The organism is Aquimarina sp. AU474, from assembly GCF_900312815.1.
In the GTDB taxonomy this organism is placed as follows: domain Bacteria; phylum Bacteroidota; class Bacteroidia; order Flavobacteriales; family Flavobacteriaceae; genus Aquimarina.
In genome coordinates this window covers 346,030-576,715 of sequence record NZ_OMPE01000008.1, presented here as the reverse complement: position 1 = coordinate 576,715, position 230,686 = coordinate 346,030, and the positions used below count along the sequence as shown (strand labels likewise).

Annotated in this window: 214 protein-coding genes and 3 tRNA genes (1 of these 217 cut by a window edge); 84 read left to right on the top strand and 133 right to left on the bottom strand. The window is 32.0% G+C overall.

Annotated features, from left to right (window positions below; all coding sequences use genetic code 11):
• Positions 1-34: 34 nt before the first annotated feature.
• Entirely contained in the window at positions 35-835 is an 801-nt protein-coding gene (locus DK508_RS12415) for an MBL fold metallo-hydrolase (protein WP_109301073.1), read from the bottom strand.
• 154 nt (positions 836-989) lie between these two features.
• Complete coding sequence (locus DK508_RS12410; RefSeq protein ID WP_109301072.1) at positions 990-1,745, bottom strand: sulfite exporter TauE/SafE family protein; 756 nt, start codon at positions 1,743-1,745, stop codon at positions 990-992.
• Between the two features lie 130 nt (positions 1,746-1,875).
• Here DK508_RS12410 and DK508_RS12405 point away from each other — a divergent pair, with 130 nt between their 5' ends.
• On the top strand, positions 1,876-3,618 hold the full coding sequence (locus tag DK508_RS12405) for a SulP family inorganic anion transporter (protein ID WP_370443846.1): 1,743 nt from the start codon (positions 1,876-1,878) through the stop codon (positions 3,616-3,618).
• A gap of 11 nt (positions 3,619-3,629) precedes the next feature.
• Here the strand turns inward: DK508_RS12405 and DK508_RS12400 are convergent, their stop codons facing one another.
• Positions 3,630-4,595 carry a carboxypeptidase-like regulatory domain-containing protein gene (locus tag DK508_RS12400; RefSeq protein WP_109301070.1) on the bottom strand — a complete coding sequence of 322 codons (966 nt, stop codon included), beginning with the start codon at positions 4,593-4,595 and terminating at the stop codon, positions 3,630-3,632.
• 432 nt (positions 4,596-5,027) lie between these two features.
• On the opposite strand from DK508_RS12400, the gene DK508_RS12395 reads away from it, so the two are divergent.
• The 3 genes from DK508_RS12395 to DK508_RS12385 all read left to right on the top strand — a co-directional run bounded on the left by DK508_RS12395 (position 5,028) and on the right by DK508_RS12385 (position 7,533).
• Positions 5,028-5,357: a helix-turn-helix transcriptional regulator gene (locus tag DK508_RS12395; RefSeq protein WP_109301069.1), complete on the top strand. Its 330-nt coding sequence runs from the start codon at positions 5,028-5,030 to the stop codon at positions 5,355-5,357.
• Positions 5,351-6,637, top strand: coding sequence for a type II toxin-antitoxin system HipA family toxin (locus DK508_RS12390; RefSeq protein WP_109301068.1), 1,287 nt, complete (start codon positions 5,351-5,353; stop codon positions 6,635-6,637). The genes DK508_RS12395 and DK508_RS12390 overlap by 7 nt, the downstream gene beginning before the upstream one ends.
• Before the next feature lie 65 nt (positions 6,638-6,702).
• Positions 6,703-7,533: a DMT family transporter gene (locus DK508_RS12385; protein WP_235016403.1), complete on the top strand. Its 831-nt coding sequence runs from the start codon at positions 6,703-6,705 to the stop codon at positions 7,531-7,533.
• A gap of 4 nt (positions 7,534-7,537) precedes the next feature.
• On the opposite strand, the gene DK508_RS12380 is transcribed toward DK508_RS12385, so the two are convergent.
• A complete protein-coding gene (locus tag DK508_RS12380; protein WP_109301066.1) occupies positions 7,538-7,789 on the bottom strand; it encodes a hypothetical protein in 252 nt (83 codons plus the stop codon).
• A 189-nt stretch (positions 7,790-7,978) separates the two neighbouring features.
• Positions 7,979-8,356, bottom strand: coding sequence for a DUF3307 domain-containing protein (locus DK508_RS12375; RefSeq protein WP_109301065.1), 378 nt, complete (start codon positions 8,354-8,356; stop codon positions 7,979-7,981).
• A gap of 95 nt (positions 8,357-8,451) precedes the next feature.
• Between DK508_RS12375 and DK508_RS12370 the strand changes: the two genes are divergently transcribed.
• Positions 8,452-10,422: an adenylate/guanylate cyclase domain-containing protein gene (locus DK508_RS12370; protein WP_109301064.1), complete on the top strand. Its 1,971-nt coding sequence runs from the start codon at positions 8,452-8,454 to the stop codon at positions 10,420-10,422.
• Positions 10,423-10,428: 6 nt separating this feature from the next.
• On the top strand, positions 10,429-11,853 hold the full coding sequence (gene sthA / locus DK508_RS12365) for a Si-specific NAD(P)(+) transhydrogenase (protein ID WP_109301063.1): 1,425 nt from the start codon (positions 10,429-10,431) through the stop codon (positions 11,851-11,853).
• On the opposite strand, the gene DK508_RS12360 is transcribed toward sthA, so the two are convergent.
• Complete coding sequence (locus tag DK508_RS12360; protein ID WP_109301062.1) at positions 11,854-12,987, bottom strand: sorbosone dehydrogenase family protein; 1,134 nt, start codon at positions 12,985-12,987, stop codon at positions 11,854-11,856.
• A 221-nt stretch (positions 12,988-13,208) separates the two neighbouring features.
• Between DK508_RS12360 and DK508_RS12355 the strand changes: the two genes are divergently transcribed.
• The 4 genes from DK508_RS12355 to DK508_RS12340 are packed head-to-tail and all read left to right on the top strand — an operon-like array spanning position 13,209 to position 15,565.
• Positions 13,209-14,336 carry a serine hydrolase gene (locus tag DK508_RS12355; RefSeq protein WP_235016401.1) on the top strand — a complete coding sequence of 376 codons (1,128 nt, stop codon included), beginning with the start codon at positions 13,209-13,211 and terminating at the stop codon, positions 14,334-14,336.
• 11 nt (positions 14,337-14,347) lie between these two features.
• Positions 14,348-14,677: a hypothetical protein gene (locus DK508_RS12350; RefSeq protein WP_109301061.1), complete on the top strand. Its 330-nt coding sequence runs from the start codon at positions 14,348-14,350 to the stop codon at positions 14,675-14,677.
• Positions 14,667-15,239, top strand: a complete 573-nt coding sequence (locus DK508_RS12345) for an RNA polymerase sigma factor (protein WP_109301060.1) — start codon at positions 14,667-14,669, stop codon at positions 15,237-15,239. The genes DK508_RS12350 and DK508_RS12345 overlap by 11 nt, the downstream gene beginning before the upstream one ends.
• The gene (locus DK508_RS12340) at positions 15,236-15,565 is read left to right on the top strand and encodes a hypothetical protein (protein ID WP_109301059.1); all 330 of its coding nucleotides are present in this window, start codon (positions 15,236-15,238) and stop codon (positions 15,563-15,565) included. The genes DK508_RS12345 and DK508_RS12340 overlap by 4 nt, the downstream gene beginning before the upstream one ends.
• 39 nt (positions 15,566-15,604) lie before the next feature.
• Here the strand turns inward: DK508_RS12340 and DK508_RS12335 are convergent, their stop codons facing one another.
• On the bottom strand, positions 15,605-17,149 hold the full coding sequence (locus tag DK508_RS12335) for a hypothetical protein (protein WP_109301058.1): 1,545 nt from the start codon (positions 17,147-17,149) through the stop codon (positions 15,605-15,607).
• A gap of 134 nt (positions 17,150-17,283) precedes the next feature.
• Complete coding sequence (locus tag DK508_RS12330) at positions 17,284-18,147, bottom strand: ABC transporter ATP-binding protein (protein ID WP_109301057.1); 864 nt, start codon at positions 18,145-18,147, stop codon at positions 17,284-17,286.
• A 388-nt stretch (positions 18,148-18,535) separates the two neighbouring features.
• Between DK508_RS12330 and DK508_RS12325 the strand changes: the two genes are divergently transcribed.
• The 5 genes from DK508_RS12325 (at position 18,536) to DK508_RS12305 (ending at position 22,558) form a co-directional block, all read left to right on the top strand.
• Positions 18,536-19,513, top strand: coding sequence for a sensor histidine kinase (locus tag DK508_RS12325; protein WP_109301056.1), 978 nt, complete (start codon positions 18,536-18,538; stop codon positions 19,511-19,513).
• A 1-nt stretch (position 19,514) separates the two neighbouring features.
• Positions 19,515-20,234, top strand: a complete 720-nt coding sequence (locus tag DK508_RS12320; protein WP_109301055.1) for a LytTR family DNA-binding domain-containing protein — start codon at positions 19,515-19,517, stop codon at positions 20,232-20,234.
• A gap of 63 nt (positions 20,235-20,297) precedes the next feature.
• Positions 20,298-21,179, top strand: a complete 882-nt coding sequence (locus tag DK508_RS12315) for a helix-turn-helix transcriptional regulator (RefSeq protein ID WP_109301054.1) — start codon at positions 20,298-20,300, stop codon at positions 21,177-21,179.
• A 97-nt stretch (positions 21,180-21,276) separates the two neighbouring features.
• Entirely contained in the window at positions 21,277-22,167 is an 891-nt protein-coding gene (locus DK508_RS12310; RefSeq protein ID WP_235016399.1) for a nuclear transport factor 2 family protein, read from the top strand.
• Positions 22,168-22,366: 199 nt separating this feature from the next.
• Positions 22,367-22,558, top strand: coding sequence for a cold-shock protein (locus tag DK508_RS12305; RefSeq protein WP_109301053.1), 192 nt, complete (start codon positions 22,367-22,369; stop codon positions 22,556-22,558).
• Positions 22,559-22,660: 102 nt separating this feature from the next.
• Here DK508_RS12305 and DK508_RS12300 read toward each other — a convergent pair whose 3' ends face one another.
• Entirely contained in the window at positions 22,661-23,539 is an 879-nt protein-coding gene (locus DK508_RS12300; protein ID WP_109301052.1) for an AraC family transcriptional regulator, read from the bottom strand.
• Positions 23,540-23,708: 169 nt separating this feature from the next.
• Between DK508_RS12300 and DK508_RS12295 the strand changes: the two genes are divergently transcribed.
• Together DK508_RS12295 and DK508_RS12290 are read left to right on the top strand one after the other, a co-directional pair.
• Positions 23,709-24,002: a putative quinol monooxygenase gene (locus DK508_RS12295; protein ID WP_109301051.1), complete on the top strand. Its 294-nt coding sequence runs from the start codon at positions 23,709-23,711 to the stop codon at positions 24,000-24,002.
• Positions 24,003-24,028: 26 nt separating this feature from the next.
• Entirely contained in the window at positions 24,029-25,036 is a 1,008-nt protein-coding gene (locus DK508_RS12290; protein WP_109301336.1) for a zinc-binding alcohol dehydrogenase family protein, read from the top strand.
• A gap of 24 nt (positions 25,037-25,060) precedes the next feature.
• Here DK508_RS12290 and DK508_RS12285 read toward each other — a convergent pair whose 3' ends face one another.
• On the bottom strand, positions 25,061-25,765 hold the full coding sequence (locus tag DK508_RS12285; protein ID WP_109301050.1) for a hypothetical protein: 705 nt from the start codon (positions 25,763-25,765) through the stop codon (positions 25,061-25,063).
• A gap of 167 nt (positions 25,766-25,932) precedes the next feature.
• On the bottom strand, positions 25,933-26,295 hold the full coding sequence (locus tag DK508_RS12280) for a helix-turn-helix domain-containing protein (RefSeq protein WP_109301049.1): 363 nt from the start codon (positions 26,293-26,295) through the stop codon (positions 25,933-25,935).
• A gap of 158 nt (positions 26,296-26,453) precedes the next feature.
• On the opposite strand from DK508_RS12280, the gene DK508_RS12275 reads away from it, so the two are divergent.
• The 8 genes from DK508_RS12275 (at position 26,454) to DK508_RS12240 (ending at position 33,351) form a co-directional block, all read left to right on the top strand.
• Positions 26,454-27,131, top strand: coding sequence for a DsbA family protein (locus tag DK508_RS12275; RefSeq protein WP_109301048.1), 678 nt, complete (start codon positions 26,454-26,456; stop codon positions 27,129-27,131).
• A gap of 47 nt (positions 27,132-27,178) precedes the next feature.
• Positions 27,179-27,775 (top strand): FMN-dependent NADH-azoreductase, encoded by a 597-nt coding sequence (locus DK508_RS12270; RefSeq protein ID WP_109301047.1) that lies wholly within the window; start codon positions 27,179-27,181, stop codon positions 27,773-27,775.
• A gap of 185 nt (positions 27,776-27,960) precedes the next feature.
• Complete coding sequence (locus DK508_RS12265; protein WP_109301046.1) at positions 27,961-28,383, top strand: ABA4-like family protein; 423 nt, start codon at positions 27,961-27,963, stop codon at positions 28,381-28,383.
• On the top strand, positions 28,380-29,180 hold the full coding sequence (locus DK508_RS12260; RefSeq protein WP_109301045.1) for a hypothetical protein: 801 nt from the start codon (positions 28,380-28,382) through the stop codon (positions 29,178-29,180). The genes DK508_RS12265 and DK508_RS12260 overlap by 4 nt, the downstream gene beginning before the upstream one ends.
• Positions 29,181-29,192: 12 nt before the next feature.
• Entirely contained in the window at positions 29,193-30,272 is a 1,080-nt protein-coding gene (locus tag DK508_RS12255; RefSeq protein WP_235016397.1) for a sensor histidine kinase, read from the top strand.
• On the top strand, positions 30,253-31,005 hold the full coding sequence (locus tag DK508_RS12250) for a LytTR family DNA-binding domain-containing protein (RefSeq protein ID WP_109301043.1): 753 nt from the start codon (positions 30,253-30,255) through the stop codon (positions 31,003-31,005). The genes DK508_RS12255 and DK508_RS12250 overlap by 20 nt, the downstream gene beginning before the upstream one ends.
• 126 nt (positions 31,006-31,131) lie before the next feature.
• Positions 31,132-32,115, top strand: coding sequence for a hypothetical protein (locus tag DK508_RS21580; RefSeq protein ID WP_200831870.1), 984 nt, complete (start codon positions 31,132-31,134; stop codon positions 32,113-32,115).
• A gap of 66 nt (positions 32,116-32,181) precedes the next feature.
• Positions 32,182-33,351, top strand: coding sequence for a cytochrome-c peroxidase (locus tag DK508_RS12240; RefSeq protein ID WP_109301042.1), 1,170 nt, complete (start codon positions 32,182-32,184; stop codon positions 33,349-33,351).
• An 853-nt stretch (positions 33,352-34,204) separates the two neighbouring features.
• Here the strand turns inward: DK508_RS12240 and DK508_RS12235 are convergent.
• From DK508_RS12235 to DK508_RS12220, 4 genes are all read right to left on the bottom strand, one after another.
• Positions 34,205-35,953: a UvrD-helicase domain-containing protein gene (locus DK508_RS12235; protein ID WP_109301335.1), complete on the bottom strand. Its 1,749-nt coding sequence runs from the start codon at positions 35,951-35,953 to the stop codon at positions 34,205-34,207.
• Entirely contained in the window at positions 35,943-37,985 is a 2,043-nt protein-coding gene (locus DK508_RS12230) for an ATP-dependent endonuclease (protein WP_109301041.1), read from the bottom strand. Before DK508_RS12230 ends, DK508_RS12235 begins: the two co-directional genes overlap by 11 nt.
• A gap of 215 nt (positions 37,986-38,200) precedes the next feature.
• A complete protein-coding gene (locus tag DK508_RS12225; RefSeq protein WP_109301040.1) occupies positions 38,201-38,848 on the bottom strand; it encodes a hypothetical protein in 648 nt (215 codons plus the stop codon).
• 423 nt (positions 38,849-39,271) lie between these two features.
• The gene (locus tag DK508_RS12220) at positions 39,272-41,920 is read right to left on the bottom strand and encodes a hypothetical protein (protein ID WP_109301039.1); all 2,649 of its coding nucleotides are present in this window, start codon (positions 41,918-41,920) and stop codon (positions 39,272-39,274) included.
• A gap of 236 nt (positions 41,921-42,156) precedes the next feature.
• On the opposite strand from DK508_RS12220, the gene DK508_RS12215 reads away from it, so the two are divergent.
• Complete coding sequence (locus DK508_RS12215) at positions 42,157-43,149, top strand: helix-turn-helix domain-containing protein (RefSeq protein WP_109301038.1); 993 nt, start codon at positions 42,157-42,159, stop codon at positions 43,147-43,149.
• Between the two features lie 493 nt (positions 43,150-43,642).
• Here DK508_RS12215 and DK508_RS12210 read toward each other — a convergent pair whose 3' ends face one another.
• Both DK508_RS12210 and DK508_RS12205 read right to left on the bottom strand, forming a co-directional pair.
• Positions 43,643-44,353: a LytTR family DNA-binding domain-containing protein gene (locus DK508_RS12210; protein WP_109301037.1), complete on the bottom strand. Its 711-nt coding sequence runs from the start codon at positions 44,351-44,353 to the stop codon at positions 43,643-43,645.
• A 4-nt stretch (positions 44,354-44,357) separates the two neighbouring features.
• Entirely contained in the window at positions 44,358-45,209 is an 852-nt protein-coding gene (locus DK508_RS12205) for a sensor histidine kinase (protein WP_235016395.1), read from the bottom strand.
• A gap of 427 nt (positions 45,210-45,636) precedes the next feature.
• Here DK508_RS12205 and DK508_RS12200 point away from each other — a divergent pair, with 427 nt between their 5' ends.
• On the top strand, positions 45,637-47,487 hold the full coding sequence (locus tag DK508_RS12200; RefSeq protein ID WP_160114682.1) for an amidohydrolase family protein: 1,851 nt from the start codon (positions 45,637-45,639) through the stop codon (positions 47,485-47,487).
• A gap of 154 nt (positions 47,488-47,641) precedes the next feature.
• Here the strand turns inward: DK508_RS12200 and DK508_RS12195 are convergent, their stop codons facing one another.
• Both DK508_RS12195 and DK508_RS12190 read right to left on the bottom strand, forming a co-directional pair.
• Positions 47,642-49,633 (bottom strand): alpha/beta hydrolase-fold protein, encoded by a 1,992-nt coding sequence (locus DK508_RS12195; protein ID WP_109301034.1) that lies wholly within the window; start codon positions 49,631-49,633, stop codon positions 47,642-47,644.
• Between the two features lie 138 nt (positions 49,634-49,771).
• Positions 49,772-50,944, bottom strand: a complete 1,173-nt coding sequence (locus DK508_RS12190) for an alpha/beta hydrolase-fold protein (protein WP_109301033.1) — start codon at positions 50,942-50,944, stop codon at positions 49,772-49,774.
• Positions 50,945-51,126: 182 nt separating this feature from the next.
• On the opposite strand from DK508_RS12190, the gene DK508_RS12185 reads away from it, so the two are divergent.
• Entirely contained in the window at positions 51,127-52,134 is a 1,008-nt protein-coding gene (locus tag DK508_RS12185) for a sensor histidine kinase (protein WP_109301032.1), read from the top strand.
• A 3-nt stretch (positions 52,135-52,137) separates the two neighbouring features.
• Positions 52,138-52,833 (top strand): LytTR family DNA-binding domain-containing protein, encoded by a 696-nt coding sequence (locus tag DK508_RS12180; RefSeq protein WP_109301031.1) that lies wholly within the window; start codon positions 52,138-52,140, stop codon positions 52,831-52,833.
• Positions 52,834-53,101: 268 nt separating this feature from the next.
• On the opposite strand, the gene DK508_RS12170 is transcribed toward DK508_RS12180, so the two are convergent.
• The 11 genes from DK508_RS12170 to DK508_RS12120 form a co-directional block, all read right to left on the bottom strand.
• Positions 53,102-53,782 (bottom strand): intradiol ring-cleavage dioxygenase, encoded by a 681-nt coding sequence (locus DK508_RS12170; RefSeq protein ID WP_109301029.1) that lies wholly within the window; start codon positions 53,780-53,782, stop codon positions 53,102-53,104.
• Positions 53,783-54,113: 331 nt separating this feature from the next.
• Positions 54,114-54,962: a hypothetical protein gene (locus tag DK508_RS12165; protein ID WP_109301028.1), complete on the bottom strand. Its 849-nt coding sequence runs from the start codon at positions 54,960-54,962 to the stop codon at positions 54,114-54,116.
• Between the two features lie 115 nt (positions 54,963-55,077).
• A complete protein-coding gene (locus DK508_RS12160; RefSeq protein ID WP_109301027.1) occupies positions 55,078-55,947 on the bottom strand; it encodes a hypothetical protein in 870 nt (289 codons plus the stop codon).
• Positions 55,948-55,951: 4 nt separating this feature from the next.
• A complete protein-coding gene (locus DK508_RS12155) occupies positions 55,952-58,372 on the bottom strand; it encodes a TonB-dependent receptor (RefSeq protein WP_160114681.1) in 2,421 nt (806 codons plus the stop codon).
• A gap of 80 nt (positions 58,373-58,452) precedes the next feature.
• Complete coding sequence (locus DK508_RS12150; RefSeq protein ID WP_109301025.1) at positions 58,453-58,848, bottom strand: AraC family transcriptional regulator; 396 nt, start codon at positions 58,846-58,848, stop codon at positions 58,453-58,455.
• A gap of 6 nt (positions 58,849-58,854) precedes the next feature.
• Entirely contained in the window at positions 58,855-59,550 is a 696-nt protein-coding gene (locus DK508_RS12145; RefSeq protein WP_160114680.1) for a hypothetical protein, read from the bottom strand.
• Between the two features lie 182 nt (positions 59,551-59,732).
• Positions 59,733-62,030: a S41 family peptidase gene (locus tag DK508_RS12140; RefSeq protein WP_109301023.1), complete on the bottom strand. Its 2,298-nt coding sequence runs from the start codon at positions 62,028-62,030 to the stop codon at positions 59,733-59,735.
• Between the two features lie 456 nt (positions 62,031-62,486).
• On the bottom strand, positions 62,487-65,081 hold the full coding sequence (locus DK508_RS12135) for a TonB-dependent receptor plug domain-containing protein (protein WP_160114679.1): 2,595 nt from the start codon (positions 65,079-65,081) through the stop codon (positions 62,487-62,489).
• A gap of 35 nt (positions 65,082-65,116) precedes the next feature.
• On the bottom strand, positions 65,117-66,037 hold the full coding sequence (locus tag DK508_RS12130) for a FecR family protein (RefSeq protein WP_109301021.1): 921 nt from the start codon (positions 66,035-66,037) through the stop codon (positions 65,117-65,119).
• A 3-nt stretch (positions 66,038-66,040) separates the two neighbouring features.
• A complete protein-coding gene (locus tag DK508_RS12125; protein WP_109301020.1) occupies positions 66,041-66,559 on the bottom strand; it encodes an RNA polymerase sigma factor in 519 nt (172 codons plus the stop codon).
• Between the two features lie 65 nt (positions 66,560-66,624).
• On the bottom strand, positions 66,625-67,215 hold the full coding sequence (locus tag DK508_RS12120) for a DUF3575 domain-containing protein (protein ID WP_109301019.1): 591 nt from the start codon (positions 67,213-67,215) through the stop codon (positions 66,625-66,627).
• Positions 67,216-67,364: 149 nt separating this feature from the next.
• Between DK508_RS12120 and DK508_RS12115 the strand changes: the two genes are divergently transcribed.
• Positions 67,365-67,877 (top strand): hypothetical protein, encoded by a 513-nt coding sequence (locus tag DK508_RS12115; RefSeq protein ID WP_160114678.1) that lies wholly within the window; start codon positions 67,365-67,367, stop codon positions 67,875-67,877.
• Positions 67,878-67,965: 88 nt separating this feature from the next.
• A complete protein-coding gene (locus tag DK508_RS12110) occupies positions 67,966-69,375 on the top strand; it encodes a S41 family peptidase (protein WP_109301017.1) in 1,410 nt (469 codons plus the stop codon).
• 57 nt (positions 69,376-69,432) lie between these two features.
• Here the strand turns inward: DK508_RS12110 and DK508_RS12105 are convergent, their stop codons facing one another.
• On the bottom strand, positions 69,433-71,085 hold the full coding sequence (locus DK508_RS12105; protein ID WP_109301016.1) for a serine hydrolase: 1,653 nt from the start codon (positions 71,083-71,085) through the stop codon (positions 69,433-69,435).
• 203 nt (positions 71,086-71,288) lie between these two features.
• Between DK508_RS12105 and DK508_RS12100 the strand changes: the two genes are divergently transcribed.
• Together DK508_RS12100 and DK508_RS12095 are read left to right on the top strand one after the other, a co-directional pair.
• Complete coding sequence (locus DK508_RS12100) at positions 71,289-72,425, top strand: AraC family transcriptional regulator (protein ID WP_109301015.1); 1,137 nt, start codon at positions 71,289-71,291, stop codon at positions 72,423-72,425.
• Between the two features lie 194 nt (positions 72,426-72,619).
• Complete coding sequence (locus tag DK508_RS12095) at positions 72,620-74,899, top strand: lytic polysaccharide monooxygenase (RefSeq protein ID WP_109301014.1); 2,280 nt, start codon at positions 72,620-72,622, stop codon at positions 74,897-74,899.
• Between the two features lie 314 nt (positions 74,900-75,213).
• Here DK508_RS12095 and DK508_RS12090 read toward each other — a convergent pair whose 3' ends face one another.
• From DK508_RS12090 to DK508_RS12055, 7 genes are all read right to left on the bottom strand, one after another.
• Positions 75,214-75,738 (bottom strand): CHAP domain-containing protein, encoded by a 525-nt coding sequence (locus tag DK508_RS12090; RefSeq protein WP_109301013.1) that lies wholly within the window; start codon positions 75,736-75,738, stop codon positions 75,214-75,216.
• Positions 75,657-76,040: a hypothetical protein gene (locus DK508_RS12085; RefSeq protein ID WP_109301012.1), complete on the bottom strand. Its 384-nt coding sequence runs from the start codon at positions 76,038-76,040 to the stop codon at positions 75,657-75,659. The genes DK508_RS12090 and DK508_RS12085 overlap by 82 nt, the downstream gene beginning before the upstream one ends.
• Positions 76,041-76,116: 76 nt before the next feature.
• On the bottom strand, positions 76,117-76,665 hold the full coding sequence (locus DK508_RS12080) for a hypothetical protein (protein WP_109301011.1): 549 nt from the start codon (positions 76,663-76,665) through the stop codon (positions 76,117-76,119).
• A 7-nt stretch (positions 76,666-76,672) separates the two neighbouring features.
• Positions 76,673-77,026 carry a hypothetical protein gene (locus DK508_RS12075; protein ID WP_109301010.1) on the bottom strand — a complete coding sequence of 118 codons (354 nt, stop codon included), beginning with the start codon at positions 77,024-77,026 and terminating at the stop codon, positions 76,673-76,675.
• Between the two features lie 343 nt (positions 77,027-77,369).
• A complete protein-coding gene (locus DK508_RS12070; RefSeq protein WP_109301009.1) occupies positions 77,370-79,022 on the bottom strand; it encodes a tetratricopeptide repeat protein in 1,653 nt (550 codons plus the stop codon).
• Positions 79,023-79,201: 179 nt separating this feature from the next.
• Positions 79,202-81,250, bottom strand: a complete 2,049-nt coding sequence (locus tag DK508_RS21355; RefSeq protein ID WP_200831869.1) for a serine hydrolase — start codon at positions 81,248-81,250, stop codon at positions 79,202-79,204.
• A 62-nt stretch (positions 81,251-81,312) separates the two neighbouring features.
• Complete coding sequence (locus DK508_RS12055) at positions 81,313-82,203, bottom strand: DUF5050 domain-containing protein (RefSeq protein WP_109301008.1); 891 nt, start codon at positions 82,201-82,203, stop codon at positions 81,313-81,315.
• 298 nt (positions 82,204-82,501) lie between these two features.
• On the opposite strand from DK508_RS12055, the gene DK508_RS12050 reads away from it, so the two are divergent.
• Both DK508_RS12050 and DK508_RS12045 read left to right on the top strand, forming a co-directional pair.
• The gene (locus DK508_RS12050) at positions 82,502-84,139 is read left to right on the top strand and encodes a histidine kinase (RefSeq protein WP_160114677.1); all 1,638 of its coding nucleotides are present in this window, start codon (positions 82,502-82,504) and stop codon (positions 84,137-84,139) included.
• A 4-nt stretch (positions 84,140-84,143) separates the two neighbouring features.
• The gene (locus tag DK508_RS12045; protein ID WP_109301006.1) at positions 84,144-84,842 is read left to right on the top strand and encodes a LytTR family DNA-binding domain-containing protein; all 699 of its coding nucleotides are present in this window, start codon (positions 84,144-84,146) and stop codon (positions 84,840-84,842) included.
• 172 nt (positions 84,843-85,014) lie between these two features.
• Here DK508_RS12045 and DK508_RS12040 read toward each other — a convergent pair whose 3' ends face one another.
• Both DK508_RS12040 and DK508_RS12035 read right to left on the bottom strand, forming a co-directional pair.
• Positions 85,015-88,290: a M1 family aminopeptidase gene (locus DK508_RS12040; RefSeq protein ID WP_109301005.1), complete on the bottom strand. Its 3,276-nt coding sequence runs from the start codon at positions 88,288-88,290 to the stop codon at positions 85,015-85,017.
• A gap of 5 nt (positions 88,291-88,295) precedes the next feature.
• On the bottom strand, positions 88,296-89,168 hold the full coding sequence (locus tag DK508_RS12035) for an ABC transporter ATP-binding protein (RefSeq protein WP_109301004.1): 873 nt from the start codon (positions 89,166-89,168) through the stop codon (positions 88,296-88,298).
• A 247-nt stretch (positions 89,169-89,415) separates the two neighbouring features.
• Here DK508_RS12035 and DK508_RS12030 point away from each other — a divergent pair, with 247 nt between their 5' ends.
• From DK508_RS12030 to DK508_RS12015, 4 genes are all read left to right on the top strand, one after another.
• The gene (locus DK508_RS12030) at positions 89,416-90,165 is read left to right on the top strand and encodes a sensor histidine kinase (protein ID WP_235016393.1); all 750 of its coding nucleotides are present in this window, start codon (positions 89,416-89,418) and stop codon (positions 90,163-90,165) included.
• Entirely contained in the window at positions 90,162-90,848 is a 687-nt protein-coding gene (locus tag DK508_RS12025; protein WP_109301002.1) for a LytTR family DNA-binding domain-containing protein, read from the top strand. Before DK508_RS12030 ends, DK508_RS12025 begins: the two co-directional genes overlap by 4 nt.
• 64 nt (positions 90,849-90,912) lie before the next feature.
• Entirely contained in the window at positions 90,913-91,695 is a 783-nt protein-coding gene (locus tag DK508_RS12020) for a hypothetical protein (RefSeq protein ID WP_109301001.1), read from the top strand.
• Positions 91,696-92,139: a GNAT family N-acetyltransferase gene (locus DK508_RS12015; protein ID WP_200831868.1), complete on the top strand. Its 444-nt coding sequence runs from the start codon at positions 91,696-91,698 to the stop codon at positions 92,137-92,139.
• Between the two features lie 155 nt (positions 92,140-92,294).
• Here the strand turns inward: DK508_RS12015 and DK508_RS12010 are convergent, their stop codons facing one another.
• Together DK508_RS12010 and DK508_RS12005 are read right to left on the bottom strand one after the other, a co-directional pair.
• A complete protein-coding gene (locus DK508_RS12010; protein ID WP_109301000.1) occupies positions 92,295-93,149 on the bottom strand; it encodes a LamG-like jellyroll fold domain-containing protein in 855 nt (284 codons plus the stop codon).
• A gap of 10 nt (positions 93,150-93,159) precedes the next feature.
• Entirely contained in the window at positions 93,160-93,876 is a 717-nt protein-coding gene (locus tag DK508_RS12005; protein ID WP_109301332.1) for an aspartate/glutamate racemase family protein, read from the bottom strand.
• 202 nt (positions 93,877-94,078) lie between these two features.
• Between DK508_RS12005 and DK508_RS12000 the strand changes: the two genes are divergently transcribed.
• On the top strand, positions 94,079-94,969 hold the full coding sequence (locus tag DK508_RS12000) for a LysR family transcriptional regulator (protein WP_109300999.1): 891 nt from the start codon (positions 94,079-94,081) through the stop codon (positions 94,967-94,969).
• Positions 94,970-95,028: 59 nt separating this feature from the next.
• Here DK508_RS12000 and DK508_RS21135 read toward each other — a convergent pair whose 3' ends face one another.
• The 6 genes from DK508_RS21135 to DK508_RS11970 form a co-directional block, all read right to left on the bottom strand.
• Positions 95,029-95,541, bottom strand: coding sequence for a LytTR family transcriptional regulator DNA-binding domain-containing protein (locus DK508_RS21135; RefSeq protein ID WP_160114676.1), 513 nt, complete (start codon positions 95,539-95,541; stop codon positions 95,029-95,031).
• Between the two features lie 452 nt (positions 95,542-95,993).
• Positions 95,994-97,262 (bottom strand): amidohydrolase family protein, encoded by a 1,269-nt coding sequence (locus DK508_RS11990; RefSeq protein ID WP_109300997.1) that lies wholly within the window; start codon positions 97,260-97,262, stop codon positions 95,994-95,996.
• 163 nt (positions 97,263-97,425) lie between these two features.
• Positions 97,426-97,728, bottom strand: coding sequence for a hypothetical protein (locus DK508_RS11985; RefSeq protein WP_109300996.1), 303 nt, complete (start codon positions 97,726-97,728; stop codon positions 97,426-97,428).
• Between the two features lie 217 nt (positions 97,729-97,945).
• The gene (locus tag DK508_RS11980) at positions 97,946-100,153 is read right to left on the bottom strand and encodes a T9SS type A sorting domain-containing protein (RefSeq protein ID WP_109300995.1); all 2,208 of its coding nucleotides are present in this window, start codon (positions 100,151-100,153) and stop codon (positions 97,946-97,948) included.
• A 270-nt stretch (positions 100,154-100,423) separates the two neighbouring features.
• Positions 100,424-101,098: a LytTR family DNA-binding domain-containing protein gene (locus DK508_RS11975; protein ID WP_109300994.1), complete on the bottom strand. Its 675-nt coding sequence runs from the start codon at positions 101,096-101,098 to the stop codon at positions 100,424-100,426.
• Positions 101,099-101,106: 8 nt separating this feature from the next.
• The gene (locus tag DK508_RS11970; protein ID WP_109300993.1) at positions 101,107-102,129 is read right to left on the bottom strand and encodes a sensor histidine kinase; all 1,023 of its coding nucleotides are present in this window, start codon (positions 102,127-102,129) and stop codon (positions 101,107-101,109) included.
• A 141-nt stretch (positions 102,130-102,270) separates the two neighbouring features.
• Here DK508_RS11970 and DK508_RS11965 point away from each other — a divergent pair, with 141 nt between their 5' ends.
• The 3 genes from DK508_RS11965 to DK508_RS11955 all read left to right on the top strand — a co-directional run bounded on the left by DK508_RS11965 (position 102,271) and on the right by DK508_RS11955 (position 104,658).
• Positions 102,271-103,155: a hypothetical protein gene (locus DK508_RS11965; protein ID WP_109300992.1), complete on the top strand. Its 885-nt coding sequence runs from the start codon at positions 102,271-102,273 to the stop codon at positions 103,153-103,155.
• 66 nt (positions 103,156-103,221) lie between these two features.
• Positions 103,222-103,935, top strand: a complete 714-nt coding sequence (locus DK508_RS11960; RefSeq protein ID WP_160114675.1) for a hypothetical protein — start codon at positions 103,222-103,224, stop codon at positions 103,933-103,935.
• A 6-nt stretch (positions 103,936-103,941) separates the two neighbouring features.
• A complete protein-coding gene (locus DK508_RS11955; protein ID WP_109300990.1) occupies positions 103,942-104,658 on the top strand; it encodes a M23 family metallopeptidase in 717 nt (238 codons plus the stop codon).
• On the opposite strand, the gene DK508_RS11950 is transcribed toward DK508_RS11955, so the two are convergent.
• Genes DK508_RS11950 through DK508_RS11935 form a run of 4 tightly spaced genes read right to left on the bottom strand, consistent with a single transcriptional unit; the run spans position 104,645 to position 109,295 of the window.
• Positions 104,645-106,423, bottom strand: a complete 1,779-nt coding sequence (locus tag DK508_RS11950; RefSeq protein WP_109300989.1) for a hypothetical protein — start codon at positions 106,421-106,423, stop codon at positions 104,645-104,647. The genes DK508_RS11955 and DK508_RS11950 overlap by 14 nt on opposite strands.
• Positions 106,413-107,717 carry a hypothetical protein gene (locus DK508_RS11945; protein WP_109300988.1) on the bottom strand — a complete coding sequence of 435 codons (1,305 nt, stop codon included), beginning with the start codon at positions 107,715-107,717 and terminating at the stop codon, positions 106,413-106,415. The genes DK508_RS11950 and DK508_RS11945 overlap by 11 nt, the downstream gene beginning before the upstream one ends.
• The gene (locus DK508_RS11940) at positions 107,714-108,610 is read right to left on the bottom strand and encodes a hypothetical protein (protein WP_160114674.1); all 897 of its coding nucleotides are present in this window, start codon (positions 108,608-108,610) and stop codon (positions 107,714-107,716) included. The genes DK508_RS11945 and DK508_RS11940 overlap by 4 nt, the downstream gene beginning before the upstream one ends.
• Positions 108,588-109,295 carry a hypothetical protein gene (locus tag DK508_RS11935; RefSeq protein WP_109300986.1) on the bottom strand — a complete coding sequence of 236 codons (708 nt, stop codon included), beginning with the start codon at positions 109,293-109,295 and terminating at the stop codon, positions 108,588-108,590. Before DK508_RS11935 ends, DK508_RS11940 begins: the two co-directional genes overlap by 23 nt.
• Before the next feature lie 287 nt (positions 109,296-109,582).
• On the opposite strand from DK508_RS11935, the gene DK508_RS11930 reads away from it, so the two are divergent.
• Both DK508_RS11930 and DK508_RS11925 read left to right on the top strand, forming a co-directional pair.
• Positions 109,583-110,461, top strand: a complete 879-nt coding sequence (locus tag DK508_RS11930; RefSeq protein WP_109300985.1) for a LytTR family DNA-binding domain-containing protein — start codon at positions 109,583-109,585, stop codon at positions 110,459-110,461.
• Positions 110,462-110,567: 106 nt separating this feature from the next.
• Positions 110,568-111,686, top strand: a complete 1,119-nt coding sequence (locus DK508_RS11925; RefSeq protein WP_160114673.1) for an acyltransferase — start codon at positions 110,568-110,570, stop codon at positions 111,684-111,686.
• 32 nt (positions 111,687-111,718) lie between these two features.
• Here DK508_RS11925 and DK508_RS11920 read toward each other — a convergent pair whose 3' ends face one another.
• From DK508_RS11920 to DK508_RS11910, 3 genes are read right to left on the bottom strand one after another with little or no spacing between them, the layout of a single operon-like run.
• Positions 111,719-112,567 carry a DUF6503 family protein gene (locus DK508_RS11920; RefSeq protein ID WP_160114672.1) on the bottom strand — a complete coding sequence of 283 codons (849 nt, stop codon included), beginning with the start codon at positions 112,565-112,567 and terminating at the stop codon, positions 111,719-111,721.
• A complete protein-coding gene (locus tag DK508_RS11915) occupies positions 112,542-114,893 on the bottom strand; it encodes an outer membrane beta-barrel family protein (RefSeq protein WP_109300982.1) in 2,352 nt (783 codons plus the stop codon). The genes DK508_RS11920 and DK508_RS11915 overlap by 26 nt, the downstream gene beginning before the upstream one ends.
• 2 nt (positions 114,894-114,895) lie before the next feature.
• The gene (locus tag DK508_RS11910; protein ID WP_109300981.1) at positions 114,896-115,507 is read right to left on the bottom strand and encodes a YceI family protein; all 612 of its coding nucleotides are present in this window, start codon (positions 115,505-115,507) and stop codon (positions 114,896-114,898) included.
• A 237-nt stretch (positions 115,508-115,744) separates the two neighbouring features.
• Here DK508_RS11910 and DK508_RS11905 point away from each other — a divergent pair, with 237 nt between their 5' ends.
• Both DK508_RS11905 and DK508_RS11900 read left to right on the top strand, forming a co-directional pair.
• Positions 115,745-116,806: a sensor histidine kinase gene (locus tag DK508_RS11905; RefSeq protein ID WP_109300980.1), complete on the top strand. Its 1,062-nt coding sequence runs from the start codon at positions 115,745-115,747 to the stop codon at positions 116,804-116,806.
• Positions 116,803-117,498, top strand: coding sequence for a LytTR family DNA-binding domain-containing protein (locus DK508_RS11900; RefSeq protein WP_109300979.1), 696 nt, complete (start codon positions 116,803-116,805; stop codon positions 117,496-117,498). Before DK508_RS11905 ends, DK508_RS11900 begins: the two co-directional genes overlap by 4 nt.
• A gap of 43 nt (positions 117,499-117,541) precedes the next feature.
• Here the strand turns inward: DK508_RS11900 and DK508_RS11895 are convergent, their stop codons facing one another.
• From DK508_RS11895 to DK508_RS11875, 5 genes are all read right to left on the bottom strand, one after another.
• Entirely contained in the window at positions 117,542-118,585 is a 1,044-nt protein-coding gene (locus tag DK508_RS11895) for an ArsO family NAD(P)H-dependent flavin-containing monooxygenase (protein WP_109300978.1), read from the bottom strand.
• A gap of 52 nt (positions 118,586-118,637) precedes the next feature.
• Complete coding sequence (locus tag DK508_RS11890) at positions 118,638-119,861, bottom strand: MalY/PatB family protein (protein ID WP_109300977.1); 1,224 nt, start codon at positions 119,859-119,861, stop codon at positions 118,638-118,640.
• Positions 119,862-119,884: 23 nt separating this feature from the next.
• Positions 119,885-120,676: an arsenite methyltransferase gene (gene arsM, locus DK508_RS11885; RefSeq protein WP_109300976.1), complete on the bottom strand. Its 792-nt coding sequence runs from the start codon at positions 120,674-120,676 to the stop codon at positions 119,885-119,887.
• Positions 120,677-120,753: 77 nt separating this feature from the next.
• Positions 120,754-121,299, bottom strand: coding sequence for an RNA polymerase sigma factor SigZ (sigZ, locus tag DK508_RS11880; RefSeq protein WP_109300975.1), 546 nt, complete (start codon positions 121,297-121,299; stop codon positions 120,754-120,756).
• 191 nt (positions 121,300-121,490) lie between these two features.
• Positions 121,491-123,524 (bottom strand): sensor histidine kinase, encoded by a 2,034-nt coding sequence (locus DK508_RS11875; RefSeq protein ID WP_109300974.1) that lies wholly within the window; start codon positions 123,522-123,524, stop codon positions 121,491-121,493.
• A 124-nt stretch (positions 123,525-123,648) separates the two neighbouring features.
• Here DK508_RS11875 and DK508_RS11870 point away from each other — a divergent pair, with 124 nt between their 5' ends.
• Positions 123,649-124,509 (top strand): hypothetical protein, encoded by an 861-nt coding sequence (locus DK508_RS11870; RefSeq protein WP_109300973.1) that lies wholly within the window; start codon positions 123,649-123,651, stop codon positions 124,507-124,509.
• A gap of 13 nt (positions 124,510-124,522) precedes the next feature.
• Positions 124,523-126,760: an FAD/NAD(P)-binding protein gene (locus tag DK508_RS11865; RefSeq protein WP_109300972.1), complete on the top strand. Its 2,238-nt coding sequence runs from the start codon at positions 124,523-124,525 to the stop codon at positions 126,758-126,760.
• A gap of 303 nt (positions 126,761-127,063) precedes the next feature.
• On the opposite strand, the gene DK508_RS21130 is transcribed toward DK508_RS11865, so the two are convergent.
• The 4 genes from DK508_RS21130 to DK508_RS11850 form a co-directional block, all read right to left on the bottom strand.
• Positions 127,064-127,240, bottom strand: coding sequence for a hypothetical protein (locus DK508_RS21130; RefSeq protein WP_160114671.1), 177 nt, complete (start codon positions 127,238-127,240; stop codon positions 127,064-127,066).
• Between the two features lie 63 nt (positions 127,241-127,303).
• Positions 127,304-127,376: transfer RNA gene (locus DK508_RS11860), tRNA-Glu, on the bottom strand.
• A 6-nt stretch (positions 127,377-127,382) separates the two neighbouring features.
• Positions 127,383-127,454 (bottom strand) — tRNA-Pro (locus DK508_RS11855).
• A 10-nt stretch (positions 127,455-127,464) separates the two neighbouring features.
• A tRNA-Asp gene (locus tag DK508_RS11850) sits at positions 127,465-127,537 on the bottom strand.
• Positions 127,538-128,477: 940 nt separating this feature from the next.
• On the opposite strand from DK508_RS11850, the gene DK508_RS11845 reads away from it, so the two are divergent.
• Both DK508_RS11845 and DK508_RS11840 read left to right on the top strand, forming a co-directional pair.
• On the top strand, positions 128,478-129,644 hold the full coding sequence (locus DK508_RS11845) for a serine hydrolase (RefSeq protein WP_109300971.1): 1,167 nt from the start codon (positions 128,478-128,480) through the stop codon (positions 129,642-129,644).
• A gap of 167 nt (positions 129,645-129,811) precedes the next feature.
• Positions 129,812-130,711 (top strand): DMT family transporter, encoded by a 900-nt coding sequence (locus DK508_RS11840; RefSeq protein ID WP_109300970.1) that lies wholly within the window; start codon positions 129,812-129,814, stop codon positions 130,709-130,711.
• Between the two features lie 156 nt (positions 130,712-130,867).
• On the opposite strand, the gene DK508_RS11835 is transcribed toward DK508_RS11840, so the two are convergent.
• From DK508_RS11835 to DK508_RS11815, 5 genes are all read right to left on the bottom strand, one after another.
• Positions 130,868-131,914 carry a hypothetical protein gene (locus DK508_RS11835; protein WP_109300969.1) on the bottom strand — a complete coding sequence of 349 codons (1,047 nt, stop codon included), beginning with the start codon at positions 131,912-131,914 and terminating at the stop codon, positions 130,868-130,870.
• A gap of 122 nt (positions 131,915-132,036) precedes the next feature.
• Positions 132,037-132,450 (bottom strand): nuclear transport factor 2 family protein, encoded by a 414-nt coding sequence (locus DK508_RS11830; RefSeq protein WP_109300968.1) that lies wholly within the window; start codon positions 132,448-132,450, stop codon positions 132,037-132,039.
• 123 nt (positions 132,451-132,573) lie between these two features.
• Positions 132,574-133,632, bottom strand: a complete 1,059-nt coding sequence (locus DK508_RS11825) for an AraC family transcriptional regulator (protein ID WP_109300967.1) — start codon at positions 133,630-133,632, stop codon at positions 132,574-132,576.
• Positions 133,633-133,652: 20 nt separating this feature from the next.
• On the bottom strand, positions 133,653-134,963 hold the full coding sequence (locus DK508_RS11820) for a DEAD/DEAH box helicase (protein ID WP_109300966.1): 1,311 nt from the start codon (positions 134,961-134,963) through the stop codon (positions 133,653-133,655).
• Between the two features lie 21 nt (positions 134,964-134,984).
• Positions 134,985-136,310 (bottom strand): DEAD/DEAH box helicase, encoded by a 1,326-nt coding sequence (locus tag DK508_RS11815; protein ID WP_109300965.1) that lies wholly within the window; start codon positions 136,308-136,310, stop codon positions 134,985-134,987.
• Positions 136,311-136,435: 125 nt separating this feature from the next.
• On the opposite strand from DK508_RS11815, the gene DK508_RS11810 reads away from it, so the two are divergent.
• A complete protein-coding gene (locus tag DK508_RS11810) occupies positions 136,436-137,005 on the top strand; it encodes a Crp/Fnr family transcriptional regulator (protein ID WP_109301331.1) in 570 nt (189 codons plus the stop codon).
• Between the two features lie 69 nt (positions 137,006-137,074).
• On the top strand, positions 137,075-137,815 hold the full coding sequence (locus tag DK508_RS11805; protein ID WP_109300964.1) for an acyl-CoA desaturase: 741 nt from the start codon (positions 137,075-137,077) through the stop codon (positions 137,813-137,815).
• 44 nt (positions 137,816-137,859) lie between these two features.
• Here the strand turns inward: DK508_RS11805 and dsrP are convergent, their stop codons facing one another.
• The 18 genes from dsrP to DK508_RS21125 all read right to left on the bottom strand — a co-directional run bounded on the left by dsrP (position 137,860) and on the right by DK508_RS21125 (position 157,853).
• Positions 137,860-139,086 carry a sulfate reduction electron transfer complex DsrMKJOP subunit DsrP gene (dsrP, locus tag DK508_RS11800; protein WP_109300963.1) on the bottom strand — a complete coding sequence of 409 codons (1,227 nt, stop codon included), beginning with the start codon at positions 139,084-139,086 and terminating at the stop codon, positions 137,860-137,862.
• A gap of 82 nt (positions 139,087-139,168) precedes the next feature.
• Entirely contained in the window at positions 139,169-140,287 is a 1,119-nt protein-coding gene (locus DK508_RS11795) for a 4Fe-4S dicluster domain-containing protein (protein ID WP_109300962.1), read from the bottom strand.
• A gap of 43 nt (positions 140,288-140,330) precedes the next feature.
• Positions 140,331-140,951, bottom strand: coding sequence for a cytochrome c3 family protein (locus DK508_RS11790; RefSeq protein ID WP_109300961.1), 621 nt, complete (start codon positions 140,949-140,951; stop codon positions 140,331-140,333).
• The gene (locus DK508_RS11785) at positions 140,948-141,646 is read right to left on the bottom strand and encodes a multiheme c-type cytochrome (protein WP_109300960.1); all 699 of its coding nucleotides are present in this window, start codon (positions 141,644-141,646) and stop codon (positions 140,948-140,950) included. Before DK508_RS11785 ends, DK508_RS11790 begins: the two co-directional genes overlap by 4 nt.
• A gap of 3 nt (positions 141,647-141,649) precedes the next feature.
• Positions 141,650-143,977, bottom strand: a complete 2,328-nt coding sequence (locus DK508_RS11780; RefSeq protein WP_109300959.1) for a molybdopterin-dependent oxidoreductase — start codon at positions 143,975-143,977, stop codon at positions 141,650-141,652.
• A 4-nt stretch (positions 143,978-143,981) separates the two neighbouring features.
• Positions 143,982-144,221: a hypothetical protein gene (locus tag DK508_RS11775; RefSeq protein WP_109300958.1), complete on the bottom strand. Its 240-nt coding sequence runs from the start codon at positions 144,219-144,221 to the stop codon at positions 143,982-143,984.
• A gap of 117 nt (positions 144,222-144,338) precedes the next feature.
• Positions 144,339-145,622 carry an alginate export family protein gene (locus DK508_RS11770; RefSeq protein WP_109300957.1) on the bottom strand — a complete coding sequence of 428 codons (1,284 nt, stop codon included), beginning with the start codon at positions 145,620-145,622 and terminating at the stop codon, positions 144,339-144,341.
• Between the two features lie 170 nt (positions 145,623-145,792).
• Positions 145,793-146,455 carry an ion channel gene (locus DK508_RS11765; protein WP_109300956.1) on the bottom strand — a complete coding sequence of 221 codons (663 nt, stop codon included), beginning with the start codon at positions 146,453-146,455 and terminating at the stop codon, positions 145,793-145,795.
• Positions 146,456-146,503: 48 nt separating this feature from the next.
• Entirely contained in the window at positions 146,504-147,202 is a 699-nt protein-coding gene (locus tag DK508_RS11760; protein WP_109300955.1) for a DUF3575 domain-containing protein, read from the bottom strand.
• Positions 147,203-147,219: 17 nt separating this feature from the next.
• Positions 147,220-150,330: an efflux RND transporter permease subunit gene (locus DK508_RS11755; protein WP_109300954.1), complete on the bottom strand. Its 3,111-nt coding sequence runs from the start codon at positions 150,328-150,330 to the stop codon at positions 147,220-147,222.
• Between the two features lie 20 nt (positions 150,331-150,350).
• A complete protein-coding gene (locus DK508_RS11750) occupies positions 150,351-151,436 on the bottom strand; it encodes an efflux RND transporter periplasmic adaptor subunit (protein WP_235016391.1) in 1,086 nt (361 codons plus the stop codon).
• Positions 151,437-151,454: 18 nt separating this feature from the next.
• On the bottom strand, positions 151,455-153,794 hold the full coding sequence (locus tag DK508_RS11745; protein WP_109300953.1) for a TolC family protein: 2,340 nt from the start codon (positions 153,792-153,794) through the stop codon (positions 151,455-151,457).
• A 99-nt stretch (positions 153,795-153,893) separates the two neighbouring features.
• Positions 153,894-154,310 carry a hypothetical protein gene (locus DK508_RS11740; protein WP_109300952.1) on the bottom strand — a complete coding sequence of 139 codons (417 nt, stop codon included), beginning with the start codon at positions 154,308-154,310 and terminating at the stop codon, positions 153,894-153,896.
• A gap of 112 nt (positions 154,311-154,422) precedes the next feature.
• Positions 154,423-155,184, bottom strand: a complete 762-nt coding sequence (locus tag DK508_RS11735; protein WP_109300951.1) for a LytTR family DNA-binding domain-containing protein — start codon at positions 155,182-155,184, stop codon at positions 154,423-154,425.
• Positions 155,185-155,190: 6 nt separating this feature from the next.
• The gene (locus DK508_RS11730; RefSeq protein WP_109300950.1) at positions 155,191-156,297 is read right to left on the bottom strand and encodes a sensor histidine kinase; all 1,107 of its coding nucleotides are present in this window, start codon (positions 156,295-156,297) and stop codon (positions 155,191-155,193) included.
• An 85-nt stretch (positions 156,298-156,382) separates the two neighbouring features.
• Complete coding sequence (locus tag DK508_RS11725; RefSeq protein ID WP_160114670.1) at positions 156,383-156,703, bottom strand: hypothetical protein; 321 nt, start codon at positions 156,701-156,703, stop codon at positions 156,383-156,385.
• 130 nt (positions 156,704-156,833) lie between these two features.
• Positions 156,834-157,487, bottom strand: coding sequence for a hypothetical protein (locus tag DK508_RS11720; RefSeq protein WP_109300948.1), 654 nt, complete (start codon positions 157,485-157,487; stop codon positions 156,834-156,836).
• A 189-nt stretch (positions 157,488-157,676) separates the two neighbouring features.
• Entirely contained in the window at positions 157,677-157,853 is a 177-nt protein-coding gene (locus DK508_RS21125) for a hypothetical protein (protein ID WP_160114669.1), read from the bottom strand.
• 222 nt (positions 157,854-158,075) lie between these two features.
• Between DK508_RS21125 and DK508_RS11715 the strand changes: the two genes are divergently transcribed.
• Positions 158,076-159,086: a S1C family serine protease gene (locus DK508_RS11715; protein WP_109300947.1), complete on the top strand. Its 1,011-nt coding sequence runs from the start codon at positions 158,076-158,078 to the stop codon at positions 159,084-159,086.
• Between the two features lie 116 nt (positions 159,087-159,202).
• Here DK508_RS11715 and DK508_RS11710 read toward each other — a convergent pair whose 3' ends face one another.
• From DK508_RS11710 to DK508_RS11700, 3 genes are all read right to left on the bottom strand, one after another.
• Positions 159,203-159,439 carry a hypothetical protein gene (locus DK508_RS11710; protein ID WP_109300946.1) on the bottom strand — a complete coding sequence of 79 codons (237 nt, stop codon included), beginning with the start codon at positions 159,437-159,439 and terminating at the stop codon, positions 159,203-159,205.
• 303 nt (positions 159,440-159,742) lie between these two features.
• Positions 159,743-160,477 carry a hypothetical protein gene (locus DK508_RS11705; protein ID WP_160114668.1) on the bottom strand — a complete coding sequence of 245 codons (735 nt, stop codon included), beginning with the start codon at positions 160,475-160,477 and terminating at the stop codon, positions 159,743-159,745.
• A gap of 29 nt (positions 160,478-160,506) precedes the next feature.
• Complete coding sequence (locus tag DK508_RS11700; RefSeq protein ID WP_235016389.1) at positions 160,507-161,160, bottom strand: DUF6515 family protein; 654 nt, start codon at positions 161,158-161,160, stop codon at positions 160,507-160,509.
• Positions 161,161-161,466: 306 nt separating this feature from the next.
• Between DK508_RS11700 and DK508_RS11695 the strand changes: the two genes are divergently transcribed.
• Complete coding sequence (locus DK508_RS11695) at positions 161,467-161,850, top strand: BlaI/MecI/CopY family transcriptional regulator (RefSeq protein WP_109300943.1); 384 nt, start codon at positions 161,467-161,469, stop codon at positions 161,848-161,850.
• A gap of 1 nt (position 161,851) precedes the next feature.
• On the top strand, positions 161,852-163,171 hold the full coding sequence (locus DK508_RS11690) for a M23/M56 family metallopeptidase (RefSeq protein ID WP_109300942.1): 1,320 nt from the start codon (positions 161,852-161,854) through the stop codon (positions 163,169-163,171).
• Positions 163,172-163,406: 235 nt separating this feature from the next.
• Here DK508_RS11690 and DK508_RS11685 read toward each other — a convergent pair whose 3' ends face one another.
• The 11 genes from DK508_RS11685 to DK508_RS11635 form a co-directional block, all read right to left on the bottom strand.
• The gene (locus DK508_RS11685) at positions 163,407-163,598 is read right to left on the bottom strand and encodes a cold-shock protein (RefSeq protein ID WP_109300941.1); all 192 of its coding nucleotides are present in this window, start codon (positions 163,596-163,598) and stop codon (positions 163,407-163,409) included.
• Between the two features lie 251 nt (positions 163,599-163,849).
• Positions 163,850-164,659 carry an SDR family NAD(P)-dependent oxidoreductase gene (locus DK508_RS11680; RefSeq protein ID WP_200831867.1) on the bottom strand — a complete coding sequence of 270 codons (810 nt, stop codon included), beginning with the start codon at positions 164,657-164,659 and terminating at the stop codon, positions 163,850-163,852.
• A 27-nt stretch (positions 164,660-164,686) separates the two neighbouring features.
• The gene (locus tag DK508_RS11675; protein WP_235016387.1) at positions 164,687-165,643 is read right to left on the bottom strand and encodes an LLM class oxidoreductase; all 957 of its coding nucleotides are present in this window, start codon (positions 165,641-165,643) and stop codon (positions 164,687-164,689) included.
• 45 nt (positions 165,644-165,688) lie between these two features.
• Complete coding sequence (locus tag DK508_RS11670; protein ID WP_109300939.1) at positions 165,689-165,988, bottom strand: DUF1330 domain-containing protein; 300 nt, start codon at positions 165,986-165,988, stop codon at positions 165,689-165,691.
• Between the two features lie 137 nt (positions 165,989-166,125).
• Positions 166,126-166,986 carry an AraC family transcriptional regulator gene (locus tag DK508_RS11665; protein ID WP_109300938.1) on the bottom strand — a complete coding sequence of 287 codons (861 nt, stop codon included), beginning with the start codon at positions 166,984-166,986 and terminating at the stop codon, positions 166,126-166,128.
• Between the two features lie 54 nt (positions 166,987-167,040).
• Positions 167,041-168,090, bottom strand: a complete 1,050-nt coding sequence (locus tag DK508_RS11660) for a helix-turn-helix domain-containing protein (RefSeq protein ID WP_160114667.1) — start codon at positions 168,088-168,090, stop codon at positions 167,041-167,043.
• Between the two features lie 93 nt (positions 168,091-168,183).
• Positions 168,184-169,746 carry an amidohydrolase family protein gene (locus DK508_RS11655; protein ID WP_109300936.1) on the bottom strand — a complete coding sequence of 521 codons (1,563 nt, stop codon included), beginning with the start codon at positions 169,744-169,746 and terminating at the stop codon, positions 168,184-168,186.
• 6 nt (positions 169,747-169,752) lie between these two features.
• A complete protein-coding gene (locus DK508_RS11650; protein WP_109300935.1) occupies positions 169,753-170,865 on the bottom strand; it encodes a type 1 glutamine amidotransferase domain-containing protein in 1,113 nt (370 codons plus the stop codon).
• Positions 170,866-170,971: 106 nt separating this feature from the next.
• Positions 170,972-171,838 (bottom strand): aldose 1-epimerase family protein, encoded by an 867-nt coding sequence (locus DK508_RS11645; RefSeq protein ID WP_109300934.1) that lies wholly within the window; start codon positions 171,836-171,838, stop codon positions 170,972-170,974.
• 85 nt (positions 171,839-171,923) lie between these two features.
• A complete protein-coding gene (locus DK508_RS11640) occupies positions 171,924-172,499 on the bottom strand; it encodes a DUF4251 domain-containing protein (RefSeq protein ID WP_109300933.1) in 576 nt (191 codons plus the stop codon).
• Positions 172,500-172,587: 88 nt separating this feature from the next.
• Positions 172,588-173,154 carry a hypothetical protein gene (locus DK508_RS11635; protein ID WP_109300932.1) on the bottom strand — a complete coding sequence of 189 codons (567 nt, stop codon included), beginning with the start codon at positions 173,152-173,154 and terminating at the stop codon, positions 172,588-172,590.
• Positions 173,155-173,270: 116 nt separating this feature from the next.
• Between DK508_RS11635 and DK508_RS11630 the strand changes: the two genes are divergently transcribed.
• Entirely contained in the window at positions 173,271-174,482 is a 1,212-nt protein-coding gene (locus DK508_RS11630; RefSeq protein ID WP_109300931.1) for a multidrug effflux MFS transporter, read from the top strand.
• 25 nt (positions 174,483-174,507) lie between these two features.
• On the opposite strand, the gene DK508_RS21120 is transcribed toward DK508_RS11630, so the two are convergent.
• The 3 genes from DK508_RS21120 to DK508_RS21350 form a co-directional block, all read right to left on the bottom strand.
• On the bottom strand, positions 174,508-174,663 hold the full coding sequence (locus tag DK508_RS21120) for a hypothetical protein (protein WP_160114666.1): 156 nt from the start codon (positions 174,661-174,663) through the stop codon (positions 174,508-174,510).
• Positions 174,664-174,790: 127 nt separating this feature from the next.
• Entirely contained in the window at positions 174,791-175,051 is a 261-nt protein-coding gene (locus tag DK508_RS11625; protein ID WP_109300930.1) for a carboxypeptidase regulatory-like domain-containing protein, read from the bottom strand.
• Positions 175,052-175,125: 74 nt separating this feature from the next.
• On the bottom strand, positions 175,126-176,217 hold the full coding sequence (locus DK508_RS21350) for a serine protease (RefSeq protein ID WP_200831866.1): 1,092 nt from the start codon (positions 176,215-176,217) through the stop codon (positions 175,126-175,128).
• Between the two features lie 251 nt (positions 176,218-176,468).
• On the opposite strand from DK508_RS21350, the gene DK508_RS11615 reads away from it, so the two are divergent.
• Entirely contained in the window at positions 176,469-177,056 is a 588-nt protein-coding gene (locus DK508_RS11615; protein ID WP_109300929.1) for a YceI family protein, read from the top strand.
• A gap of 56 nt (positions 177,057-177,112) precedes the next feature.
• Here the strand turns inward: DK508_RS11615 and DK508_RS11610 are convergent, their stop codons facing one another.
• From DK508_RS11610 to DK508_RS11505, 22 genes are all read right to left on the bottom strand, one after another.
• Positions 177,113-177,652 carry a 4'-phosphopantetheinyl transferase superfamily protein gene (locus DK508_RS11610; protein ID WP_109300928.1) on the bottom strand — a complete coding sequence of 180 codons (540 nt, stop codon included), beginning with the start codon at positions 177,650-177,652 and terminating at the stop codon, positions 177,113-177,115.
• On the bottom strand, positions 177,649-177,903 hold the full coding sequence (locus DK508_RS11605; RefSeq protein WP_109300927.1) for an acyl carrier protein: 255 nt from the start codon (positions 177,901-177,903) through the stop codon (positions 177,649-177,651). The genes DK508_RS11610 and DK508_RS11605 overlap by 4 nt, the downstream gene beginning before the upstream one ends.
• A 26-nt stretch (positions 177,904-177,929) precedes the next feature.
• Positions 177,930-179,204: a beta-ketoacyl synthase gene (locus DK508_RS11600; RefSeq protein ID WP_109300926.1), complete on the bottom strand. Its 1,275-nt coding sequence runs from the start codon at positions 179,202-179,204 to the stop codon at positions 177,930-177,932.
• The gene (locus tag DK508_RS11595; RefSeq protein WP_109300925.1) at positions 179,201-180,094 is read right to left on the bottom strand and encodes an alpha/beta hydrolase; all 894 of its coding nucleotides are present in this window, start codon (positions 180,092-180,094) and stop codon (positions 179,201-179,203) included. Before DK508_RS11595 ends, DK508_RS11600 begins: the two co-directional genes overlap by 4 nt.
• 7 nt (positions 180,095-180,101) lie before the next feature.
• Entirely contained in the window at positions 180,102-180,539 is a 438-nt protein-coding gene (locus tag DK508_RS11590; RefSeq protein WP_109300924.1) for a 3-hydroxyacyl-ACP dehydratase FabZ family protein, read from the bottom strand.
• Positions 180,540-180,553: 14 nt separating this feature from the next.
• Complete coding sequence (locus DK508_RS11585) at positions 180,554-181,033, bottom strand: hypothetical protein (RefSeq protein WP_109300923.1); 480 nt, start codon at positions 181,031-181,033, stop codon at positions 180,554-180,556.
• 30 nt (positions 181,034-181,063) lie between these two features.
• On the bottom strand, positions 181,064-182,182 hold the full coding sequence (locus DK508_RS11580; RefSeq protein ID WP_160114665.1) for an aspartyl protease family protein: 1,119 nt from the start codon (positions 182,180-182,182) through the stop codon (positions 181,064-181,066).
• Positions 182,183-182,192: 10 nt separating this feature from the next.
• Positions 182,193-182,987, bottom strand: a complete 795-nt coding sequence (locus tag DK508_RS11575) for an SDR family oxidoreductase (protein WP_370443843.1) — start codon at positions 182,985-182,987, stop codon at positions 182,193-182,195.
• Positions 182,988-183,015: 28 nt separating this feature from the next.
• Complete coding sequence (locus tag DK508_RS11570; RefSeq protein ID WP_109300921.1) at positions 183,016-184,068, bottom strand: type III polyketide synthase; 1,053 nt, start codon at positions 184,066-184,068, stop codon at positions 183,016-183,018.
• Positions 184,069-184,088: 20 nt separating this feature from the next.
• Positions 184,089-184,808 carry a methyltransferase domain-containing protein gene (locus DK508_RS11565; RefSeq protein WP_109300920.1) on the bottom strand — a complete coding sequence of 240 codons (720 nt, stop codon included), beginning with the start codon at positions 184,806-184,808 and terminating at the stop codon, positions 184,089-184,091.
• The gene (locus DK508_RS11560) at positions 184,802-185,932 is read right to left on the bottom strand and encodes an NAD(P)/FAD-dependent oxidoreductase (protein ID WP_109300919.1); all 1,131 of its coding nucleotides are present in this window, start codon (positions 185,930-185,932) and stop codon (positions 184,802-184,804) included. Before DK508_RS11560 ends, DK508_RS11565 begins: the two co-directional genes overlap by 7 nt.
• 79 nt (positions 185,933-186,011) lie before the next feature.
• Positions 186,012-186,704, bottom strand: a complete 693-nt coding sequence (locus DK508_RS11555) for an OmpA family protein (protein ID WP_109300918.1) — start codon at positions 186,702-186,704, stop codon at positions 186,012-186,014.
• Positions 186,705-186,723: 19 nt separating this feature from the next.
• Positions 186,724-187,203, bottom strand: coding sequence for a lipocalin family protein (locus DK508_RS11550; protein ID WP_109300917.1), 480 nt, complete (start codon positions 187,201-187,203; stop codon positions 186,724-186,726).
• A gap of 178 nt (positions 187,204-187,381) precedes the next feature.
• Complete coding sequence (locus DK508_RS11545) at positions 187,382-188,704, bottom strand: MFS transporter (RefSeq protein ID WP_109300916.1); 1,323 nt, start codon at positions 188,702-188,704, stop codon at positions 187,382-187,384.
• 83 nt (positions 188,705-188,787) lie between these two features.
• Positions 188,788-189,609, bottom strand: a complete 822-nt coding sequence (locus DK508_RS11540; protein WP_109301326.1) for a M48 family metallopeptidase — start codon at positions 189,607-189,609, stop codon at positions 188,788-188,790.
• A 123-nt stretch (positions 189,610-189,732) separates the two neighbouring features.
• Entirely contained in the window at positions 189,733-192,138 is a 2,406-nt protein-coding gene (locus DK508_RS11535; RefSeq protein WP_109300915.1) for a glycoside hydrolase family 31 protein, read from the bottom strand.
• Positions 192,139-192,314: 176 nt separating this feature from the next.
• The gene (gene glgB / locus DK508_RS11530; protein ID WP_109300914.1) at positions 192,315-194,222 is read right to left on the bottom strand and encodes a 1,4-alpha-glucan branching protein GlgB; all 1,908 of its coding nucleotides are present in this window, start codon (positions 194,220-194,222) and stop codon (positions 192,315-192,317) included.
• A 90-nt stretch (positions 194,223-194,312) separates the two neighbouring features.
• Complete coding sequence (locus DK508_RS11525) at positions 194,313-195,587, bottom strand: glucose-1-phosphate adenylyltransferase (protein WP_109300913.1); 1,275 nt, start codon at positions 195,585-195,587, stop codon at positions 194,313-194,315.
• On the bottom strand, positions 195,584-196,999 hold the full coding sequence (locus DK508_RS11520; protein ID WP_109300912.1) for a glycogen synthase: 1,416 nt from the start codon (positions 196,997-196,999) through the stop codon (positions 195,584-195,586). Before DK508_RS11520 ends, DK508_RS11525 begins: the two co-directional genes overlap by 4 nt.
• A gap of 247 nt (positions 197,000-197,246) precedes the next feature.
• Complete coding sequence (locus DK508_RS11515; RefSeq protein ID WP_109300911.1) at positions 197,247-197,615, bottom strand: hypothetical protein; 369 nt, start codon at positions 197,613-197,615, stop codon at positions 197,247-197,249.
• 86 nt (positions 197,616-197,701) lie between these two features.
• Positions 197,702-198,403: a YafY family protein gene (locus DK508_RS11510; RefSeq protein WP_109300910.1), complete on the bottom strand. Its 702-nt coding sequence runs from the start codon at positions 198,401-198,403 to the stop codon at positions 197,702-197,704.
• Positions 198,403-199,716, bottom strand: a complete 1,314-nt coding sequence (locus tag DK508_RS11505; protein WP_109300909.1) for a cation:proton antiporter — start codon at positions 199,714-199,716, stop codon at positions 198,403-198,405. Before DK508_RS11505 ends, DK508_RS11510 begins: the two co-directional genes overlap by 1 nt.
• A 219-nt stretch (positions 199,717-199,935) precedes the next feature.
• On the opposite strand from DK508_RS11505, the gene DK508_RS11500 reads away from it, so the two are divergent.
• Complete coding sequence (locus DK508_RS11500; protein WP_109300908.1) at positions 199,936-200,808, top strand: pirin family protein; 873 nt, start codon at positions 199,936-199,938, stop codon at positions 200,806-200,808.
• Between the two features lie 8 nt (positions 200,809-200,816).
• Here DK508_RS11500 and DK508_RS11495 read toward each other — a convergent pair whose 3' ends face one another.
• Positions 200,817-201,389 carry a hypothetical protein gene (locus DK508_RS11495; protein WP_160114664.1) on the bottom strand — a complete coding sequence of 191 codons (573 nt, stop codon included), beginning with the start codon at positions 201,387-201,389 and terminating at the stop codon, positions 200,817-200,819.
• A 638-nt stretch (positions 201,390-202,027) separates the two neighbouring features.
• On the opposite strand from DK508_RS11495, the gene DK508_RS11490 reads away from it, so the two are divergent.
• From DK508_RS11490 to DK508_RS11475, 4 genes are all read left to right on the top strand, one after another.
• The gene (locus DK508_RS11490; RefSeq protein ID WP_109300906.1) at positions 202,028-205,366 is read left to right on the top strand and encodes a P-loop NTPase fold protein; all 3,339 of its coding nucleotides are present in this window, start codon (positions 202,028-202,030) and stop codon (positions 205,364-205,366) included.
• A gap of 121 nt (positions 205,367-205,487) precedes the next feature.
• Positions 205,488-206,363: a LamG-like jellyroll fold domain-containing protein gene (locus tag DK508_RS11485; protein ID WP_109300905.1), complete on the top strand. Its 876-nt coding sequence runs from the start codon at positions 205,488-205,490 to the stop codon at positions 206,361-206,363.
• A 41-nt stretch (positions 206,364-206,404) separates the two neighbouring features.
• Complete coding sequence (locus tag DK508_RS11480) at positions 206,405-207,487, top strand: adenylate/guanylate cyclase domain-containing protein (RefSeq protein WP_109300904.1); 1,083 nt, start codon at positions 206,405-206,407, stop codon at positions 207,485-207,487.
• Positions 207,488-207,629: 142 nt separating this feature from the next.
• Positions 207,630-208,250, top strand: a complete 621-nt coding sequence (locus DK508_RS11475; RefSeq protein WP_109300903.1) for a DUF4494 domain-containing protein — start codon at positions 207,630-207,632, stop codon at positions 208,248-208,250.
• A gap of 61 nt (positions 208,251-208,311) precedes the next feature.
• Here DK508_RS11475 and DK508_RS21115 read toward each other — a convergent pair whose 3' ends face one another.
• Positions 208,312-208,464 (bottom strand): hypothetical protein, encoded by a 153-nt coding sequence (locus tag DK508_RS21115; protein ID WP_160114663.1) that lies wholly within the window; start codon positions 208,462-208,464, stop codon positions 208,312-208,314.
• 227 nt (positions 208,465-208,691) lie between these two features.
• On the opposite strand from DK508_RS21115, the gene DK508_RS11470 reads away from it, so the two are divergent.
• Complete coding sequence (locus DK508_RS11470; RefSeq protein WP_109300902.1) at positions 208,692-209,117, top strand: hypothetical protein; 426 nt, start codon at positions 208,692-208,694, stop codon at positions 209,115-209,117.
• Between the two features lie 152 nt (positions 209,118-209,269).
• Here DK508_RS11470 and DK508_RS11465 read toward each other — a convergent pair whose 3' ends face one another.
• Positions 209,270-210,142, bottom strand: coding sequence for a hypothetical protein (locus tag DK508_RS11465; protein ID WP_160114662.1), 873 nt, complete (start codon positions 210,140-210,142; stop codon positions 209,270-209,272).
• Positions 210,143-210,468: 326 nt separating this feature from the next.
• On the opposite strand from DK508_RS11465, the gene DK508_RS21110 reads away from it, so the two are divergent.
• The 11 genes from DK508_RS21110 to DK508_RS11415 all read left to right on the top strand — a co-directional run bounded on the left by DK508_RS21110 (position 210,469) and on the right by DK508_RS11415 (position 217,942).
• Positions 210,469-210,618 (top strand): hypothetical protein, encoded by a 150-nt coding sequence (locus DK508_RS21110; protein WP_160114661.1) that lies wholly within the window; start codon positions 210,469-210,471, stop codon positions 210,616-210,618.
• A 333-nt stretch (positions 210,619-210,951) separates the two neighbouring features.
• The gene (locus DK508_RS11460; protein WP_235016385.1) at positions 210,952-212,625 is read left to right on the top strand and encodes an ATP-binding protein; all 1,674 of its coding nucleotides are present in this window, start codon (positions 210,952-210,954) and stop codon (positions 212,623-212,625) included.
• Positions 212,626-212,637: 12 nt separating this feature from the next.
• Positions 212,638-213,306: a response regulator transcription factor gene (locus DK508_RS11455; protein WP_109300899.1), complete on the top strand. Its 669-nt coding sequence runs from the start codon at positions 212,638-212,640 to the stop codon at positions 213,304-213,306.
• 445 nt (positions 213,307-213,751) lie between these two features.
• The gene (locus DK508_RS11450; RefSeq protein ID WP_160114660.1) at positions 213,752-213,997 is read left to right on the top strand and encodes a hypothetical protein; all 246 of its coding nucleotides are present in this window, start codon (positions 213,752-213,754) and stop codon (positions 213,995-213,997) included.
• 26 nt (positions 213,998-214,023) lie between these two features.
• Positions 214,024-214,689: a hypothetical protein gene (locus DK508_RS11445; protein ID WP_109300897.1), complete on the top strand. Its 666-nt coding sequence runs from the start codon at positions 214,024-214,026 to the stop codon at positions 214,687-214,689.
• A complete protein-coding gene (locus DK508_RS11440; protein ID WP_109300896.1) occupies positions 214,670-215,086 on the top strand; it encodes a hypothetical protein in 417 nt (138 codons plus the stop codon). Before DK508_RS11445 ends, DK508_RS11440 begins: the two co-directional genes overlap by 20 nt.
• A 17-nt stretch (positions 215,087-215,103) precedes the next feature.
• Positions 215,104-215,634 carry a hypothetical protein gene (locus DK508_RS11435; protein ID WP_109300895.1) on the top strand — a complete coding sequence of 177 codons (531 nt, stop codon included), beginning with the start codon at positions 215,104-215,106 and terminating at the stop codon, positions 215,632-215,634.
• Between the two features lie 6 nt (positions 215,635-215,640).
• Positions 215,641-216,696, top strand: coding sequence for a type I restriction endonuclease (locus DK508_RS11430; RefSeq protein ID WP_109300894.1), 1,056 nt, complete (start codon positions 215,641-215,643; stop codon positions 216,694-216,696).
• A gap of 11 nt (positions 216,697-216,707) precedes the next feature.
• On the top strand, positions 216,708-217,091 hold the full coding sequence (locus tag DK508_RS11425) for a hypothetical protein (RefSeq protein WP_109300893.1): 384 nt from the start codon (positions 216,708-216,710) through the stop codon (positions 217,089-217,091).
• Positions 217,092-217,133: 42 nt separating this feature from the next.
• Entirely contained in the window at positions 217,134-217,643 is a 510-nt protein-coding gene (locus DK508_RS11420; RefSeq protein ID WP_109300892.1) for a thermonuclease family protein, read from the top strand.
• Between the two features lie 26 nt (positions 217,644-217,669).
• The gene (locus DK508_RS11415; RefSeq protein ID WP_109300891.1) at positions 217,670-217,942 is read left to right on the top strand and encodes a hypothetical protein; all 273 of its coding nucleotides are present in this window, start codon (positions 217,670-217,672) and stop codon (positions 217,940-217,942) included.
• Positions 217,943-218,220: 278 nt separating this feature from the next.
• Here DK508_RS11415 and DK508_RS11410 read toward each other — a convergent pair whose 3' ends face one another.
• From DK508_RS11410 to DK508_RS11400, 3 genes are all read right to left on the bottom strand, one after another.
• Complete coding sequence (locus DK508_RS11410; protein ID WP_109300890.1) at positions 218,221-218,922, bottom strand: hypothetical protein; 702 nt, start codon at positions 218,920-218,922, stop codon at positions 218,221-218,223.
• A gap of 176 nt (positions 218,923-219,098) precedes the next feature.
• Entirely contained in the window at positions 219,099-219,260 is a 162-nt protein-coding gene (locus tag DK508_RS11405) for a hypothetical protein (RefSeq protein WP_160114659.1), read from the bottom strand.
• Between the two features lie 404 nt (positions 219,261-219,664).
• Positions 219,665-221,137: a glycosyltransferase family 2 protein gene (locus DK508_RS11400; RefSeq protein WP_109300888.1), complete on the bottom strand. Its 1,473-nt coding sequence runs from the start codon at positions 221,135-221,137 to the stop codon at positions 219,665-219,667.
• A 295-nt stretch (positions 221,138-221,432) separates the two neighbouring features.
• On the opposite strand from DK508_RS11400, the gene DK508_RS11395 reads away from it, so the two are divergent.
• From DK508_RS11395 to DK508_RS11365, 7 genes are all read left to right on the top strand, one after another.
• Entirely contained in the window at positions 221,433-222,119 is a 687-nt protein-coding gene (locus tag DK508_RS11395) for an SDR family NAD(P)-dependent oxidoreductase (protein WP_235016383.1), read from the top strand.
• 28 nt (positions 222,120-222,147) lie between these two features.
• Positions 222,148-223,413, top strand: coding sequence for an RNA polymerase sigma factor (locus DK508_RS11390; protein WP_109300886.1), 1,266 nt, complete (start codon positions 222,148-222,150; stop codon positions 223,411-223,413).
• Positions 223,414-223,454: 41 nt separating this feature from the next.
• Positions 223,455-223,811: a YciI family protein gene (locus DK508_RS11385; protein WP_109300885.1), complete on the top strand. Its 357-nt coding sequence runs from the start codon at positions 223,455-223,457 to the stop codon at positions 223,809-223,811.
• Between the two features lie 171 nt (positions 223,812-223,982).
• Complete coding sequence (locus tag DK508_RS11380) at positions 223,983-224,303, top strand: DUF6660 family protein (protein ID WP_109300884.1); 321 nt, start codon at positions 223,983-223,985, stop codon at positions 224,301-224,303.
• Positions 224,304-224,365: 62 nt separating this feature from the next.
• Complete coding sequence (locus DK508_RS11375) at positions 224,366-226,573, top strand: TonB-dependent receptor plug domain-containing protein (protein ID WP_370443842.1); 2,208 nt, start codon at positions 224,366-224,368, stop codon at positions 226,571-226,573.
• 132 nt (positions 226,574-226,705) lie between these two features.
• Positions 226,706-227,110 (top strand): ester cyclase, encoded by a 405-nt coding sequence (locus DK508_RS11370; protein ID WP_109300882.1) that lies wholly within the window; start codon positions 226,706-226,708, stop codon positions 227,108-227,110.
• An 18-nt stretch (positions 227,111-227,128) separates the two neighbouring features.
• Positions 227,129-227,611 (top strand): hypothetical protein, encoded by a 483-nt coding sequence (locus DK508_RS11365; protein WP_109300881.1) that lies wholly within the window; start codon positions 227,129-227,131, stop codon positions 227,609-227,611.
• A gap of 22 nt (positions 227,612-227,633) precedes the next feature.
• Here the strand turns inward: DK508_RS11365 and DK508_RS11360 are convergent, their stop codons facing one another.
• A complete protein-coding gene (locus DK508_RS11360; RefSeq protein WP_160114658.1) occupies positions 227,634-228,740 on the bottom strand; it encodes a hypothetical protein in 1,107 nt (368 codons plus the stop codon).
• 122 nt (positions 228,741-228,862) lie between these two features.
• On the opposite strand from DK508_RS11360, the gene DK508_RS11355 reads away from it, so the two are divergent.
• Together DK508_RS11355 and DK508_RS21105 are read left to right on the top strand one after the other, a co-directional pair.
• Positions 228,863-230,125, top strand: coding sequence for a hypothetical protein (locus tag DK508_RS11355; RefSeq protein WP_109300879.1), 1,263 nt, complete (start codon positions 228,863-228,865; stop codon positions 230,123-230,125).
• A gap of 414 nt (positions 230,126-230,539) precedes the next feature.
• On the top strand, positions 230,540-230,686 hold the 5' portion of the coding sequence (locus DK508_RS21105) for a hypothetical protein (protein WP_160114657.1). Its footprint extends 114 nt past the window's final position; 147 of the gene's 261 nt are visible here — the first part of the coding sequence; it begins with the start codon at positions 230,540-230,542; its stop codon lies off the right edge, out of view.

Sequence of the window (230,686 nt, the reverse complement as noted above, 5' to 3'; positions counted from 1 at the left end):
TATAGAGACTAGACGTTAATTTAGCGCAATACATTTACTCTTGTTTTGGATACCAATCTAATTGTACTACTTCAATATTTGGATCTTTAGAAACAATTTCCTTAAACTTATTTACATCACTAAATCCATTTGTGCCTCTGTAATGATAAGGATACACTTGTTTTGGTTTAAAATCTAAAACCGCATCAGCCGCTCTATCTACGGTCATTGTGTATGGCAAATTCATACAAACAAAAGCTTTATCAATGTATTGTAACTTTCTCATTTCGGTAATATCTTCAGTATCCCCAGAAAAATACACACGTTCTTTTCCGAGTGTAATAACATATCCATTTCCGCGACCTTTTTCATGAAATTTTAAGGCTTCTTCTCTAAGATTGTACATCGGGATAGCTTCAATTGAAATCCCTTGTACTTCTTTGGTTTCTCCGTTATTAATAATCAAAAGTTGATCTGTATAACTAGCAGGAAGTTTTTCGGCTACTGCTTGCGGTACAATAATTTCGGCCTTAGATAGATCTAAACTATCGAGTGTATCTATATTCATATGATCTCCATGAATATCTGTAATCAAAACTAAATTCGCAGGTTTCTTACCTTCAAAGGCTTTGCTGCCACCATAAGGATCAATGTAAATGGTTTTATCTTTCCATTCTAATATTGCCGTTGCATGGCCAATAGGATCAATTACAATATCACTTTCTATTTTTTTTGAAACTTCTTCTTGAGGTGGGTCGATAGTTTCATTAATAATTTCGGTTTCTTCCTTTTTTTGAGATTTACATGCCAAAACAAGAATGCAAATGAGTATGATACTCTGGGTTTTAAGTTTCATTTTATGACGATTTTGTGTTTGTTAGCGAGTATAATATACGCATTATCCTTTATAAAATCAGTAGAAGCTTATTCTGCAAGAGGCTTCGAGTATTGCCTATGTATTGGCATTTATAATATAAAAATATTAAAAACCCCATTGTATTGAATTTCATTTAACTATCTACCCATAATTTGATAGCCATTGCTGTTACCATGATAATCAAGAAGATTTTAACCAGTCCATCTCCCTTTTTTACAGACCATCGACTGGCAATCCAACCGCCACTCGCGTTTCCGAATGCAAGAATGAATCCGTATAAATAATCTATTTGCTGGTGATATGCAAATATAGCCAAGGCGCCAATGGTATATACGAATACCACAAGTACTTTAACTGCGTTGGATTTTACAAGACTAAGGTAATTTATAGATGTTAGCGCCAATAGAATAAATATCCCAACACCAGCTTGGATAAACCCGCCATAAATACCAATAAAGAAAAAAGTGAGTATAGATACCCAAAAATGTTTACCCTTGGTTCTTTCTATAAGATCTTCGACTTTTATTTTAGGTTTAAAGACCATAAATAAAACCACAACTACCATAATAATTGCTAAGATCTTATTAAAAGTCTCTCCTTTAATATCGATTGCAATTTGAGCACCTATTAAGGAGCCAATAAGAGCAGATATTCCCAAAAACAAACCGAAGAACGATGGTTTTATTCCTTTGCTTTTAAACCCGGCAATTGAAGTTATACTCTGGATAAATATCCCAATTCGATTTGTACCATTTGCCACTGCAGGAGGTAATCCCATAAAAATTAACATGGGCAGTGTAAGTAAGGAACCTCCTCCTGCGATCGTGTTAATAACTCCAGCAATAAAGCCTACGATAGCTAAGAGGAAAAGAAGCCCTGTTTCGTTCATGTCCGTTTTTGGTTTGTATCAAAAATAGATAAATCGTTGAGATGAATATATCTATTTGAAATTCTTTTGGCATAAATTATCAACTGTCGTAGATTTACGGAGCTAACCAAAACGACACAAAGTTAAAACTCTGCACAAAATAATTCCGTTTTTACAAATTTTTAGAGATAAAGCATATAATGCCTCTATATTTAAGGCAGATATAATCTCTGGTATTACGGTTGGGGTTATTTTAATACCTCAAGCAATTGCTTACGCTTTACTTATGGGTGTTCCTCCTATATATGGATTATACGCATGTCTAGTACCTTTATTTTTGTATGCGCTATTTGGCACGTCAAAACAATTAAGTATAGGCCCGGTTGCTGTTACTGCAATTTTGATTATGAGTGGGGTAAGTCAATTAGCAGATCCGTTTTCTGAAAAATTTATAGCCTTAGTTTTGTTTGCTGGATTTTTAATAGGAGTGCTGCAAATTATTATGAGTGTCCTAAGAATGGGGTTTTTGGTTAATCTGATTTCTCAACCTGTTATATCTGGATTTATATCGGCAGCCGCTATAATAATTATTATTTCTCAATTAAGTGAAAGCTTAGGAATAGATATTCCTAGTTTTAAATATACGCATCAAACGCTTGCATACACTTTTAAACATTTGATTGATGTACATTGGATAACTTTTGTGATGTGTTTATTTTCGATTGTGGTAATTACAGTATTAAAGAAATGGAAACGTTCTTTTCCTGGAGCACTAACGGTACTCATGATCACTACTATTGTTACCTACGTTTTTGATCTCGATCAAAAGGGATTATCTGTGATCGAAAGTGTTCCTAAAGGATTGCCATCTTTTAATATTCCTGAAATGAGTTATGATACTATGATGGCACTAATTCCTACAGTACTTACGGTAACTTTTATAGGTTATGTGGGTAGTATCGGGATAGCAAAATCTATAGAAATGAAAAACAGAGACCATGTCGTAAAACCGAACCAAGAGTTGTTTGCCTTAGGAATAGCCAAAGTTATAGGTGCATTTTTTCTGGCCGTTCCCTCATCAGGAAGTTATAGTAGAACAGCTATTAATGATGAAGCGGGAGGGAAGACCACTGTTTCTTCGATTATTGCTGCTGTAATGGTATTGCTATCATTGTTGTTTCTTACAACATTGTTTTTTTATATCCCAAAGGCGGTTTTGGCTGCAATAATATTGGTTTCGGTATTTGGATTGATCAATTTTAGTGAAGCCAAATATTTATTTAAACTTAGAAGAAGAGACTTTGTAGTGATGATTATTACTTTTGTTGGTACACTAGTTTTTGGTGTCGAAAATGGGATATTTATAGGTGTTATCCTTTCTTTTGTATTCTTACAGTACTATAGCTCTCGTCCGCATATAGCTGAATTGGTAAATATACCTGGAACTACATATTATCGAAATATCAATAGATTTCCTGATGCTATTCAATCTTCGAATTATCTTATTATAAGGTTTGATAACCAACTTTATTTTGGGAATGCTGGTTATTTCAAAGATGCCATACAAGAATATGTTACAAATCGTAATCCGAAACCAAAATTTTTAATTTTGGATAATACCAATATGCACGATATTGATAGTACAGGATTGCATGTATTGGAGGATATTTGTCAATATTTAGAAGGTTTGGATATACAATTGTTAATTATTGGCTCTATCGGACCTGTTAGAGATTTTTTAAAACGATCGGGGTTTACAGATAAACTGGGGTTAGAGCACTATTATCTTACCATTGAAGATGCTGTGAATCATGCCGAAAATCGTAAAGCACATGATAAGGTGCATGAAGTTGCTGTTCAATTTAATGAGAAAAGAAGATCTTTTTTAGATTGAAAATATGTTAATTACTTGTCTTCGTATAGGTGTAGTTTAAGTCCCATACCGTAATTGGTGTTGTTGTTTTTAATTAGATTATTAGTCTCACTATATTCTGGGTCAAAACGTTGCCATGTTCTGTTTTTGAAGAATACTCTACGTGTAAATGTTCTGTAATCATTGATTTTGTTAGTAAATGGAAGTAAAGGTCTAAAAGTAGTAGATACTTTAACTATGCCCTTACGAGTTTCTACTTCATGATATTTTTTGGTTTGTTGAAGTTTACCATTTTTATCAGCATAGCCCAGGACCTGAATAGAAACAAATATGCCACCTTTTGGAATATATACTTTATGTTCTGAAACGTTCAGTTCAAAATTGATTTTATCTTTATTGGTGACATTAAATATGATATCGTCGTATGCCAAACGTTTTCCTGGAGCGCCCATGTCATTGGTGTAAAACTGCATTTTGAATATCGTTGAAAAAGATTGCCCACCAGAAGAATTTCTATTAGAAGACTCAACCTTTATTGGTAGGTATATGGATGCAATTTTAGTAGGTTTTTGAGTGTTTTTCGGGAAGAAAACGGCTATTTCCGATTCTACAGTGGGTAGCCAACATTTAAAATAATCATTATGCACCTCTGAAGCTATTTTTCTGGTTTTATACCTTCTTTTCTTTTCGGCAGTAATAATCACTTCTTTAAGCTCAGATACATCTTGCGCAAGTTTTATTTTTTTTGGAATTAATGTAGTTGATATTACCCTTTCTTTATGGCCTAGGGCAGAGATGTATAGTGTGTCTATATCTGGATACCATTTTTTTGAAAACTGAAAGTTACCATCTGCATCTGCAAAAGTACCATTTCCGTTACCAAAAGAGATTGTAGCAAAAGATATAGGAGTATTCTGTACAGAATCAAGTACAGTGTAGGTCTGTGAGCAGACTATTTGTGCTAAAAAAAGCAGTAGTAGGAGAAACAGCTTTTTCATGGTTTTTGATTGGAGGTGTTAAAAAAACTAAAATAATAAATTATATTAACAAGATAACTATTATCATGCCAAAGAGCATAATAATTTAGAAATCATCAATCTTATTTTGTAGTTTATATAATTTTTTAAAATGTTTGTATTTAATGTGTTATAGCATATTACTTAAACTAATAATTTACAATATATTCATTCAATCTTATCTAATGTATATAGCATGATTCATTAATAGCGGATTTATATCTATACAGTAACAATAATTTATTTCAAAGTATATTTTAATATACTTTGAAATATTTTTAGTAGCATAAAGTATATTTTTATATACTTTATTATATTTGCAATATATTTTTACATAAAAGTATACTATTTTATACATAATATACGTTTTAGACCTACAACGTATATTATTGTATACATTATTAATCACGTATTATGGAGTTAAATAACCTTTCAGACGAACAAGTCTTGATAGAGCTTACTCAAAGAGTAAAACAAAGAAGACTTAATATTAATATTACTCAAGAAGAACTTTCAAAAAGAGCGGGGGTGCATGTGCAAACCATTAAAAATTTTGAATCCGGTAAAACAACTACTGTTTTAACCTTTATTCAGATATTAAGAGCGTTTGGCGACCTAGATGCATTAAACTCTTTACTGCCAGATCCAGGAATTAGTCCTATAGAGCTTTTAAAACTTAAAGGTAAGGGAAGAGAAAGAGCATCAAGAAGTCCTAAGAATCAAAAAGAAGATCCGCAATGGTAGATGTTATCAAGATTACACTTTGGGATGAAGAGTTAGGAGCATTAAGTTGGGATAATGAAAGAAATTTTGGGTCTTTCGAATTTTTCTCTTCGTTTTTAGATAAAAAACTTGATGTGTCACCTATACATATGCCGATAACATCTTCAGCCAAAAAAATATATAGCTTCCCTAACCTTAATCAAGATACTTACAAAGGATTACCTGGTATGCTATCTGATGTGCTACCGGATGATTTCGGAAATCGTTTGATAGATCAATGGTTAGCACTTAATAACATTCCAAAATCCGAATTTACTCCTTTAGATAGGCTATGCTACATTGGCACTAGAGGAATGGGAGCATTAGAGTTTCAACCTGCAAAAAATGTTGGTAAAGCACAAACAACAATGCTCGAAGTAGATAAACTAGCTTTACTTGCTGAGAAAATACTTAATACACGCGAAAGTTTGCATCTTAACCTTTCAGATACAGAACATCTTAATGAACTTATAAAAGTAGGTACTTCTGCCGGAGGGCAAAGAGCTAAGGCAATTATAGCCTATAATCCAAATACTAATGAAATACGCTCTGGACAAGCAAAAGCACCAAAAGGATTTGATCATTATATTTTTAAATTTGATGGCGTAAACGATGCTTCATTAAGTGATCCCCAAGGATATGGCAGAATAGAATACGCCTATTATTTAATGGCATTGGATTGTGGGATACATATGGAAAACTCTATACTATTCGAGGAGCATGATCGTGCACATTTTATGACCAAACGTTTTGATAGAATTAATCATAGTCAAAAAGTACACATGCAAACATTATGTTCTTTGGCACATTTTGACTACAAATCTCCGGGAGCACATTCTTATGAAAATGCTTTCGAAATCATGAGGCGGTTACGATTGCCTCATATTGATGCAATACAACAGTATAAGAGGATGGTATTTAATGTTATAGCTCGTAATCAAGATGATCATACTAAGAATATTTCTTTTTTAATGGATAGGCAGGGACAATGGAGGCTTTCTCCCGCATATGATATTACATATTCTTATAATCCCGTTGGTATTTGGACTAGTATGCACCAAATGTCAATTAACGGAAAGCGTGATGATTTTACCATGCAGGATTTGATTGCAGTAGGGGATAAAATAAGTTTTAAAAATAGTAAAGAGGCTATTCAACAAACTTTAAATGTAGTGTCTAACTGGAGCTATTATGCGCAAAAAGCAGGAATACCCGTATGGCAAGCAGATCGGTTAAAAAAAGCATTTAGGTTAAGCTTATAATGATTTAAAATCAATTCTAAAAAGTACTCAGAAATTAATTTTGAAGATGTATTTTTGACCAATTCATGAAAAAAGCGATATACTTTATGCTCCTTAGTGCTGTGTGTTTTACAGCAATGAATCTACTAGTAAAGTATTTAGCGCATTTTGGCGGTGGACAATTGGTACTCTTCAGGGCATTTGGATCTTTATTTTTTACGATGAGTTATCTTCTTTGGCATAAGATTCCTATTCTGGGTAATCAAAGAAGTTTATTGGTGTTTAGAGGATTTGCAGGTGTGACCTCTATGGGGTTGTTTTTTATGTCAGTAAATTATTTACCTATAGGATCTGCAGTTTCGTTGCGATACTTGTCTCCAATATTTGCCACAATTCTTGCGGTGTTTTTTCTTAAAGAACGTGTAAAATCAATACAATGGTTATTTTTTATCATGGCTTTTGTTGGGGTATTAATGATCAAAGGCTTTGATCCAGACATGAATTCTTTTGGATTTTTGTTAATAATAGGGTCAGCGATATTTAGTGGTGTAGTATATGTTTTGATTAATAAAATTGGGCATGGAGATCATCCTGTGGTTATTGTGAACTATTTTATGTGGATCTCTTTGTTAGTAGGAGGGGTGTTATCTATTTTCAAATGGACTACTCCCCTAGGAGTAGAATGGTTGCTACTACTAAGTCTAGGGGTTTTTGGGTACTTTGGGCAATTATTTATGACCAAAGCATTTCAATCCCAGGCAACAAATAAGATTGTATCATTAAAATATATTGAGGTAATATTTACAATGATTGCAGGGGTGTTTTGGTTTAGTGACACATATCCAATCCTTAGCCTTGTAGGTACTTTACTTGTAATAACAGGGCTTATTCTTAATATTTGGTATCGAAAAAAATGATCAATTAAGAAAAATCTTCTCTTAAATAATACATTATTTTCGCTTTATCTGTGAAGCTTTTTATGGTAATAATATCTCCAGTAAGTTTGTTATATATTACCTCTGCGAATAACAAATCAATATAGAAAATACTATAATAAAAATCGCGATTACTGTCATTAATGGTAAATAGATGAATTCCTCTATCCCATATATCTTTGTATTTAACATCTAAGTGTCGAGCATTGAATTTTTGCTCCTGGGTAGTTTTATGCATAAGCTATCATTTTTAATAAGGGGAAGACTAAATTACGGTTTTTCCGTAATTATTCCAAATCTATTTATTATAATTATTTGAAAAACAGTACTTATACGTCATGTAAAAGGTGATGTCGTTAAGAATATAAACCTACTAATAAGTTTGTTTTACGAGAGATTATTCATTAGATTTATATAGATATAAATTCTAAAAAGACGACAGTAAATCGATATTCTGATACGTAAGATATAATGTAATGGTATGGATAAGTTGATCCATGCCCAAAACAGGAAAGAATATACGAGGTGTTTGATTGTATTTGGCAGCTAATTTACTGGTAAAAAAATCAGTAATACCGTGTAACACTCCATTTAGTAGCGTATAAAAAATAGCCAATTTAATAGAAAATAGAAATATACTAAATACACATAATACAAGAGTGTAAACCAATACATGAAAAGCCAGCCATTTGATATGTTGACTTTTGCCTACAGCCATTTTGGAAGTCTGAAAAGCATAATCCCCTGTCCAATGTGCTAAAAGAATTAAACTGAAAACCATATTGATAAGATACCAATAAGACATCGCATAACCTAATTGATAATGAAAATTTTATAGAATAGTAACCTGTTTGATAATGTAAAAGATAAATTTTAATTCATAAGTTATTTGATTGTAACATGTTTCAAACCTTTAGACATCGTTTACTTTTTTGGTTCTTGGTTTTTATCACCTCTAGCTTGTTAATTATAGCACTTTCGTATACCTATATTACAAAAAGAGAGAAAATACATGCTAGAACTGAGGCTATAGACCAATCGTATGTTTTACTTCTTAAAAGTGTAAAAGCGCAACAGGATTTCTTTAGCTACGAGACAAAAAGTCAAAATTTTTTCAAAACTGGCGGTAGCCATTATTTGGATTACTATCTTAAACTTCTAGATAGTACAAGATACCATCTTCAACAAATTGATTTTTCATCCGAACCAGAGTTAGCTTCTTTGATTACCGAAATAAAATCTGATATTACGGAGATAGATTCTGTTTTTCTGTCCTTAATTATTCAAATTCAAGCTCGAGGGTTTAAGAATTATAACCTTGAAGGATCTATGAGAAGAGATGCACATTGGTTAGAAAAGCAAAAGGAAATCCCTATAGAAGATATTCTGTCTCTTCGAAGACATGAAAAAGACTACATTATTAGGAATGAAGAGGCCTATACCCTTAAATTCTCAAAATTGGTAGTTTCTATGAGAGAAGAAATTCTAAAGAATAATAGAATAACAAAAAAAAGAAAAGATAAACTACTCCATTATTTACATGGTTATGAAGACAAATTAACTCAACTTGTTAAATTAGACGAATTGATAGGTATAAAAAATAACACAGGATTAAAAGAGGAATTGGATCAAAGAATAACAGTGTCTGAAGTTAGCTTTAGCAATGTAGTTTACCAAACGCAGCTTTGGAAAGAAAAGGAATTTAATAAATTAACTTTTTACTTCATTTTTATTACTATCGTTTTAGTTATTGGGAGTATTGCTATAAGCACTTATATATCAAAAAAGATAACTATTCCATTAACCGAACTAACTACGCATATCACTAGATTTGTAGATAGCAAGTTTACGTTAGAATCCGAGTACCCAGTGATACGTACCGAAGATGAAATTGGTAGACTTACTCGTAACTTTTCTTTTCTGAAGGATGAAGTTATTTCTAGACTTAAATTTTTTAAACAAAAAGTTGATGAACGAACTACCGAACTTGCCAATGCAAATACAAAACTTTTAAGGCTTAGTGAGGCTAACAGCCGTTTCGTGCCTAAGGAATTTTTAAATAACTTAGGTAAAGATAGTATAGAAGAAGTAAGGCTAGGCGATCAAGTAGAACAAGAAATGACAATAATCTTTTCTGACATAAGAGAATTCACAAAGATATCTGAAAGCCTTAGTCCACAAGAAAATTTTGATTTTATTAATTCTTACCTCAATGGTATTGTTCCTATAATTCGTCGTAATAAAGGTTTTATAGATAAATTTATAGGTGATTCTGTAATGGCACTTTTCCCTAAAGATTCTGATTTTGCCATTAAAGCCGTTTGTGAATTTGAGGAATTTCTAATCAGTTTCAATAAAAAGCTCGAAAAAGAAAATAAACGTTCTATCCAAATAGGTACTGGTATCCATACTGGGAATTTAATTTTAGGAACTATTGGTCATGATCATAGACTAGAAACTACTGTGATTTCTGATGCTGTAAATACAGCCTCTAGAGTCGAAGGATTGACCAAGCATTATCAGGCAAAGATCATTGGTACAGAAGCAACTATTTCTAAACTAAAAAATAAAAAATCCTGTATTTATAGGTTTCTTGATACTGTAAGGGTAAAAGGAAAGTCCAAAACATTATCCGTTTATGAATTTTTATCTCCTCAGGATAAAGAAAAACTCTCTTATTTGGATCAATACAATAAGGCCGTATCACAAATAAGAAATAAAAAAATCGCTGAGGCAGCAACTATGTTTTCTGCACTGCACAAAGAATACCCTAATGATAAAGCGGTACAGATATTCCTTGAAAAATGTAATAATTACCTTGCAAAAAAATCCTCATCATGGGATGAAATCACTAATATGATTACTAAATAAGATGATATGAAAAAATTTGATCTTATCGTTATTGGTTCTGGGCCAGCGGGAGAAAAAGCAGCTGTAAAGGCAGCATATTTTGGACATAAAGTTGCTTTAATAGAGAAAGAAGATAAATATGGTGGCGCAGGCGTACAAACAGGTACGTTACCATCTAAAACGCTTAAAGAAACTGCATTGTATCTATCGGGGATATATCAAAAAGGAGTTTTTGGAGTAGATAAAAAAGTGGGTAGAGAAACCGGAGTACATGATTTTCTATATCGAAAAAATGTGGTTACTAATCATATGCACAAAATTGTAAAATATAACCTCAAGAAGCATGGCATAGAGGTTTTTGAGGGGTTCGCCAGTTTTGTAGACCAAAATCGAATAAAAATATCAGGTGCTATAGAAGAAATCATATATGGCAAACATATTCTTATTGCCACAGGTTCTTATCCGTATCACCCCAAAAATATTCCTTTTGATAATAAACGTATTTTAGATTCTGATACAATACTGAGTATCAAGCATTTTCCTAAATCTATATGTGTTTTGGGTGCTGGAGTTATTGGGTGTGAATATGCTACTATTTTTGGGGCCATGGGAGTAAAGACTTTTATTGTTAATGATAGAGATAAAATTCTAGGATTTTTAGATACCGAAGTATCCGAAGCTCTCGTGGATCAAATGAGAAAGAATGATATCAAAATCCTGTTTAATAATTCTATTTCGGGGTTTGAGTTACCTGAAAATGAAGAAAAACCGTTACGATTGACTTTAAAGTCTGGCGAGGTATTAAATGTAGATATGTTTTTGTTTGCAGCAGGTCGAAGTGGGCGTATTAAGGGACTAAACTGTGACCAAATTGGTCTTGAAACGGGAAAAAGAGAAACTGTTTTAGTCAATGAAAAGTTTCAAACCAATATTCCCAATATTTATGCGGTAGGTGATGTAATTGGTTTTCCTGCTTTGGCAAGTACAAGTATGGAGCAAGGTCGTATTGCAGTAACACATATGTTTGATACTGCAGATTTAGAATCCCTTACTGATATATTTCCATATGGAATTTATACCGTACCCGAAGTATCTATGGTCGGTATAACCGAACAACAAGCAATTGATGACAAAATTGATTATGGAGTGGGGTATAGCTATTTTAGAGATACTGCTAGAGGGATGATCATGGGGGATAATGATAATGGATATCTTAAATTGATATTTAATAAAAACACAAAAGTGATTTTGGGAGTACACATAATAGGGTATATGGCTACCGAGCTTATTCACTACGGTATGGAACTCGTAAGAGAAGAAAAAACCTTGGATAACCTTATTGGTACTGTATTTAACTACCCAACATTACATGATTTATATAAATATGCGAGTTATGATGGCCTGGGTAATCTAGCAGGCAAAAAAATAAAAAAAGCTGGTGAAATGATCTAATTATGGAATCCTATTAATTTCTATAATTTGATGTGTGTTACTCGTATCTCCATACGAATTACCATTGGTTGCAATAAAAATGCGCCCTCCTGGAGAAATAGCAATATCTCTAAGGCGTCCAAAATCATCCGTAAAAAAAGATTCTTCTTGAGTAATCGTACTACCATCATCACTAAGAGTGAGTGCTATTATTTTTTGATCCTTTAGTACTGTCATTAAGAACTTATTGGTCCATTCTGGGATTCCGTTTCCTGAATAGTATACCAAATCAGAAGGTGCAATGGTTGGAGTCCAGTTAAAAATTGATTCTGTTACATTTGTTCCTGCAGCAAAGGCTTCCTCATTAGGCGTATCTATAACCCCCATAACATTAGGCCATCCATAATTAGAACCAGCTACTATTTGATTGATTTCGTCATCGTTACTGGGACCATGTTCAGAGCTGTATATATTGCCATTAGGATGTATTACCATTCCTTGTGGATTTCTATGACCAAAACTATACACATAACTTCCGGTAATTGGGTTGTCACTAGGGATGCTTCCATCAAGGTTTATTCTTAACACTTTTCCAGCCAGAGAGTTCAAGTTTTGTGATAAATTAGTATTACCTGCATCGCCAGTAGTCATTAAAAGATGTAAGTCTGAAGTAATTAATAATCTAGAACCATTATGTACAGAATTTGCAGGAATATCTTCTAATAAAGTAATTTGATCAGATAAAGTGTTATTTGCATAGGTAAAACGTACTAAACGTTCTAATAAACCGCTGGTACCTTGATAGGTATATACTACATACACAAAAGGATTATTGTCAAAATTAGGATGAAGTACCATTCCCAATAAACCGCTTTCTTGTACTTGTTCAACTTCGCTTACTGTCAATAGTTCTTGTTGTTCACCTGTATCTGGATTAACTCTACTAATTCTTCCACCACGTTCTGTAACCCATAAAAAATTATCCGGCCCCCATACAATTTCCCACGGTACACTTAGTGTGCTTATAATTGTTGTCGTTGCATCTGTTGGGTTGGGATCAGGGTCTGGATTGGGTGAAGTAGTATCATCACTAGAACAATAAAACAATAAAAATAAAACAAGAAGAATACCAATACCTTTAGCTATCTTATCCATGTAATGTGTATTTAAATATTATATCCTATCTATTGATAACCAATACTTTTAGGATTTATTGTTATGCAAACTTACAGATAGTGTGATAACCTATAAACAGGAGTAGGCTTTGAATATTTTAAGGCGCTCAAAAATTATTTTGTAACCTTTTCTAAAGTCATTTTGTCAAATTAATGTGAGCGCTCAAAAAACTATGTTTAATCACATTAAAATTTGAAAAGATGAATCAATTAAAAAGGACATTTATAAAACTATGCATAGTCATGATTACTGTGTGTATTTCAGAAACTGGTTTTAGTCAAAATAAAACAGAATATATAACCGTACCAAACGGAAGTAAGATTTCGACATCAATATTGAATACCTTAATCAAAAAAACAATGGACTCCCTGCAAATACCAGGAATTTCTATTGCTATAGTGAATGATTATAAAATTGCTTACCATAAAACATTTGGAGTAAAAAATATTAAAACGCAAGATCCTGTAAGCAGCGAGACTATTTTTGAAGGGGCATCCCTCTCTAAACCACTATTTGCTTATTTTGTAATGAAAATGGTTGAAGAGGGAGAATTTGATCTAGACAAACCTATATTTCCCTATTTAGAAATGGCCATAGGTGCAGAAGCCACCAAACAAGCAATTGATCCAAATTCTCTAGACGATTACAAAACACTTACTCCTCGTACTATCCTTTCTCATGGAACCGGAATACCTAATTGGGTAAAGGGAAAACCAATTAAAATAGCTTTTAAACCAGGTACTGATTTTTCATATTCTGGAGAAGCGTACCAGCACCTTGGTGCTGCACTAGGCACCAAATTAGGTATAGGATGGGGGAGTGCCTTGGATACTTTATTTCTTAAAAAAGCGGCCAACCCTATCGGAATGGACAGATCTTTTTACACCTGGAATGATGTGTTAGAAAAACATGTGTCTAGAGGCCATATGGATGGTAAGATGAATATGGAGATTCATAGAGATAAGAAAGTTGGTCCAGGATATAGTTTACAAAGTGATGCACAGGATTATGCTTTGTTCTTGATCGAGATAATGAACCCAAAAAACATAAAGGAATCTACTCGTGATGAAATGCTAAAAGAACACAATCATTTTAAGCCGGATAGTAAACTACTAAAAGAAACAGGGCAAACAGGTTGGGGACTGGGTTTTGCACAAAAGCCTACACCATATGGATTAATGCATTTGCATACAGGAAATAATCATGACTTTCAGGCATATACTATGTTTATTCCTGATCAAAAATATGGATTTGTAATCTTCGGAAATTCAAATAATTTATTTCCTTTACTTAACAGAATAGAAAAACTAATTGGAGAACACTTTTAAAATATAAAAACATGAAAGAATTAAACGAAATATTAGCAGTTGGTATAATGGGATTAGCAATTATACTTGTAGTACTTATTATCGCAAGATATACGTACTTGACTAAAAAAGCCATGATTGAAAAAGGTTTGTATCTAGAACAAGGGCTCAATAAGTTTAAGTATCTAGACATTGGATGTATTGTATTTGGATTAGGAATAGGATTATTAGTTTCTTCGATTTTTACAACAATGCAATTAACTGAAGACACTATGGATTTACTGGTTTGGGGAACTATTTTGATTTTTGGAGCTGCGGGATTAGTGGTTGCACATTTTATAAGAAAAAAACTTGAAAAGTAACCCGCTAAGTGAGGATTATGAACTAATCCGAAAGATCAACGAAGGTGATGCAACTGCTTTTAGACAACTTGTTTACAAGCATAAAGATGTATCACTTTCGCTTGCGCAGTCTATTTTGAAAGATGCTGTCATTGCAGAAGACGTTTTACAAGATGTTTTTATAAAAGTGTATCGTAAGTTGAATACCTTTAAATTTAAAGCATCATTTTCTACTTGGCTATACAGAATTGTAGTAAACACCAGCTATAACGAATTAAAAAAGCGAAAACAAAATATATCTGTGGATGCTATAGATGATACCTTTAACATCACTTCAGAAAAGAAGGATTTGATGGAGGAACAAGACCAAAGGAAGTATATTAATTTGGCATTACAAAAGCTTCGCCCGGATGAAGCCTTATTATTAAGACTTTTTTATTTATGCGAATTGAGTATTAAAGAAATTGAGGTCATCACTTCTTTTAAACCCTCTAAAATAAAAGTAGATTTACATAGAGGGAGAGAGAATATTGGTTTTCATTTAAAACAATTATTAGGAAAAGATTTAAAACAATTATTATGAAAGATGATCAATTAAAAAAAATCATTCAGAAAAGTACAATAGAAACATCAGACGATTTTTTAAACAATCTGATGCATACTATTGAAAATCAGAAAAACGTAAAAAAATCATCACTTTGGTGGTCTTTTAAGTCCGTTTTGATTGCTTGTACACTTTTAGTGACGGGAATAACATTTTTGACTTTTATATATTTAGGTAATACTACGGGATCTATTAGTTTTGAGATTCCTAAAACTCCCATATTTATTATCATAACGACATTGCTTTTATTGGCTGTTAATCATGTTATTAGAGTAAATGAAAATTATGGGAAAATTGCAAACTGATGATTTTTTATATGAGTACCAGGTATCAATTAGAGATGTTTATTTCTTTAATTGATATCTTCTTAGTAAAAAACTACTACATCCTAATAACATTACCAAAGTAGCTAGTCTTATTATATAAAAGTTAGTATGCTCAAAGCCTCCAAAATAATCTAGAAACAAAATACCGTTAATATTGGCATAGGTGATCATGAAAAATAGAACTTCAAATAGTTTTTTTCCTTTAAATAACACGCCAAGTAAAGCGGCTGTCATTACGATAAAAGAAGCTCCTAAGACAATTGCTATTACCAATGAGAAATTAGATAATAACCCTACTCTGAGTAATAGAGGTGTAGCTAGACAAAGTAGTAATATAATGGCACTACTTATTTTTGATACCAATAACCTAGCAATTGGCTTATATGAAGTGAATGTAAAGTAATGTACATTATTAGTTATTTCTCTAGTAGTAATATCTGATATCCTATGTACTTGTATAAACCATAGGATAGGTAACACCATTTGATGAGCTACTTTTATAGGTAATATAGATAATAGAACCATCCCAATGATATTTATAATCCATAACCATTTTTTACCTTTTCTAAATAGAAGTAAGAATTCAGTTCTTAATAATGGTAAAACCCCATAATTCTCATTAGTCTTTGGTAGGACAGATAATAATACTTCTTTGATTCTAAGTCGTTTTTGAACTACAGCAGTTTCTTTTGTGTTATTATTTTCTTTTCTCTTAAATCTATGAAATAATGGAGTTATGCCCACAATAATCCCTATACCTATTAATATCCACACAAATCTGCTTATAATAAAACTGGTAGAGAAATCTACACCATTAAACTCAAAAGTGTTGGCCTTTTTTACATTACCTAATACATAACCAATTGATAACTTTGTTGTTTGATCAGAATTGGTAATGGTTCTAACTTCATTTTCCATTTGATGTAATACCGTTTTATTACCAAATAGATCTAATGCATATTGATTTTCGTTCTTAGGAGAAAATAGTGCCAAAAGGGAAAAAAGAAAGAAAAATAGTATGTTTTGAAGAATAGTATATTTCTCAAAAACAACTTCAAAAACTACTGCTATAACTGCTACAATAAACATAGCAGGACATGTTATAAGTACGTATGGTTTTATAAATTGAATGAGATAAAATGAAAATCCATCGTTATATAAAAAGAATAATAGAATGCTCATTCCAAATACAGTACCTACGATAGTTAACAACACCAAAAAATTACTGATCACTTTTGATAATAGGTAAGAAAAATTGCTAATCCTTGTTGCAGCAATGATGTGGCCCACACGATTGTCTATGTCTGTTTTAATACTGCTATTTATGAGATAAAATCCAATTAGCGATAAAAAAGCACTAGTCATTATAGCGGTTACATAACCAAACCAAGCCGAATTGTAAACTCCTACGTAATCTGCGATTCTAATAGTGGAGTAATTAGCATTTGGTTCTGGAACAAACGTATATGCAATTGCCAGGCTTGCACAAAGTGTAATCAAAAATGAATAGCTTCGGGTTCGTTGTAAATAATCTAGTTTTATAATAGTTGTAAAAGGTTTCATGATTGATCTGTGTTAATGAGCGTTATAGATTCCTATATGTACTTTTTTAAGAAATGCAAGAATGACAATTATAAATATTAGTGTTACTACAGATAGTTGTAATACGGTTTTCTTATTAGGCAACTTTTTCATGTTTAATTGTTTTTAGTTAAGTATAAATACGCATCCTCTAATGTGGCTACTTGTCGTATCGAATTTGCAATGGGTGCAGTAGTGATATAGCGTACTAGGAGGTTTTCGTTTTTTCTAGAAGTGCTTACGACTATATGATTTAGTTTAAATGTGCCTAACTCTTCTTTTTTGATACTAGTTTCATATACTTTGTCATGTACATTGCTAATAATGTTTTCTTGATTACCATGAGTAATTAAGGTTCCATTTTTCATAACTGCTACTTGATCTGCTATGGTATCTATATCCGAAACAATATGTGAAGAAAGGATTACGATACAATCATTCGCCAAATCCGAAATTAGATTCCTAAAACGTACACGCTCTTCTGGATCCAAACCAACAGTTGGTTCATCAAATATTATAATCTTAGGGCTATTGAGTAATGCTTGTGCTATACCAATACGTTGCTTCATTCCGCCAGAGTAGGTGCCAATTGGTTTTTTAGCGGTATCAATGAGATTTAAACCTTCTAGCAGTTGATGTATCCTGGGTTTAAGATTTGGTCCACCGATTCCTTTCATGGCTGCCATGTATTCTAAAAACTCATAAGCATTTAGGTTAGGGTATACACCAAAATCTTGAGGCAAGAACCCTAACTGTTTTCGCATATAATTAGCGTCTTTTGCAATATTATTTTTGTTTAAACTTATGATGCCATCACTGGGTTTGTTTACCGTTGCTATCATTTTAAGTAAAGTTGATTTTCCTGCTCCGTTTGGACCTAATAAGCCTAGAATTCCCTTTTCTATGGTGATTGAAAAATCTTTCAAACCATATCTATTTCTTTGGTATCTTTTTGATACATTTTGTATTTCTAATTTCATTTGTATTATTTAATGTTACAATAGATGCATTGATATTATTTGTGATGTAGAGTACTCTCTATTTTTTCAACACATTCTATATCGACTTTATAATCTGTTTGATAAAGTGTAGCTATATTCTTTTGAATCGTACAGGTTAACATGGTTATTAATATCACTAGTAATTTCATTATTAAAGAGTTTTTTGGTTATGAATACATCAAAAGTCTTTTATAATATCGACGGAGTAAAAAAAGAATGATCAATAGGTTAGAATACGTGATAATAGGAAAGGGCTAGGTCATCATGAAAAAAGAACCGTTTAAACAAGAACTTATATCTTTCATCATAAAAAAACTAAGTTATTGCAAGCAAAATCTATCTTTGATTATAATTTTAATTGAATAGAATGTCAAAATTAGACTCTTGGATAGATAATAAATTGATTCAAAACATTAGTATTTGGATTTTTGTGTTGTTAATCTTCACTATGGTTATTCAAGCAGAAAACAGATTAACTACTTCTTTGGCGATTATAGCATTTATGATTCCGCCAATATATATAAGTAATCTTAGGGTACTTCCCTTGTTTTTTAAGAATAAACCAACCAAAGGGATAATTTTGTTTTGCTTAAATGCTGCGACTTTTACTTTTCTCGGAGTATTATTATTAAGTAATTTCTTTAAAAATTTTAAATGGGGGATGGTTCTTAATGTTTTTGGTGGGATCATACTTATTTTACTCTTTGGTACAGCCTTAAAACTGGCAAGAGATAGTTTTATTCGTAGACAAGAAGAAAAGAATGCAGAATTAAAATTATTAAAAGCTCAACTCAATCCACATTTTTTATTTAATACACTTAATAATTTGTATGGATTATCTGTTGTAAAGTCCAACAAGCTACCTGATTTGATGCTTAAGTTATCAGATTTGTTGCGGTATAGTCTATATGAAACCAAAGAAACATTTGTTCCTTTAGAAAAAGAAATTACATATTTGGAAAACTATATATCCCTAGAGAGAATTCGATTAGAGGACCAAACGGATATTCAATTTGTAAAAAAAGGCAATCTGAGTTCAAAAAATATAGCACCTATGTTATTTATTGTTTTTGTTGAGAACGCCTTTAAACATTTAAGCAATAGTGAAGATAAGAAGGGGAGGGTTTTTGTTTCGATCCAGGAAGAAAATGAGAAACTCATTTTTAAATGTGAAAATACTATTGATAACATCAATGTGAGTGAAGAAAATATGGAGAAAGGTAAAAGTGGAATTGGGTTAAAAAATGCAAAAAAACGACTTGACCTAATGTATTCAGCAAAGCACTCGCTGCATATTGATAAAAGTGATCTTTTATATAGTGTTGAATTAATACTTGATTTATAATATGAGCATATTACAATGTATTATTGCAGATGATGAGCCTATTGCACGTCAGATTTTAGAAAACTATATTCAATCTATCCCAAACCTGGAGTTAGTAGCTTCTTGTAAAAATGCTTTTGAGGTGATGGAGATATTACAAAAAGAAACTGTTGATATATTGTTTTTGGATATTAATATGCCAAAATTATCGGGTCTAAGTTTATTAAAAACACTACAAACCAAACCCAATGTAATCATAACCACGGCGTATCCAGAACATGCTGTAGAGGGATTTGCATTATCTGTTACAGATTATCTATTGAAGCCTTTTTCTTTAGAACGTTTTATACAAGCAGTATTAAAAGTACAGCAAAATAAAGAAGTAGTGCGGCAAGAAATCACTACAATAGAAGAAAAAGAAGTTATAAAATCGATTTTTATCAAAAGCGATAAAAAAATACTCAAACTTAATTTCGACGATATATTTTATGTAGAAGCTTACGGCAATTATATTAAGATATATACCGATAATATGGTGCTAACACCACAGACTTTATCTGATTTTTTGAGCAAAATACCTGATTCGTTTTTGCGAATCCATAAGTCCTTTGTTATTAATTTTGATCACTTGAAATTGATTGACGGAAACCAGATCATTTTACAAAATGAAACCAAATTACCAATCGGAAAATCATATAGAAAAGACGTTTTAGATAAGATTTCTAATTTTAATAAATCTTAATCCTCCTGCTTTACTGGTGATTATTCATATATTTAAGGAGTTCCGTAATTATTCTTCTATATAATGTCTCAAAAAATACCGTACATACATTTTGAATCTAATGAATCAAATATAATTGAAGGTATAGAGATCATAACTATAGAGAGCATTTTTCGTAGAAAACATGATTTAGATCACTATCCAGAAAAAGCACACCAGTTAGATTTTTATATGCTGGTGTTTTATACACAAGGAGAAACAGAGCATTTGGTTGATTTTGTATGGCACCCAGTACGAGCAAATACATTACTATATCTAGCAAAAGGACAAATAAATGCATTTAGATTTGAAGAAAACGTAAAAGGATTTGTTATTCTTTTTACCGAAGAATACTTTAAATCACAACTCAACAAACTACCTAAAAATGCAGTAATCCGTTTGTTTACTTCTCATTTATTCTCTCCAATAATTCAAATTCCCTTAAGTTCAAACGTAACTACTTATATAGATCTTTTTTATGATGAATTTTACAAAGAGAAAGGAGAGTTTAATAAAAAGAACATCATAGATTCTATATACACGGTTATCTTTTCCAAATTAGAGCAACTTAAACAATACCAAACCTTTCATCTTAAGGAATCGGATAAACTAGCTTCATTTTTAGAATTTAAATCATTGGTCGAACAATATTTTGTAACCAGTAGAAACGCCGATTTCTATGCCAAAGAAATGTATATTACGTACAAACACCTAAACACCATCTGTAAAGAAATTGTAGATAGTACAGCAAAGAGTTTTATAGATGAGTTTGTTATTCTAGAGGCAAAACGTAGGTTGGTAAATTCTACAGTAAAAAGTAATGAATTGGCATTTCAAATGGGGTTTAATGAGCCTACTAATTTTGTGAAGTATTTTAAAAAATTCACTAATTTAACCCCAAATGCATTCAAAAAGCGATCTTATTAAGTAATTAGGTTCGACTTTAACCATTTTTATCTTCTCTTTAACCTTTATCACATTCTTCCTTGTCCATAGCTTTGTAATAACATTATAAACTATAGATATGATACATAAAATAAGTATATCATTTGCGGTACTAAGTTTACTTTTTACCTCTTGTAAAACAGAAAAAAAGAAAGAAGGAGTCAGTATTGACACACAAAAACAAGAAACAACAATGGAACTATCAAACAAAGAAAAAGCGGTAGCATTATTAACTAGTTTAGAAACAGGAGATCAAAAACCTGTTGGCTATATCAATCCTAACAAATACATACAACACAACTTGGCAGTAGGAGATGGGTTAGCTGGATTTGGTGCCTTATTACAAAATGCTCCAAAAAGTGGATTTAAAGCTAATGTAATACGATCATATCAAGATGGTGAATATGTGTTTACACATACTATATATGATTTTTTTGGCCCCAAAATTGGATTTGACGTGTTTAGATTCGAGAATGGTAAAATAGTAGAACATTGGGATAATCTAATTGATTTAGCTCCTGTAAATCCAAGTGGACATACACAGACCGATGGCCCTATAAAAGCTACAGATCTCGATAAAACGATATCTAATAAAGCGCTGGTGAATGATTTTGTATCCAGTATTTTGATGAAGGGAGAAATGGATAAAATCGGAAATTATATTGAGGGAGATAACTATACCCAGCATAACCCCGTAATTGCCGATGGTCTATCTGGTTTAGGTAAAGCTTTAGAAGGAATGGCGAAACAAGGGATATCTATGGTGTATACAAAGATTCATAAAGTATTAGGTGAAGGAAATTTCGTTTTAGTTATAAGTGAAGGAACTTTTGCTGATCAACCTACATCATATTACGATTTATTTAGAGTGGATAACGGTAAAATTGTAGAACACTGGGATGTTGTAGAAACAATAATTGCAAAATCAGAATGGAAAAATACCAACGGAAAATATAATTTCCCGAACTAAGATACTAGATACTTCTGTTCATTTAGAACAGTCATATATTAAAAGGGTTTTTCTGTAAGGAAAAGCTCTTTTTTTAATTTAATAGTTTATATAATGCCTTCTAATAATTTATACAGCAATACATTACAAAAGATTGAAATAAAATTTATGGCATCATATTTGGATAGCTTTAAGTAATAATAATTTTAATTACATTACAATGAGTAAAGGAACAGTAAAATTCTTCAATGACGCCAAAGGTTTCGGTTTTATCACTGAAGAAAGTACTAACAAAGAACATTTTGTCCACATTTCTGGATTAATAGATGAAATTCGTGAAGGCGATGCAGTTGAGTTTGATCTAAAAGAAGGTAGAAAAGGATTAAATGCCGTGAACGTGAAAGTTATTTAATATATAAATATATTTTATAGTTTAGTAAAAGCCCATCTCAGGATGGGTTTTTTTTATGTAATAGATTTTCGTTTGTTGAAGTAATTTACAACAAGTGTAGTATCAACAAGCACTCCTTTTTAGGAGCATATATTCTCCTTTGTTTTTAAACTCTCGTATAGACATACCTGCATATCGTTTAAATGTTTTTGAAAGATGACTTACATCTGTAAACCCCAAATCATCCGCTATTTCCGTTAGCGTATAATCTGAATTAAGTAACCTGATCTCAACTAGTCTCAGTTTTGTTTTGATAATATATTCTCGCAGGGGCATATTTACCTGTTTTCTAAAAAACTCGCTCACATAGGTGGGTGACATTAAAAAAGTCTCCGCAAGATGTTCTATTTTAAGATGGTCAGGTTTATCAATATGTTCATTTATATAAGTCAACATTCTTGTTATTCTGTCATCGGTATTGATTCGAGCAACTTCATGAAAATCTCCTTTCTTGATATTTCTAATCAGAATCTCCATAATACTAGTCATTAAACTTCTAATGAGTGAAATAGATTCTTCTCCATAATTTCTCGATTCTTGTAGTATCATAGCAATCAATCTGTCTAGATGTTGTCTGTCAATATCACTCTTAATAATATCACCGGGTAATTGGTTGTAATTAGAAAGTATATATGAAGCTTCTTTAAACCACTCATTTCTGTCTATTGATACTCTATTGGTATTTTTAAAGAACGTATCGGTAAATTTTAAAAAAACGAATTTTGATGGTGTTTTAATATTAAAGGAATGACATTTTAAGGGTGGTAATAAAAAAATACTGTTCTTATGATACGGATAATCATTATAGTTAATACACTGTGTTCCTTCACCTCCTTTGATCAAAACCAATTCAAAGAAACTATTTTTGACTGGCCGTTGTTTCCACTCAGATAATTCTAATTCTTGTATTTCAAAAGGTTTATACGCTTCTAATACTTGCATATTTGGTATGATTTAATGCAAAATTAGAAAAAACCATACAATAATCGACATTGATGACTTATCTAACCTTTTAAAATACATAAATCTCCATTTTTTATACATTATTTGGCTCAGGTTCCTATCTATCTTTGTTGTATTAGACAATAAAATAACATAAAACAAAACAGATATGAGTAATCAACTTACCATTGTGGCTAGAATTTTAGTCAAAGAAGAAAAAAGAGATCTGGTACAATCAGAATTAGTGAAATTAATTGACATAACCAGAGCAGAAAAGGGATGTATTAATTATGATTTACATCAAGATAATGACAACAAAAACTTATTTTTATTTTATGAAAATTGGGAAAGCCGTGAGCTTTGGCAAGCACATATGAATAACGATCATTTAGCTCAATATATGAAAGCCACCGAAGGGGCAGTAGAGGAGTTTGTATTAAATGAAATGACAGTAATAGGTTGATACTTAATATCCAAAATAAAAGCGATATGAAAGCAATAGGATATAAAGAAAACCTGCCAGTAGATAATGAAAAATCATTACAGGATATTGAGTTAGAAACGCCGCAGGCCAAAGGCAGGGATATATTGGTAGAGATTAAAGCAATCTCTATAAATCCTGCCGATTACAAAGTGCGTCAAGGTATGAAACCAGAAAATGACCAATGGAAGATTATAGGTTGGGATGCCACAGGTATAGTAAAAGAAGTAGGAGAGGATGTTACTTTGTTTAATTTAGGAGACGAAGTATGGTATGCTGGAGATTTTACGCGCCAAGGGAGTTATTCGCAATTTCAATTAGTTGATGAAAGGATAGTGGGTAAAAAACCTAAGAGTTTATCCTATGCGGATGCTGCGGCATTGCCATTAACATCTCTTACCGCCTGGGAGTTACTCTTTGATAGAATACAAGTAGATAAGAATAATAGTGATAAAAGTATTTTGGTTATTGGTGCTGCCGGAGGTGTTGGATCTATTTTAGTGCAACTGGTAAAACAATTAACACAGCTTACTATTATTGGTACCGCATCACGAGACGAAACCACTACATGGTTAAGAGATTTGGGTGTGGATCATGTTATTAATCATAGAAACAAACTAAGTGATGAGTTTAGCAAACAAAACTTGGCAGAAGTTGACTATGTGATTAGCCTAAATGCTACAGATCAACATATTGATGAGATTGTTAAAGTGATTAAACCGCAAGGTAAATTTGGTTTTATTGATGATCCAAAAGAGTTAAATGTAATGCCTTTTAAAGCAAAAGCCGTTTCTACGCATATAGAATTGATGTTTACTAGGTCTATGTTTCAGACAGAGGATATGATAGAACAGCATAATATACTCAATGAGGTATCTGATATGATCGATCAAGGAACCATAAAAACTACAATAGACGAAAATTTTGGAGGGATAAACGCTACAAATATTAGAAGAGCTCATGCATTCCTAGAATCACGCAAAGCCAAAGGTAAAATTGTATTAGAAGGTTTTTAATAATCTAAACCAAATAGTAAAACATTACACATATTTTGGGACTTTATCAGGAACAACGGCTGGATCTGTTTCCATTAAAAATTTCATGAACAGATAGAGTCCCAGAATGTGACCGGTGGTATTAAAAATAATAAACACTCTACTAGAATAAAAAAGCTCATTAATAGGTGCTAATGTGATAATGAATATACACAAACAAGCAGAAATTAAGAGCCTAATACCCGATACATATACATCAGAGATATAGATATAGTATGATATTGCGATGTAAACCAACAGAGGTATTACTGCCATTACTATATACGGGATAGCACCGGGAAGCCGATGTAATACCAGCTCAGAAATCGAAAATATAAGATAAATAATAAGAGCTAAACTAATTAATAAAGAGGCCGAAATTATTTTAGACCAGTGCTGCTTAGTCTGGACGACATAACTTTTTAACGATAAAGAAGTGAAAACTAAATATGAGGATATAAGAATACAAATTTTTGAGAAATTGCTAATCATATCCGTATACAACAGAAAGTCATTAACCATTAAAGCAATGATACTAAGAATGAAAAACATATTTATTCTAGGGCTATCTTTAATATAATATATGATGAGTGCAAGTAATGTAATGGGTAGGATAATTTTTAAATACGACTTATCAAAAAATGTAGAAATTACTATGACTATTAGATAACATAAATAGAACATAACCTTTGGGGCGTGTAGGTTTTTCATTTGGGGTAGTTATTGTTTTGAGACTTAAAGGGGTTTTAAGATAATAAAAAAATGATTTAATACTATAATATAATTACGGTTTTTGTGTATTTAGAATTATTCTTGGTAAAACTGTTCTCATTCCTTTTTAGTTTTTATACTGTATTTTTACTGTAGTTGTGAGGCCATTATTTTCCATATGCTTCTCTAGAAGTTTTAATCTTCTTAAAATGAATATTTGCCCAATCAGCTAGTGAATTTACATGAGGTACTAAACTAATACCCATTTCGGTAAGACGATATTCTACACGTGGTGGTACTTCTGGATAAATTTTACGATGAACTAATCCATCAGCTTCAAGATTTCGTAAAGTTTTGGTAAGCATTTTTTGTGATACATCGGGGATGGCTTTTTGTAGCTCATTAAAGCGTAGCTTCTCAACATTACTTAATCCCACGATAATTAATATCGACCATTTATCACCAAATCGATCCAAAACATAACGAATAGGACAGTCGTCTAAAATAAATTTCCCACTTTCTCCAATCATAACACTTTGATTTTCAGTATTAGTTACTTCAAAGTAACTATCTAACCTTAAAGTACCTTCTTGTTTGATGCTAAATTACTTTTTATCTTTAACTTTCCAAAATATACCAACATTCTTTTAGAGAGTATGTTAAATTATAGCTATTTATACAGAATATTATGAAAGGAAAATTGATTTATGTATCCGATTCGCAATGTGGATGGTGTTATGGAAATGGCGAAAATATTTCGATGATATACAATACATTCAAAAATGATTTTGATTTTGAATTTTTAAATGGTGGCATGTGGGTTGGTCAAGATGCACCAAGAGGAGGACGGCAAATATCAGACTATATTAATGCTAGAGCGCCACGTTTAACTGCAATTACAGGAAGAGATATAGATCCAGCTTTTTTTGGATTAATCGCAGACCCTAGTCAGGTATTAAGTAGTCTAGAACCCAGTGCCGCAATTGTACTTATTAAAGAACTAAACCCTGAACACACATTCACCTTTGCAAAAGAAGTACAAAACGCACTCTTTAAGGAAGCAAAACCATTAGACATATTAGATACCTACATACCTATTCTAGAAAAACTGGCTATTGATCAAACCCAATTTACTAACAGATGGATGCAGGATGATAATCTCACCAAAACACATAAGGAGTTTCAAATAGCAAGAGGTATGGCCAACGGTTTCCCCACATTTATACTAGAACAAGGGGATAAAAAAACAGTTCTGGCATCTGGCTATTTTGATGTACAGGCAATGAAAGATCACATATCTGGTATCAAAGCGATTGATAAGAAAGAGATTGGTGGAGAGTTTTGCGAAATAGAGGGAGACTGTTAATCATTAATAAACACATATAATACTTTAAAAAAATAAAATACGAAATAATGAAAAAACTCTTAAGAATAGATAGCAGTGCAAGACAATCAGACTCTATTAGTAGGCAGTTAGCAGATGTACTTCAAGCTAGAATAGAGCAACAAGGAGCCGTTACTGTTCAAAAACGAGATCTATATTATGAAGAATTGGTGAAATTAGGTAATGAGGATCAGGTAAACGGTTACTTTACACCTGCTGATCAGCAAACTGAAGCACAACAACATGCCGTTGCTGGTTCTAATATTTTGGCAACAGAATTCGCACAAGCAGACGAGTACCTTTTTGCTGTACCTATGTACAATTTTGGAGTAAGTGCTGCATTAAAAACATATATTGATTTAATCTCTAGAGTAGGGGTTACGTTTAAGTATGGAGAAGGTTTTCCGATCGGTTTATTAGAAAATAAAAAAGCATATGTTATTGTAGTGACTGGCGGAACGCCATTAGAAAGCGATTATGATTTTGTAATACCATATTTAAAGGTATTTCTAAACTTTGTAGGTATTACTAATATTGAATTTATCAAAGCAGCCTCTACCCGTAATAACATAGAGCAAGCCTTGATTGATGCAAAAAATAATATCAATACATTAGAGATCTCTTAATTACAAAGACGCTCCCTGATTATAAAAAAGCTATCCGTTCGGGTAGCTTTTTTTTGTTGAAATCATCTTATTACAATTGAACTTCATTTAACGACGGTTGAACATAAACTCATTTAATTTTTCATGTAACATCAACATCTTTGGACCATACAATCACGATATAATTACTTTTTAAAAACAAACACATGAGTCCAACACAAGTTTTTTCGATAGCAGGTATGATCACCATGCCTATGTGGATCTTAATGATTCTCTTACCCAAATGGAAGGTTACCAGATTCCTTATTGATTATAAAGTCATTCCTATTGCGCTCTCTATTATATACGCAGTGTATATCATTCTAGCTATTCAAATCGGGGGATGGATGGATTTTGGTAGTCTAGCCTCGGTAATGGCATTATTTACAGAAGAACATGCGGTACTCGCCGGATGGGTACATTATCTGGCATTTGATCTTGTTGTAGGGATGTGGATACTAGATCAAAATAAGAAAGTAGGAATTCATCAATTACTAATGGCTCCATGTCTTTTTGGAACATTTATGTTCGGTCCAATGGGTTTTCTACTATTTACAATTCTTAAATCATTAAAACAAAAACAGTCATGAAACATATCAAAAACATACTTAGATCCGTACAACAAGAAAGTCCAATATTGTACTGGGTAGTTATCATTCATTTTCTTTCGGCCATTGGGTGTGTATTAGGTCTCCTTATTGATGAGAGAACATTAATTGGAGTTAATGTTTGGATCAAACCCTTAAAATTTTCAATATCTGGTGGGATCTATATTTTAACCGTTGGGTATTTAATGACCATATATCCATATTCTAAAACAAAGAAAAAGATTATCAATAATATAGTTGCCTTAACACTTTTGGTAGAAATTGGAATCATTGTATATCAAGGAGCTAGAGGAGTGCAGTCTCATTATAATGTATCTACTCCTTTTGATGGGATTTTATTTGCACTAATGGGAATACTCATAGCGGTTAATGTATTGATTATGATATTATTTGTTATCGATACGGCAAGATTAAAATTTAGCATTCCTGTTTCGATTCAAGTTGCCATATTAATGGGGTGGTTGGTCGTTGTATTTGGTAGTTGGATAGGAGGGCAGATGATCAGTCAGATGTCTCATAATGTAGGAGTAGCAGATGGTGGTCCTGGATTACCGTTAGTAAACTGGAGTACAATTGCTGGAGATTTAAGGATAGCCCACTTTTTTGGATTGCATGGCATACAAATAATTCCGTTATTCGCATTATGGCTATCCAAAAAATGGAAAACCCAGAATAGAAATCAGATCATTACTGTGATCGTTTTTGGATTACTATACGCTACATGGATTGGATACACCTTCTATCAAGCAAAACAAGGTATGGCACTAATTAACCTATAATCACGCACTATAATGTTAATCAATAAAGAGAAACGCATACAATACTTAGGATTTAATGACTTTTGGTTTGTGGTTATTGGTATTTTGATTTTGAGTTTTATTACAGATTTTCTCTTTAACAATTCATTTGTGCATTTTCCTTTTAATATAGCGATAAGAAACTGGAGTGTATCCTTATTTTTTACCATATGTGATTGGTTTATCATACGAACAATAATTATTTTATTACGTAAGAAGTATTACAATTTTAAGGATGATACAAAACGAGTATTGTTGTTGCTTTTGGCCATCGTTACCACGGTAATATTGGTAGATATGTTAGGAAATCGATTATTATCTCTAGCTTTTGGTTCTAATTATAGACCTATTAGTTCTGCTATTGTACTTGTACCCATTATTATTATTAGTACCATGACTATGGCGATTTATGAAGCTATGTATTATTATGTAAGGCTTAAAACATCTATTAGAGAAGAGGAGCAGGCCAAACAAGTGATTGTGCAAGCACAATTGGATACCTTAAGAAACCAAGCACAACCTCATTTTTTATTCAATACACTTAATACCTTACGTGATATTATTGATCAAAACTCTAAAGAAGAGGCTAAAGAATTTGTGGATAAATTATCCGATGTGTATCGGTTTATATTAGAGTCGGGGAGTGTAAACCTAACTTCGCTACGTAAAGAAGTAAAGTTTTCTAAAGCCTATATTCATATTCAAACCGAGCGATTTGGAGATAACCTCAATGTAGATTGGAATATTTCTGAATCTGCCATGGAAGCCATGATCGTTCCTATGAGTTTACAGCTATTATTAGAAAATGCTATAAAACACAATATAATTTCTAAAGCAAAACCTTTACTTGTTACGATAGACATTATAGATCATCAGTTGGTCGTTGAAAACAAAATACAGCCCAAGTCTACTCAGTTACCTTCTACCAAAGTAGGGCTTAAAAATATCGAAAAGCGCTATGCTTTAATTTCGGGTAAAAGCATAACCATCAAAAATGACGGACTTACATTTGTGGTCTCTCTTCCTTTATTAACCATATCTGATCAAAAAAACTATGAACATACTGATCATTGAAGACGAACCTAGAGCTGCAAATCAGCTACAAAACATGCTCAAAACTTGTAATTTTGAATATGAATTACTAGATATTATCGATACGGTTGAAGATGCTATCATTTGGTTTCAAGAAAACACAGATCCAGAGCTCGTGTTTATGGATATACAATTGGCAGATGGCCTAAGTTTTGAAATATTTCAGACAATAGAGATCAGCGCACCTATTATTTTTACTACGGCTTTTGATCAATATGCAATACAAGCTTTTAAGGTAAATAGTATTGATTATCTGCTTAAACCTATACAGCAAGAGGACCTAACCGTTGCTCTAGATAAGTTTGCTAAATCAAATACACCGCCCCTGGTCGAATCGATAGTACTCAAACAATTATTAAGTAGCATGCAAGCAACACCAAAGCGAGCAGGGATACTAGTAAAAGAGGGGAGTGGGTTTGTGCAAATTAAAATCGATGAGCTTTTGTATGCTTATTCTCAAGAGAGTATCACTTTTGGGGTTACCGCACAGAAACGATACATTATTGATGAAACTATAGATCAATTGTTTAATTCGTTGGATCCTAATCAGTTTTACCGAATTAATAGAGGGCAAATTATCTCAAAAAGATCCATACATAAAATCGACGCTTATTTTAATCATAGAGTCAAACTTGTGATCACTAACCCAAGAGATCAAGAATTTATTGTAAGTAGACAAAAAACTAGTGATTTTAAAACATGGATGAATCAATAGTGCGTAGCGTTTAATATTATGTTACTTTGCTCTTATTTATGGATTCGTTTTGGTTGTATTTTTCTTTATGATCTATCATTATTTTTAGAATAAGTAGTACCTTTCTTCCACCGTAAAAAAACTATTGTGATCCATAAAATCAAATTTATCATCGCTGCTTTTTTCATTACAACACAAGTAATAGGACAAGACATTAACCCTGCAAAACAATTCTGGAATGCCTTACTATCTCATTGTGGCAATGCTTATGAAGGTACGCTGGCATTACCCAAAGAAAATAAGGACTTTGGGGGTAAAAAACTGATGATGCATGTACGTTCTTGTAATGATAGTATGATTAAAATCCCGTTTTTTGTAGGAGAGGATAAATCTCGTACGTGGATATTAACCTATAAAAATGATCGAATCTCATTGCAGCACGATCATAGACATAAGGATGGGAGTGAGGATAAAATTAATTTTTATGGCGGTACGACTACTAATGTAGGTAAGGCCGTTGTACAGTTTTTTCCTGCAGATGCCCACACACAAAGGATGATCCCTGCTGCGGCTACTAATGTGTGGTGGATTACCATTAATGATACCACATTTACCTATAACTTAAGGAGATTAGGTACAGATCGTGTATTTAAAGTAGTGATGGATCTACAAAAACCTATTGCTACTCCAGACGCTCCCTGGGGATGGAAAGAAGAAGTAAATACAGTACTTAAAAAATCAATGGATACCACCAATCGGCTTGTGAATCACCTGACCGCCGCTACGAGCAGTATAGAAGCCAGGAAAGATTATCAAAATATACAATTTAAGGATAGTACGGGCGAGACCACACTATCTGCACTAAATGTGGTGGCACAATTAAACGAGCTTAAACAAAAAGCATTACAATCACAGGCTAGTAAACTACCTGTGCCCAAAGCTAGTTTACAACAGGTTTTAGAGACCTTGACCATGGTGATACAAAGTAATACGACCATGAGTACATTGGGGCAATTAAATACCAATCGCACTATAGAACCCACTGTAGCATTAGCCCAAAATAAGGTTTTAAAAACCGTAAGGGATGATATTGTGGACTTATTACATACACAAAATAAAGAAAAAAACTAAAAGAGGATTAAACCTTTTTTAAAAAGCATAGTCTAACTCATAATAATCACTAACCCCGAGATATTTATGAGACTATTATGTGTATTTGCTATCCTAATCACTTTAACAAGTTGTTCTGGAGATGATACTCCTGTATCACAAGAAGAGAATTCTTTTGATTTTTCTAATATTTTGAATATCAATTTTGATGTATTACCAGAGTATTCTAATCAATATATCCCAATTTATATTACAAAAGACAATACCCAGGGCAATACGATAACCAATGAAGTAGCCACTTTGGGGCGTGTTTTGTTTTATGATAAAAATTTATCGGTAGATAATACCATCTCTTGTGCAAGTTGTCATAAACAAGAATTAGCCTTTGGAGATGATAATCAACAAAGTATTGGTTTTGATGGAGTTACAGGTCGTCACTCAATGCGATTGATTAACTCTAGATTTGCTGATGAAGCCCGGTTTTTTTGGGATAAAAGAGCCAATACATTAGAAGAACAAACCACAATGCCCATACAAGATCATATCGAAATGGGGTTTAGTGGTGAAAATGGAGATTTAAGTTTTGAGGACCTCATTAGTAAGTTAGAAAATACAACATATTATAGCGAGTTATTTAATTTTGCTTTTGGAAACACCGAGATTTCTGAAGCCAAAATACAACTGGCATTAGCGCAATTTGTGCGCAGTATACAGTCTTTTGATAGTAGATATGACGAAGGTAGAGAACAGGTAGCCAATGATGGCCAACCGTTCCCAAATTATACGACTGAAGAGAATAATGGTAAAAATTTGTTTTTACGACCTCCAGTTTTTGATAGTCAAGGTAGTAGAATAAATGGTGGTATTGGCTGTGCAGGTTGCCATAGAGCTCCCGAATTTGATATTGCCCCAAATTCTTTAAATAACGGTGTTATTGGTACCGCCAATGGTGTTGGTGTAGATTTTACCAATACCAGATCACCAAGTTTACGAGATGTGGTAAAAGCCGATGGTACGGCAAACGGACCATTTATGCATATTGGTGCTAGCGAAAATCTGGCTACGGTGTTAAATCACTATAATACGATAAACACTACGGGCAATCCCAATTTGGATCGAATATTAATGCCAAACGGTGTTGGGCAACAACTTAATATGACCCAGACTGAGATTGATGCTGTCATTGCTTTTATACGCACATTGGCCGGTACCGATGTATATACCAATGAAAAGTGGAGCGATCCATTTATTAATTAAATGTATACAGCAAAAAAAAAACAATCCTTTAAATTGAATATAATAGAAGGAGTTGTAAAATGTTCTATTTTACATAATATAAATTATAGTACAAATGTATATTGTTGCAAATTGGCGCATACGTAGTATTTTACATAATTGCAGATATAACAACACGCCAGTGTTTTATATCGATAGTAATTATGTAAAAGCCAATTTGCGAAACGTTAAGCTCATTCGTAGCTATAATGTAATACTATGTAAAATATCCCAGAAGCCTTCTTACTAAATCGAATATTCTGTACTATGTACAGAAATTTTCAAATATGCGATTCTTAGCGATTAAGACTTTGCCGTTATGTACGGAATTGTTTTGAAGATTGAGAATCTTCGAAATGATTAGCGAGATCAAAAAAAAGCAAAACTTTTAGGTGTATTATAAATCACGTATTTGAACATTCCTACGTGAAAAAAGTTTTTACGCGATTCTCGTGACGTTGCCGCATAAGCATAAAATTACTTTAACGAGATAATTTCTATGCACATGCTATATGCTGAACACAGATTAAACTTTCTAAGAGTTTGCATTATCTTTTTCCTTGATACGGCAAAGTATACTTTGAGCGAGACGATGCGGCTGGGAAACAAAAAATCAAGGCTGCACAAAACTATGGAAACAATGTACGGCGCAGTCGCTATATTTTAGAAAACATTGTAACTGATTAAGATTGCTTTGAACTAGCCTTAAACTTTGTAAATATTAAGAATATGTATTGCTAGACCTCTAAAATATAAACGCTTCTTTGCCTATTGTTTGAGCCAAAGTTTTCTGAGGCCGTTTTCGAGCTTTTAGGTTCTATTTTACATAATGTTATCAACTTAATACTAACGGATTTAAATTTTCTTCCCCAAACCAATTAGAAAGTGTTTCTAAAGAATTTCGAGATAGTTCTTGTGTAAAAAGAATTGCTAATCTCTTTTTGGGACGCGAACAACAAACGTAGAATAAATTTCTATTTCTTTCATAAGCATTCTCTCTTCCTGAAGGAATTGCTGTATTGTGCCATGTTAAAAACTGATCCCAATTATAGTGATTCCATCCTCTACCCGCTATTACAAGAACATTGTTGAATTCTTTTCCTTTAATTCCGTGTTTAGTAGAAAAAGGTGTATTGTTATTTATGTATTCAAATAAATTTATAACATCCTTATAGCTTATCTCCTTTAAATTTTCAATTTTAGAAATAAACGATTTCTCTTCTTCTGGAACTTCTTCTAGAAGCTTAATTCTATCGAATTTCAACTCTTTTTCTTCAACTTTTGGTGATAATCTTGGTCGTAATGTAGTTTTTAGTAGCGTAAGTACTTCTCCAATTGTTCCAGTCTTCCTAACCTCTATCAGTTGATTTAAGTTTGAATTCCAAATTGATTTATCATTTTGATTAGTCAATTTAGGTGTGTTAGAGTTTAATGCAGAAAACATTTCTCCATATTTCTTATTTTCAAAGGCTCTACAAACTGGCTCTAAAACATCTATAAAAAACTTAATGTAATGATCGTTCATTTTTAAATAATCATCCGAATCGCTGAAAACTGAAGCTAGATTTATATACCCTTGCTCTTCGGCTAAAACGTTATTCGTTAGCATTAATATTTTCGTGTTTTCAAAATCAAATTCCCAATCATTTTGGGTAAGTAATTGTTTTACCTGTTCAATACTTGTTTTTGATGCTTCAATAGGTAAATCACCATTCCAATGATTTTCAGTTCTCCTAGCACCTGCAAAATTATTAGTATGAAATACATTTATTTCTCCTTCCGAATTTGTGTCTTTCTCATTTTGAGGAAGATCTGGTCTCATTCTATTTAATGCGTGAACTATATTTTTTTCAGACCTAAAATTAGCATTTTTACCAATTTCACTAATGTTTTCATTTTCGATTAAACCGCAAGCATTAGAACCATATATCTTTTGCCAATGGTCTCCAAATAATCCGATCATAATGCTATATTCAGAATCAATTAATTGGCTTACAATGGTGTCTGCTAGTTCCGTGTTAGTATCCTGATATTCATCAATTAAGATTATAGGAAATCGGTCGATTAATAAACTTTTAAATTTTTCTTTTGATAAAAGATGAACCATAATTTTTATTACATCATCGTGATGTAATAAAATTTCACTGTTTGTAGCTTTGGGATAACCCAAATCATATTTGACAACTTGATTGTTTAATCCACCAGCTTCTTCAATTCGATTTTCCCATCTATCATTGATAGAAGGGATAAATTCTCTAATACTTTTTTGAAATCCACTTAAAAAGCTCCAACTAAATGCGTGTATCGTATCTGCATAGATAATAGGATTATTATCAACTCTATCTTCTATTTCTTCCTTTGCTGTGTTTGTATATGTTATGCAAGCTATCTTTTGATTCTTTCTAAGAAAAGTAGCTTCTTTTTTATCAATTAAGTATTGTAACGCTTTAATTAATGAGTAGGTTTTTCCTGCTCCTGCTCCTGCTTCTAACCTAAAAGATTGATTATCATCAATTGCTTTGTAGAGTTTGGCTAATGCTTCTTCCGATGCTATTTCAGCGGGACTTTTACTATTAGTTGTCATTTTCTTCAGTTGTTTGATTAGTAAGAACATTTTCTGACAACCAAGTGAGACCTTCTTTTATATATAAAGGGATATTCCATTCCGTTTTTTCTAAAGCATATTCCAAAGCAAAATTTGCCTTTTTATTTTTCAATTTTTCTGCTTGCTCGTAAGCTTCGTTTTCAATAGCATTTCTATCATTTTGAGTAATTCCAAAAAGTGTTTTATTTGCAATCATAAATGCATCTTCAAAACTTCTTCCACAAGGATTATGCTCCCCCTCGGGTATTTGATAGGAAATTCTCCTAGATCCTAATTCTTTTTCTGCAAAAGTTTTTTGTTGAATTTGATTCAAAATTGATGGCTCAGTATCTGAAGTTGGTTCTGATAAATTATCAAACCATTTCTTTAATCCTGTGTTACTTGTGCCTTTACCAATAGAAGTTATACAAGCTTTATGTCGTATTCCATTATCTGTATTCACGGGTTCTGTTGCATCTAAGTCAGTAATAATTAATGTTTTTAAATTCAAAAAATCTAAAAACTTATAAAAATGGTGTGCATAAGCACCTCCAACTTCTAAAACAGTCAAATACTGACTACTTAGTTTATTTTCTAATTCATTATCTATTTTTTTTATAAAGCTTGGCATTAAAATTCTTTCTGTTGCTCCTTCAATCAAAACTGCTTTATCCGAGAAAAATAGATCAGATTTTGTAAGTGTTAAATACTTATAAATAAAATCTTTGTCCTCGTTATCTTCTTCTGTCTTAAAAGCTTCTTTTAAATCTTTGACTTCAGTTTCCGTTAAATTGCCATCATTTTTTGTCAAGAAGTAACGAATAGTATCAAAATCAGCTTCGTTAGCAATATGAGTAGAATGAGTACTAACAACAAACTGTACGGGCCATTTGACGCCATTGTTCAAATCGTTAGAAAATGTGTCTGCAATACTATAAAGTTTAGAAATAAAAACCTCTTGCATTTGAGGGTGCAAATGAGCTTCAGGTTCTTCAATAAAAACAAGATGAGTCTTTATTAATATTGGATTGGATTGGTATTTTCTGAAGTATTCAAATAATTTAAAAAGAATGAATATCAAATTTCTTGAGCCAAGACCGTTATAGGTTTCAGGCAAAGTTATACCATCTGCCTTATCATACAAGATTTTAGTGTTACTCTCTACTATTGTTTCAGCATTGAATGTTGTATTAGTTGTTAGATTTGGATCTGATAAACCTGGATATCCAAATATTTCTAAAGTAGGCAAGAGTGCATCAATTTTTTCTTTTAAATCTTTATTAACTACATCTTGGATTTTATCAACTTCGTCTTTCAGTGCTTTGGATTTTTCCTTCATATCTTCTGAAGCATTTTCTAGCGAAGCACTTTTAAAAATACTACTCAAGATTTTTCCAAGCACATCCTTTTCACTTTGAGTAATATCATCTAGTCCTCTTTGGGCGTTAATGAAGTCTACTCCAATAAGTTCTAACAATTTACTTTGGTCAACTTTGGTAATATTAGTATTATCGATTGGATCAATAGTAGTGATTTCTGTTGTAAAAAACTTTAAGATTCTTTCCCTAATAGCACTCAAAAAATCTACATGATTTGGATCATCTAATTCATGAAAAAACGCTTTAATTTTACCCTCTTTTAGTTGGTAACTAATATTAATAATAGCTTCTGTATTACTTTCTTCAAGATCAATAATAAATTCACTCAACACTCCATAATCAGATTTATTATCATCATAATCAATAACTAATTCTAATTCAATTTTAGGAAATAAATCTCTAATAGTATTATCTTCTTCACCAGCTAATTTACTTGAAAGTGCTTGACGAAATTCACTAATAGCCGAAATACTAAAATCCTCTAATTTGAATTTTTGAGAATTTGATTCTGAAAAAAACCGTCTAAATATTTCTGTAAGCGAAGTTTTACCTGAGTTATTTCGTCCAACTATTACTGTTGATTTGTTGTTAAATGATAACTCTATATTTTTTAGTAATCTAAAGTTATTTATTCTCGCATTTTTTATTTTCATACATATGAAATTGTGTCTTATACAGGTTTCTATAAGATTTTTGTTTTTTTATATAATGTACGGGGTAATTTTTAACTCAAAAAATGAAGTCTCTCAAATATAGAAATTAAATTCCGTAACCGATTACGGGAAACCCTTACTTCTACATAAAAGTTAAGGGAAATATTCCCATTCCATTCACACATTCCCCTACTCTCATATCGTTGTCGTGATTTTCATTGGAAATGAAAAAAATCCCAATTCAAAAAAGGCTCATTACTATCTTCTATATTTTTAATCTTATCTATTAATCGATATCTGTGTCCAGCGCCAACAAAAAACACTGCCTTTTTAGGTTTATTTATTTTAAAGTAGTTATGAATAAGATTAATCCATTGATTTTCTCGTAGGTCATTCCATTTCAACCATTCCGAATAGAATTCTGATAACTCTTGATTGTTCACCTTATCTATGAAGTATCTTTCCATAGAATTTTTATCTCTAAATATTTTGTCGCTCTCAGTACTGTTTAAAAAAAAGAATCCATTAGAAAACGTTTCATTTAATATCATATTAGATGCATTTGAATATACCTTCATTTTTCTTTTAATCAATTCAAACATACTTTCAAGGCGACCGTCAAAAGGATCATTATTCACATCAATAGGAACTATTTCAATAGATTTTTCCCTAATTATTTTTTTAATAACCTCCATTTCTGGAGTAATAACATCAGTTCTCTTTATATATAGAGGTAATTTTTCAGCTGAAAACTCACAAAAAATCACCTCGGGATTGATTTCCTGAATAATTTTATATAATTCTTCAGATGTACAAGCTCCACCTTCTGAATGAGCAGTTCCTAAAACAATTACACTAGACATATGGCTATTTATTTGGTTTCTTGACCTCAAAGGTTAGACCAATCGATGATTCATTTAACTTTTAGCAAAATCAATGACAGAAATTCAAATAATACAGGTAAAGGATGTCGATATGTCATTAAAGCGTCTATTTCTTTTCCATTCCACACACATTACACTCCCCTCCTCTCGTCGGCTCGCATAATAAGTGTTCCATTACCTTTTTTAAAGGAACATTTCGTTAGAAAACTTTTAAAGGAAATGGGTACAAGAAAACTTTGCTTTTGACCAAAGCAAAGTGACATAACGCAAGTACATTATAGTACAAATATCATATTTGGATTATATCTAGTTGTTATGCCATTTGATAGCTATAATGTTATATTATGTAAAATATCCTACAGTGATTCTATTTCATAGTGATCTTAGTTACTTGGGTCATTGCTATACCGAAAAAGTGTTAAGGAATATTTTTTCGAGTTTAATATCAAAATTGTTTTGTAAACTTTTCAGGACATTGGATTTCAGGATTTTCGACTTTTTAAAGTGTTCTTTATAAAACTTAGTTTGATATTCACTTATCCAATATGGGTCAAACTCTTTTTTGTAATTATAATTGTCTATATCGAAAAGCCAGCGGTAATAAGAGTTGGTTTTTTTAAATTTAGAAAAGCGAGGTTCTTGCAGATTAATATCGCATTTAAAACACATATTAGCTAAACTGTCCAATTTAGCATAACGGTTATATTTTGGAGGTTCATTAAATATATCCCTATTAACCGACTTTTCTTCTGAAATATTAATAGTCCCAAGGAACTTATTCAAATTATCATTATAGTTAATTTCAATAATATTGTATATAACTAACAAATAGTATAAATTATAATCAAACTGTTTATCTAATTCGTTTAAATACAGATTAGAGATATGTTCTTGTTGTGATTCATTTAACAAATCGTACAGGTATAGTACATTGTCATCATAATTTGAGAATTTTCTACTATCTAATTTTCCTTTAACAAATGGCAAAATTATATTTCGAAATTGATTTTCTGTAAAATTCAATTTTCTTTCGGTTTCTCTTAATTGATGGCTTAAATCTTCAAAGTATTCAACTAGATAAAAATTCTCTTTTTTATATGCAAAAAGTATCAATTGCTTTAAAACCGTAGAATCTATCAGTTTATGTTTTCTAATGAAAAATTGGTAAACATACTTATTGGTTAAATTCGCATGCCCGCTTTTAAAATAATTTAAGCAATTTTCAATATGTTTAATTGTTTTCTTGGCAAGTTGATTGGTTTTGTTCTTATCAAAATCAAGGATACCAAGCAAAAGAATCATATTATTAAAATACCTTGATGATTGATTCCAAAATTTATCTCTAGCTTCTGCACAAACATTATTTAAAGCATTTTTAAATTGTAAAAAATCATTGCCAAGAAAATTATTGAACAAAGTAACAAAATCATCTCCTTCATTTGAAGTTGCTGTGTATTCTAGTTTATAGAGATAAAAGCGTTTAATATATTTTTCTATCTCGACAGTTTGAGCATAAAGTATTATATGATTTAACAAATAATCATCTATTCTAACTACTCTGTCTTGGCCATTACGTATTGAGTAAGACGCAAACACACTCTCAATTAAATCATGTATTACATTTTCGTAATCTGAATAAACATCAAAAATAACATAGTTTTTGTTTAAGAAAGCATGAAGGGTAGCATATTCATAGAGAATATTCCAGTCAAAGTTTGAAGAACTTCGACCTCCCCTTAAATAACTAAAATATTTTTCTACTATTTTCTCTTTGCGCTGCCTTATTGCATTTTGAGCATTCAAGAAAAAAGCATTGTTTAATAACAGTTTTTTAATTGGTTCGTTAACTTTACGTACCTTAATTTCCTCAATGTTATGATCTTTTAGACTGGAAACAATGTGCTTCTTATTATCTAAATCCCAAAATCTGAAATCGATTAGTCTCCCTAGATGATAGAGGTTATGATTGCAAATCAAAAATGATATTTCTTTATTTTCCTTTTCGGCAATGTCCTTAGCTTTTAAGAAGTAATCTTTGGACACCAATAAATCTCCTATTTTGTAGTAAAAATATCCAAGTTCAAGATTCGCTTCAAGATTTGTCTCTTCAATTTTTGACAGTGAACCATAAACTTCTGCAAACTTAAATCTCTCAAAAATATCTAACTTTTTGTTTTTTTCGTTTTTATTCAAAACTCTTATTGTCTTGAATGTGTCAGCAGTATTCCCTTGTACATTAAAAATGTGATTTTGAGTTAATGTTTTAACAATGAAGTTTGCTTTTTTAAATGAATTGTCTGTATCAAAATTATTAACTAGTGTATCATCTTCAATTTTAAATGATTTGAACAATCTAACAAGTTCTTCATTCACTATATGTAAGGTGAAATCTTGTCTATAAAAGGAATCTCTTTTTTCATTTTTAAAAGGGTACTCACCAATAAACATATTCGATGGTAAAACATTTATATCATCAAATTTTTGACTTAGGTAGTCATATGTTTGATTTAAAATTGGTTTACTGCGGTCAACATTAATTGAGCAAACAACACTTATTTCATCACTGCTCTTGTAATAATTCTTATTTAGCTTCTTGAAATAAGAAAAGTATTTTTTGAATAAAGATTCACTCAAATTTTCAGTTAACCTATCCCAACTCCAATATTCTACACAAATAGCTTTTTCTTTAGATAATTCATTACATTTATCTATCAGATGGGTGTCATTTCTCCAAGTTGTGGCAAAAACAAACTTGTTAAGAGAGTGTGCTTTTTTCTTTTTATATTCTAAGAATTTATTTAAATCAGAAATTAAACCGCTTTCTAGCTCTTGTCTTATCTTATTATCAAGCCTAGCTATATTCTTTGCTTTGCATTGTATTACAATCTCCTTTTCAAATGAAATTATATCTATTCCATTTTGATTTTGTCCGGAAGTACCATATAATTGAAATGAATTAGTATTATGTAACTCATTGAAAAAATCGCATACAAATTGCTCAAACAATTTGTCATTTGTTAATGGCAATATATTATAATTACTAATTATCATAATGGAGATGCATTACTTTGTTCAGTTCATAAAAATCATAAACCTTTGTTGTGTCCATTTTGTAAAAATGCATTTATTAATTGTAAAAACATAAAAGTATTATTTATGAATAAATTGTACTATAAATCTTAAGCACATTTTGTAATATTGATTATAGAAAACAATAATGTAATGTGACAATTTTACATAATATGATCACCTGAATAAAATAAATGAGAAAAAATTAATTTAACATTATGAGCTATTCACAAACTTTTTTTAGCAAAGACCTATATGATTTAGAATATGATGATATAGTCCAGTTTTTTAATGAAGAAAAAGAAGAAACTTTAAGTTTAGAGTTTAAATCATATCCATCTCAAGGAAATCATTCCGACAAAGAAAATGCAGTATTTAAAGCCATTTGCGGTTTATTAAATTCTGAAGGTGGGATTGTTATTTGGGGAGCTCCAGTTGAAACTAGAGATGTTCAAGGTAATACATCAGCGGCAGGAGTTTTAACTCCTTTTGATACACCTTTAGATAGAGACAGATTAGTTAACAAAATATCAAGTCTTATTATACCATTAGCTACTGGAATTAGAGTCCAGAAATTAGATGCCCCAAGTGGATATTCTATATTTATAATAGAAATTGAAAAAAGTAACCAAAAACCACATCAATTTAAAAATAACTACCATATTAGATTAGATGGTCAAACTAAGATAGCACCACATTATTTAATAGAGGCTATGATGAAGAGTATTAACTTTCCATTAATAAGGGGGCACATAAGGTTAAAGCAAATAGAAACAGATGGACATAATTACATCCTTTACTTACGTAAATTGATTTACAACTCATCTAAGTATATTAATGATTTAAATTTAACTTATACAATAATCGCTGGACCTGGAGTTATCATTATTAATGATGGAAGATACAATGGCTTTTATGATAATTCAGAAGAAATAATAAGTCATGGTCGACCAATATCTGGAGATTTTAGATTAGTAGTTCCTTCAAGGTTATTGACTCAAAATAACAACGAAGTCATGGTAACATTGAACTTTGTCGGCGAAAAATCACCTTCAAGAATGTCTATTTATAAATATTCTATTTCTAGCCCATCGTTAGGAGATGTCGCAGATGAAAACATCTACATTCTAGAAAAAAGAGAGAATGAATTATCTACTGATGCAAATAATGCTTCTGATGATGACAAAATAAATTCAATTCTAGATTCATAAATAGTCTTTAAATCCCACTCCATACACATTCCCGCTTCACTCCTGCCGTCGGCTCGCATAAAAAGTGTTCCATTACCTTTTAAAAAAAACTTTTCGTTAGAAAACTTTTAAAGAAAATGTAGAGATAGGAAACTTTGCTTTTGCAAAAGCAAAGTTACATAACGCAAGTACATTATAGTACAAATGTATATATTGAAGCAAAACGTCGAATACCACGTATTTGATATAATATCAGATATAAGTACGCGCCAGCGTATTATATCGACAGATATTATGTCAAAGCCGTTTTACGCACGCCAGTTTATTATTAGTAGCTATAATGTAATACTATGTAAAATATCCCAGAAGCCTTCTTACTAAATCGAATATTCTATACTATATGGTACAGAAATTTTCAAATACCCGATTCTTAGCGATTAAGAATCTTCGAAATGATTAGCGAGATCAAAAAAAGCATAACTTCTAGGTGCATTATAAATCGCGTAATAGCATTTTACTTTTTGATCTTATCCAAAAAAACAACAACTCTTTCTTTATAACTTGCTCCTATAGGGATTTCTACTGAATCCAGTTCAATATCATTAATTGTAAATGCTGAAATTTTACTTGTATTAATAATATACGAACGATGGACTCTTAAAAAGTTTTCATCGACTAACTCCTCTTCTATTTTCCCTATTTTATACTTAGAAATAATTTGCTTTTCATTAGTTGTATGAATTGTAATATAATCTTTTAAACTCTCAATATATAAGATTTTATCAGTCTTAATTTTATGATACTTATTCCCAGATTTTATAAGTATATAATTATCCTGTACAATTTCCTTTTCATTAATAATGTTACTATTTCTCTCTCTTAAAAATCTGTCTATTGATTTAAAAAAACGTTCAAATGTAATTGGTTTTAACAAATAATCAACTGCTTCTAAATCATAACTTTCAATAGCATAATCTCTATATGCAGTTGTAAAAATTGTTTTAGGTGGTTTTTTTATTGTTTTTAAAAAATCAATTCCAGTAATATTAGGCATTTTTATATCTAAAAACATTAAATCTATTTCTTGAGCACTTAATATTTCAAATGCTTTTAAAGCATTATTACAGGTGGCTACAACCTCTAAAGAATCAATTTTTGAAATATGGCTTTTTATCAATTTAATAGCCAATGGCTCATCATCTACCAATAAACATTTCACTTTCATAAGACTATTTTTGGTTAATTTTTAAAGTTACAGCAAACATATTTTCTGAATTATGTATGGTTAAACTATAATTGTTTTCATAAACTAAATCTAATTGCTTTCTAATGTTTGTTAGTCCTATATTTTCTTTTCTGATAGAAATATAATCTTTTGAAACTGTATTTGAAATTATGAATATAAAATCTCCTTTTTTATTAAAAACCTCTATATCTATTTTTGGTGAGCCACTATCTTCTCCAGCACCATGTTTAAAAGCATTTTCTACTAATGACAATAAAATTAATGGTGGTATTTTAGTGTCTCTTTCCATATTACTTATAAAGGAAACTTGTAATCTTTCATCATAGCGTAACTTTTCTAATTCAATATAGTTTTTCAATAATTCTATTTCACTTGAAAGGGACACAAACTTTTCATTACAACGATATAGCACATGATCCAAAATTTCAGATAATTTTCCTATTGATACAGGTGTTTTAGGTGAATTCTCTAAAGAAAGTGTATAAATATTATTTAATGTATTAAACAAAAAGTGAGGATTTAATTGCGTTTTTAAAATTTTTAATTCTGCTTCAATCTTTTCCTTATTTAATTGTAAACTTTTATTTAGTGTTCTATCATAATCTAAAAAAAACTTGATAAAAAGAAATACAAAAGAAACTGAAAATAAGGATGGAATATACCGTTGTATAAGATATTTCCATTCGGTGATAATCTCAAATAAAGATTCTTGATCTGGTGCTTGACTATTTGGTAAAGTTTCAATTACATAAATAACTAAAATTCTTGCTAAAATGCTTAGGATGTATGTTCCTATTATCAGAAAAATAAAAGCATAACCATATTTTTTTCTCAAAAAAAAATTAGGAATTACTAAGTATGCCAAATAGTATGAAAAAATAACCTGAGGAATTAATATACATAGATTAGAAATAACCCATTCATAGAAAGGAAAGTCTTCTTCAATTAAATAACTTGGTAAGCGTATCAATACTATAACTAACCAAAACAAAACATGCAATAGTCCTTTTTTATGTTTTAAGTATTCTGATGACGATTTTATAAAATTCATGATTTCAAATATGAGTACAAAAAAATTATATAAAAGTGATAGTCGTTAAAATCAACAAAAATACATACGTATACATAGATTTAAATGACGAATAATTAAAACATCAATAAACACACTATTTAACATCAAATTTAGGGTATTTATCTTCTTGCTAAAAATAATTTTAGATTAGTTCACATGTTTGCATATGAAGAATATTAAAATAATAAAAATGAAAAATAGATTCCTTTATATTACAAGTATTATGTTATCTATTATTGGTTTTACCAGTTGTGCACAAAAAACGATTTATGATCTTGCAGTACAAGATGTAATCGTTTTTGAAAGTCAAAATAAAACTGTTTTAAAGAACAAAACCATCCTAATTAAAAGCGACTCTATTGTAGCAATTGTTAGTGCAGATGAAAAAATATCAGCAAAAAAAATAATTAATGGAAAAGGAAGATTAGTAACTTCTGGATTTGTTGATACGCATATTCATTTTAGACAAATGCTAGATCTAGCCAATAGGAACGCACCAAAAAAATTGGACCAAACTTATCGGAAAAAATTAACAAAAAAATTCTTAGAATTTGGTACCACTACAGTTTTGGATATGGGACAATACGAATCATGGATGCCAACAACTCTCAATTGGCAAAAAAATCCAACTCCAGATTATCCCAATTATTATATTACTGGTGGAGCAATGATATCTAAAGAAAAAAAGAATCCTGCTCCTCATCATACTATAGTAAATAATCCAAAAAAGAAAATACAGAAATACGATAGTTTAGGTGCGGAATATATAAAATTATATTCTCACCTTAATATGAAAGATATGAAGGCGTTAGTAGCTGAAGCATCAAAAAAGGATATTAAAGTATTTGCACATACAGATCGTAATAAAGTTACTATACAAGAAGCAATGCAAGTAGGTGTTCGAAATTTTGAACACTTTTTTACGGTAATACCTAGCGTATTAAACTTAAAAACACAAGGGAAGTTTATAGAAAAAAGGTTTAAACTAAAAAAATACGATCACATTGATGATTTCGCAGCTTCAATGACATTCTTTTTTGCTTACATCAAGGAAAACCCTAAATTAGAAAAAAAGTTATTGTTACTTTTTGATGAAATGGCGAAGAACAAAGCTACTATAAGCACAACTATACACGTTTTGGCAGCAGCAGCAGAGAAAACATCTTTCTTTTCTTCTTTCAATCACTTTCCTATAAGAAACAAGCCCTATTATCCAGATTATACAGAAATGCATAAAGAGGAATTAAAAAATGCATTTGATATTATGATGCAATATTTAAAAATTGCGCATGATAAAGGCGTATCAATAAGAATTGGAACGGATAATCGAGAAGCAGGAAAATCAATGGCATCAGAGCTTATATTACTTAAAGAAGCGGGTTTTTTGACAAAAGACATTCTTCAAATTGCAACTTGGAATGGTGCAAGAGCTATGGGAATAGAACATAAAATTGGTTCAGTAAAAATTGGAATGAAAGCTGATTTAATCATTTTTGATAAATCTCCATTGGATGATTTTGAAAATTTACTATCTAAAAAAACAATTATAAAAGGAGGTGAAAAATATATTCCAGAAACGAATCAAGTAATAGCTACTTTGGAAATACTCAACAATAAGGATTCAAATAGTGTGCTTGAATATATTGATGAAAATGTAAAGAAATTTGAAGCTTATGAATTATTAGAAATAGGATATCATTTGTTTCATATTGGCGAAATTGAAACGGGAAAAACCGTGTTAAAACAAGTTCAGATAGTCAATTCTAACTTTAAAAAGATATATTATGAAGATGCTATTAAAAGAATTGCCTATGAATTAGCCAGAAAAGGTATGATTGAAAAATCTATCAAGGTTTTTGAATTAAATACAGAGAAATTTCCAAACTCATCAGAAGCTTTTGAAAATTTAGCACGTATATATGAGTTAACTAAAGAAAAGGAATTGGCCATTAAAAATTGCAAAAAGTCTCTTGAGTTAAACCCTAAAAATAATAGTGCTCAAGAAATGCTATTAAGATTGGAATTGAACAATAATAATTGATTTACCTCCATAATTCCATACACATTCCCCTACTCTCTTACCATCGTTTCGGGTAATATATCGTTAGATATTATAACATTATAATTAATATATTTTCAATTATCCAATTGTGAGCATTAACCATGTCCATCATAAGTAAACTTCTTTTTCTTTTCTAACCACCAAATTGTTTAACAAACGCAGGTATAATGATTTCAGAAACTTGAGTCATTATTTTATCTTCGCTATCATGACCAGAAATTACAATGGTTACATCAAGTTCTTCTATCACTATTATACGTTGCCCTCCGCCTCCCCAGGCAAATGAGGCATCATAACTTTTATCGCCTACCTTCACAAATGTTTGATACCAAAAATAACCATAGCGATAGTCTTTAGGCATCCAATCTTGAGTAGGTTTTACAATACCACTGGTGGCTTTGTCAAGGTAGTCTACAGAAATAAGCTGTTCGCCGTTTAATTTACCTTTATTAAGAACCAAATTACCTAATTTGATCATGTCTCGAGACATAATACTTGCACGCCACCCAGCTTCTGGCAAACCGCTAATATGAGTAGACCATTTGTAATTTGTAATACCGAGTTTGTCGAGTAACTCTGTTTTAATAAAGTCCTGAGCCGTTCCTGGCACAACGGCATCAATAACAGTCATTACTAGCATTGGATTATAATTACCATACAAATACGTCTGAGATTGTGAAGTTATAGGTTCGCTTTGCTCAAGAAGGGTTTGAACCAGGCCTTGGCCTTGTAATCGAATCGAATCATTCTTAATGCCTTTCCATTCGTCACTATCGATAGTCAATCCTCCATGCATGGTCAATGCCTTATGAAGTGTAATTTTTTCGGCTCCTTTGGTGATTCTTTCAGGATTAATATCTTTTAGAAAACTAATCAATGGTTTGTCTAGATCTTCTATGGACAGGTATCCCATTTGAATAGCTCTTCCCAAAACCAAACTAGTATATGCTTTTACTGCTGAAGCTTGTCCATGAGGCAAGTTAATACGTCCCTTTTTATAATAGGATTCAAAAACTAATTTGTTTTTGTGCGAAATGAGCAAAGCATCATAGTTTCCATGTTTACCTTCAAAAATCTCTTGAGAAAGGTTAAGGATTGCGTTTCGATCGTTGCTGCTCACCGCTAATGTATCCACAGATATTCCATCTTTTCTGTCCTCTGGATTTGTAGTAACAAATGTATTATTGAGGTGCGGAATCTCCCAGAATGAGATCTCATTGTTAGTATTTGAAACGTGACTCATCTGGGATGATAACCAGGCGACACTTTCTACAGCAACCCTAGGGAAAGCGGTTCCATGATCGCCTTCCATTGTTTTATTTTGCACAGATAAACTTAAATTCTTTCTATTCTTCAGCAATTCTAAATATTCGTCAATAGGTTCGTCCTTTTCTTTTTCTAAGGTACCATAGGCGATATATACGTTAGCGTGCAATGGATTGTTCTTATTAGACTCTAAAGGTTCTAATTGGGTATTAATCTCAGAAAGGTAAGGGATTAGGCCTTTGTTTAATGGACTACCAAGAATGTAATTATCAAAAGTATCAGGTTGAGTTAATAGTATATAAGCACCGAATGCACCGCTTAGCGAATACCCGAAATAAGAACGACTGTTTGGATCGGTGCGATAGTTGTTATCTACATATTGGATAACTTCGTTGCGAATAAATGCCAAGTGATTTTCGGCTTGGCCAAATTTTAGTTTAGGATGATTAGTGTTGGCTTTTTTCCAGAATGAATAATCTGTAAATCGGCTGGCGTGAGCCCCATATTGTTGCCTTAAATCTTCTGCAACGTCCTTCTGCCATGAAATTCCAATTAGAATAACATTTTCTAGCATGTATTCTGTCGCGCCAGATAGCATTTCTCGATGCCACACAGCATCCGTGTAATAAAGTACAGGATACGTTTTGTTTTCGTTTTTTGAATAATCTTCTGGCAACTCTATATACAATTCATAATTTCTTTCATTACTAGAATCTTGTATTGGGACTACCTGTATCTGCGGCAATTCTAAGGGAGATCCTTTTCCATTTGATGCGAACTCTTTTGCACTATTTTGTTGCGCAAAGGCAGCATATAATGAAATAGCAAAAATCAATAGTAATAATTTAGTAATTTTCATGTTTTCTATTTTTCCAGCTAATTGATTTACGATGAAACCAATTGGCTATTTTAATTGTTGTTTATATTCACAAGATTTTCTTTTTTTAACTTAATAAAACCCACCCAATAGATCTTTGATGAGTATAGCAGCCGGATTTCATTTTTCGAGTCTTTTTAGCCACCTTTTAGCAAGTGAAAATTCTGGATCAATTATCAGTGCTTTTTCGATCATGACCTTAGCACTTTCAAGCTGGCCTTGAGCTCTGCGTACAAGTCCCATTCCGAGATAAGATTCCTTCCCTTCGGGATACACTTCTATGGAATATTGAAAGATTTCTTCTGCGGCAATTAAATCCTTACTTAGTATCGTGTGAAAACCAAGGTTAAATATGACCGATATAGGTGTCTTGATTTCATATCCGTATCGTTTTGATAACCTATCGAAATGTTGTGTCACTGTATCCAATGATTCTAGGTTTTCACCGGGATTGAAGGGATTGAAGTCAGGATATAACGCAAGAAGAAACTGTGTGAAATCCATCGCTGGCACATGACCCTGGTTCACCAATTCATCCACTTTATAGGTAAAACTCTCTGGTTTATGATCCGCTACAACACTAGAGAATTCTAAAACGTAATTTGGTAGCCTCCCCTCATCATCGCTATAAATGATGTGTAGAGATCTGTTTTGCGCAAGTGTTTTTAACGGACCTGTTTTTATTTTTTGTTGAAGCACTGTTGGTATGTGCATAATTGATGGGCTGCTTGCGAAGTAGCCATTAAACAGAAGGGGTTTATTGAGCAGCGTGTAAACAGTGAAAAAGCCACTGTTAGAGGCGCCATAAAGCACATTGAACGGAGCAGTTCTGTATGCATTATCAACATGCGGCATCAACTCTGTCTCCAAGAAATTAATATAATTATCAGGAATTGTTGTGTCTTTGTTTTCCCTTGTTGGTAATAAAATACTATTACCTTCGGGCAAATCTATTCCAATGAGTATCATCTCAGGAATTTGGCCTTCGCCCATGTAGTCGAGTGTAGAAGCTAACATGGCAAACCGAGCTCGGTAATCTGAACCCAACATATACAGCACGGGATAGGTTTTCTTGGAACCATCGTAATTCGCAGGTAAATGGATTGATAGTGGAATAGTTTTGTTTAACACTTTTGACTGAAGTGAAGATATTTCGCCTAAGCTAACTGCTGGTTCACTGTGCTCTGTTAAACCAGGAAAATCAGGATCGTTTACTTTCTGTTTTTTGGTATTGCACGCATTTAGAAATAAGGTGAATACAAGTATTAAAATTATAAAATTGTAATTTCTCATTGCTATTTTTTTACTTAAATGTTGAATAAATGTATAGTATATTCAATGCCTAAATCCATTAATAGGATGAACCCAATAATTAAATGATGAAAGCATTTCGTCATTGATATAACCCTTTTGTAAGAAATTAAAGAATATTGTTTTTGTAGATAGTACCTTTATCACATTTAATAAAAGCGTTTATGATTAAAAAGTCTTTGCAAAATACTATACTCTTAAACATAGGAGCTTTTGTATTGGTACTCATACTTGAGGTATTAAGTATGTGGGCGATCAAGGATAGATTTGATACTAATTATTCTTTTTTCTTGCATGGTTTTAAGTATACCATTGCCATTATGGGTATCATATGGATAAATCATTTTGTTCTCATTCCATTTGTTTTTGATAAGAGACGTTATTTTTTATATACGATACTTCTTATTGCGAGTGTTTTTTTTGCGGCCTATTTGAAAGGATATTGGAAGGATGGCTGGTATGGTGTTTACAAAATGATCTTTTTTCTAATTTATACTACAGGAGCCGGAATGGCTGCTTTCTTTGTAAGAAGAAATATACTGTTCAGAAAAGAAAATGCTGAGAAAGAAAAGTTACAAAAAGAAATGGAACTTAATTATTTAAAAGAGCAGGTAAATCCGCATTTTTTATTTAATTCGTTGAATAGTATTTATTCACTATCGAGACAACAATCATCAGAAACGTCTGATGTTGTAATGCAGCTTTCAGAATTAATGCGATATCAATTAGAGAGTTCTAAAAGAGATGCGGTTTTATTAAAAGAAGAGCTTGAATTTATAGAAAACTATTTATTACTTGAAGAAAAAAGATTGAGTAAGCGTTGTACTATTGAATTTACAATTGATGGAGATGTATTGGGATTAAAGATCTCTCCAATGTTACTGATTCCATTTGTTGAAAACGCCGTTAAGCATGGCGCTCAAAGTACTAATGAGCAAAGTACAATTATTGTTTCTGCCTCTATAAAAAACTCAACTCTTCATTTTTGTGTTGATAATTCAAAGCCTCACAAAGTTTCTTTATCGAAAAGAACTGGACTGGGTCTCGAAAATGTGAGAAGACGTTTAAGTCTTTTATATCCTAACTCCTACGTATTAGAAATTGATGATAAAGAAGAAAAATATCATGTAAATTTATCTATTGATTTAGCAGTTTCAAAATTAAAAAAATAGTTAATGATTAAAGTTGGTATTATAGATGACGAAATACTAGCACGTGAAGTGTTAGAAGAGTATTGCTCTAAAATTGACAACTTTGAATTAGTACTAAGTACTGGTAATCCACTTGAATTTGTCAATTTCGTTCAACAAAATGAAGTTAACCTTATCTTTCTTGATATAGAAATGCCAGAACTTAATGGCATGGAAATTTTGCGTTCTATGATAAAACCACCCAAAGTTATTTTAACTACGGCGTATTCTGAATATGCATTAGAAAGTTATAATTATGGTGTTGTAGATTATTTATTGAAACCTATAAAAATTGAACGATTTTTAAAAGCGATAAACAAAGTTTCAGCTTCAAAAATCACACAACCTAAAAAAAACAGAGGGAATCAAGAACTTCAAATAAAACACGATGGCATCCCTGTTAATATTTCATTTACATCAATTCTATACATTCAAAGTTTTGGAAATTATTTGAAAATTTTTACCGATACAAGAATGTATCTGATCACCGAAACACTTATTAATATTACGACATTATTATCTGAAAATTTCCAACGCACCCATAAATCATACATTACCAATTTGGAAAGAGTTACAAAAACAACCAGAACACATTTGTTTATTGAAAATAATAAAGTCCCTGTTAGTGCTATGTATAAGGTTATTGTATTTGAAAAATTGGAAGTTTTAGCCAAATTATGAAATTGCTAATTCTCATTACATACGTATTACGCCTCCCTCCTATGTCTTTGCATAATAAGTATTCTATTACCTTTTTTAAAAAGGAACTTTTTATTATAAAACTTTTAAAACAAACCGTAGAACTAGAAAAGCCAGCACACCTCATCGCTCGGAATTTTAAAGATTATCAATCTTTAAAATTGTGTCGTACCAAAGCAAAGTGACATAACGCAAATACATTATAGTACAAATATAATATATGAGTAAAACGGCAAATAGAACTATAAATTTAACCAGCAACTTTAATGATTTTATTTAACGTATAACCGTCTGTTGTATTTCCTGTTACTTGATCTACTAGATTTCCAGCTGCAACAATACCATCGTTAGAATTATTAGTGTCTGCAGCACCATTATATTCTGCTGTTGCATACACTGTACTTGATATTTCTTCAGGAAATGACACTTGAGTTATTAATAAGGAAGCCCCTGTACTACTTAAAACTTCAACATGAAGATGTGGTGTGCGTCCAGGATACCAACCAGGATAAATACTGATAAAGGATGCATTACCATTTGCGTCTGTTGTTTGTCTTCCTCTTAAGAAATCTGCATTTGTAAAATCACCATCTAATTGCCCAGAATATTCAGAGTAGTTACCTTGTGCATCGCATTGCCAAATATCTACAAGAACTCCTTGTAAAGGCGAGCAATTACTATTGGTGTTTTGAATAGCAAACTGTATTAAAAGTGGCACACCTGAACGGTCTCCTATGATATTTTCACGGACCAAATCCGCGGGTGTCATTATAGGGAAAGGGCCTGCTGTTTCTGAAGGCGAAGGTGCACAGGCATTAGGATCATTATCATTGCCGTTATCATCAGCACTACAAGATGATAATAATGTCGGAATCGCAACTATAGTTCCCATTCCTGCTAATCCTTTTTTTAAAAATTTTTTTCTGTCCATAATATTAATTATTTAATTTGTGGTTGATAGGCCGCTATCGTTAGGGGTTTGTAAAAAAAGTATTAGAATAGCAGCCTTCAACACTATATTTTTAATATTCTTAAATCACTATATATCTATTGTTGTATTTGTAAATTGTAATTTCTCAACTTCTTTTAAAGTATTGTTGCCGTCTCTGTTTACTGTATTGTTTAATACTGTTGTAATTCCATTATTCGTATTAACAGTATAAAGTGTTTTTAAATCTATTTTTCATTATTTCAATTTTGTGGTTGTTGGGCCGCTAAAACTAATTAATCAAATATTTCAACAGCCCACAACACTTTTATGTTTATTGCATATAAGTACCATCTGGCAATACAGTTGGCATGTTATACACCGAATTAGTTAGTAATGCATAAATTGCAGTATCAGTGTTTTGCACTAAAGATGCCGTATTTAAATCCCATTCTTGTGAAATTTCGTTTAAACGATTTTCTTGTGCACCAAGCAATGATGTTAATGCCCAATACAAGTATTCTATAGTTTGACAATTGGCGTACTCACATGTTGCATCATCATAAGTATACCAAGCGCCTGCAGGATAAGGATTTGGAATGTTCATAAATTGTCCTCCTCTTGCGATATCCATTGCATTGGCTAAATCTGAACCAACATTTTGACCAAAAACGCTAGGATAAGCATAAGAATGCCCTGCATTATTAATAATGTGCAAAATTTCTTCTAATGATGCATCAAACTGTCCGGTCCTGCCATTTGAAACAAAAGAAGGATTCGTTTCTCCATTACCTAAATCTTGACCTATTCTTCCTTCTGGGATGTCTCCACTTAAATCATTTTGACTTGCCCACATTACTACAAAAGCCTTGTTTTCTATCATTTTATCTAATACTAATTGATCATCGACAACGCCATCTTCATCGTTGTCAAGATATTGAGCCATTACATTAGCGGCGTGTAACAATTTAGCATCTTCTACTCCGGCAACAGCATAGATATCTATACCAAATACAACCACTTTTCTATTAAATGCTGAAAATCCAGCATCTGAATGTGTTACAATGGTAAAATTTGGGTCGTTCCCTGGATTGATTACTCCTGTTGTTGTGCCACCACCGTCATCATCATTTGAACAGCATAGTGTAATTAATGCTAATGGTATTAAAAATAACTTTTTCATATTTTTTTGTTTTTTTCGTTTTTATAATTAATGAGTAACAAACTAACGACCAATGTTAAACTTTGTGATAGGCTATTAGTCCGAATGGACGTTATTCGTACTAATTGATTATTTTTTATTGATTTTCTACGCTTATTGAGATTATCGTAAAGTTGCCTAATGCCGTTGTATTTGTAGATGTGTTTGTAATATTACCTAACAAACTTACTGGTGGTGTAGAAAATAATTGACTTGGTCCTCCAGATTCTTCTCCTGCTTCTTCATTGGCATCAATTTGAGCACGTTGATTTAATAAAAATTGATACGATGTAAAGTTGATGTTTCCCAACCTAATTTCTCTTGAGTCATATTCTGGTATGGATTGATTTTCTTCTTCAAAACGAAACAAATCAACCTCTACACTTGCATTATCATTTCCATCAAAAATAACATCATTAGATTCTGTGAAGTTTGTAGATACTAACTGACCTTGATTATACAATAATACCGAAATCTTGTAAAAATTAGTTGCATTTGTTGGGTCGGCAAAAGAAACATTTAAAACGTCATCAAATTCGTTATCAACCGTAACTTCAGAAATTGGCACTATAGGAAGCATTGTTTCTTCTTCAGATTTAAAAAGCGTACCATCATTTAACACCACTTCTATCCAGTAAGTGTTTCCTATTGTTGTTGTAACGGTTTGATTCGATGTATAAATACCTTGATTAACCGAAAAATCACTAGTGATTATGTTTATATTGCCATCTACTGTCTTTTCATATAATGATACTAGAGCATCATTTACGGCTTGAAAACTTTCGGAAGCATTTAAAGATAGTGTTTGCTGAATGGTTACTACGACCTCGTCATTTAGATTGGTTAATTCTCCAAAAATCACAGTTTGTGATTCGTGAGCAACATTTACAGTTATCTCTTCTGTGCAAGAGAAAAGGCAATTTACTATACTTAACGATAAGGCAATTTTACTATATACTGATTTCATAAGATTAAAATTTAAAATTATAGGTAATAAAAGGGATTGGAGCTCCGATAACTGAGTATTGAAAAGTCCTTAATTGATTGTTTCGAAGGCTTGAAAAGACCGAAAAAGCATTCTTATTTCCATACACATTATAGGCTCCAAAGACCCAACTTCCTTGCCATTTTCTATCTTCTTTTGGTGTTGGTGTATAGGTGAACGATATATCCATACGGTGTGTATCATTTAAGCGATATGCATTTCTATCTGAATATGTAAAAAACTGCTGGCCATCTACTTGAAACTTACCTGTGGCGTATGTTGTTGGTCGTCCTGTTTGATAGGTAAAAAACGAGCCTACACTCCACTTATCACTCAATTTGTAATTCGCAGTTAGATTAAATATATGAGGTCTATCAAAGTTTGAAGGATAATAATTTCCGTCATTTAAATTTTCTGAAGCAAATTGACTTGTCGTTTTTCTTTTAGTAACAGAATAGGTGTAATTTACATTTCCTGTTAATTTTCCTTTGGTTTTAAAAGCACCCAATTCTATACCATACGAATAGCCATCTGAAGACAATAACTGTGTTTCTAAATTTTCATTCAAAAACAAATCAGCTCCATTTTTATATTCAACTTGATTTTTGAATGTTTTATAATAAGCATCTACAGAAAAATTATAATCTCTATTTTTAGTGTCGTAAGCATATCCTGTAGAGATTTGATTTACTTCTAGGGGTTTTATATGAAATCCTGATGGTTTCCAAATATCAAAAGGTAATGCCGCATTTGTATTAGATATTAAATGAATGTATTGGAACATTCTATTATAACCTAACTTAACAGCTTTCCTGTTTGAAATATCATATTTTAAAGCCAGTCTTGGTTCAAAATTACCATAAGATTTAATCACTTTATTTTTGCCGTACGTTGTAGATCCAGTAATACTACTAACCGTTTGCGGAAGATTAGGGTTGTACGTAGATACGGTATAAGGCCCTAGATTTGCAAACCAAGAATAGCGAAGTCCAGCATTAACAGAGAACTTATCCCATTTTCTATCGTAAGAGAAATAAGGAGCGATTTCTAATCCTTTTTCTGTTCCAAAATCAATATTATTTACACCTTCTTCGTTACCATTTACTTTAGCTGGCACGAATCTGTAAAGTGTATTATTAATTCCAAAACGCATTTTTGTATCGCTGTTTTGAAATAAAGTGAAGTCTGGTTTTAAAATCCAATTTTCTACTGCTGATTTCCATGTAAAATTGGTAGCCGAAGTTCCAGTTGGACCACCACCACTATTTTCAGAAGATAATGCATAATTATAACGGCTATAAATACCCGAAAGATTCATAAATAGTTTGTCTGAAAAAATATGATTCCAGCGTAGTGTTGCTGTTGTATTTTTCCATTGAAAATCTATAGTTTCATCACTGTTTTGAGTCGTACCATCTTCTGAAGTTTCCTCATCTCCTGTTTCAGAGAAGTTAAGTTTCATTACATCTGCACCAAAATAACCTGATGCAAATAGTTTATTATTTTCGTTAATATCCCATGAAAGTTTTGCATTTAAATCGTAGAAATACACTTTGTTATTTTTTAAATCTTCCATTAAAGGAAAAAATAAGTCAAAGTAAGAACGGCGGCCAGAAACCAAAAAGCTAAGTTTATCCTTTTTAATGGGACCTTCTAAAGTTAATCTTGAAAACAATAAGCCTAAACCACCTTCTCCTTTAAATTTTTTGTTACTGCCTTCTCTTTGACGAATATCTAATACTGAAGAGGCTCTCCCTCCAAATCTGGCCGGAATACCTCCTTTGTATAGTTTTGTATCTTTGACAGCATCTGCATTAAAGATAGAAAAGAAACCCCAGACATGTGATGAATTATAAATTGGTGCTTCATCTAAAAGAATTAAATTTTGATCAATGTTTCCTCCTCTAACATTAAATCCAGAAGTCCCTTCTCCTACAGATGAGACACCCGGTTGAGTTAAAATTGCTCTGGTAATATCTGGTTCTCCCAACAAAGCAGGTATTTTCTTTATATCTTGTGGTTTAAGATTTATAGAACCTGCGATAACATTTCCTGTTTGACTTTTAGTGTTTTTATTTGCCTTAATAACCACTTCTTCTAAACTGTTACTGTTTGGATTTAAATCAATGTTTATTTTCATATTTTCGATTACATTGATTTCTTGCACAACTTCATTATAACCGAGGTATGAAACAACTAAAACATGATTCCCCTCTTTAAGTTTTATGGAAAAAAAACCGTATTCATTACTTACTACTCCCTTGCCTGATTGTTTATCGTATAAGGTCGCTCCTAAAAGTGTTTCCCCAGAGGAATTATCCCTAATGTAACCACTTATATTATAGGATTGGGCTTGCAGTATATGTAGTGAATAAAAAAGAGTGAAAATTAAAAAAAGATTCTTCATATGTTGTATGTAAAAAATTAAGTACATACAAAAGAACGCCAGTAATTAAGGTTAGTTTCACACTATGAGTCCGATTGCTTCTATCCGGACTTATTAAGAGATAATTCGTATTGTTTTGGTGTGACACCCTCAATGGTTTTAAAAGCTGAGTAAAATGTTGATTTTGAAGAAAATCCTGCTTCTTGTGCTAAGCCTAGGATAGACATTTGCCTGGCTTTAGGTGATTGCATTAAGTTTTTAAACTCATCAACCCTAAAGCGATTAATAAATTGATAAAAATTGGTTTCTGAGCATTGATTAATCAATTTAGACAATTCTTTTTCTTTAACGTCTAAGTTTGCAGCAAGCACTCTTAAATTTAAATTAGGGTTTTGGAATAAACGTTCTGATTTAATTTTTGATTCTATTGTTTTAAATTGCTCTTTTGAGTTTTCATCCAAAACAAAGGTCCTTTGAATTTCGGCTTCGGAAATCATAATTTCTTATTGAACACCACTATTATTAGTTTCTAAAAATAATTGTGCCTGAAAAAAACCATTGTACCCTATCCAATAAACTATAAATAACGTTGTAAGTATTTCCATGCACATAAACAGAATACTTAACATCTCACTTAAATGACTTACAACCTCTCCAAAAAATATAAAAAAATGTAGTATAAAAACTGAAAGTATAATACTTTTTATCCATGATAAGGTTTTGAATTCTAATTCAGAATAATAATCTGCAACTTTCTTTTTATGCTTTATTAAAACTCTAAATGCTATTATCATTAAGGTCAAATCAAATAACATAGTGAATAATATAGAGATAATATCAAAAATCTCACTTTCCTGAAAATAAAAAATGTTAATTATTATACCTGGTAAAAACAATAATAAATGCAATGAATTAAATGATTTATTAATTGTTATTATAATGTAGATAAATAATGCAGGTACAAGAAGCAATACAGGATCAAAATCTATAATATATAGAGTATCTAATAATTGTTCTTCAGTATATTGAAAATAAACTCCTGTTAAAATAACCCAAGATAAGCACCATAAAAACAAAATTAAAAAGAAATTAGCTGTTTGGTTTTTTGACTTTATTGTTAAAAATAAAAGTCCAATCATGATTGCCGAAAACCCTGATAATAATTCTAAAAATATTAATACGATAAATTCTGAAAGCATAATGCAATCTAATAATATTTAAGAAGATTTAACTAAACTTTGACAATACGGAGGAATATTATTACTACTACGGTGATGTTATCTTGTTGTAGAATGATTCGTTTATACCCTTTTAAGTGATTACAATGATTACGAATCTTCAATTATTGACGTTACCCCTCAAATAATATGATAAACCGAATTTAATTATTGAAAATATACTTTAATAACACGTCATTCTTATTTAATAAGTTATCTAGTTTTACCGTTATTTTTTTATCTGGAATTATCCCCTGGTCCAATGCTAATTTAGGAATATTGACAGATTCCCTCTCTGTACCTATTTGTAAAGCAAGCTTTGTGTTTTTTAATGCTGTTGCTCTTCTGCCAGGATGTGTACTGTAAGTACCTCCTGTTTCTTCACCTATAATGGTCGCTAACGTATTATGCTTTACAACTGCTAACATTTGTGCTGTTGCAGAGGCACAACGACCATCCGTAATCATATAAATGTTTGAATCATTAATGTTATTAGTTGTTTTTGGTTTTACAGTTATTGGTCTATTTCGTCTTTTATTTAAATCATTATCTTCATAAAAATTAATTTCTTTATCGATAATATAGGATAATAAATACTTTGTGCATTCTGGGTTTCCTCCCCTATTTCCTCTTAAATCAAACGCCACTTTACTTATGTTTTTATCCTTCATTTTTTTCATATAACCATCTATCGTCTCTTTAAAAAAATCAATATTTTGTCTACCTCTGGGGAAGTAACTGAAATTTTTAATCTTGATGATAGCCGTATTTTTTTCTTTTTTAATATCTACGCCTAACCTTGGCTTATTATTTATTTCTACTTTATAATTGGGAGCTGGTTCATCAATAAAAAATGATGTTGTAATTACTTCTTCAGAAGTATAAGGCTTAAATTTTATCTTGTATTCTGAATCAAAGCCATAAAAACTATGGTAATAATATAAAAAATTCACATTCAAATCTCCTCTATAAAACTGTTGATTAAAGGCATCTGCAGAGATTGTTGTTTTTAGTGTTTTATATATATCGCTTGATGAAATTCCGTTAACTTCTAATATTTCAGAACCTACATTCATTTCAATATTTTCTACACGATTATTTATAGCATACATTCTATCATCCTGAAACCAAACAATTAATGGTAACCAATATTTTGGAGGTGTCCTAAAAAATCGATTATCGACTATACGAGTATGTAAACAACCCAAACTTGCCACTATCGGTGAAACTACTTGATAAAACTCTTTGACTGTCATTGAGTCTTTTAATTTATTTTCTTGAATTTTTACAAGTTTTCCATATGATGTAGTATCAATAAATTCAAATTGTGAAGAGTGCTCTTTTAATGTTTCTAATAACTGATTGAAATCTTCTGTTAGTTTTTCTTTGCCAATTTTAGTGTTGAGATTAAGTAAGATTGAGTCTTTAACAGTCTCATTCGGTTTTGTGTGATATAATTCAGTTTTTAAAAGCTTTGCAGGATTATCTTTATCATAAATATATTTTACGCTTGTAACTCCCCTCCTCTTCAGTATTTTGTTATTTGGATCATAGTTACTACGTTCAATCAAATTACCAATACTATCAAATTTATATTTTGAATAAGCATCGTTACTTCTTTTATTTATTTTATAGTTTCCATCTACCCCAACTGTAGCATATTTTAAACAATTTCCATTATCATCGTATGTTGCAAAACCTCCAGCTGTACCTAAAAAAGAACCAACAACAGCTTTGTTTTGGGCGTTAAAAAACGTAAAACTTACAAGGTTATTATCTTTATCATATATGGCTTTATCGATAGCAATTCCTGTATCATCATTTGCAAGCTTCAATTTATCATCAACGTTATTCATTGATAATAAAATTCCGTTGTCATTGAATTTATATAGTACGTTATAAAACTTATAATATGGTCGCATGGGTACACTACCTCCTTTTACATCTTTTCGTTTCTCTAATACAGTATTGCTATTGATATGTTTCCAGGTATATTCAAAAATATTCCAACTGTTATTTATAGGTTTACCATTTTTATCATAGAATTTTAAGTCAATTCTTTTGCCATTTTTATTATATAAATAGACTTCCTTGAATACTCCCATTCCATTCGTTGTGGGTTTATTGTCAACATCAAAAAACATACGTGTCTCTGTGTTCTTAGTATAATTTATTTGTGTTTTTGGGGCCAATGCCCTTTTACCATCAAGAATACCGCCTCTATTTAAGCCGATAAGATGTTGGGTATATTTGTATTCAACTAATATTAATCTATTTACTGAATCATAGCTTAGTTTAAAATGATTTACATTCTGGGCTTCTTCTTTTGTAAGCGGTATTCTTCCTTTTGTTTCAGAATAAGGTGTTTCACGAAAAATTAAGTGTTTAAAGTATTTTGTGTTTTGAGCTTTTATCGATAAGCCACACAGTAAAAAAACGATGGTTAAAAGAATATGTTTCATAGCATAAAATCTGATTAGAAAACAAATATAACTAAAACTTTAGTTCAAACTAATAATTTAGTTTGAAAATATTAATTAATCCATATTTTCAATTCACTTTTATCTCGATTTAGCATAATTAGTGTTTTATATTCCTTTTAAAGGAACATTTCGTTAGAAAATAACTAAAATAACCTGAAAACGAAATATACCTCAACGCACCACCTCACTCCTACTTCAAAAGGTATACTTAACCTTCTCATTCGGGCATCAAAGCAAAGTGATCCTTTAGGGGTACTCAGGACAAGCAATTTGCAAGTACATTATTGAATACTTAATGAAATATATGTCAACATTAAAATCTCAAATCTAACCTAATGAAATATGAGAGCAATAGTATAATACTATAGACATCTTATCGCGTAGTAGAACGGTTGCTTTATCACCTGGGAAGGTTTAATACCTCAAAAACAATTTTTAAAAATTAAAACGGATAACTACATCTGGTGTAAGCCGCAATGACCTTCTTTCAAACGTACCTATATTATCTTCGCCAGTTTCAATAAACCCTTGTCCAATCGTATTTTTTCGATTATAAATGTTACGTAATGAGAAGCCCAACATCCCTCTCCATGGTTTTTTGGTTTTCATAGTAAATCGATATAGTACAGAAGCATCTAATCTATGATAGGATTTAAATCTATTTACATTAATCCCTTCGGGCTCGATAATATTACCAAAAAAACCATCTTCGTCTGGTATAAGCTTAGTAAAGGGACTACCTGTAGCATAGTTCCATCCTAGAGCAAACTCAAGGTGATTAACTTTTAGTGTTTGCGAAATATTAAATACATGTCGTTGATTAAAATTACTTGAAAAAGACCTTTGTTGCAGTGTAGGGAACGTAATTGAGGTGTTACTGAATGAATATCCAATCCAAAATCGATAATTACGAATTCTTTTTTTTAATAGAAAATCAAAACCAATACGTTCTTCTTTCCCTATATCTATACCTGTATCAGTCTGAGAAGGGACAATCTGTAAAATAATATTATTAACCGAGTTTATATCGGTAAGCCTTTTATAATATCCTTCTAGATCAAAATTCCAACCTCTATACGTGTACAAGGATCCAAAAGTAAATTGTTTGCTTTTTATCACAGGAATGAAAAATGGATTTCCCTCATATAAAATATTGCCAGAAAGTAACCAGAGGTTATCAACTACGGGAAGACTACCTATTGATGGACTAAGGCTAGTAAAATCACTAAAATTATTAAGTTGTTGATTCTTTATTTCTGCAGAAGTTGTTATCCTGAAGTTTTTGAAAATTTCTAGCGATGCAAACATGCGAGGCTCTATAAAAAACTGATCTGTATTGCTTAAATAAGATCCTCTAAGACCAAAACTAGCGTAGGTCTTTTTTCCTTTATAGGTATACTCTGAATACAACGTATGATTATTACCATTACCATTTGTAATACTCATAAAAGAATCCTCAAAATCTCCGGTTAACGCTTGTCTATAATTATATCTTGTTTCATTATATGCATATTGATATCCCAATGCCAATGACTGTTTTTTGGTAATAGGAATATCCAAAGAATATTCTATACCTATATCCTTGACATGGTTATTTTGGGTAAAATCAAAGTTTTGATTTACATTTAGAGCTTTTCTGGCAATACTATACTTAGTGTCATATATGGAAAAATAAGAACTTACTTTTTGCACAGTATTATTCGAGTATTTTTTTTTCCAGTTTAGACTGGCACCTACGTTTCTAATGTTGTACAGATCTTTTGTGCTAAAAGAACTGGGATCGTCTACATCTTGAGGTAGAGTAACATTATCTAACTTGTTTTCTGCAAATATGGTACTAAATTTCACAGTATTAGTTGAATTAGGATTCCAAACGACCTTGAAATTAGCGTCAGAAAAAGAGAAGTTATCTTCACTAAATTCTCTGTCAATAGTATTTTCTCCTGTATCATCAGAAATATCGGCTCTTGTATTCTGAAATACTTTTCGAACAAGGTTGTTGTATCCAATATTTGAATATAAGTCTGTAGTAGATCTACGGAAAGCTCCCATTACCCCCAGTTTTTCAGATAAAGGTGCTTTTACAAAAAGATCTGCATGAGTAAAATTAACCCCTCCTCCTATTTTGAGTGTATCGGTTAAGTCATCATCGGATTCTATAATAATTGCTCCAGAAACTCGATCTCCATATCGCACACTGGTACCCCCTCTGTATACCTTTACGTTTTTAACAATGTTGGGGTTATATGTTGATATCTGATTAAAAAAATGACCGTTATTATACATTTTTATTCCATCCCACAACACTAAATTTTGATCTGGTGTCCCGCCTCGAATATATAATCCTGCTGGATCTTCAGTTGGACTACTTACTCCTGGTATTAATTGTAAACTTTGCAAAACATCGGGCTCTACTAACCCCGGAAGAATTCTAAGTTTTTTTGTGGATACATTAATCGATGCATCTTTATTTTTTTGGATACCGGTAGTAAGGTATTCCTTAATTACTACCTGACTTAAATTTAGGACTTCTGGTTTTAATAGAATTGTATCACAACTCGAATCTAAAAAAGTAGCCGCTTTAATTGTCTTTGTATCATATCCCAAATAGGATATAGAAATTGAATCCCTTGAAGGTACACGTACTTCAAAATATCCGTGTTCATCTGTAAGTCCAATTACATACTTATTTCTTATAATATTTGCTTGAGTAAGCTCAAAAGTACTTACCGAATCAATCACATAACCACAAATAGCTATGGTGTTATCATTTTCTATCAAAATATAGCTACGATCGTCAATCTTCTGCAGTATAAATTGAGTTTGTTCTTTTAGTACTGCTACTAGTGAATCAATTGCAATATCATCTTGATCAATGTTAAGTTTGATATTCTTGATCGCTTCGACATCATAAGAAAAGTCAAAATGATATTGATTTTCAAACGTTTTCAGCACCTCTTGTAAGGATATCTTTTCGGTACTATCGATACGATGATTTGTTTGCTGCGAATAGCAAGATATACCCAGCATACAACATATTATCAATCTAACCACCTGAAAACGAATCATTTATTTTTTAGGGCTATAATGCTATCTCCTTCAAATGTATAACTAATATTCATAGGGTCAAAGCTTGTGCTAAGCGCAACTTTTAAATTTGTATGCTTAAAAAAACCTGTAAATACTCTTTTTGTATCTATATTTCCTGTACGAATTTTGATGTTGTATTGTCGTTCTAATTCTTTTATGAGTCGCTCAAGGGGTACTTCAAAAAAGCTACTTTTACCATCTAGCCAATCCGGTTTTGGATTTGAAATCTCAACTATAGACAACTCCTCTTTTTTATTAGATTTAGTTCCTTTTCCGGGAGTAAGAATCACTTCATTGATCTCATTTTTCACACTTATTTTACCCTCAAAACAATGTACCTCTAATGTTCGATCTCTAGAATATACATCAAATGTCGTCCCTAAAACAGTAATCTTACCATTTTTAGTAGTTACCGTGAATGAGGATCCTTTATGAACATCAAAAAATGCCTCTCCTTTTAAATATAACTCCCTATGCTCTAAAAAAGAGTCTTTATCATATTTTAAAGAAGAATCGGCATTGAGCGTTACCACAGAATGATCAGGCAGCGTTACAACTTGCGTTTGTGCCATTTTAGTACGTATGGTAACATCTTTAAAAAATATTGTTCTTAATCCGATTAAAACCAAAACCACCGCAGCCGCACTATATATCCATGTGCGAAGTTTAAAAACTTTGGATGTTTTGGCTTTTTTATAAGAAGTATTATAGATTTTTTGCGCTTTCAACCCTTTTTCTACATCAAAAACAGGTTTATCTAGCCGCTCTACTCCTCTTAATATATCTTTATATACAACATAATCTTCTGATTCCTCAAAAGCCTTACGATCTTCATTAGATAGATCACCAGATAACCATTTTCCCAAAAAGTCATCTTCATTAAAATCTTTTTTCATACGTTATATATTAGGTGACTTTATTTTTTTTCTTAAAATAACTAATGCTAAGTGCATTCGTTTTTCTACTGCTTTTACAGAGATTTCTAACATTTCTGCAATCTCTTTGTATGTTTTATTTTCCATTCTATTCAAAAGAAAAACTTCCCGTTGCCCGTCCTTTAAATCAGAAATAGCTCTATTAAGGCGATGCATAAATTCTTTTTCTTCCATCTGAAATTCTGGAGATTCGTTGGTATAGGTTTTTTGCGCTATTTCTTGATATTTTAAAACTGTTTTTTGATGGACAAGAGCATTGATCGAAGCATTATTGGCTATTTTATAAAGAAAACTTTTGGCCGCACCAAAAAGTATCTTAGAGCAGTTAATCCATAATTTTGCAAAACTATCTTGCACAATATCCTGGGCCTTTTCCATATCTCCATATTTGTAATAGAGGTAGTAACATATTTTTTCTGCGTGCTCACGGTATAGTTTGTCATATACTTTCTCTTCACAAACGCTAATTACTTTTTTGGGCATTATTAAAAAATTAAATAAAGTATTCAAAATTATATAAAAAACATAAAATACAAATCAACCATTTATTACCAAGAATAGCCAACAGTAACGTCTATTATGGTATCAAATCCGCTTTGAGAGTTAGTATCAGAAATACCTTCTATTATAGTTCTATAGGCTAGACCTCCTGCTACTTCTGTAGATATACCTTTTAATGCTTTCTTAAATATCCATTGATAGCCTATCTTACCAGAACCACCAACCCATAGGCGTTCTACATCTGTAGTTTGATTGTTATCGCTATTTTTAAGTCTATCATAATTATATTCTGTCAACAATCCTGCACTTACAAACCAACCTTCTGGAGATTTTTTTCGTTTGGAGAGATAGCGTCTTATATCCGTTTCAAAAAATAGATTATAATTTCTCTCGAATACGTTATTATCAAAGTTTGGCTCGGCAAATTGCTGTAGGATTATAACGTTTATTGACATTTTTGGGGTTATTACACGTTCATACCCTATACCAATAATTCCTGACAATGCATATATAGGGTATACTTTAATATTGTTTTTTGGTATACTACCTTCTTTCTCAAAGTCACTTTCTATTTCTTGTGCATTTAATGATACTATAGTTAATAATCCTATGAGAATATTGTATCCAATTTTTTTCATGATTCTGTTTTATAGTCTTGTGTTAAAATTTTACACCCCTAAAACATATGAACCCACACATACCCTACTATTATTTTTTTTAAATTTTTAGTAGGGTATTTCCCTTGCTATTTGTTTTAGGGATGTAAAATTTTAAAATAACGTTTAGAATGATCAAACTAGTTTTCGTTTTCCTTTTAGTAATGAGTTCATATTTCGGGTTTTCTCAAAATGCAAAAGATGATGTATCGGTAGAAAAATCTGTATTTGGTATTCAAATTGGATTATTGGGCATATGGGCTCACAATGAGTTAAAATTATCAAATCAAGTGGCTTTACGAAGCGAAATAGGTTTAGGAGGTGTAAATACAGCCAATATTGTACCGATACTAGCATTAGAACCACGTTGGTACTATAATCTAAATGAGCGTGCCGATAAGAATAAAAGAATAGATGGTAATAGTGGTAATTACTTCTCGCTAAGGGCTAGTTATCATTTCCGTACGGCTTTAGAGGCTGAAGATAATGATGTAAATCGAATGTTTATGGCTCCCACTTGGGGTATAAGAAGAAATCTTGGCGATCATTTTAATTATGAAGTTGGAGTTGGTGGAGGGCTTGGATATCGAAGAGAAGTAGTTTTTGCACCTTATGTTAACCTTAGAATAGGATATCGTTTTTGAGGATATCCAAAATCGTACTGATTTTTAAAATAGAAAAAAAACGTATTCCTCTACTTTCAATTATACTAATAATTTCAAAAAATAAACTATGACAAATTCATATATGATCACGAAAACAGAAATAACAAAGCATATTAAAGCATGCTTTCTACTATGTATTGTATTAATTTTTAATTCCTGTCAGTTTGATGATGGTTCTACTACTCCACCAGAAGATTGGATGAATGGATTTTGGTCTATAGAAGAAAAAGGCTGGGTTTTCGAATTTGCCGCTGATACCAATGTATTTTACAACTTTAACTCGACAGGCTGTTCAGTTCAAAACGATGATTTTGTTCTTCAAGATTTTTTTGGGTTTGATTTTGATCGTATTACCGAAAATGAGCTCATAGCCTCTTCAGAACTATCAGATTCAGAATTGGTATTTACCAGATTACCAGATCAGAATCCCAATTGTCTTCCGGATATGATTTCTGATACCGAAGATCCTAAGGTTAATTTTGATCATTTCTGGAATATTTTTAATGATTATTATGCCTTTTTCGAAACCAGAAATATTGATTGGGATATATATGAAAACCTTCGAGATCAGATTACTACAGAAAACTTTTATGATACGCTAGAAGAGCTTGCCTACGTATTAGATGATGGCCATGTGAGCATTGTAGATGATGCCAATGCTATCCAAATTGAATCCGGAAATCTAACATTATTCGAACGGCTAAATGCAAATTTAAGTGGAGAGCTGATTCTTGAGAATGAAGATGATTTTTTTGACCTTGGTAACCAAAAAATAATTACGATTACAGAAGAATATTTAGGCGGTAATTTTGAGATAGATGAACGAGAGAATATTATTTGGGGGTTAATTGGTAATGTGGGATATATTAATATTCTTTATATGGAAACCTACGGAACCGATTTTGATAACGAAATCTCGACCTTAAATGCTGTTTTAGACAGAATGATGAATGACCTTAACGACTCCGGAGTTTCAAAACTTATTATTGACATTCGTTTTAATAGTGGTGGGTACGATACAGTAGCTTTGAATATGGTATCTCGTTTTATAAATCAAGAGCGAATCTCCTATTTCAAAAAAGCCAGATTAGGAGATAATTTTACCGAAAACATGTCTTTTTCTGTAGCTCCTAAAGGTAATTTTCAATTTACCGATGATATCATTTTGCTTACAAGTCCTTACACCATAAGTGCAGCAGAACTTTTTGCGCTATGTCTCAAAGATTTGCCTTATGTATCGATTGTTGGAGAAAATACCAGCGGTGCTTTTTCTACTATTCTTACGCATGTATTACCTAATGGAGCCGAAATAGGGTTGTCTAATGAAATATATAGTGATGCCCAAGGAGAGGTTTTTGAAGTTGTTGGAATTGGCCCAGAAAATCAAGAAAATCGAGTACCATTTTTATCAACTCAAGATTTTCAAGAAGAAAAGGATAGCGGAATAGAACGCGCTTTGGAAATACTAAAGAATTAAGTGATTTCTAAAGCAGTAAAACAAGGCTGTCTTTTTGGACAGCCTTGTTTTACTGCTTTATTTTTTTTCTAGTATTGCAGGCAATATATAATCAGTAATCATTTTATCAACATCGATGCGAGCATATGGTTTACCATATGCCGAAGCAGTGATCACTATAACAAAAGGAATGTCATTAAAAATAAGGATTTTATTGCCTCCGTTGCCCGAGCAAAAAGAAACTTCATAATTTTTACCATTTACATTATATGAATTATTCCAAAAAAGATAACCATAATATCCATCTTCTATTCCTGCATAAGATTGTGATACTTGTTTGGCTAAACTTTTTTCTGCCCATTCTTCAGTTAAGATTTGTTTACCATTCCAAAGTCCTTTGTTTTTATATAATTGGCCATATTTTGCAAAGTCCACAGCCCGAAGTTCTATTCCTCCACCTGTATATGCAATATTTTGAGGAGTGTAAAACCACTTATAATTGGTAATACCTAATGGAGCAAATAATTTTTTATCGGCATAAGAGACCAATCCATCAGGAACTGTTTTATGCATAATATCCCCTAGCAAACCAACACCAGCAGTGAAATAATTATAATCCTTACCTATTACTTTATCTTCATGCATGGGTAAATTTAACGCAAATTTCACCCAATTATCAGTGGATTGCATCTTATCTTCGGTCCCTGGATTGTCTTGATCCCAATCATTACCAAGAAATCCAGAACTCATGGTTAAAAGTGATTTTAACGTTACAGAATCTTTCTTTGCACTATAATTTTTGAATGATTTTAAATCATAAAAGTCTTTTAATAAAGCATTTTCATCTTTTAAGAATTTGTCCTTAATTGCAATGCCCATTATTGTAGAGGCAAATGACTTTCCTACCGATCTAGGGTTGTGTAAACCATCTCTTGTGGCACCATTAAAATATTCCTCTATTAAGAGTTTACCATCTTTTATCACTACAATTCCGTTAATATCTTCAAACCTACCTTCTGCTATTTTTCTATTAAGTGCTTCAATTTTATGGTTATCAAAATTATCTTTAGAAATTTCCCAACCACTATTAGGTTGTATTTTCTGAACAGGAACTAAATTTTCATTTATATCTATTTTAGGCACTTCTATAGCGATATTTCCTTTTGCCAAAAGAGGGCCTACTTTTAACGTATCATCCCTTAAATAAGGCTTTATTTCTATACTTAATGTGTGATTTCCTTCTGTAAACACATCTATCCCACCATTAACTTTCATAAACCGTTGCCACATAAACCAACCCCAAAAATTAATTCTTTCTGGTGTTATTATGGGTACTACTTGTCTAAGTGCTTCTGTTTTACGTGTTTTTGGTCCCGCTCCAGTGCCTAAGTTCTCCACATAGATTAATTCTCCATCTACTATATATGAAAATTGAAAATTTCCTTTGCTTAACAATTCCTCTTCAGATAAGGTTGGGGCTAATTCTTGAAGACTTTGTATCAACGGTTTATCTAAGGTGAAAATAATGGTTAGAAATTTATCTTTATTCAGATTGAAATTATTTGAGTAATCCTCTGAGGTAATTTTAGTTTTAATTTTTGTAACATCAACTTTTGAGAAATATAAGTTTTCTATTTCGTTTGCAGTTGTATTATCTGGTTTTGACTGACTATTATTCTTACATGATATTAATAGACATGTAATAAGGATAAATAAACAATTTGATTTCATAATTGTAATTTGATTTTTTGTAAAGAAAACTTTTTTTCGTCATCAGATGTAACGATTGTCGTTATTAGATGTCCTAAACTATAGTATCAGACTATTTTTTTGTCTGTATATGAACATCAAATTCTAACTAAACGAAATGATAAGAAATATTAAACTTATTTTTATGTTGGACCAAAACACAACAGTATTAAAATGATAAGAGGATGAGTATATCACTATATGAGCTTTTTCTGGTATTGATTATTGGTCAGTGTATTTTTTTAATCTTCGCTATTCAATATATCCCTAAGAAGCATACAGGAGCAAACAGGATTATACAATACTTATTGGCTATTTATAGCGTTTTTTTATTTGAAAGAGCTTTGGGCTCTCAATTTGAAAGAGACTTTTTGAGGCTGTATGGTAATATCATTAATACTTTTTATCTTTTTATTGGGCCATTAGTTTATACTTATATTAGGCGGTTACTTTTTTATAAAAATGGAAACTATCAGTTACCATACTATCACTATTCGCCTGCATTATTGTATTTGGGTTACTGTTTTTTTCATATGTATATTTATGATTCAATAAAAGATGTTAGCGGTTATTTTGCTACTTTATTGTTTTGTAACGATGTTATATTTTTTGTTTTTATTTCAGCATATTTATTCAAATCTAATAGACTATTAAGTTACTATAAGAAAAAAGAAGAAGAAGAATTATCCTTTAATCAAACCATCATAAAGTATATAAAAATTATGCTCATTTGCTTGTTGGTGTATATGTTTTTTTGGTTGTTAGGCATTATTGAACGCTTTGTTGTAAAATTACCAATCGATATTAGAATGATCTGGGACATATCATGTTTGATCTTTGGTATACAAATTTATATAGTAGGTTTTTATAATTTAAAACATCCAGAGGTATTTAAAATTAGATTACTCTTAAATAAGGAAAACGAAGCTAAAAAGAAGAATAAGCTTGACGAAAAAGAAATAAATAAGATTAAAAATCTAATTGACAGCTTTTTAGAAGAAAAGAAAGGATATTGCCGACCAGAATTGAGTTTATCAATTCTAGCTAATGAAATTAATACTACAACCAATAAATTATCATGGGTTCTAAATAATATCTACAAAAAAACTTTTTATGAACTGGTTAACGAATATCGAGTTGAGTATTTTTTACAAAGAATAAATGAAAATAGACATAAAGAATTTACGTTAATTTCTATAGCATTTGAAGTTGGGTTTAATTCAAAGTCTACTTTTTACAAAGCCTTTAAAGAGATCACTAATTTTACTCCTACAGAATATATTAGAAAGGTTGAGAACTCGCAAAAACTTAAAGAATATTAATAAAAAACAACCTCGTAGTAATTATTAAGTATTTGAGAATGTATACATCATAGCATGCTCATTTATGTTAAATATTAAATTAAAAATTGTTAATTCATTGATCATAAGAATTATAAGTGCTATTTTAATATTCGTTATTGAACCACCCTGTTTTTTTTGAAAAAGTAATTCATTACTAACAATTCAATAACAACATGAAAAACGTAAACTCTAAAACCGAAATTTTAGGTCGGATCATTTCCTACCTAAGAAAATGTTCTGCGCCACTATTTTTATGCGTAGCCTTCATTTTTCCTAGTCTTCAAACCATTTTTTCACACGGTACCGTAACAAGTCCTCCCAGTAGAGTTTGGATTTGTTTCCAAGAAAATCCCGAGAGTCCAGATTCGCCAGCGTGTATAGATGCAGTTGCCATGTATGGTACTCAAGCCTTGTATGACTGGAATGAAGTTGCCCGTATGGATGCTAATGGTATGCATCAAGAAATTATCGCAGATGGTAATCTAGCCAGTGCGGGAAGACCTGATAAATACGGTGGACTCGATCAAGTACGAGATGATTGGATATCTACACCAGTTACTCCTGGCCCATTTACTGTAACCTGGACCAATACTGCGCCACATCAAACATTGTATTTTGATGTGTATATCACCAAAGCAGATTGGACTCCCGATCAACCCCTTACATGGGATAGTTTAGAACTCCTGGTTCGCACAGGACCGCGAGTAGCATCTGCAATTGACAATATAGATGTGGTGCTACCTGCAAGAACTGGTAAACACGTTATTTATAGTATTTGGCAACGATCTCTTACTGAAGAAGCTTTTTACTCTACTAGTGATGTTGATTTTGGGCAAACTACAGAGCCAAAACCTCCTGTGGCATTGTTCACAAGTGATAATGGTCGATGTGGTGGTCCAGATGTGGCGTTTGATGCCAGTGATTCTTTTGATCCTAATGGAGATACGCTAACCTATTCCTGGGATTTTGGAGATGGTACGACTGCTCAAGGTGTTAATGTTTCTCATAGCTATGCCAATCAAGATAGCGCAATGGTAACTCTAACCGTTAGTGATGGCGTTTTTAGTAGCGGTATTGTACAAACAATTGATTTAATAGTAGATACCGCATGCGAAGAAATTATTTGCCCTTTTGATACGCCAAGAGCTACACCATTACCTTCGGTAAATAATTCATATTCCAATATTTATGTATTGGGAGATGGTGGTCCTAATTTGGATAATATCGCCAACTGTTCTATCAACTGGGATTTAGGAAATAATGGTTTATACCAATTTTCACTAAGTACCAATAATGGTATTCCAAACTGGTATAATGATTTAATCGCTGTGTCCACGCAAAACTTTAATGCCGCCGGATCACAAATCACGATTACCGGTTCTAGCTTTGTTGGGTTAGATGGAAGCTATTATGTAACCTTAGATGTAGATAATCTGGTGCTAGTTTCTACCACAGGAGATTTCACAATTTATTTCAGCAATTCGGATACGGCACCCCCGTGTGCTGATATTACAGATCCCGTAAATACAGCTCCTGTAGCTGCCCTAACCGCTACTCCAATTACCGGAATTACTCCTCTGGATGTAGTATTAGACGCTTCGGGATCTACAGATGCAGATAACGATACACTTACCTATACTATTGATTACGGTGATGGAACTTCTGGAACAGAAGCTATTTCGACACATACCTATACAACAGGAAACTATACCGCCACAGTTACCGTTAGCGATGAAAATGGAGAAACTGATACCGCTTCGGTTATGATTACAGTTACAGATGATGTTATTATTGACCCACCTACAGGTGATTGCTCTTTTGGGGCACCAACAGAAACTCCTTTAGTTAGTATAAATACATCTTATGATAATATCTATGTATTAGGAACTGGTGGTCCAAATTTGGACAATATCACTCTGTTTACGCTAAATTGGAATCTAGCAAATAATGGTTTATATCAATTTTCCTTTAATTTAAATACAGCTCCGTGGTATATTGATTTTTCAAATGCTACACAAAATTTCAATGAGACCAATCCTCAAATTTCTTTAATTGGTACCGGTATTCCTGGTCTGGATGGAGATTATTTTGTAACTACCGATCAAAGAAATTTTGTGCTGGTAGCTAATGATTACTCCATTTATTTTAGTAATTCAACAACAGCACCAAGCTGCGAAACTGTAGTAAATAGAGAAAATGAGATCGAAAACATATCCTTTGAAATGTTCCCAAATCCTGCAACCACAAGTATCTCGGTACAAAATACTACAGATTTAAAGAATAGTATCATTACGATTTCTGACCTTAGTGGAAAGGAATTAAAATCGTTAAAAGTACCTACAAATACTACCAAAATGACCATCGATATTTCTGAGATTAAATCCGGTCTATATTTGGTAAGAATTTTAGATCGTTCTGGTATCAAACGTAGCTTAAAACTAGTAATACACTAAGAGTAATTTCCGTTTAAAACAGAGCTAATTTTTAGAACAAACAACCTTCTATATTTTAGAAGGTTGTTTTTTTATTGGGGTATTCTACGCTTACGGGGTGTGAAAAATTTAACAGGTCCAAAAAAGTTACTTATTACACTTTGGGTGATATTCATAATTCTTGTTACAGGAATATTTTTTATTTAAAAATTCGAATCGAATTTACTTACCATTCCCCATATATTTACATTTCATCCTAATATTCGCTTCGGGTCAAGCATATTCCATTACTTTTTTAAAGAAACTTTTGATAAGAAAAAACTAAAGAATAATGATTAATTTTTTAACCACCTAGAAATTGAATAGGTAGAATTGATACTTCTTTTTCTTCTATAAACACCATCCCCCTCACTCCCGCCTGTTGCATCTGTATTTCCTTCTACTGTTTGATAAATTTTACTATTTATCATTAGGTCAAAAAATCCAGTATGACCTATTCGTCTTTTTGAAGAATAATAAAGACAAAATACATCTCCACTTTTTGGTTTTTTATACCATTGTTTTTTATTCCAAACAAAGTTTTTCTTATTTTCTGCTGTTGGCGACCATGCATTAATTGAATTTTCAACACCACATTGCTCAAACACCCAATGCACAAATGCCGCACACCACGCATTCCCTTTACCTAAATCAACTGATTTTAGATATTTCTCAACATCTTTTCCGTCGTTATTCCCAGTCGCTTCTCGAACTCCAATTTCATCATCATATGTTTCTTTTACACATGTACTTTGTATAGCGTAACCAAAATTAAAGTGTAAAAACAGTATAGAAATAACAATAAAACTAATCTTTGCCATGGCTTAATATTATTAAAGTCTTCTTTTGATTTATTTATTAACTGGTTTTCATTTTTTTCACCCTTATAGTATTTCCAAATATGTCTAAAATTGAAGTATAAGCCTAAAAAAACAATAAGATTAAAGAAAATTAGCTCTCCCGCTGCTAATAATGCTGCCTGCCAAAAAGCAGGATCATAAAAACCGACCCCTGAACCAAATATTTTTTGCCCAAGAATAGCTATGAATATAAATAAGGAAAAAGCAATTGGAACGGACCAAATCCCGTCCCATAACTGAATCAAAAATCTTAATTTTTTCATTATTATTTAATTTATATTTCTTCTAATTCGAACTTGGATAACACTATCTTTAATGAATACATGAGTTCCAATTAAATTAATTATTGGCAATTAACGATCCTCCTACTAAAACACCTATGATAAGACCTCCGGCACCCCACAATATTTTTTTCCCACTAACGTTCCAACGTTCGCGTTTCAATTTTAATTTGGCAGAATCTAAATGCTCTTTTGTTTTAACTAAGCTCTTACTTATTAATTGATTTTCTTCTCTTAATAACTTGTTGTTCTTGATATTTTCCATGAGACTTAGTTCATATTTAGATTCAAGTGATTTGATATTAGAAGTCAAACTATCAAACTCAAAACTTATAGTATTAATGATTGAACCAACCTCATCATATTCTTTACATTTATCTAATAATTCACTGTAAGAATTAATACAATTGTTATATTCAAGTAAACCTACTTTGTTAATTACAAATAGAGTATCTATATCTACTTTTAATAGGTATTCATTCTTTTTAATAATAGTATCTACATCTACGTGGACCTGATCTAATTCGGGTAAATTGACTATGTCTTGAGCAGAAATATGGCCAATTAGGAGGCAAAATAGAATAAGAGTAATGTTCATTTTAGACATAATAGGATTAATTAATAGGTGAAAAATCTTTAGGAAGCTTTTCTATATCTTTCCTTATTTTAGTCAAGTACCATTGTGCAGTTTTTAACCTTTTTTCAATTGATGTCGAAATTTCGGAATTAGATTCTTTTATTTTTGATAATTCAACTAATAACCCTTGATTAATCTTTTCTAAACTATCCAGGCGTACTTTTTGAGCTTTTAAAATTTCTAATGAAGAATTAATATTTTTATTAGCCGAATTAATACTGTTGATTGCATTTTCCAAGTTTTTAGGGATTTTAAATAGTGTAGTTAAACTTATGAACACCAAAACTCCTAGCAGAATTAAGGGTAAGTATTGTGTGAAGAAATTTTTCATCTAACCTTTATAAAAAAACCCCATACCCAGAAATCTCTGAGTACGGGGTAATATTTTGAAATTCAATTCTTTAAAAGTATGAATTATATTTATAAAATAAAAATATAGTACATAATCAATATTTATAATTGATCAATTTTATTCTTACAACGTTATTTTATGATTTCTAATTCACTACGTTATAATATTCAATTATTTCCTCTTCAAAAGTTTATGTCTTACATTGGCGTGAAGGCTTCAGGTTCTTGATCGGAAATTCTGTGTTTTGTTCTGATAATTTCTTTCTAAATGATTTGATTAAAACTTATCAAGCAATTAATTTACATTGTTGTTCTTGAATCATTTAATTAAATTTTGTTTGTAAAAGCATTTCTTTGGTGGCTTTACCGATATCGCCATCTGGATCCAAAGAAATAGCCTTTTTGAGTACTTCTCTAGCTTTATCAGTGTCTTGTAACGCGGTATATGCTGCCCCAAGATTTTTATATGTACTTGCCGAATTAGGGAAAAACTGTAAAATACTTGAAAACACTTGAATAGAAGCCTGAATTTGTGGCACATGACCAGTTTGCAATAAAAGGTTTCCTTTTTTATTTAATTCTGTTTCAAAATCACAAAAAACATACCGTGGATCTTGTATCATTTTAGGAAGTTCTTGAGCCAACTTTTGTGCTTGTCCAGATACGTATAACTCTGTTATATATTCCATTGGCTTCGGTTTAAAACCTAGTGCGTTAAAAGTTAATGCTGCATCAAGTACAGGATCTTGATTACTTGCATATGCATCAAAACTCATGGTAACAGGAATACTAGGCGCTATCCAATTTGCATTTTCTAATGCTGGCATATCTTGCCACCATAAATACGATAAATACGCCGTAATTTTACTATTGGGTAATACTACTGGTCGTGCATCTCCATAAAAATTGACATTTTCTGAAGTGGGTTCACCCACCAAAATAGCCTCTGTATACCTAGTGATTTCATTAGTTAAATTTTGACATGCCGAAAACGTATCACGACCAATAATAAAATAGAAATTACCCTTTTTATTTATTTTAGGTCTTGCCATTAAACCTTTTATTAATGGAAGATTGTTGTAATTATTACCGCCACCATTAAGACGAACATCATAGACTAACTTTTCTATACTATGCGTATCAATAAATTGAAACAGTCGTTTATAAAACTGTTCAAGTGTCTCGTTAGGATCATCAAATACCGAGCTTTGTCTAACATAGAGTGTGTTTATATCTTCTAAATATTCAAAATAATACAATTTATCTGCAAAATGTTTTAAATACAATGGAGTTGTCTCGGTATTGCGTGCCGTAAGCCACTCCTCTGTCGGCAATGTGAAATTGAAGGCTTTGGGCTTATCTTTTATATTGATAGTTTTAAACACATGGGTAAAAATCTTTCCTTCTTTTTCTAAAGTAAGCGTAACAGTTTCCGAAAGTTCTGGAATAACGCGTTGTGCATGTAATACTTCTGGCGATATTAAAAATCGTAGACCATAGGCTTTAAAGTATTGCTCATTTTCTACAGGAACTACAGGATAAATCAATTCTAAAGCTTTGTCTATAGGTGTTTCACCTATCTTCAAGACCTTTGCACCTAAAACATTTTTTTGATCTTTTTGAACACCTTCGATATATATACCATCATTAAAATGGTACAGATTGATGGGTAAAATTCCGCTCTTGGCAGTTGTACCATAAGTAATTTGTGTATGACCATATTTAAACAGAGATATCATACGTGCCAATCCCACACGGATTTCGTGTTCTTGTAAGTTAGGAATATCATTATATAGTGTTTCTACCTGAGTGTCAAAATCTTGTTTTGTCGTTTTTACAAAAAGAAACGAATAGTCTTTATGTATCGTGTTTTGAATAAAACGAAGATCTTCTTGCCATTGTGCTGAACTTGTTTTTGTTTGGGCCGGCAATTGCAAAAACAACAACAGATTTAATATAAAAAGTATTTTTTTCATGATATAATAATTGATGTAGTTATTATTAATTATATCACAAATATTGCTTTAGTCCCTTCTTAATAGTAGTACTTTACGTTGAAACGTAGGTATTGTTACTTGAAACATCACAGACTTCTTATATACAACCATTTTACACTCAAACACTATCTGGTAATAACATCAATTTGTTTTATGAATTATTGTTTGGGTCTTAGGTCCTCAATAATCTTTGCATCTACCCAAAATATATCTACATTTTCATAATCGCCTGAGTCCATGTTTCTATTAAAGAAAAGATATTTGCCATCCGGAGTCACGGTTGCTGCGGCTTCCCAAGCTTCTGTATTTATCTTATCTCCCAAATTAATTGCAGCACCCCACGAACCATCTTGCTGTTTAAAGCTTATATAGATATCAGAATCTCCATATCCACTATCTCGTTCACCATCCCATATCAAATAGGATTCATCTGGGGAGATAAAAGGATGAGCGTTCATTTTTCCGGTATTGATTTCTTTACCAAAAGGTCTAGGTTCCTCACGTTTCCCGTTTATTAATCGAGAATATCGAATAACACCATCTCCATCTGGCATACCAATCTCATCAAAAACATAAGTTCCTTGTAACGATGCTGTAAGACGCATGATCTGTATCTCTTCAAAAGGAGAACCTAATTTTTTGATCTCTAACCAATCTCCACCTTGGTTGCGCTTCTTATATCTTTTTCCCAAATGCATGGTCATACCATCTGGTGAAATGAAGGGTTGCCCCACTCTAGGAGAAATAACAGACTCCTTCCATTCATTAAACTTATTTTCAATAACAACAAATTCTTGTTTTTTATTTCCATCAATGTCGATAACTTCTCTGATAAAATAAAATTCTTTCAGATTGGGCGTAAAAACACCACCATACTCCCAATTTTTTGTGGTCACCCTACCGTGAGCAAAAGGTTCTGGAATTAAACCTGGTGGTTTTTGACCAAGATATCGCTCTTCTAAAGCTGGGTAATCATTTTGGTTATCATCATTATCACGCATCATTGAAGTAGAATTTTGAGTAAAAGCGGGTATGATCCTTTCTGCCGTTATTTGCAAGGTACTGTTATCATTATCATGAGCAGTAATCACAACCATTAAGTCCAACTCCTCGATTAGAATGATATACTGGCCGTTACCGCCCTGAGCAGATGTACTGAAATAACTTTTATTGCCAACTTTCAAATCTCCATTCCACCAGAAATAACCATACCCTTGATTAGAAACATCTTTGCCACCACCGTAGACGTCATCATCACCTGTATAGAGGATTCTACTAGTTGCTTTGGCAATATATGTTTCAGGAACCAACTGTTCTCCATTCCATTTCCCTTTGTTCATAGCCAAGGTTCCCCACTTAATCATATCTCGTGAAGTGAATCTTGTACGCCAACCAGATTCTGGTAATCCACTTATGGCTGTTCGCCAACCATAATTCGTGATGTTCATTTTGTCGAGAAGTTCGTTTTCAATAAAATCTTTGGCCGTACCGGGTACTACCGCATCGATAACTTGCATCACCATGCCAGGGCCATAACCATATTTAAAACTCTGAGATTCTGTAGTGATAGGTGCGCTATTCTCAAGTAAAACTTGAATCCTCCCTTGTCCTTTTAGCGCTCTAGGGTTTTTCTTAAATTCTTCTTCCTTTTCTTTACTAATTCGGATACCAGTACGCATCGTTAGGGCTTGGTTTAGCGTGATCTTTTCTACACCTTCAACAAATTTTGTTGGATCCAGGTCTTTGAGAAAGCTTACCAGTGGCTTGTCTAAATCGGCCATGGTCAAATATCCCATCTGGATAACACGACCTAGAGCCAAACTAGTATAAGTCTTAGTAGTCGACGCTTGGTAATGTGGTAGATTAATGCGACCACGTAAATAATACGATTCAAAAAGGAGTTTACCCTTGTGGGCAATAAGAAAGCTATCGTATTTACCATATTTATTGTCTGCGATCTCCTGAGCAAGCTTTAGAATCATCGCTTTATTACCACCATCCACGCCTAATTCACCCATTTGGATACCGTCTTTTCTATTCTTTGGCGCTGCATCGATAAAGACTTTTTTGAGATTGGGAATATCCCTATATGAAAGTTTTGTTTCCGCGGCTGTAGCTTCTGGTGCCAGATAATCACTTTGTTGGGCAAAACTACTATGTGTAAGTATAAGAAGCATTAGAAACACAAGTCCTTTTTTGTTTTTCATAATTTATAAGTGTTTGATAGTGAGAGAAAGATTGCTAGTTCTCATTTTCTTATTTTGTTTAGTTATTTAAACCAGGCGGCCTGTCCCCCATTGGATATTATTTTTTTTACTGATGAGCCATCCTTATTCATACTATAAATCGTAGGTATGCCATCCGTTTTTGAAATAAAGATTAGTTGAGAACCATCTGGTGACCAGGATGGCATAGAATCACGAACATCATTATATGTTAATCGCTTTTGATTATAGCCGTTTATATCCATGACATAAATTTCAAAGTTTCCATCTCTATCAGACATAAAAGCTATTTGTTTGCCATCAGCTGAAACATCTGGATGCCATTCTTTAGCACCATTATGTGTTAGCTGAATGATATTTTTTCCATCAATATCTGCTATACTTATAGCACTAGTCTTATCTTCGAATTCCCAAGAAAATACAATTCTACCATCAGGAGTAAAATAAGGGTTACTCCCTTTTAGTGACTTTATTTGAGTCTTCTCACTACCATTAGAATTCATGATCCAAATTTCGGGATGCCAAAGCCCCTCAGCATCTTTATACTCTCTTGCAAAAACAATTTTTGTTCCATCTGGAGACCAATCAGGAGCATTATCCCATTTGTTTTTTGCATGAGTTAATCGTTTTCTATTCGTACCATCACTATTCATGGTATGAATAGACCAAGTCTTTTTGTCATCATATTTTGCATAAAAAGCAATGCGTTTTCCATCAGGAGACCAAGCTACATAACCACCATTTTCATTTGTACTTTTTATAGTTGATTTACCTTCAGTATTCTTTTGATAAATTTCTATAATGCCCGATGGTAATGATGTATACCCAATTGTATAGGGTTTTGATTTATCACTCTCCTGGCAAAAAGCAAAAAAACCAAGTAGGAAAGTTAAAAGCAATAAGAGGTTTACGGGTTTCAAATTTTTAGTTTTCATGTTTTCTTCCTTTTGAATATTTAACAGGTTTCCTCTGGTTAAATCATTTTTTTTATGCCTATGAATGTTCCAAGTGATGTATAATCGATGCTTCTGTTAGCAGTTATGTTTTTTTGATATTTTGTACCTTGCAAAAGATGTTTTTTTCTCTCGAGTATCCAATGTAAATTTCACCAACTGCTCTATATCCTAATGAACGACTCTAAAAGCAATTGCATAATGGTTAGCTTGCATCTGTAATACTGCATCAAAAATGAACTTGAAATCCTTGCTCCATTTCCTTTTAATATGTTTGATATTGCTTGTTACTTCCTGTTCGCAAACCCCAGTTTTTAAGAAACATAAGACCGTATTCAAGGTTGGAGATCAACAAGAATGGGCGGCCAAGAACCTGAATGATCAGTACTGGGAAAAAGAAAAACCAATAGTGTTTGATGGTAAGATTTACTGGTTACGGACTCCAATTGATATTTTGAAAACCTCTGAGTCATTACATCCTTACGGAATCCAACTGGATGTTTATGGAGAATATGAAGTTTTTTGGGATGGGGTTTTGATTGGAAGAAACGGGAATCCTGGTCAGGAAACGATACTATCCCCTGAAGGGAAAATGTGGGCCACTTTTAGCATTCCTAGTCATCTAACAGCAAAGGGCAAACATCTATTGGCTATACGTTCAAGTCTTTATTATTTTCCTGATCATTCTGGAATATGGGGGTTAGAAATGGACTATTATGATGATCTATTAAATGATCGACTCACCGAATCGTCCTATATGCATCTTTTTGCGGGAGCTTTTCTTATCGCTTCTTTCTATTTTCTATTTCTCTTTTTAAGTAACAAAAAGGAATATGCAACACTAATTTTTAGTATTAGTTGTTTTCTCTTTTTTACATTGATATTAGCAGAATACAGTAAAGCCTATATACCTATCCATTATAGTATGCATATCGTACGTTTGCAGATCATAGGTACTCTAATGCTTGGTATTTCTTTTTTGATTCCGTTCTATTTTTCGATGCAATTTCCTTTTCCGTATCGAAAATTACTATTCACTATTTATCTAGGCTTTCTATTATTATTTTTCCTATCAAAACATGTTTTCGAATTAACAGCCAATAATATGACTTTAAGCATGTGGTTGTTTTCATTTGGGATTGTGGCGTTTGGGGTCTATAAAAAAATGAAAGGTGCTCGTCTCGTACTGTTGACACTTCTTTTATCTTTGGGTATTAATTTTGTTACTCGTTTTAGTATCGGTATTTTCATCAGTTTTAGTATTATTCTTCTTGGAATGTTTTATTTACTTTCCCTTAGAATTAAAGAACAACGACTTGCTTATGAAATTTCTTTGGTTCAATCTACGCGCCTACGCCTCGAATTACTCAAAAAAAATATTCAACCTCATTTTTTAATGAACACCTTAACTTCATTAATGGATTGGGTAGAAGAAGCACCGCAGAAAGGAGTTTTGTTTATAGATGCATTAGCAAAAGAATTTGATCTTTTTAATCAGATAGAAAATCAAACATTAATACCTATTTCTCAAGAAATAACACTTTGCCGTACACATCTTGAGATTATGGAGTATCGGAGAGAAATCAACTATTATTGGGAAGAAGAAGGAATAGATTTCAAACAAAAAATACCACCTGGAATTCTTCATACGCTATTAGAAAATGGAATTACACATAGCTTACCTTTAGAAGATAATAGTATTAAATTTAAACTTGTTTTTGAGTCGAATAGTAATTATATATGTTATACATTTTTAACCTTCGCTGTTCCTGTTAAAAGAAAAACGAATAAAATAGAAGAAGGTACAGGGCTTAAATATATAAAAGCTAGACTTACAGAGAGTTATCACAAACAATGGGATTTTACCTCAGAACCAATACGCCATGGTTGGAAAAACACCATAAAAATATATTCCTAAAGAGATGCATATTTTAATTGTTGAAGACGAATCAAGAATCGCCAAAAGAATTGAACGAATGACTCGTGATATTTTTAGGGATACCCTACAATCGCTAACACATATTAATACACTATATGAGGCATTACAGTTTATTGAAAATAACACATTGGATCTTGTTCTTCTGGATTTGAACCTTAATGGCGATAGTGGTTTTGACTTGCTTACCACAGCGGTTTCTGGATCATTTCATACTATAATTGTTTCTGCCTATAAAGATCAGGCTATTAATGCTTTTGAATATGGGGTTTTAGATTTTGTACCCAAACCTTTTAAAAGGGATCGGTTGGAGAAAGCCTTACACAAAATTATCAGCAAGGAAAAAACAGCGGCAAAGGAGATAAAGTTTTTAGCAGTAAAAAAAAGACAACGAATACAACTGATACCTATTGCAGATGTATTGTACATAAAAGGTGCTGGAGCGTATACAGAACTCTTTCTAGCCGAAGGAAGAAAAGAACTACATGACAAATCCCTCGAAAAGTTAGAACAATTATTATCATATTCTTTTGAACGCATCCACAAATCATACATGGTAAAAATGTCTGAGATAAATGAAATTATTGTAGAATCAGGAAGCAAATACATAGCCGAACTTAAAAATGGAGAGCGTATTCCTATAGGGAGAACCAAATACAAAGACATAAAAATGAAGTGGCTTTGATGTAGGATGTAGAAATTCCTATTGGTGTTTCTTATAAAAAAATGATTAAGTTAATTACTATATTGTTGATACCCTTCAGTTATTAAACTAACCTGAAACTTCTGGCTTTTTTTAATCAAAGTTTTTGAGATTAGTATACCGTTCATAAAATCTTCGTCATACTTCTATGCATTTATATTTCTTTAATTGTTTCAAACAAATCATGAATAGCCTGATGTAAATCTCTAGGTGCCACCGCTCTAAAATATTTAAGCAAATCTTTTGAAGTAGCATAACGATTGGTTTCCATTTTTAGTTTTCCTCTATAACTTCTCCAATCTTTAATAAACCTCTGTAACGCAAGATTAACCTTGTCCTCTCCTATAAGCTGTTGTAAATTGTACATAGCTATTGCTCCTTTGTTGTAGTACACAAAATCTTGATTTTCTACTAGTGCTAGTGATGGTTCTACAGCTGCTTTTTTTCTTTTTGTATCATAAATTTCTTTTTGTAATTCTAAAAATTGCTGCACTTTTTCTTCGGGGTAGTTCTCTTTTAATACCATTATTGCCGAATATTGCGCCAACGTTTCTAAAATAAAATTACGCCCTTGTACATTGGCCGCTTCTACTTGCATTCCGAACCATTGATGTGCAACTTCGTGAGCGGTTATATAAAATGGCATATCCACATCGGATGTATTGTTAATGTTTAAAACAAACCCCATAGCTTCTGAAAATGGAATTGTACTAGGAAACGACTGTGCAAATTCAGCATAACGTGGAAATTCCATAATACGCAATTGCTGATATTGATAAGGACTAAAGTTTGTGCTCAAGTAAGTTAATGATGCTTTCATTCCTGCCATCATTCTATCTAGATTGTAGATATGATCTTTGTGATAATATATTTCTAGATCTACTGGTTTTGTCAATGTGTCGTTAGATATCCAATTATCTTTTTTAATTTCATAATTTGCAGAAACAATAGAATAAAAATTAATTATCGGTTGGTCCATTTTATAATGAAAGTAGTTGCGATTATTTTTCATCCATTGTTTTTGTAATTTACCTGGCACTATAGCCGTTTGATTTTTGCTTGTACCGATTGTAATTTCTAAATTAATTCCATCTGAATCACCTCCAGAACGAGAATTAATAAGTTCTCTACCATCGTCAATTTTCGCTTTATGAGGTCTTGGTTTTAACCCGTTTGTGATACGATCATCTTCATGGTCAAGTTCATATTTGCTATTATAACCAATAGATGGAAGTATACTATTATTGAAAAAAGTTCCGTTATGTACAATTTGTGTGCTAGAGTTATCGTCTTCAAACCCTTTAGGACTGAAAGACTGTTTAAAGTTCATTTGTATAGAACTTTTGGGTTGTAATGGTTTGGACAAGTTGTAAATTGTATAATCGAACTCATTATATTGTGTATTTGCAGTTGCACCGCCTTCAAAAATAACATCTTTAAGTATAACATGTGATGCTATCAATTTCTGAATATGAATTTCACTTATCTGTTCATTAGTTGTATTTTTTAGCGTGTACATTCCTTTAATTTCATAACTTCTAGTTTTGGGATATAATTCAACGGCTAAACTCACATTAGTTATCTGTGGTTGTGGTATATATTCCAAAGGCTTTAGTGTTTTTTCATAATTAACTCTAAAATTTTGTTCCTGTGAATTGGTCCAATACGTATTTAAAATATTGGTGTTATAAAATATATAGATACCAATAACCAGAAATATAGTAATTGACGAAATTCCGAAATATAAAATAGGGTTTGTAATTTGGTTTTTTATGGTCTTTACACGCTTCCATAAACTCGTTTCTGTTCCTCTAACCATAATCAAAGCGCTTGTGATTAAAAGTATAATCCCAAATATTAGCCAATAGGCTTTAATCCAGAGATATGGTTTTAAAAAGTGTCCGTAACCATTCATTTCTGAATATGTCCCTAGAGTTTTACCTCCAAATTTGTATAAACTATGTTGAAATCCGAAAAATTCTGAACTAATATTGATAATAAAAAAAACAAGTACCAAAAAGATACCTATGAACTTATTCTTGCTTATTACTTGAAAGAAAAATGCAATAAAAGTATATAATATTAAGTATGGAAGTATTTCAACAAAGAACCCTGAAAAATAAACGTCCAAATCAAATCTATAATAACCACTTGCAACTTGGAACAGTATTCCGGTAACAATTAAGCTCAACATTAAAACAATATAGATATTAATAAGTGCTAAAAATTTACCTGTTAATGTGATAATGTTATTTATAGATGTGGTGTCATTTAATACATATTGCTTAATGGCTCGCTCTTTCCAAATAAGTTCACCCGAATAGAAAAGTAATATGATAATGAAAAAGTACATAGACATTTCTTGGAGTTCTGCAATTATAAAATGTGTCGCTGGATAACTATCTACACCATAGACAGTTCCTAAATTCACAGAATTGATCACAATAATGATAATTCCACAAATAATAATTGCCCAAAATGAAGTTTCTTTTAATAATGAAAGGGAATAAAATTTAGAAAGTTTAAATAACTGGAGACATTGGGCTTTAAAATTATGGTGTAGCAAAGCTTTTGGAATAGGATAGTTTTTATTTGAACTATTCTCAATAACATTTGTTTTTTTATTCCATCTTCTTTTTGATTTTTTAGCAAGTGTACTAAAAGAAAATTTGCGATACCCAAATAGTAGAACGATTACTCCTAATACAACCCAAAAGAGTTTATTATGCAATAGAATCCCATTTAATGAAATCCCTAATGTGTTACGCTCACCTACCGACCAATCTTTAGCTACCTGTGTTAGAGTTGTTAATGAAAAAGGGTCAAATATGCCTTGTACATATTCATTTGTAATGGCTTTGGTTAATAAAAACATTACAAACAATACAATACCTTGGGTGTACACTACTAATAATTTTTTGCTTAACATTCCCGATACGAAAAACACACAAGCTCCAAAAAACAATGTTGGCACTACAACAACTGTAAATGATTGAATATAAGTAAATGCACTAAATGCCAACATTTCTTGCTCTTTATGCCACGGCATTTGTGAACCTAGCATCATACCAAATAACAATCCACTAAAAATGAATAATAAAGTGATAAAAGATCCTAAAAATCTGCCTAACAAATAATCAAATTTTGTAATTGGATTTATAAACAATAATGCTTCTGTGTCATATTGAAAATCTCGTAAAATAGGAACACCCATAATCATAGATGTCATGATCATAAAAATCCCTGTAATCGCGGCCATTGTTTTTGCTATGACCAAAGGCGCATTTTTTTTCATTAAGCCTAATTCTACTCCTTGAAAAATAAAATCAATTCCAATAATAGAAAACAGAAAAAGAAAACCAAAAAACACATACGTTTCAGGGCGATTAACTCTATATTTAAGTTCAAATTTGAATATTTCGTACCACATAATTTCTAATTTAAATTGTTAATTTGAGAGAAATAAACATCTTCTAAACTCGTGTCAATGAGGGTAAATCCATCATTTGGAGGTACATCGCTAGTAATATGAATTATAGGTTCACCAAGAAATAGTTTGTCATTTATAACATTATATTTCTTCTTATATAAATCTAATTCTGTTCTCTTAATTGTTTTTTGATAGACCTTCCCTTTTAGTTCTTCTATAAGTTGCAAGGGCTTTCCTTTTAAAACTACTTGACCTCTATTGATAATTGCCATATTACTGCATAACTCTTTAACATCATCTACGATGTGTGTAGATAAAATCACGATAGTATTTTCAGCAATTTCACTTAATAAATTATAAAAACGATTACGCTCTTTGGGATCTAAACCGGCTGTGGGTTCGTCTACAATTAACAGCTTAGGATTATTAAGTAAGGCTTGAGCAATGCCAAAACGTTGTTTCATTCCACCAGAAAATCCACCTAAGTTCTGTTTTCTAACATCATATAAATTTGTTTTATGAAGTAAGGCTTTAACGATTTCCTGTCGATTTCCTGAAGAAGTAATCCCTTTTAAAACGGCAAGGTGATTTAATAAAATTTCGGCTGACATTTTTGGGTACACACCAAATTGTTGCGGTAAATAACCAAGAAGTTTTCTTATAGACTGTTTATCGTTTTGTACATTTAAGTCATCTAACATCACAATACCCTTATCTGCATCTTGTAATGTTGCAATAGTTCGCATTAAGGTAGATTTTCCCGCACCGTTAGGGCCTAATAAGCCAAACATTCCTTTAGAAATTTCAAGAGAAACATTTTGCAATGCTTTAACACCATTATCATACGTTTTACTTAAGTCATTAATGATAAGTTTCATGCTGTTCGTTTTAAGATTGATATTGGCAAACGTACTAACGACTTCAAGTACTGAAAAGAAAGTGGGATGTATAGAAGTAAATCTGTGACACACATACTTTTTCAAGTTATTAAGTATGTTTGTTATAGTTATCCAAATGTTTATATGAGGTTTTAAGTCGTTTATCAACTAATTTGTACCACAAACTTTATTTAAGTATAATTGACATATGAATTTTAAAATTCTAAATAGAAAAAAGATAATTACAATGCGTGTTTATCGAATAACGCTTGCTATTATTGGTCTAATTATTATCATATTCAATGATACTTTTGGTAAACTGGAGGGTTTTCCAGAATTTATTTTATTCTATTTTATAATCGTCTGTATAACCATATTTCATTGGCTATTTGTAAACATCAAATTTATTATCAACCTAAAAAACGAAAAAGCTAAAACAGAATTAATGCATTTACAGTCCCAGGTAAATCCACATTTTTTCTTTAATATGCTTAATAATTTATATGGATTAGTTGACAAGGATAGCGAAAAAGCAAAAAAACTAATTTTAAAATTGTCTGATATGATGCGTTACAGTATTTATGAAGGGCAAAAGGAATATGTGACTTTGCAAGAAGAAATAGATTTTATTAGCACATATATAGAGCTTCATAAAATGCGTTATCATAAAAAAATTGCCATTAACTTCGAAGTAGAAGTTGAGAATAAAAATCAAAAAATCATGCCATTACTGTTCATTATTTTGGTTGAAAATGCTTTTAAACATGGAGTCGAAGTCTTAAGAAGTAATGCTTTTATAAATCTATTAATTACATCAAAAGAAAATGAAATCTCTCTAAAAATTGAAAACAATTTTGATAACGATGAAAAAAGTGAAAAAGGTATCGGATTACAAAATTTAACGAGAAGATTAGAATTGATATATCCTAAAAAGCACCAATTAATAAAGTCAATAAATAACGAAATTTATACAGCAGAATTAACGCTAAAGGTATGATCAAATATATAATTGTTGACGACGAACATATTGCACACGATATTATAAAAGGATATTGTGACACTATACCGAATCTTACTTTTGCACACCATTGTTATGATGCTATTGAAGCGATGGAATGTTTACGCACCGATAAAATCGATTTGATTTTTTTAGATATAAATATGCCAAAACTCAAAGGGTTTGAGTTTTTGAAAACCTTGCAAAACCCTCCAAAAGTAATTGTTACTACGGCGTATCAAGAATATGCTTTAGAAGGTTATGAACTTAATATTATAGATTATTTACTAAAACCTTTTAGTTTTGAACGTTTTGTTAAGGCCATAAATAAAATCCAGATTAATGAAGGAGTTAAAGAGATATCCAATGTCAAAAAAGAAGAAGGGAGTTTGTTTTTACGCTCTAATAAAAAACTTATTCAAATAAAAACTAACGATGTTTTGTTTGTTGAAGCAACTGGAAACTATATCAAAATAATTTTAAAGGATAGTGAAATTCAAGTTCGAGAAAAAATATCAGATATAATCAACTTGCTTCCTCAAAATGAGTTTTTTCAAGTTCATAAATCGTTTATAGTTGCCAAAAAACACATTAACGAAATTGAAGGAAATAGAATTTCAATTCAAAAATATATTATTCCTATTGGTAAAGTTTATAAAACTAATATTAATAAACTGTTTTGATAATTTTGTTTCAAAAATATAACACTAAATAAGATGGGTAACTTAACGAGCCATTACTATACTTATGAAATTAACTGTCTTATTATTTTTAACACTAATAACATCTTGTAAAAGGAATCAAATAACAAAAAAAGAGACTCCCTTAAATACTATTCCGATTACTACATTCTCTCTAGAAGCAAAGGAAAATTTTAAAAAAGCACGATTTTTAGTTCAAAATGGACTAAATAATAATCCCGAAAAATATTATAAAAAGGCTATTGAATTAGATAGCTCCTTTGTTAGAATGTATAATTATATATCTATATATTCTACTAATGATTCTATAAAAAGGTTGAATCATGAGCTTGCTAAGAAACATAAACACTTAGTTTCTAAAGAAGAACAAATGTTAGTTGATGCTACAGAATTTAGATTAAATAATTCAAATGATGCAAATGAAAAGAAGTTATTTGAATTGGCCAAAATATGTTCTGGTGATAAATTTCTTCATCATACTATTAGTTTTTTACTCTTTAAAAAGAATCCTAGCTTAGCAATTAAAGCAGGAAAAAAATCTGTGGAACTAGATAAAAATTACGGTTCGGGGTATAATATTCTTGGATATGCATATATCAACAATAATGAATGGGGTAATGCATTAGACGCTTTTGATAATTTTATAAGATGTGAGCCAGACAATGGAAACCCTTATGATTCTAAAGCGGATTTAATGCTACAGCTAGGGAAATATAATGAAGCATTAGAACTAAAGCAAAAAGCTTATGAATTGGATAAGTCTTTTGATTGGATTCCTGAAGAAATAATTAGCATTAAAACTAAAATAGATTCACTTAAAAGTAAATAAATGAAGAATATTTTTATAGATACAATACATAAAGATGAATACTTAGAGGTGTTAAAAGTTTGGGAAGCTTCAGTTAGAGCTACTCATGATTTTTTAAAAGAGGAAGATATTACGTACTACAAACCTTTGATTTTAAACACCTACTTAGATGCTGTTGAATTACGAAGCGCCAAAGACGGTGATAATAGGATTTTAGGGTTTTTAGGAGTTGCCAACCAGAATCTTGAGATGCTATTTATACATCCTGAAAATAGAGGCCAAAGCATTGGAAAAGAATTACTTAATTATTCAATTAAAGAATTAAGTGTCTCTAAAGTTGATGTTAATGAACAAAACGAACAAGCCGTTGGATTCTACAAACATTTTGGTTTTGAAATAATTAGCCGTTCTGAATTGGATGCTTCTGAGAAACCATATCCTATTTTACATATGGTATTAAAATAATATCAATAATGAACGAAACCAGAATAACTATTAAAAAGCGGTTAGTATCAGTCCTTCGTGTCCTAGAAAGTTGAACATATAAGTTATAATGTTTCCCAATCAATCATATCCGCAGATTTAACTAATCATGGTATTTATCAATTAGTTCTTAATTTCTATTCAAATAATGTTTTTATACTATTTTTTAGTTCAAAAACAGATTTAACTTCTTTAGAGTCCAGTGGTTTATCAAAAATAGTAAGCTCATCCATCAATCCGATATAACCTAAACCTAACATGATTTTTCCATTTTCTGCTTCCCATGTAAAAGGGTCATTAACATCTTTTATGACACCTGTAAATTTCCCATTTAGATATAATTTAAATGTAGATTTTGAGGTATTTACTTTTGAAAACGTAATGACTACGTGTGTCCATTCTCCTTTCTTAAATGGAGGACGTGTTACAGTAACAGTACGTTTTTTCCACTTAGTCTCATCATTTTTGTTTTCTGGATTCCAAACTTTTAAGTCCCCCATAGCGCCTAACCTAAACTCTCTTGGATTGTCGTCTGTGAAGTCTACCCATAAAGCCGCATCGTTATATCTTACATCTGTAATACATATTGGATCGCAATACCCTGGAGCTAAGTCTTTGTTGGAATCTAATTGCAACCAAAATGAAACAGTACCACTCCATGAATCCCTACTATATCCTATATTTTTAAAAGCTTTGTAAAAAATAGCTGATGTATTTTTATCCGTAAAATGAAGTGCGTCGCCGATAATCCCTTTGTTTTTTGCTAAAATCACATCAGGGTTGTGTATACCTGGTTTGGCATCATCTGCTTTTTTATAATTATCCGCTGTATATATCATTGCATCACCGGTAGCGACATTGGCAGCTAGTTTACCATCGAATGAACTATAAAAAAGTACATGATCTTTTAATTGTGTGTTTTGCGAAAAAGAAATATATGTAATGAGAAAAAAGAGTACTCTGGATATAGATAAAAACTTATTTATTTTCATGATGTTTCGATTAAAGATTAAAATGTATAGTTTCAGTTATCATACTCATTTCAAGAGCTGCATGTGCATGAATTTTTCCTGTATCAAATAATGGGATATCTACGTCTGATTTTGAAATTAGAATAGGCAATTCTGTACATCCTAAAATAGCCCCTTGTGCCCCTTGACTTTGCAGTTCTTTTATGATTTCAATAATTCTTTGCTTTGATGCATTTGTAAATTGCCCTTTTACCAATTCATCGTAGATAATATCATGAATAACCTGTCTTTGATTAAGATCGGGGGTCAAAATTTCAAGCCCAAAATCATTCACCAATGTCTTGGTGTAAAAATCCTTTTCCATAGTAAATTTGGTTCCTAATAATGCTATTTTTTTCAAACCTAACTTTTGGATAGATTGACCGGTAGTTGTAGCAATATGTAAAAAAGGAATATTTACATTTTCAGAGATATAATGACTTACCAGATGTATCGTATTTGTGCAAAGTAAAATGATATCTGCCCCTGCCCTTTCTAGCTGTTGTGCGGCTTGTTTCATAAGTTTTCCTATACCATCCCAATCTCCTTTAAAAGTTAATCGTTCAATATCAGCAAAATCCACCGAAACCATAATACATGTAGCAGAATGTGAACCTCCTAATATTTCTTTTGCTTTAATATTTAAAAACTCATAATACAGTTTTGATGATTCCCAACTCATCCCTCCTATCAACCCTATTGTTTTCATATTCACAGTATTTTTAGTTATATATCTTAGTTGTCCACCTAACAGGTTATTTGAATATTTTGGCCACGTTCGATATAATTTTTGTTTTGACAAATCTATGATGAATAGCAATGCTTGAATAGTTTCGAAATTGATATAAATAAAACTATACTTGAAATTATTTCAACTACAACCTATTTGTAAGTAACTTATCTTTGTAATTATGGAACTGAAATATTTCAGATTAATAAAAACGATAGCAGAAGAAGGCAGTATCGCTAATGCTACCGAAAAACTCTTTTTAACACAGTCGGCTTTAAGTCATCAATTACGAGAGTTAGAAGAGCGGTTGGGTTTTAAAGTCTTCCATAGAACAAGAAATAAATGGGAATTAACCCAAGAAGGTACAGAGCTATATAAATTGGCTAATACACTGTTCGATTCTATAGATGAAGGTTTTAGTGCCATAAAACATATTACAGAGGGCTCTAAAGGTGCTATTAGGTTGAGTGCCGAATGTCAATCATTTTTTCATTCCATACCATCGTTTATTCAAAAAATGGGAATTCTATATCCAGAAATTGATATAGATATAACCCTAGGGGCAACACATCAAACCATATCACAAGTGTTATCTGAAGATATAGACATTGCCATTGTGACATCAAAACCTGAATCTGATGAACTTTCTAGTATTCCTGTTTTTAAAGATGAAATTTTTGCTATTATTCATAAAGAACATCAATTACGTGATCTAGAGTATCTGGAAGCCAGTCATTTTGAAAATGTACATTTGTTAATCAATTCTTTTCCACTAGAAGGTGTAGCTGTTTATGAACATTTTCTAAGGCCTCATAAAATACATCCCATTAAAATTTCTGCAATTCCCTTTACCGAAATTACATTATCAATGATCCAAGCCAACATGGGGATTATGTGCGCTCCAAAATGGCAATTAACTCCTTTTAAATTATCCAAAGAGTTACTATTTAAACGTATAGGAAAGAACGGATTACAACGAAAACATTACTTGGTCGTAAAAAAGAAACATCGCAATAAAAAATATATACACGATTTCATTTCTAGTTTTGAAGAATATTTTCTGGAACCATAATCCATTCTACACGTAATTATGTTTCGTTCCTACTTCGTTACGTTACTAAAAAGCGATAACTACTTACGTTCTATTAGTTTATTGCCAATTATGGATGTATACACTTGATTACGTAGCGTTCTGCTTATTTTGATTTTAGTATTTCCTATGTATATTAAATTTCCTTCGAGTTTTCTCACATGGTTGATACTAATTAGATAATATCTATGCACTCTCATAAATTTTTCTTTTGGCAACTCCTGTTCCATGTGTTTTAAGGAGACCAAAGTAAGATGTCTGTCTTTATGGATTGTATTAATATAAACATAATCATTCGCCGTCTCCAAAAATGTAATATCATCAATAAAAACTTTAATAATCATGCCATTAGATTTAATAAAAATATGACTTTGGTTATCTTCATTACCTTTCTCATTATCTAATTTTATAAAAATATTATTTAATGAATTAAATAGAAAATGTGGATTCATTTGATTGTTTAATTCGACAGATTCTGATACTATTTCTTTCTGCTCCATATCTTTAATGAGTTGATCTTTTTTATACCATTCATCAATTAAAAATAATGTCATTGATAGGCATAAGGATATTATAACCTCGGTAATGATGGCAATTTTTCCTCGTGTAGAACTAAAAAAATTTGATGTGGAGACATTTATGTTTTCGAAATAAAAAGAAAGGTAAAACGATGTAATCATGGTAATTATTATGATACCTAAGATTAGCAACACTATATAACTAGTAATTCTTTTTTTTAATAACAATCTTGGAATTAATACATATAAATTTATGTAAACCAAAATTGCATAGGAAAAGAAAGGAAATATATTAGTCCTTAAATTTTCGAAAATATCTACATTATAATTAAGATCATGTACACTCCATAAAAGAAGAAATAGAAGCCAAAATATAATATGTTTAGAAACTTTATTTGGGTTAAAATTCATTTGCTTAAGTTAAATATAAATGAATACTTATCATTCATTTCATTCAAATTTATTGTCCTTACATCCCTTAAAAAACCTCATTTTAACAGTACCCCTTCTTTCATTCTAAGAAGTATTTCTTTATGGATATTAGAAATATCAAGAATTGGGTCTTTATCAACTACCAAAAAACTACCTTCATAACCTTCCTTTAGTTTTCCGATCTTACGATTAGGAAAAATAGTCACTGCGGTATGCTCTGTCCACATTTTAAGCAACTCAAGATTAGTAAATATATCTAATTCATATAAAAAATTAAATTCGGTGGTAGAGTTATCTATATACGTATCAGAACCAATAGCCAGTTTTACTCCTGCTCTTTTAAGCATCTCTAAATTTCTTTTTACATTTTTGATCAATTGATCATAATTTTCTTTGTTCTTGTTTTTCTTAACCAAAGATATTGTAGTTACAACGGTAACATCCTTCTTTTTTGCCAATAGAGCATCTTCTATAGCGATTGGTTGACCGTTATGTATTTCGGGCAAATGCGCTATCTCGTCGACATTTGCATCAACCGCAACATGAAAATCATAAGCCGTTGCTACATGAGCACTAACTCTCAAATTTGACGCATGAGCTTTTTTGACTATCGTAGCAATTAATTTTGGGCTTAATCCCTTTTTTCCAAAAAATGCAGTGTCGTTTTTACGTTGTTCATATTCCTCTGAATAAAGCAAGTTGATTTTTATGAAATCTGGGGAAAAGGATAATATTTTATCCCATTTTTTGTTTAAGTCGTTAATGTCATCAATAATAACATATCCATGATATTCTATTTCTTCTACAGAATTAAACAGGCCTTTAAAACGACCATACTCTAGGAATTTTTTTCGAAGTGCTATAGGATGACCTCCAGTGCCTGTTAAAGGTGCATGTGCTAGGCTAATATCTAAACCATCTGGCTTATTAAAATGATGCATTAAAGGCCCAATTTTCTTTTTAATCGAAGAAAGCAATTTTACATAATAAACACCATGATTTAAATACGAATTGATTCGCTCGTTGAGCTTATATTTACTTTCAAGATTATGGTTATGTGCTTCGCCAAATGGTGGAATAACATATTTACCCGATAAATCTATAATAGTATCTGTTTTCTTATTCTTGTTACTAAAACTGATCAAGCCATTTATGATCCAAACTGTTTTCTTTTCAAAAATTTGTCCATTAAACCAATTACCATGTATAAACTTTGTAGTTGGACTATTAGAGTTCTTCTTTGCATATTTAGAACTTTCATTTTGTTGAGCATGACAATAATAAGTTAGACATAACCATATAATCAATACAAAATAGTTTTTCATTGTGAGTAGATTTACTTTTTAAGTAAAGTAATCATGGATAGGTTTAATACTAAAAATTAATCGCCATGTGGAAAACTCTAATAGGTGAAAAGTAAAATATCATAGATTAACCAGTTCATAGATAAATTACTTTTTCCCAATCTACGGCTCTCTTGTCAAATAATTATTTATGGATCATTATGCCTTTGATACTTTCGCGAGAGCAACAATTTGCACTATCGATAAATAGCAATGTACTCATGGCATTTACATAATTAGTAAAGACTTGTATAAGAATTCTATTTAATTTTGATTTTTGACTTACTTGTTTATTACAAGTATATGTTATTTTACATGCTTCCATAGTTTTTATATTTACATGAATGTCTTCGGTATCAAAAATGTCAATGATTACATCATAATCATTGACACATATAAGTTTTTCTATTTTCTCAAAATCTACCGAAACCCCTATTGTTTTTGTCAAAATTATAGTGAGAATTACTATTTTAAAAGAAAGTAAATTGAGCGTTAATCAAGCCATGGTTGAAAAATTTTCAATTATATGGTTTAGATTTTATGCTCATTTCTCATGAAATACCATACTCCATCTATTGTTAAATATGTACTACATAGCATAAACTAAAATAAAAGATGCTTTAACTCTAGAGTTGAAGCATCTTTTGGTAAATTCCGAATAATTCTTAATTCACGATTAGTTTTTTAATGACGCCTTCATCACCATCGACTTGTATTTTTAATATATAAATACCTGAACTAAGCGATAAGCTGTTGGCAGAAAAACTATTGATACCCGATTTTAATCTAGTTTCATATTTTTTCTGTCCTAAAGATGAATAGATACTCATGATAGCCGCTTTAGTAGTTTTTGTACCCATATGAAGAGAGAATTCGTCTCCTGTTGGATTGGGTGTCATGATAATAGCAGCATTCAAACCTTGTTCATCTTCATTACCCAATAAAGCCGATTTACGATCTAATTGAGCAATCACTTCTTTGGCAGATAATGATCCATTACAAGATCCCTCATAAATTCTAACATTAGAGAATAACGAATTATTTCCTGATCCTGTATCATTATCATTAATAAACACCAATCTATCCATAACTCCTGTATAAAAATTCCCTACAGGGATTACATAGGTAGTTGTACCAGATGAATAATTATCAAAATTGGTTACTCCATAATTTTGAGTACCATGCACTTTAAAATAACGTGACGATGTTAACGTATTATTATTCTCGAATCCTATGGCATGAATTTCTCCTTGTGAAGTACTACTGAAATCAAATTCAATAACTGTATTAGCAGTTACAGTGTAATCAAGGCCAATATATTTCCAAGTGTTATTAGATAAGGATAATGCCTCCCCTCCATTTTCTATCGAGAAATCTCCTGTATTATCTTGATTAGAGAAAGAGGTTACAGTAAAATTATTAAAGTTAATATTATCACATGCAGGACCAGGATCAACAGTACCGTTTTGGATCGTTATAGCATCGATAGCAATATCACTTTGCCATCCACTAGTGCCAGAACCTGTAACCACATTAAATCGCAGTTGTACACTGGATTGACCTGCATATGTAACTAGATCTACATCTGCTGCATTCCAGTTATTACCTTGATTACCATTTTGAATAAATATGCTTGTCCAATCACCTTCATTATTGATTCTCGCCTCGACGGTTAAACTATTAATTGCACTACCAAACATATGATACTCAAAATTTAATCTTGGTGAGTCTACTGCACTAAAATCTACACAAGGAGAATTAAGTATAGCTCTTTTATTAGGAAAACCAGTATTATTACCAGAAGCCTCTACATAAAGGTAAAAACTACCATCTGCTCCAGTCGATGGCCCAGTACTATTAGACGGCGTACCACCGGAATCTCTTGTCCAGTTTAAATCATCAAGCGTGGACTGTGACCATTGCCCCAAATTACTTTCAAAACTCTGACTATACGGAAAAGAAGCTATATCTCCCGTACATATTTCACCTGGCGGTGGTGGCGGTGTTGTTGGATCTATTGCTCCATCAATATCAAATCGAGAAAAGAAGTCCCAAATTTCTTGTGAAGTGTTGATATTACCACCAACCCAACTATGTGCTTTTCCTTGCACCCTAATAAACTCTGCCGTTACACCATTATCACCATTATCCCAAATAGAACGTGTTGATCCTCCTCCTAATTGAATAACATCTGGTGTAGCATCTGCATTATTAACAGCAGACCAGTACTCCATAACATCATTTATGGGTTCATTCGTTCCGTTTCCGTTAATAGAAATAACATTATCATTAGTACCTGTTATTTGTAATACAGCCGTTGGATGCTGCGGTTGACATTGATTGTTGTCGATCCATCTTCTTGTCATACTACCTGCTACAGAAGCGACTGCCGCTATTCGTGAACTTAACTCACAAGCAAGTCTATAACTAAAAAAACCGCCGTTTGAAAAACCAGTGGCATAAATTCGTTTTTCATTAATATTATAATCCTCTTGTATTTTATTAATTAAAGCATCAGAGAATCCTAAGTCATCTTCGTTACCTCCAAAATTATTATTTATGGCCCATCCTGCAAGAAAACCTAAACCTTGAGGAGTAACAAATATAAATTGATTATCCTCTGCCAATTGCTGAAAATTACTTTGGTTATACTGCACATTAATGTTATTTGTAAAACCATGGTAATTTAAAATTAGAGGAGCAGGTTTATTAGCATCATAACTTTGGGGAATGTAAAGACGATATTGCCTTGTTCTTCCGTCGTGTTGTAAAGTTGTATTAATGACCTGTTGGGCATAGGTAGAAATTGTAATAATACATGTAATTGCCAAAAGCCATATAGATCTTTTGGTAAGCCTAAGTCGAGTTTTCATTGTGTTGATTTTAAGATTAATTAGTTTTTATTATGATAGCATAATAAAATAAAGAAACATAATTAATCTTATTTATTTAACAGATTTATTAAATTAATATTAATTTCAAACACAATATTTTATTAAATCGATATAATTATAACTTTTGACGGGTACACATGTTCGTCGACTTTGCCATAATTGAACCGCATAAAAAGTTATTAATCAATTTGGACATAAGAAGGTTTTGAAAAGAAAATTTAAAGAGAATTTGGTGTTTATAGAACATTATTAGAGACTACTTAAAACAGATTTTTTTAAGCGTACGCTAATTGGGATTTCATAATTTTTAATAAGAATTTGATTCTTTATAATTTTGTCTACTTTGTATTTTGATACGATATACGATTTATGAGTTTGTATAAAATCCTCTTCGGGTAAAAGTTCTTTAAAACTTTTTAATGGCATGTTCGTAATTATAGCCTCTTCTGTGGTTATTACCTTGATATAATTTTGCATCGCCTCTACAAATAGAATATCTTTTAGGGTTATCTTTTTAAGCTGTTTGTCGCTTTTCACAAACAGAACGCTATCCTTAGGGTTATCATCGTAATATTGATGCACTTTATTTGCTGCCTGCAAAAAACGTTCAAATGAAATGGGCTTTACTAAATAATCTAAGACGTTATATGAAAAACTTTCGAGAGCATATTCTTCATAGGCGGTAGTCATAATAACAGAAGGAGAATTTTTTAGTTCCTTTAACCAATCGATACCTAAAACAATGGGCATATTGATATCCAAAAAAATTAAATCAATTTGATTTTCTTCCAGATAATGATTGGCTTGCAATACATTCTTACACAGTGCAGTAACATGTAAAAATGAAACCTCTTTACAATATTCTGCAATACCTTCTCGGGCAATGGGTTCGTCATCGATAATTAAACAGTTTAGTTGTTTCATTTTGTACGCTATAAATCAATAGAAAGGTTTACAATATGATTAACGTTGTCTTTTTTGATATTTAGATCATGTTGATCGGGATATAATAATGATAGTCTTTTTCGTACATTGGTTAATCCTATTCCCCCTGCTATATTTTCATTAATTAACTTATCATAACTGTTCGTAACATTTAGATGAAGCTTCCCTCCCGCTTCTTCAATTTTTATCTTGATTATATTCGCACTACTATCTATATGATTACTGCAGTGTTTAAAGGCATTCTCAATAAAAGGAATTAACAGCAAAGGTGCTAATTTCATTGTAGGATTCTCTGAATTGATATCATAATCTAATCGAATGTCTGAACCTCTACGAGTCTCTTCAATTTTGATATATTTTAATAAGTAATCTAATTCTTTTTCTAGTAAAATATGAGTATTGCTTTCATATAGTTGATAGCGTAACAAACCCGAAAATTGTAGCAAGGTCTCTTTGGCCAAAGCATCATCTTTACCAATTAAATGATACACACTATTGATACCGTTAAATAAGAAATGAGGGTTTAATTGAGCTTTCAGATATTTTAATTCGGTTTTATAAGTTTCTTCTAGAAGTTTTTGTTTTACTTTTTCTGATTTTTTGTGCTCTAATTTAAACAGATAGTAAAAACCAGCTACACTATATAGTACATGAAATATAGTATTGGTAATGAAACTTCCTAATACTTCTTCTGTATTTATACTATAAATATTATAGAGTATATAATCAAAATAGGTCTCAATCAGAGAAATTGTAGTGATTATGACTGTAGAAATTAGATAAAATTTCAACTTTTTATTTCGGATGTACATTTTAGGTGCTAACCAAAGGGCTTGTACATAAAATAAAACGGCATTAAAAAAAAGGCCATACGCATAGGCATAAGCTAAACTACCCGAATCATAGGTAAAACCATTCCAATTAAATTGACTTACAATCGCAATAAACCAATAATTCAATAACCAGATGAATACATGTACTGCTACTAATGCTATTTTAGAGGTATTCATTTTAAATATTTTAAACAAAGGAAAGCATAATTTATTTGTTTAATAAGTTACTTCAACGATGATCAATAAATATGTAACGGTTATCAAATATTTATTTTTTGAAGCCTCTATTTCTGTTTTTTTGCCTTAAAACAAAATCACATGAAAAATATAAGTCACTTACATTTAATCGCTTACACCATTCTGTTAGTTGTTCTTTTGTCATGTAGTAAAGATGATACTACTGTTACAGAACCTTCAAATTCATTTGATGAAATATCAGATATTGCCAAATTCTATGGGAATCTAGAGGGAGATATTGTAGTTATTCATGCACAAGCTGGGCCCAGTATTGAACTGGATGACGATACTACTTCTAATCAAACGGTAATTGAACTGGGTATACAATCAGCATTATATGTAATGGTGCATCAGGTACAAACAAAAACTCCAATGCTATTCACAAGTGCAGATATTACTTTTGAACAGGCAAAAGAATACGATTTGCAAAGTATCTCTAATATAAAACGTGTTGTTGATTATTTTAAAAATCAACAAGGAAAAACAATTTACGTACTTGGAGTATCATTTGGTGCTTTAATTGTACAAGAATTGATTGCTACTCATGGAATTGATATTGCTGATGGTTATCTTATACTAGGTAATCGACTTAATGCTGATAGTGACGCCTGGCAAGCCCTTAGCGAAGGGGAATTCCCAATTCACATTTATGACAATGATGGCAATTACACTGTTGAGTTAGAAAATAACCCCGATTTTGATACTGTAGAAGAAAGAAACATGGGTAGATTAATTGCCGGATTAGCGTTCAATCGGTATACAGATAAACTAGATAGTGCTTTAAGTCTTTCAAAAGTAACTTATGTGCATGGCAACAGAGATGAAGCAGCCGGACCGCTTTCTACTCAAGAAATTCAATTTTTAAATGATAAAGGTGCAAATGTAATCCTATCTGATGGCGGCAGTCATGATGATGCAATATCGCTAGGTGCAGGTCTATTAAAAGATATATTCGGAATAGAATAAACACTTTTGATAAACTATAACTAGAAAAACTAACACGTATTTCTAATTCGATTATTTCAAATATTTATGTGCAAAAAAATCTTCTATTTGTTTTCGGCCTTTACATTTTCAATAACAACAGTTTTTTCTCAGGTAGAAAACGAACCCAAAAAGAATACTTTAGAATTCTCTACAGGTTTCACTTTTGGTTACCTTAAAAATTTAGCTTTTGCTCCGGTAAGGCGCTATGACTATAATGCAATCAACTATCAATTTAGATATACTCGCATGACCAAAAGAGAAAAGCTGTTTGAGGTACAGTTGGATTATCTAAATTCAGAATTAGAAACCAATATAATTCCAGAGCCTAACCCTCAATATTCTAAAATAATTCTAAATATAAGCTCATTAAAACAAGTTTATAAAAATGATAAAGTCAAAGTACATGTGGGTCTACAGACACAAACCAATGTCTCTTCTTATTTTGATTGGAAACAATACGATTTTCAACAAAAACTTGGCGTTGCAGGGCGATTTGTGTATCAAATAAATAACAAACAATCACTTTCTTCCAAAATAACAATCCCATTTATACTATGGAGAACCTCCACATTTGAAGAAAACTTTTATTCCATAAGCAAGTACCAAAGTGTTTTATGGACAACAGAATACAAATACAATCTCTCTAATCACTTTGATCTAAAAGTAAGCTATAATTTAAATTATGATAAGCTTCAAATTTTTAATGCATACAGAGAGCTGCAACATCAAATTAATCTTGGTATTAACTTTAAATTTTAATCCATTATGAAATCTATTAAGCTGTTATTATATACTTTATGTATCACTTTGATCTTATTACTAATATCTTGTACGGATACTTTAATTGGAGATGAAGGCACACTAGATGAAGACATTTATCTAAACTATCAAACAATTACGGATCTAGAATTACCTTTTGAAGAAGAATGGTATGCTGTAAATGCAGGAAGAACACATAGTGCAGGCGCTCATCATTTTGTTTCTCGTAGAGAAAGGTATGCTTATGATATGTTGATTGTACAAAACCGAAAAAGCTATGCAGGAGATGGCAGTAAAAATGAAGATTATTATTGTTTTGGAAAACGTTTAAACTCACCAGGTAATGGAAAAGTAGTAGCCATTGAAAATACTGTTGAAGACAATCAACCCGGTATTGTGAATCGTACTCAGGTTGGTAATTATATTATTATCGATCACTTAAATGGTGAAACATCGATACTAGCACATTTAAAAAAAGGATCAATAATCGTTGCTGTTGGAGATACTGTCATTAAAGGTCAGGAAATTGGGCAAGCTGGTAATAGTGGTGCTTCTACCGAACCACATCTACATTATCATTTACAAGAAACATCAGAACCTTTAAATAAAGGGTTGGGACTTCCCGCTCAATTTTTGAATTATTATGAAGACGATGTATTTGTAGAAAGAGGTGAGCCTATAAGAAATCAGAAAGTGAAGAAGGTTATATCTACAGCTTTTTGATGTCAATCGGTAAGATCTTACTATATGTGCCATCAAAAAACTCAAGTGTCATCATAAGGTTTTTGGGATTTTTATCTAAAATTTTAAAAAACACACGAAATGCTTTAAAGGTTTCTTTATAAAGGTTATTATATGAAAGATTTTCCTGCGCTTTGGCTGTATTGATATCGATCAATACATTGAATATAGGGTTATTACCTTTAAGACGAATTCTCTTAATTGCATTCCAATTGGTATATTTAATTGTAGTATTAGTAAAGCGATTGTTTTTGTAAGACAAAATATCATAACAGTAGGTTACTGGGAAATGTTTAATTTTTTTTCGTAAAACATATTTTAGATTGCCCATATTCCCAAGAGATTCCTCGTTTTGAGCGCATTGACATAAAATTAGGGGCATTTTTTTTCTGTCTACATAATCGATTATGGTATTTTTAGAATCCAATAATTTATAATATTCCCAATCCATGATTTTGTAATCGTACCGCTTTATAGAGTTATCTTCCATTATAAACTTCAAAGTTAATTTATTCGATCCTTTGGGTACTTCTACGTTAAAAATCTCAAAAATTTTATTAGTGGGTAAAGAATAATTGTTTCCTTCTAAATCATCAAAAAAAACAATTGTTTCGATAGTTCCTGGTATCGTATTAAAACGAGCCTTGTATTTGTAATCAACATAGATCGTTGGCGCACTCAAATCTTCGCTTGTTGAGCTTATTATTAAATCTTTATTAATGCTGTTTCTGGATGAAAATAGATTTACTTCTACCGGACTTGTATATGTATTATCCTTTAATTCAAACCATACAGAAAAATTTGAAGAACCTTTTCCGTAAGGGATTTTTAATTCAGAACCGATATTGTTAAAATAATGATCTATTAAATCTGTAATCTGAATTTTAAACTCTGGAGTACTATATTTTTCACCAAAACTTATACTTTTCACGTACCTAGATAGGTAAAAAAGTTTTTCTTGAAAGGGTTCTCTTAGAATAATATACCCCTCTGTATATGCATACCTAATATCACCCTGTAGCTCTCGTAATTTCTTTGATAGTTCTTCCTGATGGAATTCCTTGTTTTGATAAAACCTAAAGAAAGGAGCAACCAAAGTTTCCATAAAGTCTAATCGTATTACTTTACCTTCTCCACTAGTAGAATTGGTCTCTAATAACATTCCACTACTTATTCCATTAATTTTTAGTAAGGAACCACTCATTCCGCTAGTAAAAGAATCATCACTATCTACAGGAAGAATATATATATACTCACTCCCAACAATCTTTGTGATTCTAACATCTACAATATCTACCGAGCCTCTAACGTTTACAGTTTCAATTGTTCCATGAGTATCAATTGTTAAATGTTCTTGAATTTCTCTAGAACTCTTCCAGGAGGCTGCCTTGATTTCATCGCCTTGTAGGGCTAATATTGCAACATCATACTGTGGGTAAGACTTGATTAACTTACCCGCAGAAACTAAACCTTCTTGACTTGTAACTTGTGCTTTTGAAGCAGACTTCTGACCCATTACATGATATGGCAAAATAAGATAGTTCTCGGTATTTAAAAGGTGATAAAACTTTGAAGAATCAAATGTTCTTTTTCGCAATAAACCCTGTCCTATTTCTATCGAATTTACATATACGGTTTTTTGAGAATAGCAGTTTGTATTATGTAAAAAAGCAATTATAAAAGTTGTTGTAATAATCCTGTCAAAAAGATTAAAAAACGGTGTGTATTTTTTAATTTCAATATCCATTGTTGACATATTCTAAAAAAAGCGGAGTATTCGTAAGGTCCTCTAATAAAAGTTCAAACAATACCTTTTTTGTATTCTTATCTAAATTTGTATACCAAAATGCATTATCGCTTTTATGGTTTTGAAAAAAAACCTCACTAACAACGTATTCTTCTGCGTCATTCGGTTTATACTTTATTTTTTTTATCTGACGTAACAAGTTTTGTAGTTCTATTGGTGTATAATCAGTATTAGAGAGCTCTCTAGAGTTCCAGGAATTTACTGACTGACATACAACACACGGTACTTTAGACATAATATCCCTCCTAATGATGTTATTACGTATACGCTGAGCTTGAATTTGAGAGTTAACCTTAGTGCATTTAAATAAGAGGTTATATGCTATATTTAAATCTGTTACCCTTATTTTGGAAATCGAAGATATAGTGTTTATACCTATTATACTTCCTTTATGACCATCAATCGTTTCTACTTGAAAATAGATCTTAGAATTTTTCGGTGTTGGAAAGAAATAATTTGTTTTGTTTTTAATAAAATTTGGATTAAGTCGAATTGCTAAATCATTTCGATCAAACCCATAACGTATAGTTTTTATTACATCTAAGTGTTTTTTAATTCCACCAAAATATATACTTACTCCTTTATGTTTCGTCTTTAAGGATAATTTTAAACTAGTATCTATTGTATTATAATTTATAACTAGTTCATTAGGTTTTTTTTCTTCAAGAAAATCGGAAATAGTTTTATTAAATTGAGATATCTCAATCAAGTTTAATTCATTTTTTATTGGATATATTGCATTAATAACCCCGATTAAACTTCCTCGATTATAAACTACGCTACCAAGTGGAATACTATCAATTTCTATATCATTTTTTAATTTCAAATGCACTTGATTGAGATTTATAACCTCTCCTTTCATATGTTGCGAAACATATTCTCCATTTTTATCAATATATACTATCGTTATTGCTTTACTGCTGTCATTTACCTCATAATTCAAATTTCTAGCTCGTATTTTTTTATTTAATTTAAGTATTGCCAACTTATTATGTTCATCGAATTCTTCCATCTCCGCAAAGATCTGTTTCGGCCCCGACATGTTTATCCTTTGCTTTCCGATAATTGAATTTCGATTAGCAACAGGAATAACCACATACTCGAAAAAATTATCATTACCTATCAAAAAACCTTGAGAAGGTGGATACGTATTGGTATATACCTGTTGCTGTCCATCAATAAATTGCATTAAAGTACAAAGAGAAAATAGATATGTTAAAACAATTTTATTCATTTAAACATATCCTTTACATCATTAACAGCACCAAATAAAGAGGCAATTACTACCAAAACACCAAAAACAAGTGATAACCATTGATAAAAAATATCGTTTTGAAGTTTATGCAATAACGTGGATTCAGCAGAATGTATTAGCCCACCAGGACTCTGGATATATCCTTTTGAGCCCGCTACCTTATAATTTAAATTCATACAAGGATTTTCGTTAATTGTTAAAAAACCATAATACGGACTAATTCGTTCCTTAAGTTTAAACTGGTCGCCAGTATGTAAAATATATTCTCCAGCCTGATAAACGGTCTTTTTATTAAATGATGTATTTAGCAAGGAAACCTTTCCTTCTCGTAAAATTGGAACATTCATATCTGTTTCTTGAGCCACAGGACTTGGTGTAGAAATAAAACCATTTATCTTGTTGAGTGGAAATACAATTGTTGAACCTTGATGGGATCGATATTGAATACTATCAAGTACAATATGGATTGACTTACCTAATCGTTTTTTATAAGCATCATAATGCAATGTCCCAACACTTGTATTTACTGTATTTCGTATACTTATAGCACAAAGACCTAATGATACTCTTTTGATTGTGATAGTAGTAGAATCGTTAAACTTCAACGATCCTGAGAAATAAGAATCCTTGGTTTGATTACTAATAAGTTTAGCATTTTCAAAAAACCAAATCAATTCTGAATTATTACCTGTATTAATTGAAACGCCTTCAGTTATCGCATTTAGCTCATAACTTGTTTCTAAACTAGATCTTGAGAATAAATAAATAACAGTACCAAATAGAAGTAATGCCAAGGAAAAGAATACGTATGGAAATATTTTTTTTTTCCAATTTGGAAATCGTATTGAATTATAAAATGATTGGAAATTCATATTCTTTAATTTGTATTTTTCCATTTTCTTTAACCCAAGTTTCACGTACAAAAATGCTGGAATCCTTGCTAACTATATTTATAGGCACTTTACAACTTCTATTAAAACTCACAGGATTATCTTTTTTTAAATTTAAATCCTCAAAAGGCTTGTCTAAAAGTACCCTACCATTTTCAACAACAAGAAGGTTAACATCTTTTCTTGAATTAAAATTTATTTGAAATTCACTCAAATTCTTTTTTCTTTCCCAACTGGCAATTAAATTTTTTCCGATATTGGAGTCACATAATACATCCATAGTAGCAAGTAAAGCTACTTCATCAGGTTTGTAGTGTTTCAATTTTTCTTGATATTTAGTAGGTATACTTAAATTCAACATCCCATTTTCTGCCTGATCTATTTTATAGATTAAGTTAGCTCGGTACCTGCCATCAATGGAAGTAATTCTTAAACAAATTTTCTGTTTACTGATACTCTTAGGGAGAAAAACACTTGCCATTAACGGATTAATCTTTTTCTGACTTGAAACGAACTGTATTCCTTGTTTCTTGAACCCTGAAATAGGTGTACTATCAATCCAACTCTCCCAATTAGGAGGTAATGATTCTGGTTCTAAAGTTTTAAATATAGATTGGCCATGAATTACAATCGACCACAACATAAAAATTACAAGATACTTACTCATATTTTTTAAATTTTCATCACATAAATACTGTTTGTTGATGTAAAAACAAACAACATTCATTTTATTTTATATAATAATACGGGGTGATATACTATAGAAAAATAGTATACCTTAAAACTACAAAAAGTATAAAATGTTCAGTTTTATTTAACTCAATATTAACTAGTTGTGATTTATTAAAACTTTCTATAAAATCTATTAAGAAGTGTTTGATCAACTTTGGTAAAAGAAGACTTTGATAAAACCCCTAATCAATTCTATTAAAAAAGTTAATTTAGCTTTTTAAGATGATGAAATTAAAATTGACCGAAATCAGGAGGTATTTTAATGAACCCTACCCCTATTATTACGATAATCAACAAAAGTTAATTTTGTTATTATTGAGTTTGTCTATTTCTAGTTTTTTGTTTTCTTTCTTTTTTGAACCTTTTGAGGTTAATGTAGCCGAGCATAGAATCAATTCTATCTACATTTTGTTAATTCATGCCTGTATTCCTTTTCCTATAGCTTACTTATATTTTAGTCTGATCAACAAGAATGTTGCGAATAATGTAATGTGGACATTAGGAAAGGAAATTTTGAATCTATCCATTATTCTTTTAATTATCGGAATAGTGGGTTTTTTAATCCGTGATTTAATTTATATAAATCCAAATAATTGGTCTTTTAGATATTTTTGGGAAGAAATTCGCAATACGTTTTTGGTAGGATCACTTCTATTAATCATTATACTGCCTCTTAATCTAGAAAGGCTTATAAATAAACATAGGTCCCGTTTAAAAGAAATACCATCCCTAAGTATATCCAAAAAAAAGAACCTATCCATCACTATTAAAAGTCCAATATCTAATGAAAACTTTGACTTTGAAATTAATGATTTTCTTTTTGCTAAAGTAGAAAGTAATTATACAGAAGTATTCATGTCTTCATCTACTGGAATTAATAAAATCATAATTCGTATTACCCTTAAGGAGCTCGAAGAACAATTAAAATCTTTTGCACAAATATTTAAAGTACATCGCTCCTATTTGGTAAACCTACATTCTATAGAATCTATTTCGGGGAATGCTCAAGGATATCAATTATCATTAACGAACTGTGCTATTACTATTCCCGTTTCTAGATCAAATATTACTAGTTTTAATAGTACCTATTCCAGTATGTAAGTAAAATACTTTGTATTTGGTCACTTCTGCTTGTCATTGATCACAAAAATATATTCTCAAACTAATTTGTTTTTAGGTTTACCAACGAAACAAAAAAACAAATATTTTGACAGTAAAAAAAAGACGATACGATTTGGATTGGTTACGTGTAATTGCTATTCTGGCTGTGTACCTACATCATATAGGAATGCCATTTAATGGTGATGGTTTTCATATAATGAATTCAACATCCAGCAAAACACTTGATGATATAATGGTGTTTTTTGAACAATTTAGATTACCCCTATTATTTTTAATATCCGGTACAGGAACCATGTTTGCATTTTCAAAAAGAACTTGGCAACAATTTTTCAAAGAACGAAGTATACGTTTAGTCATCCCACTAATTTTCGGAATTCTTTTTATCATTCCTCCGCAAACTTATTATGAGCATATAGATAAATATGCTTCTTATCTCGATATATATATTAATGGTTCTTTTTTCAAAACAAATCATTTGTGGTTTATAGAAAACTTATTCATTATGTCGGTTATATTGATTCCATTAATTTTATATTTGAAATCATCTAAGTCTGAAAAACTAATACATCTTCTTGATCATATTACTTCTAAAAAATATGGAATATTATTATGGTTAATTCCTTTAGTTACTATAACTATATTTTTGAAAAAAATATATCCAAGCGACTCAAAAGATATTACAAACCTCTCTTCAACCTTTTATTATAGCTATTTTTTTATTTCGGGTATGTTATTTACTTCATCAAAGAACATTTGGAATTATTTACAGCGGTATAGAAAATTTAATTTCATCTATTTTGTTATAAGTTTCATCCTGTTTTATAGTTATTATCTTTTACCTGGGGAGTACATTTCGCCATATCTTTCTTTGGGTAATAGATGGGATATATGGTATTTGGTATGTGCATTAGTGAGTTGGACACTTGTAACTACTTTACTTGGGTATGGACAGGTTTGGTTTAACAAAAAGAGTATAATACTTCAAAAATGTAATGAAGCCATATACCCTTTTTATATTTTACACCAAACTGTTATTATTATACTTGGGTATTATATTATTCAATTAGATATGAGTATCTCATCAAAAATTGTACTATTAATTTTAACTTCTTTTCCGTTAATTATAATCATTTATAAATTGGTAATTTACCCTTTTAAAATCCCCAGATTCTTATTTGGGATGAAAAAGAAAGATCATACATAAGCACCGTTTTTGGGTATTAAATATTCTCTAAACTATTGTATATTACTTAGTATTTCTTTTGTGAAACCATTAGTGAATTTCACATTTGTTGAAGTTTGCTCAAACAACACATCGCCCGTAATACTACCATCCCATTGGGCGCCAGAAATTACTTTACGCTTGGCCATAAATGTATAGCCGTTAACAGTTTTGTACTCTGCCTCCATAAGTAATACTCCGGGAATAAACCCTTTTACTGTAAATAGAAATCTATCTATAAGAAAGGTTTTTGGATTAATGTATAGGATAAATTCATCCTGAACCTCGCCTACTCCTTTGTTAAATCCTATTTTTACAATTTTATAGTTTATTCGGTTGTGCGTTCTATTGGGTAATAACTCGTATACAATTCCTTGATCCAATAATTTAGGCATCATCGTAAACCAATAAAAATTAGCTTTACGTAAAAAATTAGCACTTTTTAATACCTTTAGATCTGTTATATTTTTATCTCCAAGTGTAACATTGGTTTGCGTACTACCATCATAAAATTGAGTTACAGTTTCGGTTGTATTCGGAAATACAAAATATTGGTGGGTTTTATAATTCCCCCAAGATACTTCTCCGTCGAAAATATAACGTTCGGTAGATACATCTTTTTTATTGGTTTTTGTACTATAAAAAGTATATTCGAATGCTACATCTTTTAGTTTTTTAAGCAAATCATAATTTCCAGTTTTTGCAACTACTTTATGGATTAATCCTTTTGCTACGGGGCTATTTTTTGTGTCTATTTGTTGTGCTATCACTGAGTTTATACCCAAGACTATAGTAATATAAAAAGTTATTTTTTTCATTATTTCTAACATTGTATTATTATAAAAATTTATCAGCTTTTTCATTAGCATCCCGTTTTTTACGTTTTGCTTTTTTGTTTTTTATTCCAAATCGATAGGATAATCCCAAAAATACCGACTGACTATCCCTTTTATACTCTCCTTCCTGTATAATAGTTCTAAACGCATTAAAAGCGAAACGTTGAGTTTTAAAGATATCATTGAAATTGAGGTTAATACTTCCTTTTCCTTTTGCAAAACTATAGCGAGCACCAATATTCATAAAAAAGTTTTCTTTCAATTCATACTGTAATACACGTTGCTTACCGGTATACAGTGTGAATAATTGAAATGTAAGTGCTTTTGTAGCCTTAAAATTATTACTTAGTTTCACATTAAAAAGAGTATTATCTACCTGTACTCTATTGTTTTCGATAATCCCTTCTTGATTTCTTGAATACGCATCAATGCTTCCGTTAAAACGCCACCAATCATTGATTTTATAGTTAAGCGATAACTCGAGACCCAAAGCATTGGTAGTATCAAAATTGTCGTAATCAAGGATTAATACTGTTGGATTTTCATCATCAAAAAAGCCTCTTCTATTAATCTCATCATTAATTCTTCTATAAAAACCCCCAAAGGTTATATTTCCTTTATCAAGTGTTCTATTATAATTTAACTCAATAGAGTTAGTAAACTGTGGTAATAAATTAGTATTTCCAGTAATGATAATTTGAGGTGTACTAATTCTTCGAATAGGATTTATTTGGTTTAACGAAGGTCTATCTACCCGTCTACTAAAACTTAGGATATAGCTGTTTTTGGCACTTTCATCTGGAGTATATTTTAAGAACCCGGACGGATATATATTAAATTGTTGATCATCAAAAGTGTTGCGCTCACCCCCTATTTCTGTAAACTGATTATCAGTTTCATAATTTTCTAACCTGATTCCTATATTATACTGCCATTTATTCCATTTTTGACTAAAAGTGGTGTAGAATGAATAAATATCTCTGTCAAAAGAGAAATTAGAATTTCTAAAATCTATTCGGCTTGTTGTATAAGTGTTATCCACTTTGTTCATACGGGCTTCTATGCCTAATTCTAAGGTAGAATTTTTAGAAATGGGATTTTCATAATCCAAATTTAGAATCGTATTCGTTCGATCATCATCTATAAATTCTTCGTAATCATCCGTAGGTGCATTTGCAAGAAATGTAAAGTCGTTATTAGTTTTGTTTGTTAATCGGTTAAGGTCAACTTCTAATTCGATAGCATGATTTTCAGAAAAGGTATGCTTATAGTCAAAATTATAGGTAGAATTAAGATTATCCGTTTGTAAATCATCTAACTGTTCAAAATTGAATCCTGGATTTGTAAAAAAACTGATTGTTTTTTTACCATCAGATAAACGCTTGGATATATTTTGATTAGTATATACAGAAAAGGTATTTCTGCTATTAATAAAATAATCAAAACCCATTTTAATTAGATGTGATGTTTGATTATTAATATTTTTGGTTAACTGATTGGTTTGCTCGACTGTACGAGTTACTGTACCTCGGGATATTTGATCTCCGAAACGATTACCATAACTCCCATAAAGATTAAGTTTCTTATTGCCATAATTTAGATTTAGCGAATTATTATAACGATCTCGTTCACCATAGGTAAAACCAAGATTTACAGCTCCATTAAAACCTAGATTGGTATTCTTTTTTAAAGTAATATTAATAATACCGCTCATTCCTTCTGGATTATATTTTGCCGAAGGATTAGTGACTAACTCTATGGTTTTAATGGAAGTACTTGGTATTTGCTGTAATAAATCTCTTGGCGTAAGACTAGTGGGTTTTCCATCAACAAGAATGCGAACATTATCATTTCCTCGTAAGGATATATCACCATCTTGATTAATAGTAACAGAGGGAATATTACCCATAATATCACTAGCCGATGCGCCAGTTGTGGTCAAATCCTTACCTACGTTAATTACTTTTCTGTCAATTTTTTGTTCAATGGTTGAGCGTTCTGCAGTAATTTCTACGGTATCGAGCGATAAAACATCTTCTACAATAGCAATATTACCTATGTTTATGGCTTTGTTATTAGCAGATAATACAACTGCCATTTCTTTGGTTTCATATCCAATGTACTGGATATTAACTGTATAATTTCCATAGGGGATTTTTTTGATTGAAAAACCACCGTTATCATTTGTAATGCCCCCTGTAGTGATATTTTCTCCAGATTTGATGATCACATTTACATAAGGTAATGTTTGTTTCGTATTTCCATCTATTATTTTTCCTTTTACAGCTCCTGTTTGAGCACTTAACTGTAATACACAAAAGAAGCTCCATAAAATCAATGTAACATTTTTCATGCTTATTTTTCTTTTACAATATGGATTTCTGAAATGAGATCAACCTCTTTACCCAGCGCAAATTTTGCAGGAGCATAATTTGTTCCTATTTCGAAATCTTCACGAAGTATAATACCGATAACGCTGATAAATTTATTTGTAGTTTTAAATCTTGGATGCACGTAACTCCCTTTATCCAAAAGTTTTAACGAAATTGTTTTCGTAATACCTCCCATTGTAAATTGCCCTTTTGCTTCATATACATTGGTACTAGTTTTAGTAATGTTGGTACTCTTAAATTGTATTTCTGAATACTCATCTGTATTAAAAAAATCTTTTGATTTTAAATGTTTATCTCTGTCTGCTTGATTGGTATTGATTGAAGCGGTATTTATTGTTATACTTACTTCAGAAATTACACCATCTTTTTCAATGAAGGAACCCGAATAATTTTCAAATGAACCTTTGATTTCACCAATTTTAAAATAAGAGATTTCAAAATCTATGGTAGAGTGATTAGGATCTATCTTCCATGAGTTTTCTTGAGCGACTATAGGTAATGAAGTTAGTAGAAGTGTTAAAAACACAAAACTCATTTTACCAGTTGATACCAATGCATTTTGAATACTTTTCATTTTTAAATACGTTTAAATTTTGTTTACTTTTTTAATTCTTGGGCAAATTAATTGAAGAAGCTGCTCATTATTTATGAAGCCAATAGATAAGCCTCTAATGATGTCGAATAGTGGATTGATAGTCTTAAATAATTTCGTCGACATCAACTGCATTTTGGACATCGTGAAATTAGTATTGATAGATCTCTAAGTAATCAAACGAGTAAGATTTGTATTTTTACAACAAACAAATGACTAATGCTACAAAGACTTCAAAAACTTATAGAGACTTCAAGATTAAAATACCTAGTGTTTGGAGTATTGATTTTTGTGTTTTCTGTATCGTCTTCGAGCTGGTATTACAATACAACTCATGAATTGCTTATTACATACTGCATTCGCACGACTTTGCAAATAGCAATGGCCTTTATTATTATAGAGTTTTTAATTCCCTATTTTTTAAATAAGAGAAAAACTACCATTTTTACCATATCAATAATTACTACACTACTTATCTTTTATTGTATTTGCACCTTAATTTATATACATTATTTTGAAATTGCTTTTCCTTCTACATATACTAATTATATAAAGCGTTTTCATGATACTTCATTTTCGGGAAGACTGACCAACATTAGTGAGTTTATATCAAAATCCCTGTATTTATTATATCCAACATTTTTGTTATTAGTATTAAAACTGTACTTAGAAAAACAACACTTGTTAAAGCTAAATGAGCAAAAAAAAACAGCCGAATTAGCAGCATTAAAACATCAACTAAATCCACATTTTTTATTTAACACTCTTAATAATCTCCATGCCTTAACACTTAAAAAATCTGATGATACATCAAAGGTCATTGAAAAATTATCTCACATTTTAGACTATATTTTATACCGGTGTAATGATGACTATGTTACACTTCATAAAGAAATAGAACTCATTAACAATTATCTATCTTTAGAGAAAATACGATATGGTGATAGAGTAAAAATAACCTTTACGCAACACGTAAGTGGGGATGAAAAAATTGCACCGTTGTTGTTGCTAACTTTTATCGAAAATGCTTTCAAACATGGTGTAGCTCAAGAGATTAATCAAGCAAATATCGAAATCCAAATTTCAAAAGAAAATGACCAATTAGTCTTTTCAATAAAAAATAGTGTGCCTCAAGTGATAAAAGAAAAAGAAAAAACAACATCTATAGGATTAAAGAATATAAAAGAACAATTAGAATTACTTTATCCTAAAACACATGATTTGATTATCAACAACGGTTCAAATTCTTTTTCTGCACGTTTAAAATTAGATCTAATATGACCTATAGTTGTTTAATAATAGATGACGAGCCTTTGGCTAGAGAATTAATCGAAACGTATTTGGAAAAACTTCCTAACTTTGAGTTAGTGTCTTCTTGTAAGAGTGCTCTAGAAGCCAGTACTATATTAGCAGAAACTAAAATTGACTTATTGTTTTTGGATATTGAAATGCCTCAATTAAAGGGCATCGACTTTTTTAAAAACCTCATGTACAAGCCCGAAGTGATTTTTACCACAGCATATCGTGATTATGCTCTGGATGGCTTTGAATTAAATGCTGTGGACTATTTATTGAAACCTATTTTTTTTGAACGTTTCTTCTCTGCTATCCAAAAGTTTTTGAAGTTACAGGAAAATACTACATCTAGGGATACTACTGATACCTATGAAGACAAGGAAAGTATATTTGTAAACAAGGCCAAAAAACAAATTCGTGTGTTTTTTGATGATGTGCTATATATTGAAAGTTTAAAAGATTATATCAAGATTCATTTTACCAATGAAACACTAACGATAAAAGAGAGTATTTCAAGTTTTGAAAAACGAATAGATAATCGTTTTATCAGAATTCATCGTTCGTACATCGTTAATAAAACGAAAATAACTGCATTTACAAAACACGACTTAGAAATACATAAAATTGAAATCCCTATTGGTAATAGCTACAAGCATAATATGATATACTTTGAGTAATTTTTAAATGGTTCTTCATTTGATATTTACATCACCAAGAATTTTATGATAATTCTTCAGAAAGCTCTTTAACTGTTTGTCGAGCAGTTTTTCCAACACCATAGATAGTGGCAGATGCAAATCCTGTCCAATTGCCATAACCCACCAGCCAAAGTTTTGGCTCTTTTACAGCGCGTGTATGATTAGTCTTTATACGATCATTCTCAATGATATCTAAAGGTTTTAAGTGTTCTAAATTTGCTTTAAAACCAGTACACCAAATCACTACATCGAAAGGTTCTTTTGTGCCATCCTGCCAAATAACACCTTCTTTATAAAACGATGTAAAAGGGCGTTTTGCATGCAATACATTTCTGTTCCTTGCTTCTTTAACACTAGACACCATCACTATATTACTTAATGAAGCTTTAATATCAGAAGAATTATCTATTGGCTTTCCTAAAAATTTTTGGGTAGCAGCATGAAACAAATATCTTCCATCGATATCATCTGGTAAAAAATATGGGGTCTCTAATGTTATCCATTGCGTTTGAGTTACTTTAGAAACTTCAGCTAGAATCTGAGCGCCTGAATTTCCTCCGCCTACAATCAATATTTTCTTTCTGGCAAACTCATTGGCATTTTTGTAGGTTATTGAATGTAATTGTTTCCCTTCAAAAATATCTTGATTGGGATAATTAGGAATAAAAGGTTGTTTTGCAGTACCTGTAGCACTTACTAATGTTTTACTGTAAAACATACCTCTATCGGTTTCAACTTTAAACAAATCCGCTTCTTTATTTACAGAAATAACATTTGTATTTCTTTGTATAGCCATATTATATCTAACTTCGTATTGTTCTAGATAATCTATAAATTCATTCTTTTTGGGATATTCGTTTTCACTTTTTGGCATTGCCCATCCCGAAAGAGAACTATATTCTGTTGGTGAAAACAAAGCAAGACTATCCCAGGTTTGTAACCACGCCCCTCCCGCCTTACTCTGATCATCCAAAATCAAATAATCATGATTTTTGCGCCTTAGAAAATAGGCCACAGAAAGTCCTGCCTGCCCGCCGCCAATAATAAGTGTATCGTATACTTTCATACTCCATTTTCAAAAAATAAGACTAGATAAGATTATGGTATCTCTTTACATTCTAACATGAACAATCATTTTCAGTTTTACCTGCTTCATTAAAAGAAATATCTAGACCCGTATCAATAGCATTTTTTAATTGATAAAAGGCTTGCTGAATTTTTTCTAAAGGCGAAGCTATGTTCATTCGCATAAATTGTGTGTGCGAACTTTCAAACCAACTTCCCGGCGTTAAAGCCAATTTTGCCTGTTTAATAATTAAATGCTCTAAAGCATCATCTGACAAACTTAATTTACTAAAATCTAACCAAACCTGATAGGTTCCTTCTGGTTTTAATAAAGTAACCTCTGGTAATTCATTATGTGCAAAATCTTGAATCCAATTAAGTGTTTTCTCAAGATAAATTAATAAATCATCTAGCCATTCTTCTCCTTGAGTGTACGCAGCAATTGTGGCATTAGCGGTAAGAATACTACCATGATCCAAATACATCGAAGTTACTGTCTTTTTTACAAGTTGCTGCGTTTCTTGATTTGGTATATACATATATCCATTAGAAATACTTTGCATGCCAAATGTTTTTGCAGGTGATCCTAGAACGGCAATATGATTTTTACCATTAACTATAGAGGCAATACTATTAAATTTGGCATAAGAGTAAACAATATCAGCATGTATCTCGTCACTAATAATGGTTACATCATACGTATTTGCAATAGTTACCAGTTTTTGCAACTCTTCTTTTGTCCATACACGACCAACAGGGTTATGAGGATTGCATAATAATATAACTTTTACATTCAATGTTTTAAGCTTACGTTCTATATCTTCAAAATCCATTTGGTAATGACCATCTTCAACCTTTAATGGATTACTAACTACCGTTCTACCGGCAGATTCAATAAGTTTAAAAAATTGATGATAAACAGGTGTTTGTACCATAATACCATCACCTTGGTCTGACAGTTCTTTAATCAACACTGAAATTCCTGTGAGTACTCCTGTTACTTGTATAAACCTTTTAGAGTCTAATTGTAATTGATGTCGTTTTACGTTCCAATCTGTAATTGCTTTAAAAACATTTTCAGTATCAAATTCATACGCATAGATATTTCTTGCAACCAATTTTTGTAGACTTTCTTGTATTGGCTTTGCTATTTCAAAATCCATATCAGCGATCCATAATGGCATTACATCTGTAGTGCCAAACATGCCTTTTAAATAATTTGGATTACTCTTTGCGAAATTGTTTTCGACTGTATGTATTTTATCAAATTGACTCATATCCTTCTATACTTTTACAATTATTATTTCTCCGCATAAACACCAAGACTAATAACAGCATTATTACTTGCTTTATATTTCTCTAATTCCTCGGGACAACAAACATATTGTAGTAATATATCATCTGGCATTTCAATTTCTCGTTCTTTAGTAATTGTAATGTTTTTAAAACCAGCATCCCTTATGGCTTCAATATAATCCTCCTGTTGTAGTGCCCCAGATATACAACCTGCATACATGTCGGCAGCTTCTTTGATACCTTTAGGTAAATCACCTTTAAGAACAATATCAGACATATTAAAATTACCGCCTGCTTTTAAGACGCGATATACTTCTTGATAGGCCTTCTTTTTATCAGGAACTAAATTCAAAACACAATTACTCACAGCAACATCAATACTATTTTCTTTTAATGGTAAGTTTTCAATTTCACCTAAAACAAAATCTACATTGGTATACCCTAATTTTTGTTTGTTTTTATTGGCTTTTTCAATCATTGCTTCGGTCATATCGATACCAATAACATGACCTTTTTCTCCAACAATTTGCCTGGCAATGAAAACATCATTTCCGGCTCCTGAACCTAAATCAAGAACGGTTTGTCCTTTTTTAATTTTGGCATGCTCTGTTGGAATTCCGCAACCTAAAGCATAATCAGCTTCAGCTTCATAACCTTCTACAGAGGCATAACTTTCACTAAGCGTCCAATCTTGAGCCGGTGATCCGCATGATGTTGGTCCACAACCACATCCTTCTCCAGAATTTGCAACTCTTGCATACGCTTCTTTTACTTGTTCTTTAATTTCTTGTGACATAATATATCTATTTACAAAGTGTTTTATTGATTTTCACTCTATAGACGTCACATGAAATAAAAGACGCAAAAAAAGTTTTAATCACAAGTTTTACTACAGTTTTTAACCTTGTAATCTATTACATCACCATAAACATCTGCAGAGATAACACAACACTCTTCGTAAGCAGATTTAAGCATCTCCCGCCCTCGTTGTACTCGTGATTTTACTCCCGAATATGAAATATTTAATTGATTAGCAATTTCTTTTTGCGATACATTCTCTAAGTCTGCCAATACAATTGCCTGTTTATATTTTTCGGGAAGTGAATTAATTAGTGGGTTTATACAATGTATAAGCTCTGATGTAAGTATTTCTTCTGAAAATTCCTCTGCTTCTACTTCTTTTGAAGTGCTATTAAATTTAATTTTCCTGAAATGCGATATGATTTCATTTCTAGTAATTTGATAAATCCATGATACTAATTTTTCTTTATTTTTTAAAGTATCAAATTTCGTAAACACTTTTAAAAAAACATCTTGCACAATATCTTTAGAAAGTTCGGGATCCTTTACTTTTGTGTTAACAAAATTTGTTAATCGACCATTCATATCGTTCCAAACGTGTATAATCTCATTACTCATAGTAGTAAAAATAAATCTTTGATTTATTTAAAGACGCAAAGAATAAAAAAAGACGCAAAATTTATTAGCAAAAAAAATATAAAACTTTTTAAATCAAATGCTAGCCTGTTTTTCGAATACGCTACAGTCAATATATTTTATATAGTATCCTATCTAATTGGAACTTATGTTTCATTATTTTTATAAGAACATTAATCCTCAATTTTTTCCAAATGATCTTTAGATTCGAAAGAGATAATAAATTTAGTGCCAACATCTAATTCGCTTTCACAGTGAATTTCACCATTCATCGATTCTATATATTTTTTAACGATCGATAACCCTAGGCCAATTGATGCTTCACCTTCTGTAGGCTGCGCACTAAGTTTTTGAAACCTACCAAATAGTTTCTTTTGATCTTCTTCGCTAATACCAGGCCCCTGATCTTCGACCACAACATATGTTCTGTCTTCATAAGATTTTACATGAAGTATTACTTTGCTTCCTCTTTCGGAGAATTTGATCGCATTAGAAACCAAATTTTCTAGCACTTGGATCATATAATTTTTATCCACTTCTACAAAATGATTCCCTGATTCCGATGTGATAATCATTTCAATTTCTTTTTCCTCTGCTGTAAGACGGAAACAGCGCACTACATAATTTACCAATTCTACCAAATCAATAACTTGACTCATTAATTTAACCCTATTGGTCTCTAAAGCATGTATATTTAAGATACGCCCAATCATTTGCTTAAGGCGATCTGCCGAGTTATCAATTTCTGTCAAATACGATTTCTGATCATTAGTTAAGTGTAACGAGGTAACATCAATTAATTGTATTAATAATCGGATATGACTCAGAGGAGTTCTAAGGTCATGAGCAACTACGTTAACCAACATATCCTTTTCCTTATTAAGATTAACCAGTTCCTCGTTCTGAGAGGCAACCTCTGCGGTTCTTTCTTGAACCTTTTTCTCTAATATAACATTTTGTTCTTGAATTAATCGTTCATTTTCCTTTGCAGTTAATAATGCCTCTAATTGCGCATCTTCTTTTTGCTTTTTATACATATTAATACGATCTCCTAGAGCAAATGAAAGTAATAATACTTCGAGAGCAGAACCAATTTGCATGGCATTGAGGTACGACATTACAAAAGTGAGATTTAAAGATTCAAGAATAGCAAAACAAATACCAACGATAAGAGCACCCCATGCCAATAAGTAGTATTTGGCTGGCCTGTACCCTTTTAATTTAAACCGAATACCTAGAATAAGGAAGTATGCTGCCATAATAAGTAGTCCACCTTGTGCTAACTTTAAACCTTCTATTTTAAAACCTAACAACACAAGTGCACATACCAAAATACCTATTACAAGAAACACCATGGATCCCTTATGCATAATAGAACCTGATTCTTTAGTGTTTAAAAACTTTTGTGTAAATAAAGTAGCGGTAATCATCGTGAGTCCAGAACTAACGACCACAATTTGATTTATAAAAGGGATATTAGGCCAGAAGTATTCAAAGTAATACCCAAATACCGAAGCCATAAACCAGGTAATACTAAATACATAAGCTATATAATAAAGATATATCCTTTCTCGGGTCGAAAAATACAGAAAGAGGTTATATAAAAATATCATCAGCATGAACCCAAAATACATACCTTGTAAAAAATCTAAATCATGCTCGTAGCTTAAAAATTGAGGTAATGTTCCTACTCGAAGAGGAAAAAACAAGGGCTGATCACTCTTTACCCTTAAATAAAAAGTTCGAGTATTGTTAACTTCAAAATCAAGAGCAAATAGATAATTACCTACTTCTATTTCACGACTATTAAAAGGTAAATCATCACCTGTATGTCTAGTAGAAATTAATTGATTTGCCTCATTAAATTCATAAAGAGATATCGAATCAATATAGGCCGAGCCAACATTGAGGTAAAAATTACCAGGGACTGTTTTTGTTACATTAAATTTTACCCAATAGGCCGATGCTGTACTAGAAAAATTTAAAGTTTCCTGTGTAAATGCTTTAAAATCAGAATCAAGATTGTTATTGATGATTTCTTCAATCGATAATTTGAGAGATACATCTTCTAGATAATGAGTTTGCATTCCAATATCCTGCAGCTCTGTAGATTCATGTAAAAGAACAGTGGTTTGACTAATTGAATTAAGAGAAGACAATAATAAAATGGATAAGATCCCTAAATAGTATTTGAAATAAGTTGTCATTCTTAATGTTTAATATTTTGAGAAATCATTTTTACTCAACTAGGAAATTTTATAAATTATACTCCTTGAATTTTCTAAAATATCTAAATTTTACTTGTAAGTTTATAAACCTTTTCACTAATATATGAACAAACTTGAAATACTTAAGGAAAAAGCCAAAGGAATTGTACTTAATGTCTCTGATAACCCACAAGGTCGCTATAAATTAAGGTACGAATTCTATCAAAAATACGGAGATCCTTTTATTAAAAGAAAAGAAGGTTTAGGAAATTCTGAATTAGCATTTATAAACTGGGAAATTAAAAGAGGTACACTCAACCCTATACATGCACAACATCCTGGTAGTCCTTGGTGGAGAGCCGTAAATAGTCATTTTCTATATATGGCAACCCTTGCTCAATTGATCAAAGAATCTGGCGAGACATTTATAGGACTTCCTGTCGCAGTTAACTTTTGGTTGGAGTTTATCAATACACCCAATGAATGTTCTTGGTATCGTGCTCATAACTCGAGTATTATTGCAGGGTATCAAGAAGCAGATACGTTAGCATTTAAAGAAAATATTTACGAGCAATATTTTATGAATATTGTGCTCTATCGTGTATTGTATGCCCAATCAATGGTTGAAGGGGTAAACTTTGGAGTGTTAGGTAAAATATTTGGTAATCCTCGTGGGTGCGCTGTTTCCATTATAACCGATATCGAAGCTTTTTACCCTAGTCATTACCCTTTATCAAAAAAAGATATTCAATACGTTACGCATCGTGCTCATAATTTAATAGGGCTAATCGAAGATGTTTTTGACAAGCTGTTTATTTTACCACATTTAGATGAGTTATATGCAGAAGCTGCCAAATGGAACAACTCCCCTATACTATTAAAATATATCAAAAACAATAAACCTCTTTACCCCATTGACAGAAGTGAATTAAATTCAACACATTTCAATAATACATTAATAGCTAAAAAAATCCATACTCCTTAAAATTAATAAACTGATGCAAAACACAGAAAAGAACAAAAAGAAAATAGCCATACTAGGTAGTGGTATGTCATCTCTAACAACTGCCTATGAACTAAGCTCATACGAAAACTGGCAAGATCATTATGACATCACTATTTATCAAATGGGATGGAGACTTGGTGGTAAAACGGCTACCGGTAGAGGTCCAAATGAAAGAATTCAAGAGCATGGTATTCACATTGCACAAGGGTGGTATGAAAATGCTTTCAGATTAATACAAGACTCATACAAAGAATGCGAACAGTATAATTTAATGCCTAATAGTCCTTTTAAATCTTGGGATGATGGTTTTGATCGAGAAGATACTACCCTACTCACCCACTTTGATCCTAAGACTAATAAATGGATCAAAAAGAACATTGTTTTTCCATCTAACGAATATATACCTGGTCAAGGTGGACCACTTCCTTTTTCAGCCATTATTCACAAGGCCATAGGTCTAATTGCCGAAATTTTGTTTGGTACAGATCCAAACAAGGATAATCTGGTAAGTATGGCATCCGCATCTGTAAAAGAAATTAAACCGCCAGAACACCATACGCTTTGGGCAAGTTTTAAATCTAAATTTGAGGAGTTTGTAAAAGATAAAATCTTTAAGCATGAAGGTGAGAAACTATTGAATTATATCTCCGAATTGGTTCAAAAATTAACTAATGAGAATCACGATGATGCACAACGAAAAGATCATCATTCTATGATCAAAGAGCTACTCGACTTACTTTCAAAATGGGTGACTAAGCTTATTGATTCTATAGCCGATCACAACGAATACTTCTATTGGCTAGCTGTATTCGTAGAATTTGGGCTTGTAAATATGAAGGGAACATTTGAGGATGTATATAATCCAGAAACTCATGAGTTAGATTATGAACGCATCAATGATTTGGATTATAGAGAATGGCTCAAAAATCATGGAGCGAGTGAACGATTGTTAAGTTCTGCCATGGTGAGGTTTCTATACACAGGAACGTTTCACAACCTAACGGGATCTGATCAACAAGGATATTTAGCTGCTGGAGTTGGGCTTCATTTCCTAACTAATTCTGCAGGATATAAAGGGTCTTTCGTATGGAAATTTAAAGCTGGAACTGCAGATACAATGATCACCCCTATTTACTTGGTGCTTAAAAACAGAGGAGTAAAATTTAAGTTCTTTCATAAGGTAGAACAGGTACATCACTCTGATTCTGGCGCAATAGAAAAGGTATCTATGGTAGAGCAAGTAACCTTAAAGAATGGTACTTACAATCCTACTTATAAGTTCAAAGATCTAGATGTATGGCCAGGAGAACCGTTGTATGATCAAATAGATGATCAACAAGCTAAAGCACTTAAGGAAGGTAATTATGATCTTGAAGAAGCATGGTGTAATTGGGAGAATGTAGGCAAAGTATCTTTAGAAAAAGGTAAAGATTTTGATTATGTGGTTTTGGGTATTCCTATTGATGTTTTAGGCGGGAACGAAGGTATTTGTAAAGAGATTATTGACAATAACCAAGCTTGGCGAGACATGTATAATCATGTAAAGAGTATCCCAACCATGTCTATGCAGTTATGGATCAAGCCTACATTAAAAGAGTTAGGCATGAATTTACCCGATTGGGGCTTTCCTGAGGGGGCATTACCAAACTTGGTAACGTATGCCAATCCCCAATATTCGTTCATTGATATGTCGCAGGTTATGCCATATGAAGATTGGAAAGATGATGAACCAGGAGTATTGATCTACTATACCGGATCATTTCTAGATCCAGAAGTGATCCCTCCATATTCAGATCATAATTACCCTCATGAGCAATTAGAACGGATCATGCGTGTTTCAGAACAATGGTTGAAAGATAAAATGGGTTGGTTCTTCCCGAATGCCACTACATTAGAGTATCCTGAAGGAATGAAACTCGATGTAATTCATGATTTTTCTAAACAAGCAAAAACAGATTATGAAAGATTAAAAACACAATTTTTTAGAGCTAATGTAAACCCAACGGATAGATATACATTATCGCTTCCTGGATCCAACAAATATCGCCTTAAGGCCAATGAATCTGGTTTTGATAATCTTATAATCACTGGGGATTGGATCAATTTTGGTGTTAATGTGGGATATTATGAAGGGGCTATTATTGCAGGCCTTCAGGCTGGTCAAGTAATTAGGGATAAACTTAAATTACCGAGTGAAACAGAAATATTTTCTGGAGTGCAGTTAAAATAATATCACGTAAGTATGTTTTCAAAATAAAAAAGCACCAGTTATAAAAACTGGTGCTTTTTTATCACACCTACCTATTCATAGAGGATATATCTTTCTTCAAATTGTATAAAAATTCAAAAGATATACATCATTACTTAGGTCTATAACATAGAGATTCATTATTGAAGCCTTGCCACCTACCCCAATGATAGCAAGGCAACTATTTCAAACTCCAAATTATTTTCTATTAAATTCGAAAGTTTGTTTTAATGATAACATAGAAATTAATTAATACAACAAAGTATAATTATGCTCATTAAAAAATCACTTGTAAAAAATGCGATGTCTATCATTTTTACTTTGTACTCCTTTAGTTTCTGGAGGGTATAAAGCCTTACTCATGGCTTCAATGTAATTTGAAACCCATTTTGATAATACTCTATTAATCAAAAGTTTCAAACCTTTCTTTTTACCTTTGGTAATAGTAAAATTAGTTTCCATAATAATTAGATGAATTGGTTATACATTATTTTAAAAAATCCACTGAGTTTATACCTCATTTTGTACTCCATAAGGGAATCGAACCCTTGTCTTCCGGTAGAAAGCCGGATGCACTAAACCACTATGCTAATGGAGCAATTTGTCTGGGGAACAGGACTCGAACCTATACCCTCCCGTGTCCAAGGCGGATAAACTACCATTGTTATACCCCCAGATAAGTATTATAGTACCGGCAGGATTCGAACCTGCAACCTTCCGAGAGACAGTCGGGTGCACTAACCATTGTGCTACGGTACTCATTGTGGAAGTAGTAGGATTCGAAAACTCAATACCTCCAATACTCGATTATTAATATGTCTATATGAAATATGACAATAAAAAAAGACGCCTTATTCGGGCGTCTTCTTATATATTTTGATGTATGTATAAGCTATGTTCTTATCATCATCTTTTCTATAAAACAGACACCTTTTATATTCTTATCAGAACAATATTCTCTTTGCTCAGTAAAGAGGCGATTTAAAATATGTAGAGAACTATTCGGTGTCATTTTTATACGTTTTATATTAATTATAGTAATGCAATATTGATTATTATTTTTTGTTATGATTGCGATGCAAAGATGAAAACTTTTTTTTAATTCGCAAACATTTTTTTAATTTATTTTATTGATAACCAGATAGTTACATTTAAAAATAGATATAGGAATCCCTGTCCGTTTTCCAACGGATTTTGGATATTTTGGCAATCGTCTGTCTCCCTGATGCTTACTTTCCAAATACTATTCTTTATGTGCTAACTAACTTCTATTCATGTTTGACAAAATAATTCATAAAAAAAGCGTCCAATTTCTTGGACGCTTATTGTTATATCTAGTTTTTGTTTTAAATCACTTCATAAAATGTTCAAAAATAGCTATACAACGTCCCGTTTCGATTGGATAATTTATTAATCCTTCGATAATCGCACTGACTCAACAGTACTTTCGGTTCGGTATATATTCTATTTAATGTCATTTATTATACAAATATGGATAATTTATGGCTTAATTTCCAAATTTATTTACAAGATTAGTATGTTTTTATGAAAAATGGTTAATCATATAGGCTCCACCAATGTATGCATTGCTAATTTAAATGCTCCCAAATGAATAGGCTTTATTTGTTTAATATACCATAGTGTAACAAAATGTTCACTATCATGTCTGTACCATATAAATCAATCAAAAAAATCAAAAATGTTTCATTACCAAAAGACAAAATCAAGGCATTTGTTGTATGCCTGTTTATTAACAGTACTAACTTCTACATCGTTTTATGCAACTACCTCAAATATTTGTATAGATATTCAAACAAAACAAATCAGGCTTGAAAATGAAGATTCTATACGCTCCTTTAATAACCATTACATTTCTAAATCAAAAATGGATGCTTTTATACAACATCAAATGGATTCATTGCATATGCCAGGTTTATCTATTGCATTTGTTAATGATGGTAAAATAGCATATCACAATGCTCTAGGTGTTACAAATATAGACTCTAAACAAAAAGTAGATTCCAAATCCATATTTGATGCTGCTTCTATGTCCAAAACAGTATTTAGTTTTTTTACCCTGAAAATGATAGACGACGGACTTCTTAATCTCGATACGCCTTTATACAATTATATGGAGTATCCTGATATCGCATATGATCCACGTTACAAATTAATCACTGCTAGAATGGTATTATCACATACCAGTGGCTTTCCTAACTGGAGGTTTCTCGATCAACAAGGAAATTACAATCCAAATAATAAGCTAACTATCCTATTTGAGCCTGGAACTAAATTTCAATATTCAGGAGAAGGTTACGAATATTTGGCTAATGTAATAGCGCACCTAAAAGGTGTAAAAAAGAATGAACTACAAGACATTATTAAAAATGAGATTTTCGAACCTCTACATATGAATAACAGTAGTTTTGTTTGGAATGATTACATCCAAAAACATCGTGTTGATGGTCATTTTAATGGGAAAGTAAATAAAGGGTATAGTAACAGTGCTAAAGACCCCAATTTCAAAGCTTCTGCCAGTTTACAAACGGAATCAAAAGCATATGCTAATTTTCTAATAGGAATAATGAACTCTAAGATTTTATCAAAAAAGAGCTTTAACGAGTTACTAAAAATACAATCAATTTCATTAGCAACGAAAAAATCAAAAAAACGTAATTATGGATTGGGAATTGTTATTGAAGAATCTACGTATGGACTCAATTATTCTCATGGTGGTGATAATTTAAGTAATACAGCATTATACATGTTCAATCAAGAGAATAAAGTTGGGTATGTGTTTTTTACCAATTCAGAAAATAGAAACAAATTCAATAAAAACTTAATAGATTTTCTTTTAAAACAGTAATTCTACTTAACATCAATAATTAAAAAGCTTCAATACATTAGTGTTGAAGCTTTTTGGGTTATCCGATATTCAATGTATAGTTTTTTTAATTAAAGTTAAGAAATGAGGGGCATAAATAGTAGCGGTTTTTTTAATTACAAAATGGGCTAAAAACCTATATTCGCGCCATGTGGATGTATTTAGGTCTTTTGGCAGCTCTTTTTTTAGGATTACATAATCTATGTAAAAAACATGCGGTACAAGGAAACGAAGTATTCCCCGTGCTTTTGGGAACAATTGGTTCAGGTTTTTTAGTACTCCTACCCTTTTTTATAGGCTCACTTTACTTTCCTGAATATACCCAAAAAATAGGATTCCATATTACACCTATATCATGGGAGACTCACGGTTTTATTTTTATAAAATCAATGATCATGACAACATCCTGGGTATTGGCGTATCAAGCTTTAAAGCATTTACCAATAACAATTGTTACTCCTATACGCTCTGCTGGTCCATTTTTCACTTTTATTGGTGCTATCTTAATTTATCAAGAGAAACCTAATTTCTTGCAATGGATTGGTTTTTTTCTAATTATTTTCTCGGTACTATTATATTCCAAAATTGGAAAAAAAGAGGGAATTAATTTTAAGAGAAATAAATGGATCTTTGCTATTATCGGAGCGACATTTTTAGGAGCTTCTAGTGGTTTATATGATAAGTTTTTAATCCAGAGCCTAGAGTTAAATCCACAAACCTTGCAATTCTGGTTTTGTTCATATACTGTATTAATATTATTGGGTATTTTATCAGTAACATGGTTTCCCAATGCCCAAAAACGTAAAGAGTTTAAATGGCGGTGGACTATTATAGCTGTTGGTATTTTATTACAAGCGGCAGATTATTTTTATTTCAGAGCCTTGCAAGATCCTGATGCATTAATCATGTTGCTATCTGCTATAAAAAGAAGTCAAATACTAATTGCCGTGGTTATAGGAGGTCTTGTCTTCAAAGAAAAAAATAAACGTAAAAAATTAGTCCCACTACTAGGTATTATGCTTGGAGTATTTTTGATTTTGTATTCGTAGATTATTCAAGATACATTATCATTTCATAATATCCACCTCTACTTCACTTATATCTTAATACAGGTGAAGTAGAGATTCGTATCATTTATTGAGTCTATATATATATAATTACACCAAATGTAACTCTACTAAATTGAATCCTTTTATTAATTATTACTAAACCACATCCCATTCACAACCATTTGGTTCTATTTTCCAAGATTGTGTTCCCAATATATATTTCCTTTGAACATCTTGCGGATTTGAGTTCTCGTTCTCAACATATACTATTCCATGTCTCACATTGTTTCTTCGATCAGGATCATTTGGAAACTCATTCTCTATTTGTATAAACTGAAGTGGACTTGGAGTACCTTCAAAATTTCCTGGAATAAATACTCTAACTCCTTCTTTAGAGTTATTAGGTTTTGTCATGGTAAATTGTATTCTACTGTCCCCTCTACCTATTCTGTCTCCTAACGCATTTATTTTTCTAGCACCCGATACTAAGTTGCCTCCTAGTACGGTACCACCAATAAATTCTTTAGTAAGATGAGCATTTTCGGAACCACAGCCTACCCAAGTAGCATAATTATGACCAGATTTAATAGGTATTTTTGTCCCCTCTGTATAAAGATTTGAAATAACACTATATGATATATTCAATAGCTCTATTCCGGTGTTACAACTAATAATTTCACAATGATCAACCGTTGCTACACTCGCATCAACACCAGTAAATCTTAATGCTGTATGGCAGTCAAAAAAGTATAAATCCCTAAGACTTGTATTATTTGAGTTACTTATATTTGCATGGCCCTCGACTTGTACTCCTGTTTCCCAATGCAGAAATCTAATATTTTCTAACCTAAGCCCATGGCATCTGCAAAGGATACCAGTCATACCCGACTGAGTTAAATTATCCTCACGCACTAAATCAAGGTTCCGAATCGTACTAAAAGTTGAATCATATCTAGGGTTTCGAAAGGCATCAGGTTTAGAGTAATCTTCTCCTATTATTAAACAAGAACCACTACTTTTCATTACAATTCTAGATCCTTGCCCATCTAAAATAATTTTCTTTCTAATCCAAATAGGTTTATCTAATTCGAAAGTTGTATTTGGAGCTAATTTAATTAATTTTCTTCCTTGAAAAGATGAATTAATATCCGCTGGAGTTTCAAGTGATACTCTAAGTTCTTCGGGTGTATAAACTGTACTCATTTTTAATATTTTTAAGAGTTAATAATTGATGTCAAAAAAATATTAGTTAATATTTTATTACTTTATGAGTATACCCTCAAAAGGTTAACATGATTGTTTTAATTCTATATACAATCCATTGCTTAGTACTTTATAAATGTATATGATTTGTGGATGATTTTCCATTTTCCGTTTACTTTTAGTAACATCATAAAATCTGTGTACAATCGTTTTTTGCTAGGAAAATCAATTTCTACCTTGGCCATAGCGGCATCATTTACAATATCTATAGATACAATCTTACCAATACGATCGTGTTTTTGTCCTTTTTTAAAATAGCCAATGTATTTTTGACCAGAAAGTGATCTTAACGAATCATTGGCAATAGAATATAGATGTAAGTCTTTATGGAAAGCTCTTTTTATTCTATCTGGTTCACCATTTGATGTTCCTTCTATATAATCCATAAGCGTATTTGTTACTAAAACCTTGTCGGATTGAGCTACACTTTTTTGAATGCCTGTTACTATTAGAATGATTACGATTATTCTTTTCATTTGTTCGATTTTTTAAGATTGATGAATGTTATTCTTTTTACGAAACTATTTGAAAGAAATGAAAAATAGGCAGCATTTAAGTAAAATGGTCTTCGGATTTATAATTCCGAAGAAAAAACATTCTTATTTCAAGGACTTTTTAAATTGTGCCGGTGTTATTCCTTTAATTTTCTTAAAGGCTGTGTAAAAAGAAGAATTAGATTTAAAACCACATTCATTTCCTATAGCTTCTAAAGTGAGTTTATCATTAGATTGAAGCATATTTTCGGCAGAAGCTATCCTATATGTATTCACATAATTAGAAAAGCTAATTCCTAAATTGTCATTAAAATATTGAGAAAGTTCATGGGGTTTTATGTTTAATAAGCTCGCTACATCCGAAAGCTTTAAACCTGGGTTACAATGGATTTCTTTTTCTTGAAAAAGAGTTTTCAACTTACTATCTATAGATGTTGCTTTACCAGTATCAATTTTTTTGTTAGCATATTTAACAGAAGGTGTAAGAAAAGATAATGCACTTTTTCTACGTTTAAAAAACCAAATTATGACCGTAATATAAAATGTAAACGAAAAAGATAATGCTCCTACAATGTAGGATGTATAGGTAGTGGTATTATAGGCTAACCAAATTAGAAATCCACCAACTACAATATTAATAATCCAAAAATCTAGTGTTGTAATTTTTTCTGTTCTGGAAAAAAGTTTTTTAAACGAACCTTTTGCTTGATATATCGCTAGCATGACATAAATGGTCCATTGTGATAATAATAGGATACCAAATATCCCAGGAGGTATTCGTCGCCATAATCCTGAATATGCCCTGTATGGGTATAAAATACCGATAACAATCATAAAAATAACAACCGGAACTACATGAATCAACCAAGCCCATTTACCAATACTATCTGGTTTGATAGCTATTTTGATATATAAGTACAAAAAAGGACCAATAAGAAAACAAGCTGTTAATCCTACACTTACAAATGCAGAAGATGTACCAGGGTAGAATGTTAAAAAAACAGATTTGGTAACTCGTACACTGATCACAAATAGTAAAGCTGCAAGAAAATAGGTTGCTTTGTTTTTATTTTTAATAAAAAAGGCAAAGTATAAGCTTAAAAAAAGACCATTAAAAGCTCCTAATGCACTAAAGAAAAATAAAAGTTGATCCTCGAAATTCATTTTCTGATGCTCTTGATAGACTATATGATTCTTACTCGTACTTTTTTCTTTTTTAAGCGAGTATTGTTTATTTTTCCGACAATTGTTTCAGCTTTTGTTTTCGGTACAGCCACAAAAGCACAATCATGTTTTAATTCTATAATACCCAATTCATTCTTCTCTAAACTTCCTTGTTTAAAGAATAATCCAGCAATATCTCCTTTAGAAATTTTATCTTTTCTTCCTCCAGAAATGAATATAGTAGCCCATTGCGGGGTTATTTTGGTGAATCCATCATTAAGTTTTACGATTTGTGATGTCTTTATAAATTCTGGTAAATACTCATCTGTCCATTGTAATACATAGGCAGTTCCTTCTGCATTCATTCTTGCTGTTCTACCATTTCTATGAGTAAATTCTTCAGCTTTTAGTGGTAATTGATAATGAATAATATAATTTAACTCAGGAACATCTAATCCTCGTGCTGCCAAATCAGTAGCAATCATGATTTGATGTGTTCCATTTCTAAACTTAATAAGTGCTCGTTCTCGTTCAATTTGCTCCATTCCGCCATAAAAACAGCCATGAGCAATATTATTCTCATCTAAAAACTCACTAACAAATCGAATAGTATCTTTAAAATTACAGAATATAATTCCTGGTTTATTTCCAATATGACACAATAAATCAACTAGGGTTTGTAGTTTATTTTTATCTGGAGATACTACTTTTTTTATCTCTAAATTAGAAATTTGAGTATCTAAATAATCAATAATTATCTCGTTCTTTAAACCTACAAAATCAGGAATCTCTATGTCCTGAGTTGCAGAGGTTAAAATACGTTTTTCTAAATGTGTAAGATTAGCTAATATTTCACTCATTTCCTTTTCAAAACCGATTTCCAACGATTTGTCAAATTCGTCTAACACCAAAGTCTTTATATCCTCGACTAAAAATGTTTCACGCCTTAAATGATCCCCAACACGACCCGGTGTTCCTATAAGTATAGCCGGAGTATGATTAAGCTCTATTTTATCTTTGGCAAACGGCCTACCACCATAAACCACATTAGCCTTAAAACCTGATGCCATCTGACGAATCACCTGCTCTATTTGAATAGCCAACTCACGTGAAGGCACCAAAATAAGTAATTGTACATTGTCGCAATCAATACTTAAATCATTGATTGTGGGTAATAAAAAAGCAACTGTTTTACCTGTTCCTGTTGGAGACAATAAAACCGTGTTTGCAGCGGATGATATTGTTAAAAGAGCTTCCTCCTGCATAGGATTTAACGTTTGGATATTTAATTTTGATAAAATATCCTTTTGCGATTTAATACTATTCGCCATATCGAATTACTTATTCTATTTCTACTTTGTGGGTTTTGATTTTGAACTAGAACTACTTGTTTGCGCCAAATAATTTGCCAATACCTTTTCTATTAATTCATCTTTTGTTAAATGATGAAATATTGTTTTTACCTCTGTTTTAAAATCTTCAGATACATTATGATTGGGCTTTGTTTTAAATATTTTTCTTGCCCACAAAAGCCCATTATTTTCTTCAATACTTTGACTATCTGCTTTTTTAAATTTATTGAAAACAATTCTCAATACATCTTCAAAATCTGCAATATCTTCTACTTCTTCTTGTTGTATTATTGTTAACGATAGTCCCTTTGCTCCTGCTCTAGCAGTACGACCACTTCTATGTACATAAGCTTCGTAAGTATCGGGCAAATGATAATTTACAACATAAGAAATCTCTTTAACATCAATACCACGAGCGGCTAAATCCGTAGCCACCAAAATATGAATTGATCCGTTTCTAAATTGTTCCATAGTACGGTCACGAATACTCTGAGCATAACTACCGTGTATTGAACCAGAAGAAAATTTATTGATTGCTAAGTTTTTTGCCAACTTATTAACTGCGGCCTTAGTTTTACAAAAAATAATTCCCCTTTCACCTTTTCTAGAATTTAAAAAATGAAGTAATACATCCAATTTTTCAATAGGCTCTACAACTACATATTGATGATCTATACCTTGATGTCCTAATGTAGTCATATCTGCCTCAACATGTACCACATGTTTAGACATATAATTTTGAACCAATTGTTTTATAGTACCCGGCATTGTAGCCGTAAATAATAAAGTTCTTCTAGATTTTGGCACCTCTTTTATTATGCTGTCTAAGCCCTCTTTTAAAGCACTGACCATTTCATCGGCTTCATCCAAAACAAAATAAGAGATATTTTTAATGTCAATCGCTTCTCGTTTTACCAAATCTACCAAACGGCCTGGTGTGGCTACAATAATATGTGTATCTCTTTTTAAACGCTCTATTTGAGGTTTTATAGGTACACCTCCACAAATAGAAGCAATAGAAATTTCAGGAATATTATCTGAAAAAGAAATTAAATTGGAATAAATTTGATTACCCAATTCTCTAGTTGGAGCTAAAATTACAGCCTGTATATTAGTTTTTTCTACGTTAATAAGTTGTAATAAAGGCAAGCCAAAAGCGGCAGTTTTACCTGTTCCTGTTTTTGCTAAAGCTACTACATCATCTTTTTGATTTAATATAACAGGGATTACTTTCTTTTGAATATCTGTAGGTACAGTTATTTGCAAAGCGGATAAGCTTTGTTGTAATTGCGCATTAATACCAATCTCAGAAAATTGTTTTGACATAGAAATATTTTTGTGCAAAGATAGCTACTACTTCTAGTATAATAGCCGCAATAGTAATTTTTTAGATGTTTTATTATACCTATATGAATTGTTACCTTTGCACGTTCACACTATTATTAGAAGATTTGCAGCAAATAAAAGCCTACCTAGATCAAATAGCCACCATATCTACAGTAGATTGGGATTTTTTTACTTCAAAATTGCATCGCAGGGTGATAGAGAAAAAAGAAGTGTTTTTAAAACTTAATGATATAGAAAATACAATATCCTTTATTGAATCAGGTGTTGTACGCTTATATATTCCTAAAGAAAACCCAGATAAAGAAATTACGTTTGGCTTTAGTTTTAAAGATCAGTTTATTAGCGCGTATGATTCTTTTTTAACTCAAAAACCATCTGCATATCAATTACAAGCACTTACAAAAACTACTATTTTAAGTATTAGTTATGCTGATTTACAAGCGGTTTATAAAACCACACAAATAGGAAATCTCATTGGTAGATTAACAGCAGAGCGTTTGTTTTTGATAAAATCTAAGCGCGAACAAAATTTATTAAATCTTACAGCAGAGGAGCGATATTTAAAATTATTTAAAGAACGTCCAGAACTCTTAAAAGTGATTCCTTTAAAATACATCAGTTCTTATATTGGTGTTACTGCCCAAGCGTTAAGCAGAATTAGAAAACGCTTATAAGGTGTAATTTAATTGATCTAGGTTCATTGTTTGACTCATAACATCAAATTATCTTTGTAAAAAAAAGTTATGACGATTGTTATTTTCGTTTTGGTACTTTGGTATGGAAGCCTGTTTTTTCAATCTTTCTTTTTGCATCGATACGCTGCACACCAAGTATTTACCATGTCTAAAACTATGGAACGGATTACCTTTATTTTAACCTGGGTTTTTCAAGGTTCAAGTTATTTAAGTGCATATGGTTATGGTATTATGCATCGCATGCATCATGCATACACAGATACTGATATGGATCCACATTCTCCATCACATGATCCTAATTTATTTGCAATGATGTGGAGAACAAAAACAATTTATCAAGATATTAACAAACAACGTATCGTAATTGAGCAACGTTTTACCAAAAATGTTCCGCAATGGAGAGGATTTGATATGTTTGCAAGTTCTCGCTTTTCTAGAGTACTTTGGATTACGCTTTACATTATATTTTTTGCATACTTTACCACTTCATTATGGCAGTGGTTATTATTACCCATAACTTTTTTAATGGCCCCTATACATGGCGTAATCATTAATTGGTTTGGTCATATTTATGGCTATGCAAATTATAAAATGAAAAATACGAGTAAGAATCTTTTTCGTTTTGATTTTTTAATGATGGGCGAAGGTTATCATAATAATCATCACAAACACGCTAGCAGGGCAAATTTTGGCGTGAAATGGTACGAGATTGATATCACATATTTGATTATAAAACTACTTAATACTTTTGGTTTTATTAGATTGAAAACGGTTACAGTTAAGGAATAATTGTTATCTGGTATATACTACAATAAAAAGTATTGATATTAAAATCAATCATTTTTGGCTTTAAATCGTAATTCTCCCGTTTCAATACCAATAGCAGTTTTGGCAAGAATAGTAAATACAAATGCACCCAGTGCCCAAATACCCAAGGTAACACCTATCTCAATACCTGTTGGCATATATTCTGAAATTTTACCGTACGGTCCTGGAATAAAACCAGGTACTATCAATCCAAATCCTTTTTCGATCCAAATAGCTACAAAAAGCATAAAACAACAAAAGTATAATACTTTAAAATTGTTACGTAATGTACTAACCGTTAGTAACACCGTAGCCAATACATTAAGTGAAATAGCTGTCCAGATCCAAGGTAATAGTGCTGTTTTGCCTTCAAGTCCAAAAAATAAATAAATTGCACTTTCGCTATGATGTGTTGGTGAATAAAACTCCTTGAATAGTTCAGAAACTAACATAATGAGGTTGATTTGCGCGGCAACAGTAACAATAAGAGCAATCTTTTTGATCGTTTTATCCTCGATTTTAAAGGATGTGAACGTTCTTATAATGGCCAATACCAAGATAATCAATGCTGGTCCTGCCGCAAATGCTGATGCCAAGAATCTAGGGCCTAATAAAGCATTATTCCAAAATGGTCGCGCCTGTAACCCCTGATATAAAAAAGCAGTAACCAAATGAATACCCACTGCCCAAAATACAGAAAGAATGGCTCCAGGCACATATACTTTGGCATTAGCCTCTTTACCCTGATAATGTTTAAATAGAATATAAAACGGTATACTTATATTTATAAACAAATACCCATTAAGTACAATTACATCCCAGGCAAGCATCGAGTCCGGGAAATTAAATACTCCAATACCCGGAATCATATGCCATAATACCGATGGTCCTCCCATATCAGCAACAACAAAAGCCAAACACATTACTAATGCAGCAACCGCTAAGCCTTCGCCGATCAAGACAGCTTGTTTAAAATCAATATCTTTTAACACATAAGTCGGCATCACCAGCATAACTGCTGCTGCTGCAACACCCACCAAAAATGTAAAATTAGAAATATATAATCCCCAACTTACACGATCTGTCATTCCTGTTACTATAAGTCCTTCTTCGAGCTGTATTGAATAACAATACATCCCTGCTAACATTACAAATGTTAGAAAACCCATCCAGATAAGATATTTAATAGAGCCCCTAGTAATGATATCCAGACTATCTTTAACTAAACTTTTAAAAACTTTTAGTGTACTCATATTAACTATTATTTTGAATGAGTAAGGCTAATGCTTACCAGTAGTATACCCTTTAATACAATTCTTTTTAATATTGTAATCATTAATCCATAAAATACCAGAACTTAGGTTCTGTGCCTAAATCCTCTTTAAGTCTAAATACTTTTTTGTTTTCTAAAACCCAACGTATAGTACTCTTTGGGTCTAATAAGTTTCCAAAAATCCTTGCTCCTGTTGGGCAAGCTTCTACGCATGCAGGGTCTTTACCTGATCTAGAACGTTGTACACAAAAAGTACATTTTTCCATCACCCCTTTTTTACGCATTCGATTTCCTAAATAGTGTTGATTTTTATTAATTTCTTCTTCTGGTACTTCGGGGGTACTCCAGTTAAATCGGCGTCCATCATACGGGCAAGCTGCCATGCAATATCGACACCCCACACACCAATCGTAATCAATCACAACTAAACCATCTTCTTCACGCCAGGTAGCTTGTACCGGGCATACATCTACACAAGGAGGGTTATCACAATGAAAACACTGTGTACCCATATAAAAATGACCTTCAGCCGGTACTTCATGGTAATAATTATCATCTGCTTCATTAAACTTAAGTCCTTCTCCGTCTTTCATTTCGTGAATACGGATATATTGCATTTCAGAATTACGATCTTGGTTGTTTTCTTTTACGCAAGCATTTACACAATCCATATATCCCTGACATTTTGAGATATTAAAAGCATACCCAAAAAGTACATCCTTAACCGCATTGGTTGATGACATTTTTATATTTTCTCCTTTTCTTAGTTGATAAGAACGTACCAAACGATCAACAGTTCCTTTTTTCTCCTCATCTGTCATTAATTTGTAATTTCCTTTAAACTGTTCTTCCCAATCGATTTGCGCCTTTTCTTTACTATTTTCTCCTGTAGTAAGGCTACACGAAGAACTTACTGCACCAGCTCCTATCACTAAGCTTGCTGTTAATTTTCGGAATGCTGTACGACGATCCATTTTTACATCAAAAACTTGCTCAAAACCATCTTTTGTTCTTTCATCACCGATAGCAGCATCCACGGCAGCATCAAAATCCTTATCACTCATTTGATCTTGATTATTCGATCCGCATCCTCCTGAAGAATTACCACAACTACAAGACCCCGAAGTTTGTTTGGTAGCACTATTCATATTCAACTTAAAATATTTACCAATCCCACTCATATCTTTGTCTTTTTATTAAAAATCATAATAAGATATTATTAGATTATTCTCGTTCTTTTACTTTCTGGGTGTTAAATCTTGAAGGCCATCTGGACTCAATCTTAGGCTTGTGTGGGTTATGACAATTCACACAGGTCATTACTGCTCTAGGATTTGCCCATCCTCCTATATTTTTTCCGTGAGCTCCACCCTTCCAATCTTCAAATTGATTACTATGGCATTGAGCGCATAGTCGATAACTTTTATTAAAATCAATAGTCTTACCTGTCAAAGTTAACAGATGATCCATATTATTTCCGTTATGACAAGTAGCGCAATTCATTACTTCTTGATTGGCATGCTCCAACATAATATCCCAATGTGCTTTTTTTAAGGATACTTCTTTTAACTCTGTTAATGGTTTAGAATGACAATCAGTGCACGTATAGGATGTAATTTGACTTTTACGATCAGGAATCAAAAACGTATGATGACCTTCAGTTATTTCTACAGTTTTAATATCCCCTATATACGCTTCTGAAGAAATGGACACACCATTATATTTCTTGCTTTTCGCTTCGATTTTATCAGTCAGATGGTGATATTCATTTTCGTTATGCTTACAAGAAGAAAATATTATTAAAAAAATACAACCCAAGAAATATGTATAGTTTATTGTGTTCATTTTTTCAGACTTTTAGTTCTTACAAAAGTTTGTATTTCTACAAAATCACGCGTATCTGCTACATGACATTGAAGACAGTTTACTCTTTCGGGATGTGTAACTCTTATTTCTTTTGGCGCGGCTGGGCCAGCATGACAAGACAAGCAATTTTCTCTCATCTGAATTTGATGTGGTATCATCGGTGGACTACCCGGCAGAGCACTATTACTACCAACCGATGCTGTTATACTTTTATAAAATGTAGTTTCTCTAAAATTAGATGACGAATTTTGAGCAACATGGCATTGTTTACAATTAATCATTTCGGGATGTGGTGTTACTGGAGCGTAGGCATTAAATTTTTCAACAAAGCCACCATTTTGATGGCATTGTAAACAAGCCTTTCCTCCCATTCCTCTTTCTCCTTCTAATAAAAAATGAGGTATACTAGGTGGTGCTCCCGGATAAGCTCTATTGTCGTAATAAGAGTTTAATGATCGTTGATGTGCTTCATCAACAGGCATATTAAGATACTCTAAAGCAAACTGGGACCTTTCGAATACTTTCTTTTCTGAATATATGACAGGGCCTGAAGACTCTTTTTTAATCGGAATGTAAGCCTCTTCTAAACCTTTCTTATAGCTATACCCCCAGTTCACAATAAAACCAATGAATAAAAGTGTGAATAATAATATGATCCCCAAACGTTTCTTCATGAGTTATACTTTTTCAACTTTTACAGCACATTTCTTGTAATCAGGTTCTTTAGAAATTGGACAAAAAGAATCTAATGTAATATCATTAATTAGCATATTTTCATCAAAAAATGGAACAAATACTTGCATTGGAGCTGGAATACCTCGTTGATCTACAGATGCAGGCAATATAATTTCTCCACGACGTGTAGTCAGCTTTACACTATCACCATTTCTAATCTGCATGCGTTTTGCATCTTCAGGATGTAGCTCAACATAACCATGTGGCATTGCTTTATGCAAAACAGGAATCCTACGAGTCATAGATCCTGTGTGCCAGTGCTCTACAACACGGCCAGTGCCCAGCCAAAAAGGATATTCTGCATCCGGTTCTTCGGCTGCAGGCTCATATGGCCTTTGCCAAATAATTGCTTTACCATCAGGTTTTCCGTAAAAGTGGAAATCTTTACCGTTAGAGCACGCAGGATCATATTTGGAGTTAAATCGCCATTTGGTAGATTTACCATCTACGTAAGGCCACAGTGCGCCAGGTTGAGATTTTAAAACCTCTAATGGAGCCATATTGTGTTTTTTACCAACATGGTGTTTTCTATATTCGTTATAAACTTCTTCAATATGAGTCTCTTCTTTATAATAGAATTGTTTCTCATACCCCATGCGTTTTGCCACTTCAATTAATTGCATGGTATCACTCATTGCTTCACCTGGCGGTTCTAACATTTGTTCAAAATACTGAGTACGTCTTTCAGAATTGCCATACATTCCTTCTCGTTCAATCCACATTGCCGAGGGTAAAATAACATCTGCAATATCTGTTGTGGGGGTAGGATAAATATCAGAAACAACAATAAAGCGCCCTTCTTTTTTTGCACCATCTCGATATCGCTTTAGTTTTGGCATTGAGACCATTGGATTGGTCACTTGTATCCACATAAAACGTATATCTCCTCTATCCAAAGCTCTAAACATTTCTACAGTATGATAGGTAGGCTTAGAAGGAATATTTTCTACAGGAACATCCCATATTTTGGCAGCAAATTCTCGATGTTCTTTATTGGTTACTACTCCATGAGGAAGTTTATGAGTTAAGGTTCCCACCTCTCTAACAGTACCACATGCACTAGGCTGACCTGTTAATGAAAAAGGACTATTACCAGGTTCAGAAATCTTGCCAGTTAATAAATGAATATTATAAACCAAATTATTCATCCAGGTTCCTCGAGAATGTTGATTCATCCCCATGCACCACAATGACATTACCTTTTTATTTGGATCTCCAAATTGAGCTGCTAAATATTTAATATCTTTTACAGTTACACCTGATATTTTGGAAGCCTTCTCTGGAGTATAATCTTCTAGAAAAGTTTTATAATCTTCGAAGTTTATTTTTTCGGGTTTATCAGTAAATTTATAACCATCTTCCAACCCATACCCCATATCAGTAAGTCCCTTACTAAAATTACAATGCTCTTCGACAAAAGATCTATTCATCCAACCATTGTGTACTATTTCATAGCAAATTGCATTAGCTACTGCCAAATCCGTTTGAGGTTTGAATAAAATGGATCTATCGGCAGCCATACTGGTTCTAGTAGTTCTCGTAGCAAAATCAATAATCTTCACTCCTTTTTTAAGGCGTTGATCTAATAATCTAGAAAACAGTACCGGATGCATTTCTGCCATATTATTACCCCATAGTACAAAAGTATCGGCATAGTCAATATCCTCATAGCATCCCATTGGTTCATCTAGACCAAAGGATGTTAAAAACCCTGTAACTGCCGTTGCCATGCATAACCTGGCATTAGCTTCGACATTGTTGGTTCCTATACATCCTTTAAACAATTTTGAAGCTACATATCCATCAGGGATAGTCCATTGTCCCGAACCATAGATAGATACCGCGTCTTTACCGTACTCTTTTATGGTTTCTTTCATTTTGGACGCTATCAAATCCAAAGCCTCCTTCATAGATGTCTCTACATATTGACCGTTTTTTTTAATTAAAGGCTTGGTTAATCGATCTTTACCGTATAGTGCAATAATAGAATGGTATCCTTTTACACAACATAATCCTTTGTTTACTGGGGATTTTGGATCTCCTTTTACAGCAACGGCTTTTCCATTTTCTGTACCAATTAAAACTCCACATCCTACACCACAAAATCTACAAGGAGCTTTTTTCCAATCAAGATTACTTCCATCAGGAATACCTCTTTCTTGTTCGTCGGCAAATAAAATCCCAGGAAACATTGCTGCTGCTGCTGTCATAGCAGACAACATTGCCATTTTCTTTATAAATTTCCTTCTATTGGTCATGGAAGTATACATAGAATTAGTTGTTTTGTGGAGTATTAAAACCAGAAACCATAGCAAGTAATTTTAAACTCTTAATGGCATCTAACTTTTCTTTTAAAATAGCCTCTTCTGCTTTATTCTCTGTTTCGGTTATCAAAATGAGAACATCTTTATTTTGGGCAGCCATGATTTCACATTGTTCTATAGTAGATAAGGCTTCGATAAGATCTTCTTTTTTATCCTCATGCGGGTGGGCTAAATAACTTTTGATAGGCATGTTTCTGGTTTAAGGTTCGATTAAATAGTATCTAGAACTGATAACTTATATTTCTTTCTTAAAAAATCTAACTTTTAATATAACATCCTTATTATAGGACTATTAAGGTACTAATTTTTATTCATTTTCCTTTTTAAAATCTGCCCTAAATAGCTTAGGGTTTATGATCAACTGTGCCCAACCCCAGTTATTGATATTATCATGAGGTCTTCCTCCTTTAATAAGACTCATATTTTCTGAGGCAAACATGTGAGAATACCCTATATTTAATTTCACATTTTTTATGAGTTGTTGTTTAAACACCAAATCCACTTCGGTTCCTAAGTATTTATCTGCATTTCCTATTAAATCTGCATTAGCCATAAAATAATGTACCTTAAAAAGTAAACTAGATTTCTTTCCTGTGGTAAAAACTACTTTAGCATATAGATCATTTAAACCTACATTATTTGCATGATTACCTACATAGAAGTAATCCATATATCCATTAAATTTATGGTTAGTACCATATAGAGGGAAAAAGGATTTGTTCTTATCATCACCATCTTGATCTGTACCACTTAAAAACTCTACTCCTAAACCATATAAGATTTTCCCTGGTTTATAAATAGCTTCTAAAGAGATTTGATATGCACTTAGATCTGTATTAGCATCTGATTTTCCGAATTGATAATAAGCGCTTCCGGTAACATTAATATCTCTTACAGGAAATGTAAAATAGGAACCGGTAGTTTGCCTATAAAAAACTCCATCAGGTTCGTCATTATTAATACCTTTGAATTTTTGAAAACCTGTATTTAGAAATAAAAAACTTGCGGATCTTTTTCCCCATTGTTTTTTGAGGTAGCCATACTGCATAGTTTTGTAAGTAAAGAAACCTTGGATATTAAATAGGGTACCTTCATTGGATTGCCCTTCTTGATTAAAAGCAGCTCCGATATCTGTTTTAAACGTTTCATTTTCATATTTAATCAGTGCCGCGTCATGAAAGCGACCTTGCATAGCCCAGTCTAATCCGCCGAAAATACGTTGATCATCATATGAAATTACTTGACGTCCTGCTTTTAGAGACCAATTTGAGTTAAGGAATATTTGTCCCCAAGCCTGAAATAGTGAAAAGGAATCATTACCATCATTAATTAATATTTGGCGCGTATCTCCCCATGTACTTACATCTTGTACACTAATAAATATTTTAAGCTTTTCTTGCTTAAAACCAATATTGAGTCGAGAACGTTGTGTAACAAAAGCTGCAGGATCGGCATCATTAGGAAATAGATTATTAAAACCATGTAGATATTCAAACCGTGATCTTAAATCTGCATCAATATCTAATTGAGCGTGGACGGTCGCAAAAAATAATACGAAGAATGCTTTAACACTTAGCCTAATAAGTTTCATGTAAGATGAATTTATGACTACAAATGTTACTTAATAATACCTTTTATAATATGATATTTATCAGCTTTTAAATCATTCATATTTCTTAATATCAAATGGACATAGAACCACATTTGAATCTGCAATTCATTTAGAAAAAGGATAATACGTCAATCTAGATATATGGTAAATCATTTGTCTTGATTAATATATTTACCTACTATAATTGCGGTAAGGATTACTAAATAGAATTGCCCCATCATACCAATCAAAATAGCTGCTTTTTGTGCTAATGAAGTTATAGGCACGATCTCACCATAACCAATAGTCATTAAAGTTATATAACTATAATACATTAACCGCTCGGTAAACAATTGTGGTTGATCAAATGTTGCGGCAAGTCCTTTAAAAGATCCTGGATAAGTCATTTCGATACTAAGGCAAATAAAAAAACTAATGAACCCTAATGATATATATCCACTAATTAATCCAAAAATTACATTCTTATTAACAACTTTGGCTTTTAAAATTTGTTTTATAATTTCTAAAGTAACAATACCGTAAAACAAAAAATAAGTTGTCATATTAAGAAAGGATAAAGATCTATTACTTTCATTATCTCCTAATCCTATTCCAAATATTATTCCTAAAACCATTAGTAATGCTATAAACAGCCACATTAATTTTCTCTTCTTAGAAATCAATAATATTCCTGCTCCTAAATTGGCAATAAACAATAATGGTGAGATAACGATTTCAAAAAAGTTTCCTGGCACAAAAAGAGATCCAAAAAGAATAGCAATTTGACTACTTAAAAAAAGCTCAAAACGATATAGATATAGTTTATCCAACATAATTCTTACCCTTTATAACAATTTGTTTTTATCATATTCATAATCTTATCAAAATGCATATCCTAATTTAAATCCGTAACGAAATGCTGGAAGTGTAATATTTGTTTTTTGATTAGCATTAATATTAAAATTAGCATTTATAACATCAAAAAAACCATATTCTTCTAATGCCTCAGATAAATCATCATAAAAAGCTTGTGGCACTGGTTCTTTTTCAACTAACTCAAATTCGCTATAACTAATTCCGGGTCCAAAAATCAAAAAATCAATAAAAAACCTTCTCTTAACTCTTAATTTATACCCTGCTTGAAATCCCGTAGCAATAGTCTGAATTTTTGCATCCATACGGATCGGAAATTCAATATCATCAGAATCGGTATACTCCCCATCAATATCACCTGTAGAATCCTGATATTTTGCATATATACCAATATAGAACCCAAATAATCCAGACTCCGTATTTTGAACATAATATCTAAATTCGGGAACAACTTTAAATCCTTCAAAGCTAAAGTCACGCGTAGAGAAACTTCCAAATCTAATTCCGGGAATTTCAAATAAACCCGAAGACCATTTATAGCTGGTCGTAAGACTTACCGAAAGTTTATCCACAATACTACGCTCATATTGTATCTGAAATGTTCCAAAGATTGGAGAAAAAGGATCTATTCCAATATGATTTTTTTTCTGTGCTTGAGCATTAATTATTGTGCATAATAGAACGTATATAATTAATACCTTTTTCATATTGTTTTTACTCTTTATTACTCCATCAATTTTTCATTAAATATGTATTCTTTATAATCTACTTTGTACAATACACTATACAGTGCAGGGATAAAAAGTAATGTTATCACTGTACCAAATAATAACCCTATCATAATACTTACAGCCATTCCTTCCCACATTTCACCTCCACTCAAATACAATGGTATAAGTCCTAATACAGTTGTAAAGGTAGCTAATAAAATAGGTCTAAAACGCTGTAGACAAGCTGCTATAACGGCATCATGCTCGGCTCGACCAAGATCATTTTGTTCTATTTCCATCCTGTCAATTAATACAATAGCATTATTGATCACTATTCCTGCAAGAGAAATAACTCCCAAAAACGGCATAAACCCAAAGGCTTCTCCAAAAGTGAGTAATCCTATTACCACACCTATAACCCCCAACGGGATAGTAAGTAATACCATTCCCATTTTTCTAAAAGAATTAAATTGAATGATGAGTAACAAAATAATAATAAATCCAGAAATAGGTAAATACCCAACTACTGATCCCATACTTTCTGCCGAGCTTTTTGCATCACCTCCAAATTCGTAAACATAACCCTGTGGCCATGTTTTTAATTGCTCATCCAACCAGGGTGTAATTTCTGCAGTAATTGCTGATGCATTTCCACTTTCTCTAAGTTCACTCGTAACATTAACTGTTCTTAATAAGTCAAATCGCTTAATTTTTGAATATTGCCATGCAGGGACTATTGAAGCTACTTGCAATAAAGGAATACTTTTTCCTGATCCTTGCGCATAAATATTTAATGTTTCTAGTGAAGCCAGTGATTGCTGTTGATTATTATCACTTCTCATTAAAATTGGTATGGATTTATCATCTTCACGATATTCTCCAGTTTGAAAACCATCTAATACGGTTTGAAGAGAAGTAGCAATATCTTCACTTGTAATTCCTGCGGTTTGTGCACGATTTTGATCAATTTGAATTAAGAATTTTTTACTCTTAGGCCCCCAATCATCTTTTACATTTTTAGTACCATTAATTTTTGAGAGTCGAAGCTTAACCTTCTCCGCAATCCTAGAAAGTTCATCTGGATTATTACCAGATACTTTTATTTCTATAGGAACTCCTCCACCTCCTGCTCCTAAAGGCCCTACTTTGATATCTGCATTTGGAAAATTATTAAAAGTAAATTTATCCAACTTTGCAATCATAGCGTTATTTTCATTAAACGAAGACGTATTTACCAAAATATGAGCATAATTAGAGTTGGCCTCATCGGGTGAGTACCCTAAGTCGTATGATTCTGGACCCTCTCCTATATAAGAAGACCAATCTACTATGCCTAACACTCGAGAATCATTAGTTTGTAACGAATCCGTCATATACTTTTCTATTTGTTTTACTATCTGCGTGGTTCTCTCTATTTTATTACCTTCTGGAAGGTTGATATCGATAGTTATCATATTACGATCACTATCCGGAAAAAAAACGAAGTCAACTTTGGTGAAACCATAAATGGAAATGAAAAACGCGATAAATATTCCAATAATCACTTTATACTTATTCGTTAACGCAATAAGTATTAAATCTTTATAATATTTTTTGAGTGTATTAATAACCCTATCAATAACACTAGGTTTTGACTCTCCTTGTGGTTTTACTTTAAGAAATAGATAGCAAAACATGGTTATCACTGTTAGAGCTATAATCCATGAGGATAATAATGCGATTGATATCACTACAAAAATAGGACCTACAATATCACCCATAGATGTTGGTGAGAGATAAAAAGCCAAAAATGCAGCAGAAGTTGTTAATGTAGAAATTAATAGTGGCATCCATAATTCTGAAAAAGCTTCGACAGATGCTTGTTTCTTATCTACACCTTGTTCTATTTTGACCATTATCGTTTCGGCCACTACGATGGCGTTATCGACCAACATCCCCAATGCCATAATTAAAGCCGCCAATGTCACTTGATTAAGCCCTATGTTCATAAGTCCCATAATCATGAGAGTCATGATAGTAACAATAGGGATTAGACTTGCAATCACAAATCCCGTTCTAATTCCTAAAAATATGAGCATTACTATTAATACAATACCAATGGATTGCATTAAATTGACTATAAAATCATTCACCTTAAAGTCAATATAAGAATCTAGAGAGGATACTCGAATCAACTCTAAACCAACCGGTAATCGCTTTTCCCATTTACTAATAACTTTATTTACTTCTTCACCCAAAGCAATTACGTTAGCGTTTTCTTTTAAGTTTACATGCAGTGAGATCGCATCTTTTCCATTAAGCCTTACTTTTTGAGTAGGTGGATCAATATATCCTTTTGCAATTTTTGTAATATCTCCTAACTTAACCAATTGAGAACCATCACCTACTGCAATTAACATATTTCGTATATCTGCTATAGAATTAAAATTCCCCGTAGGTTCAAGAATAATACGTTCATCTCCAACGTTTATCTGGCCTCCAGAGTTTAAAATATTTGTTACAGATATATTTTGTTGCAATTTTGAAGCAGATAAACCATATTCTTTTAATCTCGTGTTATCAAACTCAACAAAGATACGTTCTTCCTGAGCTCCTCCTATTTCTACTTTAGCGGCATCAGGTAGCTGTATTAAATCATCTTTAATGTCATCTACATATTCCTTCATTTCAGCATAAGAAAAACCATCTGATGTAAGCCCAACAACAATACCATAAACATCACCGATTCCGTCATCTTGCAAACTAGGATTAACTCCTTGAGGTAATCCTTGTATTGTATTAAGTTTTCTTCTTAATCGATCCCATACTGCCTGCATTTTCTCTTCACTAACTTCATCTTTTAAGGTAACATTAACTACAGATAAACCTGTTCTAGATGTACTATTTACTTCTTTTAGTTCGGGTAATTCTTGAGCTATTTTTTCAATTTTATCAGTAACTAACTGCTCTACTCGTTCTGGACTTGCTCCAGGAAATGAAGATACTACAGAAGCAACTCTAATGGTAAACGGAGGCATACTATCTCTTGATAGACTAAAATATGTAGAAATACCTAATAACAATATTGAAATCAATACTGTAAAAGTGATTCTGTTTTTTTCTATAGAAAACTTTGCTAGATTCATTTGGTTAGCTTGTTAAAGAGTTACTGTAATTTTACTTCTTGACCATCTAACAATGTTTGTAAACCAGCGGTCGCTATTTTTTGCCCAGCAGATAATCCAGATTTTATTTCAAACCCATCTGTTGTTAAATTACCTATTGTTACTTGTTGTTTCTTTACTTTTTTAAGTTCACCATTTTCTTCAATTACAAAAACAAAACGTCCATTGCTGTCTTCGCCTACAGCATTTGTAGGAACTATTAGCTGTTTATTTTTTAAATTTCTTTCTCCAAAATCGAAAGTAACATTTGCCGCCATACCACTTTTTATCTCATTACTAGGGTTACTAATTTTAACCGTAATTGGATACGTAGCCGTATTAACATCTGCTGCTGGCGAAACCTCTGTAACTTCTCCTAAAAAACTTTTCTCTGCAAGAGATGCAAAATCAATGTTTACCTTCATATTAGGACTTATACCATTAATTACACTCTCTGGAATACCTAAAGAAATCTCCATATCTGCTCCCGCATTTAAAACCGCCACAGATTGACCAATACTTATGTTTTCGTCAATTTCTGCCGTCACCGAGGCAATCGTTCCATCTTCTGGAGCGTATAAAAACCCATATCGAATTTGTTCCTGCTGAATGTCAACACCGCGTTTAGTCGATTCATAGCTTTCTTGAGCGGTTCTAAATGAATTTTTTGCAGCCTCAAAATCACTTAACGGTGAACTTCCTTTTTCATACAAAGATCTTATCCTATTTAAATTCAATTTAGACGTATTCATTTGGGATGCAGCACTATTTAATTGTGTAACTGCTTGCTCATATGCCAAACGTGATTGAACATTATCCAACTTCGCTAATAGTTCTCCTTTTTTAACTTTTTGCCCTAATTTTATATTAAACTCTGTAATAATACCTGTGTTTCTAAAACTTAGGGTAATAATTTTATCTGTTCTTGCAGTCCCACTAAAACTACGTACTTTTTCACCACCCAAAAAACCAACTTGTTCATACTTTACAGGGCGAATAAATTTTTCTTCCTGTTTTTCTTTTTCTCCACATGAACATAGTAGTACCACAGATATTAGAATGAGACATGATTTATTAATATATTTCATCTTAGTCGTATTTTTCGATTAGTTTTGTCTATTTAAAAATTCTAAAAAACGTTGTTTAAACTTAACATTATCTTCATCCGAATTGAGTAAAAAGTAATATCCTAAGGATCTCTCTAATTGTAACGAAGTAATCAAATAATTATAAGTAGCATTGGCTCGAGCCAGTTGTGCACTTAATAGGTTATTTTGTGCGTCAAGTAACTGCACGATGTTTACAGATCCATTAGAGTATAATGCTTGGGTAAGTTCTAAAGATTCTTCGGCTGTTTCTTCAGAAATTTTGGAAAGTTCGATATTTGATATTTGATTTACAATATCAAGTACTCCCGAACGAATATTGACAGCTATAGATAATTCGGTATTTTCCTTATTAATTTCTAATTGTTCTTTTTGAATTAGCGCTGTTTGACGGTTGATATTTGTACGATTTTGATTGAGTATTGGAATAGAAACATTTACACCTATGTTATAGTTATTATCCAACAATGTAAAACCTGCAGGAGCAGTACTTCCTTTCCCTGATCTATTAAATGTTTGGTTATATTGCCCCTGTAAAGCAACTGTTGGTATAAATCTACCAGGTCCATTTAATTTTATGTTACGCTCGGTAGCCTCAATATTGTACCCTAAAGATCTTAACTCAGGGGCGTTTTTTTCAGCCTCTTCAATAAGAAATTCTATAAAAGGTTCTCTAAGTGTCGGGTCATCTAACAATTCTGTAATCTCATTGTAATTATATTCTTTAAAAACCCCTTCATTCAACATTACATCTTCTACATCAATCTCTAATCCAATTGGATTATTAAGAACTTGATTTAATAATAAGAACCCCTGTTCTAATTGATTAATCGCCTCAACAGTTACTTGAGTGTTCTGTGCCATTTGACTTCGAAAACGTAAAAGATCAGATTTACCCGATTGTCCTGCTTCAAAATTTTGTTCCGCGATTTGAAGGTTCTTTTTTGTTAATTGTAGATTTTGAATCTGTACTTGTGTATTTGTTTTTAGAATTAACGTATTAAAATAAGCGTTAGAAGCATTGAAAATAAGATCTAACTCTGTTGAATTAAAAGTTTCTTCTTGTGCTTTCTGAAGCTTTTTTTGAATTGAAATATTCGCGTTAGCTGCTTCAGAAAAAAGAGTTTGCTGTAATGTTATGTTTCCTGTGGTAGAAAATTCAGGATTCTGTCCATTACTATTTTCAGCAGCATCTGGGTCAACATATGTTCCAGCACCTGATGCGGTAAGCGAAGGTAAATAATTACTTTTTGCCGTTTTCACATCTTGAGCAGTTAGTTCAATATCTTTCTGGCCCGATTGTAGGGATAAGTTATTTTTTAAGGCATCATTGATTACGGTAAGTAAGTTATATTGTTTCTCTGAAATCACATTTTTAAATTCACCAACAAAATCTGTTTGTGCTATCATGCTATATTTTATCGGAACCCCAACTGCTTCGGCAGTATTGTAATTAATTGTTAATCTCGGATTATACTCTATAAAAACTGGCATTTCAGCAAGAGGTGTGCCGTTAATATATCCTTCAACTGATAATGCTATACGCCGCATAAACTGACCCAAATTCTCTTCGGATTGAGTAGTAGCCATAAATCCTTTTTGAACATCACTTGCTCCATTAGTAGTAAAAGAGGGTAATTTTTTCTTAATAAAAGTTTGTGCTAGTTGCTCAATCTCTTTGTCTTTCAAAAAGAATCCTCCTGCCATATATACTGCATCAATATCATCCAGGTCACTGGTAATATCTTCAATATTTTCAAAAGGAATTAATTTATATGTAGCTAAAGATGTGCTAAATTGTTCATCAAAAACCTCTTTAAGTTCTAAAATATCTACAAAGGGTTTTTCTATTACAATTCCTATATTTTTAAAATTTGTTAATTCTTTAAAAGCTTTAAAATCTTCTTTGAAAGATTCTGATTCTATCAAGTAGGTAAAATTCTCAATCCCAGACTTTTTCTTCGTCAGATCTATATTATTAAAATCTTGGTTAACCGCTCCAAAAAGAATGGTAGGTTTTTTATGTATTGATTGACTATTGATTATTTTATTATTTACTACGCCAAAGGCTAGAATTATGTCAGTTTCGTTGGCTAGCAATTCGGTATAATTTTGCTTGGCTTTTTGTAAATCGAAATTGTTAATAAGGATACTATTATCCGAAAACACTATGGTAGCATCTTCGCCTACAACTGCTTTTATTTGATTTTTAAGTTGTAGAAGTAAAGGATCTAATTGTTCGGTTCTATTATCCAACAAAACACCTATATTATAAATTGGTTTTTGTGCAAATAATCCCATAGTTATACAAAAACAGAATATGAATATTTCTTTTTTCATTCGTCAATAATTATTTAATTGAGCCTACAGATAATTTTCTTGATATATAGATACTTAAACACACAATGCTGTTTCATTCAGGTTCTTAAAAAAGTTATTTTACTCTTTAATCCAGCCTCTCCTATTATAAACGCTAACTATAATTTTCTCAAAACTTTCTTTGTGTATTTTGAGTTGATCTTCGGTAAGGATTTCCTTTACATCTGCATCAAGACTGGTAATCATTTTTTTAAATTTTGTTTGAATTTCTTTTTCAGAAAGAGGTGAGTCTTTATCATCCAGGCGGCCAATTTTATTGGTATGATACCCAACAATCATGTAATAATCATCTCGAAGATTCTCTGAAAGTTTCATTTTATCTACTTGTTCTGCTACAAAAACTTGTAAATTATCTTTTTCGGTAGCAGTAAATATTTCTACTTTATTTGTTTCTCGCTCGAGTTGTTTTTGATTTTTGGTTTGTCCAAATGTGAATAGAACGGCCATGAATAATAGCCCTGTGATGGTGGTTTTCATAATTTGTGTGTTATTTTAAGATATAAGCCATTTTAAATGTAAGGCTTTTTAATAAATATATATTGAACTCAAAATTATTTATGAATTGTTCAATCTAAAAAAATAATGCTCCTTAAGTATTTACCCAGTTTTTAAAAGTCGTAGATTTTGCCTTACTCACAACTATTCGTTCCTTAGCAACTGGGGTTATATTCACTATCAATTTCCCATTAAAATATTGTTTAATATTCGAAATAGCATTTTTTTGAATTATGAATTGTCTATTGACTCTATAAAACACTTCAGGATCCAATTCGGCTTCTATATCCTCCAACTTTTTGTCTATAGTATAGGTCTTATTCTCTATGGTTATTGCCTTTACCGTTCCTATATCTATATAAAAATACATTATGTTTTCAGTTTTAATAGGTAATAACTCATCTCTATGATGAACCAAGTATGTGGCTTTATATTCTTTTTTATTAGCTTCGAGTAATTGCAACATTCCTGAGATTTGAGTATTTAAAGAACCTTCTCGACCTGAGGAGTTTTTAAATTTTTGAACTGCCTCAGATAATTCATCTTCATCGATTGGTTTTAGTAAATAATCTATACTATTTACTTTAAATGCTTTGATAGCATATTGATCAAACGCTGTGGTAAAAATAATTGGTGTATTTATGGTAACCTTTTCAAAAATTTCAAATGAGATACCATCTGCCAAATGAATATCCATAAAAATAAGTACCACCTCACTAGGTTTAGAAAAATATTCTATCGCAGATTTTACAGAATCCACAACTTGTAAAATCTCGATTGTATCATCTATTGAGTTTAGTAAAAATGTAAGATTATCACTTGCTGCTATTTCATCTTCGACTATTACTACTTTCATTTTCAATTAGTTTAAAGGTAATTTTACTCTAAATATATTATCGGTATTACTAATGTTAATATGTTGTTTTTTAAGCAAAAAATAGCGTTTGTCTAAATTTATTAAACCGTTGCCTGTACTATCAACAAAAGAAGTTCTAGGTTTTATTTCATTTTCGACAATTAAAAATTCAGATGTAGTATATACACTAACAACTAGTGGGTTATCTTCAGAGATTTCGTTATGTTTTACTGCATTTTCAACCAGTAATTGTAAGGCTAATGGTGGTAATTCATATTGTAAATATTTTGTCTCTATATCTATATTGATTACAAAGCGATCTCGATACCTCGTTTTTTGCATATGTACATAACTATTCAAAAACTTAAGTTCTTCTTTTAATGTAACCATATCTCTATCTCCACTCTGTAAAATATATCGATACATAAAAGATAATTTATTCACAAATGTGGTTGCTTCTTTGTTTTCTCTTACTATTGAATTTAAAGAGTTCAAAGAATTGAAAAGAAAATGAGGGTTGATTTGATTTTTGAGAGCAGTTAGTTCTTTTTGAAGGTTTTGTTGTTTTAATTTTTCTTGCTCTAAAAGATCCCTTTGGTGTATGATTTGAAACTTAAGAATACGAGCAATAAATAAAGTAACAATCAAAATTACAAAATAAACAAAGTACATTAATCCCGTTTCGGATTTGGATAATGTTTCCCCAACAATTTTTGGATACGTAAATACAAATAATTGTACCATACCAAAAAATAACATTACATTGAGAATAGTCGTTATGCTACTCCTAAATATTATAGAGTATTTCGAATATATATTTTTCAAATTCGAGTTTAGTTCTAGGCTCAGTAATGAAAGCATAAACAGAAGTAAAAAACGCACGATAATATCTCGTATAGAAACCTCTGTATATGAAGCCACTAATTTTTCAGTAATATTAAATAACAATAGTACCCTAGGTAGGCTGATAAGTGTGGCAATAAGCAGCGCTATTTTAAAATTTAGAGCATGTTTTACTTTTAATAAACCCAACGTAAATGTTCTTCTAATTAGTTCGTGATCTTTAAATTTACGCAAAATTGTATTGATAATAAAAGTATTAGATCTGTACATTTTTTCTGATTTAGTGAGAATGAAAAAAGAAACCTCCTTATTGGGGTTCGGAGGCCTCCTCAGTCAAAGTAGGTATCTCTAGAAATTAACCGCAATACGGGTTAAAATCTTGAGGTAAAAACCTATCTATTTCTACATCAATTACAATTTCTTCCTCTTCTTGGGTATCAAAAATATCTTTAGGTTCTATTGGTTTAGCTATTGTGAACTCAAAAACATCCTCATACTCAATTTCACGTCCTAATTCTTTTGCTATTAGCTTTTCTAACTCATTATGTATATTATATTTTTCATGCATTTTGTTCATTCTTTTTTGGTTATTTAGAATTCGCTCTTTACCAGCTGCGGTAAATAAAACTATTGATCCTAGAAGTGCTGTTCCTACAATTAAATTTGAAAATTTCATATTTATTCTATTTATCATTTTATTATGGATTGTAATAGTGTAATTGGCACAATAATTAAAAAAACCACCGAAGCTATTATTTCTACTTGCATTCGGTGGTCAAATCAACTAACCAATTATGAAAAAACTCTTACCTAGTAAGCTCTTTTGTTATTTTTTTGGAGAAATGCTTCGATGTAACTCCTATTGTTTCTGGATTATCGATTGATGTTGTTATCACCGATAGTAATTGTTGGTCTTCGGGTTGTGTAAGATCATAAACAACCGTCTCTAAAATGTATACTTTTCCTTTAGATGTAATTATCGTTATAGGGTCTGATTGCATATATACGGTGCCGTAATATCTGTAAAAGCCTCTATAATACCCTCGGTAATAAAATGGAAAAGTACTTACCTGGTATGAAACTCCTGTTGTTGTGGTTTCGGTATACTCTTGACAATTCTTTAAACTTGTTACAATTGCTACTTCAATTCCACTTTTTTTGATTTTTTCTTTTATCATATGCATCTCCTCTTCACTAACTTCATCGGTTGGATTGGATCCGGGAAAAACAACAAAACTTTCTACAGATTGATATCCTTGGTCATTTAGATTATTGACCAAATCTTTTTCAAATCTTGTTCTTAGCGTTTCGTTATCACTCCTACTAACCACCATAATATTTTTATTCTTTATATCTAGGGTTTTTACATCCTTCCAGGAATCTGTTACTTTCACCGCCGAACAACTAAATAGTATTGTGGTTAATAACATTAGGCTTACCAATTTGCTTGTCGTTTTCATAATTTCTATTCTTAATAGTTTTATTCATTTAGATGAACAAAAATGTATCATCATCGTTTTTATATCTCGTTAAAAACTCTTTAGGATTATTATATCTCTCTTTTTGTACGATACTATTCAAAATTTTATTTGATATGTTTTTTACTATCGATATTACATTTTTCATAATTTCTATCTTTTAATATTTTATTAGTTTCTAATTGCACTTCCAGCTCCTCTACCCCAAATTTTTAATTCGTTGTAAAACTTAATGTACCATTGCTGTAAACTTGTAATAGATTGTAAAAAGCTATTCTTTTTAGAAGTATCTATCACTTCATATTTTCTTTTGTGATTGTATACTATTCTTAAATTTGTAGTTTCCATATTGTTCTTTTTATTTTATTAATTATCAAAGAGTTTTTCTTTATTTTCTTATACAAATGTACTTCTGATTAGTAAGTGAAATCAGGACTTCTTTGGCGAAACGACCATAATCAATAGTGAAGTTTCCTAAAGATCAACTGAAGTGTATCTTGTATAATATTATGTTACTTATTATTATGTCTATTTTGTTTCTTCTTCAACATCATATCTTTATATTTGATAATGAAAAAATTAAATCTTCTTATTTGCATTTTTGCATCTTGCATATGCCAATCGCAAGATCTTTCAGCACTCTATAAAAAAGTCAATCCTGCTGTTGTGGTAATCTTTACACAGGAGGCGAAACTAGAATCCGATGGAATTATTAGCAAAACAGTTACTTCTGAAGGGTTAGGTTCGGGGTTTATGATTTCTGATACCGAAATTATCACTGCTTCTCATGTTGTTGATGCTGCAGAACAGTTAAGAGTTCGCTTTTTGGACGGAGAAATTATTCCTGCAGATATCGTTGCTACCTTTAAAACGGCAGATGTGGCTTTGATAAAACTTACTTACCCAAAAAAGAATGTAGTTACAGTCTCCTTTGGAAATTCTGATCAGGTAAAAATTGGAGAACAAATTTTCATTGTTGGTGCTCCCTTTGGTTATAGTCATTCGTTGTCATCAGGTTACGTAAGTGGTGTTATAAAGAATAGAAAAGGGAAAAACCCTTTTACTCAAACAGAATTTATCCAAACAGATGCTGCTATTAATACTGGAAATTCTGGTGGACCTATGTTTAATATGAAAGGTGAGGTTATTGGAGTGGTTAGTCAGATATTAACTAAGTCTGGAGGTTTTGAAGGGATTGGATTTGCTGCTACTGCTAATATTACCAAAAACCTAATGTTAAACAATAGAACGCCATGGTTAGGCTTTGAAGGACTTCCTTTAACAGGAAAAATGAAAAGAATACTAAATGTTCCTCAAAATAGTGGTCTTTTGATTCAACGTGTAGTGTATGGTTCTATCTTATTTAAAATGGGATTACAAGGAGGAGATACTGAAGTCATTATTGATAGGGAAAAACTAATTATTGGTGGTGATATTATTCTAGCTTTTAATGATATTGAATTTAATTATGATGATGACACTTTGGTAAAACTTGGCGAATTTGGGAAAAACCTAAAACCAACTGATCCTTTCGAAATAAAAGTATTACGAGATGGAAAAATCATTACTTTAAAAAGATAGTTTTGGTAATTGTATTTTTGTTTTAAATCGAAAATGAAGTAAACCTGATTGGTTTATTAAAAAAACCTTTTACTGTCTATAGTAAAAGGTTTTAATAAAAATCTATTTTAATTGTGTTATTCTTCTTCGACATTTATTTCTATTGATGATAACTGAGGTGTATTAGTCGGATCGAGGTTTGATTCGTTAAAGAAAATATCATTAGTATCTTCTGAGGTTGGATCAGAAAAATTATTTTGGATATCACTTACTATTTCAAAATGATCATACACTTCTAGATCATCCTTAATGCTTGTTCTTAAAAAGAAACTCACTACGATTCCTGTTATGATGTATACTACTATAGTTTTCATATCTTAAAATTTTAATGTTTTCAATACTTATTTAGATCAAAACTACTACAGTTAGAGAAGAGGTATTTGTTATTTATATGCGAAACAACTAATATTAACAATGAAATGTCTTTTTGGGGATATGAAGTATTTTGGAGACCTTACGTCATTACAGTACATACACCTATTTACCTCATTCACAAAATCATAGAACCAAAAAAACTTATCTGCTTTAACATGTTTATATTCAATAAAATCAATAAAAAAACCCTTCACTATAATTAGTAAAGGGCTTATAAATAACTCCATCAAAAAACTACTCTATTACCATTTCTTTCTTCTCTTTTTGGAATCTAGCTCATTGCGTTCATTTCGATCATCAAATCGCTCTCTTCTATCTTCTCTTCTTTCGCGATTATCTTCTGCCAATTCACGTTTTGTAGCCTCAATATCATCTTCCAGAATTTTCACAAATTCATGTATCAATTTTTTATGTAATATAGATTTTTTTAACATTTCTGAATCAAATGAAAAATTAAAAGTTTTAAGTGTCTTTAGTATTGAAGCTTGTCGTTCGGCACGAGCAATTTGAGCTTCAAAATCTCGAATATCATCTCTTCGATCTCTTTGATCATCACGTTTATTGACTTGATCTCGAGCCATATCTCTTTTATCATCATGCCGGTCATATCTACTATTATTTGTATCATCTCTATTTCGTCGAACTTCTCTCCTATCAGATCTTATCTCTGCAGAACTCTGAGCAATTTCTATTCTTGCTTGTTTTCCTTTAACTTGGCTTTGTCCTACTTCTCGATACATATCAGTTATAATATCTTGTTTTAGAGCATTCGTCTTGACTGAGTTTTGTTCATCAAATGCTTTTTTGAACAACGTTATCTTCAACTTGATTTCTTGTAATTCTTTAGTATCCCGTTCCAAATTTCTTCTTCCTTCTGTTATTTGTTTTGTATTTTGAATTGCTTCTTTTGCATTTTGTGCATTGGCAGAGCAACTAATTAGTAATGCCAGTACTAGTAACCTTTTAATAATTTTCATAGTTTTCATAGTTTAGGTTGGATTTAATGTTATTCTTCTTCGTTTACATATACAACTTCATAAGCTGTATTGCCATCATACGTAGATATCTTTTTATATAGCATATCATTATAATCATAGAATACTTTTCCATCAATTATTACTTCTTCTGCATCTTTATCTATTTCTTTAATAACAGCTCCTACGGGAGGTTTAGTAATTTCATATTTCCCTTCTTCTGAAGATATAGTTGTTGTTTCTTTATAATACACTCCAGAATGATAGAAAAAAACTGATGGCCCTAGTACTACCCTTACATACCCTACAGGTAATACCGAAATTCTAAACCCTATAGGCGGCATAACCACAACGTATCCGTTATTATAAACCGAATAATATATTCCTGCATGATAATAGTAAGGTAATCCACGATATACCAACCTTACATGATGTCTAGGAAGTGTTCTTATTACCCTATGATGTCGAGGATATCTGTAATGAGGGCTTCTATGAACTGGTTGTGTTCTATATCGATCCCTTTTGTAGTGTTTAGTAGTATGCACAGATCCTATTTTTTGATGTATAGGAGTGCTACTAGCTACTCTGTTTCGAGTATCGCTGTTACGTTGAGCAAGAGCAGAATCCGTGTTGATAAGGATTATGATCATTAAAATCAGTTTTATAATATGTGTGTGTGTTTTCATTTCTGTTTTACATTTAAGTTAAACAACTGGATTCTTAATTATTGTTCAAATGTAGGCTGAGACGAAATGAAAAAAGGACTGGAATACAGCGAAACGTCTAAATATGGTACTAAAGTGGTCTAAATAATAAGTGAACCATATTATATAGTAGTTATCTGCCTGTTCTATCTCTCGCCCATAAAATAGATTCTTTACGGGGCTATATTTTGTTCATAAATCGTATGATTATCAGTAGACATAACTATATTTATAGTAATATAACTATATTTATAGTCGTAAAACAGAAAATAGTTATATATTTGACTCATGAATGAACTAACAAAAGCCGAAGAACAAATAATGCAATATGTTTGGAAACTCGAAAAAGCGTTCTTAAAAGATATTGTAGAACAGTTTCCAGAACCTAAACCTGCATATACCACTATATCAACAGTAGTGCGTGTTTTGGTAAAAAAGGACTTCCTGAAATTTAATACTTATGGAAAAATTCGTCAGTATTATCCAACGATATCAAAAGATAGTTATTTTAAAAAACACATGAGAGAAGTGATTGGCAGTTTTTTTAATGGATCTCCTAGTAAATTCGCCTTATTTTTCACCAATAATGAAGATTTAGATCTTACCGAATTGGAAAAGATGAAGCTGATGCTCGAAAATAAAATTGAACAATTAAAAGCCAAAAACGAATAATATGGTTCCTTATCTTATACAAGTTGCTTTAGTATTTTCGATTCTATATATTCTCTATCTAGTATTCCTAAACAAGCTAACTTTTTATACTATAAATAGATTTGTACTAGTTGCTTTACTTCCAGTTTCCATTATTCTTCCTCTTTTTAATAATTTATTTCCGGTCTTATCATCTAAAATCATAGAGGTACCTTCGTTTATTCCCATACATATAGATACCACTGCTATCGATCAACAATTATTCGCAGTAGAACAACCTTTGTTAGAATCTTATTTCCAATATAACATAATAATAGGAACAATATATTGGATTGTGTTTTCGATATATATACTTAGAATCTTGATTTCTGCAAGAAAACTGATTGTACTTAAAAATAGATCTATCCTGCAAAAAAAAGAAGGGTATCAATTAGTCATCGCCCAAGTACCACAGATATTTTCTTATTTCAATTGGGTTTTTATTCCCGAACATAAATTTAACACCTGTGATAATCAAGTTCTTGAGCATGAAAAAACACATATTCGATTAAAACATTCTTGGGATGTGATTCTCATTGAACTATATATTGCATGTTTTTGGTTTAATCCACTATTGTACTATTATCGTAAATCACTGAAATCTATTCATGAATTTCAGGCGGATAAAGGTGTACTTGAAAAAGGAGTTAAAACTTCTCAGTATATGCAGTTGCTACTAGAAAATCTAGAGATTACTAAATCTAATAATTTATATAATTACTTCAATCAATCAATTTTAAAAAAACGAATAACTATGATGACAAAAACAAAATCAAATCGAATCAAACAACTTAGATACATTCTGTTTCTACCGGTTTGCGCTTTTCTAATTTCGGCATTTTCATCACCAGGGGTTGAACATACTGAGTATCTCAACATCCCTGACATGGAAGATTCTTTAAGTACTCCTCCTTCTCTATTCCCTATACAAAATGCAACGAAAAGCGATATTACTTCATTTTTTGGAGTAGTGAGAAAGCACCCTAAACTAACTAAAAATATCAAACATAGAGGTATTGATATACGCGCCAAAATTGGAACACCGGTTCTAGCTACTGCTGATGGTATTATATCAAAAGCGGCAATGGAAGGCGATTGGGGTAATTTAATGGTGATTACACATGCAGATGGTTATGAAACCTGGTATGCTCATTTAAATGGATTTAAAGCCGTCGAAAATCAAAAAGTTAAAAAAGGTGATGTTATTGGTTATGTGGGTACTACTGGCCTTTCTACTGGGCCGCATTTACATTATGAAGTAAAACAAAATGAGAAAAATCTAAACCCCTTAGATTATATGTAATAGCATTCTAATTCTTTTTTGAATTATACAAGTTTAGTAATACTCTAGAGTCATTATCCCGAAATCCATTTAATACAATGTTTTTCGGGATAAATTAGTTTGGGTGGTATTAAAAACAATATCGAGAGAAACCAGAAGAATAATAAAACAATACCCTTAATTTTTATTAAATATTCGTGTACAAAAAAACTCATCTTAAAAGATGAGTTTCTTATTAAACTTGAAAGTATATGTATTAGATAACTTTTACGTTCACTGCGTTTAATCCTTTGTTTCCTTCTTGTAGATCAAATTCAACCTCATCACCTTCGCGAATTTCGTCGATTAATCCAGAAATGTGTACAAAATGATCTTTGTTCGCTCCTTCTTCAGTGATAAATCCAAAACCTTTAGCATCGTTGAAGAATTTTACTGTTCCTTTATTCATTGTGTTATATTTAAATTTATTGTATAATATGATTTGCAAAGGTCATATTATTAATTTGATATACAGCAAATTAATTCAATAATTTTTAAATATCGATCAAATTAGTTGTTATATATATTGATTAACTGATAGTTCCATACCTTCGTTTTATCAATTATTACTGGGTTTCAAGATTGATAACCGGGTTTTTTTGAGGTTATAATTATATTAACACTATAAGAATCATGACAATTTTTATTTCGGATATCATTTTAAAAAATCATGAAATCATCCAATAAATTGCGGGTAATCTCGATTAAATCATTGATTTTTTCTTCATTATAAGCATCCGGATGCGCATTTCCAAAGTCACCTTTATCATTATCAAAATACTTTCCAGAAACATTTTGATACTTTTCTAGTACACTTAATTCAAATAATATATCGGCACCTTTATCTGCAGACGACCAATGATGCCCATAGGCTTCTTGTACCATTTTGGTATTTAATAAAGATCCTGGGTTTACTGCTGTTACATCTATATTGCTATTGTTTTTTGCAAGATCAAAACTCCACATAGTTAACGCTAATTTACTTTGCGCATATGAACCATTAACTGATACTTCTTTTTTACCTAATAAGACTTCTTTAGAAACAACTGCCTGTGCGGCAGAACTTAAATTGATAATGCGAGGTCGTATTGATTTTTGCAGAATAGGTAGCAACAAATTAGTTAATAGGTATGGAGCAAAATAGTTTATAGTGAATCTAATATCTAAACCAGAAGAATTAAATGCTACAGGACTATTAAATATACCTGCATTGTTAATTAGCACATCAAGTTTGGGTAATTCTTGATTTAACTGTTCTGCCAATTGTTGCACTTGGCCTAATTCTGAAAAATCGGCAATGACACCTTTTATATTTTCATTATTTGTACTTTCTTTTAACTCAGCAACTACTTTTGTCAATTTCTCTGGATTTCTTCCATGAAGATAAATAGTATGTCCTTCGTTTGCCAATTTAGCTGCGGTAAGTTTACCTATTCCATCAGTACTTCCGGTAATTAATATTGTCTTCATCATATTATATTTTGTGTTGTTTATTTTTTAAAATTGCGTTATCACTTTGTTTGCAAGTAGTTCTAAAGTATTTTCGATATTACTCGAGTTAAACCTCAAGTTAAGCGCAACATGATTCACTCCAACTTGCTGCAAATGTTGTAAAAACGAAATTAAATACTTTGTTCCTGTTTTAAACCCTAAATGAATTGGCAGTGGTTTAAAATCCTCTTCTTCTTGTAAATCGATGTACAAAGGTTGCATAAACGGTTTACTATAATCCTGAGTATTAGGAATTAATTCTCTCCATTTTTTTATAGTATGTTTTTGAGTATGTATATCTCTTGGATAGTACATCCAACCATCGGTATTTTCAGCATTCCATTCTAATGATTGTTGACTATACCCAGTCATTAACAGTGGTATTTTATGTGCTGTTGCTTTAGGTAATATATCAATATTGCCAGATAATCTTCCGTAATGGGTAGTTTCAAATGTTGGAAAATCATCTTGTGCCTTTCTTATGTAATTGAAAGTTTCTCTAAACTGTTCACCTCTATCGGCATAATTTATACCCATTGCAGGATATTCATCATATCGATCTCCAGAAGCTATTCCCAAAATTAATCTACCGCCAGATAATTGATCTACCGTAGTAGCTCCTTTTGTAATGTGAACAGGATGATGCAATGGCAAAGCTATACTGGCAATACCTAAAGCAATTTCTTTTGTTTGACTAGCTAGGTATCCTAAATAGGTAAATGGATCAAACATTTGGCCTGGGTCACCAAAAGAAGGAACATGAAAAGGCACATCCCTTAACCACAATGCTTTAAAACCAAATTGTTCAATTAGTTTAACACGCTCTATATGATTTTTCATTGTAGGAATTGAGTTCTGAATATAACTTTCTATAGGAACTACAAGCCCTAAACTCAAATGATTGGCTTTAAAAACATGACTATAACCCTTATTTATTTTTTGAAAACCCTTCATCACATTCATAATAAAAATGCCCCGTTAAAGAGGCATTTTCTTAATATATTATTGTTACAGTAAATCATCTTTGGCCTCAATAAGATAATGATTACTGATAGATCCTGCTGTTCTCTCTTTTAAATGAGGAACATATCCAGGATCATTCATAAAATCAAGAGCTGCTTGTTTTGATGGCCATTCTATTATAATACGTAAAGCCGCACTATCATCTGCACCTTCTACACGTTCATGATTAGCTGTTCTAGCTAAATATTTACCTCCGTGTTTTTTAAGAATTTCTGTTGCAGGTCCAATATATGAAGGTACCCAAGCATCATTTGTTGGTGTTACATCTAAAATTGAATAATACATAATTTCTATTTTTTATTAAATAATTGTTTTAATGCAATTCTGAATTACATTACAAAATTACCTAGGTAAACGACCTTTTCTTTGGTCAAAAACAATGACATTTAGGTAAAAAACGAAGTGTAGGTATTATAATATTATTAGGCCAAGCTATTTTTATATGCACCAATTGTTTGGCCTTTATAGGCCAAAAAGGTCTTATTTAGATGGCTTGCATCTGTAAAGCCAAGTTCTAGAGCGATTTCAGAAAACTGCATATCTGTATGCTTTAAGCGGGTTTCGACTAGCTTTAATTTATAATTAAGGACATATTTTTTAATACTAAGATCCATGTACTTTTTAAAATACTGTCCGATATAATTATCTGCGATATTAAATTGTTTGGCAAGTTGCTTATTGGTTAATAACTCCGGTTGATATATATGTGTATGTAGATAATCAATAATATCCTGGATTTTAGTGTTTTGACTTATAGCAACTTCGGGATCTGTTACACATTTAATATTTCGACTTATAATATGAAGTATAATAGTAAGTGAGTTTTCTATGATTATAATATCAAAGGATTCCTTTTTCTCATTCTCTTTATAGAGGATTTCAATTAAGGATGCTAAATGAACTTTATCATCTTTAGAGTAAAACTCTAATGCTCTTAATTGATGACTCCCAATATGCAGTACTCTTTCAATTTTACGAAACCAATTATGTATTGGTAATGCCGAATTTGAATTTAATGAATTACTAAAAAAACTTCTTAAAAACTTTATCGTAGTCACTGTGGTTTTGGTTTCAACCTCAACTATGTATATATCATCAGGAACAAATACAAATGTGGTATTTGCCGAATATGGCGTTGTATTACCATTAATCGTTAAAGTACCACTACCCTTTTCAAAGTGTAAAACTTCAAAAAAACGAATACTGGTATACTTGCAGAACTCAAAAAAATCTGCATTCTCATAATGTTCAATAACAATGTTATCGATTATAGTTCTAGCCATAAAACAAATATATTCGTAAGATTTATAATCCCAAAAATTATAAAAATATAAAAACTACATGTTACCTTTTCTATAGGATGAAGGCGTTATACCTTCAAATTTTTTAAAAGCACTATTAAAAGAAGAAAGACTACTAAATCCAGTATCAAAGGCAATTGAGGAAATGGTAAACATGTCACTTTCTACATCCTGAAGTATTTTTTTTGCATCTTGGATTCGATAATAATTGATAAAATCATTAAAATTGCGTTTGGCATACTGATTAATCACCGATGACGTTAATTGTGGAGTCTTACCTATCATTTTACTCACTTTCGTTAACGATATATTTGGTTCTTTGTATAATTTATTGTGTACAATAAGTTCAGTAATTTTGTTGAATAACTCATCGTCATTACTTATCTTAAATACATTTCCATCTAAATCTGTGGCCTTAAGAACAAAAGCTTTATAGCTTAAAAAATAGATGATTACTGAGTATAGTATTGGACCAATAATATAAGGTACAGTATCATCTAAAATATTAAGAACATAAGATATCCATATTACTATAAAACCAATTAACACATACCGTAACCAACTAAAGATTGCTTTTTGAGATTTTGTCTGGAGTTGTTGTTGGTAATTTGCTCGTGTTTGTTGTAAAGCTCTCCATGACATGGCAATATAAAATGCAAAATGAAGGTATATAAATATAAGTCCACTAGAAAAAATGATTATAACCAATTTACTATTTTCATACCATTCTTTGGTTACAAAAAGACTAGCTATAAAAATTAAAGTGAATGGTAAAAGTTCTAAAGGATAGTATTTTGGTAACTTGAAATTTGATCGTGTCATTCCCAAAACATACCATCGTAAAATAGGGCCTATTAACAGTAAAAAAGCTAATCCTGCAAAAATAAACACAGGTTCTAAACGATTGCCAAAATTCAACAATACGGATTTACTTATCCTAAAAGCCATGAAAATAAGAATCCAGGCCAATAAAAGATTTGTAATCTGTTTTCTCTTTTTAAAAAGGGATAAATAGCATGCAAACAGTACTCCATGTACAAGTCCTGCACTGCTAATAATGATAAGAAGTATATCCGAAAAACTCAATACATCATTTTTTCAAATTTAGGTATATTTCACATACAAATAAAACAATCCAAACGGAATATCTTTCATTTATTTTCTTTTAAAAGTCAGTTATTAGTCTGCAAATTGAACTCTAATTAAAGGGCTATTTATAAAACTGTTTAACACCTTTACATTCATATGAAAACTCGAAGTACTAGATTCGGTAAACTTCTTCAATTCATCAATTTTATTAGAGTCATATAAAATCCCATTTAACAATACAGAATGTATGTTTTGAGTATGTTTAATATTGTCTAAAGGATTTTGATCAAGAATAATCAAATCTGCCATCTTCCCTATTTCTATAGAACCATAGTTGGTTTGTAAATTTGCATACCTGGCAGGGATTATAGTTGCAGTCTGCAGTGCTTCTAGATTAGACAATCCGCTTTCGGTAAACTCATATAACTCATCATGAAGACTAAATCCAGCGAATGTATAGCTATCGGTAACATCTGTTCCTGTCATAATTGGCACACCAATATGGTGTGCCATTTTTACTTGTTTTTTTGATACTTGATAGAAATCTTCACTTACATTATTATGCTTTATTGATTCATTTCTTTTCTTATTATTACTAACATCAATTCCCCACCATAATTTCTTTCTTACCGGTGTTATATATTTAAGATTAATGTTATTTAAGAATTTTTGATTATGAGCATATGCCTCAAACTTTAACGTTTGTAAAGTTGGGGTCCAATAGGCTTTTTTTTCTTTCATTAATTCCATTAACCGCATTGCTATACTTTCATCATAATCCAAAATCATTGATTTTTTTGATTTAGAATAGAAGCTTTTCCAGGTATTCGGATTTTTTAAACTATCGGCTTTAGGAAAAGCTTCAAACATAAATATCCTACCATGTTCAAAGCTTTTTTGACCTAGATGTATTGCTTCTTCCAAGCTTAAAAACATTGGCTTATGCCCAGCCAAATGTATTCCATATTTAGGCGCTTCTAATGCTAATTTCCTATAAGAATCTGGTCGTATTTGCTGATACACCTTAATAAAATCAATATTCTTGGTTTTATAAAAATCTAAAAAATCATCTATATCATTCGTTTTTTCGAGTTTAAAAAAGGGTGGTGAACTTTTTGGTACAGAATGTTTCCCATCAATTTGATAACTGCTCTGTAGAACATATCTAGGTGTAATTCTTTTATTTTGTTGTAAATCATTATTCCAATTTAAACGTTCACTACTACCCACCCAATAACTATCTTTTTTATCTAAAGTTCCGGACATGTCTCTAATTCCGGTAACACCATTGGCTATATACAAAGGATGATGTAACCACGGAGATTGATGATTAGAATGCGTATGCATATCCCATAAACCAGGTATCATATATTTTCCTTTAGCCTGAACAATAAAAATTGCCTGGTTCGCCTTTATGCTCCCAGCTGTATCTATTAATTTAATCTTATTGTCTTCAATAAAAACATCTCTATTTTTTAAAACTTTACCTGTAATAACATCAATTATATTTATAGATTTTATTAGAATAGTTTTATGTTTTTTAGGTGTATCTATGCTTGGCATTGGCCATAAAATCCCTAGTGTTATAATAATTAAGAGTATGCCTATAGAAAAGAAAAAAACTTTAGATATTTTAATGATTCTTTTTTTCATATTACACTAAGGCTTAATTTTGTTCTGTTCTGTTCTTTTAACAAAAGAAACCAATCGTACCAAACCGAAAAAACGATTAATATTACCTTTCATAACCGCAACAATACCATGTTGAGCTATTAATTCTCTTTTAATTTCTTTATTTTCTATCAAGATCATTTGTTCTATTATTTCTTTCGCCTCTATGATTCCTTTAGCTTTATAAACAGATACTATTTTTACAGCATTTTCTTCGTCGGTGATTTTACGATATTTTGGGCTATATCCTAATTGTGAAATCATTGTTTCGGCTAACGCCCATGTCGACCATGGATTTTGACCCGTAATCAAGTTGTTGTCATGACTAATGTTTTCTAGATACATTTCTCCTTCATTGAACTGTGCTCCTTGCGCCATCAATTTATCTTGTAAAAGAAAAGGAAATATCTCCTTAGCATCTGAAATAAGAAGTAATTCTTCATTATTGGTAAAACCACTTACTTTTTTATTTTCTAATAATGGTTTACCTGTATCAAGAGTTACGTTTACCAACGCTGCAGGCCCATGACATACCGCGCCTACCACTTTATTTGATTGATACAAAACCTTTATAATATTTTGAATGGCTTTGTTTTTTGGAAAATCAAACATTGCTCCTTTACCTCCTACAAAGAAAACCGCTTCATATGCTTTTGGATCTATATCCTTAATAGCCATTGTATTCTTGGTTTTATCCTGGGCAATATGATCATTTAGAAATGCATAATCGAATTCTCCCATATCTTCATCATCAATTATAACTGGAGAATTACCTCCTTCGGGACTTGCTATATCTACCTCAAAACCATTGGCCTGAAATACATAATATGCACGTGACAATTCAGTTAATTCGTAACCTGTTTTTTTATCAGTACTACCCATTTTATCAGTGCTCGTAACTACAGCTAGAATTTTTCCTCTTGGTGATATGATATTTTGGGAGACATATGGTAATTCTGAAATTTGCGTAGTAGATATATCGACATAGGTTTTGTTATCTGATAACAAACTAATAAACCACCATCCGAAAGCAAAAACAAAAATAATTAAACTACCAAAGAATAAAAGTGTCCATTTAATAAAGGGATATTTTTTAAGCATAACAAGAACTATTAAAATTATAGTGCTAAGTAATGCTTAAATCATTGTAAAGACTGTCGAAATGATAATTCTGTCAGATTATATTATGTTTTAAATAGTATCCTATTTATAAAATCTCGATTTGATATCTACTTTTATGTATTGCGTCTTCATTTAACCCTTGAATTCCTTTTTTCGTGATCAAAAGTTGATCAGTATCTACTATATCAGCATATCCAAACCATGGTTCTATACATACAAATGGAGCCTTAGGCTTGGCCCATATTCCCAAATCGCTAAAATCTGGAAAGGAAATCGAGATTATTTCACCATTTGTTTTATGACATAAAGTTGCTTCTTTTGCATGTATATTTTTAAATATTAATGCATCATTATTAAATATGTCCGATGTTAAATAGATTTTATCATCATCAAATACCGAGATGGTATCATCACTGATAAGACCATTAGGACTTAAAACATAACTAGGAGTTCCTTTACCCTCTTTAAAAGAGATGTAATAATCCTCATATGAGTGAGATTGATTTATAGGGCAATTAAAAGCAGGATGCCCACCTATAGAAAAATACATTTTTTGATGCCCTGTATTTTGTATGGTATGAGATACTATAATTTGATTCTCTAATAATTCGAAATCAATCGTGAAAACAAAATCAAATGGGTAGACCAACAACGTTTTTGGCGAGCTAAATAATGTAAAAGAGATCTTGTTTTTGGATTGCGAAGCAACTAAATCTTTGTTATAACGAATAAAGCCATGTTTTGGCATGGTATATTCTTTTCCTTCAAACAAATAACTATTGTTCTTTAAGCCACCGATAATAGGAAAAAGTACTGGTGCTTGGCTTCCCCATATCTCGGGATCACCTTGCCAAAGGTATTCTTTTTGATTTGATTTTTTTATAATACTAGACAGCTCTGCTCCTATTGGATTTACAGTGACTTTTAGTGTATCGTTTTCCAGAATGTACATAAACTATAAATAATCCCATGATGGGAATTCTTATACTAAAAGTACATTAGATTATGAAAAATACGCAATGTTTTAAAGAAAAAAATTATTGCTGAGTAATCCTAGTTCGATTATCATTAGACAATGGTTTCATATCGCCTTTATAACGTATTGGAGTTCTATGACTACTATTTATATTGATGTTGGCTATGTGATTAGGGAATAATGTGATAATTACCCTACTAGATTCTCTATCATTTTTAATAAAAAAGCTCATCTCATAACTTTGTTTCTTCTCGTTCTTTTGTATTTCAAAATTCTCTGGTACTCCTTTAAATTTTATACCATTCTTACTAGTATCATAATCTCCAGCTAGTTGACGCTCTCCATAATACGGCAAATCCATAGTGATACTATCTCCATGCATTTTGAAATAATTAGAATTTCCAATCAAACTTATGCTACTTGCTGTACTCCCTGGTGGTAACAATCCACTATTGGCAATACGATTTAAAGTGCCTGTTGCTAAAGGGTAAGCCCAATTTAAATCAATCTGAAAAGCTTTTTCTTTTACTAATGCATCTAAAGCTCTACTTTTTTCAGTTGGTGCTACTATATCTTTTGAACTACTGCAACTTATGAGTAGTAGTCCTAATCCAAATAAAAATATTCTAATTTTCATGTCATATATTTTAAGCCCTTATCAGATAATTGATTATACATCAAACTTCATACCGTAATATACAAAGTTTTAATTTCAATTTTGTTTACTAAAACTTAAATTTACCCTTTACTGAAAACATATTTGGATTTGCAAAAGGTCCTAAATTACTATTTTCGCTAAAATTTAGATCGTGTAGCGCCTCAATAGTAAAATGTGAATTGATATCATACCCAAAACCATTTAATAATTTAAGTTGTGGGGAAAACTGTTGAACACCACGACCAGAAAAATCCCTTGTTAGCTCTACTTCCCCACCAGAAAGAAAATAAAACTTATCCGATACATATCGTTTTGCCAACAAAGAAGTTTTAAAAACTTCCACTAATCCATAAACTTTCAAATCCCCTCGTGTTTCAAAAAAAAGGTTAGAACTCACTCTATAATTTATAGTAAATACTGCATGTTGTCCGGGATTCAATTTATCTACGTAAGAAGCTCCGCTAGTACTAACCTTTGGATCTTCATTGTCATTTACTTCTTCTTGACAATACATCGAATAATTTATAAAAAAAACTAAAAATAAGATACTTAGAACTTTCGACCCACCATTTTTATTCAATTCTAACATAACATGAGTTGTCCACTTAGAAACCAAAAATTGTTCGCTGTTCATAAGGTTATTATTAGTTGTAATGATAAAGACTACCTAAAATAATATACGTTACAAGCAACACATAATATAACATTCCTTTTTGATAGTATGAGTTCTAAATCAGTTACTTTTGCCGGATGTTAAAGAAAAAGCTAGCTCAGTTCGAATTCATTGCCCTAATGGCATCTCTTATGTCGGTTGTGGCTTTAGCTATCGATGCGCTTCTTCCTGCATTAGATATAATCGGAATCACCATTGGTACTAAAGAATTAGCAGATAATCAATTACTAATTACCATGATTTTCTTGGGATTAGGAATTGGTCCATTGGTTTTTGGTCCTATTTCGGATAGTTTAGGACGAAAACCAATTGTATATATGGGTTTTTTACTTTTTATCGTGGCGAGTTTAATATGCATTTTTGCCGAAAGCTTAGAAATGATGGTTTTAGGTAGGATACTTCAGGGCATTGGTTTATCTGCTCCCAGAACTATTGCCATTGCTATGATACGAGATATTTATAGTGGTGATTATATGGCTCGTATTATGTCATTTATTACCGTAGTATTCATTTTGGTGCCTATAATTGCTCCAGCTTTGGGTAAATTTGTATTAGATCATTATGATTGGCAAGCTATATTCTACATACAACTCTTCTTTAGTATTTTAGTTTCCTTTTGGTTTTGGAAAAGACAACCCGAAACTTTGATTGTCGAAAAACGAATACCTTTTAAACTTACTATTTTAATCGACGGTATAAAAGAAATGATGAAATACAAAACGACAATTGGTTATACCTTAATTTCTGGTTTTGTAGTTGGTTCTTTTATGGTCTATCTAAGTACATCTCAACAGATTTTTGAGCAGCAATATCATTTAAAGGAAGAGTTTCCTTATATTTTTGGACTTTTGGCGATATCAATTGGCTCGGCTATATTTCTAAACGGAACATTAGTGTTGAAATATGGTATGGAAAAATTAGTAACCACATCCCTATTTGCCTTTTTTGGTATCTCTCTAATGTATATACTTTTATTTTATAATGGACAAAACCCAAGTATTACTATTCTCTTGGCTTTCTTTGGAATGCAATTCTTTGCTATTGGCTTTTTGTTCGGGAATTTGAGAGCTTTGGCGATGGAACCCATTGGTCATATTGCTGGTATAGGTGCGGCTATCACTGGATTTATTTCTACTATTATGGCTGTTCCCATTAGTACCTATATTGGAAGATTTGTAAAGGATACTACATTACCTTTATTCATAGGTTTCCTTATATGCGGTGTATTATCCATTATCATTCTCATGTATTTGAAAAAATCCGCAAAAAGAAAACTTGCACATAACTAAGAAGTTAGATTAATAATGGTATACATTATTTTTTACTTCCTTTAGGCACTACCAACTCTCCATCACCTACAATCGCAAACTGATCTCTCGTTGATCCGTATCCAAAATTTGAAGACCTACGATACTTAGTTTGAAAGTCAGCGAAGCGTCTCTTTTTTGAAGTTTTATTATTGTCGCTCATAACCTTAATTTTGTATTATTAACTCATTTGATATACTATTTCCTTTCTAAGTTATTACTTTTTTTAATTTTAATCCTTTAGTTAATAACACTTTATATTTATTTTATGATAAATATATTTGATTGCTTTACAATTCTATGAAAAGATCCTGTTCTTCGTGCAATTGCAGGGTAACTACAATTTCTTTGGTTTCGTAGCCATTGGCTACAATCAAAATTTGGTACCTTCCAGGTTGTAAATCTTTCCAAATAAAATCACCTACCTCATTAGTCACTTGGGCTATATCGACCAACCGAGACACTGTAGAACTACTCATTGTAATTACAGCTTCTTCTATTGGTTTTTGATATAAGCTATCTACTATTTTTCCCTTAATTAATGCCCCCATGAATCAATTTTAACCTTATCATAAAAGGATGAGTGTGTTTAACGATAATCACACTCATCCCCAATGTTACTTTACTACTTATATTTATTTTTCCAGTTTTTAAGATTTTTGAAAACAGGTTTAGTTATTCTAGTAGCAGAATTACCTAATGAAAAACCATTCGTGTGTATACCTACAGCATATCTCTTACCATTCTTGATTCTCCAAACAGGTGATCCACTTTGTCCCCCTGCGGTATCAATATTGTATACTAGTGTTCTAGACGTTACTGCTTTAATCTTTCTAGCGTGCCACCATTGTGTTCCTGCGGGTTTATCCCCAGGGTATCCTGAAAGATTTACTTTAAGTCCTAACAGATCAAAGAAACCATAGTTTCCATACCCAAAGTATCCCACTTTGTTTCCATACTTACAGTTCTTGGGTAGAATAATAGCTCCATAATCATGGCTTCGTTTTTTACTTTTGGTCCAACCTTTTACAGAGTGAAAATGAGATGTTTTACATGATCCATATGGTTTCTTAGATCCATTTCTACCTGGTATTACTTCGATACTCTTTGCCCATCCTCCATGCTTGTGCATATATACTACATGACCAGCTGTAATAACAGTTCTTGGGCCAATAAGGAAACCTGTTCCTATCCAACTCGTGCCATCTTTGGCTTTAATACGCAATGAGCAGATCGCACGCCATGGATATTTGGTAGTACCTTTAATTTGTTTACGATCATCTTTACCGATAACTACCTCTTGCATCATTTTTTTACCGCTTTCACTATTCATTAACTTAGCTACAGTAGGATCACCAAACTCTGCATAATAAGCGTCCAGAAGTTGTTCTTCGTTTTCTTCCTCTTCACTTTCCTGTTCATCAACTACAGAATAATCATAACCACTTACTTTCTCCAAAGTACCTTCTTCTGCCAAAGTACCTTCATTTGTGGTTTCGTTTCCTTCAAAAGGAATTTCTAAATCATCAGAATTGAGATCTTCCTCATTATTATCACTACTTACTTCGAGATAATCATTTGCAGATTCTTCTGTTTCGTCTATTAAGGTATCTTCGAATTCATCAAATTCTAAGTTATTACCAGAACCTTCAAAAGATTCTTCAATCACGCCTGTTTCATCTGAGTTTTGCTCCTCGTATATTCCGTTTTTCTTCATGATTTGTGTTTTAATAATTTTGTTTTACCAGTAGAGTTCGTATGCATAATTGAACTCTGTTTGTTATAAATTGCAATTTTACAAGTGCAAAAATATAAACTAACGCTACAATAAAAAACAGTTAAATAACTATAAATCAATAGTTTAAAAACTATATTTACCCGAGTTGATGCATGGTGTAAAAAGAGGTAAATCCCTTGGAATGATTGTTGTTTCTTTTTATTTTTAGAAATACTTAATGTAAATCGATTATGAAGTTTTTTTTAAATACCCTTGTATTATTATGCGTTACCTCTCTATTTTGCCAGGTATCTATTACCAATGATATAATTCCTGTAGATAATTCGACCACAGATTATACGCTTATTAACGATTTTCAAGGATTAGATTTTGATCAAGAAAAGTCTAGAATATCTTTTGATTTTATTGAAGAAGAAACATCTGGTACTATTGGAGGATTAAATTTTAAGGTAAACTTTAACCCTAATGATATAGATAATGCTGTTTTTAAGGGTACTGCTATGATAAACACCTTGGATACAAATAATTTTTTACGAGATGGCCATTTGATGTGGGAGAAGTTCTTTTATAAAAAGAAACACCCAACAATCAGTTTTGTGAGCACACAAGTAGTTTCATTTGATGTTAATACTTATAAGGTAATAGGTAACCTAATTATCAAAGGAATACAAAAAGAAGTGATTATTACCTTTTCATTAGACGAGAAAAAGCTTTTAGGTAAAACAACCATCTACACTAGTGATTTTGGAGTATCTATACATGATGAAAGAGAAAAGAATAAGTTAGATGTTCGTTTTTACTTTCCGATCATAAAATAAGATTATATGAGAAATGTAAAACATACTAAGAAATTGAATCGTTTCTCGCGTTTTTTTCATAAATCAATTATAAAAGCCGAGAATAATCCATGATTCGTAATAGAAAAATTTAAATCCTTAATTACACTATTAATTATGAGATGCGGAATACGATAGGTATCCTTAAAAATAGATACTTGAGTTGGATCCACCGAAAAAGTTTCAGACACAAAACGAACTAATCCCTTTCTAGCAAGTTCATAATCATCTAGCACTAGTGAGGTGTATTTTACGGGTACAATACTCGCTATTGAATATACCCAATCCTGAGTACATTGTGTTTTAGTTACATAACTAAAACCTTCTATGTTCACTCTATTCTTAACGCATTCGTAATCAACAGGATTGTATTTTGGTTTAAAAGGAAATCTCCTCTGGTGTGCCTTATAAGTTGCTTCCTTTCTACTCCAGTATTCCCATACTAGAAGTTCAGGGTTTTCGGCATTTAAAATATGATATTGTTCGGCTTTGGTACATATTTTTTGTAACCAACCTTTTCGTTGCCAATCACTTTCATATCGAGCTAATCTAAGATCTACAATATCGTTACCGATCATTTTGCACTAAGTTTACTCTCAATAACTTCTAGAGAAGCCTTAACGGTTATCATTTTTTCCATCGATTCATTATCTATCTCAATATCAAATTCATCCTCTACGTCTAATATAACATCTACAAGATTAGCCGAATTAATCTCAAGATCTTTAATAAAATCGGTATTCTCATTCAATGAGTCTAACCCGTTTTGATTTTGAACATAAGGCGCAATAATGGTTTTTAATTTTAATAGTAATTCTTCGTTTGTCATATGTAGTGTAGTAATAGTCTTAATAACTAATTATATTTTTTAAAGATAATACAAGCATTTACATCTCCAAATCCAAAGCTAGCTTTTGCAATAATATTAGGAGAAGTATATATTGTTTGAACAGGCACTCGATCCCGACTCACCACTGATGCAATATCAGGATGTAGATCTTCACAATTGATATTTCCGAAAATGAAATTTTCTTTTAGTTGCAATACTGTAGCAACACTTTCGATACTACCAGATGCTGCTAGACAGTGTCCTATCATACTTTTTAAAGAATTAACATAAGGGAAATCTATTCCACTTCTGCCTAATGCTTCACTCCAGTTTTGTATCTCTGTACTGTCTTTACCAGTAGCAGTTAAGTGACCATTAATAGCATCGATTTGGGTAGCCTTAATATTCGAGTTTTCTATTGCTTTAGTAATACATTGCTGTACCGCAACACTGTTTGGGGCAGTCATACTACCGCCGTTTCGTTGCCCTCCACTATTAACATGACCTCCTAGTATTTCAGCATAAATAGAAGCTCCTCTTTTTAGCGCACTATCCAAACTCTCAATAACCAATGCACCAGCACCACTACCAGGAACAAAACCACTTGCCGTAGCACTCATAGGTCTAGATGCAACTGTTGGGTTATCATTATACTTATAAGGTAAAATACGCATCGCATCAAAACCTCCCCAAACATAAGGACCACTATCACTTGTGCTACCGGCAAGTATAATCTCTGCCTTACCGCTTGATATTCGATCATAGCCCATTAAAATCGCTTCTGTACCTGTACTACATGCAGAAGAATTAGTGGTTACCACATTTCCGCAACCTAACATACCGCCCAAAAAGGCACTTATACCACTGGCCATTGTTTGGGTTACCGAAGTGCTTCCTAATCTTCTCACCTTACCTTGATCTACTTTATAAACAGCTTCTCTAAATTTATCTACTCCTAAAATCCCTGTTCCAAAAATAACACCGCAATCCCAATTTGGCGTATCCGTTTTATTTATTGAAAAACCGGCATCTTTCCAAGCATCAATACCCGAGATAACCCCATACTCCATACCTGAAGCATTTAATCCTTTTAATTGAATAGAATTAAAGTAATTATTTAGATAGTTTTTTTTATACACTGGAAAACCAGCTACTTGACACGAAAATTTTAATTCTTTTAATTGTTCAATATATCGTATGCCACTTGTTCCTTGTTGTATGGCTCTTTTAAAATTTGAAACGTTCGTTCCATTTGGAGAAACCACACCTAAACCTGTAATAACAACCCTTCTATTTTTCATAATGCAGCTTCCTTAACAATAGAAACTATTTTATCCAATCCTTGTTTAGCTTCGGGCATAATAGGCAGGATAGGCCATACATGTGGTAAACCTTTACCAACAATTACATTTATCTCACCATTTACGGATCTAACCTCTTCTACCATTTTTTCCTGATCTGGTGTTAAAATATCATTTGTAGCCATAAAGAGATGAATAGGTGGTAGACCTTTTAAGCCTCCATACAATGGAGATATCAAAGGATCTTTTAGGGACAAATCGCCAACACACATTTTATTAGCCGATAGCACTCCTTTTATACTTAAGATGGGATCAATAAGATCTATCTCAGGGATTTTATCGTTAGAAACACTTGCATCTACCACAGGAGTTATTGCAATCAGGCAATTAGGTTGTTGTCTATTCTCTTTACTTAATCGTTGGGCTAATGTTAATATTAAACTCCCTCCTGCCGAATCTCCGATCAGAATTACTTTTGAAGGATCATATATCTTTATAGCCTTTAAATATACCTGATATACATTTTCGGTAATTTGTTCTATATTACTTTCTGGAGCTTTAGGGTAATCAATCATCCAAGCTTTTGAGCCCGTTCTTTTTGCCAATTTTGAGAGTGCTATCCAGTTTTCTTTGGTCGGACCATACACAAAAGCTCCTCCGTGACAATACAACAACAAAACATCTGTAAACATAGTCTTAGGAGTAATACTAGTTACTTTACATAATCCAATTTCATTAGTCTCGAAAGAACAACCTACCAAAAATTTTTTACTGGGATTATGCTCATCCTGTTTTCTTTTATATTGATAATCGATAGGGTCTTGCGACCATGATCGCTTCTCTCCTTTTATTTTAAGTACTAATTTCACCAGGAAATACCCTAAACTCATATTTGTTCTATTTTTTGAATGCCATACCAGCCACCACACCTTTTGCAACTACTGTTTGATTGGCGTTATACATAACTACATTACATTTCAGCTTATTAAACCTGAAATACACTTTCTCTGCATGAACGACAACACGTTCCCCAGGAAAAACTGGTTTTAAGAAATTAATTTCATTACTTGTCATGGCTATACTCCATTCGGCATCATCCCATTCTTGTCCAAGAAGATGAATCCCAAGACAAGCCATACCGATTTGAGCCATACATTCGGTTAAAATAACCCCAGGTGTGATGGGATTGTCTTTAAAATGACCTTCATAAAAAAACTCATCATGACCAAATGTATATCCTCCTTTTATATACTCAGTATTAATTTCTAGAATTTCATCTACAAATAAAAAGGGTTTACTATATGGTAGTTTTTTAATAATTTCTTGTACGTTCACTTGATTTTAGGTTTTTAAAATGCGCATCCACTTGGTAACGGATCTACTTGAGACAATTCTATAGCAAAACCCTTATCCAGTTCACTCTCCTTGAATCCATTAGCTATTGATCCTTTATATACCTTGGTACCATATCCTGTAGTATTCATATGTGCTCGCACCAATACGATTTGATCTTTTGTAATAGGAATCTGGCCACCAGATCGAACAAATGGTTGTTCATTTACATGGCTATGCGCCAAAACTCTTCTATAGATCAATACTTTATCTTCTGTAATAACCTCCCACCAATCTGCATATTGCTCACATCCAGTATCAGGACTTTTAATACCCACATTAAAAGTGTACTCATTATCATTTCCTGAGAACGTTACACTTACTATCTCTGCCAATAGATTAATATTTTCATCCAAATCAATTCCGTTATCTTCCTTACAAGCACCACTATATAAAATTAAAGGAAGACATAAAACGATTATATTTTTTATATGCATTTTAATGAGTTTATACGGATTCAAAACAATTTACTCAAAGAGCAATTTGTGATTTAAAGTAATAGTTTTTCCATCCTTAAGAGTTACATTTAACTTATTTTTTTGTTTTGCTATTTCTTTTTGATAGGTATATATATTACAAAAATTGTCAAATCGTTTTCCATTAATTTCAAGAACTTCAGACCCTTGACGTAATCCTTCTTCCCAAGCAATACTGTTTACTTGTATCTTAGAAACAATTATTTTATTAGCATTTACAGTAAAGGAACACCCATAACTACTTAAAGATTCAACAATATGATTTGTAGAACAATACAATTTGTCATTTTTAACACTTATAAAAAGAGAAGCATCCTCCCAGCTAGAATTCCCTATTTTGCTATTCTTTTTTGAAAAATCCATAATAGGAGTCAATTTTACAGATTTAGAAGTAATTTCTGGTATTTTCATAGTTCGTGATTTTGTTTTACTGAAAATTCCATTAAAATCAAAAAAACCACTATGTACCTCTTTCATAGAACTGGCATCTAAGTTTTTAAAAATGTTTTTGTATCTAATATAAATATCTGAATTAGTCGCCCCGGTATCTAACAAAAATTGTATTCGCTCTCCCAGTACATCAAAAAATGCCCAAGGTCTTCGGTTTTCATATACAAAATCTAGCGCATGCATTTCTGAATCAATGTTAGGAGGAAAATAATCCGAATCTAACATCACGATATATTGATCTTTAAAATTGATGTGCCAGTTAAAATTTGCCATAATATCCATTCCTAAAACTCCATCTACACCATAGCAAGAAAAAATATCACTGTCTTTTGTTCCTAGAATTCTATGTTTCGTAATTTTTGCAGATCCCAGTGTTACGCTATCAGTTTTGTAATACCGTAATTTGAACTTTGACTTACTAGACGAAGTCATTATCTTAGTCTTATTTGTAGCTTTTAATTCATCCTTAACCCATGAAAAACCAATAGAATACGAAGCACCAGTATCAAAAATAAAATTCTTTTCTTGTCCATTATACGTAATAGGAATAATAATTAGTCCTAAATCATTTCTAAACGGTATCGTATCGCAAAATTTCTTTTGCCCAAAAAAAGTGGTGCTACAAAGAAAAATAATTACAAATAAAACCTTTGCTTTCATATATTTTAATTTACAAAAGATGCTCTCCTCCATTAACCGGAATAACACATCCATTAATCCAAGCAGCTTCTGGGGTACTTAACAGATACACTACATCTGCCACATCCTCTGGGGTTGTTATACGGTTAAAAGGATTGCGCTCTATACTATGATCTATTATTTTCTCATAACCAGGTATCATTCGTAAAGATTTGGTATCTACTGCTCCTGGCTGTAAACAGTTTGCCCTAATACCATATTTGGCAAATTCCATTGCAATATTTCGAGTTATAGCTTCTAATGCTACTTTGGCCGCAGATACTGCAGCATAATTCTTCCACGCTTTTGTATTACCTTCACTAGTAAATGATAGTACTCTAGTATCAACAGCAAAGAGTTTTGCATTAAAACAAGAAGTTACCCAATCATATAAGCTAATAGCCATAGCATCAATAGTTAAATGAAAATCATCATTTTTTAATACATGTTCTGCATCATTCATTGGCTTTAAATTTCCTTTAGCAATACTATGTACTAATACTTTTATTTTTTCATCATTCAAGATATTCTTGATTTCGCCTACAACCTCCTTGCGCTTTTCAGGTTTCAACAAATCTGTATTAAATGAATAAAATTTTATGTTCAATTGCCTTAAAGCCTTAAAATCTTCTTCAATTTGAACCAATTCGCTTTTTAAATTACGATGCACAATAATAATATTCATGCCATGCATAGCGAGTTTTTTGGCTGTTGCCAGACCTAATCCCGAACTACCGCCAAGAATAAGTGCCCATTGTTTTTTGTTTTCAAACTCTTTGTTTATCATAAAACCCTCTATTATTCTCGAAATTAAATTACCACTCCAACAATATACGTTGGGCAGAAAAACCAGGTCCGAAACTTAACATTAATCCAGTTTCTCCTTTGCCAGGTTTCCTATTCATAAACCGCTCTAAAACATATAATACAGTAGCACTACTCATATTGCCATATTCTTGTAAAACAGCCTTAGTATCATCTATGTTTTTGCCTAAATGACCAAAAAGCTCTTCTACGGTTTGTACAATTTTTTTTCCTCCAGGGTGAAAAACAAGGTGATCTATTTGTTCAATGGTTTTGTTATGTTTTTTCAAAAAAGGGTGAATTACATCAGGAAAATGTGTTGCTATTTTATTGGGTACTTCGGGGTCTAGAACAATTTGCAATCCTCCACCAATTAAATTAAATCCCATCATCGTAGTAGCATCAAAAAAATGATACATCTCGTCTCCTATTATTTTTGGTCCCTCTATATTTTCTTCTGAAGAAAGTAAAGCACATGCCGCGCCATCACCAAAAATAGCAGCACTTACCATATTAGTCAAACTAAAATCATCCAACTGAAAAGTGGCCGTTGGTGACTCTACAGCTATAACTGCTGCTCTTTTGCCCGGATTAGATTTTAGAAAATTTTTGGCATAAATTATACCAGAAACACCTGCAGCACACCCCATTTCGGTCACTGGTAACCTTATGACATCTTGTTTTAGGTTAAGGTCATTGATAATATAAGCATCAAGAGATGGGATCATAATACCTGTACAACTTACTGTTATGATATAATCCAAAGATTTAGGATCCCAATCTACTTGCTGTAATGCTTTTTGCAATACTGAAGTCCCTAGTTTTTTAACCTCTCTAATATATATATCATTTTTATCTGCAAAGGAAGAAGCTGTAAACACTTCTTCAATACTCATAATACCATACCTCTTATCAACTGCAGCATTTTCAAAAATCTTAAATGCTTTTCGTTTAAAACGCTTCTCTTGCCCAGATAGCCATAGTGAAACAAAAGGTAATATCTCTTTAGTCTCCCTTACGTATTGAGGCAATTGCTTTGCCACCGTTGCTATTTTTACATCCAATATTTCTTAACTTTTTATATTTATAATCTCCCTGTTTCGATCACCCATTGATATCTAAAAGCCCATTTCCAATTAATTTTATATCTAATCGAGTTAATTTCTTTTGCGTAACCAATCAGTTCTTGTTTAGTAAATCCTCTTTTAATAGAGATTAATCCATCATTTTTGGCGATATCGCCTTTAATAAAAAAGAAACTAAATAATTTGAAAAGATAATATGCCACAGTACTTCTTTGCAGGTCATTGATTACAACACCCATAGAAGCTAATGCCACACATTTTTTCATTACTTTTTTAATTTGAGTATCCTCTAAGTGATGTAAAGTCAATGTACATATGATAATATCACATGAAAAACTAGATGATTCTATTTCGAGAATATTTTTTTCTTCAAAAGAAATCTCGGGATACGTTTCACTTAGGTTTTTTGCGTACTCTATACTAGTTTTATTAAGATCTACGCCAATAAATTTTCCTTGGATTCCTTTTTTTCTAAACAAATCAGCAATTTCACGTAACATTTCTCCATCACCACATCCTAAATCAAGGATTACATATTCTTTTGATTTGAGGTTTTCTTTGATTAATCGGCATACCGCATGTTTGGTTATCGCATTCCCTCCTAATAACTTATTTGCCCTAGAAATATCAGACAAAGCAATTTGTAAAGCTTCCTTTTTGATCATTGGATCATCCATAAGCTCATCCTCATTACTTCTATATTGTAAATCGACTAACATAGGATAGGGTTTCCATGGGTTTGCTTTATAATCTTTGGTACCATTGAAGGCAATAAACTAGCTAGTGTATACGATAGTTCTTGCATATTAGCATTTAACAACACCTTTTGTAGTAATCTACCAGTATACATCCTTTTAGAAAACGCAGCATCCCATTGTTTTTTATACAAATTCTCAAGTTCCTTTCTTGAGTGGCTTGTTGTTTTACTATAATTATCAATTAGTAATTCACTTATAATTTGTGCACTTTGAATGGCCATTGCCATCCCATTACCACATAGTGGATGTATAAGACCAGCAGCATCACCCGTCATAAATATATGCTTATCAACCAGTTTCTTTTTTTGAAAATTCACTTGACTAATCGTGATTGATTGTTCGAATAGTGGTACTGCAGTGTTATAAAATTCCTTTAAATGAGGGTTTTTATTAAGGACTTCTGTTTGAAAAACTTTAATATCCTTATACCTTTTAAAACTATCATAATGCACTAAATAGCAAGCATTAATAGCATCGTTTTCTACCATAGAAAGACCGCAATATCCTCCCTCAAAATTATGTAATGCTACTGTTTCTTTATTAATATCGGCTCTATAATGCATTTTTACAGCCAGCCACGGAGATTTTATATCACTAAAATTCCTATTTAGAGATTTATCTAAAGATGATTGCTTACCATATGCACCAATTACATAATCACTAGTAAATCTTCCATTTTGGACAGTATCTATTCGAAACCTTTCTATTTCAAATGATATGTCTACCACTTTATCATTTATACACTCAACTCCATTTTGTATAGCAATATCCCATAAATATTTATCTAGTGTAAATCTGCTTATTCCAAAACCTCCGAGGGGTAATATACTATCTATGGCATTGCCTGTTTGTGTAGTAATCTTAAATTTTGAGATTTTTACAGGAGAAATTGCGTCTATATCAATGTCGAGGTATTTAAAATAAGGAAGCACCTCATTAGAAATATATTCTCCACATACTTTGTGCTTAGGATAAGTATCTTTCTCTATAAGAACAACATGCATTCCTTTTTGAGATAAATGAATAGCACTAACTAGACCTGCCAATCCTCCTCCTACAATTAGTATGTGCGAATGCTTGTTCATTAAATGAAGATACACAAAATTTGAGCATAAAAAAACCCCGACTATATAGTCGGGGTTTTTTCTATTTTATTACAGAAAACTATTGTTTTACCTGCTCCTGAGCATCTTTTTTCATTTTCTCATTAGCAACAATACCAAGCTCAACTCTTCTGTTTTTTGCTCTTCCTTCTGCAGTTCCATTATCATACTTTGGAAGCGTTTCTCCATGAGCATAGATCGTTAAACGGCTTTTGCTTATTCCTTGAGAAACCAGGTAGTTTGCCACGGCATTAGCTCTCTTTTGAGATAGACTCATATTATAACTATCATCACCTGAACTATCTGTGTGACCTTCTACAATAATATTAGTATCTGGATATTCTTTAAAAATTCCTGCCAACTTATTAAGGTTCGCTTTAGATTTAGCATTAACAGCCGATTTGTTGGTGTCAAAATATACACCACTATTTTCATCAAATACTACATCAATACCTTCTCCTACTCTGGTTACCTCGGCACCAGGGATTTCTGACTCAATTTTTTGAGCTTGTTTATCCATTTGTTTACCAATAACACCTCCGGCAACACCACCTACTACTCCTCCTAGTACAGCTCCCAGCGCAGAATTCTTACCTTTCACATTGTTTCCAATAATCCCCCCTAGCACTGCTCCTGCAGCTGTTCCTATTACAGCTCCTTTTTGAGTATTATTTGCATTTTGGACAGCATCACAACTTGTAAGCATAGCCACAGCCATTAATGCAACTCCTATTTTTTTAAGATTTGTATTCATCATTATATAAAGATTTGAATTATTGTATTTTATTAAAATTCATAGTGATCACAAAAGGCTTACCTTCTAAACTCACCGTCATAGCCCAAGTCATAGTAGCGTCGTCCAAATGTTTTAATGCCATTCTGTAGCCTGCATTATTATTGGTACTTTTTTTCTTTTCATTTATAGGCTTAAACAGAAAACTATAATCCCCATTTGCTTCAGGTTTTGGAATAGTGAATCTAAAGTTTCTAGCTCCTGTAGAGGTACAACTACTTTGATTTACTTCATATTTTCCTGTGTTATTATTAGGAATAAATTTCCAAACACTTCCAGTAAAACACTCGGCTGATGCATCATTATATAGATTTACATCAAAAATACCATCTCTATCATACGAGATATTATCAAGAGACCAATCCCCTTTTAGTGTTTTTTTTGCTGCTATAACAGTTTGTTGACTAGTACTGCAGGACGCCAGTACGATAACTGCTAGCATTAACATAAGTTTTTTCATTGTTGTTTGATTTTATTTATATAAAAATAGCTATAAACATTAACGTTTCCAATATTATTATATTTCAAAACAATATTTCTTAATAGCCAAAAAATAAGCAATGAAATATAGACAAAAAGCAAAAAAAGAGGATAAAAGCTATTTACCTCTATCCTCTTTTATTCTTATTAATATTTTGTTAGGATTTATTTCTGGGTACTCTAAAAAGAAGAAAGAGACCAACAACAAAAAATAGTATCAAAAACAAAATAGAATATCGTATACTTCCGGTTATTTGCGCAATAATACCGTATGAGAACATTCCTATTACAATCCCAATTTTTTCTGAAACATCATAAAAACTGAAGTAAGAAGCAGTATCTACAGCATTTTCTGGTAAAAACTTAGAATAAGTTGATCTAGAAAGAGCTTGAATTCCCCCCATGACCAAACCAACAATTGCGGCAGTAATATAAAACTGAACTGGTGTGGTAATAGTATAGGCGTATACACAAATCCCTATCCAAATAAAATTAATTACAATTAAGGTATTTATGTTTCCATATTTTGAAGAAGCTCGAGAAGTTAAAAAAGCGCCCAAAACGGCCACTAATTGAATGAGTAAAATACTTATTATCAACCCGGTCGTGGCATTTTGATCTCCCCAATCTAATTCTTCTATTCCAAAATATGTAGCAATTAGCATAATAGTTTGTACCGCCATACTATATACAAAGAAAGCGCTAAGGTACCTACGCAACCTAAGATCATTACGCAAAGCGTGCCAGATCATTTTTAGTTCTTTAAAGCCATTAAACAATACAGATTTGGTTAATGTATCTTTTTTGTTTCCTTTAGGTAAGTAGTAATATGTATATTGACTAAATACAATCCACCATACTCCTACCATTACAAAGGAAAGTCTGGTGGGAACACCTTCACTTTCAAAACCAAACCATTCATATTTTAGAATCATTACCAAATTAACAACCAATAAAATAACACTACCTATATATCCTAGCGAATATCCTTTGGCACTAATAGCATCTTGTTGTTCTGGAAATGCAATATCTGGCAAATACGAGTTATAAAAGACCAAACTTGCCCAAAAACCAACTAGAGCCAAAAAGTAGCACAATAGACCAAACCATAGGTTTTCTAGAGAAAACCAATATAATCCAATACATGACAAGGCTCCCAAGTAACAAAAAAACTTTAAAAAGTTCTTTTTATTACCCACATAATCAGCAATACCAGAAAGAAAAGGGCTAATAAATGAAACTAATAAAAAAGCTAATGCGGTTACATAACTTATTAAAGAATCATTATTAAAATCTATACCCCAAAATCGTACTGTATCACTTATGATATTATCCTGGTCATCTCTAACTATGGTAAGCGCTCCCCAAAATATTGGAAATATGGCAGACGAAATAGTTAAGTTATATACTGAATTGGCCCAATCATAGAAGGCCCAGGCATTTAGAAGTTTTTTATGCCCTTTTGGTAAAGTTTTGCTCATGTTATATAAAAAAAACTGTTCTGAATTGGCTCAGAACAGCTTCTAAAATAGGTATAATCTTTTTAAGAATATAAACTTTACAATTATTTAAAGGTAGTTACCCCAAATTTTTTCGCTTCTTCCTTTGCAGCAGGAGCCCAAGCTGTAAGATTAGCAATACGAGTATCACTTGATGGATGCGTACTCATAAACTCTGGTGGTGTTTGACCACCACTATTAGCTTTCATACGTCTCCATAAATTAGCAGCCTCATCAGGGTTATAACCGGCAATTGCCATAAGCTGTAATCCTATTCTATCTGCTTCAGTTTCATGACTTCTACTAAATGGTAACATCACACCAAATTGACTTCCTAACCCAAAAGCCGTGCCTACAATCTGTTGGGTCTTTTGATCCTTACCACTAACCGCAACTGCTGTAGCTGCTCCTGCAACTTGCTGAATCTGAGAAGCACTCATTCTTTGTTGACCATGATTTGCCAATGCATGTGCCACTTCATGCCCCATTACAGCAGCAATTCCTGTTTCACTTTTGGCAATAGGTAAGATTCCTGTATAAAAAACGATTTTGCCGCCAGGCATACACCATGCGTTTACCGTTTTGTCATCTACCAAATTATATTCCCATTTATAATCTTTTAAATATCCTGCATAACCATTGGCATTTAACCAACGTTCTGAAGCTTTAGAAATTCTCTGACCCACACGAGTTATCATCTCTGCATCGGATGTGCCTTTCACCACCTTATTTTCTCCTAAGAATTGGTTATACTGCTGAAAAGCCATGGGCAAAATTTGCGAATTAGGTACCAAAGCTAGAGTTTGCTTACCCGTAAAAGGATTTGTAGCACAAGACATAAACAAAAGAATTGTACCAATTATCACTATAGATTTTCTTGTATTCATAAGTATTGTTATCATGTAAGATTCTAAAGTTAAAATTACAAAAATAACACACCACCTTCAAACACAGAGTAGAATAATTATTACAAAAAGTCCATAAATTACGCTATTAACCGATAAAAGACATTATTTGGCTATAATATGAAGTTCATTAAAATCTTTTGGGATGGTCATGATGTTTTTTACGCTATCAAACTTGATACTAGCCAAATCAACAACAACATTATCCAATTCTACTTCTTTAATCTCAAATGGTAATCCTATTAATTCTACTTTTAACGTCGCATAATCCGTTATAAAACTACCTGTTTTATGATGTTGGATAATCACTTCATTTTCTTTTCCTGTAAAAGAGAAACTTCTAAGGCTAAATCGTCCTTTTACATAATCATATCCATCTTGAGCATCTTCAAAAACCTTAGAGACTTCTTTATTTCCTAATTTATAATAGACCTCTAGTTTTAATTCTTCTATTTCTTTTTCTCCAACATACTGTTGTATCGGATACTTTGGAATAATTGCCCCTTCTTTTACGAATAAAGGAATGATATCCAAATCTGCATCTACCCATTGTTCCATTCCTCCTTTTATGTATTCTCTTGTCCAGTAATTATACCAATTACCTCTTGGGATGTACATTCGTCTTCCTTTTGAATTCGGTTCTTGCACAGGGCACACTAAGATTTGATTTCCGAATACGAATTCATCAGTTCTATAATGTGTTTGCGGATCATGTTGATCATAAAGAACTAGTGGTTTTAACATGGGTATACCTTCTTCAGCATACTCCCAGAACATGGTATACAAATATGGCAATAATTGATATCTAAGTTCTACAAACTTACGAGTAACATCTACTACTTCTTCTCCAAATGTCCATGGTTCTTGATTACCATGATCCCCAGACGAATGTGTACGACAAAACGGATGAAATACTCCTAGTTGAATCCACCTTGTATACAACTCTCCTGTTGGGTGCTCTGCAAAGCCGCCAATATCACTACCCGTAAAAGACATGCCACTCATACTCATACGTTGAGCTTGTATATTAGCTATCCAAAGGTGTTCCCAAGTTGCAATATTATCTCCTGTCCAGGAGGAAGTATACCTTTGTGCTCCAGAATAAGCCGATCTTGTAATGATAAAAGGACGTTTTGGGTATGCGAATTGTTTTACTCCTTCGTAAGTAGCTCTGGCCATTTGAGTACCATAAATATTATGTGCTTTTCTATGACTACATGGATTACCATCATAGTTATGGCGTACATCATCGGGAAAGGTTTTTCCTGGCACTTCCATAACAGCTGGCTCGTTCATATCATTCCACACTCCCTTCACTCCTATTTCATCAATAATCTCTTTAAACAATCCAGACCACCATTCTCGTACTTCGGGATTTGTAAAATCTGGAAAATAACATTCTCCTGGCCATACTTTACCTCTCATATAGGGACCATCGGCACGTTTACAGAAATAGTCCTTTTCTATAGCCTCTTTGTAAATCGAATATTCGTCATCAATCTTAATTCCCGGATCGATAATAACCACTGTTTTAAAACCATCCTCTGCCAACTCGGCTACCATTCGCTTAGGATCAGGGAAATATTCTTTACTCCATGTAAAACACCTAAAACCTTCCATATAATCAATATCTAGATAGATAGCATCACAAGGAATTTGAAGTTCTCTAAACTTATTGGTTACTTCTTTTACTTTACTCTCTGGATAGTAACTCCATTTACACTGGTGATACCCAAGTGCCCATAAAGGAGGTAATTCTGGTTTACCGGTTAAATCAGTATATCGCGTTACAACGTCCTGCATGGTAGGGCCGTAGAAAAAATAATAATTCATCTCTCCTCCTTGGGCCCAAAAACTGGTTACGTTTCTTCGCTCATGACAGAAATCAAAAAATGTTCTAAATGTATTATCAAAGAAAATACCGTATGCTCGTTCTTCATACATCCCAATATAAAAAGGAACACTTTTATATAATGGATCTTGATCTTTGCCAAAAGCATATTGATCAGTAGCCCAATTTTCTATCCTCTTTCCTTTTAAGTTAAGGTGCATAGGTTTGTCACCAAGTCCATAATAACACTCTCCCTGTGGAGCAGACTTACTCATTTTTACAATGTTACCACCATATTCATAACTTTGTTCCCAATGAAAACCCCAATCATCTTTACAAATTACATTTCCGTCAAGATCGTAAATAGCAGTCATTAAATCATTTTTACCGATTACGATTTTTACCCTTAATGTTATAATATAATAGTGAGAATCATGTTCTTCTACCTCTAATTTACTATAACCTCTTGCTCCATCATCACTAATGGCATACGAAAAGTCCTTTTCGAAATTATTATCAGTGGCATATCTAAAACGAATTACACTTCCTCTTAAAATAGTAACCTGAAGTATTACTCCGTTTTCGGTATAGAAATGTATTTTATCTACATGTTGAGAGAAAGAAGTTATTTTACCTGGAAATAAATTTCCCTTTTGCTCTAATTCTGTATTGGTGATCATATATTTCTCTTTTTCAATTTGACTTGGGTATGTAAAAGAACAATATCTTGGTCAGTTTCGAAACGATAATTACCACTATTTATTAAGAAAAATCAACGAAAACGTTTGAGACAAACCATAATTAACAATTATTTAAAAATCAGCATTTTAAAACTCATGAAATATTCAAAAAAACATTATGCTATCTTAAAAACCACAGCTCCCAAAGGTGGTACAACAATCTCTGCCGCATACTTACGATATTGCCATTCTTTTTGAGATATATCGATATCTGTTTGGTTAGAAACCCCACTACCTCCATACTCCCGTTGATCACTATTAAATACTTGTACTAATTTTCCTTGTGCGGGCAAGCCAATGCGATAATTTGTTCTGGGTATCGGAGTAAAATTACAAACCACTATTAAGTTATCTTTATCTCGATTCCCTTTTCGAATATAGGAAATCACCGAATTTTCATGATCATCATAGCTAATCCATTCAAAACCTTCTACACTAAATTGTTTTTCGTGCAATGCTGGTTGATTTTTATACAAAAGATTAAGTTCTTTTACTATACTCTTAATCCCTGAATGTAAATCATAATCCAGTATATACCAATCTAAACTTTTTTGAAAATCCCATTCTTCGTGCTGGCCAATTTCTGCTCCCATAAACAATAATTTTGTTCCAGGATGTGTAAACATATAGCTATACAATAAACGAAGATTTGCAAATTTTTGCCATTCATCTCCCGGCATTCTTCCTATAATACTGCGTTTACCATATACGACTTCATCATGAGATAATGGCAACATAAAGTTTTCGGTAAAGGCATACGTCATGCTAAAAGTAAGATCATTTTGATGATGCTTACGGTATATAGATTCTTTTCCAAAATACTGTAATGTATCATGCATCCAACCCATCATCCATTTCATACCAAAACCAAGCCCTCCTAAAAAAGTAGGCTTAGATACCATTGGATACGAAGTAGACTCTTCTGCAATGGTTTGCACATCAGGAAAACTAGCATACACTTCCGTATTAAGCTCTTTAATAAATGTAATAGCCTCTAGATTCTCCCTACCACCATAGATATTAGGCTCCCACTCTCCCTCATTACGAGAGTAATCTAAAAACAGCATGGATGCTACCGCATCAACTCGTAATCCGTCGGCGTGATATTGATCCAACCAAAAAATAGCATTACTGATCAGAAAACTCTTTACTTCATTTCTTCCATAATTAAAAATTAAACTTTTCCAATCTGGATGATATCCTTTTCTTTTGTCTGGGTGTTCATATAAACATGTACCATCAAAAAAGCCTAATCCATGAGCATCTTCAGGAAAATGTGAAGGCACCCAATCTAAGATAATACCAATATTATTTTGATGTAATTTATCAACCAATAATTTAAATTCTTCTGGATACCCAAAACGAGAGGTAGGAGCAAAATAACCTGTAAGTTGATAACCCCAAGATGGATCATAAGGATACTCCATAATCGGCATGAACTCTACATGAGTAAATTCCATTTCTTTAACATATCGTACCAACTCATCTGCTAATTCTACATAGGATAATGATCTGTTTTCGTCTGTTGTTTTTTTCCAAGAACTTAAATGTACCTCATAAACCGAAAAAGGAGCATCTAATGCATTGTGCATTTTTCGTTTTTTCATCCACTCTTCATCTTTCCAGTCATAGATAGTATCCCAAACTACAGAAGCGGTTTTTGGAGGATGTTCGCATCGTCTAGCATATGGATCTGCTTTTTCAGTCACTACATCATTATGATGAGATTGTATCTTGTATTTATAAATACTCCCTTTTCCTGTACCTGGAATAAAACCTTCCCATATTCCTGATTCATCCCAACGTACATTAAGTTCATGTTCTCCTTCTACCCAAAAATTGAAATCGCCAACAACCGAAACAGATTTGGCAGATGGTGCCCAAACTGCAAAATAAGTGCCTTCTACACCATCAACAATAGTAATATGAGAACCAAATTTCTCGTATAAACGGTAATGCTTACCTCCTTTAAAAAGATTAATATCAAAATCCGAGAATAAACTATGTGCTACTACCTTGGTCATTTACAATTTTTAAACGTGAATAGAATGGAAATTCCTCTTATTTATGATTTCCTGAATATCTATTTTTTACCTATTATACTGCGCGCAATATTATTCTAACCTGAAATCATCGGGTATCACCGATTTACTCTTGATAACAACCACTCCATCTTTAATAACATAATCATCTTGTTCTGTATCTTTTAAATGAGATCCTCCGTCAATATGCACATTATTACCTATACATACATCCTTATCAATAATAGCGTTGTTAATATAACAGTTATCACCAACACCATAAGAAGGGATCCCATCTATAGTATTAGTTTTTAACTCATCAATATCTTGATAAGAGTTACTACCAATCATATAGGTATTTTTAATAATAGTATTATTTCCTATTCTAGAACGAATACCTATTACGGATCGTTCAATTTTTTTAGCATTAATAATACAACCTTCGGCGATCATGGATTTATTTAATAATGTACCTGATATTTTTGAAGGAGGAAGTATACGAGGGCGAGTTAGTATATTTTTAGAACCATTAAATAAATCAAATTGAGGAACATCATCAGTCAAGCTAATATTAGCATCAAAAAAAGCGGATACATTACCAATATCTGTCCAATAACCTTCATACTGATATGCTAATACTTTGTTTTTATGAATAGATTGAGGAATAATTTCTTTTCCAAAATCTATCGTATCAGGATTGGACATTAAATCTATAAGTAATTGCTTATTAAATATATAAATACCCATAGAAGCGAGATAATGTCTATTCTCGTTTTTCATTTCTTCGCTAACTTCAGACTCCCAACCTGGTAACTTATCTGAACTTGGTTTTTCGACAAATGATGAAATAAAACTATCATCATCTGTTTTAAGTATCCCAAAAGAAGTCGCTTCTTTTGCCGTTACGGGTAAGGTAGCTATAGAAATTTCTGCTCCTTTATTTATATGAGAATTCAACATATCATTAAAATCCATCTGATACAATTGATCACCAGATAAAATCATGGCATATTCAAATTCGTGATTTAATAAATGATGCATCGATTGTCTTACGGCATCAGCGGTACCCTGATACCATGTTTTATTATCGGGAGTTTGCTCTGCAGCTAAAATATCAACAAAAGCATTACTAAAAGAACTAAAAACATAGGTGTTTTTTATGTGTCTATTCAACGAAGCCGAATTAAACTGGGTTAGAACGAACATTCTCTTAATATCACAATGAATACAATTAGAAATAGGAATATCGACTAATCTATATTTCCCTGCTATGGATACTGCCGGCTTTGAACGTTTTTCGGTAAGAGGGAATAATCGGGAGCCTTGTCCACCACCCAAAATAATTGCCAGGACTTTTTTGTTGATCATGTTAAAGTAATTAGGGATTTATAAATGTTTACATATTGATTTGCCGATCGATTCCAAGAATGATCAATTTTCATTATTTCTTGTTGTATTTCCCTGTATTTTTTTTGATCTGAATATAATGCTACTCCCCTTCGAATTGAATAGCATACATCTTGTACGGTAGCTTGATTATGGCATATTCCAAAGCCATTATCTCCTATATCTACTACAGTGTCTTTAAGCCCCCCTGTTCTTCTAACAATAGGAATAGCTCCATACCTAAGGGCATACATTTGATTAAGCCCACAGGGTTCTACCCGCGATGGCATTAATAAAAAATCTGCACCTCCATATATTATATGTGATAATCTCTCATTGTATCCTGTATACATATGATAACGCCCCGAGAAAGTATCTTTCAAAGATTCGAGACGTTCTTCAACTTCTTTATTTCCCGAACCTAACATCAGAACATTAATATCGTTAGACTGTAGTGATTCTTCAACTATATCTGGTAATAAATCTGCTCCTTTTTCATACACTAATCTACCTATAAAGCAAAAAAGAGGTTTACTGCTATCTAAATTAAATTCGTTACACAACCACTCTTTATTAGTTGTTCTCTTAGAAACAACAGTGCTTATTTTGTAATTTTCAATCAACATTGTATCCGTTTCAGTATCCCAAGATTTTGTATCAATACCATTTAATACGCCTTGGCATTTTGCTTTTTCATGACGAAGTAATCCTTCTAATCCGTTTGCACTATTCTGAAGTTCCTCCATATAACTAGGTGACACTGTGGTAACCCGCCATGCACATTTAATAGCAGCGGCTAAAGGATTGATTTGTTGATCCCAATCTAATAATCCTATTTTATTTTTATCAAAGTCAGGTAAGTAATGAAGCTTATCATAAGATATTTGCCCTTGATACTGCGCATTATGAATCGTAAAAACGGTAGGTATATTTTTTAAATTTTGAAATTGATACGCATTTGCGATTAAAAACGGAATTAACCCTGTATGATGATCATGACAATGAATTATATCCGGAATTCCTTTTTTTAAATTAAGCCAATCTAATACTACGAGTTGAAAAGCAATAAATCGCTCAATGTCATCCTTATGACCGTACACTTCTGGTCTATCCAATAAATGTGGTATATAAACTAAGTATGTGTTAAACCCAATATCTGGAGAAGACAACTCTCTTATTTCATAAGCATAAGAAATATCACCTAACTGTATCGTTCCTTCATCATTTACTGTATACTTGGCCTTTGTTATAAACGGAGTATTATAAAATGGCATTATTACATTCACTTCAAAACCAAAATCATGTTGAAACTTTGGTAAAGCCCCAACCACATCAGCTAACCCACCAACTTTTGCAAGGGGATAACATTCAAAACTTGTGTGAAGAATATTCATTAAAAATCTGCAATATTATTGTACTATTGGTTCAATTAAAAAATCACTTAAAACTATAAAAAACCAAGTACAAATACGCAGTAATTATCACAAAAAGAAAAAGGATTAATAATAATTTAATAAAAAAATAACTCAAAAATTCTATATTCTATAACCTAAGTGTTATTTCCAATAAAACTAATACATTACCTTATTGAAATACAGGTAAACACAAAAAAATTGCATTAGTTTTTAAAATCAAAAATATCTATTCTTCAAACTGGTTAAAAGCATCAAAATGATACATCTCTACAGATTCTTGTTTAACAACATTAAAAACCGCTAGCGCTTTTTCATTCTTCAATATATCACTTGCCGCATCTTTGGCTGATTTTATATCGGTCCAGTACACAATATCTATATATTTTCCCTCTCCATTATTAGCCGTTGTTCTTTCTACAAATCCATAATATAATTTTAACACATCATTTAATGATGCTAACGCTTTTTGAACATCTTGCTCAGTATATCCAGGATTTGCTTCAAATAACACTACTTCTACAACGCTTGGTTTAGTTTTAATCAACATAAGGTCTTGATCTAGTTTTGTGGCTGAATTAAACAATAAGTTTACCATAATGATTAGTATTAATTTATTCTTGAAAATTAATTTCAATCAAAACTAAAACCAGTCTATGACAACCCTATGTCAGTAGTTTTTTCTTAAGAAGAAATATTTGTTTTATATGCGTATGTTCTCCTATTATAGTAATCTTCTAAGGTAAATTGTTGCGAAGGAAATATTTCTTGAGTTTCTATAAGATTAGCAATGCGATCGGTTCGAAATTCTCGATAATCTTTACGTAGTCTACAGTAGGCTATCAAAATCCATGTGTTATTTGTAAAATAGACTCCCAAAGGCTCTATTAATCTTTTGCTAGATTCTTTAAGAGCCGTAGTATATTGAATTTCTAATACTCTAAAATCGGTAATTGCTTGTTGGATAATAGATAGTGAGTTACTAGGATATACAGCAGTTCGATTATATGTAAAAATACGTTGCTCTAAAATTTCAAGTTTCTTTTTTTGCGTGGTTTTTAAAACTGCAATAACCTTATCAATAGCCTCTTGATATTCATTAATTAAGGATTGATCATTATTTGTTTCTATGATCTTAGAAGCTGTAAGCAAAGCATTAGCTTCTTTTTCGGTAAACATTACAGGAGGTAACGAATATCCATCAACAAGAAAATATCCTGTACCTGCCTCTGCACCAATAGGTACTCCTGCATCTGTAAGTGCTTGCATGTCTCGATAAATTGTACGTAAACTCACTTCGAATTTATCGGCTAGTTCTGCTGCTTGAACAATCTTTTTTGATTGTAATTTGACCAATATGGCGGTTAATCGGTGAAGTCTTTTCATTATTCTAGTTCATGTTCTCCAGATGCACTTGGATTTTCGATATCACTTAAATCGGTTGTGTTATTTATAAAATACTCTGTTTCTTCAATATTTTTTTGCTCCTCTGTTGCTTCTTCCAAAACCTCTGGATTTTTCTTTTTATCACGTATCATTCCCCAAGTCATAATTAAACTAGTACCAATAATTACAAATAGCAAAACGCCTGGTTCAAAACCTTCAATCATTGCTTCTTCGGGTATTGCATAAAATAAAAGTACCGTAATTAACCCCCTAGGTGCGATAAATAATTGAGGAAATATATCTTTCCCCATAAAAAGGCGCAATAACCCATAGCGAATAGCATATATCGATACTAGAATTAATAAACTAATTAAAGTAACTTTTAAACTTAATAAGGAAGAGAGTACAATTGTAATCCCAAAAATCACAAAAAATAGTGTTCGTACTACAAAAGCAGTTTCAGCAGTAATAACATGTAACTCATGATAAATAGATTTTGCTTTTTCAAAATCTAGATATTGCCTTAACTTTCCTTGAAAAAACAATTTCATATTGGCAATTACTAATCCAAAAATAAGAATAATAATAAGCGAGGACAGATGCATTTTCTTACCTAATGCATACAATAATAATAGTACAGCAATCAACAAAAATAGTTTAACTTGACTCTTGATTTTCTGAAAAATCAAAATAATAGCATAACTAGCTACAAGTGAAATCACTATTGTTAAAATCAAATTTAAAAAGAACCCTCCTACACCTGCGTCTTCTGCCGGATTTAACCTTCCTGCAAGAAAATAAAAAAGCATGATTCCCAAAATATCAGAGAATGTACTTTCATAGATATGAAACTCTTTTTTACTATCTGATAATCCCGAAACACTTGGTATTATTATCGCACTAGATAATATAGATAATGGTGTGGCATATAACCAAGCAGATTGCATAGTCATTCCTTTTATAAGTGCTTTAAGAATTACTGCTGCTATAAAGGTCGAAGCTACCAAACCAATTAAAGCTACCCCCATCGATTTTAAGATGGGCATTAGTTTATCGCTTTTCAATTCTAATTCGAGAGCAGCTTCAAGTACAATCATAATCAAACCTACAATACCCAATACTTCTAGCATCGGCAAAAAAGTATTAGAATCCGCTCCAAAAGCTTTTAGAATATACTGAAGAATTATTCCTAATACAATTAACATGAGTACCGCCGGAACATTTGTTTTTTTGGCAATACCATTAAAAATAAATGATAGAATAATTGTTAGTGAAATCCCGATGATAACATTGTATGAAGAAAAAATTTCCATGAGTAGGTTTAAGGTTGAAGTTGTTAGTTTTCTATTAACGAATGAAAAGATAGTAAATTATTTTGGAGTAAAGCGATGTTACTAATAACAAGATTATTTTGCTTGATTATACATCTAGAAAATAGAATTATACATCAAGAAATTCACCTTAATATTTTTTTAACGCTATGTTCTGATAAAAGTTATAATTTTAAACTAAACCATTTTAAAACCCTATGTATGTCTAATGAACGTTTGATTATTCCTGAGAGAAGTCGTGACATTGGTGATTTTCTAGTAGGAAGATTGATTCCTTTCAGAAAAAAAAGAATGGTAGGTCCTTTTATTTTTATAGATCATATGGGCCCAACCACTATAAAAGAAGGACATTATATGGATGTAGATCAGCATCCGCATATTGGATTATCTACATTAACCTATATGCTTGAAGGTGAAGTAGTGCATCGGGATAGTATTGGTACCAATCAACGCATATCACCTGGATCTGTTAATTGGATGGTGGCAGGAAAAGGAGTAACACACACAGAGCGTACTCCAAAAGATTTAAGAAATGGCACCGAATTTTTAGCACATGGTTATCAAATATGGGTTGCATTACCCAAAGAACTAGAAGAAATACCTCCAGAATTTCATCATATTGACAGGAAAGAATTACCTAACTGGACTGATAACGGTGCGCAATTTTGTCTTGTTGCGGGTAAAGGGTATGGTAAAACATCCCCTGTACCTGTTCACTCACCATTGTTTATGATAGAAATAAAAACGACAAACCAATATGAATTGAAAATTAAAGGAGAATTAGAAGGAGAAATCGGAATTTGTATTGTAAAAGGGACTATTGAGGCATGTGGAAATAGTATAGAACATGGTAATATGCTTATATCAAAAACCGAAGATAGTTGCGCTATCGTTTTGCAATCGAATACACATATTATCTTATTTGGAGGACAACCATTTCCCGAAGAACGTTTTATTCATTGGAACTTTGTTTCTACTGATAAAGAAAAAATAGAAATAGCCAAAAACCAATGGAAAAATAAGGAATTTCCAAAAGTAGCAAACGATACTACTTATGTTCCTTTACCAGAATAATAACGAATCTAATAGTCTACCAATTCTCTTCTCAATTCGTTTAAAGAGATATTACTATTAATTAATCTAGTCACTACCTCTTCTCTAAATTCGTCAAGATCATCATAATCATAGTATTTTGCCCACTTATGTGTTTCTAATAGGTTTTTGATCTGTTTGATCAATTTTCTAGTAGTATCTGCAGAACGTAATACTGCTATCTCATTATAATTTGGGTTATCCCGGTGCATGTAACTTACTTTGTTTGTATCAAAATCTACAGAGATATAATACGCATCTACATCTGGATCCAAATTTTCTCTAAAATCTTCCCAATCGGCATATCCCAACCTTAAGTCATCGATTTCGGCAGGAAAGTCTGATACCAAACGCCATTGACATTTTGCAGCCCTACCCCAATGATTAGACATCCTATATACACCGTGCTTTGTGTAGTAGTATGTACTACCCGACTCACTTCGATAGTTCGGTTTTCTTCTTGAAATTTCACGCAGAGATGCCCCTCTAAATACACAATATGTTTTATTAAAAAAATTATATCGCGTATATACTTTTTTTTGTTCTTTTTCTTGATCTTCCAATTCCTGTTTTTTTCCCAACGGCAAAGAAATCACAATTTTTTGAGAAAATAAAAGTAAGTTTTTAACAAACTATTATATCCAAAACTGATTGTCTGAAAAAATTAGTAACACTAAACGTTTATGCTAAGTTTTATTAGTAACCCTTATCAAAATAGGGTTTTTACCCTATTAATACAGGCTATAACACCCTTTTAAGAATAGTAATAATAAAATAATTTTGAAGTATAAATATTAATCTAATTGATTACCAATTTATACCATAGTTATATTATTAAAAATGCCAATTCGAGTAAAGTTATTAGAACCCTATGTTCTTTTATGTTAGTACTATCTCATTTCCGGTCAAAGTATTAAAGTTCTCGAATTGGCAAATTTTTACATACACGCTGAATTAGCCAAGTTCACAAAAAAAGTATCTTGTATCTGCGAGGTACTTTTTTTAGGAAAAAGCATGAATTATGGTTTGTATACTGAGTTAATAACTCTATATTTAACATATGTTACCCCTTAAAGTTTGAAAAAGGGATCTTATTTTTCAAATTTAACTCTCGATCGTCAGACATCACTAATTACTTCTTTATAAAAACAAAGTATAACATGTTTATATAATTTAGGTAAAATAAAAATTCAACACACTGATGGAATCATCAAACATAGCTCCTTTTTATGATTTTGGTATCGATGTATCACCTAATGAGGCTGATATTGCCTTTGCCCCTGTAGATACCTTTGGTAACCCAGGTCCACTTAATCAATTTGTGCTGAACACGTATGGGTATGACGAAAAAGCACTTGCATCTCTCAATCTAGAAAAAGGTTATGATTGGTTAGAACTTAAAGGACGAAAACCTATTGTATTCGTTGTGACGATTGATCAAAAAGGTATGTCTTCTGATGCACTAAGAACCAATTTATCTAGAGCTATAGAAGAATATATTAATTTCTTCTCCTCTAAGATGATCTGGATGGCACTAATGGGTACCGGTACCGGTAGAATACCAATACTTATTAGTCATAGTATTACCAGTTCTGTAATTGATAGTTTTGCTCCTCAACTTCAAGAAATGTTTATACGATTTATCATTTCTTTACCTAAAAACAAAGAAGGTAGAGACCTTCTTAAATCTGTTCAATCCCCTACTGATGAGTACTCATCTTCTACAATATCAAACGAAAACGTACAACAAAAACAACAAACTAAACTAAAAAGTAAAATAGATAGTACTGCAATTGATTTGGATGCAGAACAATTGGAAACATCTCCTACTATTGGTAAGTATATCGAAAATGAAGAGTTTATTACAAACCATTCTGGATCTTTTTATTTGGCAGGTTCTTCTTGGAATAAAGGTACCGAGGATCAAACTCAGCGATTTTTTGATCAAAATGTATGGGAAGATGGCCATGAAGATGAGCGGTATTCTAGAATAATAAACAGTATTGTAGAAGGAGATATTTTAATTTTAAAATCTACCTATGGTCAAAATCACAAATCCTATCTTAGAATAAAAGGTTTTGGTATTGTAACCAAAAATAACAATAACGGTAAAAGTTTATTAGTCGATTGGAAAATTAAGGATTTACAGGTTAACATAGAAAATTTAGGGCATTATAGGGCAACAATTACTGATCCAAAAAAAGAAGATCTAGCGACTATGTTCTCATATATTGAGCCTGAAATCATAACATCTCTTAAACAAGTATCGGCAACCATTACATCTGTCACAAAGATCACTACCATTGCCGGTTTAGTAAGTGATTCGGACTCTGGTATCGATCATCTTAATATTTCTAAGGATATCTCTGCATTTGCTCGAGTTATAGCTGCCAAAAGTTTTACGCCACCTCTCGCCATTGCGCTTTTTGGAAAATGGGGGTCCGGTAAGAGTTTCTTTATGAGAAAACTTAAAGAACGTATTAAACTCCTATCTCAAACAAATCCCGAAAAAGGGTTTTGTGAGGGAATAGCACATGTACATTTTAATGCATGGTCGTATATGGATGCTAACCTTTGGGCAGGCATCATTACTAAAATTTTTGATGGATTAAATCAATACATACAAGATAACTCTGCTGGAGATAACTATAAACAAGAGATTGAGAAAGTACTAACCAATAAACTTAATATAACTAATAGTGAGTTGATTGAATTAGAAAAGAAAAAAGATGTTATCGATGCTCAACTCGCAAGTTTAAAAAGTGAAAGAGATAGTATAGCACAAAAATTAAAAGAAAAAATAGAAGAGATTGAGGATACTACTATTACTCAATTGTTTAAAAAAGTAGATGACGAATTTAAAGTAGAAGAAACTATTGAAAGCGCCATCAAGAATAACATAACTATCTTAAAAAATAAAGAACAATTTTCTGAAATTGTTCCCAAAGAATACTGGAAAACTCCTGATGAACTGTACAAGCAATCAAAATCAATATTTACTTTCTTAAAAGTGTTTTTTAAGGCGGGTAAATGGCATACCAATCTGGCTTGGGTTATTGTGATTATTGGCCTTATTCTAGGGATACCTCCTATTTTAACTTATATTGCAAACACCACACAGTGGGCAAATTTCAGCTTTCCTAATGAATTGTGGTATGGACTTACTGTAGCTGGTACTTTTTATCATAGGGGAATAAAAACCTATAAACAACTGCAACCGTTAGTAGCTTCTTTCTGGGAAATTAAAGAAGACTACGAACTTAAAAAAGAAGATGCTCTATTTCAATTTTCGCAACGAGAAAAAGCACTAACCTTAGAAATTGAACAGATCAAGGAAGAAATTATAGATATTAATCATCAAATTCTTCAAACTACCGAACAAAAAGCAGAAATCCAATTTAGATTAGACAACACCTTATCTACGGAAGCATTGCATTCTTTTATAGAAAAAAGATCCGCAAGTAAAGAATACGAAAAACACTTAGGACTTGTTTCTATAATTAGAAAAGATTTTGAGATTTTAAGTAATCTATTTACCGATCATCATGAAGAATTAAAAAATATTGTTGAAAACAAGGAAACCAAAGAGTTTAGAGATAAATTTGAGAGACCGCTCCAACGTATTATTTTATATATTGATGATCTAGATCGTTGCCCCGAAGAGCGAGTTGTTGAAGTACTAGAAGCTGTAAACTTACTCATGGCCTATCCCCTATTTGTTGTTGTTGTAGGTGTCGACCCTAGGTGGGTAAAAAATGCATTGATCAAAAAACACCAAATGCAGTTTGTAAAAAGTAATCAAAGTGCAGATATGGAAATGATTGATCCTTCAAGTTATTTAGAAAAAATATTTCAGGTACCATTTAATTTAAAAGCAGCCGAAGATAAAAGCGTAAAACACATGCTCAAAACCTTAGCTGAAGTTAAACCTTTGGCTACCAACTTAGACCCAAATACGAAAACTACTCCAGTAGCAGATGATATTGGTACATCTGATGAAATTTCTAAACCTCAAGAAGTAGTAGAGCCTTTTACCGTAGGAAAATCTCCAGTTGGTGAAGCTCCTATTGGTTTAAGTAATTATATAGAAACGAAAGAAACTCTAGAGTCATTACAATTATCTATAAATGAAGTCGAATTACTACAAGACATGTCTGATATAATAGGACCTAGTCCGCGAGCTATCAAACGTTTTGTAAATATATATCGTATTGTAAAAGCCCACGAAAATTTTGGATATACCAATGAAAAGAATCCACATGAAATTATGGCTGTGCTCTTACTATTAGCGATTCCAATCGGAAAATTTAAGAAACTACACGGTTCTTTTGAAGCTTTTGTTGAAGGGTATGCCGGAAGAAATAAATTATCGAAATATTTTGATAATCCATCCAAAATTGAAGATACAGAAGAATTAAGAACGTTGAAAGTAAGTTTTAATAACGCCTTATCTTCAAAAAATAATATTCTTTCACAAAATATTGAGTTTTTTAAACATCATCATCCTTTCATAAAAAGGTTTGCTTTTAATGGAGATTAGTAACCGATTGAATAAATTATTTCCTGCTTAATACGGTACAATCTTAAATTTTAGTGAATATATACAATTCAAAAATGAGATAATCCTATCTTTATGGGTATATATCACAAAAGTCAACTCTATGTTATCTCCAAAAAGTACCATCTCTTTTCTATTTATATGTACCTCGCTTATAATAAGCCTAAGTTCTTGTCAGAATGACACCACAAAAGAAGATCTAAAAACTGCTCTTACCTTTTATACATCTTTTGATAAAGGAGTAGATGCCGATTTTGCTTTAGGTGACCAACGCCTATATACAGTTCCTAACCGTAAAGCCAGAGATTCTGCACAAATAGGTTTACATAAACCTGATATACGTATTGCCAAAAACGAGGGACTTTATGGCGATGGATTACTTTTTACCGAACGGAGCAAAGGAAATATTTATTACCCTAGTAAAGATAACATCGCTTATAGTAAAACAGATTGGAGCGGAGCAATCTCTTTTTGGTTAAAACTAGATCCGGCTACTGATCTTGAACCGGGATATTGTGATCCTATACAAATTACTGATGTAAGTTATAATGATGCAGCTATTTGGGTAGATTTTACTAAAGAAAACCCTAGAGATTTTAGGTTAGGCGTTATTGGGGATCGTAACGTTTGGAATCCAAATCCTGAAGGTCCAGACAATGAAAACCCGATCTTTAATAAAAGATTAACTGGAGTAAAAAATCCTCCTTTTAGTAAAGAAGAATGGACACATATCTTAATTAATTTTTCTAATTTAAATACCGAGAACGGGAAAGCCAGTTTATATATGAATGGAGAATTAAAAGGTACTCGATCTACGATCACTACTCCTTTTACCTGGGACTTAGATGCTTCTAATATTTATATCGGTTTGGGATATATAGGGTTACTGGATGAATTATCTATTTTTAATAGAAGTTTAACCAATAAAGAAATCTCAACTATATATGCACTAGAAAATGGCGTACATTCGTTGTTATAAATATATTATGAAATACCCATTTAGTATACCAAATCTCAATAATGAGTCATAATCTAAAACAATACATACGTATTCTTTGGCAATCTATCCTTTTTTGGGCTATTGCCATGGGATTGTACTCTATATTTAGGTATTATGGGATTGATGAAGAAGAAGGGTTTAATGTGATTAAAGAATATCGTGGAGTTAGAGGGACATGGCGAGCCTTAATGGGATTTACTACGATTGGTATTTTAATCGGAATTTTATATGCAACGATAGATATTCTTTTTGAGAAATTTACATCCAACAAACTATCAATGGTGTATGGATTAAATCTTAGGACATTTTTCTATTTCATAACAACAATAGGGGTATTTACTGTAGTAATGGATTTCTTTTCTGAAATGTATGGCTTAAATCTTAATACAGATAGAGGTTGGTGGAAAGAGAGTAAATCTTTTTGGGCTACCATTCTTTACATTGTATTAGTATCATTTGTTTTTTCCTTTATAAAAATTGCTACAGAAAAATTTGGGAAAGGTGTTTTCTTGAAAATGCTAATGGGTAAATATAAAAACCCACAAGAAGAGAAAAGAATCTTTATGTTTTTAGACTTAAAAGATTCTACAGCTATTGCCGAAAATTTGGGGCATTTTAAATACAGCCAATTTATACAGGATTGCTTCTATGATCTTAATGAAGTGGTCCCTAAATATGATGCTGAAATCTATCAATATGTCGGAGATGAAGCCGTTTTGAGTTGGCCTTATAAAAAAGGACTTGCCAACAATAACTGTATAGATTTGTTTTTTGCTTTTCAGAATAAAAAACAGAGTAAAGCGTCTTATTACCTGGATAAATATGGAATGATCCCCGAATTTAAAGCGGGCTTACATGGTGGCACTTTAATGGTAACAGAAGTTGGGGTTATTAAAAAAGAAATTGCATATCACGGTGATGTAATCAATACCTCTGCCCGTATTCAGGCAGAATGCAATACGTATGAAGTACTACTTCTTATTTCAGAAAAATTGCTTAAGGATTTAAAAATACACTCTAATTTATCTACAGAATTTTTGGGTAGTGTTTTACTTAAAGGAAAACAAGAAAAAGTTAAAATACACACTATTCAAAAAACTTAATTGGCGTTTCATTATAAGTAAATCACTGATACTTAAATCAGTAATATTTTACATCACAAATTGTGAATATCTATTTTGTTTACCTACAATATAAACCTAATACAACGGTTATATTTGGCGGCCAATAAAAACAAAAAAAGATATGAGCGCAACGTGGTACGAATGTAAAATAAAGTATAGAAAAGTAGATGAGTCTGGAGCTCAAAAAATGACAACCGAACCTTATTTGGTAGATGCTATTTCTTATACAGAAGCAGAATCTAGAATTAATGAAGAAATGTCTGCTTATATCAGTGATGAGTTCAAAATCACAAATATTAAAGTAGCTAATTTTGCCGAGATTCATCCATTCGAAAATTCCGATAGATGGTTTAAATCAAAAGTTTCTTTGATTGCATATGATGAAGAAAGTGGTAAAGAGAGAAAATCAAATATGTATCTATTGATACAAGCTAATGATGTAAAAGAAGCTTTTGACAATACTAATGATGCCATGAAAAATACAATGGGTGATTATACTATTCCTGCCATTGCAGAATCGCCTATTATGGATGTCTTTCCGTATTTCTCTGGTGAAGAAGGCGATTTAAAAAAATTAGAACGTTTTAACACCTTAAAAGATTCGGTTCCTGAACCACTTGAAACGGACAACGAAACAATCGAAGAATCAATTTTGGTTGAAGAAGATAAAGAAGAAGAAACTCCTGTTTTTGAAGATACAAACGTAGAGTTAGTTCCTGTCTCTTTTGATGAAGAAGAATAAAACATAGCTTTTCATAAAAAAAACGAGGAGTTATACTCCTCGTTTTTTTTATGCTATATATTTATCTTCTATCGATTATGCCATCTTCAATGTTTTTTCTCCATTTGGCAAGATCATCAGTTGCCGTAAACCCTCCTCCTCTAATAATTAAAGTGGCATCGCGAGATATCTTATAATTAACTAATGTCTCTAATGTTTGTTTTTCATTATTCATGCTCTAAATTTTTAAAGATTCATTGACAAAAACCTAAATATACGAAGGTTTTAGTAGATTTAAAAATAATCCCAATATTCAAAAGTATTTATTCCGATATACATATCCCCCTTAAAACAGGAGTATATTTTTCACTGAAAACAGTGTTCACTTAGCATATGTTAATACCGCATCTTTGTACTCAACAATCAAGTAATTATAAATAACTAATCACTAAAAATCATATTATGAAACGAGTAGTATTACATTTTGCACTTATCCTTGTTATTGGATTTTCTTTTTCATGTAAGGATAATAATACTAAAAGCACCGAAAATACAACCGAACAATCTACAGATACTAAGTCTGATAACAAAAGTGAAGAGGTAGCGACTGAAACTGTTTCGGAAACCGGTACACCTTCTTTCAACAATCCAAAAGTACAAGAGTATGTAAATGCTTATGAAGAGTATATTGAGGAGTACAAAAAAATCGTAGAGAGCAAAGATATGGCTGCGTTTGCTTCTTTAGGACAAAAGGGTCAAGAATTAGGTACAAAAGCTCAAGAGCTTTCTAGCGCTTTATCAGCAAATGAGATTGAAAAGTTTAATGCTTATATGCTTAAAAAGAGTGAAGAAATACAAGAATTATCACAAAAATTAATGCAACAGTAGATTTAAACTATAGATAGATAGTTAGTTTGGTTTCATTGTTAATGATGACCGCGACACCTTGCTCTTTTGGGAGCAAGGTGTTTTTTGTGATAAGAAGTTAAAGATAAAACGACATCAAAATGTGTTGGTCTCTTTTATTATCATAATAGTAATTATTTTTCTCCATACACATACTTTCTTATAATCGTCTGTGTAACTGGTTTAAGCACCTTATTATTAACCGGGTGCTTCCCTCCTTTTGTAAAAAACTCGATCTTTCCGTCCTCTTTATCATACCAGTACAACGCCTTGCCATCTTTAAAAAATACCTCCGTGGTAGTATCCAATTCTACTCTTTTAAAATTCTCTACTATATTTTGGTTATAAAACAAGTTGGGATTGGAGGTTTTATCACAAGCTATTTTTTCATAATGGTCATTGGACCAAATCATACAATCATTTTGTTCCCAATCAGGAATAAAATAAATAATAGCTGCTATCCCTATAAAACTTATAGTAATAATTATTTTTTTCCAAGGTTTACCTCCCTCTTTTCCCTCACCTGTTTCAACATGATTTTCACCTGTCCCTATTGCATTATTATCAAGCTGTTGAGTATTGTCTGTTTTAGAATCGTCTTTTACAACTTCTCCTTTATTCTTTCTGAATTTAGAATATGGTCTCGGTTGAAAATCAACTAATAAAGCTATTAAATTTAATCTGGGTGTATGTTTTGTATTAGATTTTTCGATTAAAAAATCAGATATGGCCCTTAATTTCCCAACACCATGTTCTTCAATGGCGGTTTCGCCATTTTCCCCTTCTCTAAATTTAAAGAAACTTCTTATGATTTCTTCATCTGATTTAATAAGGTCTTTTTTATACAATTCTAAGCAAGCATCTCTAATCAATGCTGGAGAAGGATTAGATAAAAATGCTGCCATATCACCACCTCTATTCTCTTTGTACAACTCTAAAATTGACTGACTATAGTTCTCAATAGTTTTAAAATTCATAATAATCCATGTGAATTTATCCGAATTCATCGGAATTATGTGAGACTTCGGAATTATCGGAATCCCTTATAAACACTGGGGTAAAACAGCTATATCTTGCTAAAGAATTTAGATCAAGTCAGGATTAACTATCAAGACAAATGTATACAATCTAATTCAAAACTGGAAATACAAGACAGAATCAGATAACTGAAACTGGGAAGTACAATTAACTTTTTCTGTCTTCGACTTTCCAAATATACTTCCCAAACGAAGAGGCGCCTCTTCTCATTTCGCGTGTTGCTGAATGGCAATTTACCCTCTGGGCTCAAACCCCAGGCAGCTCACGCTATTACTAATTTTTAATACGTAATACGATGAGAAGAGTATTTTTAATTTTGACTATAATTATGACTAATGTAACATTATTTTCTTGTACCACTTCTGACCTAGCCGAAGAAATCGGTATCGAAGAATTAGCTACCGAGGGTGAAGATGGAGAACCAGTTGAAGAGAATGATGATTAAATTCATATCATAAATAGAGATGCCGTACACTTTTGTGCGGCATTTTTTTTATTTTAGAGTATGAGATTTATTAAACCAACTTTACTCTTACTACTTTCTATTCTTTTTTTGTTAAACTGTGTTTCTAAGAACTCAGAAAATTCCAAAAGCGAAATATCAATTGTACATGATAGTATTGCTTATTATTATTCTATCGCAAAAAAAACAAAAAAGCCTATAAGCAAAAAGTTACTTTACGCTAACAAAGCCCAGACACTTGCGATAAAACAGAGATTAAACAGTAATTTAATTGATATTTATTCTCTTAAAAACGCAATTTTTTCTAAAACTAAATTGAACGATAGCACTCTGATTTATGCAAGAAAAATGCTCAATACAGCTACAATTGAAAAAGACACTTCAAAAATGGGCAAGGCATATAACAAGCTGGCTATATATTATAAAAAACAATATAGTTTTGACAGCGCCTATTTTTATTTTAATAAATCTAAAGAAAAGTATTTATTAAAAAATGATAGTATCCAAATTGGAAGAAGGTTGTCTAGTATGTCCAAAATTCTTATTGATAACAATGATTACTATGAAGGAGAAACACAAGCAATCGAAGCTTTACAATATTTAGAAAATAATGACAGTTTATATTTTTCAAGAACACTTAATTTCGCTGCATTAAGTCTTAGAGCACAAAGTCAATATAAAAAAGCTCTTAATTACCATGATAGATCGCTAAAATATTCAACAAACCTGAATGATTCAAACATTTTTTTAAACTCTAAGGGAGTAACATTAAAGAATTCGAAAAATTACGTAGAAGCTCTTAGTATCTACAATGATTTACTCAAAGAGATTGATTCTAAAAAACAATTAAAAGAATATATTAGAATATGGGATAATAAGAATTTTACGGCTTGGTTATCTGATACTAGTAAAAATTTAGAACTAGAGTTATTAAAAGCATATAAGGTACGAAAGGACAGTGGATACATACAAGGGGTAATTGCTAGTCATGCTCATTTAATGAAATATTACGAAAAAAAGGATAAAACTAAATCCATATCACATGCAAAGTTATTATATCAACTTACCGTTGAACAAAACAATGTAGAAGATAGACTTGAAGCTCTAACATATTTAAAAAAACTTTCTCCTTCTTCAGAATATATAAAATATGATGTAAAACATGACAGAATTTATGACAGTATCAATATGGCAAGAGCAACATCACGAAATAAATATGCCGCTATTCGTTATAATTCAGCCAAGGAAAGAAAAGAAAATTTACAGCTAAAAGCTCAACAACAAATAGTGCTCCAAAAACAAAAAACAAAAAACATCATTTATTTGGGTTTAGGGATTCTTACCATCCTATCCTCAACATTCCTCTTCTTCTATTTACGAACCAAACACAAAAAAGAAAAAATACAAGAACGACACACCACCGAAAAAAGACTATCCAAAAAATTACACGATGAAGTGGGTAACGATCTCTACTACCTACTACTCCAATTACAAAAGATCTCTGGTTTTGATAGTGATCATGAAAACCTAAAAATATTAAAAGGTTTTGATACGGTATATCACAAAATCAGAGACTTCTCTAGAGATCATAAAATAGAAACTGGAGAAGAGTATGGTGACGAATTATTGGCTTTACTGGATTCTTATGGAGATCAAGAAACCAAAGTTATTACTAGTGAGTTAGAACCTGGCTTTTGGTCAGAAGTTTCACCTCTTAAAAAAGAAGAACTGTACTGGGTACTCAAAGAATTACTTACCAATATGAAAAGGCATAGTCAAGCAAACATAGTTGCCATCACTTTTGCCAAAGAGAAGAGAAAAATAAAAGTAAATTATATTGATGATGGTATCGGTATGAATTTGAGTAAGTCTACTTCAAAAAACGGTCTGGTTAATGTGGAAACCCGCATGAAAGACATTGGAGGAACTATTACTTTTGATTCAAAACCAAAAGAAGGTTTTAAGGCAACAATTGTTTTTAGCTCCTAATTTGAAAAACCTATGTTTACAAAAATTTTGATTGCAGAAGATGAAGATAGCGATAATCTAGGTATCGTTTCTGCTATAAGAGATTTTACTCAAGCACAAATTGACACTGCGCAGTTTTGCGACAAAACCTTGCTCAAAATAAAGGAAGCTCTACGAAATAACACTCCATATCAGTTGCTCATTAGCGACCTTTCTTTTGCTTTAGATTATAGAAGTCACAAAATAACCACAGGTAAAGACCTCATTAAAGAAGTAAAAAAAATACAACCTGAAATTAAGATCATTGTTTTTACTGGCGAAAAGAAACCTGCAATTATTAAGTCGTTTTTCACTAATCAAAAGATAGATGGATATGTATGCAAAGGATTGTATGGCTTACAAGAACTTTCTAAAGCAATTACATCAGTAAACGATGGTAGTACATATACTTGTCCTATTTCTAAAGATGCCTTACACCAAAAAAATGTACTACAGCTTAATCAATATGAAGTACAACTATTAAAACTACTAACCCAAGGATATAAACAAGATGAAATAAGCCTTCATTTTATTGAAAACAACGTTACTCCAAATAGCAGGCGTTCTATTGAGGATAAAATACGAAAATTACGAGAAGACTTTAATGCTAAAACGAATATACAATTGATCTATTTGGTGAATCAGTTAGGGTTGATTGATTGATCTACCAATGTTTTTAATTTAACACTCTGCCCTTGTGATTTTCCACAGGGAGTTTTTGTTTGACTAAAGTAAGTTTGAGCTAATATTAATCCTAAAAACATTACAAAATGGAATTTATATCTGCTAGTGTAGTTTTAATAATATCAGCCATACTATTTGTCTGTGGTATAATTTTAACAAGGTTATTAGGAGCATGGATGCTTAGAATAAATGAAGTTATACAACTTCTTAGATCTATTTTAATAGAGTTGAAAAATAAAACAGAAGTATAAATATAGAAATACTCTATACCAGTTTGGGGTAATAAGTCTTACAGGCCTTACAGGTTTTAAAACCTGTAAGGCCTATTGTTTTTATTTAAACAATTATGAATCTGTGGAAACCCACAAGGGATTGGTTTTGGATCATGGTAAGTTTGGGTTGCATTAATGTTAAAAATAAAATTATGAGTTCTAATAGAGATACTTACAAATATTGGTTCAAAGTAGGGAACCTAAAAGTTCATTGTGGAATCACATATGATTTACAACAAAGAGAAAATCAACATAAAAATTCTGGGAGATATACAACTCATAATGGAAATAGACATTATTGGAATAACGGACATATTGTTCAAGAAGGAAATATTACAACGCGAGAAGCAGCGATGGAATGGGAAAGGCAAAATGGATGTAATGCTAATTGGAACTAACAAATTATTATAAAAAGAAAAGTAAAATGAAAAAAACGATACTCACTTTTATTGTAACAGGTTTAATTATTTCTTGTTCATCACCTTTGGATAAAAAATTCAGCGAAGAAAAGGCTAAAAAAGATATGCTTGAGATTGAAGAAAAATTGGATTCAACTGAATTAATGCTTCTAGCAGGTACAATAGTAAGACTAAAACTTCAAGATAAGAAACTAGAAGATATGACCTATAGAGAAATACTTGATGATGGCGAAAAATGGAAAGCTGAACTAGATAAAATAGAAAAAGAACAGAAAATATTAGCAGAGAAAGCTAAAAAGGAAGAAGAAGAAAGAATTCGAACACTTTCAGAAAGTGTTATTGTCACATGTTATAAAAAAGGCTTCAGCAAATATAATTATGAAGAATATATAACTTATAAGTTTGCAATTCAAAATAAATCTGATAAGGAAATTCGCGCAGTGAAGGGACAAATAGAATTTACAAACCTTTTTGGTGACAAAATAAAGTCTCTAAGTTTTGTTTATGATCAGACCATTCAAGCTAATAGTGAAGTTAAATGGGATGCATCGATGGACTACAACCAATTCAATGATGAAGATCAAGTCTTAAAAAACAAAGACTTAAAAGATATTAAGGTAATCTGGAAACCAGAAAAAATCATTTTCTCCGATGGATCTATTATTGAGTAAAATTGATTTAATTATTCATCTAAGAAAAATGAAATATTGGATATTTGTATTATCCCTTCTATTTGGAATTCACTCAAACTGCAATGCACAACAGGTTAGCTGTGATGATTTAATAGATTTCATTGAGATGAATGGATACTATACCAGTAGTATTGGTAGCTATACTTTAGATTCTTCATGGTTATATAAAGTTACTGCATACACATATCAATATAAAACATTTGTAATAGCAGAAATTAAGAAAAACGAATACAGTTATGTAACGAACACCTATATCTTCTGCGGAATACCTTCTTCAAACTGGAGTAATTTCCAATATAGCGGATATTACGATTCTGATTCTTATGGAGAACGATTTCATAAATACATCATGGATTATAAATGCAATTGCTATTAATCTAAAAAATCTTAGAAATGAAAAAGTTTTTTATCATTACATTATTATTAGTATCAAACTTAATTTTAGCACAAAGTCAAAAAATAGAATCTAACAAAAGTAATGCAGAGATCTTTTCAACCAAGTCTGGAACTTTAATCGAAAAACAATTTATTGATGTTGGAAGTTCTAAAAAGATTAAGTTACAAATCGTAAAATACACTGATATAATTTCTGGCGATTCAGTTAGTGCTTCACTAATTGAATCATCTTCAAAAAATCAATATTCTGCAGGGACAAATGTAATTTTAGACATTGATGAACTAAAAGGTCTAATAAAATCTATTGAGATTATCAATGTAGAAGTCCTTAACACAATTCCAGAAAATTATACGGAAATCACATTTTCAAGCAGAGGAAATTTAAAAGCTGGATGCTTTTGGTATAAAAATGCCTGGAGCATTTATATACAACTAAATAAGCGAGATTATAAATCATCAATAAAATTGAACAAAGAAGAGTTGTCAGAAATTTTAAATCTACTTAAACAAAGCTACAATAAACTCTAGATAAGTATGGAACTAAATAATCAACTCAAAGTCCTTGCCGATAAGATCGAGCAGCTTAAAGAGCAAATAGAAACCGAAGAATCAACAAAACATGCATTTGTATTACCCTTTATTAATTTGCTTGGATACGATAGTTTTAATCCTACTGAAGTTGTACCAGAGTTTACCGCAGACTTGGGACTAAAAAAAGGAGAAAAAGTTGACTACGCTATATTTCAGAATAGAGAACCGGTGATGATCATCGAATGTAAAAATTGGAAAGAAGATCTAAAGGTGCATAACTCACAGTTGGCAAGATATTTTCATGTCACTGAAACTTCCTTTGCTCTGCTTACCAATGGTATAGAATATAGGTTCTACACAGATTTAGATGAAACAAATATCATGGACGAAAAACCTTTTCTTGAATTCGATATTACTAAAGTTAAAGACAGTACTATCCAGGAAATTGCAAAGTTTCATAAATCTAATTTTGACGTTAATAAAATCTTTGATAATGCTAGTAATCTTAAATATTTGAAGGAAATAAAAAAACTGATTGGTAATGAATTACATGAACCATCACATGATTTTGTTAGGTTATTTGCTTCTCAAGTCTATTCTGGTCGTTTAACAGAAAGGGTAATGGAAGATTTTAATGATATTGTTCATAAAGCTCTAAACCAAACTGTCAATGAAACCATAAATGATAGACTAAATGCAGCTCTCAACAAAGAGACAGAAAAACAGCAAGAAGAAGAATACGAAGAAGTAGAAGAAATCAGTAAAATAGTCACTACAGAAGAAGAGTTAGAAGCATTTCGAGTAGTTGTCGCTATACTACGACGTAAAATAGCTAAGGATAGAATTGTGCATAGGGATACTCAATCTTACTTTGGGATTTTACTTGATGATAATAATCGCAAGCCTATTTGCAGATTACACCTAGATGGATCTAAAAAATATATAAGTCTATTTGATCAAAACAAAAACACGCAACGTGAACAAATTCAGTCAATAGACGATATTTATGAGTATGAGAAACAACTATTACAAACTATAGATTATTACGAACAAGAATAAAATGTACTCCCATGAAAAACCTAATACCCCTATTCTTACTAATCATTGTATCCTACCAATGCAACTCACAAAGTGTAGAGGCAAGTCTTTACCTAAGAGAAGAATTAGTAAAACAAAGAGATGATCTATTAAAAAAGGCTCAAGAACTACAAGTTCGAATTGATGCTATTGATAAAAAGTTGGGTAATAAACCGGCATCTACACATACGGTTCAATACTTAACCAAAAGTGCCACATACAACGATGGTAGTTACACAAGATCAATAGAGAAGCAAAGCAATAAACAGTATAAATCTAGATCTACAAGAACATATCATCGAGGTCCTCGTGGTGGTTGCTATTATACAAATTCTAATGGCAATAAAACCTATGTAGCCAGAAGCATGTGTAATTAATTACTTAAAATCAATACCTTTAAATATCAGAAAACTAATTATATGACCAAAAACTACTTTGTCTACTTATTAATTCTAGTTGCATGTTTCTCCTTTATCTCTAGCGATAAACTCCCCAATGAATTCTTCGCCAAAGTTATCGGAGTAAAAGACGGAGATACTATAGAAGTTTTATTCAAGAAAAACCTCATTATCATTAGATTAGAGCATATCGATTGCCCTGAGAAAAAACAACCATTTGGTCAGAAGGCTAAACAATTTACGTCAGACTTTTGTTTTGCTAAAAAAGTAAAAGTAATTAATAAAGGAAAGTATGATCGTTATAGACGACTCATTGCCACTATAGAATATGAGGGGGAAATATTAAACAAAGAATTAGTCAGTAATGGGTATGGGTTACACTTTAGAAAATACTCAAAAGATTCCTCCTATACAATTCTTGAAGAGCAGGCGAAACTTCAAAAAAAAGGAATGTGGTCACAGGAGAAACTAATTGAGCCCTGGTTATACAGAAAAAGAAAAACCTCAAAAAAGAAAAAAACACTGCAGTAATTATATGATTCTAAAAATACGTCAAAATGAAAACAATAGTACTAATCCTGTTCATCCTTTTCTCATACTCGATCTTTGGTCAGGAACAAAAAAAAGAAAAGAAAAAAGATGAAATAACGGTGTTTATCTGTAATAGTATGACTAGCAAGAAATATCATTATAAGGAAAATTGCACAGCACTCAGCAGATGTAATGACAGTATAGCTAAAATAACTCGGAGAAAAGCTAGAAATACTTTTGGTAGAACAGTATGTGGTTATGAAACTCATATAGAGAGTTCGGGTAAGAATAAAAATTAGACTCAAAAACAAAATATTATCTCGACCAGCACCCCCACTAAACATAACCCGCACACCTGCACAAACCTCCCCCACAACTTTTTATCGACCAACGGTACTCAATTGCTACTCCGCACAGGCAGGTCACCCTCCCGCATACTAGATGTATCGATCAGTGGCATAGGGCGATACTTCCACACAGGGTAAAAAGAAACCCACACACTAAGACAAGCCGTCCGCGTGGCGCGGAGACCCCTACCCAGTGCGCGGGCCAGTGATACTGTCACTTCTATAAAAAACTACCTACGTCGATAACGGCTTATATAGCCTTTGTAGCGCTCTGGATCTTTTCTAAAGGCGTATTTACCTGTATCTCTAATCTCATCCATTGCTTCTTTAAGATGTGTAAACGCACGGTCACGAATGTTCTTGGCTTTAGAATTGTCTAATGTTGTACCATTGGCTTTGGCTAATAGCTCGGCCAGGCTGTCTGACTTTTGCTCAGCAAGATCAAAGCGAGATAGGTCATACTTAATTGCTTCAAATTCGGTAGGATTTCCTTTTCCTAGCACGCTAATATCCATAAGATCCTGGATCATGTCGGCATTGCCATCACCTCCTGCAATTGTGCGTACCCGTCCTAATAGATCCGGGCGTTTTCTAAAGGCAAAGCGCATATCGGCCAACAGATCGTTTCTAAATTCATAAGCTTTGGGCGATTCTTCTTTCCAGGCCTTGGCAGCTTCTTCCTGGCTATAGCGCTCTTTGTTCCAAATGGCTTGTGCATACCTACACGCTCCGGTACGTATCGGTAGATCGATTACGTATTTGCTCCAATCCAATCCTATACTAACTAGTATTTGTTTATCTTCTTGCGCCCAAACAAATAGGTTTTCGGCTTCCTGTGTAGTGACATCTACCGGTTGTGATGGTGCTTTAATTAATTCTTGGGGTATGTTTTCTAATTCGGTTAATTTCTTTTCAAAATTTTGTTTGGACATATGTATTATTTATGGTTTATAATTGATATTGGGTGTGAGTTTAATTTTTCGGAAATAGGGACTCACCCTTCGACTCCGCTCAGGGTCACATTACTTTCAGGGTTGAAAATAAGCTTGGTCAATTGCTTGTTATGAAAAGCTCTATGACCAATAGCAGTCACCTGGTAATCGGTGCCTTAGTCGGTAATCGTTGGGAGGATGGTCACTTCTGTTCCAAAACTGGTATCATAGTCCACGATCTCAACAGTGGTAGCAGAGGTAATCTTGTATTTAATGCCCTCAATGGTAAAATCATTTCCTACATTTTGGCCATATCCAGCTAGACTCATCCATACCATAACAATGGCGGATATTATTAATTGAACTTGTTTTTTCATGTTGGAAGTTTTTTTATTATGAACTTTTAAATAGTATTTCATAACAAAAAACCTTTACAAAAAGAAAGTACCCAACAATTAGTGCCCAACCTTGTTAAAAACGGGATGTTATATGGTGTTTTGGGGACAATGGGAATCTAGCACCATCCCCATTTGATAGTTTGTTTATTTTGATGTTGATAATGTGAAGTGTGGGTTTTATTTTTTGAGGATGGTAATTCGACCCTTCGAGAGCCTCAGGGTCCGGATACGAGGGCTGAGGCTCTCGAAGCCCGGCAAGCTCAGTGCGGCGGCTCAGGGTTCTGGGCGCGGGCTGTACTTCGACGAGCTCAGTAGCCACGGAGTCGAAACCCGGTAATAAATTATCAAGACCCCACAGCAACAGCAACTACCTGTGGTTGAGGTTGAGGCTGTGGGTTGGTTTCTTTGATGGATTCTTTTGGGAGTTCTCTTGTTAACCAACCACTCCTACCTGCCGTAGCAATAGCATACGGAGTAATCCAGAACAAAGTAAAGGCATAAAAAACACTGTATGGATAAGCCCAAAGTGCTTCTGATACACTGTGTTTTTTTGCATAAAATATAGCTTGTATACTCGAAAACACAAGTATACTTACCAACGTAGAACTTAAGAATAACACCGGATAAGTACATATAAAAAATACCATTAATAAGGTCGCAGGATACGCCATGATCATTTTTAACCATTGATTTAGTAATAGTATTCTTGTGCCTACTTTTAACCCTTCTCTAAAATCTTGAAAAGCAAATTTGCTCATAGCTATGTTTTCACGAATATTACTTCGCTCCCATCGAATAAACATCTTGTATAAATTCTTATATCGCTCAGGAGTATTGGTATATACATATGCTTTACGCTGAAATAGTACTTTATACCCTTGTTTTAATATCATATTGGTCATCGCCCTATCTTCGCCAATTTTAGAAACTTGTCCCATAAAAGTTTGACGTATCCATTCTTCTTTACAATTTAAAACAGCTTCTCTACGATATGCAGATAAGGCTCCCGGTGTACATAACACAGACCCCAATGCACTTTGTGCAGAACGTATAAATTCGAAACTAAAAGCAAAACTTACATTGAGCATGCGTGGAATTATTGCCTTTTCTTTATTTAAAACACGAACATTTCCTGCTACAGCTCCACACTCTTTATTTACAACAAAAGGAGTTGTCATTATACGTAGCGTATCTTTTTTAACAATAGAATCGCTATCTACAGTAATAAACACTTCTCCTGTAGCTAATTTAAATGCACGATAAAGTGCATGTCTTTTACCTCTATTTTCAGGTTGTTGGTAAATCGAAACTCTATCTCCTAATTCTTTTTTGGCTCTCTGCATCCATTGCCAAGTATTATCCTGGCTTCCATCATCGATAGAAATAATTTGTAATTTCTCTTTTGGATAATCACTTTCCACAAGGCTAATCAAAGTTTTATACACTAATTCTCCTTCATTATATGCCGGAACAATCACCGTACACAATGGTAATTCCTCATCAGATATAGGATTAATAACTTTGTATTTTAGATATAACCACAATATGTAGATCAAAAAACTAACTTTAATCAGTAGTAATGAAACCCCACTAATCATTAAAGCAATACCACCAGTTGTATTCATTCTTTCTAAATGAATTTCTTCAAAATAAGGTTGTAAGAAATAGAACAATGATACTGCACCAAACAGTAATAAAAATGTTCCTATTAAGATAAAAGATGATGATGACTTCGAAATAAATTTTTCTATCCGATTGTAATATTCATTTCCCTTCTTTGACGTTATCGTAGGTGTAAAAGATTTTGATTCGTTCATATGTGTTTTCTTAATTCCTTCTCAGAACAAACAATATCAATACCATTTTTAAACATTAGTTGAATAACAGGGTTTTAACGAGATTAGGTAAATTAGAAAGTGTGTATATTTTACACACATGTGTATATATACCCCACTATTTAGAAAAAAACTTATCGTTTAACAAAAAACATTTAATCAAAAAAAAGATCATGTTTCATATTCATAATTAATCAAAATTCACCTAATTCTATCAAGGCATAGATAATAAATACTCGTATTTCCTTTAAAATATCCCTAATTTAGTAGTTCAAATTTGAAGTGTATACCTATGCAAAAAAAAGTATTGATTACTGGGGCCAGTAAAGGCATTGGACTTGCCTTATCTAGGCATTTTTTAGCCCATAATTATGAGGTAATTGGCACTAGCCGTACTGGAAAAATAATCGAAATCACTCACTCATCATTCACACCTATTGCATTAGATCTTTCCAAAACCGATAGTGTGGCAAACGCTCTTAAAGAGCTAGAGAGCTTGAAGGTTACCTTTGATATTTTTATTAATAATGCAGGCATAGGCCCAGATCTAAATTATACCGAACCGGAACAGGATACTTATTTAAAGACTTTTGAAGTGAATACAACGGGAACAACATTTTTTATAGAAAAAATGATTTCAAATATTACCAAGGAAGGAAAAATTATTATTATCTCTTCCAAAATGGGTTCGATAGAAATGTGTTCTTCATCATGTTCTGTCGCGTATCGTATGTCGAAGGCTGCTTTGAATATGTATTCGAAAATTTTAGCTAATAAACTCAATGGTTTTCCAAAAGTAGCGGTCATACATCCAGGTTGGGTACGAACTATGATTTCTGGTGACAATACATCTGGCCGATTATCTCCTGAAGAATCAGCCCTAGGTATATTTGATTTTGTAATTAGCGATTTCGATAATAGTGCTTTTTGGGATATTGAGACACAAACCCACCTTCCATGGTAATCATCAAATATTAAATGAAGTATGTGCCATGAAAAACCAAGAAGATAACACTCCTAATATATTAACAGAACATTTTTTCAGAAATGAATATGGAAAATTGGTATCCGTCATAACCAGATATCTAGGAACACATAATGTAGAAACTGCAGAAGATATAGTTCAAGAAACTTTACTCAAAGCTGTAGATCATTGGCAACAAAATGGAATCCCTCAAAACCCACAAGGATGGTTATATACTACAGCAAAAAATCATACCCTAAATATTTTAAAGCGTAACAAACATCAAACTACTTACAAATCGTCACTTCACTCCGAACAAGTAGACAATAAATTAAAGGAGTTCACAATATCGAATGAACTTATTGATGATGAACAATTAAAAATGATGTTTGTATGCTGCCATCCATCAATTTCTGAAAACTCGCAGATCACATTGATTTTAAAAATCTTATGCGGGTTTAGTATCACAGAAATCGCAAATGCTTTCTTTACAACAACCGAAACTATTAATAAACGTCTTGTTAGAGGTCGTAAACAATTAAAAGAAGCAAAGATCTCCTTTACTATCCCAAAAGAAATTAATGAATCTTTGGATATTGTTTTAAAAACTATTTATCTACTCTTTAATGAAGGATATAGTCCATCACAACAAAATAAAATAATACGAAACGATCTTTGCCTAGAGGCTATTCGATTGGTTGAGTTATTAGCGAACAACTCAGCTATTAAACAAAAATCAAAAATTCATGCCTTACTCGCATTGATGTACCTTAATGCTGCTCGTTTTGAAGCTCGGGTTCAAAATGGTATTTTGATAGAAATGCATAAGCAAAATAGAGAATTATGGAATCTTTCTTTGATGAATAGAGGGATTCAATACTTAAATCTAACGGTTGAAGACAATGAAGTTTCAGAATATCAAATATTAGCCACCATATCAGGACATCACTGCGTATCTCCCAGCTTTGAAAACACCAATTGGAACGCCATATTAACTTTGTATGATAATTTATTGACCCTGAAAGATACACCTCTGATTAGATTAAATAGATGCATTCCTTTGGCAAAAGTAAAAGGTAACAAAAAGGCAATTACCGAATTGGTCAACCTAAATAATAATTCTGATATTGAAAATCATTACCTCTACCATGCTACATTATCAGAATTGTATATCCAAGAAAAAAATATAAAAAATGCCCAAAAACACTTATTAGATGCCATTTCGAAGTGTAAAAACCCAAGAGATATACATCTATTGGAAAAAAAATTAAAAAAACTGGTCCCTATTAGCTAAGCTCAATTGTTATAAGGGTATATAATCAAAAATACATATTAATGAAAGAATTTATGTTATTTATTAGAAGTGAAGAGGAACCAAAAGCTAACCTCTCTCCAGAACAATTGCAACAACATATCGAAAAAGTTGGTGGATACATTAAGAGCTTGATGGAAAAAGGGCAAATGAAATCTGCTCAACCTTTAGAAATGGAAGGAAAAATATTATCTTATAAAAATGGAAAAATCATTGATGGTCCTTATAACGAAACCAAAGAGATTATTTCTGGCTATTACCACCTACTTGCCAAAGATTTGGATGAAGCAATAGAAATTGCCAAACAAGACCCTAGGTTCGAAGAAGGGATTTGGCGTGTCGAAGTCCGCCCAGTAAAAGTAGTTGAAGGTATAAACTAAACTATTTTAGAATATATAATAACGACACATTAATCCCTATCAATTAAATACAATAATTGATAGGGGTTTTAATATTAAAGACACATCTTATAATTTTGTTTCTTGTAAACAGAATTATAAAACTTCTTTATTCGCAGTGCTATTGCACATACATATCACTATCTTTGTATCATGAAAATGATAGCATGTATCTTATCGATCTATTTTCTTGCATTAAATCTTATACCATGCGAGGATAATCACATGCCTTCTGATAAGGAGAAAATTGAAATCACAAAAGAATCAAATTCAGATCATAGTCATTCCGAAACGGAGTTATGTTCTCCTTTCTGCCAACAGTGTCATTGTTGTCACATTCATATAGTAAACTTAAATCTAATTGCTTATCCATTAATTACTCCTCCTAACAGAATGAAAACCTTTTCATATACTGATCCAATTGGTAAGGATATTAAGGATACCATTTTACAACCACCACAAAGTGTAGGTTAATTATCACGATAGATAATCAATCATCTACAACACTTATTTACTATATATTTAATTCATAATACATGAAAATATCACATATGGGCTTATCGCTCATCATATGGCTATGCTTATTTGCAAAACCAACTATGGCACAAGAAGGTCAACAACAAACTCATACCATAAAAATAACAGTACTGACCGAAAATGAGAAAGAGCCTCTTTTGGGAGCTTCTATATATATAACGAACATAGAAAAAGGAGCAACAACCGATTTTGATGGTATAGCAACATTAGAAAATATACCAGAGGGTGAATATCAAATACAAATTTCTTTTGTAGGTTTTAAAACTATAATCACCACCATGCAAATTCCTTTTAAGGATATACCTATTTTTTATATTCAAGAAGATGAAAATACTCTTGATGCCATAGTACTCAAATCCACTCGAAGTACAAGGACTATACAACGAATTCCAACACGAATAGAGTTTATTGGTGGCGAAGAATTAGGTGAAAAAACGGCTATGAATGCTACCAATATCTCTATGGTTCTTAGAGAAAGTACAGGTATACAAATGCAGCAAACCTCATTAAGTAGTGGTAATAGTAATATCAGGATACAAGGGCTTGATGGTAGATATACACAATTACTTAGAGATGGATTTCCATTATACGGGGGGTTCTCTAGTGGATTAAGTATTTTACAAATTCCCCCCTTAGACTTACAACAATTTGAGATCATAAAAGGTAGTTCTTCTACATTATATGGTGGAGGCGCCATTGCTGGTTTAGTGAATTTGATCTCTAAAACTCCTAAGGAAGATCCGGATCTTGATATCATGTTTACGCAAACTCATGCATTAGGGAGTACTGCCAACGTGTTCTACGGAAAACGTAATGAAAAATGGGGAGTTACACTTTACGGATCAGGCCATTACCAAAAAGCCTATGATCCCGAAGATGATGGTTTTAGTAATTTACCGCAAACCTACTCAGCTACGTTTAATCCCAAACTATTCTACTATCCATCAGATAATTCGACATTTTGGTTAGGACTTAGTGGTAGTTATGATGATCGCCAAGGAGGAGATATTATTCTTATTGAAGAAGAACAAAACGGAATTCATCAATATGTTGAAGAGAACCTATCCAAACGATTAAGTAGTCAGGCCGTTTTTGAAACTCAAATAGATACGTTAAGTTCATTAACATTAAAAAACAGTATTGCTTATTTTGATCGAGATTTAGTTATTCCCGATCTTACTTTTAAAGGAAAACAATGGAATACTTTTTCTGAAGCCACATATCAAAAACAAGGTAAAGCAATGGATTGGACTCTAGGAGTAAATTTATATACTACAGATTTTGATGAAGACGAAGGTAATCTAGAACGCGATCAAAGAGATATTACTGCAGGTGTATTTGCCAATACTATTTATGATTTTTCTGAATCTTGGATATTAGAAACAGGTCTTCGCGCAGATTATGCAAGGGATTGGGGATGGTTTCCTTTACCAAGAATTTCACTATTATTTAAATCTGGCACTGCATTTTCGAGCAGATTAGGTGGTGGACTCGGATATAAAGTTCCTGATATTTTTACTGAAGAAGCTGAATTTATCAATTTCGAAAATGTCTTAGGTATTGATAAAGATGCACTCGAAGCAGAGCGATCATATGGTCTCAATTTTGATTTCAATTATCAAACTCGTTTATCCAATGAAATAGGTTTTTCTATTAATCAATTGTTTTATCTTACTTCTATTCATAATGGATTACTGCTCAATAGCACAAATACTAATTTGTTCGAGTTTGAAAATGCCCAAGATGAAATATTAAGCAAGGGAGCAGAAACTAATATTAAATTTACGTACAAGGATTTTAGATGGTTTTTAAACTACGCTTTTATTGATACTCGCTTAAACTATCTGCCAGGAAATCCACAAAAACCTCTTACTGCAAGACACAATGCAGGGAGTGTTTTTATGTATGAAAACGAAAAATGGCGTATTGGCTTTGAAACCTATTATACGGGAACTCAATTATTATCCAACGGGACAAAAACTACAGATTATATTACTTTGGGATTATTGGGTATTCGTAATTTTCACTGGGGAAGTCTTTTTGTGAATTTCGAAAACTTTACCGATCGAAGACAAAGTAGATTCTCTCCATTGGTACTTCCTCCTCATGATAATCCAACTTTTCCTGATATCTATGCCCCAACCGATGGTTTCATATTTAGTCTAGGGGTCATTTTAAAACCTTTTGGAAACGAAAGTCATCATTAGGAACAGAGAATATTGAAACACAATTTGACACTAATAACGCATACTAAATATTTAAGTATGCGTTATTAATGTTTCTAAAAGGATAAGTGTTATTTTTGAATCAAGGCCAAAATTAGATCTAAAACACGTACTATGGAAAACTTAAAACATAAAGCCCAAGAGATCATCGATATTTGGAATCAAAAAGATATTCAAGCTCTTCATAAACTGTATGGTGAACATACTACTTTCTTTGATCCCTTATTAAATGATAGCATTAAAGGAAAAACTATTTTAGGATATGCTCAAGGTATTTATAACGCGTTTCCAGATTTAGAATTTGTGGTTAAAGGCATAACGGCTTCAGAAAATTTGGCTATGGTAGAATGGATTCAAAAAGGCACAAATACCGGAGAAATTATGCAAAAACCAGCCACAGGTAGATATATTGAGATTCCTGCAGTAAGTGTTATCAGGTTTGATAAAGGTTCTTTCGTTTCTCAACGAGACTATTGGGATTTAAGAAAACTATGGAACGATTTATTTCAAAAAGTGTAACCTTTTCAATAAAAAATAATGAAGCAACTATTGTATACATTAATTCTATCTTTAATATTTGTTTCTTGTAATTCATCAAACGAACCTAAAGATTTTGATAAAGATTCGGTAAAAGAAAGCGTTCTTTTAATGTTTGATAATTATCACTATGACATTAAAAAAGAAGGGCTCACTGCCGAATTCAAATATTTGGATTCGTCTGATGATTTTTTCTGGGTACCCCCCAGATTTACTTCTGCATTATCCTATGATTCTGTGAAACATATTCTTGAAAAAAATGCAAAAGCGTATCAAACCGTATCATTTGATTGGGATACGATTACTATTTTTCCGCTCACTCAAGATATTGCTAATTTTTCTGGTATTGTAAATAGCCATATGATCGATACCTCTGGAGTTTCTTCTAAATTTAAAATCATTGAATCAGGAACTCTAATTAAACGTAAAAGTGGTTGGAAACTATTAAATGGCCAATCTGCTATATTAGATACTGCGCAATAAAATTCTAAAACGTAAGAGTCCTCTAGTTTACCCTTATCCCATTGTTATCTTTAAATTTTCCGGTTATTAGCCATCCACCAAAATCTTCGGATACTGCCACTAATAGTATGTTTTTTCCTTTTTTAAGATGTAAATACACCGCATCAAATAAACCAATAGTACCTAAATATCTATAATCTCTTGAACGCCATCTATTATTCCCCTTATAAATAGGCTCATTATTTAGGATAACTACTGCTCTATCACTATAACCAAAGTCAAATAGTCTTAGTTGATCTTTATCTGAGTCGATCGTAATTTTAGCAAATACGGTATTTTTTTTAGTGCCATCTCTTAAAACGGTTTGTCGTGCAATATTTGCAGCCGTGCCTTCTTCAACTCTAATTTTTTTACCCCAAGATCTTGAATTAATTAAGTTTTTAATCCCATCTATGTTTTCTAATAAAGTTTCTTCAAACATATCCGAAACTTCCCATTCCGGAATTAACCCATCAATTGGTTTTCTTTTAACAGGATTAAAATCTATGATTTCAGATTTACTTTTGTCGATGGTAAGATTAGCATAATGCATAGGTGCTACTCCTCCTCCACCTATTGCTATTTCTCCTTCTTTAGGTTCTCGTATAAGATTCCATGACAACTGAGGCACAGCAGAATAATCCAAAAATAATTGAGCTCTACGACCATTTATCACAAGTTTTACATGAGTCCAATCATTATAATTGTACTCATAAGCAACAGAATAACTCGGACCAAAATACAATTGCCAGGGTGTGATACCATTAATCACTGGTGCCGCTTGATTAGCATCAGGCTTACCGGATAAGTGAGCCCTAAGGTAAAATGACTCCATATTATTTCTATCTACAGCTCTAAACCGAACACCAGGAAAGCCTTGTCGATTGGTAAGATATACATCAAACTCTATCGTTCCGTTTAAGAATTTTGTATCTTTTAAAAAAGCTAAGCCCCTTTGGATATAAATAGCATCTTTACCTTTATATTTTTCCAAAATGTACGTTTGAGCATTGATTTCCAAATGCACTGTATCTAATGGAATTTTTTGTTGAGCATTTGATTTAGAAGTAAAGGACATACATATGAGTATGAGTGTGATTAACCTGATCATGAAAATAAGTTTTTAGATTTTCTGCAATTTCTATTCTATTATACTCTATATGAAAACAAGTTCGTGCAAGTTGATTCAATGTTGTTCAAGTCATAATTTTTCGTGACTTTTGTTTATGAAATATGAATACCTATCCAGAACATAAAATAGTACAAAAATGCCTTCAAGAAATTGAAATACAACTTGATTGGGGGCCTTCAGATAAATGGCACAATGACGTGTTTATTGAGCTGAGTGAAATTATTCAAGAGAAAACACAAATACTACTAAGTCCAACAACCTTAAAGCGAGTTTGGGGTAAAGTAGCTTATAAAAGTGCTCCTAGTATAAGCACTTTAAATACGCTTTCGAAATTTGCAAATTATGATAATTGGAGAGATTTTAAAAATAAAAACAATACCAAGAGATCTTCTTGGTTTGAAAAAAAAGTACTTCAGCATATAGGAATCATAGCCACAGCCGCTGCAATAATGACCATTGCTTTTATTTCTTTCTTTTCTATGATCGGATCAAAAAAAGATCCTATCCCACCAATAGATCTTTCAAAAATATCTTTTGGAAGTCAACCAATATCCAATGGGTTTCCTAATTCTGTTGTTTTCAACTATGATATAGGTACTATCTCCTCTGATAGTATTTATATTCAACAGTACTGGGATGAAACCAAAACCATTAAAATAAAACCAAACCAGAAACAAGCAACAGGAATATATTATTTTCCTGGTTACTTTAGAGCAAAGCTTTTGATTGATGGACAAATTACCAAAGAACATGATTTATTTATTACATCCGATGATTGGATTGGAACAGTAGATTATGAACCGGTCCCAAAATATATCTATACAAAGGATATAATGCATATGAACTTGTCTCTTCCAAGATTGGTTATTGATGAAATCAAATCTAATAAAGAGCCTCTTACTTCTACTTTTCACCTAGTAAAGGATTTTAAAGTCCCCGCAAATAATATACATATTAGCACATCTGTTAAAAACTCCTACCAAGAAAAATGGGCAGTTTGTCAAACCTTAAAAATTTATGTACTAGGCAGTACAGGGGCATTCGTTATTCCTTTTTCGATCCCTGGCTGTGTATCAGATATTAATTTAATGCTAAATGATGTCTATTTAAAAGGAAAAGAAAATGACTTATCCGCTTTTGGAACAGATTTTTCTGATTTCAAAAATATCGATATCAGTATTAAAGAAAAGAAGGTTACTGTTTTTATAGATAATAAAAAAATCTATTCTACATCCTATCATGAGTCTTTAGGAAGACTAGTGGGTATTCGGTATCGCTTTTTGGGAGCCGGAGAAGTAAATTATCTTAAAGTCAACCAATCTGAAACGGAAACAGTTGTTTTTGATGACAATTTTAAAAGATAAAATTAGTTATAACCTATGCCTCAATCAATTACCCTCTAATTGACATATAAATACATACTGTAATCACACAAAAATTTGGCGGTATCCACTTTTGCTTTTTTAAGATAATAGCCGTAAATTTGCAGGGTAACAATATATAGAAATCATGATACAATCATCCCTACTTTCTGTTTTGTTCGAATCTTACCATAGGTCATAGATACAAAGGCCTAACAGGGTTTTGACCAAACAATTTTTAGAATTTTATTACCATTATATTTTAAATTAAATCGACAATTTTAGATCGTTAAAAAGCGTTTAATAACTCTTTTTGTATCACCCTATAAAAACAAGTAAAAAACAACATATGAAAATCACAAAATACGGCACACAATTTGATATTTAAATTAGTATTAATTATTAAATCATTTAATCATGTACAAACCAAATTTAAACATACGATTGAACCGTCCTCCAGGACGACTGGCAGTGCATCAATTTTTGATTGAACTTTTTAACAAACTTGTCGTCTGGCGCAGAAACGTAGATGATAGTACATTTTGTTTTGGAGAAACGTTAACA

What these genes read in the sequence shown, in the direction of transcription:
- DK508_RS12415 (WP_109301073.1), bottom strand. Translation starts at nt 835, where the DNA reads ATGAAACTTAAAACCCAGAGTATCATACTCATTTGCATTCTTGTTTTG.
- DK508_RS12410 (WP_109301072.1), bottom strand. Translation starts at nt 1,745, where the DNA reads ATGAACGAAACAGGGCTTCTTTTCCTCTTAGCTATCGTAGGCTTTATT.
- DK508_RS12400 (WP_109301070.1), bottom strand. Translation starts at nt 4,595, where the DNA reads ATGAAAAAGCTGTTTCTCCTACTACTGCTTTTTTTAGCACAAATAGTC.
- DK508_RS12395 (WP_109301069.1), top strand. Translation starts at nt 5,028, where the DNA reads ATGGAGTTAAATAACCTTTCAGACGAACAAGTCTTGATAGAGCTTACT.
- DK508_RS12390 (WP_109301068.1), top strand. Translation starts at nt 5,351, where the DNA reads ATGGTAGATGTTATCAAGATTACACTTTGGGATGAAGAGTTAGGAGCA.
- DK508_RS12385 (WP_235016403.1), top strand. Translation starts at nt 6,703, where the DNA reads ATGAAAAAAGCGATATACTTTATGCTCCTTAGTGCTGTGTGTTTTACA.
- DK508_RS12380 (WP_109301066.1), bottom strand. Translation starts at nt 7,789, where the DNA reads ATGCATAAAACTACCCAGGAGCAAAAATTCAATGCTCGACACTTAGAT.
- DK508_RS12375 (WP_109301065.1), bottom strand. Translation starts at nt 8,356, where the DNA reads ATGTCTTATTGGTATCTTATCAATATGGTTTTCAGTTTAATTCTTTTA.
- DK508_RS12370 (WP_109301064.1), top strand. Translation starts at nt 8,452, where the DNA reads ATGTTTCAAACCTTTAGACATCGTTTACTTTTTTGGTTCTTGGTTTTT.
- sthA (WP_109301063.1), top strand. Translation starts at nt 10,429, where the DNA reads ATGAAAAAATTTGATCTTATCGTTATTGGTTCTGGGCCAGCGGGAGAA.
- DK508_RS12360 (WP_109301062.1), bottom strand. Translation starts at nt 12,987, where the DNA reads ATGGATAAGATAGCTAAAGGTATTGGTATTCTTCTTGTTTTATTTTTA.
- DK508_RS12355 (WP_235016401.1), top strand. Translation starts at nt 13,209, where the DNA reads ATGAATCAATTAAAAAGGACATTTATAAAACTATGCATAGTCATGATT.
- DK508_RS12350 (WP_109301061.1), top strand. Translation starts at nt 14,348, where the DNA reads ATGAAAGAATTAAACGAAATATTAGCAGTTGGTATAATGGGATTAGCA.
- DK508_RS12340 (WP_109301059.1), top strand. Translation starts at nt 15,236, where the DNA reads ATGAAAGATGATCAATTAAAAAAAATCATTCAGAAAAGTACAATAGAA.
- DK508_RS12335 (WP_109301058.1), bottom strand. Translation starts at nt 17,149, where the DNA reads ATGAAACCTTTTACAACTATTATAAAACTAGATTATTTACAACGAACC.
- DK508_RS12330 (WP_109301057.1), bottom strand. Translation starts at nt 18,147, where the DNA reads ATGAAATTAGAAATACAAAATGTATCAAAAAGATACCAAAGAAATAGA.
- DK508_RS12325 (WP_109301056.1), top strand. Translation starts at nt 18,536, where the DNA reads ATGTCAAAATTAGACTCTTGGATAGATAATAAATTGATTCAAAACATT.
- DK508_RS12320 (WP_109301055.1), top strand. Translation starts at nt 19,515, where the DNA reads ATGAGCATATTACAATGTATTATTGCAGATGATGAGCCTATTGCACGT.
- DK508_RS12315 (WP_109301054.1), top strand. Translation starts at nt 20,298, where the DNA reads ATGTCTCAAAAAATACCGTACATACATTTTGAATCTAATGAATCAAAT.
- DK508_RS12310 (WP_235016399.1), top strand. Translation starts at nt 21,277, where the DNA reads ATGATACATAAAATAAGTATATCATTTGCGGTACTAAGTTTACTTTTT.
- DK508_RS12305 (WP_109301053.1), top strand. Translation starts at nt 22,367, where the DNA reads ATGAGTAAAGGAACAGTAAAATTCTTCAATGACGCCAAAGGTTTCGGT.
- DK508_RS12300 (WP_109301052.1), bottom strand. Translation starts at nt 23,539, where the DNA reads ATGCAAGTATTAGAAGCGTATAAACCTTTTGAAATACAAGAATTAGAA.
- DK508_RS12295 (WP_109301051.1), top strand. Translation starts at nt 23,709, where the DNA reads ATGAGTAATCAACTTACCATTGTGGCTAGAATTTTAGTCAAAGAAGAA.
- DK508_RS12290 (WP_109301336.1), top strand. Translation starts at nt 24,029, where the DNA reads ATGAAAGCAATAGGATATAAAGAAAACCTGCCAGTAGATAATGAAAAA.
- DK508_RS12285 (WP_109301050.1), bottom strand. Translation starts at nt 25,765, where the DNA reads ATGAAAAACCTACACGCCCCAAAGGTTATGTTCTATTTATGTTATCTA.
- DK508_RS12280 (WP_109301049.1), bottom strand. Translation starts at nt 26,295, where the DNA reads ATGATTGGAGAAAGTGGGAAATTTATTTTAGACGACTGTCCTATTCGT.
- DK508_RS12275 (WP_109301048.1), top strand. Translation starts at nt 26,454, where the DNA reads ATGAAAGGAAAATTGATTTATGTATCCGATTCGCAATGTGGATGGTGT.
- DK508_RS12270 (WP_109301047.1), top strand. Translation starts at nt 27,179, where the DNA reads ATGAAAAAACTCTTAAGAATAGATAGCAGTGCAAGACAATCAGACTCT.
- DK508_RS12265 (WP_109301046.1), top strand. Translation starts at nt 27,961, where the DNA reads ATGAGTCCAACACAAGTTTTTTCGATAGCAGGTATGATCACCATGCCT.
- DK508_RS12260 (WP_109301045.1), top strand. Translation starts at nt 28,380, where the DNA reads ATGAAACATATCAAAAACATACTTAGATCCGTACAACAAGAAAGTCCA.
- DK508_RS12255 (WP_235016397.1), top strand. Translation starts at nt 29,193, where the DNA reads ATGTTAATCAATAAAGAGAAACGCATACAATACTTAGGATTTAATGAC.
- DK508_RS12250 (WP_109301043.1), top strand. Translation starts at nt 30,253, where the DNA reads ATGAACATACTGATCATTGAAGACGAACCTAGAGCTGCAAATCAGCTA.
- DK508_RS12240 (WP_109301042.1), top strand. Translation starts at nt 32,182, where the DNA reads ATGAGACTATTATGTGTATTTGCTATCCTAATCACTTTAACAAGTTGT.
- DK508_RS12235 (WP_109301335.1), bottom strand. Translation starts at nt 35,953, where the DNA reads ATGACAACTAATAGTAAAAGTCCCGCTGAAATAGCATCGGAAGAAGCA.
- DK508_RS12230 (WP_109301041.1), bottom strand. Translation starts at nt 37,985, where the DNA reads ATGAAAATAAAAAATGCGAGAATAAATAACTTTAGATTACTAAAAAAT.
- DK508_RS12225 (WP_109301040.1), bottom strand. Translation starts at nt 38,848, where the DNA reads ATGTCTAGTGTAATTGTTTTAGGAACTGCTCATTCAGAAGGTGGAGCT.
- DK508_RS12220 (WP_109301039.1), bottom strand. Translation starts at nt 41,920, where the DNA reads ATGATAATTAGTAATTATAATATATTGCCATTAACAAATGACAAATTG.
- DK508_RS12215 (WP_109301038.1), top strand. Translation starts at nt 42,157, where the DNA reads ATGAGCTATTCACAAACTTTTTTTAGCAAAGACCTATATGATTTAGAA.
- DK508_RS12210 (WP_109301037.1), bottom strand. Translation starts at nt 44,353, where the DNA reads ATGAAAGTGAAATGTTTATTGGTAGATGATGAGCCATTGGCTATTAAA.
- DK508_RS12200 (WP_160114682.1), top strand. Translation starts at nt 45,637, where the DNA reads ATGAAAAATAGATTCCTTTATATTACAAGTATTATGTTATCTATTATT.
- DK508_RS12195 (WP_109301034.1), bottom strand. Translation starts at nt 49,633, where the DNA reads ATGAAAATTACTAAATTATTACTATTGATTTTTGCTATTTCATTATAT.
- DK508_RS12190 (WP_109301033.1), bottom strand. Translation starts at nt 50,944, where the DNA reads ATGAGAAATTACAATTTTATAATTTTAATACTTGTATTCACCTTATTT.
- DK508_RS12185 (WP_109301032.1), top strand. Translation starts at nt 51,127, where the DNA reads ATGATTAAAAAGTCTTTGCAAAATACTATACTCTTAAACATAGGAGCT.
- DK508_RS12180 (WP_109301031.1), top strand. Translation starts at nt 52,138, where the DNA reads ATGATTAAAGTTGGTATTATAGATGACGAAATACTAGCACGTGAAGTG.
- DK508_RS12170 (WP_109301029.1), bottom strand. Translation starts at nt 53,782, where the DNA reads ATGGACAGAAAAAAATTTTTAAAAAAAGGATTAGCAGGAATGGGAACT.
- DK508_RS12165 (WP_109301028.1), bottom strand. Translation starts at nt 54,962, where the DNA reads ATGAAAAAGTTATTTTTAATACCATTAGCATTAATTACACTATGCTGT.
- DK508_RS12160 (WP_109301027.1), bottom strand. Translation starts at nt 55,947, where the DNA reads ATGAAATCAGTATATAGTAAAATTGCCTTATCGTTAAGTATAGTAAAT.
- DK508_RS12155 (WP_160114681.1), bottom strand. Translation starts at nt 58,372, where the DNA reads ATGAAGAATCTTTTTTTAATTTTCACTCTTTTTTATTCACTACATATA.
- DK508_RS12150 (WP_109301025.1), bottom strand. Translation starts at nt 58,848, where the DNA reads ATGATTTCCGAAGCCGAAATTCAAAGGACCTTTGTTTTGGATGAAAAC.
- DK508_RS12145 (WP_160114680.1), bottom strand. Translation starts at nt 59,550, where the DNA reads ATGCTTTCAGAATTTATCGTATTAATATTTTTAGAATTATTATCAGGG.
- DK508_RS12140 (WP_109301023.1), bottom strand. Translation starts at nt 62,030, where the DNA reads ATGAAACATATTCTTTTAACCATCGTTTTTTTACTGTGTGGCTTATCG.
- DK508_RS12135 (WP_160114679.1), bottom strand. Translation starts at nt 65,081, where the DNA reads ATGCTGGGTATATCTTGCTATTCGCAGCAAACAAATCATCGTATCGAT.
- DK508_RS12130 (WP_109301021.1), bottom strand. Translation starts at nt 66,037, where the DNA reads ATGAAAAAAGATTTTAATGAAGATGACTTTTTGGGAAAATGGTTATCT.
- DK508_RS12125 (WP_109301020.1), bottom strand. Translation starts at nt 66,559, where the DNA reads ATGCCCAAAAAAGTAATTAGCGTTTGTGAAGAGAAAGTATATGACAAA.
- DK508_RS12120 (WP_109301019.1), bottom strand. Translation starts at nt 67,215, where the DNA reads ATGAAAAAAATTGGATACAATATTCTCATAGGATTATTAACTATAGTA.
- DK508_RS12115 (WP_160114678.1), top strand. Translation starts at nt 67,365, where the DNA reads ATGATCAAACTAGTTTTCGTTTTCCTTTTAGTAATGAGTTCATATTTC.
- DK508_RS12110 (WP_109301017.1), top strand. Translation starts at nt 67,966, where the DNA reads ATGACAAATTCATATATGATCACGAAAACAGAAATAACAAAGCATATT.
- DK508_RS12105 (WP_109301016.1), bottom strand. Translation starts at nt 71,085, where the DNA reads ATGAAATCAAATTGTTTATTTATCCTTATTACATGTCTATTAATATCA.
- DK508_RS12100 (WP_109301015.1), top strand. Translation starts at nt 71,289, where the DNA reads ATGAGTATATCACTATATGAGCTTTTTCTGGTATTGATTATTGGTCAG.
- DK508_RS12095 (WP_109301014.1), top strand. Translation starts at nt 72,620, where the DNA reads ATGAAAAACGTAAACTCTAAAACCGAAATTTTAGGTCGGATCATTTCC.
- DK508_RS12090 (WP_109301013.1), bottom strand. Translation starts at nt 75,738, where the DNA reads ATGGCAAAGATTAGTTTTATTGTTATTTCTATACTGTTTTTACACTTT.
- DK508_RS12085 (WP_109301012.1), bottom strand. Translation starts at nt 76,040, where the DNA reads ATGAAAAAATTAAGATTTTTGATTCAGTTATGGGACGGGATTTGGTCC.
- DK508_RS12080 (WP_109301011.1), bottom strand. Translation starts at nt 76,665, where the DNA reads ATGTCTAAAATGAACATTACTCTTATTCTATTTTGCCTCCTAATTGGC.
- DK508_RS12075 (WP_109301010.1), bottom strand. Translation starts at nt 77,026, where the DNA reads ATGAAAAATTTCTTCACACAATACTTACCCTTAATTCTGCTAGGAGTT.
- DK508_RS12070 (WP_109301009.1), bottom strand. Translation starts at nt 79,022, where the DNA reads ATGAAAAAAATACTTTTTATATTAAATCTGTTGTTGTTTTTGCAATTG.
- DK508_RS21355 (WP_200831869.1), bottom strand. Translation starts at nt 81,250, where the DNA reads ATGAAAAACAAAAAAGGACTTGTGTTTCTAATGCTTCTTATACTTACA.
- DK508_RS12055 (WP_109301008.1), bottom strand. Translation starts at nt 82,203, where the DNA reads ATGAAAACTAAAAATTTGAAACCCGTAAACCTCTTATTGCTTTTAACT.
- DK508_RS12045 (WP_109301006.1), top strand. Translation starts at nt 84,144, where the DNA reads ATGCATATTTTAATTGTTGAAGACGAATCAAGAATCGCCAAAAGAATT.
- DK508_RS12040 (WP_109301005.1), bottom strand. Translation starts at nt 88,290, where the DNA reads ATGTGGTACGAAATATTCAAATTTGAACTTAAATATAGAGTTAATCGC.
- DK508_RS12035 (WP_109301004.1), bottom strand. Translation starts at nt 89,168, where the DNA reads ATGAAACTTATCATTAATGACTTAAGTAAAACGTATGATAATGGTGTT.
- DK508_RS12030 (WP_235016393.1), top strand. Translation starts at nt 89,416, where the DNA reads ATGCGTGTTTATCGAATAACGCTTGCTATTATTGGTCTAATTATTATC.
- DK508_RS12025 (WP_109301002.1), top strand. Translation starts at nt 90,162, where the DNA reads ATGATCAAATATATAATTGTTGACGACGAACATATTGCACACGATATT.
- DK508_RS12020 (WP_109301001.1), top strand. Translation starts at nt 90,913, where the DNA reads ATGAAATTAACTGTCTTATTATTTTTAACACTAATAACATCTTGTAAA.
- DK508_RS12015 (WP_200831868.1), top strand. Translation starts at nt 91,696, where the DNA reads ATGAAGAATATTTTTATAGATACAATACATAAAGATGAATACTTAGAG.
- DK508_RS12010 (WP_109301000.1), bottom strand. Translation starts at nt 93,149, where the DNA reads ATGAAAATAAATAAGTTTTTATCTATATCCAGAGTACTCTTTTTTCTC.
- DK508_RS12005 (WP_109301332.1), bottom strand. Translation starts at nt 93,876, where the DNA reads ATGAAAACAATAGGGTTGATAGGAGGGATGAGTTGGGAATCATCAAAA.
- DK508_RS12000 (WP_109300999.1), top strand. Translation starts at nt 94,079, where the DNA reads ATGGAACTGAAATATTTCAGATTAATAAAAACGATAGCAGAAGAAGGC.
- DK508_RS21135 (WP_160114676.1), bottom strand. Translation starts at nt 95,541, where the DNA reads ATGACATTATTTTTAATTGATGAATGGTATAAAAAAGATCAACTCATT.
- DK508_RS11990 (WP_109300997.1), bottom strand. Translation starts at nt 97,262, where the DNA reads ATGAAAAACTATTTTGTATTGATTATATGGTTATGTCTAACTTATTAT.
- DK508_RS11980 (WP_109300995.1), bottom strand. Translation starts at nt 100,153, where the DNA reads ATGAAAACTCGACTTAGGCTTACCAAAAGATCTATATGGCTTTTGGCA.
- DK508_RS11975 (WP_109300994.1), bottom strand. Translation starts at nt 101,098, where the DNA reads ATGAAACAACTAAACTGTTTAATTATCGATGACGAACCCATTGCCCGA.
- DK508_RS11970 (WP_109300993.1), bottom strand. Translation starts at nt 102,129, where the DNA reads ATGAATACCTCTAAAATAGCATTAGTAGCAGTACATGTATTCATCTGG.
- DK508_RS11965 (WP_109300992.1), top strand. Translation starts at nt 102,271, where the DNA reads ATGAAAAATATAAGTCACTTACATTTAATCGCTTACACCATTCTGTTA.
- DK508_RS11960 (WP_160114675.1), top strand. Translation starts at nt 103,222, where the DNA reads ATGTGCAAAAAAATCTTCTATTTGTTTTCGGCCTTTACATTTTCAATA.
- DK508_RS11955 (WP_109300990.1), top strand. Translation starts at nt 103,942, where the DNA reads ATGAAATCTATTAAGCTGTTATTATATACTTTATGTATCACTTTGATC.
- DK508_RS11950 (WP_109300989.1), bottom strand. Translation starts at nt 106,423, where the DNA reads ATGGATATTGAAATTAAAAAATACACACCGTTTTTTAATCTTTTTGAC.
- DK508_RS11945 (WP_109300988.1), bottom strand. Translation starts at nt 107,717, where the DNA reads ATGAATAAAATTGTTTTAACATATCTATTTTCTCTTTGTACTTTAATG.
- DK508_RS11940 (WP_160114674.1), bottom strand. Translation starts at nt 108,610, where the DNA reads ATGAATTTCCAATCATTTTATAATTCAATACGATTTCCAAATTGGAAA.
- DK508_RS11935 (WP_109300986.1), bottom strand. Translation starts at nt 109,295, where the DNA reads ATGAGTAAGTATCTTGTAATTTTTATGTTGTGGTCGATTGTAATTCAT.
- DK508_RS11930 (WP_109300985.1), top strand. Translation starts at nt 109,583, where the DNA reads ATGATGAAATTAAAATTGACCGAAATCAGGAGGTATTTTAATGAACCC.
- DK508_RS11920 (WP_160114672.1), bottom strand. Translation starts at nt 112,567, where the DNA reads ATGAAAAAGCTGATAAATTTTTATAATAATACAATGTTAGAAATAATG.
- DK508_RS11915 (WP_109300982.1), bottom strand. Translation starts at nt 114,893, where the DNA reads ATGAAAAATGTTACATTGATTTTATGGAGCTTCTTTTGTGTATTACAG.
- DK508_RS11910 (WP_109300981.1), bottom strand. Translation starts at nt 115,507, where the DNA reads ATGAAAAGTATTCAAAATGCATTGGTATCAACTGGTAAAATGAGTTTT.
- DK508_RS11905 (WP_109300980.1), top strand. Translation starts at nt 115,745, where the DNA reads ATGCTACAAAGACTTCAAAAACTTATAGAGACTTCAAGATTAAAATAC.
- DK508_RS11900 (WP_109300979.1), top strand. Translation starts at nt 116,803, where the DNA reads ATGACCTATAGTTGTTTAATAATAGATGACGAGCCTTTGGCTAGAGAA.
- DK508_RS11895 (WP_109300978.1), bottom strand. Translation starts at nt 118,585, where the DNA reads ATGAAAGTATACGATACACTTATTATTGGCGGCGGGCAGGCAGGACTT.
- DK508_RS11890 (WP_109300977.1), bottom strand. Translation starts at nt 119,861, where the DNA reads ATGAGTCAATTTGATAAAATACATACAGTCGAAAACAATTTCGCAAAG.
- arsM (WP_109300976.1), bottom strand. Translation starts at nt 120,676, where the DNA reads ATGTCACAAGAAATTAAAGAACAAGTAAAAGAAGCGTATGCAAGAGTT.
- sigZ (WP_109300975.1), bottom strand. Translation starts at nt 121,299, where the DNA reads ATGAGTAATGAGATTATACACGTTTGGAACGATATGAATGGTCGATTA.
- DK508_RS11875 (WP_109300974.1), bottom strand. Translation starts at nt 123,524, where the DNA reads ATGACAACTTATTTCAAATACTATTTAGGGATCTTATCCATTTTATTA.
- DK508_RS11870 (WP_109300973.1), top strand. Translation starts at nt 123,649, where the DNA reads ATGAACAAACTTGAAATACTTAAGGAAAAAGCCAAAGGAATTGTACTT.
- DK508_RS11865 (WP_109300972.1), top strand. Translation starts at nt 124,523, where the DNA reads ATGCAAAACACAGAAAAGAACAAAAAGAAAATAGCCATACTAGGTAGT.
- DK508_RS21130 (WP_160114671.1), bottom strand. Translation starts at nt 127,240, where the DNA reads ATGGAAACTAATTTTACTATTACCAAAGGTAAAAAGAAAGGTTTGAAA.
- DK508_RS11845 (WP_109300971.1), top strand. Translation starts at nt 128,478, where the DNA reads ATGTTTCATTACCAAAAGACAAAATCAAGGCATTTGTTGTATGCCTGT.
- DK508_RS11840 (WP_109300970.1), top strand. Translation starts at nt 129,812, where the DNA reads ATGTGGATGTATTTAGGTCTTTTGGCAGCTCTTTTTTTAGGATTACAT.
- DK508_RS11835 (WP_109300969.1), bottom strand. Translation starts at nt 131,914, where the DNA reads ATGAGTACAGTTTATACACCCGAAGAACTTAGAGTATCACTTGAAACT.
- DK508_RS11830 (WP_109300968.1), bottom strand. Translation starts at nt 132,450, where the DNA reads ATGAAAAGAATAATCGTAATCATTCTAATAGTAACAGGCATTCAAAAA.
- DK508_RS11825 (WP_109300967.1), bottom strand. Translation starts at nt 133,632, where the DNA reads ATGAATTTCGAGGATCAACTTTTATTTTTCTTTAGTGCATTAGGAGCT.
- DK508_RS11820 (WP_109300966.1), bottom strand. Translation starts at nt 134,963, where the DNA reads ATGGCGAATAGTATTAAATCGCAAAAGGATATTTTATCAAAATTAAAT.
- DK508_RS11815 (WP_109300965.1), bottom strand. Translation starts at nt 136,310, where the DNA reads ATGTCAAAACAATTTTCTGAGATTGGTATTAATGCGCAATTACAACAA.
- DK508_RS11805 (WP_109300964.1), top strand. Translation starts at nt 137,075, where the DNA reads ATGACGATTGTTATTTTCGTTTTGGTACTTTGGTATGGAAGCCTGTTT.
- dsrP (WP_109300963.1), bottom strand. Translation starts at nt 139,086, where the DNA reads ATGAGTACACTAAAAGTTTTTAAAAGTTTAGTTAAAGATAGTCTGGAT.
- DK508_RS11795 (WP_109300962.1), bottom strand. Translation starts at nt 140,287, where the DNA reads ATGAGTGGGATTGGTAAATATTTTAAGTTGAATATGAATAGTGCTACC.
- DK508_RS11790 (WP_109300961.1), bottom strand. Translation starts at nt 140,951, where the DNA reads ATGAACACAATAAACTATACATATTTCTTGGGTTGTATTTTTTTAATA.
- DK508_RS11785 (WP_109300960.1), bottom strand. Translation starts at nt 141,646, where the DNA reads ATGAAGAAACGTTTGGGGATCATATTATTATTCACACTTTTATTCATT.
- DK508_RS11780 (WP_109300959.1), bottom strand. Translation starts at nt 143,977, where the DNA reads ATGTATACTTCCATGACCAATAGAAGGAAATTTATAAAGAAAATGGCA.
- DK508_RS11775 (WP_109300958.1), bottom strand. Translation starts at nt 144,221, where the DNA reads ATGCCTATCAAAAGTTATTTAGCCCACCCGCATGAGGATAAAAAAGAA.
- DK508_RS11770 (WP_109300957.1), bottom strand. Translation starts at nt 145,622, where the DNA reads ATGAAACTTATTAGGCTAAGTGTTAAAGCATTCTTCGTATTATTTTTT.
- DK508_RS11765 (WP_109300956.1), bottom strand. Translation starts at nt 146,455, where the DNA reads ATGTTGGATAAACTATATCTATATCGTTTTGAGCTTTTTTTAAGTAGT.
- DK508_RS11760 (WP_109300955.1), bottom strand. Translation starts at nt 147,202, where the DNA reads ATGAAAAAGGTATTAATTATATACGTTCTATTATGCACAATAATTAAT.
- DK508_RS11755 (WP_109300954.1), bottom strand. Translation starts at nt 150,330, where the DNA reads ATGAATCTAGCAAAGTTTTCTATAGAAAAAAACAGAATCACTTTTACA.
- DK508_RS11750 (WP_235016391.1), bottom strand. Translation starts at nt 151,436, where the DNA reads ATGAAATATATTAATAAATCATGTCTCATTCTAATATCTGTGGTACTA.
- DK508_RS11745 (WP_109300953.1), bottom strand. Translation starts at nt 153,794, where the DNA reads ATGAAAAAAGAAATATTCATATTCTGTTTTTGTATAACTATGGGATTA.
- DK508_RS11740 (WP_109300952.1), bottom strand. Translation starts at nt 154,310, where the DNA reads ATGAAAACCACCATCACAGGGCTATTATTCATGGCCGTTCTATTCACA.
- DK508_RS11735 (WP_109300951.1), bottom strand. Translation starts at nt 155,184, where the DNA reads ATGAAAGTAGTAATAGTCGAAGATGAAATAGCAGCAAGTGATAATCTT.
- DK508_RS11730 (WP_109300950.1), bottom strand. Translation starts at nt 156,297, where the DNA reads ATGTACAGATCTAATACTTTTATTATCAATACAATTTTGCGTAAATTT.
- DK508_RS11725 (WP_160114670.1), bottom strand. Translation starts at nt 156,703, where the DNA reads ATGAAATTTTCAAATTTAATTGTAGGAACAGCACTTCTAGGATCAATA.
- DK508_RS11720 (WP_109300948.1), bottom strand. Translation starts at nt 157,487, where the DNA reads ATGAAAACGACAAGCAAATTGGTAAGCCTAATGTTATTAACCACAATA.
- DK508_RS21125 (WP_160114669.1), bottom strand. Translation starts at nt 157,853, where the DNA reads ATGGAAACTACAAATTTAAGAATAGTATACAATCACAAAAGAAAATAT.
- DK508_RS11715 (WP_109300947.1), top strand. Translation starts at nt 158,076, where the DNA reads ATGAAAAAATTAAATCTTCTTATTTGCATTTTTGCATCTTGCATATGC.
- DK508_RS11710 (WP_109300946.1), bottom strand. Translation starts at nt 159,439, where the DNA reads ATGAAAACTATAGTAGTATACATCATAACAGGAATCGTAGTGAGTTTC.
- DK508_RS11705 (WP_160114668.1), bottom strand. Translation starts at nt 160,477, where the DNA reads ATGAAAATTATTAAAAGGTTACTAGTACTGGCATTACTAATTAGTTGC.
- DK508_RS11700 (WP_235016389.1), bottom strand. Translation starts at nt 161,160, where the DNA reads ATGAAAACACACACACATATTATAAAACTGATTTTAATGATCATAATC.
- DK508_RS11695 (WP_109300943.1), top strand. Translation starts at nt 161,467, where the DNA reads ATGAATGAACTAACAAAAGCCGAAGAACAAATAATGCAATATGTTTGG.
- DK508_RS11690 (WP_109300942.1), top strand. Translation starts at nt 161,852, where the DNA reads ATGGTTCCTTATCTTATACAAGTTGCTTTAGTATTTTCGATTCTATAT.
- DK508_RS11685 (WP_109300941.1), bottom strand. Translation starts at nt 163,598, where the DNA reads ATGAATAAAGGAACAGTAAAATTCTTCAACGATGCTAAAGGTTTTGGA.
- DK508_RS11680 (WP_200831867.1), bottom strand. Translation starts at nt 164,659, where the DNA reads ATGAAGACAATATTAATTACCGGAAGTACTGATGGAATAGGTAAACTT.
- DK508_RS11675 (WP_235016387.1), bottom strand. Translation starts at nt 165,643, where the DNA reads ATGAATGTGATGAAGGGTTTTCAAAAAATAAATAAGGGTTATAGTCAT.
- DK508_RS11670 (WP_109300939.1), bottom strand. Translation starts at nt 165,988, where the DNA reads ATGTATTATTCAATTTTAGATGTAACACCAACAAATGATGCTTGGGTA.
- DK508_RS11665 (WP_109300938.1), bottom strand. Translation starts at nt 166,986, where the DNA reads ATGGCTAGAACTATAATCGATAACATTGTTATTGAACATTATGAGAAT.
- DK508_RS11655 (WP_109300936.1), bottom strand. Translation starts at nt 169,746, where the DNA reads ATGAAAAAAAGAATCATTAAAATATCTAAAGTTTTTTTCTTTTCTATA.
- DK508_RS11650 (WP_109300935.1), bottom strand. Translation starts at nt 170,865, where the DNA reads ATGCTTAAAAAATATCCCTTTATTAAATGGACACTTTTATTCTTTGGT.
- DK508_RS11645 (WP_109300934.1), bottom strand. Translation starts at nt 171,838, where the DNA reads ATGTACATTCTGGAAAACGATACACTAAAAGTCACTGTAAATCCAATA.
- DK508_RS11640 (WP_109300933.1), bottom strand. Translation starts at nt 172,499, where the DNA reads ATGAAAATTAGAATATTTTTATTTGGATTAGGACTACTACTCATAAGT.
- DK508_RS11635 (WP_109300932.1), bottom strand. Translation starts at nt 173,154, where the DNA reads ATGAACAGCGAACAATTTTTGGTTTCTAAGTGGACAACTCATGTTATG.
- DK508_RS11630 (WP_109300931.1), top strand. Translation starts at nt 173,271, where the DNA reads ATGTTAAAGAAAAAGCTAGCTCAGTTCGAATTCATTGCCCTAATGGCA.
- DK508_RS21120 (WP_160114666.1), bottom strand. Translation starts at nt 174,663, where the DNA reads ATGAGCGACAATAATAAAACTTCAAAAAAGAGACGCTTCGCTGACTTT.
- DK508_RS11625 (WP_109300930.1), bottom strand. Translation starts at nt 175,051, where the DNA reads ATGGGGGCATTAATTAAGGGAAAAATAGTAGATAGCTTATATCAAAAA.
- DK508_RS21350 (WP_200831866.1), bottom strand. Translation starts at nt 176,217, where the DNA reads ATGAAGAAAAACGGAATATACGAGGAGCAAAACTCAGATGAAACAGGC.
- DK508_RS11615 (WP_109300929.1), top strand. Translation starts at nt 176,469, where the DNA reads ATGAAGTTTTTTTTAAATACCCTTGTATTATTATGCGTTACCTCTCTA.
- DK508_RS11610 (WP_109300928.1), bottom strand. Translation starts at nt 177,652, where the DNA reads ATGATCGGTAACGATATTGTAGATCTTAGATTAGCTCGATATGAAAGT.
- DK508_RS11605 (WP_109300927.1), bottom strand. Translation starts at nt 177,903, where the DNA reads ATGACAAACGAAGAATTACTATTAAAATTAAAAACCATTATTGCGCCT.
- DK508_RS11600 (WP_109300926.1), bottom strand. Translation starts at nt 179,204, where the DNA reads ATGAAAAATAGAAGGGTTGTTATTACAGGTTTAGGTGTGGTTTCTCCA.
- DK508_RS11595 (WP_109300925.1), bottom strand. Translation starts at nt 180,094, where the DNA reads ATGAGTTTAGGGTATTTCCTGGTGAAATTAGTACTTAAAATAAAAGGA.
- DK508_RS11585 (WP_109300923.1), bottom strand. Translation starts at nt 181,033, where the DNA reads ATGCATATAAAAAATATAATCGTTTTATGTCTTCCTTTAATTTTATAT.
- DK508_RS11580 (WP_160114665.1), bottom strand. Translation starts at nt 182,182, where the DNA reads ATGAAAGCAAAGGTTTTATTTGTAATTATTTTTCTTTGTAGCACCACT.
- DK508_RS11575 (WP_370443843.1), bottom strand. Translation starts at nt 182,987, where the DNA reads ATGATAAACAAAGAGTTTGAAAACAAAAAACAATGGGCACTTATTCTT.
- DK508_RS11565 (WP_109300920.1), bottom strand. Translation starts at nt 184,808, where the DNA reads ATGTTAGTCGATTTACAATATAGAAGTAATGAGGATGAGCTTATGGAT.
- DK508_RS11560 (WP_109300919.1), bottom strand. Translation starts at nt 185,932, where the DNA reads ATGAACAAGCATTCGCACATACTAATTGTAGGAGGAGGATTGGCAGGT.
- DK508_RS11555 (WP_109300918.1), bottom strand. Translation starts at nt 186,704, where the DNA reads ATGAATACAAATCTTAAAAAAATAGGAGTTGCATTAATGGCTGTGGCT.
- DK508_RS11550 (WP_109300917.1), bottom strand. Translation starts at nt 187,203, where the DNA reads ATGAAAAAACTTATGTTAATGCTAGCAGTTATCGTACTGGCGTCCTGC.
- DK508_RS11545 (WP_109300916.1), bottom strand. Translation starts at nt 188,704, where the DNA reads ATGAGCAAAACTTTACCAAAAGGGCATAAAAAACTTCTAAATGCCTGG.
- DK508_RS11540 (WP_109301326.1), bottom strand. Translation starts at nt 189,609, where the DNA reads ATGAATACAAGAAAATCTATAGTGATAATTGGTACAATTCTTTTGTTT.
- DK508_RS11535 (WP_109300915.1), bottom strand. Translation starts at nt 192,138, where the DNA reads ATGATCACCAATACAGAATTAGAGCAAAAGGGAAATTTATTTCCAGGT.
- glgB (WP_109300914.1), bottom strand. Translation starts at nt 194,222, where the DNA reads ATGACCAAGGTAGTAGCACATAGTTTATTCTCGGATTTTGATATTAAT.
- DK508_RS11525 (WP_109300913.1), bottom strand. Translation starts at nt 195,587, where the DNA reads ATGATCAACAAAAAAGTCCTGGCAATTATTTTGGGTGGTGGACAAGGC.
- DK508_RS11520 (WP_109300912.1), bottom strand. Translation starts at nt 196,999, where the DNA reads ATGAATATTCTTCACACAAGTTTTGAATGTTATCCCCTTGCAAAAGTT.
- DK508_RS11515 (WP_109300911.1), bottom strand. Translation starts at nt 197,615, where the DNA reads ATGGTAAACTTATTGTTTAATTCAGCCACAAAACTAGATCAAGACCTT.
- DK508_RS11510 (WP_109300910.1), bottom strand. Translation starts at nt 198,403, where the DNA reads ATGAAAAGACTTCACCGATTAACCGCCATATTGGTCAAATTACAATCA.
- DK508_RS11505 (WP_109300909.1), bottom strand. Translation starts at nt 199,716, where the DNA reads ATGGAAATTTTTTCTTCATACAATGTTATCATCGGGATTTCACTAACA.
- DK508_RS11500 (WP_109300908.1), top strand. Translation starts at nt 199,936, where the DNA reads ATGTCTAATGAACGTTTGATTATTCCTGAGAGAAGTCGTGACATTGGT.
- DK508_RS11490 (WP_109300906.1), top strand. Translation starts at nt 202,028, where the DNA reads ATGGAATCATCAAACATAGCTCCTTTTTATGATTTTGGTATCGATGTA.
- DK508_RS11485 (WP_109300905.1), top strand. Translation starts at nt 205,488, where the DNA reads ATGTTATCTCCAAAAAGTACCATCTCTTTTCTATTTATATGTACCTCG.
- DK508_RS11480 (WP_109300904.1), top strand. Translation starts at nt 206,405, where the DNA reads ATGAGTCATAATCTAAAACAATACATACGTATTCTTTGGCAATCTATC.
- DK508_RS11475 (WP_109300903.1), top strand. Translation starts at nt 207,630, where the DNA reads ATGAGCGCAACGTGGTACGAATGTAAAATAAAGTATAGAAAAGTAGAT.
- DK508_RS21115 (WP_160114663.1), bottom strand. Translation starts at nt 208,464, where the DNA reads ATGAATAATGAAAAACAAACATTAGAGACATTAGTTAATTATAAGATA.
- DK508_RS11470 (WP_109300902.1), top strand. Translation starts at nt 208,692, where the DNA reads ATGAAACGAGTAGTATTACATTTTGCACTTATCCTTGTTATTGGATTT.
- DK508_RS11465 (WP_160114662.1), bottom strand. Translation starts at nt 210,142, where the DNA reads ATGAATTCGGATAAATTCACATGGATTATTATGAATTTTAAAACTATT.
- DK508_RS21110 (WP_160114661.1), top strand. Translation starts at nt 210,469, where the DNA reads ATGAGAAGAGTATTTTTAATTTTGACTATAATTATGACTAATGTAACA.
- DK508_RS11455 (WP_109300899.1), top strand. Translation starts at nt 212,638, where the DNA reads ATGTTTACAAAAATTTTGATTGCAGAAGATGAAGATAGCGATAATCTA.
- DK508_RS11450 (WP_160114660.1), top strand. Translation starts at nt 213,752, where the DNA reads ATGAGTTCTAATAGAGATACTTACAAATATTGGTTCAAAGTAGGGAAC.
- DK508_RS11445 (WP_109300897.1), top strand. Translation starts at nt 214,024, where the DNA reads ATGAAAAAAACGATACTCACTTTTATTGTAACAGGTTTAATTATTTCT.
- DK508_RS11440 (WP_109300896.1), top strand. Translation starts at nt 214,670, where the DNA reads ATGGATCTATTATTGAGTAAAATTGATTTAATTATTCATCTAAGAAAA.
- DK508_RS11435 (WP_109300895.1), top strand. Translation starts at nt 215,104, where the DNA reads ATGAAAAAGTTTTTTATCATTACATTATTATTAGTATCAAACTTAATT.
- DK508_RS11430 (WP_109300894.1), top strand. Translation starts at nt 215,641, where the DNA reads ATGGAACTAAATAATCAACTCAAAGTCCTTGCCGATAAGATCGAGCAG.
- DK508_RS11425 (WP_109300893.1), top strand. Translation starts at nt 216,708, where the DNA reads ATGAAAAACCTAATACCCCTATTCTTACTAATCATTGTATCCTACCAA.
- DK508_RS11420 (WP_109300892.1), top strand. Translation starts at nt 217,134, where the DNA reads ATGACCAAAAACTACTTTGTCTACTTATTAATTCTAGTTGCATGTTTC.
- DK508_RS11415 (WP_109300891.1), top strand. Translation starts at nt 217,670, where the DNA reads ATGAAAACAATAGTACTAATCCTGTTCATCCTTTTCTCATACTCGATC.
- DK508_RS11410 (WP_109300890.1), bottom strand. Translation starts at nt 218,922, where the DNA reads ATGTCCAAACAAAATTTTGAAAAGAAATTAACCGAATTAGAAAACATA.
- DK508_RS11405 (WP_160114659.1), bottom strand. Translation starts at nt 219,260, where the DNA reads ATGGTATGGATGAGTCTAGCTGGATATGGCCAAAATGTAGGAAATGAT.
- DK508_RS11400 (WP_109300888.1), bottom strand. Translation starts at nt 221,137, where the DNA reads ATGAACGAATCAAAATCTTTTACACCTACGATAACGTCAAAGAAGGGA.
- DK508_RS11390 (WP_109300886.1), top strand. Translation starts at nt 222,148, where the DNA reads ATGAAAAACCAAGAAGATAACACTCCTAATATATTAACAGAACATTTT.
- DK508_RS11385 (WP_109300885.1), top strand. Translation starts at nt 223,455, where the DNA reads ATGAAAGAATTTATGTTATTTATTAGAAGTGAAGAGGAACCAAAAGCT.
- DK508_RS11380 (WP_109300884.1), top strand. Translation starts at nt 223,983, where the DNA reads ATGAAAATGATAGCATGTATCTTATCGATCTATTTTCTTGCATTAAAT.
- DK508_RS11375 (WP_370443842.1), top strand. Translation starts at nt 224,366, where the DNA reads ATGAAAATATCACATATGGGCTTATCGCTCATCATATGGCTATGCTTA.
- DK508_RS11370 (WP_109300882.1), top strand. Translation starts at nt 226,706, where the DNA reads ATGGAAAACTTAAAACATAAAGCCCAAGAGATCATCGATATTTGGAAT.
- DK508_RS11365 (WP_109300881.1), top strand. Translation starts at nt 227,129, where the DNA reads ATGAAGCAACTATTGTATACATTAATTCTATCTTTAATATTTGTTTCT.
- DK508_RS11360 (WP_160114658.1), bottom strand. Translation starts at nt 228,740, where the DNA reads ATGATCAGGTTAATCACACTCATACTCATATGTATGTCCTTTACTTCT.
- DK508_RS11355 (WP_109300879.1), top strand. Translation starts at nt 228,863, where the DNA reads ATGAATACCTATCCAGAACATAAAATAGTACAAAAATGCCTTCAAGAA.